Source organism: Stenotrophomonas sp. STEN013 (assembly GCF_056760355.1).
Genome location: NZ_JBRREO010000003.1, coordinates 57672 through 283611, shown reverse-complemented (window position 1 = coordinate 283611; position 225940 = coordinate 57672). Strand labels below are relative to the sequence as shown.

Here is a 225940-nt window from a genome sequence, read left to right as displayed (position 1 = left end):
GCGCTCCCAAAGCAGGGCAGGGCAAGCCCGGCCAGGGCCGGCCGCAGGGCGCGCGCAAGCCGCGCTCGCAGGAAGACATCGATCTGGCCAAGGCCTACGCCATCCGTGCCCAGCGCGAGAAGGACGAGCGCATTGAGGCCGAGCGCCGGAAGCAGGAAGAAGCCCGCCTGCGCCGCGAAGCCCGCGCCAGGCTCGACGAGCTGATCAAGGACAAGGGACTGAACGATCCTGAGGCCGATATCGCCCGGCACTTCGAGTACGGCGGCAAGATCAAGCGCATCTATGTCAATGCCGACCAGCTCAAGGCGCTCAATGCCGGCGAGCTGGGGGTGTTGCAGCAGAACGGTCGCTACCTGCTGGTCCCCGCGGCGGTCCTGGCCGAGGCCGAGCAGGTGTTCGCCCCCTCGGTGGCCCTTAAGATCGACCCGAACGCGCCGGCCGAAGCCGATCCGTATGCCGATCCGATGTACCAGGTGCCGGACGACCTGGTCTGGTAAAGCGGTTCCGGCCGCCTCGGTGTGACAGAAAAGACAGGCCGCTGGCCTGTCTTTTTCCATGTGCGGCGCCGGCTACGGGTTTGGGGCGCGGCTCGCCTCGAGGCTGACGATCCGCACCGGCAACAGGCGCAGTGGCCTTGCAAGTGACTCGCCTCCTCGGCGGACGGCGCTCCCTGCGTGGGGAGTGGCTGCCTGCACAGGTATCTGCTAGCCCGCGGCCCGCCGGGCCTGTCGGGAGGGCGGCAGCCAGTACAGCGCGATCAGCGCGCCGGCCAGGGCGAAGCCGCCACCGACGAGGAAGGCGGCCTTGCCATCGCCGAAGCGCCACAGCTGGCCGGCGATCAGCGCGCCCAGCACGCCGCCCAGTCCCGAGGAGAAGCCGTAGAACAGGCCCTGGCCGTGGCCGTTGAGCTGGCCGGGGAAGTAGCGCGCCAGCAGTTGCATGGCCGAGGCGAAGAACGCGGCAAAGCCCAGGCAATGGGTGGCCTGGGCGACGAGCATCACCGGGATGTTCTCCGGCCACAGCGCGGTGGCCCACCAGCGCAGGGCGGCGCTGGCCATGGAAATGATCAGCAGCCAGCTGGCGTCCCAGCGGCGGAAGAAGCGCGAGATCAGGAAGAACACCGCCACCTCGAACACCACGCCCACCGTCCACATCAGCCCCAGCAACGAGGTGCTGTAGCCGTGCTGGTCCATGTAGAGCGAGAAGAACGTGTAGTAGGGGCCGAACGAGAGCTGCTCGAGGAACGCGGCGACGAAGAACGCCAGTACCGGCTTCTGCCGGACGATGGCCCAGAAACCGCCCTCGGTGTGGGTGCCGCCGGGGATGTCGCGGGCGTAGCGGTTGAGGAAGGCCGAGCCGATCATCAGCGCGAACAGCGGCAGCATCAGCCACGGCAGCTTGCCGGCGCCATGGTGCTCGATCAGCCAGCCGAAGCTGGTGACCACGGCGATGAAGCCGAACGATCCCCACACGCGGATCAGGCCGTAGCGGTGGCTGTCACTGCCCAGATGGGTGATGGTGATCGATTCGAACTGCGGCATCACCGCGTTGTAGAAGAAACAGAACGCGATCATCACCGCGTACATCGACCACTGCGGCGCGGGAAACAGGAAGGCGGCGAAGCTGAGCAGGGTCAGCACGCAGCCGATCCGCAGCCAGCGGATCGGCCGTGGCGAGGCCGCCGCCAGCGAGGTCCAGGTGCTGGGCGCGACCACCCGGGTGGCATACCACAGGCTCATCATCACGCTGATGGCGGTGACACTCATCCCGCGCGACTGCAGGTACAGGCTCCAGTACGGGGTGAACGCGCCGAGGGCGGCGTAATAGAAGAAATAGAAGCTCGACAGCCGCGCGGTGGGCACGGATGGGCGTGGCTGGGAAACGGCGGTCATCACAAGGCGCCAGCGGCGCGGGTGGGGGCGGGGGAGCGGCTGGGCCGCGCCGGCTATTGTGCCTTGTGCCCGTCTCCGCGGGCAGCAGCGCGGTCACCTTTTGGCGGGTGACCGCTCAGCAGGCATCCGTCTCAACGCGTTTCAGCGGCATCCCAGGCAGCCACTTTGGCCTTGGCCTCGGTCAGCAGCGCGTCCAGCGCGGCGCGGTCGAGCACCCGGCCGCGCAGGATCACCGTGTCGATGGCGCGGGTGGCCGCGATGTCCTGCAGCGGGTTGCGCTCCAGCAGCACCAGGTCGGCGGCCTTGCCTGCTTCCACCGCGCCGTAGCGGTCCAGCGTGCCGAACCATTGCGGGCCGGCGCGGGTGGCCGCGACCAGCGCCTGCTGCGGGGTCAGGCCTTCGCGCACGTACAGCTTCAGCTCGTTGTGCAGGCCGATCCCCGGGTAGTTGTAGGAGTTGAGGAAGCCCGCGTCGGTGCCGGCCATGATGTTCACCCCGGCCTGCTGCAGCATCGGCAGCACCTTGGCTACCTCCGCATAGCCCTCGTGGCGGGCCTGGATCTGCGCCGGCGTGGCCTTGGCCGCGCGCTCCACGCGCCATTCGTAGGTCTTGCGCAGGCCCGGGCCGATGTAGGCCAGGTAGGCGTCGTTGTCGTGCGGCTCGCTGTCGAGGAAGTCGAGGATGCGGCCACCGTCCAGCGTCGGCGTGACCGCGACACCCAGCGCGGCGAAGCGACGGTAGGCGGCCATCGCGGTGTCGTTGTCGAAACCGGCCGACAGGCGGCGGTTGGCTTCGGCACGGTCGATGCGGCCGGCGGCGTAGTCCGCGGCGATGCTGGCCTCATCCTTCACCCCGGCCTTGAACGCATAGTCCAGGTGTTCGATCGAGCTGATGCCGGCATCCACGGCCTGGCCCACGGTCAGCGCCATCGGGATATGGCCGGAAGTGCGCAGGCCGCGCTGGCGGGCCTGGCGCAGAGCGTACAGGAACAGCTCCGGGGACAGCGTGCTGTCGGTGATCTTGACGAAGTCCACCTGGTCGCGCTGCTCGCGGTCCAGGGCGGCGTCCACGCCGGCCTCGTCGCCGGCTTCGATCGTGCCTTTCCAGACCGGCTTGAGGCCTTCGATCTTGGCACCGGAAGTGAACAGCTGCGGCCCGAACAGCTGCCCGCTGGCGATCTGTCCGCGCCAGGACAGCACCTGTTCGGCCAGATCGCCGGAGGCGTCGCGCACGGTGGTGATGCCATGGGCCACGTACAGCGGCAGCAGCGCCTTGTTCTCCTCGATCAGCGCCGGGCCGCCGCCGAAATGCACGTGCATGTCCCACAGGCCGGGGATCAGGTAGCGGTTCTTCGCATCGATGGTCGTGCCGGCGCGCCACTGGCCGGCCAGGGTCTGGTCCTCGCCGACGGCCACGATGTCGTCACCGCGGATCACCACCGTCTGGCCGGGACGGGTGCTGCCGTGTTCGACGTCGACCACGGTGGCGTGGCGGATCAGCACGTCGGCGGTGGAACGTGCCGCCAGGGCTGCGGGCGCGACCGCCAGCAGCAGGCCTGACAGGGCGAGGGAAAGCGTGCTTTTCATCAGCGGTGTCCAGTGGCGTGCGGCGGGCCGCACAGCGGAGTAAAGGGGTCAGTGCGCGCCGGCGGCGACCAGCAGGCGCACGATGGCGGCCTGCTGGCGCTGGCGGGCGCGTTGCAGTGGAGAGATGCCATAGCTGTCGGGGAGGTTCACGTCGGCACCGGCATCGATCAGCATGCGCACGATCTGCTGATGGGCGACGCCGCCATCGCCGAGAATGATCGCCTCCAGCAGCGCGGTCCAGCCAAGCCGGTTGACGTGGTCCAAGTCGATGCCGGCCTCGATCAGCGTGCGCACGGTTTCCACATGGCCACGCTCGGCAGCCGGAATCAGCGCGGTGCCGCCGTAGCGGTTGGTGCTGCGTAGATCGGCCCCGTGGGCCAGCGTCATCTTCAGGATCTCCACCTGCCCACTGGCGCCGGCATACAGGTAGGCGGTGTCCTGGATCGAATCCCTGGCATTGACGTCGGCGCCGGCTTCCATCAGCAACCGTGCCGTTTCGATCTGGCGCTGGTGGACGGCGGCCAGCAGCGGGGTGCGATCTTTTTTGTCGCGGGCGTGAATGTCGGCGCCCTGCGCCAGCAGGCCGCGTACCGTCTCGACGTTGCCGGCTTCGGCCGCCTGGAACAGCTGGCGCGACAGCCCCCTGTCGTCAGCGCCGGCCGCGCACGACGCCAGCATGGCGCTGGCCAGCAACTGGGCGGTGATCCAATGTCGTGCGGACATCGCCGCCTCCTGTCTCTGCGATGTGGCGTGCCGTGGAGCGGGCACCGGGGTGGGGCGCGACGGTTTGCACCGGCCGTGGGTCGATGCTACAAGCCTTTTCATCCATCCAGAAATGAAATGTAACGATGGCTACCAGTGCGAAATCGAATAGATCCCTGTTCGATCTGGATCTGCTGCGGGCGCTGGTGACCGTGGCCGACTGCGGTGGTTTCACAGCTGCGGCTGCGCGCCTGCACTCGACCCAGTCCACCATCAGCCAGAAGGTGCGGCGGCTGGAGGAACTGGCCGGGCACCGGTTGTTGGACCGCGGCGTGCGCGATGCGCGACCGACCGATATCGGCGAAACCGTGCTGGGCTATGCGCGGCGGATGCTGGCATTGAACGAGGAGCTGTCCGATGCGCTTTCCGGCGAGGGCGCCACGGCCACGATCCGGCTGGGTGTGCCGGAGGATTTCGCCGGTGGCCGTACCACCCGGCTGCTGGCCGTCTTCAGCCGGGAGCATCCGCAGGTGAAGCTGGAAGTCAGCAGCGGCCTGAGCCGGGCGCTGGGCGACAGCTATGACCGCGGCGAACTCGACCTGGTGCTGCTCAAGCAGCGCCGTGGCAGCCGTGACGGCGTGGCCTGCTGGCCGGAGCCGATGTGCTGGGTCGATGCGGCTTCGGCACCGGCGTTCGCGCAGGACCCGGTGCCGCTGGTGGCGTTTCCGCCGCGCGGGCAGTACCGCGAGGACATGATTGATGCCATCGAGGCGCTCGGGCGCCGCTGGCGGATCAGCTTCACCAGCTCCAGCCTGGGGGGGCTGCAGGCGGCGGTGGCTGACGGGCTGGGCATCAGCCTGTTGCCCGCACGCGCGGTAACCGCCGGCCACACGGTGCTGGGACTGGCCAGCGGGCTGCCGCTGATCGACAGCATCGAGCGGGTGCTGCTGCACCGTCCCTCCGCCGGGCCGGAGGTCAAGGCACTGGCGGCGCGGCTGATCCGGATGCTGGGCCAGGAGCAGGACTGAGGGCGGCCTGCGGAGCCGCCGCGCCGCCGGTCATCCAATGGAGGCGTCCTGCGCCCTGCAGGGACGCAGGACGCCAGGCCTCATTCCGGGTCGTAGTCCAGGTTGGAGGCCAGCCACCTCTCCACCTGCGCCCGCTCCACGCCCTTGCGCCTGGCGTAATCGTTGACCTGCTCCTTGGACACACGGCCCACCACGAAATACTGGCTCTGCGGGTGGCTGAAGTAGTAGCCCGATACCGCGGCGGTCGGCAGCATGGCGAAGCTTTCAGTCAGCGACATGCCAATGCCGCCGGCGTCGAGCATCATAAACAGGGTCTGCTTCTCGGAATGTTCCGGGCAGGCCGGATAGCCGGGTGCGGGGCGGATGCCACGGTACTTCTCGGCGATCAGGGCCTCGTTGTCGAGCTGCTCGTGGCGGTCATAGCCCCAGAATTCGGTACGTACACGCTGGTGCAGGCGCTCGGCCAGCGCTTCGGCCAGACGGTCGGCCAAGGCCTTGAGCAGGATCGCGTTGTAGTCGTCATGGTCGGCCTCGAAGCGGGCCACGTGCGGCTCGATACCGATGCCCGCGGTGACCGCGAAGGCGCCGATCCAGTCCTGCCGGCCACTGGTTTCCGGGGCGATGAAGTCGGCCAGGCAGAAATCCGGACGCTCGGCCGGCTTGTCCACCTGCTGGCGCAGGAAATGCAGAGCGGTGGGCTGCCCGGCGGTAGCGACGATCACGTCGTCGCCGCGGCTGTTGGCCGGCCACAGGCCGAACACGGCGCGGGCGGTCAGCCATTTCTCCTTGATGATCCGCTCCAGCATGGCGCGGGCATCGCGGTACAGGTCGCTGGCCTGCGGGCCAACGACCTCGTCGGTGAGGATGGCCGGGAACTTGCCGGCCAGCTCCCAGGCCTGGAAGAACGGCGTCCAGTCGATGACCGGCAGCAGGTCCTCCAGCGGGTAGTCGTCGAACACGTGGATACCGGGCTGCGCCGGCACCGCCGGTTCGTACTGCTGCCAGTCGCACTGGAAACGCTGGCCACGGGCGTGCTCCAGCGACACCAGCCGCTTGGCGTCGCCGCGGTTGCGGTGGCGCTGGCGGATATCGGCGTAGTCGGCGTCATTGGCAGCGACGAAACTGTCGCGCAGTTCGCGCGAGATCAGCGACTGGGCCACGCCGACCGCGCGCGAGGCGTCCTTCACCCACACCGTCGGCGCGTTGTAGAACGGATCGATCTTCAGCGCGGTGTGCGCGCGCGAGGTGGTGGCGCCACCAATCAGCAGCGGCAGCTCGAAACCCTGGCGCTGCATTTCCCGGGCGACGTGGCTCATTTCCTCCAGTGACGGGGTGATCAGCCCGGACAGGCCGATGATGTCGGCCTGATGCTCACGGGCGGCATCGAGAATCTTCTGCGCCGGCACCATCACGCCCAGGTCCACGACCTCGAAGTTGTTGCAGGCAAGCACCACGCCGACGATGTTCTTGCCGATATCGTGCACGTCACCCTTGACCGTGGCCATGATGATCTTGCCATTGGACTTTGCGGTATCGCCGGTGCGCGCCTTCTCCGCCTCGATATACGGCAGCAGGTAGGCCACGGCCTTTTTCATCACACGGGCGGATTTGACCACCTGCGGCAGGAACATCTTGCCGGCGCCGAACAGGTCCCCGACCACGTTCATGCCGTCCATCAGCGGGCCTTCGATCACATCCAGCGGGCGGGTGGATTGCTGGCGGGCGTCTTCGGTATCTTCTTCCACCCAGGCGTCCAGGCCATGCACCAGGGCATGGGCCAGGCGCTCGCGCACCGGCTTGTCACGCCAGGCCAGGTCCTCGACCTTCTTCTCGCCCTTCCTGCCCTTGTAGCGCTCGGCGATTTCCAGCAGCCGTTCGGTACCGTCGCTGCGCCGGTTGAGGATCACATCCTCCACGCGCTCGCGCAGTTCCGGGTCCAGATCGTCATAGATCGGCATCGCACCGGCGTTGACGATGCCCATGTCCATGCCGGCCCTGATGGCGTGGTACAGGAACACCGAGTGGATCGCCTGGCGCACGGTCTCGTTGCCACGGAAGGAGAACGACACGTTCGACACGCCGCCGGAGACATGGCAGTGCGGCAGGGTGCGCTTGATGATGCGGGTGGCTTCGATGAAGTCCACCGCGTAGTTGTCGTGCTCCTCGATGCCGGTGGCCACGGCAAAGATGTTCGGATCGAAGATGATGTCTTCGGGCGGGAAGCCCACGTCTTCGGTGAGGATGCGGTAGGCGCGCGTGCAGATTTCCACCTTGCGCGCGCAGGTGTCGGCCTGGCCGACCTCGTCGAACGCCATCACCACCGCGGCGGCGCCGTAGCGGCGCACCAGCCGGGCGTGTTCGATGAACGCTGCTTCGCCTTCCTTCAGCGAGATCGAATTGACCACGCTCTTGCCCTGCAGGCATTTGAGCCCGGCCTCGATCACGCTCCACTTGGAGGAGTCGACCATCACCGGAATGCGGGCGATGTCCGGCTCGGACATGATCAGGTTGAGATAGCGGGTCGTCGCTTTCTCGGAGTCGATCAGACCCTCGTCCATGTTCACGTCGAGGATCTGCGCGCCGCTGGCGACCTGCTGGCGGGCGACCTCGACCGCTTCCTCGTAACGCTCTTCCTTGATCAGCTTGCGGAACTGGGCGCTGCCGGTGACGTTGGTACGCTCACCGACGTTGATGAACAGCAGGTCCGGGGTGATGACCAGCGGTTCCAGTCCCGACAGCCGGGTATACGGCGGATGGCTCATGCCGTCTGCTCCTGCCGCGACGGCAGCGCGCGCGGGGGGAGCCCGGCCACTGCAGCGGCGATGGCGCGGATATGCTCCGGCGAGGTGCCGCAGCAGCCGCCCACCAGGTTCAGCAGCCCGGACTGGGCGAACTCCTTGAGCGTGGTGGCCATTTCTTCCGGGGTCTCGTCGTATTCGCCAAAGGCGTTGGGCAGACCCGCGTTGGGGTGCGCGCTGACATAGCCGGTGGCGATCTGCGCCAGGGTTTCCACATGCGGGCGCATGTCGGTGGCGCCGAGCGCGCAGTTGAAGCCGATCGAAAGCGGCTGGCCGTGCGCGACCGAGGCATAGAACGCCTCGGCGGTCTGCCCGGACAGGGTGCGTCCGGAGGCATCGGTGATGGTGCCGGAGATCATGACCGGCAGGCGGCCGCCGCGCGCCTCGAACACTTCCTCGATCGCGAACAGCGCGGCCTTGGCGTTGAGCGTGTCGAAGATGGTTTCCACCATCAGCGTGTCGGCGCCACCGTCGATCAGGCCTTCGATGGCCTCGCGGTAAGTACCGCGCAACTCGTCGAAACTGGTATTGCGGAAACCCGGATCATTCACGTTGGGGCTGATCGAGGCGGTGCGGCTGGTCGGGCCGAGCACACCGATCACAAAGCGCGGCTTGTCCGGCGTGGTCGCCTCGATGGCATCGCAGCACTGGCGCGCGACCTGCGCGCCGGCCTTGTTCAACTCGTAGACCAGGTGCTCCAGGTGATAGTCGGCCTGGCTGACGGCGGTGGCGTTGAAGGTGTTGGTTTCCAGCAGGTCCGCGCCGGCTTCCAGGTAGGCGGTGTGGATGCCGGCGATCACTTCAGGCCGGGTCAGCAGCAGCAGGTCGTTGTTGCCTTTCAGGTCGTGTTCGCAGCCCGGGCCATGCGCGTGCTGGCTGTCGAAGCCCCCCGCGAAGCGCTCACCGCGGTAGTCGCCTTCTTCCAGACGGTGGCGCTGGATCATCGTGCCCATGGCACCGTCGATGATCAGGATGCGCTGCTCAAGTGCCTGCAGCAGTTTGGCGACACGCTCGGGATGGAGCCAGGGGAGGGAACGCATGGCGTGGGGACTCGCTGTGACGTGATCAGGGTTTGTGGGCGATCAGGGAGATGACTTCGAAATGCGGCGGGCGCTTCTCGCGGGTCACGGTTTCCAGGCTGGAGACTTCCAGCCCGGCCTTTTCGACGAACTTGCGCAGTTCCTTGTCGGTGAAGCCGAGATTGACGTGGCCGTAGGCCTCCACCGCCGCTTTGTGCTCGTGCCGGGCCAGGCTGCACAGCATCAGCCGGCCGCCAGGACGCACCACCCGGGCGCATTCGGCCACGGCCTTGGCCGGCTGGCTGGCGTAGGTCAGCGCGTGCATCAGCACCACCAGATCAAAGCTGCCGTCCTCGAAAGGCAGTTTGTGCATGTCGCCTTCGAGCACTTCGACGTTGGCCAGCTTGCGCAGGCGCTCGCTGGCGGCGGCGACCACGCGGGCGCTGGTGTCGATGCAGACATAACGCTGCGCGTGCGGCGCCAGCAGTTCGGCCAGCACGCCGTCGCCGGAGGCGATATCGAGCACGTCACCGGTTTCCAGCAGCGGCAGCGCGCTGCGCGCCAGCGCTTCCCAGGTGCGGCCAGGCGAGTAATGGCGCTCCATGTCGCCGGCCACACTGTCGGCCCAGTTCTGGTCGGCGGCGCGCATGGCCAGCACCGCAGGCACCCGTTCCGCATCCTGGCGCAGCAACGGATCATCGCTGCCGGTGCTCAGGGCATGCCACAATGCGCGCTGCGCCGGATCCAGCGCGGCCTCGTCGAAGCGGTAATAGGCCGAGACCCCGGCGCGGCGGTCGCGCACCAGCCCGGCTTCCTTCAGGCGCGCCAGATGGGTCGAGACCCGCGGCTGCGCCAGTGTGGTGATGGCCGACAGCTCGGCCACGGTCAGTTCTTCCTGTTCCAGCAGCGTCAGCAGACGCACGCGCGTCGCATCGGCGAACACTTTCAGACGGGTCGACCAGTCTTCCAGATCCATAAATATCTACCTATCGCGATATAGAGATATTTTCTCCTCTCCGCGGGGGCAGGGTCAAGGCGAGGCATAGGCCGCAACCGGGCGCGATGGTTACAATTGCAACCTCGTGAGCCCTGGGAGGGGTGTAGTGGACTTCAGTTTTTCCGACGAACAATTGATGCTGCAGGATGTCGCGCGCCGCATCGCCAAAGAGAAGATCGCCCCCAGTGCCGAGCATTTCGATGCCACCGGCGAGTACCCGCTGGAGAACATCCGCCTGCTCGGCGAGAACGGCCTGATGGGCATCGAGGTGCCGGTCGAGTACGGCGGCTCGGGCATGGACCCGATCTCCAGCGTGCTGGCCATCGTGGAGGTGTCGGCCGCCGATGCCGCCCACGCCACCATCATGTCGGTCAACAACTCGCTGTTCTGCAATGCGGTGCTGGCCTACGGCAGCGAGGCGCAGAAGCAGCTGTACGTGCGTGCCATTGCCGAAGGCCGTGAGATCGGCGCCTTCGCGTTGACCGAATCGCAGTCCGGCTCCGATGCCACGGCGATGCGCTGCCGCGCCGTGAAGCAGGCCGACGGCTCGTTCGTGATCAACGGCCAGAAGAGCTGGATCACCTCCGGCCCGGTGGCGCGCTACATCGTGCTGTTTGCGATGACCGATCCGGAACAGGGCGCCCGTGGCATCACCGCGTTCATGATCGACACCACCAAGCCGGGCTTCGGTCGCGGCAAGACCGAGCCGAAGCTGGGCGTGCGCGCCTCGGCAACCTGCGAGATCGAGTTCCAGGACTACGTGGCCACTGCCGACGAGGTGATCGGCCAGGAAGGCCAGGGGTTCAAGATCGCGATGAGCCTGCTGGACGGGGGTCGTATCGGCATCGCCTCGCAGGCCGTGGGCATCGCCCGTGCCGCCTACGAGGCCTCGCTGGCCTATGTGCAGGAGCGCAAATCCTTCGGTGCGCCGATCGGCACCTTCCAGATGGTCCAGGCCAAGATCGCCGACATGAAGTGCAAGCTGGATGCGGCGATGTTGCTGACGCTGCGCGCGGCGTGGGTCAAGTTGCAAGGCAAACGCTTCTCCACCGAGGCGGCGGTCGCCAAGCTGACCGCGTCGGAGGCGGCGATGTGGATCGCCCACCAGGCGGTGCAGATCCACGGCGGCATGGGGTATTCCAAGGAAATGCCGCTGGAACGCTACTTCCGCGATGCCAAGATCACCGAGATCTACGAAGGCACCTCGGAAATCCAGCGGATGGTCATCGCCCGCAACGAGACCGGCCTGCGCTGAGTCCTGCGGCCTGCAGCGGAACAGAAAAAGCCCCGGCAATGCCGGGGCTTTTCATTGGTGGCTATGTCCGGGGGCACCGGTGGATGGCGCGATCGGGCGCCATCCACGGCCCCGGGCTTACCGGTCTTCCTTGGCGGCACGCCCCTGGTGCTGGTCCAGATACGCCTTGGACTTCTCATCGAGCTTGTCGCCCAGGACGCGGCGTACCGTCACGAAGAACAGTGGAATCAGCAGTACGCCGATGGCGGTGGCGAACAGCATGCCGCCGATTACGCCGGTACCCAGCGAGTGGCGCGCATTGGCGCCGGCACCGGTGGAGATGGCCATCGGCAGCACGCCCAGGATGAAGGCGAACGAGGTCATCAGGATCGGGCGGAAGCGCAGGTGCGCCGCTTCGATGGTGGCCTCGCGCAGGGTCTTGCCCAGCGCCCGCTGCTCGACCGCGAACTCCACGATCAGGATCGCGTTCTTCGCCGCCAGACCGATCACCGTGACCATGCCGATCTTGAAGTACAGATCATTGGGCAGGCCGCGCATCAGCGAGAACACCACCGCGCCGAGGATGCCGATCGGCACCACCAGCAGCACCGAAACCGGGATCGACCAGCTCTCGTAGAGTGCGGCCAGGCACAGGAACACCACTACGATCGACAGCACCATCAGCAGCGTCGCGGCGTTGCCGGCCAGGATTTCCTGGTAGGACATGCCGCTCCAGTCAAAGCCGAAGCCTGCCGGGAGGTCGTCGCGCACCAGGTTCTCCATCGTGGTCATGGCCTGGCCGGAGCTGGTTCCCGGGGCTGGCGAGCCGACGATATTGACCGCCGAATAGCCGTTGTAGCGGTTCAGCGCCGGCGGGGCGTAGATCCACTCGGACTTGACCACCGCACTGAGCGGGATCATCGCCGGCTGGCCGGTGGCGTCCTTGCTCAGCGAGCTGGGTACGAAGTAGCTGTTCAGCGATTCCGGACCGGTGCGGTAGGCCGCATCGGCCTGCATGTTGACCCGCTTGATGCGGCCGCCATAGAAGAAGTCGTTGACATACACCGGCGCGAGCATCATCTGGATGGCGGTGTAGACGTCGTTGACCGACACGCCCATGGTCTGGGCCTTGATGCGGTCCACCTTCAACTGCAGCTGCGGCGAGTTTTCCAGGGTGTTGGGGCGCACGCCCACCAGCGACTGGTTCTGCGAGGCGGCACCCAGCAGGGTGTTGCGGGCCTCCATCAGCGCATCCTGGCCGGCACCGGCACGGTCCTGCAGCCACATGTCGAAACCGCCGAACTGGCCCAGACCCTGCACGGTCGGCAGGTTGACGAAGAAGATCTGCGCATCCTTGATGCCGTAGGCCTTCCGGTTCATGGCCTGGATGAACTCCGGCGCGGTCTCTTTGCGCTCGCTCCAGTCCTTGAGGCGGATGAACGCCATGCCGACGTTCTCGCCCTGGCCCAGGAAGCTGAAGCCGGTGATCTGCATCATGCCTTCGAAGGCGTCTTCGTTCTGCATGGTGCCCAGCAGCTGTTCGAACACGGCGCTGGTGCGGGTCTTGGTCGCACCCGGCGGCAGCTGCACGATGGCCAGCGCGTAGCCCTGGTCTTCCTCGGGCAGGAAGCTGCCCGGCAGGCGGGTGAACAGGAAACCACACAGCACCACCAGCAGGCCGAACACCATCATCCAGCGCGGCGCGCGCTTGATCACGCCGCCGACCATGCCGACGTAGCGGTGCTCCAGCTTGCCGTAGTACTTGTTGAACGTGCGGTAGATCCAGTTCGGCTTGTCGTTGTGGGTCGGCAGCAGGAACGCCGCACACAGGGCCGGGGTGAAGCTCAGGGCGAGCAGGGCGGAGAAGCCCATCGAGATGGCGATGGTGAGCGCGAACTGCTTGTAGATCTCGCCCGACGCGCCGGGCTGCATGGCACTGGGGATGAACACGGCAGCCAGCACCACGGTGATCGCGACCACCGCACCGGTGATCTGGCTCATGGCCTTCTGCGTGGCCGCCTTGGGCGCCAGTCCCTCCTCGGTCATGATGCGTTCGACGTTTTCCACCACCACGATCGCATCATCGACCACGATGCCGATCGCCAGCACCATCGCAAACAGGGTCAGCTGGTTGATGGTGAAGCCCACCATCAGCATGCCCATGAAGGTGCCAAGCAGGGCCACCGGAATGACGAGGGTCGGGATGATCGTCGCGCGGAAGTTCTGCAGGAAGATCAGCATCACCAGGAACACCAGCACGATGGCTTCGATCAGGGTGTGGACCACTTCCTTGATCGAGATCTTGACGAAGGTGGTGCTGTCGAACGGGGTGAACCAGCTCACGCCCGGCGGGAAGCTGGGCGCCAGCTCGTCCATCTTGGCGGTCACCGCTTCAGATACGTCCAACGCATTGGCGCCGGGCAGCAGCTGGATGGCGAAAGCCGCGACGGGCTTGCCGTTGTACTTGGTGTCAAAGCCGTAGTTGGACGCACCAAAGGCCACCCGGGCGACGTCCTTGAGCTTGACCACGCTGCCGTCGACATTGGCCCGCAGGATGGTGTTCTCGAACTCTTCGGGCGAGGTGTAGCGGCCTTCGGCGGCTACCGTGGCGGTGAACGCCTGGCCGTTGGGGGCCGGGTCGCCGCCCACCGAGCCGGCTGCGAACTGCAGGTTCTGGGTACCGATGGCGTTGTAGACGTCGGTGGCCGACAGGTTGTAGCCCTGCAGCTTCTCCGGGTTGAGCCAGATGCGCATGGCGTACTCGGAGCCGAACTGCTGGGTGCTGCCGACGCCCGGGACGCGGGAGATCTGCTCCAGCACGCGGGCACCGACGATGTCGTTGAGCGCGTCGCGATCGACGCTGCCGTCATCGGAGCGCACGCCGATGGCCATCAGGAAGCCGGCGTTGGCCTTGGCGACGACCACGCCCTGCTTGGTCACTTCCGAGGGCAGGCGCGGGGTGGCCAGCGCCACCTTGTTCTGCACCTGCACCTGTGCGATGTCGGCGTCGGTGCCGCTGTCAAAGGTCAGGGTGATGGTCACCCGGCCGGACGAGGAGGACGACGAGTTGAAGTAGACCAGGTTGTCGATACCGGTCAGCTGCTGCTCGATGACCTGGGTGACCGATTTCTCGGCCGTGGAGGCGCTGGCGCCGGGGTAGGTGGCGGAAACGGTGACCTGGGGCGGCGCCACGCTGGGGTAGGACTCGATACCCAGATTCAGGATCGAGATCACACCGCCCAGCGAAATCAGAATGGCCACCACCCAGGCGAATACCGGGTGATCGATGAAAAATTTAGGCATGGCGGCGTCCCGTTAGTTCTTCTTTTCCGTCGCCGGTGCCGGCGCGCCGGTGGCCGGTGCGGCAGCAGCCTGCGGCTGCCACGGGGTCGCCTTGGCCGGGCTCCCCACCTTGACCTTCTGGATGCCCGACACGATGACCTGGTGGTCAGCCGCCAGTCCCGAAGAGATCAGCCAGTTGCCGCCCTGCTGGCTGTCCAGCACGACCGCCTTGCGCTCGACCTTGCCATCCTTGCCCACCACCAGCACGAAGCCGCCCTGGGTGTCGCGTTGCACGGCTTGCTGCGGGATCAGGAAGGCGTTGTTGCGCTCACCGAGATGGGCCTTGAAGCTGACGAACGAGCCCGGCAGCAGGATGTGGTCGGGGTTGGGCAGCTGCGCGCGCAGCGACACCGCGCCGGTGGCCGGATCGACCGTCGGCGAGGAGAAGTCCAGCGTACCCTCATGGGCATACAGGCTGCCGTCGGGCAGGTTGACCTGCACCGTGGTCTTGCCGTCGCCAGCCAGTGCCAGCGCGCCCTTGTCCTGGGCCGCGCGAAGCAGGCTCAGCTCATCGGCGGACATCGAGAAATTCACATACAGCGGATCGATCTGGTCGACGGTGGTCAGCAAGGTGGCTTCCCCCTGGCCGACCAGCGCACCCTCGGTCACCTGCTGTTTTCCGGCCAGGCCGGCGATGGGCGCAGTGACGCGGGCGTAGCCGAGGTTGATGCGAGCGCTCTGGACAGCGGCTTCAGCCTGCTGCACGGCGGCGGCGCCGCTGCGCTCGGCGGCTTCGGCATTGTCCAGATCCGACTTGGAGACGAACTTCTGCGGGGCCAGTGAGCGGGCCCGGTTGGCGGTGGCGCGGGCATTGGCGTAGTTGGCACGGGCCGAGGCCAGGGCACCTTCGGCCGAGGCCAGCGCGGCCTGCAACGGGGCCGGGTCGATCAGGAACAGGACTTGGCCTTCCTTGACGTTGCTGCCTTCCTCATAGACGCGCTTCTGCAGCACGCCGGCCACCCGGGCGCGGACGTCGGCCGAGCGGAAGGGCGACAGCCGGCCGACCAGCTCGCGCTGCAGCGGCAGGGTTTTCGGCTCGGCGGCGATGACGCCCACTTCGGGCGGTGGTGGAGCAGTCTGGGCCTGTTCTTTCTTGCAGGCCGCCAAAGAAAGCGCGGCGACGAAGGAGAGCGCAAGGGCGCGAAGCGGGGCGGTCATCGGGAGGAGCTCCGGGTGTTGTTTTTATTGGGAGGAACGGCCGCTTCGGCTGGCGCGGCGAACGCGCGGAGGAAGCTGTCGATCGCGAATTCAGCCCACTGGCGCCGTTGTCGGGCATGTTCGCGGTGGGGTACATGGAAGCGCTGTCGTTCGAACTCTTGGCCGCAGATCATGCTTATTAACAGTTCGGCCATGAAATGCGGGTCGTCATGGATCAGGCGGCCATCGGCAATCTCGGTTCGCATCCATTCAGCTACGTGATCGCGCAGGGCTTCGGCACTGCCCTGGTACATGAACCGCGCTTCTTCGCGGAATTCATGGGCGCTGGCGCCGATCACCTGCGAGGTCTGGCGGTTGCGTGGCTGGTTGCGGTGTTCCAGATAACCGAGGGCGAAATCCAGCAGGATTTGCCGCAGCGGCGTCTCACGGCAGGCCGAGAGCGCGGAGGTCGCGGTGGAGACGTGCAGCTGCATCGCCTTGCGCAACAGGTCGCGCTTGCAGCCATAGCGGCTGTAGAGGGTCTGCTTGGAGCAGCCGGCGTGGGCTGCCACCGCGTCCATGCTCAGCCGCATGCCCTGGATGGCCAGCAGCTCGCGCACGGCGTCGAACACGCGCTGGTCGCGGGCGTCGGTGGTGCGGGTGTTGGCGTCGGAGGTCTGCACAGGGTCTGGACTATACCGTCCAGTACAGAATTAATACAGGTTTTCCGCCGTCTAGAAACCGGAGGGGACGAGGCGGAGATGCAAGGGGCAAGCGAGCGTTTCCGACATCGGGAAAACGTGCGGGCAAGGGCCGCGCGATGAGCGGCAAACCATTGCGGGGCGTGTGTTACACGGCTTTTTCTATGCCGCCATGCAGCAAGGCTCTTTTGGTTGCCGGAGATACAATCGCCGATTCTCCAACGAGCACCACCCAAAAGCTCCGTTATGAAATCGCAAAACAGCGCTGCCAAGTCCACCCAACCGAAACGCAAGCCGGTAGCCAAAGAGACTGTCCTGCAGGCCGGCCTGTCACTAGAACCCGTTTTTTCAGCGTTGCGGAAGCGATACCCCGTTGCCGCGCAGAGCCAGGCGGTGGCGTTCGCGTCGGCGTTCTACAAGCGGATGGAGGCGGACGAGTTTTGTCTGCACTCGGCCGAGGAGTGGGCGGTGCTTGCCGCCGACATGTTCGAGTTCGTGCGCGTGCGCAAGCCGGGCAAGGCCAACGTGCGGGCGTTCAATCCGACACTGAAGGCCGATGGCTGGGAATCGCCGCATACGGTGCTGCAGATCGTCAACGACGACATGCCGTTCCTGGTCGATACCGTGTCGCTGGCACTGGCCGAGCAGGGCATCGGCGTGCATGTGCTGGGGCATCCGGTGATCGTGCTGGCCCGTGACAAGGCCGGAAAACTCTCCGGAGTGGGCGAGGGCGCGGCGGAGTCGGTGATGCTGCTGGAAATCGACCGGCAGCCCGCCGCCGGGCTGGAGGCGGTAGCCAAGCGCATCAGTGCGGTGCTCGAGGATGTGCGCGCGATCGTCAAAGACTGGAAGCCGATGCGTGACCAGGCGCTGGCACTGGCCGGGGATCTGGGCAAGCGCGCCTTGCCGGTCAGCAAGGCCTCGCGCCTTGAGGCGCAGGAGTTCCTGCGCTGGGCGGCCGACAACCACTTCACCTTCTTCGGCTACCGCGAGTACAAGGTCGAAAAACAGGGCCGCGAAGAGGTGCTGGTCGCGCAGAAGGGTACCGGTCTGGGCCTGATGCGCGGCTCGGACGGGTCGGTCGCACGGCCGGTCAAGGGCCTGGCGGCACAGGGCCTGAACACCACCAGTGGCCTGACCGATGCATTGATCCTGACCAAGACCAACGCCCGTTCGCGGATCCACCGCGGCGGCTATATGGACTACATCGGCGTCCTGGAGTTCGATGCCAAGGGCAGGATCATCGGCGAGCAGCGCTTCCTGGGTCTGTTCACTTCCAGCGCCTACAGCCGGCGCCCGTGGGAAATCCCGCTGGTGCGCCTGCGCTATGAGAACGTGATGCAGCGTGCGGGGCTGAGTGCCTCCAGCCACAGCGGCAAGGCGCTGCGCCACATCATCGAATCGCTGCCGCGCGAAGAGCTGTTCCAGTGCAGCGAAGACGAACTTTTCGACGTGGCGATGGGCGTGCTGGGTCTGCAGGAGCGCGTGCGCAGTCGCATGTTCCTGCGTCGCGACAAGTTCAGCCGTTTCATCTCCGCGCTGGTGTTCCTGCCGCGTGAACGGTTCAATACGGATGTGCGTCTGCGTATCGAGGCCATGTTGCGCGAAGCGCTGCAGGGCGAGTACGTCGACTCCCACGTGGTGCTGGGGGATTCTCCGCTGGCACAGGTACATCTCATCGTCCGGCCCAAGGCCGGTGGAAGTCTGGAGCCGGATACCGGCGATTTGGAGAAGCGTTTGGCTAATGTATTGCGCAACTGGCAGGACGATCTGCGTGAAGCACTGATCGCCCGTCACGGGGAAACCGAGGGGCTGCGCATCGCCTCGCGTATCGGCAAGGCACTTCCGGCGGGGTATATCGAAGATTCCAGTGCTGAAATCGCGGCGGCCGACGTGGCCCAGCTCGACGCACTGACCGGTCCTGACGATCTGCGCCTGAACCTGCACGCGCTGCGCCGTGATGGCGTGGACGGCCTGCGTCTGAAACTCTACCGCCAGCTCAAGGACATTCCGTTGTCCGACGTGCTGCCGATGATGGAAAACATGGGCCTGCGGGTCATGGCCGAGCGGCCGTACCGGCTGATGGTCGACAACGCGCCGGTCTACGTGCAGGACTTCGAGGTCGAATCACTGCTGGCCGGTATCGATGTGGCGGCGGCCAATCCCACCTTCTGCGAGGCGTTCGCCAAGGTATGGCATGGCGAGGCCGAGAACGACGGTTTCAACCGGCTGGTGCTGGGCGCCGGCCTGGACTGGCGCCAGGTGTCGATGCTGCGCGGCTATTGCAAGTACCTGCTGCAGATCGGCGTGCCGTTCTCGCAGGCCTATGTGGAAGGCACCTTCAACCGCTATCCGCTGCTGGCACGGCTGATCGTGGAGCTGTTCGAAGCGCGCTTCGAACCGGCCCCGTCCACCGACAAGGCGGTGCTGGACGCACAGCTGGCCCAGCTCAAGGCGCTGGCCGGTGACGATGTTGCCACCCTCAAGCTGCTCGAGGGCCTGGTCAAGGCACGCAAGGGCAAGCGCGATGCGCGCATGGCGGTTGTCCATGACGCGCTGATCAAGCTGCTCGATGGCGTCTCCAGCTTGGATGAGGACCGCATCCTGCGCAGCTTCATCGGCGTGATCGAAGCCACGCTGCGCACCAGCTATTTCATGCCGCGCAAGGACGGCGTGCGCGCCGACGGTGGCCCGGCCGACTACATCAGCTTCAAGTTCGACGCCGCCAAGGTGCCGGACCTGCCCAAGCCGCGCCCGTACCGCGAGATCTTCGTGTGCGGCCCGCGCGTGGAAGGCACCCATCTGCGCTTCGGCCCGGTGGCCCGTGGCGGCCTGCGCTGGTCGGACCGTCGCGAAGACTTCCGCACCGAAGTGCTGGGTCTGGTCAAGGCACAGATGGTGAAGAACACCGTGATCGTGCCGGTCGGCTCCAAGGGCGGCTTCTTCGCCAAGCAGCTCCCGGACCCGGCGGTCGATCGTGACGCCTGGTTCGCCGAAGGCGTGGCCTGCTACAAGCGCTTCATCAACGGCCTGCTGGATATCACCGACAACATCGTCGACGACAAGATCGTGCCGCCGGTGGGTGTGGTGCGGCACGACCAGGACGATCCGTACCTGGTGGTGGCGGCCGACAAGGGCACCGCGACGTTCTCCGACACCGCCAACGGCATCGCCCGTGCGCACGGGTTCTGGCTGGACGACGCCTTCGCTTCGGGTGGTTCGGTCGGTTACGACCACAAGGGCATGGGCATCACCGCGCGCGGTGCGTGGGAGTCGGTCAAGCGCCACTTCCGTGCGCTGGGCCGCGACTGCCAGAAGCAGGATTTCACCGTGGTCGGCATCGGCGACATGTCCGGCGACGTGTTCGGCAACGGCATGCTGCTGTCCGAGCACATCCGCCTGGTCTGTGCGTTCGACCACCGCCACATCTTCCTGGACCCGAACCCGGTGGCGGCGACGTCCTTCAAGGAACGCGCGCGCATGTTCAAGGTGCCGCGTTCGAGCTGGGCGGACTATGACAGCAAGCTGATCAGCAAGGGCGGCGGCATCTACCCGCGTTCGCTCAAGTCGATCGAGATCACTCCGGAAGTGCGCGAAGCACTGGGTATCGACGCCGGTATCAAGGCGATGACCCCGACCGAGCTGATCAGCGCCGCGCTGCGGGCGCCGGTGGATCTGGTGTGGAATGGCGGCATCGGCACCTACGTCAAATCCGCGACCGAGACCCATGCCGATGTCGGCGACCGCGCCAACAACGGGCTGCGCGTCAACGGCGGCGAGCTGCGCTGCAAGATCGTGGGCGAGGGCGGCAACCTGGGCATGACCCAGCTCGGCCGCATCGAGGCCGCGCAGGCCGGCGTACTGCTCAACACCGACTTCATCGACAACTCGGCCGGTGTCGACACCTCCGACCACGAAGTCAACATCAAGATCCTGCTCAACGACGTGGTGCGAGCCGGGAAGCTCAGCGTCGACCAGCGCAACAAGCTGCTGGCGTCGATGACCGGCGAGGTGGCCGAGCTGGTGCTGATGGACAACTACCGTCAGAACCAGGCGCTGAGTGTGATGGAGCGCATGAGCACCACCCGGCTGGGCTCCAAGCAGCACTTCATCCGCACGTTGGAGAAACAGGGCCTGCTCGATCGCCAGATCGAGTTCCTGCCCTCCGATGCGGAGCTGTCGGCACGCAAGCTGCGCGGCCAGGGCCTGACCCGTCCGGAGCTGGCGATCCTGCTGTCGTACTCGAAGATGGTCGCGTTCCAGCAGCTGCTGGACTCGGACATCCCCGAAGATCCGTACCTGTCCAAGGAGCTGCTGCGCTATTTCCCGCAGCCGCTGCAGAAGAAGTACGCCGACGCGATGGAGCGTCACCGCCTGAAGCGCGAAATCATCGCCACGGCGGTGACCAACCAGACCATCAACCGCATGGGCGCGACGTTCCTGATGCGGATGCAGGAGGACACCGGCCGCAGCATCGCCGAGGTCGCCAAGGCCTACACCATCAGCCGCGAGACGCTCGATGCCCGTGCGTTGTGGGCGCAGATCGACGCGCTCGACGGCACGCTGCCCGAAGCGGTGCAGGTCGATGCGCTGGAAGTGATCTGGAAGCTGCAGCGCTCGTTCGTGCGCTGGCTGCTGTCGCGTCCGGGCGCCATGCCGGGTATCACCGCGGCGGTGGAGCGCTATCAGGCCGCGTTCAACGATATCCGCGTCGCCTCGGGCGTGTTGCCCGACTCGCAGCGCCCGGCGTATGAGGCCAGCGTCCAGGAATGGAAGCGGAAGGGGCTGCCGGCGGCACTGGCGCAGCAGCTGTCGGAACTGCAGTTCCTGGAGCCGGCGTTCGACATCATCGAACTGGCACGCACCCGCAAGCTCAAGCCGGTGGAGGTGTCCAAGGTGCACTTCCGTCTGGGTGAAGCCCTGCAGATGCCGTGGCTGTTCGAGCAGATCGACGCGCTGGAGGTCAACGGCCGCTGGCATGCGGTGGCCCGTGGCGTGCTGCGCGACGAACTGGCCGCACACCAGTGCAGCCTGGCCGGCCAGGTGCTGTCCATGCGCGGCAGTGGTGCCGAGGCCAAGGTTGCCGCGTGGCTCAAGCGCGATGACAGCGGCCTGCGCTTCACGCTGGGTATGCTGGCCGAACTGGCCGAGCAGAAGACGCTGGACTACCCGACCGTGTCGGTGGCGGTGCAGCGTCTGGGCCAGTTGGCCGCGCACGGCGCCTGAGGCCGGACGGGTGCCCCGGCCCCCCGGGACACCCGTTTGCCGCGATAGAGGAAACGACAGCCCCGCCCTGGCGGGGCTGTCGTCTTTCCGGCCGCAAGGTATGCTCGGCACCTGCGTTGGAGCCGACGATGACTGTTTCCCCCCGTATCGCTTTTCTCGCCAGCAACACCGCGCAGGCCCAGACGGCACGTGCCGCGCTGGTCGCGCGCTATGGTGATTTCGATCCCGATGATGCCGACGTGCTGTGTCCGTTGGGCGGCGACGGTTTCATGCTGCAGACCCTGCACCGCCACGGTGGCATGGGCAAACCGGTGTTCGGCATGAAGCTGGGAACGGTCGGTTTTCTGATGAACCAGCACCGCGATGACGAGCTGATGGACCGGCTGGCGATGGCCGAGCCGGCGCACCTGCGCCCGCTGGAGATGATCGCGCAGACCGAATCGGGCACCACCACCGGCTCGCTGGCCTACAACGATGTGTCGATGCTGCGGCAGACCCGGCAGGCGGCGCATATCGGTATCGACCTCAACGGCCAGGAACGGGTGGCCGAGCTGATCTGCGATGGCGTGCTGGTCTCCACCCCGGCTGGCAGCACCGCCTACAACTACTCGGCGCACGGGCCGATCCTGCCGCTGGGCTCCAATACCATCGCCCTGACGCCGCTGGCACCGTATCGACCGCGCCGCTGGCGGGGCGCGATCCTCAAAGCCGATACCGAGGTGCGCTTCCGTGTGCTCGATCCGTACAAGCGGCCGGTCAGCGTCACCGCCGATTCGCATGAGACCCGCGACGTGGTGGAAGTGACCATCCGCGAGTCGCGCGAGCGCCAGGTGACCTTGCTGTTCGACCCGGAACACAACCTGGAAGACCGCATCCTCAGCGAGCAGTTCATGTTCTGACGGCACGCCCGTCATGGCCGCGCTGGCCACGCACCGGGACGTCCCGGCCAGATGGTTCAATTGATTCGGAAAAAAGCAGCATATGGGCGACAACTCACCAAGACTTCTCACCGTGGCCGTGACCTCGCGGGCGCTGTTCGATCTGGAGGAGGGGCATGCGCTGTTCGAGCGCGACGGGCTGGAAGCCTATGCGGCCTACCAGCGCGAACACGAGGACGATGTGCTCAAGCCCGGCGTGGCGTTTCCGGTGGTACGCAAGCTGCTGTCCTTGAATGCCGGCGTACCGGGCGAGACGCCGCGGGTGGAAGTGATCCTGCTTTCGCGCAACTCCGCCGACACGGGCCTGCGCATCTTCAATTCGATCCAGCACTACGGGCTGGATATCGTGCGCGCCACCTTCACCGCCGGCGAGCCGACCTGGCCCTACGCCAAACCGTTCGGTACCGACCTGTTCCTGTCGGCCAATCCCGAGTCGGTACGGCGGGCGCTGGTGCATGGCATCGCGGCCGCCACCATCCTGCCCAAGGCGCCGGGCGAGACCCTGGCCGCCGCCCACGAACCGCTGGATACCGGCCGTTGTCCTGCGCAGCTGCGTATCGCCTTCGACGGGGATGCGGTGATCTTCGGCGATGAGAGCGAGCGCATCTCGCGCGAGCAGGGCGTGGAGGCATTCGGCCGGCACGAGCAGGAGCGCGCACACGAGCCGCTCAGTGGTGGCCCGTTCCGCAACTTCCTGTCCGCCCTGCACGCGCTGCAGGCGGCCTTCCCGGCAGGCGAGAATGCGCCGATCCGCACCGCGCTGGTCACCGCGCGTTCGGCACCGGCCCATGAGCGGGTGATCCGCACCCTGCGCGAATGGGGCGTGCGTCTGGATGAGGCCCTGTTCCTCGGGGGCCGGCACAAGGGCCCGTTCCTGGAAGCCTTCGGCGCCGACATTTTTTTCGATGATTCGCAGCACAACATCGACAGTGCCAGGCAGCATGTCGCTGCCGGTCATGTGCCGCACGGTGTAGCCAACGCAGGCTGATTTCCCGGGGTTTTTGACGGTTTTCCGCCGTCCTGCATTTGCGGGGCGGCGTGATGTCCATGTTAGGATGGGGCCGCTTTTGCGAGTATCCCCTTGCGGCATCGCGCCGCGCATCGATCTGCAGTACCGCGGCAGATTCCACTCGCATCGCACCCACCTGGTATCCAACGGGGCGGGGCTTGCTCCCGATCGGCGACGTTTGCGTTCCGCCATTCCCGTTGCGACGTGACTGCCAATGGCAGTTGCCGGGTATTCGCGCGCCACGCGGGTCTGGACAGCTGTCTCCTGCGTGGCGCTTCATATGCGCCCTTGCGCAGTACTGCATCGCCTTGTCGATGCGGCCGCTACACAGGAGAAAAAACCGAATGACCATGCGTATCGCCATTCTTGGCGCCGGCCCCAGTGGTCTGGCCCAACTTCGTGCGTTCGAATCAGCCCGCAGGGCCGGCGCGGAGGTGCCCGAGATCGTCTGTTATGAAAAACAGTCCGACCTTGGCGGAATGTGGAACTACACGTGGCGCACCGGCTTGGACGCCTATGGAGAACCGGTGCACGGCAGCATGTACCGCTACCTGTGGTCCAACGGACCGAAGGAAGCGCTGGAGTTCGCCGACTACAGTTTCGAGGAGCACTTCGGCCGGCCCATCGCCTCCTATCCGCCGCGTGCGGTGCTGCGCGACTACATCATGGGGCGCATCGAGAAGAGCGGCGTGCGCGACCAGATCCGCTTCAACATGGCCGTGCAGTGGGTGGATTACAGCCAGGACACCGGCCTGTTCACCGTCACCGTGCGTGACCTGAAGAAGGACGAGCTGGTCACCGAACAGTTCGACCGGGTGATCGTGGCCACGGGCCATTTCTCCACGCCCAATGCGCCGTTCTTCGAAGGTCTGGAACGCTTTCCGGGCCGGGTACTGCATGCCCATGACTTCCGTGATGCCTGCGAGTTCAGCGGCAAGGACCTGCTGCTGGTCGGCAGCAGCTATTCGGCGGAAGACATTGGCACGCAGTGCTACAAATACGGCGCCAGGTCGGTCACCTTCAGCTATCGCAGCGCGCCGATGGGCTATGACTGGCCCGAGACCTTCGAGGAGCGGCCACTGTTGCTGCGGCTGGAAGACGATATCGCGCATTTCGCCGATGGCAGCTCGCGCAAGGTCGATGCGATCGTGCTGTGCACCGGCTACCAGCATCACTTCCCGTTCCTGCCGGACGAATTGACCCTGCGCACGCGCAACCGCCTGTATCCGGGCGACCTGTACAAGGGCGTGTTCTGGATCGACAACCCCAAGCTGGTCTATCTGGGCATGCAGGACCAGTACTACACCTTCAACATGTTCGACGCGCAGGCCTGGTATGTGCGCGACGAGATCCTCGGGCGGATCGCCCTGCCGGATGCGGCGGCGATGCGTGCCGACAGCGAGGCCTGGCTGGCACGCGAGGAAGCCACCAGCTCGGCGGAAGAGGACATCGACTTCCAGACCGCCTACGTGCGTGATCTGCTCGATGCGACCGACTACCCGGACTTCAATGTCGAAGCGGTCGCCGCGCTGTTCAAGGAGTGGAAGCACGACAAGCAGGCCGACATCCTCGGCTATCGCAACCGCAGCTACCGCTCGGTGTTGACCGGCACGCTGGCGCCACCGCACCACACCCCGTGGATGGAGGCGATGGACGATTCGCTGGAAGCCTTCCTGGCCGACCGTGAAGTGCCGCAGGTGCGCCGGATCGCCTGAACCCCACAGGCGCCGGGATCAGCCCGGCGCCTGGTCCAGCGGCAGGAGGATGTTGCTCAGTCGCCACTGCAGCCCGTCGCGCGACAGCACGAACACGATGGCGCGTCCGTCGCGGGTCTGCGTGGTGGCGGTGAAACGCGAGAACGATTCGTAGCGGTGATGCGCGCCCTGCAACGGTCTGGCCGGGACAGGCGGCGCCCAGGCGTCGCCACCGGCCGTGTCGCCGGTCGCCCGTTTCCACACGTCCTGGCCCTGGAGCAGGGCGCCGATACCGGCCGGTGTGACCAGCGTATCGACCCCGGCGCCGGCCAGATCGCCGGCCATGCCCAGTGCCACCGCGCCCAGCAGGCTCGATTGCAGCTCCGGGCCGCCGCGGCGGACCACATAGTCGCTCAGCTGCGCTTTCAGGTTGGCCCGCAGTGCCGGGAAATCCACGTAGCGCGAGAGCTGTGCGGTATCCCGCTTCTCGATCGCCTCGCTGATGCCGTGGATCGCCAGGTAGGGGCCGGCGGCGACATAACCGCCGATGGCCATGAGCAGGACCAGGAGTATCGCCAGCAGCACTTTGTTCATCGCCCAGCCTCCTTATCGGTTGCCGCAAGCGTGCCGCAAAACCGCACCGGATGCGTGAAGCGCACCGTCGGGCGGGGTGTCCCGGTCGCAGCGGTTGCGACGCCGCCGTGTTGGCATGGCCGCAGCATCGCCGGCGGTGCACACTTGCCGCTCTTCGCCACAGCGGATGCGCTCCGCACCATCCACCTGCTTCCGGAAACCGCCCCACATGCGCCTGCTGCACACCTCCGATCTCCACCTGGGCCAGAACTTCCTCGGCCAGTCGCGCGAAGCCGAACATGCGGCGTTTCTGGACTGGCTGATCGGGCAGGTGCGTGAGCACCAGGTCGATGCGGTGCTGGTGGCCGGCGACGTGTTCGATACCGGCACCCCGCCCAGCTACGCGCGCGAGCAGTACAACCAGTTCATCGTCGCGCTGCGCGACAGCGGGGCACGGCTGGTGGTGCTGGGCGGCAACCACGATTCGCCGGCGATGCTGTCCGAGTCGCGCGGGTTGCTGGCGCGGCTGGACACGCTGGTGGTGCCCACGCTGATGGCCGAGCCGGGCGAGCATGTCCATCGCATTCCCGGTCGCGCTGGCGCGCCGGGCATGATCCTGTGCGCGGTGCCCTTCATCCGCGCCCGCGATGTGGCGCGCAGCGAGGCCGGGCAGAGCGCCGATGACAAGCGCGGCGCGATGATGGAGGGCATCGCCGCGCATTACGCGCGCATCCATGCCGCCGCCGTGGCGATGCGCGAGGCCGAAGCCGCGCCGCTGCCGATCGTGGCCACCGGCCACCTCACCACGGTCGGGGCCAGCACCAGCGATTCGGTGCGCGAGATCTATGTCGGTTCGCTCAACGCCTTTCCCACCAGCGCGTTTCCGCCGGCCGCGTATATCGCGCTGGGCCATATCCACCAGCCGCAGAAGGTCGGCGGGCTGGAGCACATCCGCTACAGCGGCTCGCCGATTCCGCTGAGTTTCGACGAGGTCGGGCAGGCCAAGCAGGTGCTGCTGGTGGAGCTGGATGGCGAACAGCTGCAGTCGGTGACGCCATTGCCGGTGCCGCGTTTCCGGGTGCTGGCACGGGTGGCCGGCACCCTGGCCGGCCTGCCGCAGCAACTGGCGGACGTGGCGGCACAGGTTCCCTCCGGGCAGCGGGGCTGGGTCGAGGTCACCGTGGAGATCGACGACTACCTGCCCGATCTGCAAAGCCGTATCGCCGCACTGGTCGAAGCGTTGCCGCTGGAGGTGCTGCGTATCCGCCGCAAGCGCAGCAGCGTCACCGCGGTGATCGAGGCGGACGCCGGCCAGCATCTGGATGAACTGCAGCCGCGCGAGGTGTTCGCGCAGCGGCTGGCGCAGGAGCACGAGCTTCCGGAGGAACGGGTGGTCGAGCTGCATGCCTGTTTCGAGCAGGTGCTGGCCGATATCGAAGGCGGGGAGCCGGCATGAAAATCCTCTCGCTGCGGCTGAAGAACCTCAATTCGCTCAAGGGCGAAACCCATATCGATTTCACCGCGCCGGCCTTTGCCGATGGTCTGTTCGCCATCACCGGGCCGACCGGTGCCGGCAAGACCACGCTGCTGGACGCGATCTGCCTGGCGCTGTTCCATCGCACCCCGCGCATGGCCACCCTCTCGGCCGCGCACAACCCGCTGATGACCGAGCACACCGCCGACTGCCTGGCCGAGGTCGAGTTCGAGAGCCGTGGCCAGCGCTACCGCGCGTTCTGGGCGCAGCGGCGTGCGCGCGACAAGGTTGATGGCCGCCTGCAGGCGCCGCAGGTGGAGCTGGCGCTGGCCGACGGCCGCATCATCACCACCTCGATCAAGGAGAAGCTGGAGGAGACCGAGGCCCGCACCGGGCTGGATTTCGACCGCTTCACCCGCTCGGTGCTGCTGGCGCAGGGCCAGTTCGCCGACTTCCTCAACAGCTCCGACAAGGACCGCGCCGAGCTGCTGGAGCAGCTCACCGGGACCGATATCTACAGCGACATCTCCCAGCGCGTGTACCAGCAGACCGAGCAGCGCAAGCGCGAGGTGGAGCAGTTGCAGGCCCGTGCCGGCGGCGTGCAGCTGCTGCCGGAACCCGAGCGCGCGGCGCTGCAGGAACAGGCAGAGCAGTTGGCCGCGCAGTTGCCGCCGTTGCTGGCCGCGCAGCAGCACAGCCGCGAGGCGCTGGCCTGGCGGCAGGAGCTGGATCGTGTGCAGGCGCAGTTGCGCGCGGCCGACGCGGACACGGGCGCCGCGCAGCAGGCACTGGAGGAGGCCGCGCCGGCGCGCGAGCGCCTGCAGCGCGCGCAGCCGGCCGAAGGCGCATGGCCGGCGTACAGCCACTGGCAGCAGGCGCAACGGGCGCTGGCCGAGGCAGGCGTGGGTAGCGAACAGGCGCGGCAGCGGCACGCCGGACACCGCGAACTGGAGCGGAATGGCCTGTGGCAATGCCTGCAGCTGGCGCGGCACAGCGTGCAGGCCAGCAACGAGGCGTTGCACCGCGACCAGCAGCGGTTTGACCAGCTGCAGGCGATCCAGACCGGTGTTGCCGCCCATGCGCAGCTCGGCGAACAGCTGCCGGGCTGGCGCGCCGGATTCATCCAGTTGCAGGCGGCCAGCCAGCAGCAGACACAGGCCCAGCAGGCGCTGGGCGACGCCGCGGGAAAACACGCCCAGGCGCGGGCGCAGCTGCAGGCCGGCGAGGCCGAGCGGGCAGGGCTGGCGAGCGCACTGGAACAGGCCATCGCCCAGCGGGACACGCAGGCCGGACAGTTCAACGCCGCCAGCACCGGCACCAGCCTGGACGCGCTGCGCGCCTCGCGCGACCAGCTGCGTGAGCGCTATGGCGGCTTGCGTGATCTTTCGCCGCTGGCCGAGCAACGGCAGATGCTGCGTGCGCAGATCCGCGACGAACAGGCACAGCTGCAGCAGCTGCAGGCCGCCCTGGTCGATGACGAGCAGCAGCTGTCAGCGGCGCAGACCGCGCTGGTTGCGGCCAAGGCCACCTGGGACGATCGCCAGCGCATCGCCACACTGGAACGGCAGATCATGGATCTGGCCTGGCATCGCGCCGCACTGGAAGACGGGCAGGCCTGCCCGCTGTGTGGCGCCACCGAACACCCGGCCATCGAGCAGTACCGGCAGCTGGACCCCAGCGCCGCGCAGGCCGCCGCCAGCGCCGCCGAACAGCAGCACCGGCAGGCCTACGAACACCAGCAGCGCTGTGAGCTGCAGCGTGCGACACGGCAAGCGGAACTGACCCGGGTTGGACAACAGCTGCAGGCCTTGAACGTGCAGTACCTCGCGCTCGGCAACGCGTGGGCGGCGCGTTGTGCGCAGCTGCAGCTGGCGCTCGGCGAAGGCGATGAACAGACCGCCCTGCAGGCCGAGCTGGACGCCACCCGTGCCGCAGGCACGCAGCTCAGCGAGCAGGTTGCCCGGCTCGAACAGCTGCAGACCGCGCTGCAGGCCGCGCAGCAGCACTGCAACGAACAGCAACTGGCGCTGGATCGGCACGACACCCGACTGCTGGGCCTGCGCGAGGCGCTGGCGTTGGCTGCCGGCCGCGAGCAGGAGTCGCGCGAGCACCACGCGGCGGCGGTCGACGAGAGCGAGCGTCTGCGCGAGCGGTTGTCGGCCGATCTGCCCGGAGGCGAGCTGCCGGCCGATAGCGGCGCATGGCTGCAGCAGCGCGAACAGGAGTGGACGCAATGGCGTCAGCGCGAGGCGGAACTGCAGCAGTTGCAGCAGCTGCTGGTGCAACGCCGCAGTGATGCCGGGCAGGCGGACGCGCAGGGCCGTCACTGGCAGCAGCGCTGGGACGACAGCGGTCATGCCGCCGCGCCGGGGCCGGCGCTGGCGGCGGTGGCCGAACCCGCTGCCGCGCTGCGCCAGGCCATCGCCGCACTGGAACAGGTGCAGCAACAGCTGCAGCGGTCCGCCGCCGAAGCGCATGCCGCCGAGGTGCTGCTGGAGAGCCGAACGCAGGATCTGCGTCAGGCCGAAACCCGGCTCGATGCAGCGCTGCGCGAACACGGCTTCGCCAACGTCGAAGCACTGCTGGCCGCCCGTCTGCCGCCCGAGCAGCGCGCATCGCTGCAGGCACAGCAGGAGGCGCTGGCGCAGGCACTGGCCGATGCCCGCAGCCGTGCGGCGCAGTTGCGCGAGCGCGAGCAGGAGCTGCAGGCCAGCCGGCGCAGCGATGCCGATGCCGAACAGCTGCAGCGGCAGGCACAGGAAAGCGAGGCGGCGGTGGCGAAGGCACGTGACCAGGCCACACAGCTGCGCACCCGGCTGGAGCTCGATCAGGCCCAGCGCAGTGGCCTGCAGGCGCTGCAGGCGCAGATCGCCGAGGCCGGCGCGCGGCTGGAGCAATGGCAGCACCTCAACGGCCTGATCGGCTCGGCGCAGGGCGACAAGTTCCGCACCTTCGCCCAGGGGCTGACCCTGGACCAGCTGGTGCGGCTGGCCAACCAGCACCTGCAGCGGCTCGACGGCGGTCGCTACCTGCTGGCCCGCGCCGGCACCGGCTTGGCCCTGAGCGTGCTCGATACCTGGCAGGCCGATGCCCGCCGCGACACCCGCACCCTGTCCGGTGGCGAGAGCTTCCTGGTCAGCCTTGCGCTGGCGCTGGGCCTGTCGGATCTGGTCAGCCACAAGACCCGTATCGATTCGTTCTTCCTTGACGAAGGCTTTGGCAGCCTCGACCCGGATTCGCTGGATGTCGCCCTGGACGCACTGGACAGCCTCAACGCCCAAGGCAAGCTGATCGGCGTCATCAGCCACGTCGATGCCGTCAAGGAACGCATCCCGGTGCAGATCCAGGTACGCAAGACCCGCGGACTGGGGCACAGCACGGTGCTGAGCCCGTGAGGGTGGGGCGTCGCGCAGGTAGATAGCGGCCTGATGGTAGGCAGATCATGGGCAGATGGCGGGCAGGTCGCCCCGCTTTCCGGGACCGGAGCCCGGCGCTCCGGGCAAAAAGCTCGGGACTCCGAGCAGATTGCTCAATCGTCGGGGCAAAAAGCCCGGCGGCCTGAGCAAATAGCTCCGTGCACCGAGCAAAAAGCCCGGGACTACGAGCAAATTGCTCCATCGTCCGAGCAAAATGCTCGGCGTTCCGGTCTCAGGTACCCGGCGGCCCGAGCAAAAAGCTCGGGGCTCCGAGCAAATTGCTCCATCAACCGAGCAAAAAGCCCGGCGCTCCGAGCTCAGGTACTCGGCGGCCCGGGCGAACAGCTCCGCACGCCGAGCAAAAAGCTCGGGGACTCCGGGCAAATTGCTTCGTCGTCCGAGCAAAAAGCCCGGCGTTCCGAGCTCAGGTACTCAGCGACCCGAGCAAACAGCTCCGCACGCCGAGCAAAAAGCTCGGGACTCCGGGCAGATTGCTCCGTCGTCCGGGCAAAAAGCCCGGTGTTCCGAGCTCAGGTACCCGGCGGCCCGAGCAAACAGCTCCGTGCACCGAGCAAAAAGCTCGGGGACTCCGAGCAGATTGCTTCGTCGTCCGGGCAAAAAGGCCAACGCTCCGATTTCAGGAGCTTGGCGGCCCGAGAAAATTTCTCGGTCGTCCGGGCAAATAGCTCCACGATGGGTGGCAAAACTTTGGCCGGCTGCGGTGTTGCCATTCCCCTGCCTCGCGAAACAGACAAAAATTATTAGTTTGTTGGGTCAGGCGGCCTGTGACCCCAGTCAACTAAAGTCGGCTATCGGCCACTAGCAGTCGAAGAAGTGTCTCGCTCGATTTTTAGAGACGATCTGGCGCGGCTTAGTGAAGTCTCCGCGCTGTTGCTGATTACGAAGGAACCTCTAGACCGGTCTTGGGCAGCGGCAGCAGCCGGTGCTTCGTTTCCTACGCCTTGCAGCAAGCTCTCTCTCGCTTATAGTTATTAAGACCACCCATGAGATATGGACCGATGGGAAGAGCGAAGGATCTGATGTTCGATACCCCTTGGGCTGACGTATCAAATTTGCCTGAAGAAGCGCACTCCGAGCCCGATGGCGAGGCCTTTGAGCCTGACGACCGTTGGCTTAAGCGCGCTCAAGCACATGAGCAGGAGACAGCGGTGTTCGCATGGTGGTACAGCCGATACTGCGACCCGGCCCACGAAACACCCTATAACGGACGGGAAGGGGGATATCTTTTCATCCATGGAGGTCCTTTCGATCCAGCGGACGTGCTGTGGGATAGGTTTGGGGGAACAGCTCTGGACGAGGTGGTTGAGAAGGTCGTCGACGAGCTTCATGCGGAGCTGGGCGACGCTTGGGCGCCGCTGCGGTGGAGGAACCCGTATGAGTACGACGAGGACTATGACGTTATCGTCTCATCGGACGAGGCTGGCCCGCGATCACGCTTGACTAGCGCGGTAGTACAAGGACTGAAGCTTCAGTCGCTTACAGGAGACAGTTCGACCAAGGAACTCCTTAATCGCCTCGCGTTTGCTTATCTGTTCTCCGCCTTTGAGACGTACCTGTGGGAAACGATGGTCTACTGGCTAGAGGAAGACGAGAACGCTGCTACCCGCATCCTGGATCGACTACCTGAGTTCGCTAACAAGGAACTCAAAGGAAAGGACGCTCGTGCGTTTGTAGAAAATGCGAAGGAGAACATCAAGGGTTATATGCAGCGGATACCGTGGCATCGTTGGTCGGATGTACGACCGTTGATGCAGATAGGGCTGGATGTGAAGGTTCCCGAATTCGCGGCCTTCAAGGAGGATCTTAGGATCAGGCACGACATCGTCCACAGGAATGGAACGACCAAGGAAGGTGAGCCAGTGGTGATTTCGGAGCAAGCACTCCTCGATTTCGGCGCGCGAGTCAACGCTTATGCTGAGGAGTTAGAGCTAAAACTGAGCAGCAAGTACGACGATTTCTGAAGGAGACCGCCATTTCTAGAATGACCCTTGCCCTTGCGGCAGCGAAAAGAAATCGAAGAAGTACTGCGCGCGATGATCCACCGCTACCCGTGCCATCTGCGTCCTACAGTGCTATCGAGCGTTGATCAAACTATGCATGTTCGCTTTGTCCAGGCATAGCCAATGGCTCGGATCCTTCTCTGAGCTAAGCGGCAAGCTTGGGTTCAACAGCGATTACTATGCTCAGACTTTCGCTCTCATCCAGGAGTTCTCGTGGCACTTCCTCAGCGTACGGAAACGCATCGGATCGATACCCGTGCAGTGAGAGCTCTCTTGCAACACCTGCCTGACGACTGGCTGGTCCGCAGCCTTGAAGAACGCGACTACGGTGTGGATTTGCAGATTGAGCTCTTCAAGGGCGATGTCCCGACCGGTCGCATTGCATTGATCCAAGTGAAAGGCAAGGGTGAATCGTTCGGCGAGAGCGAGGTATCGCTCAGCGGTTTCCCGACAAAAACGGTTGAATACGCTTCGCTGTTTTCCGCGCCGTTCTTCGTCTTCCACACTTCCGTCGCTGACAATCTGACGTGCTTCGTCTGGCTTCAAAAGTACGCCGACACGAAGCTGGTTGACACGACGCCCGATTGGCGCAGCCAAGACAGCGTTACCCTCTACTTTCCTTCGACGAACCGGTTGGACTCGAACGCAGAGAAAATCGAGAAAATTCTCACTCTCCACGCCCTGCGAAAGGATTGCTTCGCCTTTGTCGGGTGCTGCGAGTGGCTTGACCGCCATATCGAGGAGGTGCTGCGCGGCAACATGGGCGCTCTTCAGCCCGCACTTAATCAGCTTGACCGAATCAGGCAGCTGGACCCCGATTTTCACGGTTGCTACTTGGTGACTGCAGCTGACCTCGATTTGAATAAGATGCGGGACAGTCTCCAAGCACTTCAATACCACCCCGAGGATGAAGCGGAATTAGCAGTCATTGAACGCCAGAGGGAGTACATGAATGCGGCGAAAGGGGCCGTCCTAGACCAAGACGACATCGATGCCTTCGTTGTCCAGCACGGCTCCACGGATGCTCACCCTTACTAGACGGGCGTTTGCCACGTTCAATAGATCGTTTTAAGCGCACCTCATGCGGCGCTAAGGCGGCTATCTAGAGCGCCCGGCTCTAAAAGTCGCCGGTCCGGATCAACGCGCACCAGCGCGTCCCCTAGCCTGCGTGACCTTTAGGACGCTTGGCTGCAGATGACTCTAGATCGCGATGCATATCAGTATGCGCAACCGACCATTGGCGTGGCTCAGTCTCTACCGCGCTCTCTAGGTGGAGGGGTCGACGGTCCCACGCTTTGCGGGCCCGTGCATTGGTGACGACGTCCGCTTTGGGTCGAAAACAGCCGGCTCTATATCTGCGCGACATGTCGATAAGAGCGATCATACGGCCCGACATTCAAACTCGAACATCTGGCGAGCAGTTATCTCAGTGACGCCCCGGCGAGCGGGCTTCAGCCCAGCGCCGCTGCAACACCAGCGTTTCGGCCCAGGCCTGGCCGCAGAAGCCGAGGTGTTCGCTGTGCGGGTCCCAGCCGAGGTGGTGGAATTCCAGCACGGTCATCGGTTCGCCCTCGTGTGGCAGGCCGCGCCAGGCGCGGGGGCTGGTGCGGCGGGAGAGGTCGAAGCGGATCCCGCTGCAAGGCCCGGCGGAGACCGGGCTCTGATTGGCGTGGCTGATTCACTTGTGTCCCGGTGGTGGGGGCTTCCGGCTCGGCAGGCTGGCTGGAATTCATCAACCGGCATCGCACGGCCGGGCAAAGACGCCGGGCGGGTACGGCCAGCGCCGCCTGGTCTGGTGGAACCGGCGCTCGCTGTTGAAGGCGGTGGGTGCCGGGGCGTTGCCGAAGGCGGGCCGTCTTCAACCGGAGAGGCGCTGGTAGCATTGCGCAACGCAAGTGGCCTGTGCGAGACGCCGTTGTCCAACACTTCCCCCCAGACTCCACCGTCACCGGGCAGCGCAGGCGAGGTTTTCCGCATCTTTCTGCGGCTGGGGCTGACCTCGTTTGGCGGTCCTATTGCCCATCTGGCTTATTTCCGCGAGGAATTCGTCAGGTTGCGTGGCTGGCTGGATGACGCCCACTTCGCACAATTGCTGTCCGTGTGCCAGTTTCTGCCGGGACCGGCCAGCAGTCAGATGTGCTTCGCGATCGGCCTGTTCCGTGGCGGCTGGGCGGGGGCGCTGGCCGCCTTCGTGGCGTTCACCCTGCCGTCGGCTCTGCTGATGTTCGGCTTCGCGCTGATAGCGCCCCATGTCGGGCAAGGCGTGGGGACCGCCGCAGTGCACGGCCTGAAGCTGGTTGCCGTGGTTGTGGTCGCACACGGTCTGCTGGGCATGATCCGGCAACTGGCCCCGGATGCGCCGCGAGTCCTCATCGCTGCGGGGGCGGCCGTGCTGATCGTGTCCACCGGAAGTGCATGGGCACAACTGGGCGCCATAGCCCTGGGCGCCATGCTGGGATGGTGCTTCTGCCGGCAGGTGAATGCCCCCCTGTCTGCCGCTTTCCCGGTGCGCTATGGCCGCCGCGGTGGCGTCGCGTTTCTGCTCGTCTTCCTGGCCGGCCTGGCGGGCGCGTTGATGTGGCCTGCCGCCGACGCCCCAACCGCAGCGGCGTTGGCTGCCGCGTTCTACAAGGCCGGGGCACTGGTCTTCGGCGGTGGTCACGTCGTGCTTTCCCTGCTGCAGCCGGCGGTGGTCGACACCGGTTGGGTGCATCCGGACACCTTCCTTGCCGGCTACGGAGCGGCGCAGGCGATGCCCGGGCCGATGTTCTCCCTGGCGGCCTTTGTGGGCGCCGAAGTGCCGGTGGGCTGGCCCGCCGCAGCCAGCGCGACGCTTGCGCTGCTGGCCGTGTTTCTGCCCGGCATCCTCCTGTTGCTGGCGGTGTTGCCGCTATGGGAGCACCTGGCGCGGCGCCGTTGGGCCACCCGTGGCATAGCCGGTATCAATGCCGCGGTGGTCGGGCTGCTCATCGCGGCGTTCTACACCCCGGTCTGGACCGAAGGCGTACATGGCGTGGCCGATTTCGTCATCGCGCTGATCGGATTTGCCCTGCTGACCACCCGGCGGGTTTCGGCGCTATGGATCGTGGCGTGGTGCGTGGCAGCGTCCATCGTGGCGCGTCTGCTCAGCTAGCGATCCTGGCCGAGGCGCTGCCGGTCGCTGGCGGTTTCCGGCCAAGGCTGTCTGAGGCCCGCGCCGCTGGCCGGATATCCGCACCACGGCGGCAAAGCCTAAAGCGCTCCGCCGCGCGTGCTGATCGGGGTGGGGTGGCCCAACCTGCAGTCGGCCACGCCACCCACGCTCCGCATTCACCGCCATCTGAGCTGCGTGGCGTCCAGCCGGCCGTCAGGCGCAACCCCACCTCATGTTGATCCTGATGGCGTCGGCGCTCCACACCAGGGCCGGCTTGCGCAAGGACAACGGCCATGCCCTCGTATCGGCCCGGCAGGCAGGGTGGGCGTCATACCCCCGCCTTGCGTGACTTGGCGGCAGCGGGTCGGTGAGCTCAACCCGTGGGCGGACCTGATGGCCACGTCCACGGACACGGGTGCCTGCCGTCCAGGCAGGCCCCCGCTCCAGTCAGTAGTCCACGTTGAGCTTCACCCACGCGGAACGGCCAGGCTCGTTGAACCTCAGCGGATCGGCCGGATAGCCGAAGTCGGCACTGCCCGACAGATTCAGGTGTTCGCTGTAGGCCCGGTCGAACAGATTGTCGACACCGGCGGTCAGCTGCACGCGGTCGGTGAAGCGATAGCCACCATTGAGCGCCAGCGTCGCAAACCCCGCACTGGGACCGATATCGCGTCCGACCACCGTGCCCTGGTTGAGCGCCACGCGTGTCTGCCTGGACACGGCGCGAACCAGGACGCCGGCATTCCAGCGCCGGTTGTCGTAGCCGGCGCTCAGGCGGGCCTCCAGTGGCGGCATCTGCGGCAATGCATCACCCGAGGCACGGTTCTCGCCCCAGGCGTAGGCCAGCGTGCCGCCCAGCTTCCAGTGGGGTGCGGGGCGGAACTCGACACCGGCCTCGCCGCCGCGGATGTCCGCATCCACGTTGGCGGCCGAGGACATCATTCCCATCATTCCGCCCTCCATGTACGCGAAGAGGATGTAGTCCTGGATGCGGCCGGCATACGCCGATATCCACGCATCGAACGTCGGGGCACGGTACTGCAGGCCGACATCCAGCTGCGTGGTCTTTTCCGGGCGGATGCCGGCAAAGGCATTCACCGCGCCCATCGGCCCCCGGTCGGGCGAGAACAGCTCCCAGTAGTCGGGCATGCGCGCGGTGTGGCCAAGGCCGGCGTACCAGGTCCCACGCGTGGAGGTGGTGTCCTGTTCGAACCGCATGAAGGCGGCCGGCAACGTCTCCTTGCGGCGGAGGCCGGCGGTGGGATTGGGCCTACCCATCATCCCTGCGACCGTCCGCTTGTCGGTCACTTCGGCGCGGTCCGCGCGGGCGCCCGACACCAGACGCCGGGCAGCGGAGAGCGTCCATGTCGCCTCGGCAAACAGACCTGCGTTCTGGAAATTCGCATCGGTCACCCACGGCATCGCGAGGTGGGCGTTGCGTCCCATGCCGCCGCGTTCGCGGTGCCGGCTCTGTTGCCCATCGATGCCCGCTGTCAGCTCCAGTCCCCCGGTTGCCCAGGTCCAGGCGTTGCGTCCGCCCAGAGTCCTGCGGTCCACCTGGGCGACCATCGGCATCGGCATCGAGCTCATCGGGTTGGGCGTGCGCAGGGTGTAGTTGTCCATCACGTGGTCGGCATAGTTGGCGAACACACTGGCTTCCACGCGCTCCAGGCTGCCGGGCAGGTTGGACTTCTCGAACCGCAGGCTGTAGCTCTGGCGCTTGAACTGCGCGCCGTCCATGCCCCGCCCGGCGTAGCGGGCGCTGCCGTCGCCGACACCGGCATTGAACTCCAGCAGCGTGTCAGCGTCGGGCGTCCAGCCCAGAGCGAGGTCGGTGTTCCACTTCTTCCATGACGAGGGCACGACGTCGCCGGAACCGTCCCTGTAGTCGTCCGACTCGGAACGGTTGGCGCTGAGCCGGGCATAGCCCACCGGCATACCCGCGGTGGCATCGAGCACCTGGTCGTTGCGGCCGAACGAACCACCGAGCAGGCTTCCGGTCAGATCGATACCGGGGGTGTCGAAGCGCGGGGTCCGCCGTTCAAAGCGCACCGTGCCCGCGGACGCGCCCGGCCCCCAGCGCACCGTCTGCGGTCCTTTGATGACGACCAGCCTGTCGTAGGTCTCGGGCGAGACGTAGGACATCGGATTGTCCATGCGGGCCGGGCACGCCCCCGGCATGCTGCCATCGTTGGTCAGCAGGTTCAGCCGTGAACCGAACATGCCGCGCAATACCGGATCGCCATTGGTGCCGCCGTTGCGCACGGCACTGAAGCCGGGAATGGTTTTCAGGTAGTCGGCGCCATCACTGGCGGGCACCGGCTGGCGTGGCAGTTTCGGGTCTGTTTCATAGGTCAGTGGGGAGACGGGGGACGCGGTCACGACCACGGCCTCAAAATCGACCGGATCAGGCGCGGCGGCCTGTACACCGAACGGGGAGGCCAGGGCCGAGGCAATGGCAAGGGACAGCCACGACGCGCGCGGCGCCGGGCGGACTGGATGGGACATGGGAACTCCAAAACACAAGTGAGGCGACACCCGGGGCGTCGCGCAGGAATACCGCTTGTGGATCAGAGGAGGACGGGAGGACCCCGGCTGCCCAGGCCGCGCAGGTTCTGCCACAGGCGCAGCGGCGGATCAGGCTGCCCCGTCAGCCGGGCAGCCGCAGCACGCGGCAGCACCAAGCCCAGGAACAGGATGACCGGCAGGAGCAGATCGACCAGACGGCAATAGGAACAGTCCTCTCCCATCACCGCATGGGGACCCTCGGAAAACGGCGTCTGCGAGGAGGATGGCGCGCCGGTGTCTACCCAGTGCATGCCGGTGGAGGTGCAAAGTTCCGTCCAGCCGGGCAGTACCTGCGGCCCGGTACCGGACAACACCCTGCTGGCCGACGGCGCGAGCGCCATCAGCAGCCCGGCGAGCAAGCCAAGCCGGCCGATAAATCGGAACAGGGTGGATGAACGGTTCACATGGAAAGTCTAGTCCAGTGCCCGCAGCCGATTCACCGGCGCCGGCCGCATCCGACCCCGAAAGAGCGCTATGTCATTGATATGAAAGCGTGCGACCAAGTGTCGCAGGCACCGGCGCGGTCATGCGGTGCCCACTTCCGGGACCCGCGGCAGGGGGCAGCTCAGTGATGGCCCGGGGTGCGGGCTTCGGCCCAGCGGCGCAGCAGGACCAGGGTTTCGGCCCAGGCCTGGCTGCAGAAGCCGAGGTATTCGCTGTGCGGGTCCCAGCCGAGGTGGTGGAACTCCAGCACGGTCATCGGTTCGCCTTCGTGGGGCAGGCCGCGCCAGGCGCCGGGGCTGGCGCGGCGGGAGAGCTCGAAACGGATCTCGGTACCGGACCAGGCCGAGGCGGGGCTCTGGCGGGGGTGGTGGCTGATCACCTCCCAGCGCACCCGTTGCCCGGGGAGGGTCTCCAGCACCTTCATCGCGACCACGCCATGACCGCCGCCGGGGTTGTGGCTGAGGAGGGTGTCCCCGTCGATCACCGATTGCTGGTGTGCGATCCACCACTGGCCCAGTCCCTCGGCGGTGGCCAGTCCGGCGTAGACGGTGGACAGGGGGGCATCGATCCAGAGCTGGTGATGGATGGCGGTCATGGCGGCATCCTCCTGTCGGGTGATACCGGCAAGCGTGCCGCAAACTGCGGCAGGTGGCGTGAAGCCGGTTCCGCTCAGAACTCCAGATCCAGCGCAGCGCACAGGTAATCGATGAACGGTGCCAGCGTGGCGTAGTCCTTGACCAGGGTCTGGCGCAGCTGCGGGCTGCACATCTGGGCATCGGTCAGCCGGCGCGAATACACCCAGTTGCGCTGTTTCAGATCTTCGATGTGCGGGTGGTCGGCCGGGTAGCCGCGCGGCGGCCGCTGCAGCTTCTCGTCGGTTTCCATCGCAAAGCGGCGGACGATGGCCGGATCGCGCACGGCGCGTTCCCAGCTGGCCGGGTTGTCGAAAATGAACTGCCGCACCTTGCGCATGCTTTCCGGCTCCGGGTGCCACAGGCCGCCGCCGAGGAAGCAGTTGTCCGGCTGCAGGTGCAGGTAGAACAGCGGCACGATCTGCAGGCGGCGGCGCTCGTGATAGAAGCGCGCGCCCTGCCAGGTCTTGTAAGGCGATTTGTCGTGGGAGAAGCGCGCGTCGCGCTGGATGCGGTACAGCGATCCGCCCACGGTGCGCGGATCGGCGCGGAAATGCGGGCTGATCGCCTCGATATCCGGCTGCAGGTCGGCGATCAGGCGCAGGAACGGCTGGCGCACGTGCGCTTCGTACTGCGCCTTGTGGTCGTTGAACCAGGTCTTGTCGTTGTGCGCGGCCAGCCCACGCAGGAATTTGAAACTGGCATCGGAAAAATAGGCGGTCATAGCGATTGCTGCAGGTGCTGGCCCCAGTGCTGCAGATGTTCCAGCAGGGCGAGTTGCTCGGGGTGGTCGTGGTATTCGGCGTGCAGCTGCTCGATCTGCGCGAAGTACTGCGGCAGGGTCTGCTCGCCCAGGCGGGCGGCTTCATCGAACAGGCGCAGGCGGCGGTAGTCGTCCCAACGGGCGCGGTCCTCACCGTGCAGCGTCTGCGGGTGGTTGCGGGCGCGATAGCGGAACAGCAGCTCGGGCAGGCGCGGGTCGCGGAAGCGGCCTTCCAGTTCGGCCAGCGCTTCGGGCGGAGCGGTGCGCACTTTTGGCATCAGCGCCTTGTCGCCCTCGGCCAGGAAGCCGTCGTAGAGCGAGGCGTCGGCATCGACCGGGCCGGCCGCGCGCTCGCCGGCGAACACGCAGCGCACCTTCTCGGCCAGTTCCGGGCCGAGCGCGCGCAGCTGTTCGACCTTGGCCGCGATGGCGGCCGGATCGATAGCCAGGCGCTCGAAGTCGGGCGCGCGCAGGTGGTTCCAGGCCACCAGCGCCGGCACCTTGTTCAGATGCACTTCCTTCAACGGCACCCGCTGCTGGCCCTCCGGCAGATCGGCGGCGCGGGTATACAGGCGCGCGGCGATCTCCTCGGCCGACAGGTCCAGCAGCTGCTGCACGTCGCCTTCCAGATCGAACACGATCACGCGGTTGCTGATGTGCGGATGGCGGGTCAGTGGCAGCACCGGGGCGGCGCACAGCCGGCTGGCCGGGTAGCGCATGGAGATGTGCAGCACCGGCGTCATCGCCACCACGTCCAGCAGGCTGCCGACGAAGCGCTTGTCGCGCAGCTTCAGCGCGTAGTCCCACATGCGCGGCTGGGCCTGTTTGAAGCGGCGCGCCATGCCGATGGTGGCGTAGACGTCGGACAGCGCCTCGTGCGCGTCGCCTTCGCGGACATCGTTGGCGATGGCCAGGTGTTCGAGCTTGAACGAGGTGGCGCCATCCTCGCGCTGCGGCCACTGGATGCCCTCCGGGCGCAGTGCGTGCACCAGCCGCAGCATGTCCAGCAGGTCCCAGCGAGAGTTGCCGCCGCGCCACTCGCGCTCGTAGGGATCAAAGAAGTTGCGGAACAGCCCGTAGCGGACGAACTCGTCGTCAAAGCGCAACGTGTTGTAGCCCAGCGTGCAGGTCTGCGGCCGTGCCATCAGGTCGCTGATCCGGGCGAAGGCCTCGGCCTCGCTGACGCCTTCGGCCAGGGCATGCTGCGGGGTGATGCCGGTGATCAGCGTGGCGATGGGCGAGGGCAGCAGGTCGTCGGCCGGCTTGACGTAGAAGCTGACCGGCTCGTCGACCACTTCCAGCTCGGCGTTGGTGCGCACCGCCGCGAACTGGGCGATGCGGGTACGGCGCGGGTCCTGGCCGAAGGTTTCGAGATCGTAGAAGAGGAAAGTGTCGGGCATGGGGGTCTTTACCGGCGGCTAGTGGCGCGCGTCAGCCGTGGTGACGGCATCGTTCATCCGCGTGCGGAACGGTGCAGGGGGCCATCAGTGCGCCCCTGCCAGTACCGGCAGCTGCGCGTGGACGATCCGCTCCAGTGCGGCCCAGTCCATCCGCGCCAGCGTGGTGTGGCCGGCGGTGGCCTCGGCCAGGATGCGCTGCTGGATGCGGGTGCGTTCCAGCGCCACGGCATAGGGCGTGTGCAGGAAGGTGACCATCGTGTAATGCGGCACGAAGCGGGTGGGCCAGCGCGCCTGCAGCGCCTGTTCCAGTTCGCGTTGCAGCAGGAAGGCAGGATCGGCCACCTGGTCGCGCATCTCGATGTAGTTGTCCAGCGCCATCTGCTGGATCGCCGCGGCATTGGGCTTGCGTTCGCGCTCGAACAGGGCGAAGGCCTGTGCGGGATCGGCGTTGGCGGCCAGCGCGTCGGCCAGGAACACGCAGTCCTCGAACGCGCAGTTCATACCCTGGCCGTGGAACGGCACCATGGCATGGGCCGCATCGCCGATCAGCACCGCTTTGCCGCCCTGATGCCAGCGATCCAGGTACAGGGTGCCCAGCAGGCCGGGCGGGTGCTGTTCCCAGTCGCGGCGCAGATCCGGAATCAGCGGCACCGCGTCGGCGAACTCGCGCTCGAACAACGCCTGCGCCTCGGCGCCGCTGCGCACGTTGGCGAAGCTGGGCTCACCGTCGTTGGGCAGGAACAGGGTGACGGTGAAGGTGCCTTCGTCATTGGGCAGGGCGATGCACATATAGCGTCCGCGCGGCCAGATATGCAGCGCATTGGCTTCGATCTGGAAGCGGCCGTCGGCATGCGGCGGGATTTCCAGCTCCTTATAGGAGTGGTCGAGGAACTCGGTGCGCTCGCCCAGCGGCGACTTGCGGTTCATCGCCGCACGCAGCGCCGAGCCGGCGCCATCGGCGCCGACCAGCGGTGTGTCGAAGTGGGTGTCGTGCGGTGAATCGTCGCGGTCGTCGATAAAGCGGGCGTAGCCGGCATCGAAATCCACGGTGTGCAGGCGACGGTGGAAGTGGAACCGCGCGCCGGCCGCTTCGGCCAGCTGCAGCAGGGTGACGTTCAGTTCGGCACGGTGTACCGACCAGATCACCTCGCTGTCATCACGGCCGTAGCGCTGCAACTCCGGCGTGCCGTGACGCGGATGCACCATGCGTCCACGCATCATCACCGCCTTGGCCATGACCGCCTCTTCCACGCCAGCCTGGCGCAGCGCATTACGGCCGCGTTCGGCCAATGCCAGGTTGATCGAGCGACCGGACTCGTAGTCGGCGATGCGCGGATCGCCACGGCGCTCGTACACGGTGATGCGCCAGCCCTGGCGGGCCAGCAGGATGGCGAGCAGGGAGCCGGCCAGACCGGCGCCGATGATGGTGAGGCCGCGTGGGGCGGTAGTGGTCAAGTCGTGGGGTTCCGTCGGGTCATACACCGGCCCAGGTTTCCACTTCTTCGATGAAGCGGTAGACATCGCGGTAGCGGTTGTACATCGGGGTGGGCGAGATGCGGATCACGTCCGGCTCGCGCCAGTCGCCGAGCACGCCGACCGACTGCAGGTACTCGAACAGCGAGCGGCCCTGTTCGCGTCCGCCGGCCACGCGCAGCGACAGCTGGCAGCCGCGACGCTCCGGCTCGGTCGGGGTGATGATCTGCAGCACGCCGTACAGACGCGCGCGCACCATCGTTTCCAGATAGCCGGTGAGCTTGAGCGACTTCTCACGCAGGGCCGGCATGCCGGCCTCGTCGAACAGCGCCAGCGAGGCGCGCAGCGGCGCCAGCCCCAGCACGGGCGGGTTGCTCAGCTGCCAGCCTTCGGCGCCGACTTCGGGGACGAACTCCGGTGCCATCTGGAAGCGCGTGGCCTGCTCATGGCCCCACCAGCCGGCAAAGCGCGGCAGCGAGGTGTCGCGCGCGTGGCGTTCGTGCACGAAGGCGCCGGCGACCGCGCCGGGGCCGGCGTTGAGGTACTTGTAGTGGCACCACACGGCGAAATCCGGGGCGATGTCATGCAGCGCCAGCGGCACGTTGCCGACCGAATGGGCCAGGTCGAAGCCGACATTGGCGCCGTGCGCGCGCGCCAGCCGGGTGATCGCGGCCAGATCGAACACCTGTCCGCTGCGGTACTGCACACCGGGCCACAGCACCAGCGCCACGCGGCGGCCGTGTTCGCCCAGCGCCCGCTCGATGGCCTGCATCGAGATCGTGCCGTTGGGCTCGTCCGGCTGCACTTCGATCAGATCGGTGGCCGGATTGAAACCGTGGAAACGGATCTGCGCCTCGACCGCATGACGGTCGGTGGGGAACGCACCGGCTTCCATCAGGATCGCAGGGCGCTCACGGGTGGGGCGGTAGAAGCTGACCATCATCAGATGCAGGTTCACGCTCAGCGTGTTCATCGCGACCACTTCGCCGGGCTGTGCGCCCACCACGCGCGCGAGCGAATCGCGCACCAGACGGTGATACCCCATCCAGTGCGTGGGACCGGTGAAATGGCCTTCCACCGCGATGCTGGACCACAGGTCCATCACTTCCTGCACCATCGCCTTGGCGCCCTTGGGCTGCAAGCCCAGCGAGTTGCCGACGAAGTAGGTCTGGTCGGCGGACTGGTGCTGCGGAATCAGGAACTGGCTGCGCAGGTGGCGCAGCGGATCGGCGGCATCCAGGGCGGTGGCGTGGGCCGGGGACAGGGTTTCGTTCATCGGTACGCAGGTGGCGAGAATGAGCCCGAAGTGTACCTGTCCCGGCACGGTTGCCGGTTGCCTGTTGCGGATGCCGGCAGTGGCGCGGCAGATGGTGCCGGGCGATGGCCGGGGCGCCGTGCGAACCGCACGGAAGGTGCGCTCAGATTTCGGGCGAGGCCGGTGCCGGCAACGGATGCACGGTGCCGCAGCGCTGGCAGCTGCGGTGTTCCAGCGAGGAATGGAACCGGTCGAACACCTTGGGCAGGTCGGTCTCAATGTTCTTCAGATGGAAGAACTCCTCATAGAGCTTGTGGTTGCAGTGCGGGCAGAACCACATGAAGCCGTCGAGCTCGTGGTCCAGACGCTTGCGCTCGACCACCAGGCCGATCGAGCCGGGCATGCGCTGCGGCGAGTGCGGCACCCGCGGTGGCAGCAGGAAGATCTCGCCGGCGCGGATGGGGATCTCCCGCACCGCGCCGTCTTCCTGCACGCGCAGCACCATCTCGCCCTCGAGCTGGTAGAACCACTCCGGGCCTTCATCCCAGTGGTAGTCGCTGCGGCTGTTGGGGCCGCCGACCACCATCACGATGAAATCGCCGTTCTCGATCATCTTGTTGCCCACCGGCGGCTTCAGCAGGTGGCGATGCTCGTCGATCCAGGCGTGCAGATTGAGGGGGAGTGGCAGCATGCGGGGGGAGCCTGTGGCGGGAAACGGGCCTGCCCCTGCCGCGGCATCAGCGGCCACAGCAGGGGTTGGGAGGTCAGTGGCGTTTGCCCTTGCGCGGCACGAACGACAGGGCCCTCTCGTAGGCCGGCTGCAGATCTTCCGGGGCGCCCACGTCGATGCCCATCTCGCTGACCCGGCCGTCGCGCAGACTGTAGACCCAGCCGTGCACCATCAGCTTCTGGCCGCGCGCCCAGGCGTCCTGGACGATGGTCGAGCGGCAGGCGTTGACCACCTGCTCGATCACGTTCAACTCGCACAGGCGCGCATGGCGCAGGTCCGGGTCGTCGATCTGCGAGAGGATATCGTCATGCTTCTGCGCGACATCGCCGACATGGCGCAGCCAGTTGTCGGCCAGGCCGACGCGCACCTGGTTCAGTGCCGCGTGCACGCCGCCGCAACCGTAATGGCCAACGATCAGGATGTGCTTGATCTTCAGCTGGTCCACCGCGTACTGGATCACGCTCAGGCAGTTCAGGTCGGTATGCACCACCACGTTGGCGACGTTGCGGTGTACGAAGATCTCACCCGGCGCCATGCCGATGATCTGGTTGGCCGGCACGCGTGAATCGGAGCAGCCGATCCACAGGTATTCGGGGTTCTGCTGTTTGGACAGCTGCTGGAAGAATTCCGGATCTTCGCGTTCGATCCGGTCGGCCCAATCACTGTTGTTCTGCAGCAGTTTGCGGATGTCTTTCATGGTCATGCTTCCCTTGCGATCTGGAGGGGGAGGGCGTCGCCGTCATGGAAACGGCGGCGTCGCGGGAAATGGAGGCTGCGCCGCGTCATTGTGGCGTGTCGCGCGATGCGCGGTGGAGCGCCATCCAGCCGGCCAGCTCCTGTGCGCGTGGCGTGGACAGCGCCTGCAGCGCGTGTATCACGGCCTGCTGGTTGGCGGGTGGATGGTTCTGGCCCAGTTTCAGTTTGAGCTGGACCTGCTCGACCACGAAGCGGAATCCGACGATGCCGCGCACTTGACGGCGGTGGTCTTCGCGCTGTGGCTCGAACCGCCACTGCTGGCCCACGTCCGCCTCAAAGTGGTCGCTGAGATCGACCAGCAGCGCGGCAAGCGCGTCTTCATCGGTGAAGGGGTGCAGTTGCCCGCGCAGCTCGGCCGCCGCGTAGTTCCAGGTCGGAACGCGCGCGGCGCTTTCCTTGTCCGGATACCAGCTGGCCGAGACATAGCCGTGCGGCCCGTCCACCAGGACTTTGGCGGGGGTGCGTTGCCGGGCTTGCGGATTGGGACGCGCCCAGTGCCCGCGCAGCTCGATCTGCTGGTCCTGGCGCCGATACAGCACCGGCAGCCGGGTCAGCTCGGGCAGGCCGTCTTCGCCGGTGGTGAGCAGCGTCACGAACGGGTCGCGTGCCAGCAGCCGGTCCAGCCACTGCAGATCCGTCTCGGCGAAAGCGGCCGGAGTGAACATCCGTGGGGTCAGGCCCGCATGCCAAGCAGCTGGACCATGCGGCCCTGCAACGCGTCGTCATTGTCCGCGTGCGGTGGCTGGATCTCGTGCAGCGAGAAGCCGCGCTGCAGTGCATCCTCCTCGTCGATGCCGTCAAAGGCGACAAACTCGGCATCGAGCAGCTGTGCGCGGGCGGTGTCCTCGCTGTCGTAGCTGAGCGTATTGCCGTCGCTGTCCAGCACCTCGGCGGTGCCGGCCGGACGGATGCGCAGGCGCGCCCAGATCAGGGTGTTGCCCAGTTGCGCCAGCCACCACTGGTCGGTCGCGTTGTCCGAATCGTTCATGTCATTACCTGGGAAAAAAGCCACAGCAGCAGCGCCATGCCCAGCCCGCCGAACATCACCAGCAGCGCGAGGCGCGCCGGGGCTGCCAGTCCGGACAGGGAACGGTCCGGGATGCGGGAGAAGTCGCGGGCCAGCAGCCAGCGCAGGCTGTCGGGTTTGAGGAAAGCGCCGGCGCCGAATTCGGTCGCCAGCGCCGGATGCCGGTCGCGGATATGGATCAGGGTCAGCGGCCAGAAGATCAGGAAGGCGCTGAAGCCGGCAATGGCCACGCCGATGAAGCACAACGCGAAGAACAAGGTCACCGCAGACGCCTCCCTGTCACTGGATCAGAACTCCGCCGAGCCCGGCGCGCGCGGGTAGGGGATCGCGTCGCGGATGTTGCTCAGGCCGCAGACGTACACCACCAGACGCTCGAAGCCCAGGCCGAAGCCGGCGTGCGGCACCGAGCCATAGCGGCGGAAATCGCGGTACCACTGGTAGTGCTCCGGATCCAGACCGAACTGCGCCATGCGCGCGTCGAGCACGTTCAGGCGCTCCTCGCGCTGGCTGCCGCCGATGATCTCGCCGATGCCCGGGGCCAGCACGTCCATCGCCGCGACGGTCTTGCCGTCATCGTTCAGGCGCATGTAGAAGGCCTTGAAGTGCTCGGGATAGTTGGTCACCACCACCGGGCGACCGACATGCTCCTCGGTCAGCCAGCGCTCGTGTTCGGTCTGCAGGTCCAGGCCCCATTCGACCGGGTAGTCGAACTTCTTGCCCGACTTCTGCAGCAGCGCGATCGCGTCGGTGTACTCGATGCGCTCGAACGGCGCGTTGACGAAGGCTTCCAGGCGGGTGATCGCGTCCTTCTGAACGCGCTCGGCGATGAAGGCCATGTCGTCGGCGCGCTCGTCGAGCACCGCGCGGAACAGGTACTTGAGGAACTCCTCGGCCACGCGCGCGTTCTCGGCCAGATCGGCGAAGGCGATCTCCGGCTCCACCATCCAGAACTCGGCCAGATGGCGGGTGGTGTGGCTGTTCTCGGCGCGGAAGGTCGGACCGAACGTGTAGACCTTGCTCAGGGCCAGCGCGTAGGCCTCGACGTTGAGCTGGCCGGACACGGTCAGGAAGGTCTCCTTGCCGAAGAAGTCGCGGCTGAAGTCGATCCCGCCGTCACCGGTGCGCGGCAGGTTGCTCATGTCCAGGGTGGAGACCCGGAACATCTGACCGGCGCCTTCGGCGTCGGAGGTGGTGATGATCGGGGTGCTGATCCAGTAGAAGCCGTTCTCGTGGAAGTAACGGTGCACGGCCTTGGACAGGCAGTCGCGGATGCGGGTGACGGCGCCGAACAGATTGGTGCGCGGACGCAGATGCGCCACTTCGCGCAGGAACTCCGGCGACATCGGCTTGGGCTGGATCGGGTAGGTCAGCGGATCTTCCACCCAGCCGACAATCTCCAGGCTCTGGCCCTGGATCTCGAAGCTCTGGCCCTTGCCCTGCGACTTCACCAGGGTGCCGGTGGCGATCACCGAGCAGCCCGGGGTCAGCTTCCTGATGTCCTCGAAGTTGGTCAGGGCATCGGTGGCCACGACCTGGATCGGAGCGAAGCCCGAGCCATCGCTGACGTTGACGAAGGCCAGTCCAGCCGAGCCGCGCACCGTGCGCACCCATCCCCGAACCGTGACTTCTCCGCCTTCCGGGAATTTCCCGGCAAGGGCGTGTGCAACGCTGACCACCGTCATGACTTGAATCCTCTGTTGATCGACTCGATCTGTGAATGCGAGATTTTAGCGGCTGTACTGCGGGCAGGCGAGGCATTTATCCACGCTTGCGGTCCGTGGCGGCCGCCCACACCTATAATCGGAACGTAATTCTGCTGGAGTCGTCCCATCATGGCTGTTCATCTGACCCCCGTCGCCCATTCCCGTGTACAGCGCTTTGTCGCCTCCACGCCGGGAGCACTGGGGCTGCGTTTCGGTGTGACCCGCACCGGTTGTTCGGGCTGGGGGCATGTCACCGATCTGGCCCGGGAGCAGCGCGAGGGCGATACCGTGTTCGAGCAGGACGGGGTCCGCATCTATGTCGACGCCGATAGCCTGGCACTGGTGGATGGCACCGAAATCGACTTCGGCAAGCAGGGGCTGAGCGAGACCTTCACCTTCAGGAATCCCAATGCCGCGGCTGAATGCGGGTGCGGCGAGAGCTTCACCACTGACGCCGACAAGGCCTGAGACCAGCATCGCCCGCGGTGTCCGGGGCCGTAGCAATGCCGGACGCGGGCGCCGCTTCCTGCGCCGGAGCGCTTTCCTTGCGGGCGCTGGCCGCAGCTGCCATAATTCGCGGCTTCCTGCGCCTCCTGGTGCAGGTTCCTTGCCCCACCTCGATTCAACGCGGGGGGCTGTCCGGCCCATACAGGCCACATCCGAAAGGTAGAAAAACATGAGTCGTCATTACGAAGTCGTGTTCCTGGTCCACCCGGACCAGAGCGAACAGGTTCCGGCCATGATCGAGCGCTACAAGGCGCTGGTCGAGAACGGCAACGGCACCATCCACCGTCTGGAAGACTGGGGCCGTCGTCAGCTGGCTTATCCGATCCAGAATCTGGTCAAGGCCCACTATGTTCTGATGAACATCGAAGCCGACCAGTCGGTTCTGAACGAACTGACCGAAAGCTTCCGCTTCAACGACGCCGTGCTGCGCAACCTGGTCATCAAGCGTGACGAGGCTGACACCGAGCAGTCGCTGATCATGAAGAGCAAGGACGAGAAGGGTGACAAGCCCGAGCGTGGCGAGCGTCGTCGTCGCGACGACGAAGAGGGTGCCACTTCCACCAATGAAGAAGCCGGCGAAGACGCCGCTTCTGCTGAATAAGGAGCGCCACCATGTCCAAGTTCTTCCGTCGCCGCAAGTTCTGCAAGTTCACGGCTGAAGGTGTGAAGGAGATCGATTACAAGGATCTCAACACCCTGCGCCAGTACCTGACCGAGAACGGCAAGATCGTGCCGAGCCGCGTCACCGGTACCAAGTCCAAGTACCAGCGCCAGCTGGCCACGGCCGTCAAGCGCGCCCGTTTCCTGGCCCTGATCCCGTATACGGACAACCACGACGTCTGATTCCGGATTTTCCGGTCTGATCTGCGCGGTTGCGCGCGGAAATCAAACGTAAAACGGATGACGGATGCCTCAGGGCATCCGTTTTCCCACCCGTCCTATTCGGACAGCAAGCGTTGCGGAGCCCTCTGGCGCCGCTAACGAATAACGGAGCACCATCATGAAGCTGATTCTTCTGCAGAAAGTGACCAACCTCGGCGGCCTGGGCGACCTGGTTGACGTGAAGCCGGGCTACGGCCGCAACTTCCTCGTGCCGCAGGGCAAGGCCGTGCCGGCCACCGAGGCCAACGTTGCCGAGTTCGAAGCCAAGCGTGCCGAGTACGAAGCCAAGGCCCAGGCCTCGCACGCCGGTGCACAGGCTCGCGCCGAGAAGCTGGAAGGCGCCAGTGTCACCATCGGTGCGCATGCTTCGACCGAAGGCAAGCTGTACGGCTCGGTCGGCCCGCGCGATATCGCCGAAGCCTTCACCGCTGCCGGCCTGGAGCTGAGCAAGAGCGAAGTGATCATGGGCGAAGGCGCCTTCCGTGCCGTGGGCCAGTACGACGTCACCGTCAAGCTGCACGCCGACGTGGAAGCCACCGTCAAGGTCATCGTCGAAGCCGACGCCTGATCTGCGCTGCCTATGTGCAAGAGAAACGGGCCCCGAAAGGCGCCCGTTTCTTTTTCCGGGATGAGCTCGGCGCCCGCAGCGCGAGGTGTCGTTATACTCAGTCCCCAGTGCCGTGCTCGTGGCGTTGAATTCCTGAAAATATCAACGACTTGAGAGCGGAAAAGGAACCTTCCGGAATCTTCCCTGCGGTATTGGCCAGCGGCTTCCGGCGCCAGGAAACAGTCTGACTCCATGCGTCTATCCACGATCAAGCTTTCCGGTTTCAAGTCGTTCGTCGACCCCACGACCCTGCATCTGCCCACCAACATGACCGGTGTGGTGGGGCCCAACGGCTGTGGCAAGTCCAACATCATCGACGCCGTGCGCTGGGTGATGGGTGAAAGTTCGGCCAGCCGCCTGCGGGGCGACTCGTTGACCGACGTGATCTTCTCCGGTTCGGCAGGGCGCAAGCCGGTGTCACAGGCGACGGTGGAGCTGATCTTCGACAACACCGACCATACGATTTCCGGCGAGTACGCCTCGTTCAACGAAATCTCGGTCAAGCGCACGGTCAGCCGCGACGGCAGCAGCAACTACTACCTCAATGGCACCAAGTGCCGCCGGCGCGATATCACCGACCTGTTCCTGGGGACCGGTCTGGGGCCGCGCAGCTACTCGATCATCGAGCAGGGGATGATCAGCAAGATCATCGAGGCGCGTCCGGAGGACCTGCGCGTGTTCCTGGAGGAAGCGGCGGGCATCTCCAAGTACAAGGAACGCCGCAAGGAAACCGAAACCCGTATCCGCCACACGCGCGAGAACCTTGATCGCCTCAACGACCTGCGCGATGAGATCAGCAAGCAGCTCGAGCACCTCAAGCGCCAAGCGCGCCAGGCCGAGCAGTACCAGGCGCTGCAGGAAGAGCGTCGGGTCAAGGATGCCGAATGGAAGGCGCTGGAATACCGCGGCCTGGATGGGCGCCTGGGCGGTTTGCGCGAGGCGTTGTCGCGCGAGGAAACCAAGCTGCAACAGCTGATCGCCGAACAGCGCGAGGCCGAGGCACGGATCGAAACCGGCCGCGTGCAGCGCGAGGAAGCGGCGGACCTGCTCAGTCGCGCGCAGGCCGAGTTCTATCAGGTCGGCAGCACCCTGGCGCGGCTGGAGCAGCAGATCCAGCATCAGCGGGAAATGTCCCAGCGTCTGCACAAGGCGCGCGATGAAGCGCAGCATGCGCTGGCCGAACTGGGACAGCACATCAGTGGCGACGAGGCCAAACTGATGGTGCTGCGGGAAGCGGTGGACAGCGCGGAGCCGCAGCTGGAGCAATTGCAGGAAGACAACGAATTGCGTCAGGAAGCGTTGCGCGAGGCCGAAGCGAAGCTGGCCGACTGGCAGCAGCGCTGGGAGGCCCACAACCGCAATACCTCCGAGGCGACCCGCTCGGGCGAAGTCGAACGCACCCGCGTGGACTACCTGGAGCGGCAGATCCTGGAAGCCGAACGGCGGCGTGAGGCGCTGCTTTCCGAGCGGGCCGGGCTGGATCTGGAGGTGCTGGCCGACGCGTTCGAGCAGCTGCAACTGCAGCACGAAACGCAGAAGGCGGCGCTGGATGAACTGAACGAGCAGGTCGAAGAACGCAAGAGGGCGGTAGCCGACCTGCAGGAACAGCAGCGCACCAGCCAGTCCGAACTGGCCGAGGTGCGCAAGCAGGCGCAAAGCGCCCGCGGGCGGCTGTCTTCGCTGGAAACCCTGCAGCAGGCCGCGCTCGGTCAGGAGCAGGGGGCAGCGGTGGCGTGGCTGAAGGCGCGCGGGCTGGATTCGGCGGTGCGTGTCGGCGAGCGCCTCACCGTGGAAAGCGGATGGGAAAACGCGGTTGAAAGCGCGCTGGGGCAGCTGATCGAAGGGGTGCTGGTGGATTCCCCCGAGGCGCTGGTCGACGCGCTGGGGGAGCTGGGCGAAGGCCGCATCGCGCTGGTGTCCGCGGCCACGGAAACGGCGGATTTCGCCCCGACTTCGCTCGCGGCCAAGGTGCAGGGGCCGCTGGCCATCCGCCGCCTGTTGGCGCGGCTGCATGGTGCCGAAGATCTGGCCCAGGCCACTGCGCTGCAGCGCCAGCTGGGCGAGGGCGATTCTGTCATCACCCGTGGCGGTGAGCGGTTGGGTGACGGCTGGGTGCGCGTTTCGCGCTCGGGCGCGGCCAAACAGGGCGCACTGCTGCGCGAGCGCGAGATCGTCAGCCTGCGCGAGCAGATCGAAATGCTGCAGGAGCGCGAGGCGCAGCTGGAGCAGCTGCTGGCAGGCTTCCGCGAGCAGTCACTTGCCGCCGAACAGCATCGGGAAGAGGCGCAGCGTGCGCTGTATCAGGCGCATCGCAGCGCGTCGGAGCTGGCCGGACAACTGCAGAGCCAGCAGGGCAAGTTGGATTCGGCACGCAGCCGGATCGACCGCATTGAAAGCGAGCTGTCGCAGCTGCTGGAAACACTCGAGGCCAGCCGTGAACAGGCCGGCGAGGCGCGTATGCGACTGGAGGACGCGCTGTCGAGCATGGGCGATCTGGAGGGCACTCGCCAGGCGCTGGAAAGCGAGCGCCGGCGGTTGACCGAAGCGCGTGATCTGTCGCGCGATGCCGCGCGCAGCGTGCGCGAGCGCATGCACGCCCTGGCACTGACGCTGGAGTCGCAACGCGCGCAGGTCACCTCGCTGAGCCACGCGCTGGAGCGGATGATCAACCAGCGCGGACAGCTGGATTCGCGTCTGGGTGAGCTGCATTCGCAGTTGGACGAGGGCGATTCGCCGGTGCTGGCGCTGGAGGCCGAGCATCAGAATGCGCTGGGCGAGCGGGTCCGCGCCGATCGGGCGCTGGGCGAGGCGCGCGCGCAGCTGGACAGCATTGATGCCGAACTGAGGGCGCTGGAGCAGACCCGGCATCAGCGTGACGAGCAGGCACTGGCGCAGCGCGAACGCATCTCCCAGCGCAAGCTCGACCAGCAGGCGCTGGTGCTCAACGCCGATCAGCTTTCCGCGGCGGTGGAGAAAGCCGGTTTCGTGTTGCAGGACGTCCTCAACACCTTGCCGGACGACGCGAAGCTTTCCGAATGGGAGCAGGCGGTGCACCAGATCGATGCGCGCATGCGCCGGTTGGAGCCGGTCAACCTTGCCGCAATCCAGGAGTACGGAGAGGCCTCGCAACGCTCGGAGTATCTGGAGGCGCAGAACGTGGATCTGACTACCGCCCTGGAAACGCTGGAAGATGCCATCCGCAAGATCGACCGTGAAACCCGTGGCCGCTTCAAGGACACTTTCGACCGGGTCAATTCCGGGGTGCAGGCGCTGTACCCGCGCCTGTTCGGCGGCGGTCACGCCTATCTGGAACTCACCGGCGAGGATCTGCTCGATACCGGGGTGACGATCATGGCGCGCCCGCCGGGCAAGCGCGTGTCGTCCATTTCGTTGCTGTCCGGTGGCGAGAAGGCGATGACCGCGGTGGCGCTGGTGTTCGCCATCTTCCAGCTCAATCCCGCGCCGTTCTGTCTGCTGGACGAGGTGGATGCGCCATTGGACGAGGCCAACGTCGGTCGCCTGGCCACGATGGTCAAGGAGATGAGCGAGAAGGTGCAGTTCCTGTTTGTCAGCCACAACAAGGCGACGATGGAGGCGGCGCATCAGCTCTCGGGCGTGACGATGCGCGAGCCGGGCGTGAGCCGTCTGGTCAGTGTGGACCTGGAAGAGGCTGCGCGATTGGCGGGCGCGGCCTGACGTGCCATTCTTTAACCACCTGAACGATTAATCCGGAGAACGCATCGAATGTCCGACACGGAACTTCTGCGCATCGGCATCCTGGCTGCCGGACTGCTGCTCATTGCGGCCATTTTCCTGTTTGGCCGCCCGAAGCGGGCCCCGCAGGGCAAGCGCAAGGAGTCGGCGGAGGTCGAACGCCAGCGCAGCGAGCCGGTGCTGGGCGAGACCGGCGACGTCGCCTCCGAAGAGGACGGCAGCCTCGACGGGGACGCCAGTGTCACCCAGCCCGAACTCGGGCTGCCGGATGTCGAGCCATCGGCGGGCAGCGATCTGGGCAAGCGTCCGAGCCAGGATTTCGACAAGATCGTCTCGTTGTATGTGGCTGCACGTGCGGGCGAAGTGCTGCGCGGTGAAGACATCGTCGTCGCCGCGGAAAAGACCGGGCTGGTGTTCGGCTATATGAATGTCTTCCACCGTCTGGTGGAGGGGCATCCCGAGCGCGGTCCGATCTTCAGCATGGCCAGCATCATGAAGCCCGGCAGCTTCGATATGACCCATATCCGCGAGATGGAAACGCCGGCAATCGCGTTCTTCCTGACGTTGCCGGCGCCAATGACGGCACTGGATGGCTGGGAGAAGATGCTGCCCACGGTTCAACGCATGGCCGAGCTGCTGGACGGTGTGGTGCTCGATGACAGCCGCAACGCCCTGGGGCGCCAGCGCATCGCGCATATCCGTGACGAGCTGCGCGCCTATGACCGCCAGCACCAGGCGCCGCCGCTTACTAAGTCGCCACGCTGGTAAGCGCTGCATCTGGAGCTCTGCAAAGCCCCGCTTGCGGGGCTTTGCTTTGGGACGAATGCCGGCGACGTTACCTTTGCTGCCGCGACCAGGGATCCGCTCGGCCCGCTGACAGGAAGGCGCTAAAATTCCGCGTATGACCACAGATATTCCCGCACAGCAGCGCATTGCCGCGTTGCGCGAGCAGCTCGCCCGGGCATCGCGCGCCTATCACGAGCGCGACGAGCTTCTGATTCCTGATGCCGAATACGACCGGTTGATGCGCCAGTTGGAAGCGCTCGAAGCGCAGTATCCGGAACTGGAGAGCGGTGATTCACCCAGCCGGCAGGTCGGCGGAAAGCCATCCTCGCGTTTTGCCGAGGTGGTGCACGCGGTGCCGATGCTGTCGCTGGGCAATGCCTTCAGCGAGGCCGAGGTGCACGATTTCGTCCGCCGCATCGATGAACGGCTGCATCGCAAGCAACTGCTGTTCTCGGCCGAACCCAAGCTCGATGGACTGGCGATCAATCTGCGTTACGAGAACGGCGTTTTCGTGCAGGGCGCGACCCGCGGCGACGGGGCGACCGGCGAGGACGTGACCGCCAACCTGCGCCAGATCAAGGTGATCCCGCAGCAGCTGGCTGGCGAAGGCTGGCCGCAGGTGCTGGAGGTACGGGGTGAGGTCTACATGCCCCGCGCCGATTTCGAGCGCTACAACGAGCAGGCGCGTCTGCACGGCGGCAAGGTGCTGGCCAATCCGCGCAATGGCGCGGCCGGTTCGCTGCGCCAGCTCGATCCGAAGATCAGCGCGCAGCGGCCACTGAGCTTTTACGCGTACGGCCTGGGTGAAGTGTCTGGCGGCGCACTGCCGGCGACCCATTCGGGAACCCTGGCGCAGCTGGCGCACTGGGGTTTCCCGGTCAGCGATCTGTGCGCGGTGGTGGAAGGCGCCGAAGGCCTGTTGGCGTACTACCGCGACATCGGCGAACGTCGCGACGGCCTGGCCTTCGATATCGACGGGGTGGTCTACAAGCTCGATGACCGTGACGGCCAGCAGCAGATGGGCTTTGTCGCGCGCGCCCCGCGCTGGGCCATCGCACACAAGTTCCCGGCGCAGGAGCAGAGCACCACGGTGGAGGCGATCGAGATCCAGATCGGCCGTACCGGTGCCGCCACGCCGGTGGCCCGACTGAAGCCGGTACATGTCGCGGGCGTGGTGGTGACCAATGCCACGCTGCACAACGCCGACCAGATCGCGCGTCTGGATGTGCGTGTGGGCGATACGGTGATCGTACGCCGCGCCGGCGATGTGATTCCGGAAGTGGTGAGCGTGATCGCCGAGCGTCGCCCTGAGGGCACGACACCGTGGCAAATGCCGCGCGCCTGCCCGGTCTGTGGTTCGGAGATCGTGCGTGAAGAAGGGGAGGCCGCGTGGCGCTGCTCCGGTGAGCTGAGTTGTCCGGCGCAGCGCAAGGAGGCCATCGCCCACTTCGCCTCGCGCAAGGCCATGGACATCGACGGACTGGGCGACAAGTACATCGAAACGCTGGTCGATGCCGGCATCGTTCGCGGCGTGGCCGATCTGTATGCCCTGCAACGCGACCAGCTGCTGTTGCTGAAGCTCGTGCTGGATGCCGGTTCGCCCGAATCTCTGGCCGCCCAGTTGCAGCTGCACCTCGCGCCGGAGGGTAGTGGAGACACACTCAACCGCATCCTCAAGCTGGATGGGGCCGATGCCGGCTGGCGTGCGCAGGTGCTGTCGGTCCCTGCCAGTTTCCAGTGGAATACGAAGAAGATCGCCACCCGCTGGGCCGACAACCTGATCGGCGCCATCGAGGCCAGCCGCAGCACCACGCTGGAGCGGCTGTTGTTCGCGCTGGGCATCGAACACGTCGGCGAGAGCACTGCAAAAGCGCTGTCCGCATGGTTCGGTGATCTGGAGTTGATCCGGCACCTGCCATGGCCGATGTTCAAGCGGGTGCCGGATATCGGTGGTGAAGTGGCGCGCGCGATCGGCCACTTCATGGCGCAGCCGGGCAACCAGCAGGCCATCGATGCGCTGCTCGCGCGTGGGGTGCAGATCACTGACAGGCACGCGCCCAGCGCCAAGCTGCGGACGGAGCTGACACTGGCCAATCTGCTGTCGGATATGGAAATCCCCAAGGTCACGCCGGTACGGGCCAAACAGCTGGCACAGGCGTTTGCTTCGGTCGATGCGATCCTCGATGAAAGCGCACACAACTTTGTTACCGCCGGACTGCCTGCGGAAACGGCCAATGCACTGGTAGCGTGGCTGGACGTTGACGCCAATGCCGCCCTGTTCTCGGCTGCCGGCAATGCGCTGGCTGAACTGCTGGCGCGGACGCCCGAAGCGGCGTTGCAGGCCGAAGGCGTGCTGGAAGGAAAGACCGTGGTGCTGACCGGCACCCTGGCGCAGATGAGTCGTGAGGACGCCAAGTCGCGACTGGAAGCGCTGGGTGCGAAGGTGGCCGGCAGCGTGTCGAAAAAAACCAGCTTCGTCGTGGCCGGCACCGAAGCCGGCTCCAAACTGGACAAGGCCAATGAGTTGGGCGTGGAGGTGTGGGATGAAGCCCGTCTGCTCGCCTTCCTGGCCGATAACGGAAAAACCGCATGAGCAACACGTTGCAGGCCCGCATCGCCGGGCCAGAGGACTTCCCGCGCCTCATCGCCATGGTTCGCGACTTCTATGTCGAGGACGAAATCCTGTACCAGTCCGGACTGGTTGAGCCGGGGCTGCGCTCGCTGCTCGAAAACGCCAGTCATGGCGCGGTGCTGCTGTTGTCCAGCGAGGACGTTGCCGAGGCCGGTTACATCACGCTGGGCTGGTGCTTCAGCGTGGAGCAGGGTGGCCGTTTCGTGCTGCTCGACGAGCTGTATCTCACCCCGGCCGTGCGTGGCCGTGGCTGGGGCCGACAGGCGCTGGCGCTGGCACGCGACTGGGCCGCCGGCGAGGGCGCGGCCGTTATCCGGCTGGAAGTGAACCATCACAATGCCCGGGCAAAACGGCTGTATCTGGCGGCCGGCTATCGCGATGACGAGCGTGACATCCTGACCTTGCCTTTGACCAGTGCCGGGCGCGGGCTGCATCCATGAAAAAACGGCAGGACAGCGGTTTTTCACGGCGAAGCCGCCCGCAGGGTGGCGCACGGCCGGTTTTTGCTCCTGCAAAACCGACATTCCCATCATCCATGGCGATCAGGTGTGCGCCATGATCGAGGTGCTGCGCCAGCGTGCCCGTCTGAACGCGCTGATCCGCGAGTTCTTCGCGCAGCGTGACGTGCTGGAAGTGGAAACACCGATCATGTCCGCGGCCGGCAACACCGAGCCGAACATCGAAGGTTTCCATACACGTTTCAGCGGGCATGTCAGCGCCGGGCCAGCGCTGCGCTGGCTGCGCACCTCGCCCGAATATCCGCTCAAGCGACTGCTCGCCGCCGGTGTGGGCGACTGCTACGAGCTGGGCCGGGTGTTCCGCAATGGCGAGGCTGGCGGTCGCCACAACCCGGAATTCACCATGCTCGAGTGGTATCGGGTCGGCTGGGATCACTATCGCCTGATCGGTGAAACGATCGAGCTGGTGCAGGCCGCGCTGGCCCAGCGCGGACGTCAGGCCACGGTGCGCATCCTCACCTATCGCGAACTGTTCGTGGAGGCGCTGGGGCTGGATCCATTCCTGGCCGATGAGGCGCAGCTGCGCGCCGGGCTGGGCGAGATCGGTATCGATCCGGCAGGTCTGACCCGCGATGACTGGCTGGATCTGCTGATGACCCATCGCATCCAGTCGCAGTTTCCGGCCGATGGCATAACCGTGATCCACGATTGGCCGGCCACGCAGGCGGCGCTGGCGATCATCCGCCCGGGCGAACCGCCACTGGCCGAGCGCTTCGAACTGTATCTGGGACCGTTCGAGCTGGCCAACGGCTATCACGAGCTCAACGATGCTGTTGAACAGCGGCAGCGTTTTGAGCGCGACCTCGAGGTGCGGCGCACGCGCGGGGCGACGCTGCCACCGCTGGATGAGCTGTTCCTCGCCGCACTACCGTCGCTGCCGGCCTGCGCCGGTGTGGCGGTCGGCGTGGATCGGCTGTTGATGGCGCTGGGCGGCACAGGACGCATCGCCGATGTGCTGGCTTTCGATTTCGCCCACGCCTGAAGATCACCAGACGTTGCGTGGCCCAGCACTGGCTCATCGTCGATGATGATGCTCTGATCACGGTCATGCAGGCAGTGTGTCGGTCAACGGAATACCTCAGGCTCTTGGATAGGCAGGTCGGATGAGGAGCATTTACGCCGTGCTGTTGTGTGCCATGCCGATGCTGGTGGCGGAAACGCCCGATCCTGTGCCTACCGCTGACACGGTGGTGCGTTGCGAATCGAAAGGCGCAGAACGCATGCATTGCCCGGCCAGCCTTGCCCGGGGCATACAGCTGGTACGACAGCTGTCCGAGCACAGTTGCATCCGTGAGCAGGACTGGGGCACGGACGCTGCAGGTGTGTGGGTCGCCAATGGCTGTCGCGCCGAATTTACCGCGGAAGAGCCCACCGCTGCGCAGCGGGTAACGCGCCGGGTGGTGCGTTGCGAGTCGCGAGGACGCACGGAGGTATGCCCGGTACTCCTGCGCGGGGCGCCGGTGCGACTGCTCCGGCAACAGTCCGTACTGCCCTGCAAGGAGGGCCGCACGTGGGGTTACGGACGCAACCAGGTGTGGGTGAGCCGGGGCTGCCAGGGCCAGTTCGAGGTCGGTGCGGCCGATGGCTCCGGCTTCGTGGATGTTCCGCGACGGGTGACCTGCGAATCCAAAAGCAATCTCCGCCGCGAATGCGGGGTGACCGTCGAGCGCAAGGTGACGCTGGTGAAACAGCTGTCCTCCAGGGCCTGCATCGAGGGGCAGAGCTGGGGTTGGGATCGCAGCGGCGTCTGGGTGGATGACGGTTGCCGCGCGGAATTCTCCGTGAACTGAGGCGGGCCTGTGTGGCGCCCATTACAATGGAGCCATGAATGATTCCAATTCCCTCGATTACGCCCGCTACGACCATATCCGCCCGATCCGCTGGACCGGCCACGCGCTTGAGCTGCTGGACCAGCGCAAGCTGCCGTTCGTGGTCGAACATGTGCAATGCCATGACAGCGATGCGGTCGCGGAGGCGATCCATGCGTTGACGGTGCGCGGTGCGCCGGCCATCGGTATCGCCGCCGCGTGGGGCGTGGTGCTGGCAGCGCGGGATGTGCAGGCCGCGGACGGCGCGCAGGCGGTGCAGCGACTCGAACCGGCGCTGGTTAAGCTCAATGCCTCACGGCCAACCGCGGTGAATCTGGCCTGGGCGCTGGCGCGGATGCGGCGGGTGCTGGCCGCCGCTGGCGCTGACTGGCAGCAGGTGTTGGAGCTGGAGGCGCAGGCGATCGCCGATGAGGATCTGGCAGCCAACCGTCTCATGGGCGCGCTGGGCGCCGCACTGATCGCCCCGGGCAGCGGAGTGCTGACCCATTGCAACACCGGGTCGCTGGCGACTGCCGGTTTCGGCACCGCGCTGGGCGTGATCCGTGCCGGCAAGGCGCAAGGGCATATCGAGCGCGTGTTCGCCGGTGAGACGCGGCCGTGGCTGCAGGGTGCCCGCCTGACCGTATGGGAGCTGCAGCAGGATGGCATCGACGCCACCCTGATTGCCGACTCGGCGGCCGCGCATCTGATGAAGACCGGGGCGGTGCAGTGGGTGGTCGTCGGCGCCGACCGCATCTGTGCCAATGGCGATACCGCCAACAAGATCGGCACCTACCAGCTGGCCATTGCCGCCCGCCACCATGGCGTCAAATTCATGGTGGTGGCGCCATCGTCCACCGTGGACATGCACACCGCGCACGGCGATGAGATCGAGATCGAGCAGCGCGATCCGGGTGAGCTGTTTGGTGTTGGTGGCGTGCGCACCGTGGCCGAGGGTATTGCCGCATGGAATCCGGTGTTCGATGTGACGCCCGGTGAGCTGATCGATGCCATCGTCACCGAACGTGGCGTGATCCTGCAGCCGGACACCGCGGCGATGAAGGCCGCGTTCGGCGGCTGAAGGCAGGTCCGCAGCGCAGCGGGGACGGGATGACTGGCGTGGTTTGCCAGTTCGCGGGCCATCCGCGCGCCACTAGGGCGGGCGGGGCCGCGATCACGTATTCCGGCGGCCTCCCGAGGGGCATCTAAGTTGCTGATTTACTCCGGTAAACACCCGGCTGGAAGCGGCGGAAAACCGTCCTTTGTGCTAGACTCCGCAGGTTGATTCGAGTTTCCGGCATGGCCGCCTGTCACAGGCCCGTCGCCGGACGGGATCGCTACCAGACAACGGAACCCGAATGGCAGAAAACGCCAAGGAAATCATCCAGGTCAACCTGGAAGACGAGATGCGCAAGAGCTACCTCGATTACGCCATGAGCGTGATCGTGGGGCGCGCACTCCCCGATGCCCGCGATGGCCTCAAGCCGGTCCATCGCCGCGTCCTGTTCGCGATGAGCGAGCTGGGTGCGCACAGCAACAAACCGTACTTCAAGTCGGCGCGTATCGTCGGTGACGTCATCGGTAAGTACCATCCGCATGGCGACCAGTCGGTGTACGACACGCTGGTGCGCCTGGCACAGCCCTTCTCGCTGCGCTACATGCTGGTGGACGGCCAGGGTAACTTCGGTTCGGTCGATGGCGACTCCGCCGCCGCGATGCGTTACACCGAGGCGCGCATGTCGCGGCTCTCGCACGAGTTGATGGCCGATCTCGACAAGGAAACCGTCGATTTCCAGCCCAACTACGACGAGAAGGAGCTGGAGCCGACGGTCATGCCGACCCGGTTCCCGAACCTGCTGGTCAACGGCTCGGCCGGTATCGCCGTGGGTATGGCGACGAACATCCCGCCGCACAACCTCACCGAATCGCTCAATGCCTGCATTGCGCTGATCGATGATCCGACGATCGACGTCGATGGCCTGATGGAGTACATCCCGGGTCCGGACTTCCCGACCGCCGGCATCATCAACGGTACTGCCGGCATCATCGCCGGCTACCGGACCGGTCGTGGCCGGGTGCGCATCCGCGCCAAGGCCGATATCGAAGTGGCTGACAACGGCCGCGAATCGATCATCGTCACCGAGATTCCGTACCAGGTGAACAAGGCGCGGTTGATCGAGAAGATCGCCGAGCTGGTCAAGGAAAAGAAGCTCGAAGGCATCAGCGAGCTGCGCGACGAGTCCGACAAGGACGGCATGCGCATCTACATCGAGATCAAGCGTGGCGAGTCGGCGGAAGTTGTCCTGAACAACCTCTACCAGCAGACCCAGATGGAGTCGGTGTTCGGCATCAACATGGTGGCGCTGGTCGATGGCCGCCCGAAGCTGTTGAACCTCAAGCAGATGCTGGAGGCGTTCATCCGCCACCGTCGCGAGGTGGTCACCCGCCGCACCATCTATGAGCTGCGCAAGGCGCGTGCGCGTGCGCACGTGCTGGAAGGTTTGACGGTCGCATTGGCCAACATCGACGAGATGATCGAGCTGATCAAGACGTCGGCCAATCCGGGCGAAGCCAAGGAACGCCTGCTGACCAAGACCTGGGAGCCGGGTCTGGTGGGTGCGTTGCTGGGCGCTGCCGGTGCCGAGGCCTCGCGTCCGGAAGACCTGCCCAAGGGCCTGGGTCTGGTCAATGGCCTGTATCAGCTCAGCGACGTCCAGGCCACGCAGATCCTGGAAATGCGCCTGCACCGCCTGACCGGGCTGGAGCAGGACAAGCTGACCGAGGAATACAAGGTCCTGCTGGAAGTCATCGCTGGCCTGATCCGTATCCTGGAAAACCCGGAAGTGTTGCTGCAGGTGATCCGCGACGAGCTGATCGCCGTGCGCAGCGAGTTCGGTGATGAACGCCGTACCGAGATCCGCCACAGCGAGGAAGATCTCGACATTCTGGATCTGATCGCGCCGGAAGACGTGGTGGTGACACTGTCGCGCGCCGGTTACGTCAAGCGCCAGCCGGTCAGTGCCTATCGCGCGCAGAAGCGTGGTGGCCGTGGCCGCAGCGCGGCGGCGACCAAGGACGAGGATTCGATCGAACAGCTGTGGCTGGTCAACACCCATGACACGCTGTTGACCTTCACCAGCGCGGGCAAGGTGTTCTGGCTGCCGGTGCACCAGCTGCCGGAAGCCGGCTCCAACGCGCGCGGCCGTCCGATCATCAACTGGATCGCACTGGAAAACGGCGAGCGTGTGCAGGCGGTATTGCCGGTACGCGAATACGACGAGAACCAGTATGTGTTCTTCGCCACCCGCCACGGTACGGTCAAGAAGACCCCGCTGAGCGAGTTCGCGTTCCGCCTGGCACGCGGCAAGATCGCCATCAACCTCGACGAGGGCGATGCGCTGGTTGGCGTCGGCCTGACCGATGGCGAGCGTGACGTCCTGCTGTTCGCGTCCAATGGCAAGACCGTGCGCTTTGCCGAAGACAAGGTCCGCTCGATGGGCCGCACCGCCACCGGCGTGCGTGGCATCAAGATGGCCAAGGGCGAGGAAGTGGTCAGCCTGATCGTGGCTGAAAGCGCCGGCGGCGCCGAGGACGAGAACGAGGACGACAGCAACGTCGAGGACTTGGCAACCGAGGGCGGCGATATCGTCGACACCGGTGCCGATGACACCGGCGTGCAGTACATCCTCACCGCGACCGAGAACGGTTACGGCAAGCGCACGCCGCTGGCCGACTATCCGCGCAAGGGGCGGGGTACGCAGGGCGTGATCGGCATCCAGACCAGTGAGCGCAACGGCAAGCTGGTCAGCGCGGTGCTGCTGGGCACCGGCGATGAAGTGCTGTTGATCTCCGATGGCGGCACGCTGGTGCGTACCCGCGGCTCGGAAATCTCGCGGGTCGGCCGCAACACCCAGGGCGTCACCCTGATCCGCCTGTCCAAGGGCGAGAAGCTGCAGGCGGTCGAACGCCTGGACGCGTCCCTGGAAGCCGGTGATGACAGCCTGGATGACGAAGCCGTGGATACCGCCGTGGTTGAGGGTGCGGCTGTCGAAGGGCAGACGCCAGAGGCGACACCGGAGGCCTGATTGACGGGCTTCAGGTAACAGAAAACGCCGGCGCAAGCCGGCGTTTTCTGTGTCGGAAATCAGCGTGCAGCAGCCCGCGCAGAACTCGACATAGGCATCCTCGCCATGAAGCACCGCCGCTGTTCCAGGCCATTTTCCGGTTCGGCGGCGCGGCCGGCATAGGGCTGCAGCTTTGGCCCAACGCGCTGCGCTTGGCAGTGACAAATGGAAAGGACGCACGGTGGACGCTGCGTGATCGGGCCAGCACCGGCGTGGCTGTGACCTATCGTCGCAATCGCATCCAGGCAGGCTTGCAGGATCTCGCTGTTCCGGCTGCGTGACGGAGATGCTGCAGGGGCAAACGATCGATCCCGAATACCGCCTGGAGGAGGGCAGATCCATGTCCGCCACCGGATCGCGTCCCCTGCTGGAGAAGGCTGGTGGCTATCGGGTTGCTTTGCGCGCGGCGTCATCAGGTTGAGCGACAACCGCTGTAGACGGGGTCGGGCAGATGTTGCCGACTGCGCCAGGTGATGGGCTGGCGACCACCCGGTTCCGGCCTTCGTGCTTGGCCCGGTATACCGCCTGGTCTGCGCGCTCCAGTGCGCTTTCCAGGTCCTCCGCGCCCGCTACCAAAGTGACGCCGAAGCTGGCGGTCAGGGTGTGTTTCGCCGGGGAGCAGCGCATCTGGCTGAGGCCGTTCCGGATCCGCTCGGCGATCCGGGTGGCCGTTGGCAGGTCATCGCAGCGCAGCAGCACTACGAATTCCTCTCCGCCGAAACGCGCGACCAGATCATCCGGGCGCGTCATCTCCTGCAGCAGTGCACCGACTTGACGCAGCACGTTGTCGCCAGCGGCATGGCCCCAGGTGTCGTTGACCTGTTTGAAGTGATCGACGTCGCAGGCGAGCAGTGCCCAGTGGGCGGCGGTGCCGTGCTGCAGGCGCTGGTGGGCGATCTCGAAGAAAGCGCGGCGGTTGAGCAGCAGGGTGAGCGGGTCGTGGTTGCGCTCGTGACGCAGTTCTCCCATCAATTGCTGGGCCACGCCGCCCAGCAACAGAAACAACAGCCACAGATTGAGCAGCAGATTGAAAGCCAGCATCCACAGCCACAGACCTGAGCGCGGCATGCCACTGCCGCTGAACCAGCCGGCCAGTGTTCCGGCCAGCAGCGGGCGCAGGAGCGCGTACACCACCAGCAGCAGATAGGTCCGGCGCAGCAGGCGTTCGAACAGGGTGTCCGCCCGGTCGCGGCCGAACAGCACCGGCAGTGCCAATGCCAGCAGCAGTCCCATGCCAAGGTTGAGGAAGACGATGCGCGCGCCGAGCCCCTCGTTCGATCGCGAGAAGCACAACAGCGCAAGTAACGTGCCGAGGCTGATGGCCAGCGCCGCGCGCGCCGACACCCTGCCGCCGGATCTGAGCGCGAAACCCTGCGCGGTGGCCCAGCTACCTGCGCAATACAAGGCACCGGTGAGTACAGACCAGGTCGCCAGCTGCGGGGTGTCCATCAGGATCTGGGCGGCGAGCGGAACGGCAGTGACCATGTAGCCAGCGGCCAACCACAACAGATAACGGTGTCCGCGCACAGAGCGCCAGCCAGCCAGCAGCGCCAACCCGAGCAGCAGGGAGGTGGCGGGGACCACGAGCGGGAAGTACTGTTCAGCGGTGGCGCTCAAGGGTCAAGCCACGTTCGGCGATTGGGACAGGCGGGGGCGAAGTATATGGGCAGGCTGGGCGCATGCGATGGTCGGCGCAGCGGTGGCGTGGTGCGATGCAGGTGGGTATCCCATTCGCCGAATGCTAGGCGCGCAGCTATCCGTGACCGGTCCCCGGGAGCATCCGCGACGTGGTGTTCACCCGCCGCGGCGGGCTGTACTTCGGCGCCCTGCACCTGCTTGGCTACACGACCCCATATACGCAGAAAGTGCGCCGCTTCGCCGACTCCAACGCTGGCTGGTATGCCAGTCGAAATGCCGCGTTCCAGAAGGCGGTGGCCCTGGCCAGTGGAAGCGCGCTGGCGTTGGATGGCGATCAGCTCGATTCTGGCGCGCCCCTGGACGAGCCCGTCAGACCGAGCGCGCGTTGCGCCGCCTGGCACCGCAGCTGGGAATGGATAACCACACGATCCGCCGTGCGCTGGAACAGGGCGACCGCTTGCAGTTCAGTGACCGCGCGTTGCATGCCAAGGTGTTCGCACTGGCTGAAGCCAGCGCCGGCAACGTTGAAGCGCGCAACAGCGCTGCCGCCGCTGCCAGGCGGGCAACCGCCAGGGCTCAGGTGTTGGGAGGGTGGCGCGCCAGGGCGCGCGAGCCGGTGATGATCATGCGGATCATCTGGCTCATCTGTTCGATCAGCTCGGGATCTTTTTCCGCCGGCAGGTCCATCGCCGTGCCGCCCATGGCGAAGATCAGCCGGGTGATGGCCTTGGCCGCCAGCGCCGGCTCATAGAGGCTGGCACCGTCCAGCGCGGCCAGCCGCACCAGGTCCACCCGCAGCTCGTCTTCGAAGTAACCCAGCTCGCGGTCCACCGCGTGCTTGAACGCATCCGTGCCGGCCGTGCCCTCACGCAGCAGCACATGCATCAGCCGGTCATCGGCGCGCAGCTGTTCCATGAAGGTTTCCACCGACAGCCGGATCACTCCGCGGTTGCTGTCGGCCGCGCGCAGACGCGCCTGGCCGATGATCGTGCGCAGCGAACGGCCGGCCAGATCGATCAGCGCCACGGTCAGTTCGTCCATGTCCCGGAACTGGCGGTAGAACGAATTGGGGGCGATGCCGGCTTCGCGCGCGACCTCGCGCAGGCTCAGCGTGGAGACGCTGCGATGCGGCCCGACCAGGGACAGGGCCGCCGCCAGCAGGTCGTCACGCGAGATGGAGGCTTTGCGCGGGGTGTGCGCGTCATCGGCGGTCGGCAGGGGCAGGTCGTGAGTGGTCATCAGGCTCGGGCCGGTCAGGACAATGAATCATAGCCGGTATGGAGGGTATACACCTGTATACACAGGTGTGCGCTCATCCGTATAGTTGAGTCATGAGTGCCGTCTACCGCAATGCCGCGCCGCCGCCGATTCATTGGTTCAGTGAAGGCTTCTTCGATTTCTGGTCCACCCGCGTGCATCCGCTGTGGACGCTGCGGCGTCCGCTGGCGCGTCTGGTCGGGCGTACCGCCGCCAGCGCCGATGCGGTAACGCTGGAATTGCAGCCCAATCGCCACTTCGGCGGTCTGCTGCCCGGCCAGCACGTCAATCTGGGCGTGGAAGTGGACGGGCGACTGCTCACCCGCAGCTACAGTCCGACGCCGCTGACCAATGGCCGGCTGGCGATTACCGTCAAGGCGATCCCCGGAGGCAAAGTCAGCCAGCACCTGGCCCGTGAGGCCGCACTGGGCGAGGTTTTCAGCCTCGGCCAGCCGTTCGGCGAGATGACCGTCCCGGCCACTCCTGGCCAGCGCCTGCTGCTGCTGGCCGCCGGCAGTGGGGTTACCCCTATGCGGGCGTTGCTGCGCCAGCTGGCCGATGCCGGCATGCCGGCCCCGGTGGACCTGGTGTACTGGGCCCGGCGCAAGGAAGAGCTGTGCTTTGTCGATGAACTCCAGGCGCTGGCGGCCCGGCATCCGGACTTCGGCCTGCATCTGGCGCTGACCCGCGATCCTGCCGCGCCGGCCGCGCGCGTGGACCAGTGGTCGTTCGCCGGCATCGAGGATCTGGGCAACGCCCGGGTACTGGCCTGTGGACCGGCCGGCTTTGTCGAGGCGGCGCGCATGCGCCTGCACGACCAGGTGGCGAGGTTTGAAAGTGAGGCGTTCAGCCTGCCGGTCCTGCCCGAGGTGGAGCAGGGCACGGTGCAGGTGGAGCTGCGCCACAGCGGCCGCACGCTTGCCGTGGCGCGCGGCACCCCGCTGCTGCAGGCCCTGGAAGCGCAGGGCATCCAGCCGGCCAGCGGCTGCCGCATGGGGATCTGCAATACCTGCGTCTGCGGCAAGGTCGCCGGCGTCACCCGTCATACGTTGACCGGCGAGTACGCCGGCGAGCCATCCGTTCCGCTGAAGCTGTGCGTGAGCAGCGCCAGCACCGATCTGATCCTGGAGCTTTAAGCGATGTCCTCCGTGAAAAACCGTGCACTCTCGTCGCGCGAGCTGCAGGCCTTCGGTGACGAACTGGATGCGCTGCGTGCGCGCCACTTCGCCACCCTCGGCGGCAGCGACGCGCGCTATATCCGCAAGGTGGTGGCCGCGGTGCGCTGGACCGGTGTGGCCGGCCGCGCGTTGCTGTTCCTGGGCGCCTTCGTGCACAGCGTGCTGGTCCCGGCGTGGATCGCCGGCGTGCTGCTGCTGGCGCTATCCAAGATCCTGGAAAACATGGAGCTGGCGCACAACGTCATCCATGGCCAGTACGACTGGATGGGCGATCCGGCGCTGCAGGGCAAGACCTACGAATGGGACATCGTCGGCACCTCGGAGAACTGGCGCAAGACCCACAACTTCCGCCACCACACCTATACCAACGTGCGCGGACTCGATGACGACATCGGCTATGGCCTGCTGCGCATCTTCCCCGAGCAGCGCTGGCACCCGTTCTTCCTGACCCAGCCGTTTGTGGCGGTGGTGTTTGCGTTGCTGTTCGAATGGGGCATCGCCATCCAGGACCTGCGCATCGGCCGGGTGCTGGCCGGCAAGATGACCCTGAAGCAGCTGTGGCGGCAGGCGCGCCCGGTCGGCCGCAAGATCAGCAAGCAGATGCTCAAGGACTATGTGCTGTTCCCCGCGCTGGCCGGCCCGTTCTTCCTGCCGGTGCTGCTGGGCAACGTGGCGGCCAACCTCATCCGCAACGTGTGGACCTATGTGGTGATCTTCTGCGGCCACTTCACCGCCGATGCCGAAACCTTCCCCAAGGAATGCGTGCGCAATGAAAGCCGCGGCCACTGGTACCTGCGCCAGCTGCGCGGCTCGTCCAACCTGACCGGCGGCAAGTGGATGGACGTGATGACCGGCAACCTCAGCCATCAGATCGAACACCATTTCTATCCGGACATCCCCGCCAACCGCTATGCGGCGATGGCGGTGGAGGTGAAGGAAATCTGCGCCCGCTACGGTCAGCACTACAACACCGGCTCGATGCCGCGCCAGTTCGGCCAGGTGATGTGGCGCATCCTGCGCCATGCCTTCCCCAGCAAGCCGGCACGCCGCGAGCCGTTGCCGGCCGGTGCGCAGCTGGACGCCGGCTGAGACACCCTCACCGACGCCGCTTCCGGGCGGCGTCGGCGTTTACGGCAGCAGGTCCTGCGCGCGCAGTACCGGCGCCTCATCGGTGGAGTCCTCGGCCGGATAGCGCAAACCGGCGTGGCCGGCCTGCCTGGCCAGCGCACACACGATGCTTTTACCGGCCGGCAGCGTCTCGGGCTGGCGCGCATAGAGCGGATCATCGAACGCGATACGCGGGTCCACCAGGGTCCAGTCGCGGGCCCGGAACGCGGCCACGATCTCGCCCAGCGCGTCGGCATTGATCTGGTTGATATGCGCCGGGCTGCGCCCCAGCGTGGTGACGGCCAGCGCCTCGTAGTAGTTGGCGCGGTCCAGCAGGTGCCGGATATAGGCGCGCTTCACCCGGCTGGCCTTGTCAGTGTCGCCCTTGGCAATGTGCGCCGCATACACCTGGTCGTAGTACCCGTCCCTGGCGTCGATGGAAACCGGTGCGGCGCGGTAGCCGTGGGCCTGCATCCAGGCGCGCATGCCGTCGCGGCGCTCGACGGTGTTGCCTTCTTTCAGATGGGGAAAGCTCAACAACGGCACCCGGTTCGGATAACTCCCGAACACCGCGTCGGCCCGTTCCACATCGGCGATGAACCCGGCCAGGGTGATCGAAGGCGAGGACAGGCTGCGGTGCGAGGCGGTGTGGTTGCCGATGGCGTGGCCGGCCTCTCGGCCCATTGCCGGATCAGCGCCAGTCCTTGGCTCTCCCCGGTGCGGGCCAGCGAGGGAAATGCCATCCCAATGAGGTCGGCCTCACGCAGGCTGGCGAGGATCTGTGCATTCCACCGCGCCGTGTGGGGTTCGGTGTCGGGGCTCAAGTCATCGTCAAACGTCAGGCCCAGCTGTTGCGCGCCTGCCAAGAGAAAGGCGGCGCTGAGGATCAGCAACATCAAGATTCGCAACAGCAGCGGCATGGTCTGGGCTGTCATGAAGCGGCGCGGCACCGGAGTGTAGCTGCCGTGCGCAGAAGGCTGGCCATGACCGCCTGCTTACAACCGCAGTGATAAATCATTGCCCGAGCGCAATCGCTGCCGCAGGTGGCGATCGTCCTGTCTATCCGAACGGGAGACGCCCGATGCCCGGCAAGAACACGATCTGCCTGTGGTACGACCACGCCGCGCTGGAGGCGGCCAGCTTCTATGCGGCGACCTTTCCCGACAGCCGCGTCACCGCTGTCCATCGCGCTCCCGACGACTACCCGGCCGGCATGCGCGGCGATGTGCTGACGGTGGAGTTCACGGTGCTGGGGGTGGCCTGTCTGGGCCTGAATGGCGGCCCGGGCGTGCCCCACAGCAATGCGTTTTCGTTCCAGGTGGCCACCGACGACCAGGCTGAAACCGACCGCTACTGGGATGCCATCGTCGGCAACGGTGGCCGGGCCAGTGAATGCGGCTGGTGCCAGGACAAATGGGGGCTGTCCTGGCAGATCACCCCGCGTGCGTTGACGGCCGGGATCACCGATCCCGATCCGGGAGTCGCCCAGCGGGTGTTCGCCGCGATGATGACCATGGGCAAGATCGACATCGCCGCAATCGAGGCGGCGCGACGCGGCTGAGGGCAGGGCGGCCACCGGCAGGCCAGAGGGGACGATCCGGTCCATGGCGATGCCCCTCCCAACCGTCGTCGAAGCGACCGGCCGGCATATCCGCCGGTCGACGTCACGTTCGGCCGCGCCGGGCCATGGGGCCGGACAGGGGGGCGAGGGAGTTCGCCCACTGCCGCCCCACGTCCTGGCTCCCCCCCGCAACGGGTAATGCCATGAGCGGCGGTGGCGCCGGACGCCACTTGTCCGCGCTGGAGGTGCCGGGCCGTCACAGCCGTTTCACCGGCGCCGCTCGTACCCTCAGCGGACGCGCCGGCAGGGCGCATCCGGTGCTGATTCCCTTCCCGCCATGCGGGTGTCTTCCTCGCCCGTGATTTTCCCGGAGCTACGATGAGACCTTACGTCAGTGCATGCCTGTTGCTGTACTCGGCCTCGATCGGACAGGTATTCGCGCAGTCCGCGGAGCTGGGCGCGCCGAAGACCGATTCCTTCGAGGTGATGATCTCCATCCAGGCCACCTGCACGGTGGTGGTCGCCGATGACATCAACTTCGGCACCCGCTTCTCCACCCCCGGGCCGATCGACCAGACCGGCAATATCAACGTCTGGTGTACCCGCGGCACCGAGTTCCAGCTGGGGCTCGACGGTGGCACTACCAACCAGGATGTGAACAACCGGGCCATGACCAATCTGCCCAGTGGTGGCGAGGCGGCAGTCAAGATTCCCTACACGCTGTCCTACGACGCCTTCGACGGCAACAACTGGGGCAACAGCAGCGGCAGCTGGTTTGTCGGCACCGGGGCCGGTCTGGGCGGCAGCGATGCGGTCAGTGTGCCGGTTTATGCCCGCGCCACGCTGAGCGGGCAGGAGCCGGCCGGCGTCTATTCGGACACGGTAACCGCCACGCTGACCTACTGATCCCAAGGAGCGCATCCATGTTTTCGCAGATCCGTCCGGTTTCGCCGGGGGCGCTTGCCGCACTGGTGCTGGCCGTTCTGGCGCCGCTGTCGATGGCCGTGCAGGCGGCCACGCTGCAGGTCACCCCGATCACCGTCGCGTTCGATCCGGGCCAGAACGCGCAGGCGCTGTACCTGGTCAACAGTGGCCAGCGCACGCTCGACGCCCAGGTCCGCGTCCTGCACTGGAGCCAGAAGGACGGGCTGGATCAGCTCAGTCCGGCCGACGATATCGTCGCCAGCCCGTCGATCGTCAAAATCGCGCCGGGAGAGCGACAGACGGTGCGGTTGGTGCGTCGCGACACCCGCGCCCCGGAGACCGAAAAAAGCTACCGGGTGCTGGTCGACGAGTTGCCGCAGGCACCGGTCACCACCCCTGGCAGCGGCGTGACGGTACTGCTGCGCTATTCCATTCCGGTGTTCATCCATGCCGCCGGCAGCGCGACGATCAAAACCCAGGAGCAGCAGGCTGCGGCGCAGCAGCTGCCACAGATCGACCTGTCCGGCATCCGCGCCTGGCTGGCCCGGGGCGCCGACGGGCGTACCGCGCTGCACGTGGCCAACGGTGGCAAGCGGCATGTGCGGCTGACCCACCTCAGCCTGGCCCGGCCGGACGGCGGCAAAAGCGCGGTGAGCGCGGGCCTGGTCGGCTATGTGCTGGCCGGCCAGCAGATGCAGTGGCCGGTGGCGATCCCGCTGCCTCTCCCGGCGGGCACCCTTCTGAAGGTGCGGTTCAATGACGACCGGGACGCGCGGCCGATCCCGCTGGCTGGCGCTGACCGCTAGGCTGCTGGCGGTATCCAGTGGCGGCGCAATGCCGGGGCAGGGCGATTGCGCCCCGCCGCCAGTGCCCGCTGCCGCTGTGGCTCCCGTCCCGACGGCCACCGCCCCGGCCACCGAGGAGGAACTGTTTCTCGAGGTCGAGGTGAACCAGGTCGACAGCGGCCAGCTGGTGCGCTTTCTGCGCCGCGAAGGCCGCTTCTACGCCGCGGCGGCGGACCTGGCCACACTGGGATTGAAGGTGGAAGGAGCCGGCGGCAGCGCGCTGGTCGGGTTGGACACGTTGCCCGGGCTGGTCAGCCGGTACCACGTTGCCGAGCAGCGCTTGAGCCTGCAGGTGCCGGTGGCGCTGCTGGCGCGCCCGGTGTCGCAGGTGGGCTACCGCCCGCCGCCGCCGCCGACCCTGGATCCACAGACCCGCGCCGGCGGCCTGCTGCTCAACTACGAGCTGTACGGGCTGGGCAACCGCGACTACCGCAGCGGCAGCGTCTGGGGCGAGCTGCGCCTGTTCGGGGTGACCCCGGGCATCTGGCGCAGCAGCGCGGTGGTGCATGCCACCAGCGGAAGCTACGACAACGTGCAGCGCTCGGTGCGGCTGGATTCGTCCTGGCAGCTGGATTTCCCCGACGCGATGACCACCGTGCTGGTGGGCGATGCCATCAGCGGGAGCCTGGGCTGGACCCGCAGCAGCCGCATGGGCGGGGTGCACGTCTCGCGCAATTTCAGCCTGCAGCCGTACCGGGTCACCGTGCCCCTGGCCTCGTATGTGGGCGAGACCGCGTTGCCTTCGACCGTGGACCTGTACATCAACGGCATCCGTGAGGCGCAGCAGCAGGTCGCGCCGGGGCGGTTCCAGGTCGACAGCGCACCGATCATGATCGGCAGCGGCCGCGCCCAGGTGGTGATCACCGACATCACCGGACAGCAGCGGGTGGTCGATTTTTCGATCTACAACGACCGGCAGATGTTGCAGGCCGGGCTCAGTGACTGGTCGCTGCGGGCCGGTTACCTGCGCCGCGGATACGGGGTGGAGTCGTTCGCCTACAGCCACGATCCGGCCGTCAGCGGCAGCTTCCGCCATGGCATGAGCAACGCCATGACCGCCGAGGCGCATATCGAGCGCATGGGGGCGCTGGCCATGGCCGGTGCCGGTGCGTTGCTGCGGCTGGGGCGTGCCGGCGGGGTGGTCAGTACGTCCTATGCCCGCAGCCGCTTCCACGACGAGGCGGGGCACCAGTACAGCTGGGGCTACGAGTACCAGGGACGGCGCTTGAGCCTGAGCGCCCTGAGCCAGCGCCGCAGCGCCGGTTTCCGCGATCTGGCCAGCCTGGAAGGCTCGCCGCTGCCGCGCCGGACCGAGCAGCTGTTTGTCGGCCTGAACATCGGTACCGGGCAACTGGGAGCCAGCTACGTGCGCCAGAAGCCGGTGGATGTGGCGCGCATCCGCTATGCCAGCGTGACCGCCGCCCAGGGGCTGGGGCGCTACGGCGACCTGCATCTGAGCATCAACCGCGACCTGGAAGGAAACGCGGGTACCAGTGCGTATCTGTACTGGTCGCTCTCGCTGGCCAACCAGCATCACGCCTGGAGCGGCGTCCAGCGGCGCGACGGGGACAATGTGGTCGCGCTGGGGGCCATGCGTGCCTTGCCCGATGACGCCGATGGCTGGGGGTGGCGCACGCAGCTCAGCCGCGGCAGCACCGCCAGCAGCCAGGGAGAGGTCAGCTACCTGGGCCGCCACGGCCTGTGGCAGGCCGGCGTGTTCCGCCAGCGCTACGCCGGTGACATCGACAACACCTATTACCTGTCCGGCAGCGGCGGCCTGCTGCTGATGAAGCGGCGCCTGTTCCCGATGCGCCATACCTACGACGCCTTTGCCCTGGTCTCCACCGACGGCATCGCCGGAGTGCCTGTGCTGCTGGAGAACCGCCCCATCGGCAACACCGACGAGAACGGCTATCTGCTGCTGACCCGGCTCAACGCATGGGAAAACAACAGTGTCTCGATCGATCCACTGGTGCTGCCGGAAGATGTCAGCGTCACGCGCACCCGCACCGAGGCGGTGCCGTCCACCGGTGCCGGCATGTTCGTGCGCTTCCCGATGCTGGCCTCGGTGATGGTGCAACTGGCCGTGCGCGGCCCGGACGGTCAATGGGTGCCGGCCGGTACGCCGGCCAGGCTGACCGGCGGCGACGGCGACGGCGCCGGCTCCACCACGGTGGGCTATGACGGCGTGCTGTATCTGGAAAATCCGCCGCCCGCCGCGCAGGTGGAACTGATGCTCGAGCAGGGCCGCTGCGTGCTGCCGCTGCCGCAGGTGCTGCCGGGCCGGGGCTGGATCCAGCTGGGGGAGCGCACATGCCAGCTGCGGTGAAACGGACCCGGTGGCGGTGGGTGCTGGCCCTGCTGCTGGCCGGGCCGATGGCGGCGCACGCCCAGCAATGCTTTGTCAGTGGGGCGTTCGGGCTGAACTTCGGCGAGGTCAACGAGCGCGGCAAGGATGCCCATTCGCAGCTGACCTACACCTGCGCCCCGGACTACTCCGGAGCCGGGGCCACGCTGCACTACCGCCTGTGCCTGTCGCTTGGCCCGGGGCAGTGGAGCGCCGGCCAGCCGACCCGGCGGCTGGGCAACTACAACGGCGACTTTCTGTCCTACGACCTGTTCTCCGATCCGGCCCGGACCCGGCTGATCGGCGCCGAGGGCAGCCTGCCGGTGTATCAGCTGGACCTGATCGTGCCACCGGGAGCACCGCGCAGCGGTCACGCCACGATCTATGGCCGGGTGTATCCGGGCCAGTCGGTCAACGCCACGGCGATCTTCCAGGAGCAGGGCATCAACGGCGTGCTGCGCTACCGCTATTCCCGTGGCGAGCTGCCCGCCAGTACGGACTGCAGCAGTGTCGGCAGTGGCGGCGGCAGTGTCAGCATCGGCTCGTCGGGGGTGTACGCCAGTGTCGAGAACAGCTGCTGGATCGTCGCCGACGACCTAAACTTCGGCAGCGCAGCGCCCCCGCAGCGCCCGCTGCACGCGCAGACCACGATCCGCATGCAGTGCCCGCCGCAGACGGCCTGGCGGATCAGCCTGGACACCGGCCGCCACTTCGACGGCAGCAATCGTCGCATGGCCGGTGGCAGCGGTTTCGTGCGCTATCTGCTGTTCCGGGATGCCGGCCTCACCGCGCCCTGGGGACAGACCCCGGACGAAATGGCGATGGGGACCACCGATGTCACCGGCAATGTGATCTCGCTGACGGTATACGGCGAGGTGCCGGTACAGACCGGGGTGGAACGCGGGCTGTACTCGGACACGGTGCTGGTGACCCTGTACTACTGACGGCGCCGGGGCACCCGGGACCGTTCAGAACGTCAGTTGCACGACCACCGTATCGGTGTAGGTGCCGGCCCCCGGCAGCGGTGCATCGACCGCCTTGGCATACAGACGCAGGCTGCGGCTGCCGTCTTCGCCGGCCCCGGGGAGCAGCGCGATGGTGTCGCGCGCGCCAAGTGGGCGGCTGCGGCCGCTATCGGCATACAGGTCGTAGGCCAGCACGGTGCCGCCGGTGCTGAGCAGCGCATGCCGGCCGCCGGGGGCGAGACCATCGTGGGTGCCGCGCAGCAGGGTGACGGACGGGTAGTGGCCAAAGGAGCAGCGGATCGCCAGCGCTTCGCCAGCGCGGCCGGATGGGACGGTGGTGTGCGCGCCGCCAAAGCCCGGTACGCCGAAGTCCACGGGCCGGGCGTGCGGATCGGTACGGGTCTGGCAGTGCTCCACCAGTACCAGCGACACCCACAGGCTGTCGCGGGGTGCTCCGGCGTGGGCGAATGGCGCCAGCGCCAGGCTGCAGACCAGCAAGCCCGGGCGGAATTTGAAGGGAGGCTTCATCAGGTTCGACATCGCACGATGGGGGCATGTTTTCCGGCACGTTCGCGCTCGAACCGGCTGGCGCGGTGCATCCCGGAAAGGGATGTCCGACCGCCATGTTTTCGACCGCTGGCAGATTTTCTAAAGTGCGCTGTGCCGGCGACAGCGTGCGATCCCGTGGACTGTTCCGGTCCATGCCTTGATCAGCCGGGCGTGGCAGCCGGCCCCGGAGCCCCCCCCCTGTGGCCGCATGGCGCCAGGGGGCGAGCGGTGAGGGGGATTGGCCGGGCCGCACCCGGCCGGTTCCTTCCGGTCATGACCCGTCAACGGCTAGTGGCGGCCGTTTTCCGGTCGGCGACGACCGGTTTTTGCTCGCGCGCGACCATTTTCTGCTCGATGTCGAGCGATTTGTGGTCAACGGGATCTTTCTTTTTGTAAGAAAGATAGGTGTGCAAGTGTGTCAGCGGACTGGCGGCAGGCTCGTTTATCCAACTCCCCGGCAAACCGGGAACCGGCTGCACCCCTTGAAGGCTTTTCCCGTTCGCCGGTTCCGCCGTTCAACCAGTTCAGCGCCGCAGCGCGGGCAGGGTGCGGCGCTACCGGCGGCCTTGTTGAAGGTGGGTTCAACCCGTTCGACAGGAGAAGTTGGGGCAGTTGTTGCCGCATGGGATGGGGCCTGTGTCGCCCTGACCATCCGCAGCAACTCTTCACCGCTCACCAGCTCGATGGGTTTTCCGGCGGCGAAAGTTTCGGCGTCGCGGGTGAACGTGCCGGTGCTGACGATTTTCACTGCGTTGGCGTTGTGGTGGACGAGCAGGCCGTACATCTCGCGGACGATGGCGACGCCGACCTGTTGCCGCTTCCACTGTTTGCACTGGACGAGTGTGCGGCGGCCATCCTTGTGCAGGATCAAGTCGATGCCGCCGTCCGGGCCAGGCTGGTGGTTTTCATCGATGCTGTAACCCTGACGGCGGAAGGCTTCGCCGACCAGCTGTTCGAAGTTTCTCCAGCCGGTAGCTGAGAGGCTTTCCAGATCGGTGCGGGTATCGAGCAGGCTGCGTTTCTTCCGTGCAGTGATGAAAGATGCCAGAGCGCCGAACAGGCAGACCGCCAACCAGAACCATGCCAGCAGTTTGAGCATTGGCGAGAACGCTGGTGCGAGCATGCCGCCGGTATTGAGCAGCCAGCCGGCGAGTCGATATCGGATAAGCAGGAATCCGATGACGGCAAGTGCCACACCGCCTTGCCACGGCATTACTGCCACGGCGTCCATCAGTCCATTCGGTTTGCGCTTGCGTCCCATGCAGCCCCCCTGTAGCTGGATGGACCATAGCAGCGCCACAGACAAAAGGCAGCCAGAAAAAGTCAGTCACGCAGGCTGTGTTGCTGTTGCTGTTGCGTGCAGCATTTGACTTGCCCAAGCCGTAAAGCATGCCGAGCATCGCAGCGGATCGGGGGAGAAAGGCGCGGGTGTCTGAGCGTAGCGAGTTCCGCGCCGCCCCGATCCGCGAGAAGCGCAGGGCACCGATGCGGCTCTATTGCATCGGCATGCGTCCGGCGAAAGCGGTTTTGGTTCCTTTTGCCAAGACAAGCGCTTTTCAACAGCCGAATGGCTGGTCAAAGGAACCCGCACGCGCAGCGTGTGGGAGCTTTCCTGTACCGGCGAAAAACGACGCGCTCCTGCGCGTCGCCCTGCGGGTATCCGCGCCGGTCATTGGCCATGCTCTACGGGAATGAAGGTCAACAGCGAAAAGCGGGAAACAGAGAGCGGGAAGCAGAGTCAACCCAGCCTGCGGCTCTCCATTCGGAATAGAAAAAGGCAGCCCTGGGGCTGCCTTTTATTTCATGCGGATAACAGAGAGCGATGCCTCTGTTCCTGCAAGGCTGGAATCAGCCGAGAATCCCCGGCAAATCCAACCCCTTTTCCTTCGCGCAGTCGATGGCGATGTCATAACCGGCATCGGCGTGGCGCATGACGCCGGTGCCGGGGTCGTTCCAGAGCACGCGGGCGATGCGCTTGTCGGCTTCGGCGCTGCCGTCGCAGACGATGACCACGCCCGAATGCTGCGAGTAGCCCATGCCAACGCCGCCGCCGTGGTGCAGGCTCACCCAGGTGGCGCCGCCGGCGACGTTGAGCATGGCGTTGAGCAGCGGCCAGTCGGAGACGGCGTCGGAGCCGTCCTTCATCGATTCGGTTTCGCGATTGGGCGAGGCGACGCTGCCGCTGTCCAGATGGTCGCGGCCGATCACCACCGGCGCGCTCAGCTCCCCGTTGCGGACCATCTCGTTGAAGGCCAGGCCAAGCTTGTGGCGCAGGCCCAAGCCGACCCAGCAGATGCGCGCCGGCAGGCCCTGGAAGCTGATGCGCTCGCGTGCCATATCCAGCCAGCGGTGCAGGTGCGGATCATCGACGATGATCTCCTTCACCTTGGCATCGGTCTTGTAGATGTCTTCCGGATCGCCGCTCAGTGCGACCCAGCGGAACGGGCCGATGCCGCGGCAGAACAGCGGGCGCACGTAGGCCGGCACGAAACCGGGGAAGTCGAAGGCGTTCTTCAGGCCCTCGTCGAAGGCCATCTGGCGGATGTTGTTGCCGTAGTCCACGGTCGGGACGCCGGCGGCGTGGAAAGCCAGCATTGCCTCCACGTGCACGCGCATCGCCGCCTTGGCGGCGTCACGCACCATCGAAGGGTTGGCCTGCTGTTCGGTGAGCCACTGCTCCACGGTCCAGCCGATCGGCAGGTAGCCGTGCACCGGATCGTGCGCGCTGGTCTGGTCGGTGACCGCATCCGGGCGTACGCCACGGCGCACCAACTCGGGCAGGATCTCGGCGGCATTGCCGAGCAGGGCGATCGACTTGGCTTCACCGCTGGTGGTGTACCTGGCGATGCGTGCCAAGGCGTCGTCGATGTCGCTGGCCTGCTCGTCCACGTAACGGGTACGCAGGCGGAAATCGATGCTGCTCTGGCGGCATTCGATGGTCAGCGAGCAGGCACCGGCCAACGAGGCGGCCAGCGGCTGCGCGCCGCCCATGCCGCCCAGCCCGGCGGTGAGGATCCACTTGCCGGTGAGGCTGCCGCCGTAGTGCTGGCGGCCCATCTCGACGAAGGTTTCGTAGGTACCCTGGACGATGCCCTGGCTGCCGATGTAGATCCAGCTGCCGGCGGTCATCTGTCCGTACATCATCAAGCCCTTCTTATCGAGCTCGTTGAAGTGCTCCCAGTTGGCCCAGTGCGGCACCAGGTTGGAGTTGGCGATCAGCACGCGCGGGGCATCGGGGTGGGTGGGGAACACGCCGACCGGCTTGCCCGACTGCACCAGAAGAGTCTGGTTGTCGTCCAGCCGCTTGAGCGTTTCCAGGATCCTGTCGTAGCTCTCCCAGTCGCGCGCGGCGCGGCCGATGCCGCCGTAGACCACCAGCGAGGTGGGGTCTTCAGCCACTTCGGCGTCGAGGTTGTTCTGCAGCATGCGGAACGGCGCTTCGGTCTGCCAGGACTTGCAATTGAGCGTGGCGCCGCGCGGGGCGCGCGGGCTGCGGGAATGGTCGTGGCGGGTCGTCATCAATCTCTCCGGGAAGCAAAGTTCAGGCAGGCGCGCAGCACCTGTTGCAGGGTGTCGCGCACCGCGGTGGCGCGGGCAGGGGCGTAGGGCGTGGGCCAGCTGTGCACCGCCACATCGCCCGGCGCCGGTTCGTGCATGTAGCCGCGGCAGGCCAGCTCCATCTGCAGGCTGTGCACGCCGGCGGGGATGTCGCTGTAGTGGCGGGTGATCCAGCCGCCCTTGAAGCGGCCGTTGCGCACATGGCCCAGGCCGCTGAGCGCGCACAGGTTCTCGACCACATCGGCCAGCGCGTTGTCGCAGGAGGTGTCCGGCTCGCCGGTCGGGCCGGCGGTGCCGAGATTGAACTGCGGCAGCTGGCCATCGAACAGGTGCGGGATCTGCGAGCGGATCGAGTGCGCGTCGTACACCACCACGGTGCCGTGCTCGGCGTGCAGGCGGGCGATCTCCGCTTCCAGCGCGGCGTGGTAGGGCGCGAAATAGGTGTCGCGGCGGCGGGCGATTTCGGTCGCGTCCGGCTCACAACCCTCGCGGTACAGCGGCTGGTTGTCGAAGGTGGTCAGCGGGCACAGGCCGGTGGTGTTCTGCCCCGGATACAGGCTCACCCCGGAGGGATCACGGTTGACGTCGATCACCGAGCGCGAGATGGAGGTGCGCACCGTGGTGGCGCCCAGCTCGCGGGCGAAGGCGTACAGCTGGTGCACCCACCAGTCGGCGTCACGCCGCGCCAGCCACGGCGAGACGAACCGCCCGGCCAGTTCGGCGGGCAGTCCGGTGCCGGTATGGGGGAAGCTGACGATCAGCGGCGCGGTGCCGCGATGGATCTGCAACCACGCCGGCGCGGCGCTCATGACACGGGCTCCACATGCGGCAGCAGCGCGTCCAGGCCGTGGGCGAGGGCGCCGCTGCGCACCAGTTCAGTGGCGGCGACCATATCCGGATGGAAATAGCGGTCGTCCTGCAGCGTCGGCACCTGTGCGCGCAGCGTGGCGCGCACGGCCTCCAGCGCCGGGCTGGAGGTCAGCGGGGCATGGAAGTCACAGCCCTGCGCGGCGGCCAGCAGTTCGATGCCGACCACGTTGGCGGCGTTCTCGGCCATCGCCAGCAGGCGGCGCGCGCCATGTGCGGCCATCGAGACGTGGTCTTCCTGGTTGGCCGAGGTCGGGATCGAATCGACGCTGGCCGGATAGGCGCGCTGCTTGTTCTCCGACACCAGCGCCGCGGCGGTGACCTGCGGAATCATGAAGCCGGAGTTGAGGCCGGGCCTGGGGGTGAGGAACGCCGGCAGGCCGGACAGCGCCGGATCCACCAGCATCGCGGTGCGGCGCTCGCTGATCGAGCCGATCTCGCAGATCGCCATGGCCAGCATGTCGGCGGCGAAGGCCACCGGCTCGGCGTGGAAGTTGCCGCCGCTCAGCGCCTCGCCGGTGTCGGTGAACACCAGCGGGTTATCGGACACGCCATTGGCTTCGATCTCCAGCGTGGTCGCGGCCTGGCGCATCACGTCGAACGCGGCGCCCATGACCTGCGGCTGGCAGCGCAGGCAGTACGGGTCCTGCACGCGCACATCGTTGTCGCGGTGGGATTCGCGGATGGCTGAGCCACTCATCAGCTGGCGCAGGCTGGCGGCGGTGGCGATCTGCCCGCGCTGGCCACGGATGGCGTGGATGCGCGGATCGAACGGAGTGTCCGAGCCCTTGGCCGCTTCCACCGACAGCGCGCCGGTAACCAGCGCGGCCTGGAAGACGGTTTCGATCTCGAACAGGCCGGCCAGCGCGTAGGCGGTCGAATACTGGGTGCCGTTGAGCAGGGCCAGACCTTCCTTGGCGCCGAGCGTGAGCGCGGCCTGGCCGATGCGGGCCAGTGCCTCGGTGGCCGGCAGGCGCACGCCATCGACGAAGGCCTCCCCGACACCGATCATCACGCTGGCCAGATGCGAGAGCGGGGCCAGATCGCCGGAGGCGCCGACCGAGCCCTGGCACGGAATGACCGGAATGAAGTCGTGCTGCAGGAATGTCTCCAGCAGCGCCAGCGTCTGCGGGCGGATGCCCGAGGCGCCCTGGGCCAGGCTGGTGAGCTTGAGCGCCATCATCAGCCGCACGACATTGGCCGGCATCGGCTCGCCGACACCGGCGGCGTGGGAGAGCACGATATTGCGCTGCAGGGTTTCCAGGTCCTCGCGCTCGATGCGCACGCTGGCCAGCTTGCCGAAGCCGGTGTTGATGCCGTAGACCGGCGCGCCCTTGGCGACGATGGCCTCGACCACCTGAGCGCTGCGCAGCACCGCGGCCTGTGCGGCCGCGTCCAGCTGGACGCGCGCGCCACGGTAGATCTGCTGCCACTGCGAAAGCGGCACGTGGCCGGGGCGAAGGGTCAGGGGGGTGCTCATGTGTTCTCCGGAGTCGTACTTATGCGTGCTGACCGCGCCAGACGCGCGCGTGCAGCGGATTGAAGCCGATGCGATAGACCAGATCGGCCGGCGCCTCGATGTCCCAGATCGCCAGATCGCAATCGAAGCCGGCGGCCAGCCGGCCGAGCCGGTCCTGGCGGCCGAGCGCGCGCGCCGCTTCGCGGGTGAAGCCGGCGATGCATTCGGCCACGGTCATGCGGAACAGCGTGGCGGCCATGTTCATGGTCAGCAGCGGGCTGGTCAGCGGCGAGGTGCCGGGGTTGGAATCGGTGGCCAGCGCCATCGGCACACCGGCCGCGCGCAGCTGCGGGATCGGCGGCACGGTGGTGTCGCGGGTGAAATAGAACGCGCCGGGCAGCAGCACGGCGACCGTGCCGGCCGCGCGCATCGCGCCGATGCCGGCCTCGTCCAGATGTTCGATATGGTCGGCCGAGAGCGCACCGAAGCGGGCGGCCAGTTCGGCGCCGTGCTGGTTGGACAGCTGCTCGGCGTGGATCTTCAGCGCCAGCCCGTGCTGCCGGGCGGCCTCGAACACCTGCTGCGCCTGGGCGGCGGAGAAGCCGATGTTCTCGCAGAACACATCGACCGCCTCGGCCAGCCCTTCGGCGGCGATGGCCGGGATCATCACCGCGCAGACCTCATTGATATAGGCCTGCGCCTCGGATCCCGGTGGTACCGCATGCGCGCCGAGGAAGGTCGGCACAACCTCGACCCGGCGCAACTGGCCCAGCTGGCGGGCCACGCGCAGCTGGCGGGATTCATCGGCCAGGCTCAGGCCGTAGCCGGATTTGATCTCGAGGGTGGTGACGCCTTCGGCCAGCATCGCGTCCAGCCGCGGCAGCGAGGCGGTGACCAGCGCGGCCTCGTCGGCGGCGCGGGTGGCGCGCACGGTGGAGACGATGCCACCGCCGGCGCGGGCGATGTCGGCATAGCTCACGCCCTGCAGGCGCTGCTCGAACTCGCCGGCACGGTTGCCGGCGTAGACCAGATGGGTGTGGCAGTCGATCAGGCCCGGGCTGATCCAGCGCCCACGGCAATCGATGCGCTCGGCGGCTGCGAACTCCGGCGCGGTGGCGGCCTGGCCGGCGTGGATGAGCTTGCCGTCCAGCGCGGCGAGCACCCCGTCACGGACAATGCCGAGCCCACCGGTGGCGTCGTCCAAGGTCATCAGGTGGGCGTTGTGCCAGAGCGTGTCGCAGCGCATGTGCAGCTTCCAACGTTATTTGTATATACAATAATTGCGGTAACCGGAGAGTGTCCAGTGATTGCCAGCGCCGCCCCCCAGACCGTCTGTTTCCACGCCGCGCAGGCGCTGCTGCCCGCCGGCTGGGCGCGCGATGTGCGCATCGAGTGCGTGCAGGGGCGGATCACCTCGATCATGGCGGAGGCGCCGCGCCAGGACGGCGACCACGCCCTGTGGACGGTGCTGCCGGGGCTGGGCAACCTGCACAGCCATGCCTTCCAGCGGGCGATGGCCGGCCTGACCGAAGTGGGCGGAACCCGTGGCGACAGCTTCTGGAGCTGGCGCGAGCTGATGTATCGCTTTCTGGACCGGCTGGACCCGGACAGCTTCCAGGCCATCGCCGAGCAGGCCTATATGGAAATGCTCGAAGCCGGCTTCACCCGCGTCGGCGAGTTCCACTATCTGCATCACGCCCAGGACGGCCGCCATTACGCCAACCCGGCCGAGATGGCCGCCCGCGTGGCGGCGGCGGCCGCCAGCACCGGGTTGGGCCTGACCCTGCTGCCGGTGTTCTATGCCCACGCCGATTTCGGCGGAGTGGCGCCGGTGCCGGCGCAGCGGCGCTTCCTGCACGACATCGACGGCTTTGCCCGCCTGCTGGAAGGCAGCGCGCAGGCGCTGGCCGATCTGCCCGACGCGGTGCTCGGGCTGGCGCCGCACAGCCTTCGCGCGACCACCGAAACGGAGCTGCAGGCGCTGGCCGGCATGACGCGCGGGCCGATCCATATCCATATCGCCGAGCAGGTCCGCGAGGTCGAGGCCTGTCTGGCGTGGAGCGGGCAGCGGCCGGTGCAGTGGCTGTACGCGCACGCGGCGGTGGATGAGCGCTGGTGCCTGGTCCACGCCACCCATGTCACCCCGGAGGAGGTGCGGCTGATGGCCGGCAGTGGCGCGGTGGTCGGCCTGTGCCCGATCACCGAGGCCAATCTGGGCGACGGGCTGTTCCCGATGCGCGAGCACATCGCCGCCGGTGGCCGTTTCGGCGTGGGCTCCGATTCCAATGTGCTGATCGATGCGGCCGAGGAATTGCGCCTGCTCGAGTACGGCCAGCGGCTGACCCTGCGCGGTCGCAACGTGCTTTCGCCGGCCAATCTCTCCACCGGTCGCTGGCTGTACCAGCAGGCCCTCGAGGGAGCGGGGCAGGCCCTGGGAGTGCGCGCCGGACTGGCGGTCGGTGCACCGGCAGACCTGCTCGAACTGGATCCGGACCACGTCTCGCTGCATGGCCGCAGCGGCGACAGTCTGCTTGACAGCGCGTTGTTCGCCGCACGTAATGGCGCCGTTCGCGCGGTCTGGCGAAATGGCCGCGAGCTGGTCCGTGAGGGACGGCATCTCAATCGCGACGCGATCCAGACGCGCTACCGTGCCGCGCTGGACCGGATTCTGGCCTGACCCGCAACGCCCGGCCCGCCGATCTTTTCAGGAACCCCGAGTGAAGAGCAAAAAAGCTCCCACCCTCAATCACCGCATCCGCAGCGATATCGAAAGCCGCATCCTCAGTGGCGAGTGGGCCCCCGGTTTCCGCATCCCGTTCGAACACGAGCTGATGGAACAGTACGGCTGCTCGCGGATGACGGTGAACAAGGTGCTGACCACGCTGGCCGAAAGCGGCATGATCGAGCGCCGCCGGCGGGCCGGCTCGTTTGTCGCCCGGCAGCCACCGCACCTGGAGCAGGTGGCACTGGAAATTCCCGATATCGAAGTGGCAGTGACCGAACGGGGCCATGCCTACGGCTTCCAGCTGCTGGACCGGCAACTGCGCAGCGCCCACCGCGGCGTGCCCGAAGAAGTGCAGCTGGCCGCCGCCGGGCAGCTGCTGGCGATCCGTTGTCTGCACTTGGCCGACGGCAAGCCGCTGGCGCTGGAGCGCCGCCTGATCAATCCCGAAACGGTGCCGGAGACGCTGGGCGTGGATTTTTCCGAGCACGCCCCGGGCAGCTGGCTGCTGCAGAACGCTTCGTGGACACGCGGCGAGCACCGCATCAGCGCAGTCGCAGCGACCGCCGCCGAGGCCGCGTTGCTGCAGGTGCCGGCCGGGACCGCCTGCCTGGTGATCGACCGCCAGACCTGGCGCGGCGAACTGCAGATCACCTGGGTGCGGCAGATGTTCCTCGGCGATGCCTACGACCTGATCGCCCGCTTCGCACCCGGGGCGCGCTGAGTTCCCGCCGGGCGGATTGCCGCTATGGAAAAGGCGCCGTTTGGCGCCTTTTTCCTTGTGCGCTCAGATGGTGCTGCACTGGCGCCAGCGCACGGGTTCATCGACACCCGGGCGCGGGTTGAGCTGGATGCGCACCGTGCGCAGCGCCGGGTAGCGCTCCACTTCGCGGCAGATCAGCGGCCATACGGTCTTGTCATCGGCCGAGCGCTCCACCGACAGGGTCAGGCGGGTCAGCCAGATGCCGCTGATGACCCCCGGCGTGCGCGCCAGCGCCTTGGAAACCGACTGCTGGTAGCGCAGCAGCGTTTCCGGATCGGGATCTTCAAGCAGGTCCTCGGCGGCCATGCCGGCGCTGGGCTCGGGGACAACGTCCGCGGCGGGCGTATCGGCGCGGGCGACGCTGGCCGCCGCCGGCGTGTTGCCGGCCGCGGCGATGACCGGTGCGACCGGGGCAGGGCCGGCGTCGTCGTGAACAGTGTTGTAGCCCATGCCCGCCAGCAGGCCGAGGGTCAGCGCCGCCAGCGCGGCGATCCCGGTGTGGCGGATCGCCTCACGGCGTGCGATGCCGACCACACTCTGGAGCATCTCCTCGGGCACATAGGACTTGAGCATCTGCCACAGGTTGCGGTCATCGACCACTTCGATGGACTGCTCCGCGGCGGCGGCAAGGCCGTCGCGCTCCACATGGCCCTCGGTGATCAGCACGGCGCCACGGGCGCCGGTCAGGCGCAGCGCAGCGCCCAGTTCGTTGATCGCGCCGGCGCCGATACGGTAGGCGCGACCATGCTTGCACGACACCAGCCAGCGTTCACCGTTGCGGGTCATCAGAAAGTCGCTGCTGGTGCCGGCGTCGCTGGCTTCTTCGGCAATCGCGTCCTGCATGCTGCGCTGTTCGGCCATCGCATCCCGCACGATCCGCGAGAACTCGCGCCAGCGCATGCCCGCCAATGCGGCCAGACCATGGTTTGTCTCGATCTTCCTGCGCCGGACCAGCCACAGATAGAGCACGGCCAGACCCCAGAGAACCAGTGCGAGTACCAGAGCCAGAATCCACGAGAACATCAACACACCCAGCGACGACACGGACAGAGCCGCAGTTTATAGATGTTTGTGGCCGTAATCGTGCGGCCGGACCGTGCCCGGCGTGGCGGTTCAGCCATGTGCGTCCAGACCGGGCCAGTAGTGGCTGTCAGGCACCGCGCGTGCGCCGAAGATGGCCTGGCCGACCCGCACCACGGTGGCGCCTTCCTCGATGGCGATCTCGAAATCCCCGGACATGCCCATCGACAGCCCGTCCAGCTCCACCCCGGCCGGAGCGGTCTGCCGCAGGCGGTCACGCAGTTCGCGCAGGCGGATGAAACAGGCGCGGACCTGCGCCGCCTCGGCCGAGAACATCGCCAGCGTCATCAGCCCGCGCACGCGCAGCGCACCGAACTGCGGCATCGCCTGCAGGAAACCGTCCACCTGCCCGGGCGGCAGGCCGTACTTGCTGTCCTCATCGGAGCTGTTGACCTGGATGAAGACATCCAGGCTGCGACCTTCCTGTTGCAGGCGACGGTCCAGCGTCTCGGCCAGGCGCAGGCTGTCCAGCGCCTGGAACTCGCTGGCGAACCGGGCCACCAGCTTGGCCTTGTTGGTCTGCAGGTGGCCGATCACCGACCAGCGCAGATCGGCCAGATCCTGCATCGCCTCCCATTTGTGATGGGCTTCCTGCACCTTGTTCTCGCCCAGGAAACGGCAGCCGGCGGCATAGGCACGGCGGATGTGGGCTTCATCGATGGTCTTGCTGACCGGCAGCAGGCGCACACTTGCCACATCGCGTCCGGCACGCTGGCAAGCGGCGGCGATGCGCGACTGGACCGCGGCCAGGTTGTGGCGGAAATCCTCCACGGTTTCGGCGGTGCGGTAACGGCCATGCAGGTCGTGACGGGTAGGGGTGCTGGACGAGGGGTCCGGACCTGGGGTGTTCAATGGCGGCCTCCTGCGGCGGCTGCGCGGCACGACGCCGAATGCAGCGGATCTGGGCGGCCCATTATCGCGGCAATCGCCGGAAAAGGCCGGGCAGGAGCGACCTGCGCGAACGGCAGGCACAAAAAACCCGCCATCCGGAGCCGTGTGGGGAGGGAGACATACGGCGCGGTACTGCTGGCGGGTCGGGTTGATTCTTGCGCAGCTTTTGCTGCTTTGCAACATCAGTGTGATTCAGGATCCGCTTCCGATCGCGAAGACTGGCTTTCGGCCCGCGTCAGCCGGCGGTTAAGTGCGTCCAGGCGGTCGTTGAGCGTCTCGATATCCGAACGGCTGGGAATATCCATGCGCCGCAACACGCGCTGGACGCGGTCTTCGAAACTCCGCTCGACCCGGTCCCAGGTGCCGGCGGCGCGCTCGCGTGCCTGGTTCAGTGTGGTCTCGACGCTGTCACGCAGGGTTTCGCCACGGTCCGATTGCTGGCGCGACCGCTCCTCCATCGATTCGCCTTCCTTGACCAGTGAGTCGAACAGGCTTTTGCCTTCATTCTGCGCGCGTGACAAGGCGCCCAGACCGGCCAGCCATATCTGCTGGGCCGATTCGGTAACGCGGCGGGTCAATCGTTCGGCAGGTTCGTGCTGCTCGGGGGTGTCATTTTCTTCAGGGCGAGGTTCGTAAACACTCACGGCATTGCTCCTCGGCAGGGAAACAGATCAGGTTCCTACCGTAGCGATGGCCGTGCGTGCATTGCGTGAGGGCGCCGGGTTCAGCCGAGTTTTTCCGCCAGCACCCGTTGGATCTCCGATTCCACCATGCCCTTCATGGCCGACAGCAGAAAGCCCAGCTCGGCTTTCACCCGCACCGCGCCCGGCAGCAGTTCGATGGCGCCATCAACCCCGGAGCGGACGAAATACAGGGTCTGGCCCTCCCAGCGGGCGGTCACTTCAAAACGCTCTTCCAGCTTCTGGGCGACTTCTGCGATGGCGGTGCGCGCGCCTTCGTCGGACAGGGAATGGGGGTGACGGATATCAATGGTGGACATGGAGAGGCTCCCGGCGGACCGGCGATAAAGACAAGGTGCGGCATTGTGCGGACTGTGGCGACGCAGTCCAAGTCCCGCGGCCATCTTCTGCATGTCCGGGTGAACTGATAATCTGCGACAGTGCGCACACTGCAAGTCCACTTCAGCAACCGTCAGCAACCCGATCAGCCTCTGAAGCCGGGCGTGCAGCGTATCGTCCGTCACGCGACCGGCCAGGTCGGCCTCGGGGATGACCGTGTCGGCCCTCTGTTGCTCGCGCAGTTCTGCGTGGACCAGCGCGGGGTGTGGCTGCAGGTGGCCAGTGGCACCCGTGGCATCCATGTCAACGGCCGGCCGGTCCGGCGCATGGCGTTGCTGCGGGCCGGGGATGCGGTCTATGCCGACGGTGCCGAGATGCTGTTGCGCGGGGAATGCGAGCCGGTGACACACCCGCCCGCGCCACAGGCCGCCAGCGACGAAGACATGCGCGTGCTGCTGCGCGGTGTGGGCGGGCGCTATCACGGCCGCTGCTTCACGCTGGACCAGCCGCGTACGATCGGCGGCGATCCGCACAGCGATATTCTCATCGATGAGCCGGCTTTCGCCGACAGTCATGCGCGGCTGGAGCGCCACGGCGAGAAAGTGCTGTTGCGTGATCTGGGCTCGGCCGAGGGAACCCAGGTCAACGGGGTGACTGTGCGGCATTGCTGGCTGCAGGCCGGCGATCAGCTGGTGTTCGAAGGCAACCACCGGTTTGTGCTTGAAGTGCCGTTGAACCCGCGCATTCCGGCAAGCCTCTTTCCGCAAAGCGAGGAGCGCGAGACGGCCGAGCCGGCTGATGCGCCGATGCCGGAGCGGCGCCCGCGGCGCTGGCCATGGCTGCTGCTCAGTGCGCTGTTGCTGGGTGCCGCGATCAGCGCGCTGCTGCTGTTCGGCGCCCGCTGATTAGGCGCGCTGGCGGTGCGTGATCCGCATCGCCGGGGCGATCCGGATCGCCGCTGCAGATGCATGCAAATGCAACTTTTTTAGCGTCCCCCAAGCCTGCTGCGCTGCGGCATACTAGGCCTTCAGCCCAGCAGGTGTGATATGACGCGCGCATTCAATTTCAGTGCCGGTCCCGCGACGTTGCCCGAAACGGTTCTGCGCCAGGCGCAGGCGGAAATGTTGGAATGGAACGGCGTGGGCGCGTCCATTGTCGAGATCAGTCACCGCAGCGCCGATTTCATGGCCGTCGCGGCCCAGGCAGACGCCGACCTGCGCACGCTGATCGGCATTCCCGATGACTATGCCGTGCTGTTTCTGGGCGGCGGCGCCACCACCCAGCAGGCGTTGCTGCCGTTGAATTTCGCCGCGCCCGGCCAGCGCGTGGACTATGTGCTTACCGGCCACTGGGGCAAGACCGCGGTGAAGCAGGCCCGGCCCTACGTGGATGTGAACATCGCCGCCAGCAGTGAGGCCGGCGGCTTCCGTGACATTCCGGCGCGCGCGCAGTGGCAGCTGTCCAACGATGCGGCCTACGTGCACATCACCGCCAATGAAACCATCCACGGCGTCGAGTTCCGCGACGTCCCGGACGTGGGCGGGGTGCCGCTGATCGCCGATTTCAGTTCCTCGATCGCCTCCGAGCCGATCGATGTGTCGCGTTACGGGGTGATCTATGCCGGTGCGCAGAAGAACCTGGGGCCGGTCGGGATCACGGTGGTCATCATCCGTCGCGACCTGCTCGAGCGCGCCGGCCAGCCGCGCGCGGACATCTTCGACTACCGCTCGCACGTGGCCCGCGACTCGATGCTCAACACGCCGCCGACCTGGAACTGGTATCTGGCGGGGCTGATGTTCAAGTGGATGCTGGCGCAGGGCGGGGTGGAGGCGTTCGCCCGCCTCAGCCAGGCCAAATCGACGTTGGTGTACGAGGCGATCGACAACTCCGGCGGCTTCTACCGCAACGACGTCGCCGCGGCCGTGCGCTCGCGGATGAACATCCCGTTCTTCCTGCCCGATGACGAACTCAATGCGCGTTTCGTCAGCGAGTCCAAACGCGCCGGATTGCTCGCGCTGAAAGGTCACAACGCGGTCGGCGGCATCCGCGCCTCGCTGTACAACGCCATGCCGCTGGAAGGCGCGCAGGCGCTGGCGGCGTTCATGCGCGACTTCCAGCAGCGCAACGGCTGATTTTTCCCATTCCGCCGGGCGCACAGGCGCCGGCTCGTAACAGACGGTGATTCCATGGCTTCAAAGCCCCGTAAACCGGCAGCAGACGCTGCACCGCGCAGCACCAAGACCAAGAAAGCTGTTGTCAGCAAGAAGCCCAAAGCACTGAAGAAGGACACGCAGCCGGCCATCGCCGCGCCGGTACTGTCGGATGTGCGCGCCAAGATCGACCACATCGACCGCAGCATCCAGGCGCTGATCGCCGAGCGTGCACAGTTCGCCCACCAGGTCGGCAAGGCCAAGGGCAAGCTGGCCGCGGCCGTGGACTACTACCGGCCCGAGCGCGAGGCGCAGGTGCTGCGCATGGTGGTGGACCGCAACGAAGGCCCGCTCAGCGACGAGGTGCTGGTGCATGTCTATCGCGAGATCATGTCGGCCTGCCTTGCCCAGCAGGAGCCGCTGAAGGTCGGTTACCTCGGGCCGGAAGGCACGTTCACCCAGCAGGCGATGCTCAAGCATTTCGGCCGCTCGGCCCTGGGCCTGCCGTTGTCGAGCATCGAGGAGGTGTTCCAGGAAGTGGAGGCCGGCAATGCCGACTTTGGCGTGGTGCCGGTGGAGAACTCCGGGCAGGGCACCATCCAGATCACCCTGGACATGTTCCTGACTTCCAACCTGAAGATCTGTGGCGAGGTCGAGCTGCGCGTGCAGCAGTACTTGATGTCGCGCACGGGCCGGCTGGAGGACATCGAGCGCATCTATGCCCACCCGCAGGCGTTCATGCAGACCTCGTCGTGGTTGCGCGCCAATCTGCCGAAGGTGGAAAAGCTGCCGGTGTCGAGCAACGCCGAGGGCGCGCGCCGTGCACGCAACGCCGATGACGCCGCGGCGATCGGTGGCGAGAGCGCCATCCATGCCTATGGCCTGAAGAAGGTCGTCACCAAACCGATCCAGAACGATGCCGACAACACCACCCGGTTCCTGGTGATCGGCCGCCAGATCTTCCCGTCCTCCGGCCACGACCGTACCTCGGTGCTGGTCTACATCCACGACAAGCCCGGCGCGCTGTTCGATGTGCTCAGCCCGTTCGCCCGCCACGGCATCAGCATGAACCGCATCGAATCGCGGCCCTCGCATCAGGCCAAGTGGGAGTACGGCTTCTTCATCGACCTGGCCGGCCATGTCGAGGATCCGGCGATGCAGGCCGCGCTGGCGGAGCTGCAGACCCATTCGGCGCAGATCAAGGTGCTCGGCTCCTATCCGGTGGCCGTGCCCTGACCGATGCCATCGGTGGCGCCCTGCTGGCGGCAGCTCCGCCGGCAGCTGTGCCGCCCTCCCTTTCGTTCTGATGGCCGGGGATTCCGGCTTTGATCGGCCCGCGCATTGGCGCGGGCGGCTACCACAGGAAGCAGCATGACCGATTCTCCGTACTGGATTGCACGCAAATGCTCGGCCCTGCAGGGCACGCTGGATATTCCCGGCGACAAGTCGGTCTCGCACCGGGCGGTGATGTTTGCCGCATTGGCGGACGGTGTCTCGCATATCGATGGCTTTCTCGAAGGCGAGGACACCCGCGCCACCGCCTCGATCTTTGCGCAGATGGGGGTGCGTTTTGAAACCCCGTCGCCCTCGCAGCGCATCGTGCATGGCGTGGGCGTGGATGGCCTGAAGGCGCCCCAGGGTGAGCTGGATTGCGGCAACGCCGGCACCGGCATGCGCCTGCTGGCGGGTCTGCTGGCCGGGCAGCCGTTCGACACCACGCTGGTGGGCGATGCGTCGCTGTCCAAGCGGCCGATGCGTCGGGTGACCGGGCCGCTGGCAAAGATGGGCGCACGTATCGATACCCAGGCCGATGGCACGCCGCCGCTGCACATCCATGGCGGGCAGACTCTGCACGGCATCGACTACGAGCTGCCGGTGGCCAGCGCCCAGGTGAAGTCGGCGGTGCTGCTGGCCGGGCTGTATGCACAGGGCGAGACCTCGGTGGCCGAGCCGCATCCCACCCGCGACTACACCGAGCGCATGCTGCGCGCGTTCGGCGTCGAGATCGCGTTCTCCCCGGGCAGGGCGCGCCTGCGCGGCGGTCAGCGGTTGCGCGCGACCGATATCGCGGTCCCGGCGGACTTCTCCTCCTCGGCGTTCTTCATCGTCGCCGCCAGCATTATTCCGGGCTCCCAGGTGCGGCTGCGCTCGGTCGGACTCAATCCGCGCCGTACCGGTCTGCTGACCGCGTTGCGCCTGATGGGCGCGGACATCACCGAGGAGAACCATGCCGAGCATGGCGGCGAGCCGGTGGCGGATCTGGTGGTGCGTTACGCGCCGCTGCAGGGCGCGGAGATTCCCGAGTCGGTGGTGCCGGACATGATCGACGAGTTCCCGGCGCTGTTTGTCGCCGCTGCAGCAGCTTCTGGCCAGACCGTGGTGCGGGGTGCCGCCGAGCTGCGGGTCAAGGAGTCGGACCGTCTGGCGGCGATGGCCACCGGCCTGCGCTCACTGGGCCTGCGCGTGGATGAAACCGAGGATGGCGCCACGATCCACGGTGGCCCGCTGGGCAGTGGCACTATCGAAAGCCACGGCGATCACCGCATCTCGATGGCCTTTGCCATCGCCGGCCAGCTCAGTACCGGGGAGGTACGGATCAACGATGTAGCCAACGTGGCGACCTCTTTCCCGGGTTTTGACGAGCTTGCCAGCGGTGCCGGCTTCGGGCTCAGCGTCCTGTCCTGAAGTCATCCGGAATCCGGGCCGCACTGGCAACGGTGCGGCCCGGGCGCAAGCCGAACCCGGGTGCATCCCCGGAGCGGCATCCGCCGGGTTGGCGAATCTACGGAGTCCCGCTTACTGCGCGGGCTTGAAATCGAAGGGAATCTCCAGGGTTCCCTGCATCGGCTGCCCGTTGCTCTGCGCCGGCTGGAAACGCCAGTTGCGCACGGCGTCCAAGGCGGCGCGATCCAGATCACGCGAGCCGCTGCGCTGGATGATCTTCACATCCAGCGGCACACCGCGCGTATCGACCACCGCCTGCACCACGACTGTCCCGCTGTCGCCGCGACGCAGCGCTGCGGGCGGGTAGGTCGGGGCTGGACTCTGATCCGGCAGCGGCACGGGCCGGTCGGTCGGCGTGTCCGCGACTGGGGCAGGGGCCGTCTGGGCCGGTGGCGGAGCCGGTTCGGCTTCGACGATGGGTTGCGGTGGCGGGGGCGGTGCGGTTTCCACCAGCTGCGGCGCTTCTCCGGCCGCTTCCTGACGCGATTCGGGCATGTCGCTGGCGCCGGCACCGGCACCGGCAGGAAGTGGCGCGGGCAGCGGAGCGGGCTCGGCAACCTCCGTTTGCGGCTGGGCGGGGCCTGCACGGTAGAAATCATTGTTCCTGCGTGCGTTGAGCCAGACCACGAAAAACAGCAGGAGGCCTGCGCAAAAAGCGATACCGGCGATTTTCAGGCTGCTGCGCGGCAGCTGGAAGGTGACATTCTGCTCGGAGCGGGAACTGTGTGCTGACATGGACTGGGCCCGTTTCAAGTGGCCGATTCTTGCACAGGAACAATGAATCGCGCGGCAGAGAATGGCGGTTCGGGCGATAATCGCACTCCACACCCGTACACAGTGCCGCCTCCATGCTTGATCCCGCCCTTCTTCGCCAGCAGCCCGCCGAACTTGCCGAACGCCTGCGTGTCACACGCGGCTACGATCTGGATGTGGCGGCGTTTGAAGCCCTCGAGGCTGATCGCAAGCGTATCCAAGTGCGCACCCAGGAACTGCAGAGCCTGCGCAACAGCCGCTCCAAGGCGATCGGCCATGCCAAGGCCAAGGGGGAAGACGTCTCGGCGATCATGGCCGAGGTGGCGGCGTTTGCCGATGAGCTGAAGGCTTCGGAAATCCAGCTGGACGAGCTGCGCGAGAAGATCGAAGCACTGTCGCTGGGCATTCCCAATGTGCCGGCCGACGACGTACCGCTTGGCAAGGATGAAAGCGAGAACGTGGAGCAGCTGCGCTGGGGCACGCCGCGCGCGTTCGACTTTCCGGTGCTGGACCATGTCGAGCTCGGCGCGCGCAACCACGGGCTGGACGCGGAAACCGCTGCCAAGCTCTCCGGGGCGCGCTTCACCGTGCTGCGTGGCCAGGTCGCGCGCCTGCACCGTGCACTGGGGCAGTTCATGCTGGATCTGCACGTCAATGCCCACGGCTACGAGGAAACCAACGTGCCGGTGCTGGTCAATGCCGATTCGCTGCGCGGTACCGGCCAGCTGCCCAAGTTCGAGGAGGATCTGTTCAAGACCACGCTGGGCGAATCCACCCGCTATCTGATTCCGACCTCCGAAGTGCCGCTGAGCAACATCGTCCGCGACGAGATCATCGATGGCGAGCGCCTGCCGCTGCGCATGACCGCCCATTCGATGTGCTTCCGTTCCGAGGCCGGCAGCGGCGGTCGCGACGTGCGCGGCATGATCCGCCAGCACCAGTTCGAGAAGGTCGAACTGGTCAGCATCTGCAAGCCCGAAGACAGCGAAGCCGAACACCAGCGCATGACCGGGTGCGCCGAAGCCGTGCTGCAGCAGCTGGGCTTGCCGTACCGCAAGGTGCTGCTGTGCACCGGCGACATGGGTTTCTCGGCGATCAAGACCTATGACCTGGAAGTCTGGCTGCCGTCGCAGCAGACCTATCGCGAGATTTCCTCGTGCTCCAACTGCGGTGATTTCCAGGCCCGCCGCATGCAGGCACGCTGGCGCAATGCCGCCGGCAAGCCGGAGCTGGCACACACCCTGAACGGCTCGGGTGTGGCGGTGGGGCGGGCGATGATCGCGGTGATGGAGAACTACCAGAACGCGGACGGCTCCATCACGGTTCCGGACGTGCTGCGTGCGTACATGGGCGGAATCGAGCGCATCGGCTGAGCCCGCCGTATCGGCCCGAATTAACAAAGAGCCCGCCGTGATGCGGGCTTTTTTGTGACCGCCAGCTTCGGGCTCGAGACCACTCGCTGGAGGATGGCGGTCAATCCGCCAAATACAGGACCGTTTGAGGATTGATTTGCAGATTCGGGACAAAGGTGTTTGAATTCCACCACTCGTTCTATTTGTGGAATTACCCCATGCAGGATCTCAACGACCTCTACTACTTCGCGATGGTCGTGGACCACGGCGGTTTCGCCGCGGCGGAGCGCGCGTTGGGTATCCCCAAATCCCGCCTGAGCCGGCGCATCAGCCAGCTGGAAACCGAACTGGGCGTGCGCCTGCTGCAGCGCTCCACCCGCCGCTTCGCCGTCACCGATGTCGGCATGAGCGTGCATCGCCATGCGCAGACCATGCTGGCCGAGGCGCAGGCCGCACGCGAGGTGGTGGATCGGCTCAGTGCCGAGCCGCGCGGGCTGGTCCGTGCCAGCGTTCCGGTGTCGCTGGCGCAGATGCAACTGCCGCGCCTGCTGCCTAGATTCCTCGAGCAATACCCGAAGGTGCGACTGCAGCTCAATATCAGCAACCGCCGGGTGGACATCATCAACGAGGGCTATGACGTCGCCCTGCGCGTGCGTTCGCGGCTGGATGACGATGGCAGCCTGGTGATGCGCAGCTTCGGCCAGGTGCAGGAGCTGCTGGTCGCAAGTCCCGCCTATCTGGATCGCGCCGGTCGCCCGGCCACCCCGGAGGAGCTGGCCAGCCATGTCACCCTGAGCATCAGCGAGGACGAGGCGCGCCAACGCTGGGAACTGCATGGCCCCAACGGGGCGGTCAGCCGCGTGGACCTGCAGCCGCGGGTGGCCGGCTTTGATTTCCCGCTGCTGCAGTCGATGGTGAAAGACGGCTTCGGCATCACCATGCTGCCGGAAACCGTGTGCGCCGAGGCCGTGCGCAACGGCGAGCTGGAGGTGGTGCTGCCGGACTGGTCGCTGCCGCAGGGCATCTGCCATGCGGTGTTCGCCTCGCGCCGCGGCCTGCTGCCGGCAGTGCGCGTGTTCATCGACTTCCTCGCCGAACACCTGCCGCCGGAACTGGAGGCCTCGCGGCTGGATTGCGGTGGCGCCTGCGAGCGGGCCAAGGAAAAGATCCGCGCCTCGACAATCGGCGCGCTCGCCGTGGACGCGGGTTGAACAAAAACGGTGCAGGCATGCGAGAATGCGCACCCGGATCGGCGCGGCTGGATCGCGCCGGACGACACGGGCAGATGGCCGAGCGGTTTAAGGCACCGGTCTTGAAAACCGGCGAAGGGTCAAACCTTCCGTGGGTTCGAATCCCACTCTGCCCGCCATAACCCTCCCGCCCTCCGTTTCTTGCGGGGTTCGGACCCTCTGGCGTCCGGAGCCAGGCACCGTGACTTCTGCGATGACCGACGATCTCAGCACCGCCCCGGTGGACGAGCACTGGATGCGCCATGCGCTGGCGCTGGCGGATCGTGCGCAACGCGAGTTCGATGAGATCCCGGTGGGCGCGGTGCTGGTCGGCAGTGATGGCCAGCTGCTGGGCGAGGGCTGGAACCTCAACATCATCAATCACGACCCCAGCGCCCACGCCGAGATCATGGCCATGCGCGAGGCCGGCAAGCAGCTGGGCAATCACCGTCTGATTGACTGCACCCTTTACGTCACGCTCGAGCCATGCGCGATGTGTGCGATGGCGCTGGTGCATGCACGGGTCGCGCGCGTGGTGTTCGCGGCCACCGACCCGAAGACGGGCGCGTGCGGCAGCGTGTTCGACCTGGTCGCCGATCCGCGCCACAACCACCGCGTACAGGTCTGCGGCGGGGTTCTGGCCAAAGACGCCAGCTTGCGCCTGACCAACTATTTCCGCGCCAAGCGCGGGCGTCCGTTGCTGTCGCCGGACGATATTTGACGCAGCGGTGCGTGGCGGCCTGCGTATCATGTGCGCCTGGATATTCCGGCCCGGCAAAGATATTGTCCGGCCCACTGCATGAGGTATTACATGGCGGAAAACAGCGCAGGCAACGACCGGTTGATCTGGATTGATCTGGAAATGACCGGGCTCGATACCGACAACGATTCGATCATCGAGATCGCCACCGTCGTCACCGACGCCCAGTTGAATGTGCTGGCTGAAGGGCCGGAGTTCGCCATCTCGCACCCGCTGGCGACGCTGGAAGCGATGGACGAGTGGAACCGCAACCAGCACCAGCGCTCGGGCCTGTGGCAACGCGTACTGGACAGCACCCTGACCCTGGGACAGGCCGAGGCGCAGACCATCGTGTTCCTGCAGGAGTGGATCAAGGCCGGTGCGTCCCCGATGTGTGGCAACTCGATCTGCCAGGACCGGCGCTTCCTGCACCGGCAGATGCCGCGACTGGAGAAATATTTCCACTACCGCAATCTGGATGTGTCCACGATCAAGGAGCTCGCCAAGCGCTGGGCCCCTTCAGTGGCCGCCGGGGTGAGCAAGACCTCCAGCCATACCGCGCTGAGTGATGTGAAGGACTCCATCGCCGAGCTGCGCCACTACCGGCAGTTCATGGGCGCGCTGGCGGGGTTGCCGGCCGCAGGCTGATTGGCATGAATGCCCCCGCGATCCGCCTGCAGGATGACGTCCACGACTGGGCCGACCTGCAGCGTGCGGTGGCGTTGCTGGAAGCGCCCACCCTGACGGCCAAGGTGGCCAATCTGGTAGGCTCGCCGTTGGAATTTGCCGTACGCAAGCTGCCGGCATCGGTGTCTTCCCGGATCCACAGTGTCACCGAGGCGGCCCTGTACAAAGCCGCGCAAACGGCGCTGTGGAGCATGGATCGCGAGCAACCGGGAAAAACGGCATCGCCGCGCCTGCACAAACTGGCGGCCGCTGCGTCCGGCGCGTTGGGGGGATTGGGCGGGCTGCCTGCATTGGCGGTGGAATTGCCCCTGTCGACGACGATCATCATGCGTGCGGTGGCCGATATCGCCCGCAGCGAAGGGTTCGACCTGAACGATTTCGCCACCCGCCAGGCCTGTCTGGAGGTGTTCGCACTGGGCGGCAATACCGGCAGGGATGACGCCAGCGAAACCGGCTATTACCTGGCGCGCGGCTTCACCACCGAAGTGATGCGGCATCTGTCGGCGGAGCTTGCCGGCACGGCGGTTGGCGGCGGCCACGGTGTAATCCTCGGCCTCGCTCCGAAGGAGGCGGGCAAGTGGCTGGCAAAGATCGTGGAGAAGATCGCCACCCGTTTCGGGGTTGTGGTCACGGAGAAATTCGCCGCACAGGCGGTGCCGATCATCGGCGCGGTCGCTGGCGCGACCTTGAACACCATGTTCACCAGTTACTACCAGGATATGGCGCGCGGCCACTTCATCGTCAGGCGGCTGGAGCGCAAATACGGTTTTGAACCGGTACGGCTGAGCTATCAGGCGCTGGCTGGTTACATGACGGGCTGAAGCCGGCAATACAGGCCTGCATTGGCAGCCGGCACTGGAAAATGGCGCCCCTGCAACACCGCATCGGCGGACGGCAGGCCAAAACAAAACCCCGCCGGAGCGGGGTTTTGTCTGTCAGGGCCAGGGAGGTCAGCTGTTGGCCTTGAGCTTGGCCAGGCGCAACCAGGTGTCGACCACCGTGTCCGGATTCAGCGACACCGACTCGATGCCTTCCTGCATCAGCCATTCGGCCAGATCCGGATGGTCGGACGGCCCCTGGCCGCAGATGCCGACGTACTTGCCCTTGGCGCGTGCGCTCTTGATGGCCATCGACAGCAGCTTCTTGACCGCCGGGTTCCGCTCATCGAACAGGTGGGCGACGATCGAGGAATCGCGATCCAGGCCCAGGGTGAGCTGGGTCAGGTCATTGGAGCCGATAGAAAAGCCGTCGAAGATCTCCAGGAACTCATCGGCCAGCAGCGCGTTGGACGGCACTTCGCACATCATGATGATCTTCAGGCCGTTCTCGCCCTGCTTCAGGCCATTGGCGGCGAGCACTTCCACCACCTTGCGGCCTTCTTCCAGGGTGCGCACGAACGGGATCATCACCCACAGGTTCTCCAGGCCCATCTCGTTGCGCACGCGCAACACGGCCTGGCATTCCAGCGCGAAGGCCTTGGAGAAGCTCGGGTCGACGTAGCGGCTGGCGCCGCGGAAGCCGATCATCGGGTTCTCTTCGTGCGGCTCGTAGTTGCTGCCGCCGATCAGGTTGGCGTACTCGTTGGACTTGAAGTCCGACAGGCGCACGATCACCGGATTCGGTGCGACCGAGGCGGTGAGGGTGGCTATACCCTCGGCCAGGCGGTCCACGTAGAAGCTCACCGGATCCTTGTAGCCGGCAATCTTCTCGTCGATCTTCTTGCGGGTGGCCGCATCCTGGCGGTCATATTCCAGCAGCGCATTCGGGTGGATGCCGATGTGGCTGGCGATGATCATTTCCAGTCGGGCCAGGCCGATGCCGGCATTGGGCAGCTGACCGAAGTCGAAGGCCCGTTCCGGGTTGGCCACGTTCATCATGATCTTGAGCGGTGCCGGCGGCATGTTCTCAAGGTCGGTGGTGGTGCGCTCGAAGGCCAGTTTGCCGGCGTAGATGAAGCCGGTATCGCCTTCGGCGCAGCTCACGGTCACTTCCTGGCCGTCCTGGATCAGGCTCAGCGCATTGCCGGTCCCGACCACGGCCGGAACGCCCAGCTCGCGGGCGATGATCGCCGCATGGCAGGTACGGCCGCCACGGTTGGTGACGATGGCCGAGGCGCGCTTCATTACCGGCTCCCAGTCGGGGTCGGTCATGTCAGCGACCAGTACGTCGCCGGGCTGCACGCGGTTCATGTCATCCAGCGAACGGACCACGCGGGCCACGCCGGCGCCGATCTTCTGGCCGATGGCACGGCCTTCAGCGATCACCTCACCCTTGGCCTGCAGCGCATAGCGCTCCATCTGGGTGGCCTTGGCACGCGATTTCACGGTTTCTGGGCGGGCCTGCACGATGAACAGCTTGCCGGATACCCCGTCCTTGGCCCACTCGATATCCATCGGGCGGCCGTAGTGCTTTTCGATGATCAGGGCCTGCTTGGACAGCTCCTGGACATCTTCATCGCTGATCGAGAAGGTGCCGCGCAGTTCCGCCGGGGTGTCCTCGATCTTGACGCGCTCGCCCGGGACGTCCGAATAAACCATGCGGATGGCCTTGGAGCCCAGCGAGCGGCGCAGGATCGCCGGCTTGCCGGCCGTCAGGGTGGGCTTGTAGACGTAGAACTCGTCCGGGTTGACCGCGCCTTGCACGACCATTTCACCCAGACCGAAGGACGAGGTCACAAACACCACGTCACGGAAACCGGACTCGGTGTCCAAGGTGAACAGCACGCCGGAAGCGCCAACACCCGAGCGCACCATCAGCTGCACACCGGCGGAGAGGAACACGTCCTCGTGCTTGAAGCCGTGATGCACGCGATAGGCGATGGCGCGGTCGTTGTACAGCGAGGCGAACACTTCCTTGACCTTGTGCACGACGTCGTCGGCCCCGGTCACGTTCAGGAAGGTTTCCTGCTGGCCGGCGAAGGACGCGTCGGGCAGATCTTCGGCGGTGGCCGAGGAGCGCACGGCCACGGCCACCTCACCGCCGCCGTTGTCGGCGCACAGTTTGGCGTAGGCGTCGCGGATGTCGGTGTCCAGCTGCGGCTGCAGCGGGGCATCGATGACCCAGCCGCGGATCTCCTTGCCGGCAGCGGTCAGCGCATTGACATCCTCGACGTCCAGCGTTGCCAGCTTGTCGAAGATGCGCTTGGACAGGTCGTTATGGGCGATGAAGTCCTTGAACGCTTCGGACGTCGTGGCATAACCACCGGGCACCGAGACACCCAAGCCGGCCAGGTTGCCGATCATCTCGCCGAGCGAGGAATTCTTGCCACCCACGCGGGCCAGGTCGGCCAGGCGCAGCTCATGCAACCACAGGATATTCTCGTTCAAGCGCGATGCTCCGTTGAGGCCATCGCCCGAGGCGGGCTTGGATGGCCACGTCCGTAGGAAGAAGCCAATATGATGCAGCGCACACCTGGGCGGCACAAGCTTGTGACAGCGCTTTGTCTTGTGCTTGTCTTTTCCGGGACAGGCGATGGCTGTCGGCCTGACCCGGGGTCATCATCACAACTTTGAGGAGCGGATATGGCGGCGATTCGTCCGGTTTTCTATGTTTCCGACGGCACCGGCATCACCGCCGAGACGGTGGGGCACAGTCTGTTGACCCAGTTCACAGGCTTCAGTTTCGTCACGGATCGCATGTCGTTCGTCGACGATGTCGACAAGGCGCACGACGCCGCCGCGCGCATCCGGGCCGCGGGAGAGCGCTACCAGGTGCGGCCGATCGTGATCAGTTCCTGCGTGGATTCCGACCTCGGCGCGATCCTGAACGAGAGCGGGGCGCTGGTGCTGGATGTGTTTGCGCCCTTTATCGGCCTGCTGGAAAGCGAGCTCGACGCCACCCGCCATTCGCGGGTGGGACAGGCGCACGGCATGGTCGATTTCGACACCTACCACCGCCGTATCAATGCGATGAACTACGCGCTCAGCCACGACGATGGCATCGCGGTGAACTACGATGAGGCCGACGTGATCCTGGTGGCGGTATCGCGCGCCGGCAAGACGCCGACCTGCATCTATCTGGCAATGCACTACGGCATCCGGGCGGCGAACTACCCGTTGACCGACGAGGATCTGGAGCATGACCGGCTGCCACCGCGGCTGCGTCCTTATCGCAGCAAGTTGTTCGGCCTGACCATCGATCCGGAACGGCTGCAGCAGATCCGCCAGGAGCGCCGGCCCAATTCGCGGTATGCCAGTGCGGAGACGTGCAAACGCGAGGTCGCCATGGCCGAGAAGATGTTCCGCGCCGAACGGATCCCGACGTTGAGCACCACCCATACCTCGATCGAGGAAATCTCCAGCAAAGTGCTGGGCACGCTGGGACTGCAACGGGAAATGTTCTGAAGCTCCCGCCGGGCAGCGCCATGCTGCCCGGTTCGCGGCACAGCGTGTAGGATCGAAACATGACCCGCGCACTGTCCCGCATCGACCGCATTCCCAAGCTGAGCCGTCTTGGCTGGCTGATGGGGCTGTATGCGGAAAACTATGTCCACCTGATGCGCCTGTTCGCACCGGATCACCTGCAGCCCGGCTGCCATGTGTCATCCATTGGCGATGGGCTGGACGTGCGGCTGGATGTCATCGAGTGCCACCGCTATACGGTCGAGCTGCGCATGACCTATGACATCTGCGACCCGCTGACCGGCGAGCCCGATCCTTCGGCCTATCTGCGGCTGTATCGGGACGCGCGCCAGGCCGAGACCACGCACTGCTATGTTGGCCGTCGCTGGCAGGACGTGATGGGGATGTACCCGCCAGCCGATGAGCTGATCAGCCATCGCCTGCGCATGAACACCTTTCTGGGCAAATGGCTGGAGTACCTGGCCGAGCGCGGTCATGGGGTGGCGACGTTGCAACGCTTCCCCGGCACCCCGCACGCGGCGCGCGATCCAGCCACGCTGCAGCACCGCTGAGCCGCGGGAGTGGATCGGTCATAATGGCCGACCCTGCCGGCCGTGACTCTGCTGATGCCTTATACCCCGATTCTCGCCACGCTTGGTTATGTGCTGTCGGCAGATGGCCGCCAGGCCTTGATGATCCATCGCAACACGCGCCCCGGCGACATCCACCTGGGCAAGTACAACGGGCTGGGCGGCAAGATGGAGCCTGATGAGGACATCTTGGCCTGCATGCACCGTGAGATCCGCGAGGAAGCGGGTATCGAGTGCGGCATCACGCGCCTGCGCGGGACTATCAGCTGGCCGGGCTTCGGCAAGCAGGGTGAGGACTGGTTTGCTTTCATTTTCGTCATCGACGATTACACCGGCACGCCGCTGGACGCCAATCCGGAAGGCACGCTGGAATGGGTGCCGGTCGACCAGCTCGAATCGCTGCCGCTGTGGGAGGGCGACCGCCACTTCCTGCCACTGGTGTTCGATAAGGATCCGCGCCCATTCCATGGCGTGATGCCCTACCGCGATGGACGTATGCAGTCATGGAGCTACACCCGGCTTTGAGTGGCAGCGCCGCGGTCCAGGGCGACTGTTCGTGCAAATAGCGAAGCGCGCATTCGCGAAATTCGCGTTAGGCTGATGCGGTTCCGGCCAAAAGACCCGATATGAAGCGCCACTTTTCGATGCTCCGTGAATTCCAGCTCGCCGATTGGTTCACGCTCGGCAATGCCTTCTGCGGCACTGGCGCGGTGTTCGCCGCGATGCGCTTCCTGCAGGACGGGCGGCGTGGCTTTTTGATGTTCGGCATGGCGCTGATTCCGCTGGCTTTCATCTTCGACGCCTTGGATGGACGCGTGGCCCGCTGGCGCCAGTCCTCGTCCACGCTCGGGCGCGAACTGGATTCACTGGCTGATGTCATCTCCTTCGGCGTCGCACCGGCCGCACTGGCTTATGCCTGCGGCATGCAGGGCGGCTGGGACTGGATGGTGCTGAGCTATTTCGTCTGTTGCGGTGTCAGCCGGCTGGCCCGCTACAACGTCACCGCCGAGGCCTTGTCCGGGGATTCGGACAAGGTGCCTTATTTCGAAGGCACGCCGATTCCCACCAGTCTGGCTCTGGTGATCGTGCTGGCGGTTGCCGCGCACTTCCAGGCCATCGGCCCTGCGCTCTGGGGCGGCAGCTGGCAGCTGGGGCCGTGGCAGCTGCATCCTCTGGTGCTGCTGTTCGCGCTGTCGGGTTCGCTGATGATCAGCAAGACACTGCGTATCCCCAAGCCCTGACACGGCCGCCGGGTGGCATTGTTATGATCCCCCGATACTCCGGGAGTGGATCGATGGCAGCGCCAGGCAACAACGACAGCAAGGGTTTCGAGGAGGGCATGCGCCGCCATTGGGAGGCCTGGACCCAGGCCATGCAGGGCCAGGGCGCCGCAGCCACCGCCGACTTCCCGTGGCGCGAAAGCATCGAGCAGTGGACTCGGCTGGTTACCACTGACACTCCGGCGGAAGTCCAGGAACTGGGTGCGCGCTTCCAGCACCAGGCTGGTGACTGGCTGGCGGCGATGCAGCAGGTGGCGGCACGCTTCGCCGGCCGTGATACCAGTGCCGCCGAGGTGGCTGGCGCCTGGCGCGACACGGTGCAAGGGCAGGGCGATGATCTGCTGCGCTGGATGCTGGAGGCCGCCCGGGGAGGCAACGCACTCAACGACCAGCCATGGGTTCGCGAGTTCGCGCGCGCGGCGCAAACCGGCTTCGGTGGCGAATGGCTCAATTCTCCCTTGTTCGGCCCGGCCCGCGAGCACCAGGCGCGCTGGCAGGCGCTGCTGAAAATCCAGCAGGACTATCAGGCGCGTGCCGAGGCTTATATCGATTTGATCCGCACGGTTCTGGACGACGCATTCAAGCGCTTCGAGGCCAAGCTCGCCGAGCACGAATCTTCCGGAAGCCAGCTGACCAGCGCCCGGGCCATGTTCGATCTGTGGATCGATGCCGCCGAGGACGCGTACGCAAAAATGGCGCTGTCGGAAGAGTTCCAGCGTATTTACGGGGAATTGGCCAACGCGCAGATGCGCCTGCGTGCGGCATCGCAAAGCGAACTTGAGCGCGCCTGTGAGGCGATGGGCGTGCCCACGCGCAGCGAGATGGATACCGCGCACCGCCGCATCACCGAGCTGGAGCGCCAGCTCCGGCGTTTGCTGGAGGCAACCGCGCGTACCACTGAGGCCCCGGCTTCGGTGGCACCGGCAGCCCGATCGCGCAGCACATCCGCAGCAAAGGCCGCACCGAAAGCCCCGAAAGCCTCCAAAAAAGCGGCAGCAAAAGCAGCGCCGGCAAAGGTCAAATCGCCCCGGGCCAAACCTCGGGAGAAGCTGGGCGCGACCAGGAAACAGCCGCCGGCCCGCGGTGAGGGCAAGGCATGAAAGGGCCACTGGGATTTGGCAGCGATGACCTGCTGCAGGAGACCCTGCAATGGCAGCGCAAACTGCTGGATGGCCTGAAGCTGCTGCCACAGGTGGAAGACGTCAATTACGGTGTCACCGAGCGCCAGGAAGTATGGAGTGACGGCAAGGTCAAACTGTACCGGTTCGTGGGAGAACACCCCAAACAGGACCTGCCCCCGCTGCTGATCGTCTATGCCCTGGTCAATCGCCCGTACATGGTCGATCTGCAAGATGGCCGTTCGCTGGTGCAGAAGCTGCTCGCCTTGGGGCAGGACGTCTATGTGCTGGACTGGGGGTACCCGGACCGCTCCGAACGTTTTCTCACGCTGGAAGACTACCTGCTGCGCTACATCGACGGCGCGGTGGATCACCTCCGCGCGCAGCAGCGCGGCGCGCCGGTGAACCTGCTCGGCATCTGCCAGGGCGGCGTGTTCTCGCTGTGTTACAGCGCGCTGCGGCCGCACAAAGTGCGCAATCTGATCACCATGGTGACGCCGGTGGATTTCCATACGCCCGACAACATGCTGTCGCATTGGGCGCGCCACGTGGATGTGGATCTGTTCGTCGATACGCTGGGCAACATCCCGGCAGATCTGATGAATGCCAGCTACCTGATGCTCAAGCCCTTCCGCCTGAACGTGCAGAAATACGTGGGGCTGATGGACATCCTGGACGACAAGCAGGCGCTGGAGGATTTCCTGCGCATGGAAAAATGGATATTCGATTCACCGGACCTTGCCGGCGAAGCGTTCCGCCAGTTCGTCAAACAGTTCTACCAGGCCAATGGATTGATGGAAGGAAGCATCCTCATCGGCGAGGAAGCGGTGGACCTGGCCCAGCTGCAGATGCCGTTGCTGAACATCTATGCCGAGCAGGACCATCTGGTGCCGCCCGCCGCATCACGGGCGATGCGGGATCGGGTGGGCAGCCGCGACTACACGGAACTGGGGTTTCGCGGGGGGCATATCGGCATCTATGTGTCAGGCCGGGCACAACGCGAGGTTCCTGGCGCGATCCATCAATGGCTGAGCGAACGCGCATGAACCGTTGGACGGTGCTGTGGATATGCGCGGTCCTGACGGCCACGCCAATGCGCGCGCAGGCCGCCCCCACTGCAACCACGCAACGCGAAATCGCAGGACTGATGCAGGCGCTGGAAAATTCCGGCTGCCGCTTCCAGCGCAATGGCAGCTGGTATGGCCCCGGCGAGGCACGCGCGCATCTGCAGCGCAAATACGACTACCTGCTCAAACGTGACCTGGTCGGCAGCAGCGAGCAGTTCATCGAACGCGCGGCCAGCCGCAGCAGCCTGAGTGGCCGGCCTTACCGGGTTGCGTGTCCGGATGCTCCCGAGCAGGACGCGGCGGCATGGTTCCAGCACACGCTGCGGCAGTTGCGCGCACCGTCACCCTGATGGCCGGCATTCGGGCGCGCGGTGATTGCGGTGCGAGGGCGTGATGACTGGTCACACGCCGTCCTTGCGTTGGGGATTGCGTGCCTTGCAGGGGCTTGGCGCGTTGTGGACGCTCCCCAATTCCCTTGTCGGCCTGGCTGCGGGCCTGGCCGGATGCGTTGCCGGCGCGCGCGCCTACTGGAGTCCGCGCGACTGTGCACTGGTGTTCAGCCACTGGCCCTGGGGGCCGGGGGGTGCAATCACCTTCGGCATGGTGATCCTGCATACCGGTGACAATCTCGACGGGCTGTGCGCGACCTATGAACATCGGGCCGGACACTGCGAGCATCCCCGCGTGCGACTGGGAGACCATGAACGTGCACATGTGTTCCAGTACATGGTGCTGGGGCCGCTGTTCCTGCCGCTCTATCTGCTTTGCGGCGGTGTCAGTGTGCGCAATCCTTTCGAACGTGCGGCGGATCGCTATGCACTCAGCGGCCGCGGCTGGTGGCCGGGGCGTCACTGAACTTCTGTGAAGGTTCGCCCTGTTTTGATACGGCAACACCACGGTCATGAAGCGTCAACGCGATCTGTACATCCTTCTAACGCGTCGCCAAGTAAGGTGGCGCCGTTCTGGTTTCTGGAGGAGTACCAACCACCATGGCGGTTGTTCTTTATATCGGTGGCAGCAAGGATGGCGACAAGGGCGTGGTGCCCTACGGTTTCAGCAAGACCCGCGCGGACACGGAGCAAGGTCCAGAGTTCTATGTGGAGCGGATGATGGATGTGAACGGTAGAGGGCGGGTGCGCGTGATGGTGCTGGAGGATCTGCGCGACGAAATCGCCATCCAACGGCTGAGCCAGCACCTGGGGTGAGTGAGCTTGCCGCGCGCCGGGCAACAGGTCCGGCGCCTGCTGTCAACGGCTTCCGCTGACAGCCATGCGTTGCCAGAATGGCTTTCCTGTCATCGTGGTTTCCGCATCAAGCAATGCAAGACATCAAGCTCGCGCAGCACATTGCGCAGACCATCGCTGCCGAGATCGGCGCAGATCCGTCACAGGCCAAGGCCGCCATCGCCCTGTTGGACGAGGGGGCGAGCGTTCCGTTCATCGCGCGCTACCGCAAGGAAGCTACCGGTGGCCTGGATGACACACAGCTGCGCAATCTGGAAGTACGCCTGACCTATCTGCGCGAGCTGGAGGATCGTCGTGCCGCGGTGCTGGCCAGCATCCAGGAACAAGGCAAGCTGACCGACGAGTTGCGCAGCGAGATTGCCGGGGCCGATACCAAGTCCCGACTGGAAGACCTGTATCTGCCGTACAAGCCCAAGCGCCGCACCCGTGCCCAGATCGCCCGCGAAGCCGGGCTGGAGCCACTGGCCGATGGCCTGCTGTCCGATCCTTCACTGGACCCACAGGTTTTCGCCGCTGGATTCGTTGATGCCGACAAAGGGGTGGCCGATACCAAGGCGGCGTTGGAAGGCGCACGCGCCATCCTGATGGAACGATGGGGCGAGGATGCGGCACTGGTCGGTGAATTGCGCCAGTGGCTGGCTGAAACCGGCGTCATCCGCGCCCGCGTGGTCGAGGGCAAGGAGGCTGAAGGCGCCAAATACCGTGACTACTTCGACCATGCCGAATCGCTGGCGAAGATTCCCTCGCATCGCCTGCTGGCGCTTTTCCGCGCGCGCCGCGAGGAATTCCTGTTTCTCGAACTGGACCCGGGCAGCGATGCCGAAGCCGGGCACCAGTACGCCGAAGGACGCGTGGCCTACAACGCCGGCATCGCTGACAAGGGGCGGGCTGCCGATCGCTGGCTGCTAGACGCCTGTCGCCTGGCCTGGCGCGCCAAGCTGCACATGCACCTGCTGCTGGATCTGTTCAACCAGGCGCGCGAGAAGGCCGAAGCGGAAGCAATCGCGGTGTTCGGTGACAACCTCAAGGATCTGCTGCTGGCCGCTCCGGCCGGACCCAAGACAGTCCTGGGGCTTGACCCCGGCATCCGTACCGGCTGCAAGATCGCCGTGGTCGATGCCACCGGCAAGCTGGTCGCGACCGAGACCATCTATCCGCACGAGCCGCGCCGGCAGTGGGAGCAGTCGCTGCAGACGCTCAAGCACCTGTGCACCAAGCACAACGTCGAGCTGATCGCGATCGGCAACGGTACCGCCAGCCGCGAAACCGACAAGCTCGCGGGTGAGGTCATCGCGGCCTGTGCCAATCCCAGACTGCAGAAGGTGGTGGTCAGCGAAGCCGGTGCATCGGTCTATTCGGCGTCGGAGTTCGCCGCCAAGGAGTTCCCTGAGCTGGACGTGTCGCTGCGCGGCGCCATTTCCATCGCCCGTCGCCTGCAGGATCCATTGGCCGAACTGGTCAAGATCGAGCCCAAGGCCATTGGCGTGGGCCAGTACCAGCATGACGTGGACCAGTACCGGCTGGCCAAGGCACTGGATGCACGGGTGGAAGACTGCGTGAATGCCGTGGGCGTATTCGTCAACACCGCCTCGGCGGCATTGCTGTCGCGTGTGTCGGGTCTGTCGCCCAGCGTGGCGGAAAATATCGTGCGCCATCGTGACGAGAATGGCCCATTCAAGCGCCGCAAGGAACTGCTCAAGGTGCCGCGCCTGGGCGACAAGACGTTCGAACAGTGCGCCGGATTCCTGCGTATCGCCGATGGTGATGAACCGCTGGATGCGTCGGCGGTGCACCCGGAAGCCTATCCGGTGGTCGAGCGCATCGTCTCCGCCGCTGACCGGCCGATCAAGGCGCTGCTTGGCGATGGCAGCTATCTGCGCAGCCTGAAACCCGAACAGTTCACCGACGACAAATTCGGTGTGCCAACCGTGCGCGACATCCTCAGGGAACTGGAAAAGCCCGGCCGCGATCCGCGTCCGGAATTCAAGGCGGCGCGCTTTGCCGAGGGTGTGGAAGACATCAAGGACCTGCGTGAGGGCATGATTCTGGAAGGCGTGGTCAGCAATGTCGCCGCGTTTGGCGCATTCGTCGACATCGGCGTGCACCAGGATGGGTTGATCCATATCTCCGCACTGTCGGACACCTTCGTCAAAGATCCGCGCGATGTGGTCAAGGCCGGCGATATCGTCAAGGTCAAGGTGCTGGAAGTGGATGTGCCGCGTAAACGCATCGCGTTGACCCGCCGGCTGGACGATGCCACCGGCCCGGCCCGGCCTGAAGAGCGGGCCCCGCGCCGCGATGGGCAAGGCGCCGGCCCGCATCGCGATAACGGCAACCGCGGCGGAGCCGGCCGCGGAAGCAACACTGGAAGTCGTCCGGGCGTCAGCTCCGCCCCTGCCAACAACGCGCTTGCCGATGCGTTCGCCCGGGCCCGGCGCGGTGGTTGATTGGAGCAGATTGCCCGCCGAGGGTCTCGCCACGCAGACAGTCCCCTCACCACAGCGGGGCGGCAGCTCGGTGACAAGGCAGGAGTCACCGGGAGATTTTTCAGGATTTAAGTGAAATCTTGCTGCCCAAGCGGAAAAGCTCAGCTATAATCGCCGGCCAGCCAGCCGAAGTGGCGGAATCGGTAGACGCAGCGGATTCAAAATCCGCCGCCCTTAAAAGCGTGTGGGTTCGAGTCCCACCTTCGGCACCAAGCATGTAAAACGCCCCTCGTCGACAACGACTTGGGGCGTTTTTGTTTATGGAGCAGCGCGGGGGGATTGCGAAAGATGCTGCAGCCTTCGTCGGGTTGTAGAGGTTCAAGCGGGTTTCGCGGTGCGGCTACTCGGCCAGCGTCCGATCTCCTGCCTGACCACCTCGCCCCTGCAGGACACCGGGATCGGCATCCAGCAACGGTGGCCTGCGGCAGTCGCAGGCCACCGTTGAGCAGGCGCTTACTTCGGCATCAGCACGCTGTCGACCACGTGCACCACGCCGTTGGACTGCATGAGATCGGCGGTAGTGACCGCGGATTTGCCACCCTTGGCATCCACCACCCAGACTTTCCCGTCTTTCAGTTCGACGGTCAGTTCCTCACCCTGCACCGTCTTCAAGGTGCTGCTGCCGCCCTGGCTGCTCGCGGCGGCGACCAGCTGGCTGGAAGGGTGTGTGCCCGGTACCACGTGATAGGTCAGGATGCCGGTCAGCGTGCCCTTGTTTTCGGGCTTGAGCAGGGTATCGACCGTGCCCTGGGGGAGCTTGGCGAACGCCTCGTTGGTGGGAGCGAACACGGTAAACGGGCCCTTTCCGGCGAGCGTGTCTACCAGCCCTGCGGCCTTCAGCGCAGCTACCAGGGTGCTGAGTTCACTGGTGTTGGAAGCGGTCTCTACGATGGTCTTCTGTGCACCCATCGCTGCGCCACCCGTCGCCGGATTGCCGGCGGCGAAAGCGGAAGGAACGGTGGCACCGGCAAGCGCGAGGCCGGCGGCGATGGCAAGACGCTGGATCTGGATACGCATGTTCAAGTCCTCATGGATATCGCCTCCGGTCGGAGGCGGGGGGAAAGCGCAGCCTTGGCTGCGGTTGTTGTCGATCGGCAACCGCACCGTCCGTGCACCACGTGGCGGCCTGGACGGTGCAGCCGTTGAAGCAGCTCCGAATCAGAAGTCCCAGCGGGCGGCGACGCTCATCGGCACCGAAATCCGCTTGGCATCGTTGTTGATGCTGCCCAGACCGAGCCCACCGATATCGGCGTCATCACCGCTGAGCTTGTCGACGTAGCGAACGCCGGCCTGCGCGGTAAAGCTGAAGGTCTCGCCGACCGGAATGATCACGCCCACATCCAGACCACCGGACGCGGACCAGGTCTTCTTGGTGAAGCGTGCATCCGGAATGGAAATGGCGGCATCCGGAATATCGAACGAGGCGTTGATGGCGTCGGTATGCGTCGCGCCGATGCGGGCGGCAAGGAAAGGACGCGCAGCGCCCGGCTGCATGAAGAAACGGCGGTAGCCGAACTCGGCGCCGTAGCTCTTGTAGGCGCTGAAACGGCCGTACACCGGCAGCTCGGTGTCCAGCGCCGGCACGAAGGCGCCGCCCACCTGCACGCGACCGGGCGAGGCATAGCTGTAACGCACCTGCCCGAACAGCTCGGCGCTGTCGCTCAGGCCATAGCCCATTTCCAGGCCGTAGGTGTCGGCCAGGCCATAGATGCGGTCATGGCTGCGCGACTGGATACGCAGCTCGGCACTGACCCCTGCCAACGCAGGGTTGAGCGGTCCAAGGTCGGGCACGGGCGCGGTGGCACCGCCGTGCACGTCGCCGCTGGTCGGCATGTCAACGCCACCGAAGGCGGAAAAACTCCACTTGCCGGCTTCAACGCCGGATGCGTGGGCAGTAACGGATGCAGCCAGACCGGCAGCGAGAACGACAAAGGCAGCAGACTTCATTGGGGCTCTCCAGGCTGAAAGGGAAGTGCACAGGGTCATGCGTCTTCCAATACGCAGCACGCACACGCTTGGATGCACGCCAATCGCGATCGGAGCCGGAAAATCCATCGGATAGAAGTTGCGGGGTTGGCGTTGACGCGGCGTACACACGCGATAGCCCCAGAACCCACCGCGGTGATCGGTGAAATACGCAGTGCGGTGGCGCCTGCGGCCGACAGCTAGGCCCCCCGCCGGTTCGGCGGTGTCGGCGATGGCCATCCGGTGGGCCGCCGCAAGGCGTCACGGCGGCGTGCCCGGGGTATGTGGCTGGATGACGCCGATACCCGCCACGTCATCCAGGCGCGGAACTCAGCGGCGCTGGAACAGGTAGTGCGAGACCATCCACTCCTGGCCGTCGGTATGCCCGAACAGCTCGGCGCAGGCCATCCAGAACATCCGCCAGCGCTGGAACCACAGCCCGGCGGCCTCGCCATAGGCCTGGCGCAGGATCGTCATCACCGCTTCGCGGTTGGCATCCTGGTGTTCCAGCCACTGGTTGGCGGTGCGCTCGTAGTGGGTGCCCTCGACCAGCCACTGCTGCTTGATCGTCAGTGCGTCCTGGAAGTGCAGCAGGGTATCGGCCGCCGGCATCAGCCCGCCGGTGAAGAAGTGGCGGCCCATCCAGTTGTCCGAACCGGCGGTCTCGAACGGGTAGAGCAGGGTGCGGTGCACGAAGATATGCACGAACAGCTGGCCACCCGGGCGCAGCCAGCCGCCGATGCGGGCCAGCAGGGTGTCGTAGTTGCGCATGTGCTCGAACATCTCCACCGAAACGCAGCGGTCATAGGCGGCCTCGGGCAGGGCCAGGTGGTTCACGTCGCGGGTGAGTACCTGCACGTTGTGCAGGCCGCGCTCCTGGCAACGCGCCTCGATGAAGGCGCGCTGGCCGTTGGAGTTGGACACCGCGGTGATGCGTGCGTTCGGGTAGTGCTCGGCCATCCACAGGGTCAGCGAACCCCAGCCGCAGCCCAGCTCGAGGATGTCCTGGCCATCGGCCAGCCCGGCGCGCTCGCAGTACAGCGCCAGCATCGCTTCCTCGGCCTGGGCCAGGGTTTCGTCGCCATTGGGGTAGTAGCAGCACGAATACTTCAGCCGCGGCCCCAGGCAGTGGGTGAAGAAGGCCGGCGGCAGCTCGTAGTGCTGGCTGTTGGCTGCCTCGGTCTCGATCGCCAGCGGGCTCTGGCGCAGCTCCTCCAGGCGCTGGCGCTGGCGCAGCGACTGCGCCTCCACGCCGCCCTCCAGTTCCTCGCTCAGCCGCTGCTCGCACAGGCGGCGGATGCCGGCGCGCACCAGCGCATCGGGCAGCAGGCCACGTTCGGCCAGGCCGAGCAGGCCGGGGGCCGCCCGGTCGGGCGAGAGTTCGTTGCGGTCCAGGGTGGTGGTGGTCATGGCGCGGTCCTCGGCAATACGGTCAGGGTTTGGGGAACCAGGGGAAGAACATCGGCGTGCGCCGCTGGTACTCCCGGTAGTCGTCGCCCCGCGTGCGCAGGGCCTGTTGTTCGGTGAACGGGATGCCGCTGATGAAGCGCAGGAACAGGTACATCAGGACCGGGCCGAGCAGGCCGAGCCAGACCAGCGGTCCGCCGAGCGCGGCCACGGCCCAGGCGCACCAGTGCAGCCATTCGAAGAAGTAGTTCGGGTGGCGCGAGTAGCGCCACAGGCCACGGTCACAAGTGCGGCCGCGGTTGGCCGGATTGGCGCGGAAACGGGCCAGCTGGGCATCGGCCAGTGATTCGCCCAGTACCGAGACCAGCCACAGCGCAGCGGCGCCGGCCAGCTGCAGCGGTGACGGGTCCGGGTGGGCGACCACGGCGGCCAGCGGCAGCGAGAACAGCACCACCAGCAGGGCTTGGAACTGGAAGAAGGCCAGGAACTTGCGCTGGTCGCCGTGCCAGTACTGGCGCAGGGCCAGGTAACGGCCGTCCTCGGCCTCGCTGCGCACACGCCGCCACAGGTGCCAGGCCAGGCGCAGGCCCCAGGCAGCGGCCAGGCCACCGACCAGGGCGCGCGCGGTCCAGGCGCCGCTGCCGCTCAACGCCAGCCACAGGGCCGAGCAGGCCAGGCCGAAGGCCCACAGCACATCGACGATGCCGGCATTGCTGCGCCGGCGCTGCCATTGCCAGCCCAGCAACATCAGCACGACGGCAAAGGCCCAGATCAAGAGCAGTTGGGTAGCAAGATTCATCGGGTCGGTCCTCCGGATTGATCAGGTGCCAGGCCACGTGCGGCCAGTGCCGCCAGCAGTGGCATCGCCAGCGCCCAGCCGGCGCCCAGCGCGAGCAGGCCGTGCCAGTCCGGCTCGCTGAACTGCACCGCCTGCCAGCCACGTGCTGCGCCCAGGTAGGCCAGCGGGCCGCCGATGGCGCCCAGCAGCGCGGCCAGCCACAGCCGCCGGTGCAGGTAGCCCAGCAGCGGCACGATCACCAGCGCGAAGGCCAGCCACAGCGCCAGGATCCAGGCCGGCGAGCCGGCCCACGGCCAAGGCGCGGCATAGGTCAGCAGGCCGCTGCCGGTCCACAGGTTTTCCAGCACCAGGCCGATGGCCAGCGCCGCCAGCACCAGCCGGGTCTCCAGCGCACGCTGCGGCGAGACCGCCAGCCGCCACAGCGCGAACAGCACCGCGCACAGCACGCCCGGCCACCACAGCCCGTGCCCGGCGCCGATCACCGCGGCAAACCAGGTGGCTTGGTAAACCAGCAGGATGGCCAGGTTGTTCATGCCGGCTCCACCGCGGCCGGGCGCCAGCCCGGCTTGGCCATCACCAGGTGCGACACGCCGATCGAACGCTCGCGGAAGCCACCCTCGCAGTAAGCCAGGTAGAACTCCCACAGCCGGATGAAACGCTCGTCAAAGCCCTGCGCGCGCACCGCCGGCAGCTGGGCCAGGAAGCGCTCGCGCCAGGCCTGCAGGGTGCGGGCGTAGGACAGGCCGAAATCCTCCAGCGCGATCAGCGCCAGGTCGCTGCTGCGGGTCTTGGAGGCCAGCATCGCGTTGACGGAAGGAATGAAACAGCCCGGGAACACGTGGCGCTTGATGAAGTCCACCGACTTCAGCGCCTGCTCGTAGCGGTGGTCCTCGATGGTGATCGCCTGCACCAGGGCCAGGCCGTCGGGCTTGAGCAGGCGGCCGATCTGGCCGAAGTAGCTGTCCTGGAAATCGGCGCCGACCGCCTCGATCATCTCGATCGAGACCAGCTTGTCGTACTGGCCGGTGAGGTCGCGGTAGTCCGACTGCAGCAGGGTGATGCGCGCGCCCAGCCCGGCCTCGGCGATGCGCTGGGCGGCTAGGTCGTGCTGTTCGCGCGAGATGGTGGTAGTGGTGACCCGGCAGCCGTAGTGGCGTGCCGCATGCAGGGCAAAGCCCCCCCAGCCGGTGCCGATCTCCAGCACATGGTCATTCGGCCCGAGCTTCAGCTTGCGGCAGATCAGGTCCAGCTTGCGGGTCGAGGCCGCTTCCAGCGTGTCCTCGGCGCCTTCCCAGCAGGCCGAGGAGTACATCAGGTCCGGCGACAGGAAGAGGCCGAAGAACTCGTTGCCCAGGTCGTAGTGGGCGGCGATGTTGCGCCGGCTGCCTTCCCGGGTATTGCGGCGCAGCGCATGCAGGGCCTTCATCGCCAGCCCGCCCAGGCGCGCGCTGCCGGTTTCCATGCCGTCGAGCAGGTCGCGGTTGCGCACCAGCAGCTGGATCAGCCCGACCAGGTCGCTGCACTGCCACAGCCCGTCCATGTAGGCCTGGCCGGCGCCGACGCTGCCGTGTGTGGCCAGTGCACGGTAGAAGCCCGGGTCGTGGATCTGCAGGGTGATGCTTGGGCCGCTGTCGGCCTGGCCGACCTGCAGCGTTCCCAGTGTGTCCTGGATCACCAGCTGGCCGTGGCCGAAGCCGGCCAGCTGCTGGTGCATGCGCTGGCGCAGGAAGCGGTCGAGGGCGCCGAAGCGGGGCGCGGTGCCGGTCTGCACGATGCTGTTCAAGGGGTGTCTCCGGAAACTCGGGGATGGGTGTGGAAGGGGGTGCGCTTGAGCCACAGGCGCAGCGCATGCCAGTAGATCGCGACCACCACCTGGGTGGTCATCAGCGGGTAGCGCCACAGCACCCGCGCCAGCGAGCCGCCGGTCAACGGCAGCCGGCGCAAGGAGAGCCGGGCATCGAACTCGCGCCGGTCGCCCTCGGACACCGCCATCTGCACCAGCAGGTGTTCGTCGGGCAGGCTGAAGCGCCAGTCGTAGCCGCGCTGCATGCCCATGAACGGGGAGACGTGGAAGGTCTTGTCGAACTCCCAGCGCAGCAGCCGGCCCTGCTGGCTGGCCTCGGCCAGCGGCAGCACGTAGGCATGGCGCTCGCGCCACGGGGTGTTGGTGATCTCGGCCACGATGCTGTGCAGGGTCTGGCCGTCGGCCTGGAAGCAGTAGTAGAAGCTGACCGGGTTGAAGCTCAGCCCGGCATAGCGCAGGTGGGTGAGCAGGCGCACCGGGCCGTCCGGGCGCTGGCCGGTGGCGGCCTGGACCCGGTCCTTGACCGCCTCCTTCAGCGGCCGGGTGGCCGGGCCGAGGAAATCGGCGCGCTCGAAGCGGGCCAGGTTGCGGCGGCCGACCGACCACAGCCAGCGCCCGGCAAACACCTGCTCCAGTTCGTCCAGGTCCAGGTAGAGCTGGGCCATCCGGTAGCCGAAGGCGTGCACGCGCGGGTGGTGGCGGTGGTGATGCACCACCCCCTCGTAGACCGCGCTGTGCAGTGGGCCGCTCATGCGCCGTGCCCGGCGGGGCCAGCGGGCCAGTCCTCGCCCAGCGCGCTGGCCACTTCGACCGCGCTGCGCATGCCGTCTTCATGGAAGCCCCAGCCCCAGTAGGCGCCGGCAAACCAGGTGCGGTTCACGCCCTGGATCTGTCCGCGCTGCTGCTGCGCGGCCACCGACTGCGGGGTATAGACCGGATGGTGGTAGTTGAGCCGGCGCAGCACCTTGGCCGGGTCGATCGCCTCGCTGCGGTTGAGGGTGACCACCAGCGGCTCGGGCGCGTCGATGCCCTGCAGCAGGTTCATGCAGTAGCTCACCGTGCACGGCGCATCCGGGGTGCCGGGCACGAACGCGTTCCACGCCGCCCATGCCTTGCGCTGGCGCGGCAGCAGCGAGGCATCGGTATGCAGCACCACCTCGTTGGGCTGGTAGCCGATCGCGCCGAGCACCGCCTGCTCGTCGCCACTGGCATCGGCCAGCAGGGCCAGCGCCTGGTCGCTGTGGCAGGCCAGTACGACTTGGTCAAAGCGCTCGCTGCCGGCCGCGCTGTCCACGCGCACGCCGTCACCGTCGCGGTGCACCGCCTGCACCGGGCAGGCCAGGCGTTCTTCCACCTGCCAGCGTGCACGCAGCGCGTCGACATAGCGTGCCGAGCCGCCGCGTACCACCCGCCACTGCGGGCGGTCGCTGACCTGCAGCATCTGGTGGTTGGCCATGAACTGGACCAGATAGCGCGCCGGGAACTGCAGGATCTGCTCCGGCGGCGAAGACCACAGCGCCGAGGCCATCGGCACCAGGTGATCGTCACGGAAGGCCTCGCCATAGCCATTGGCCTGCAGCCACTCGCCCAGGCCGGGGCCGGGGCCCTCGCCCTGGAGCAGGCTGTGAGCCTGGCGGTAGAAACGGAACAGGTCGCGCACCATGCCCAGGAAGCGTGGCGAGACCAGGTTGCGGCGCTGGCAGAACAGCGCATCCAGCGAGGTGGCGTTGTATTCCAGCCCGCTGCGGCCGTTGTGCACCGAAAAGCTCATGGTGGTGGGCTGGGTTTCCACACCCAAGGTCTGGAACAGCCGGGTCAGCAGCGGGTAGTGCTCCGGGTTGTGGACGATGAAGCCGGTGTCCACCGCGTAGGTGCGTCCGCCCAGGGTGATGTCGTGGGTGTGGGTGTGCCCGCCGAGGTAATCGTTGGCTTCAAACAGCACCACGTCGTGTGCGTGTGACAGCAGCCAGGCACTGGCCAGCCCGGCGATGCCCGAGCCGATGACGGCAATCCGCATCTCAGTGGCCCTCCTGGTTGAACACCCACGCGGGCACGGGCTTGAGGTCACGTACCAGCCCGAACAGGGCCAGCAGGCGCAGGCCGTACCAGGTCAGGTCCACTTCCCACCAGCGGAAACCCTGGCGGGCGCTGCTGGAATAGAAATGGTGGTTGTTGTGCCAGCCCTCGCCGAAAGTGAGCAGGGCCAGCAGGAAGTTGTTGCGGCTGTCGTCGTTGGTCTGGAAACGGCGGGTGCCGAAGCGGTGTGACAGCGAGTTGATGGTCACCGTGGCGTGGAATAGGACCACGGTGGAGATGAAGAACCCCCATACCAGCAGTTGCCAGCCACTGGTACCCAGCGCCGGCCAGAAGTGCTCCAGCAGCGCGCCCAGCGCGTACAGGCCCACGGCCATGGCCGCAGGCACCGCCACGTCATAGCGATCCAGCCAGCGCAGCTCCGGGTAGCGGGCCAGGTCCTGCACCCGGCTCAGGTCGGTGGCAAATGCTCCCCGGGTCATGAACCAGCCCATATGGCTGCGCCAGAAGCCGTGCCGCGGCGAATGCGGGTCCTGCGGCTGGTCGGCGTAACGGTGGTGGTGGCGGTGGTGCGCGGCCCACCACAGCGGCCCGCGCTGCACGCTGGCTGCGCCGATCAAAGCAAACACGAACTGCAGCACGCGCGAGGTGCGGAAGCTGCGGTGGGAGAAATAACGGTGGTAGAACCCGGTGATGGCGAACATTCGCACGGCATACAGCAGGCCGGCCACCAGCAGTGCCACCGGCGAGACCCCGACCCAGATCACCGCCGCGCAGCCCAGGTGCAGCAGCAGGAACGGCACCACCCGCATCCAGTCGACGCGGTCGGCATCGGCCTCGTCCGGGGGCGGCGCGGCGCTGCTGTCAAACCACAGGCGCAGGATGCGTACCAGGGGGGCGGAAGCTGGGGGAGGTGTCGACATGTCGGGAGGAGCGTGGTCCAAAGGCATTACTGGCAATCCGCGTGGTTCGGTGGGTTGTACGGTATTGTCAGGGCATTGGATGCAGGTGAACGGGCCGTCTGCCTGCATCCAAACTGCAACGGTGCACGTACAACGGGTAAATCCCGTACCTTCGCGAACTGCCCTACCATGTGCCCGGAAGCCCATCACGGAGATCTGTCGCCCTTCGAGGCGGCCAGAGCCATGTCGATCACTGAAGCAGGTCCGGGCAATCCCGGTTACTGGTCCGGGCAGATGCAGGCCGTCGCCGTGCAGCGTGACCAGCGTTGCTTCCTGCGTATCTATGACCATTTCGCACCACGTGTACGGCTGTACCTGCGGGGACTGGGCGCGCCGGAAATGGTGGCCGAGGAGCTCGCACAGGAAGCCATGCTGCGGCTGTGGCAACGTGCCGAGAGCTACGACCCGGCACGCAGCACGCTGTCGACCTGGCTGTTCCGGGTCGCACGCAATCTGCATATCGATCGTCTGCGCCGTGAAAGCCCCGGGCTGGCAGTGGAAATGGATGCCGATGAGGGAATGGAGTTCAAGCAGGAAACCGAGAATCCGGACTTCTCTTCAGCAGAGAGCTACGCGGCCCACGCCGACCTCAATGAACGTATCGAACGCCTGTCGGCCCTTCAAGCACGCCTGATCCGCATGTCCTATTTCGAAGCCAAGTCACACCAGCAGATTTCCGAGGAGGTCTGTATGCCGCTGGGCACGGTCAAGTCGCACATCCGGCGCGCCTTCCAGCAACTGCAGTCCAGCATGCAGGGGGCCGCATGATTCCGCGTCATCACCTGGATTCGGCCACCCTGGTCAGCCACGCCGCCGGTGCATTGTCCCCGGCGATGGCGGCTGTGGCGGCCACCCATCTGGATACCTGTGCGCATTGCCGCCGTCTGTTGACCCAGGCCGAGCATGTCGGCGGGGCGCTGCTGTTGCAGCAGCAGCCACCCGCTGCCTCGCCACGCGAGGCGCAATTGCGCGAGGACATCCTCGGCCGGCTGCGTGAACCGTTGCCCCCGCGGCCCAGCGAACCGCTGCCGTTGCCGGCGCACCCCTCCACCGAGGCATTGCCGCGGCCATTGCAACCGTATTTCGGCCGCACCTGGAAGGCGCTGCGCTGGCGCTGGGTGGCGCCTGGCGTACACATGATCCGGGCGCCGCAAATCGCCTCCGATACGCTGGTGCTGCTCAAGATTGCCCCCGGCAAGAGCCTGCCGCTGCACAGCCACGAAGGCAGCGAACTGACCCAGATCCTGCAGGGCGCCTACGACGATGCGCTGGGCCACTTCGGCCCGGGCGACATGGCCGACCTGGACAGCGAGATCGAGCACCAGCCGATCGTCTCGCCCGGGGTGCCCTGCATCTGCGTGGCCGCGCTGGATGGCCCGCTGAAGTTCAACGGCTGGCTGGCGCGCAAGATGCAGCCGATGGTCGGGCTGTAACCGGGCCGACACACCAATCAGAACGGCCCGCCGGAAGTATTCCGGCGGGCCGTTTGCGTTTGCGGCGCTGAGGCGTGGCTCAGTGCTGGTGGCGCAGCGACAGGAACTCGCGGCGCAGGGCCGGGTCGCTGAGGAACTTGCCGCGCATCACGCTGTTGGTCATTTTCGAGCCGTCGTCCTTCACTCCGCGCCAGTGCATGCAGTAGTGGTCGGCTTCCATCACCACCGCCAGGCCATCGGGCTTGAGCCGCTGCTCGAGCAGGTTGGCGATCTGGCTCACCGCCTCTTCCTGGATCTGCGGCCGGCTCATGATCCACTCGATCAGGCGGGCGTACTTGGACAGCCCGATCAGGTTGGAGCCGGCATCGGGCAGCACGCCGATCCAGACCCGGCCGATGATCGGGCACAGGTGGTGCGAGCAGGCGCTGCGCACGCGCAGCGGGCCGACGATCATCAGCTCTTTCAGGCGCTCGGCATTGGGGAACTCGGTCACCGCCGGGGCTGGTTGGTAACGGCCGGCGAACAGCTCGCGCACGAACATCTTGGCCAGGCGGCGGCCGGTGTCCTGGGTGTTGTGGTCGTTGTCCACGTCGATCACCAGCGCCCGCAGCAGCTCCTGCGCCTTGAGCGCGACTTCCTGCTCGATCGCGGCCAGCTCGCCCTCGTGCAGGTGGTCGGCAATGTTGTCATTGGCATGGAAGCGCTGGCCGGCCCGGCGCAGGCGCTCGCGCACGCGCTCGGAAGCTTGCAGGGGATGCAGCGTCGTGGAATCAGGCAGGGGCTGGGACATGGCAGGACTCGCGGCAGTAAGGGGGGAGGGGAAGGGAGCAGGGCCGGCCGTGCAGGCAGGGTCCGGCCGCTGCGGGTGGAGGCTCACAGCGCCTCCAGATTGGCCAGCAGCTGCCCGGCCTGCTGCGCCAGCGCCTGGCGCCGGCTCTCGGGCATCCGTGCCAGCTGCCGGTAGGGCATGGCCAGGCGCGGGTTGCGGCCCAGGGTGTCGGCATGCCGTTCCAGAAAGTTCCAGTACAGCGCATTGAACGGGCAGGCCTTGGCGCCGGTGGGCAGGTCGCGGCGGTAGGGGCACTGGCCGCAGTGGTCGCCCATCCGGTGCAGGTAGGCCGCGGCGGAGACATACGGTTTGGTCGCGAGCAGGCCACCATCGGCGAACTGGCTCATGCCCAGCGTGTTGGGCAGCTCCACCCACTCGAAGGCATCGATGTAGATGCCCAGGTACCAGCGGTGCAGGGCCCGCGGCTCGAGCCCGGCCAGCAGGGCGAAGTTGCCGATCACCATCAGCCGCTGGATGTGGTGGGCATGGGCGTTGGCCAGCGACAGCTTGATTGCGCTGCGCACGCAGGCCATGCGGGTGTTGCCGGTCCAGAACCAGTCCGGCAGCGGCCGGGTGTGGCCCAGTGCGTTGCTGTCGGCATAACCGGGCATCTGCGCCCAGTAAACCCCGCGCACGTACTCGCGCCAGCCCAGGATCTGGCGGATGAAGCCTTCCACTGCGGCCATTGGCGCCTGGCCATCGCGCCCGGCCGCCTCGACCCGCGCGATCACCTCGGCCGGGCCGAGCATCTTCACGTTCAGGGCAAAGGAGAGCAGCGAGTGGAACAGGCGCGGGGCCTGCGCGCTGATCGCGTCCTGGTAGTCGCCAAAATGCGGCAGGCCGTAGTTGATGAAGGCCTCCAGCTGCTGCAGCGCCTCGCCGCGGTCCAGCGGCCAGCGCAGTGCGTGCGCGTTCGGCTCGCCGAAGCTGGCCACCCCGGCCGCGCTGATCGTCTGCCACAGCGGGCGCAGGTCATGGCGCGGGCGCAGGTCCGGCGGTTCGGGCGGGTCGCCACGCCAGGCCTTGCGGTTTTCCGCATCGAAGTTCCAGCGCCCGCCCAGCGGCTGGCCGTCGGGTTCGAGCAGGACCCGGTGGCGCTGGCGCATGTGGCGGTAGAACAGCTCCATCGTCCAGCGCTTGCGGCTGCCGAAAAAACGCGCCACCTCCTCCCGGCTGGTCAGAAAATGCGCGCTGTCCACGCAGTGCACCGCGATGCTCTGCTGCGCGGCGTACTGGCGCAGCTGCGCATCCAGCCGCCACTCGTCCGGGGCCTGGTATTCCAGCGTGCCGGCCGCGTGCCGGGCCAGCAGCGCGTCCAGGTTGGCGGTCAGCGACTGGCGGTTGTCCGGCGCATCGATGGCCAGGTAGCTGACCCGGTGCCCGGCGGCGCGCAGCTGGTCGGCAAAGCGCCGCATCGCCGCGAAGATCGCCAGGATCTTCTGCGCATGGTGCAGCACGTAGTCGGTTTCCTGGCGCATCTCCATCAGCACGTAGACCACGTCCGGGCGCACGCTGGCGAACCAGGGATGCCCGGGATTGAGCTGGTCGCCAAGCACCAGGCGCAGGCAGGTCACGGCTCGCTTTCCAGTTGCCGTGCCTGCCAGTGGGACAGGCCGATGATCAGGGTGGTCACCACCACCAGCACCGCCAGCGACAGTGCCACGGCCGCGGCTACGCCAGCCCCGGGCAGTGCCGAGGCTTGCTGCCGGGCATATACCCCGAGCAGTCCCCAGACTGCGGCCAGCGCATACCACGGGTTGCCGCGCAGCTTGATCAACACGACCAGCAACAGCGCCGCAGCCAGTGCGAACAGCACCAGCGTCCACGGCAGCATGGTGCGGGTGGGCAGCAGCTCGAACGCGACCACCACCTGTGCGGTGTTCAGGAATACCGCCAGCGACAGCCAGCCGGCATGCAGAGACAACGGCAGCCATTGCCACCAGGGGCCGCGGGGCTGGTTCCGGGTGGTTGAAACCATCCAGGTGGCGGCCAGCAGGCAGCCCAGGCTGAGCCAGATCACCGCCAGCGCCAGCCAGAACCATTGCTGGGCGAACACCACCATCCACAGCGACGTCAGCGCAAAGCCGGCCGCGGTGAGTTGGCGGATGCGGCGCAGCCGCAGGGAGTCGTCCCGGGTGAGCGCCTGGCCAAGGGCGAACACTCCATCGAGCAGGAAGATTGGCCCCCAGATGGCGAACGCATAGCCGGCGGCAACGATCAGGGTCGGGTAGCGGGCGGATATCTCGCCGTTACTCGGCCCAAGCAGGCCGGTATTGGAGAGCCAGCCCACCAGCGGCATCGACAAGGCCAACAGCAGTACCAGCCATTTCATTGGCATTCTCCGTGGAACGTGTCCTTGTCCTGGTCGGTTTCCGGCCACTGCTGCGGGACGCGTTCGATCCGGCTGGTGTCATAGCCCAGCGCCGCGGCGCGATCGAGCATGGCCTGGTAGTCGGCTTCCGGCACGGCCGGGGTGCGCGCCATGTACCACAGGTAGTCGCGGGCATCGCGCACAACCATCACCTGGCTGTAGTCCGGTGCCAGCCAGCCGACCAGGTACTGCGCCTTGAACAGGCCGAAGAAGCGCACTTTCCACTCGGCATTGCCGGTGCCCGGCTGCACCAGGCCGGTGGAGGCCAGCAGCTTGACGGGTGCATCGAAGCTGTCCGGGCGGTAGCGGTACCAGGTGCAGACCTGGCCTTTGCTGTCCAGACGATAGGTCTCCACCGGGTTGTGGCTGCCACGCTCCAGACGTGTGGGGATGATGCCAATCACATACCAGCGGCCCATGAAGCGGGGCAGATCCACCGACTCGACCGGGGTGATGGGGGAGTGCTTGGCTTGGGCACAGCCACTGAGCAGGGCGGCCACCAGCAGCGGCAGGACAAAGGGGAGGGAAAGGCGCATGGCAGGCGTCCACGGTCGGAGGATGCAGGTGTTTACGCAGCGGCCATCGCTCTGGATGCATCCAGTGGCAGAGACGTTGCGTAGAAGCAGCGTGATCAGACGACCGCTCCTCCACTTGGATTGCTACCTGCTTTGGCCGGCCGGGCGGGATGCCTGCAGCCCGAAGGCAGCCTGTCCGCTGCCGGATGCGGAGGCGATCTGATGGCGCGGATGCGCAAAAAGGCCGAGCTGCCGCAAAAGCTCTGCGCAAGCTGCGCGCGGCCGTTCACGTGGCGACGCAAGTGGGCGCGAGACTGGGACAGCGTGCGCTACTGTTCGCAACGCTGCCGTCAACACCGATAAGGAACAGGAAAATGGGCAAGCGGATTTTGTTGGTCGGTGCCACCGGCCTGGTCGGCCAGGGTGTGCTGCGCGTGCTGCTGCAGTCCGACCAGGTGGAGGCGGTGAGCGTGCTGGTGCGGCGTCCCTTCACGGCCCCCGATCCCCGGGTGCAGGTGCTGCAGCTGGCGGATTTTTCCAGCGACGCACTGGACGGTCTGGACCTGCGCGGCCTGGACGCCTGCCTGTATTGCGCCGGGCCGCTGCCAGTGGGAATGTCCGAGGCCGCCTACCGCGAGGCGACCGTGGCGACCCTGGAGCGGGTCGTGGTGGCCTATGCCGCGGCCAATCCGGCCGGCTATGTGGCCTACATCTCCGGCATGGGGGCCGATCCCGACAGCAGGATGATGCCGCTGCGGGTCAAGGGGCAGGCCGAACAGGTGCTGGCACGCTCGGGGCTGGCCCATACCAGCCTGCGTCCGGGCGTGATGCGCCCGGTGCTCGGGGTGGCCTCGCCGCATCGGCTGCGCCGTGGCCTGTATGCCTTGGGGAGCCCCGTACTGGCGCTGGCCGCGGGTATCTGCCCGCAGGTGTTCACCAGCACCGAGGCGGTTGGCCGGTGCCTGCTGCGGCTGGTACTGGAGCCGCAGCAGCGGACAGCGGTCATCGAAAATGCCGGGATCGGCCGGCACGCCCGGTGATATCGGCCGGCCAAATGGCGTCTACCTTGCCCTGTACGGCATCGGCTATGCTCAGCGTCTTTAGCGCGCAGAGAGTAAACCGCATGCCTTCCATCGATATGCGTGCCGGTTGCGGCCTGTGCCGTGATGCGCAGCCACTGGATTTCGAATTCAGCTATGCCTTCCAGCCGATTATCGATGTGCATGCCCACCAGGTGTTCGCCCATGAGGCCCTGGTGCGTGGGCCGGCGGGGGAGCCTGCCAACTCGGTGCTGTCACGTATCACGCCAGACAACCGCTACCCGTTCGACCAGGCTTGTCGCGACAAAGCCATCCAGATTGCCGCGCGGCTGCAGATGCGCTCGCATCTGTCGATCAATTTCCTGCCCAATGCGATCTACCGGCCCGAGCTGTGCATCCGCTCGACCCTGCAGGCGGCGCACCGTTATGGCTTTCCGGTGGAACGGATCATCTTTGAAACCGTGGAAGGGGAGCAGGTCAGCGATGGCAAATGGCTTGCCGAAATCCTGCGCGAGTACAAGCGGATCGGCTTCAAGACGGCCATCGATGATTTCGGCGCCGGTTTTGCCGGCCTGAACCTGCTGGCCGATTTCCAGCCGGATATCGTCAAGCTGGACATGGCCCTGATCCGCGGCATCGACCACAGCAAGCCACGCCGCGCAATCGTGGCCGGGGTGGTGGCCATGTGCCGGCAGCTGGATATCGCGGTGATTGCCGAGGGCATCGAAAGCGCCGATGAGGCGCGCTGCCTGGCCGATCTGGGCATCAGTCTGATGCAGGGCTACTGGTTCGGCAGGCCGCAGTTCGAGTGCGTAGTGCGGGAAGAGGACATTCCGTGGACGATGTGACCACAGCCGGCGCGGAGAGCCAGTGGCTGGCACAGGCCGCACCGACTGTATTTGCCCACACCATCAGCCAGACCACCAGTGCCGTGTTGATCACCGACGCCAGTTTTGACGGCGACGGTCCACGGATCGTCTACGCCAACCCGGCGTTCTGCCGGATGAGCGGCTACCGGATGGAGCAGTTGATTGGGCGCAGCCCGCGCCTGCTGCAGGGCCCCCGCAGTGACCGTGCGCTGCTGGCCTCGCTGCGCGAGCACCTGCTGCAGGGGCTGCCGTTTACCGGCAGCACCGTCAACTACACGGCGGATGGCCGCCCCTACACCGTGGAGTGGAGCATCTCGCCGGTGCGCAATGCCGAGGGGGTGATCGAACATTTTGTTTCGGTGCAGAGCGATATCAGCGCGAGGATCGCCGCCGAGCAGGAGCGGCGGCTGCTGTTGCAGGCGCTGGACGCTGCCGCCGATCCGATCCTGATCACCGGTCGTGATACCGGGGTGGTATTCGTCAACGAGGCGTTCGCGCGGCTTACCGGCTATGCCGCCGAGGAAATCCTCGGGCAGTCGGCGCATATGCTGTATCCCTCGCACCAGGATCCGATGTTCCAACGCAACCTGCGGGCCAGCCTGCGTCAGCGCCAGCCTTTCCGCGCCACCTTCATCTACCGGCACAAGAGTGGGAGGCCGGTGCATGTCGAGCAGAGCATCGCGCCGGTAGTCAATGCCGCCGGGCGCATTTCCCACTACATCAGTACCGGCAAGGATGTCAGCGAGCGCGTCGAGCGTGAATCGCGGCTGCTGGAGATGGCCACGATCGACAGCCTGACAGGCCTGTACAACCGCCATGCCGGTTCCGGGCTGATGCGCCGGCTGGTCGATGAGGCGCGCCGCTCCGGGCACGCACTGAGTGTGATCTTGGCCGACATCGATTACTTCAAGGCGATCAACGATACCTATGGCCACAAGGCCGGCGATGACGCCTTGGCGCGAGTGGGCCAGGTGCTCAAAGCCTCGGTACGCGCAGACGATGTGGCCGTACGCTGGGGAGGCGAGGAATTTCTGGTGGTCCTTCCCCACTGTGATCTGTCTCAGGCACTGGAGCTGGGCGAACGGCTGCGCGCGGCCGTCGGGGCGACACAGGTCAGCGAGCACGCGGCATTTTCGCTGTCGATATCGGCCGGGGTGGCGCAGATGGCGGCCCAGGACACGGTCTCGGAGTTGTTGCGCCGCGCCGACCTTGCCATGTACCGCGCCAAGCGGATTGGCCGCAACAGCGTGGTTGGCTGAAAGAGAACGGTCGCGGTCAGTGCGGTGGCGGCGCGCCCTGCGGTCGGAACGCAGCTGCAAACTTTGACGGCGGCGCTTACGGCAGCGATTTGCCACGTATACACGGGCGCGGCCCGTCACGCGCCGCGATTGCCAACCTTTTAAATGCCCACCGTCATCCGCACGTGCCAACGCTGACCGTGGCAATGCGCCAGTGGCTGGTCAATGCCCGCCCGCGTAGCGGTAAGACAGCAATGAGCGCACCAGAAAGGTCACCTGCGCCGCATCGCGGGCATCCACCCGCATCACCGGCAGGCGGAAGCCGGCAGCGAACAGCGCCTGGCGGAACTCCGGAACCAGCACCTCACCGTGCTGGTCGGTGCGGGTCAGGCCCACGGCCAGGCTGGCGTCGGGGGCGATGCGCGAGAACTCCTGCAGCAGTTCGACGGTCGCGCTGACCCGCTCGGGCTGCGCGGCATTGACCAGCACGATGATCCCGAGCGCTCCTTCGCAGACCATCGGCCACATGAAATCCAGGTAGCGCTGGCCGGGCACACCGTAGATGTGCAGCAACTCGCCGTCCTCCAGCTCGATCGAGCTGTAGTCCAGGGCCACAGTGGTTTCCACCTTGTCGCCCTGCGCGTCCTGGCTCAACGGCATTTCCGTGCTCACCGGTTCGATATCGGAAATGGCGCGTATTGCGGTGGTCTTGCCTGCCCCCATGCCGCCGACAAAGACCAGTTTGTTTGCAGGAAGATTCATGCGTGTGCTGTCTTGAATAGAGTGAGGCCAAAGCGCCGCGCCACCCAGCTGAAGAAGCGGGAATCCTCGCGGTGGCGACCGGGATGGGACGCGACGTTGCCGGTGGTCGCTGCCTGGGCCAAGCCACTGGCGGCGGCCGCCGCGAACAGGGCGTTGACCGTGCTGACGGGGATCTGGCAATGCGCGGCCAGTGCATTGGCCTGCCAGGGGCGGGCATGCAGGCAGGCGACAGCCAGCAGCCAGCCGGCAGGGAGATCGACACCCCACAGGTCAGGCCAGTGCTCCAGCTGCAGCACCGTATCGGCACTGCCCGTGGGCAACAGCTGCGGACGGTGCCGGACCAGGCAGAAAAACAGCGCTTCCAGCGATTGCCGCTGGGGCAGCCGCTGGCGGTAGGGGTGGTTGAAATCGGCACGGCTCAGGTGGCTGGATGCCCAGCGGCTGTCATCGAGCTGCGCGACCAGTTCGAGCAGGCCCAGGTTCGCGGGCAGGGCTAGGCTGCGGGTGACCGGATCAATCACCACCTGGAGCGCACCACATTGCAGCAGGTACAGCGTATCGACGGGGGCCTGCGTCTGCGCCAGCTGCAGCAGCAATGGCGGGGTGGCTTCCGGGCTGTTGCGGCGCCGGACGGCCAGCAGGGCGGACAGCTTCTGGTTCAGGCTGGCCACGGCGGCACCATGGGCCAACTGGTCCGCTGCGTCCGGATCGACGTGGCGGGAGATGATCAGGCTGGGGATGTCCATTTCCCGCGCCCGGGCCAGCACCGCCGCTGCCCCGGGCTCATCGATGCCGATCACCAGCAGATCAGCCTTGCTGCCATTCCATGGCTGCAAAGTGGCGTCCAACCGCTGTGCCAGCAATAGTGAACACGCCAGCTTCAGCCGGGTCTGGTGCAGCAGATCCAGGCCAAAGGCGGCCACGTCAACGGTGCGGATGGGAGGACTCATCAGGGCAGGGGGAGCGCGCCAGGTGGCTGCCGTCCGGGGGCTGTGGAGCTGCCCGGACGTCAGACGGAAGTACAGGAAATCAGCTGAAATCCAGGGTCTTTTCAAACGCCTTGAGCTCGTGGCGGGCCATTGCCAGGTTGGCCCTGCTGCGGTCCAGGACCACGTACAGGAACAGCAACGGGTTGCTTTCCAGCGGACGGATCAGGTGGTACTGGGTGCTCAGGGTGATCAGGATGTCTTCCAGGGTGTCGTCAAGCCCGAGCTGGGAGGCCACGCGGCGCTTGGCGCGGACCACCTCGGTATTGCCGGCGGCGGCCAGTTCCAGGTTGATATTGCCGCCGCCATGCATGGCCAGTGCCATGCCGCTGTCGCTGTCGACCAGGGCGGTACCGACGAAACCAGACAGGGTGTTGAGCTGGTCGAGAATCAGGTTGGACATGGGAAATTCCTTGCAGGTAACAAAAAGAGCGGGCCGACAAGGCCACGCCGGGGAGGGTCGGGTGCCGGTGGCGGTCAGCCGTTGAGCAAGGCGCCGAGGCGGACGCCACATTCACGCGCATGGAAGCGCAGCACCGCCAGGTTCAGTGCACTGTCGGCCACGGCGGTGAGTGTCAGCGGGCTGTCGGCAGGGATTCGGATCAGCACCACATTGCCCAGTGGCGTGCAGATCGTGGCGTACTCGGCTTTGTCCAAAGCCAGCTCCCGCGATACCGTCTCGCCCAGGGTCAGGAAGGAGTTGGCCATCGCCGCCAGCCGGCGGCCATCGATCGGCAGCGAGGAGTCCTCGGCAATCGCGCGACCATCGGCGGTGGACAGCATCAGCAGGGACAATCCCGGTTCGCGCAGGCGTGCGTGTGCAAGGACCGTCGTGATCGCGGCGGTGTCATAGCCTTGACGTGAAGCGGTATTGGCAGCGCTGCCGCCGACCAGTTGGGCGATGGTGCTGGGGTAAACAGGCCGTGGCGCGGTGTTCGCCGCTTGAGCGGCCGCACCGGATTGGCCGGTCACGCTTGGGGTCATGACAACATCTGCGATTAAAACAACTGGCGGCCTTTACGCAGGACCGGGGCAATTGGATGCAGTCCATGCGCAGGGGGTCACAGACAGCCATAGAGCAGTGCTGTCGCCATATGGGGAGGATCGCGCTCGTTCCCCGGATCACATCGCCGGACACAAGCTCATGTGCCGCGACCAGAACCACCTCACCCTCACGTATCCCCCGCGCCTGGGGGGATGCGCGGATTCCGCAATGCGTGAAGTACGCGTTCGGATTTGCGGCCCCGGTAGCGCATCAGTCCGACCACCGCTGCCTTGCTGCGGATCACCAGACCACCGAAAGACGCCAGCGCCCTCCGATCAGCAACAACATCGGCAGCTGCAGGACACCCCACACGATATGCAGCCAGGCGCGGTGATCCGCTGTGGAGCGGATTGGCCATGCGCAGGCGACGGCCGATGGCGGGGTGGTGCCCATGTTCCTTGTGCGAAAGCTATACGTACTGTTGCCACCCTCGCACCCAGTGCAACAGCCCGAGGGGAGCAGTACCCACCGGACCCGGCAGGCAGGGGACGCTGATCATCCGATCCGCAGATTGTCCTCCACGCTGCGCACACCGGACGTCGACCAGACGGCACGCTTCACGGCTTGGCGTTCGCTCCAGTCATCCACCTCGCCGCTGATGGCGACTTTGTCGCCATGCACTTCTATGTGGATACGCGCGGCCTCCACCTCGGCATGGCGTTTGAGCGCGTCGGTGATCCGCGATCTGATGTCGCTGGCTTCCACCTCCGGGACCAGCTTGATGTCGTTGGTGATGCCGGTGACACCGGAGAGCTTGTGCACTTCGGATTCTGCGGCTTGGCGCTGGAAATTCCAGTCGACCTGACCGGACAGGGTGATCCAGCCATCGGTCACTTTGACCCGGACGGTATCCTTGGGAATGAGGGTGCTCCAGGACAGCAGACTGAGTGCACGTTCGGCGATCTCCTCATCACTCCACTTGCCGTCCGGCGTCAGGCGGACCGTGATCTCCTGCGCCAATCCCGTCACTCCCTTGACACGCCAGACGGCGCGCTCGGCCGCCACCTTCTGCAGGTAGCTGGGAACATGCCCGGACAGCGTGGCGACGCCATTGTTCACAGCCACGCCGATATTGGCGGCGTCGACGATCGGCTCGAAGTCCAGCTCATCGATAATATTCTGGCGGATTTCTTTATCGTTCATGTCTTTGTGTGACTGCTGCAGGGGGACTTGCATTTGCGCCCCATCCAGTCGCACGCATATTGACCTCGGTCAATATTTCCTCCGCCCGTGGCGGCTATGCCTGTATGACGGCCCCCGGTCTCCGGTGTCCGGGATCAACGAGGGCATGGACTGTGAAAGCGATGGTTCTGCGTGCAATAGGGCAACCGCTGGAGTTCGAGGAACGGCCCGATCCGGTGCCAGGCGATGCCGAAATACTCGTCCGCGTCGAGGCGTGTGCGATCTGTCGCACCGACCTGCATGTGGTTATGGGAGAACTTCCCGATCCGCGGCTCCCGCTTGTTCCCGGTCACGAGATCGTCGGCATTGTCGAGCGCACTGGGCGAAAGGTGAGCACGCCCGTTCAAGGAACAAGGGTAGGCATTCCATGGCTTGGCCATACCTGTGGTGTCTGTCCCTATTGCATGATTGGCGAGGAGAACCTGTGCGACGCGCCGGGGTTCACCGGCTACAGCAGGGACGGGGGCTTTGCCACCCACGTACTGGTCGATCCGGATTACGCGTTCCCGCTGCCCCGCCAGGCAGACCCGACCGAGCTGGCGCCATTGATGTGCGCGGGTCTCATAGGATGGCGTTGCCTGCGCATGGCCGGTGATGCGGGCCGCATCGGCCTGTACGGTTTTGGCGCGGCCGCGCACATCCTGACCCAGGTATGCCGCAGTCAGGGAAGGCAGGTGCACGCATTCACGCGCACAGGCGACCGGGCAGGGCAGGCGTTCGCACTGTCACTGGGCGCTTGCTGGGCCGGGAGTTCCGAACTGCCGCCGCCGTACCCGCTGGATGCGGCCATTATTTTCGCGCCGGTGGGCGACCTGGTGCCGTTGGCGTTGGCCGCGGTACGCAAAGGCGGACACGTGATCTGTGGCGGCATCCATATGAGCGATATCCCTTCGTTCCGCTATCGGCTGCTATGGGAGGAACGCCATCTCCAGTCGGTGGCGAATCTGACCCGCAGCGACGCCCGTGAATTCCTGGCCATGGCACCACGCATGGGCGTACGCACTGCGGTGACCGTCTATCCACTGCAACAGGCGAACGAGGCGCTGGCCGATGTCCTGGACGGACGTATCCAGGGAGCGGCGGTACTGGTGCCACCGCCGGCATGATGCCGCGGTTCCGTGCATCTCCTGCCCAGGCCATCCTGTATGGCAGGACGAGTGAGGTTACAAACGGTTACACACCGTTACCTGATCGAGACAATCCCCGAAGGAGGGGCATGTAGCCTCGGCGCAGATACCGCCGGGCTTAACTCCCATGCTGCAGCTCCGCAGTTCTCGGTCCGAAGTTTTCCGACCCCCGGATGCCAGGGCGATACCGGCTGTCGATCGCGCACTGGACGGTAGCGATCTGAAAGCGCTGCTGGGTGAGCGGCCCTTGCGGCATCGTGTGCTCAGGGCCAGGGAATATGTCTTCCGTGCCGGACAGCCGCGCCGCTCGCTGTTCCTCATCAATTCCGGATTCTTCAAAATCTGCGTGGCCAGTGCAGATGGAAGAGAGAAAGTGGCCGGTTTCAGGATGAAAGACGACGTCCTCGGGCTGGATTCGCTGGGGATGGAGGTTTTCGCGTGCGATGCCGTGGCCTTGGATGTCGGCGAAATATGGGAGTTGCCGTATGTGCGGCTGTGCACTTCGGTGCCGCAGTTTGAACACTGCATCACCTCACTGCTGGCCAAGGAAGTGCGCCGGGACTGGAGCTGGATGCTCACCCTTGCCACTTTCAGTGCCGACCAGAAAGTTGCCTTCTTCCTGCTGGATCTGGCGGATCGCATGAGCACGCAGGGCTTCAGTCGCGAATGCATGAGATTGCGCATGACCCGCGCCGATCTGGGCAGCTTCCTGGCCTTGAAACTGGAAACAGTGACCCGCACTCTGGCGCGCCTGCAGGAGCAGGGCATGATCTCCGTGCGGGGAAGGGAAATCACCCTGCACGACGCCCCTGTGCTGGCGGCGCTTTTGCAGGGCGCAGCTTTTCCCGGCTCCGCCCACCTCAACGATCCTGTTGTCTCCTGAACACGCTATCGAAGCTGGCCGCGTCCCTTGGACGACAGCCGCCCCTGCACCGGAAAGACAATCCGCCAGGGCGCGGCCGATAATTGTCTTTCCAGGCAGCGGCGTTGCTCCGGCGCAGCAGGCAAAAGCGCCTCATGTGAGGTCTGCACCGCAATTCACCGGCAGATGCCGATAGACGGTGATCCCTCGTCCGGGTCCACTGTCAATCCACAGATCCCCACCGCTCTGCCGGGCGAAGCTGTGCGCCATGCTCAGCCCCAAGCCGCTGCCGTGGCCTTCCTGCTGGGTGGTGAAGAAGGGCTGCAGGGCATGCGACAGCACCGCGCTGCTCATTCCGCAGGCGGTATCGGCAACGGTGATCAGCAGATACTCGCCTTCCTGCAATCAGGCAGGTATTCCGGGGTGGGATGTCAGCCCCCGTGTCTTGATCGCGATCTCGCCCGCTTGCGGCAATGCATCGCGTGCCTTCAACGCCAGGTTCAACAACGCTGTATCCAACTGGGCGGGGTCCGCATGCGCCTCGGGTAGATCGTCCGGACACTGCAAGGTGCACACGCACATTCCCGCCCAAAGTACGCCCCAGCGTCTGCTCGACAGCGTGCAGGGCGGTCTTCAGATCGAGCGATTGCAGGGCCATACGCTGGTGGCGTGCCAGCGACACCAGCTTCCCCGTCAGCGCCGTGCCACGGCCCACCGAATGCAACACGCTTCCGATCAACCTGCGTACTCGGGGAGTCTTTGGATATTCGGTTTGCAGCAATTGCAGGTTGCCGGACATGAGGGCCAGCAGATTGTTGAGATGGTGCGCGATACCTCCGGCCAACTGGCCCAGGGCATCAAGACGCTGTTTGTGGGCCAACTGGTCCTGCCTGTTTTGCCATTGTTTGAGGACGGCGATCAGGGTGGCAAAGGATTGCAAAAGGTGCTGCGCGTCGTGATCGAATCCACAAGGCTTGCCGGATTAGCACGAGCAGCGCGCCCATGGGGAAGTCCAGGTCGAGCAGGGGCAGCAGCGCGGCACTGCGACATCGCTTTCGTGTCTGGCCCCCAACGCGAGCTGCCCGTAATGCGTAACCAGCGCGTCGTATCGTGCGCGGGCACCGGCCTGCGGCTCGCGGATGCCGCCGGAGAGGTCGCGGGTCGATGCCAGCCAACGCACTTCGCCTTCAGCATCAATGGGGCCCAGGGTGATTTCCAGCGTGAACGGGCTGCCTTCAAGGCGACGACCGGACAGGGCCAGGCCGGCAACTCCCAATGGACCATGCGCTTTCAGGCACCCGCGTCTGGATGGAAGCACCGTGCAATCCATCGCGCTCATAGCCGAACAGCCGCAGCGCCTGCCGGTGGGCGCGGACGATACCGCCCGTGCCATCCGTCAGCAAGAGCGCATCGGGTAAGCCTCAGAGCGCTCGGCGACCATACTCGATGTGACTTCTGATGACATCGACGGCGAGCAGATAGCCCGCCCCGCGCACGGAGCGGATCATGTGGGGAGAGTGGGGATCGGCTTCTATCTTTTTCCGTAGGCGTCCTATGCCGACATCGACCGCGCGATCGAACGGCCCGGCTTCACGGTTGTACAGGACGTCCATGAGTTCATCACGGGTCAGCACCTGCTTCGGCTTTCGCAGCATGGCCAGCAGGAGCTGGTAGTCGCCGGTGGTCAGCGGTATTTCACTGCCATCCGGGGCGCACAGACACCGGCTGCTGGTATCCAGCCGGTGGCCTGCGAACTGCAGGACCAGGGAGGGCACGGCCGTCACAGCCGATTCTGCAGTCGAGGCCCTGCGCAACACAGATCTGATCCTGGCCAGCAGCTCGCGCAGGTCGAACGGCTTGGAAATGAAATCATCGGCTCCCGCTTCCAGCCCGACCACACGTTCCACCGGCTCCCCCCGGCCGCTGAGAACGATGATGGGGCCTGCCCAGGTGGTGCGGACATGGCGCAACAACGCCAATCCATCCTCGTCCGGCAAGCACAGCTCCAGGAGAATCAGATCGGCGCCGGCACGCTCAAAACAGGCCCGCAACTCGCGGCCGTTGCGCGCGCCCGCCACCTTGAATCCGTGTTTGTCGAGATAGCGCGACAGCAGCGCTACGATTTCTTCATCGTCATCGACTATGAGGATCCGCTTTTCAACACAAGACGTATGCATTGTAGGAACATCGGCGGGCTTTTCACTACAGGGACAATATCGGCGCACTGCCGCCCGGAACCCTGCTGCTGAAGCGATACCGGGCGCAAGGTGGACGGAGCACGGGATGGCGGAAGACCGTCACCCCAGAAATGCGCTCGTTTCGTGGTGTCCGCTCATCGTCGCACCGGGGGAGCAATACGCCGTGAAGACGTATTCGCCGATCGCCAACCGGGCGCGGGCGATCGATCCGGCGGGGGTGACCCGAAGGTTGATCACGCTGGTCCAGACAGACCGGATCGGCCATGAGGCGGCCCGCAAACTGCCGATGGCGGGATGACCGGGCGATGCCCGGTGCTCCGTGATTTACGCACCGGAGGGTTCAGGAAACCTGCTTTCCAGCCGGTATTCGACGCCGGACCAAGGGGATGGCCTCCACGGCCAGGTCCTTAAGGTCGAGGGTATAGATCAGCTGATGGGGATCCCCGGGATCTGGCACCGAATGAAAACCGAAGGCCAGAGCCAGATCGTGCATTTCCTGGTTCTGGGCAAAATCCACCGATTGCAGGCGGCGCAATCCGTGGTCATGTGCCACGGCCTTGAGGCAGTCCATCAAGGCGGTCCCCAGCCCCAGGCGCTGCCAGGCGTCGGTGACCACCACGGCGCATTCCGCTGTGGCGCCTGAGGCATCCACGGCATAGCGGCTTACCCCGACAATCCGGTATCCGCTGTCTTCCGGGACGGTGGCGACCAACGCCACATCACGGACATAGTCGATATCGGTCAATTGCCGGATGAACGCATCGCTGGGATGGCGGAGTTCGCCCAGAAAGCGGTTGCGCCGGGTTTTCGCGGAAAGCGATTCGATGAAGGCGCGTTCGGCCGGCGCATCGTCGGGTCCTATCGGGCGGATGAGCACGGTGGCTCCATTTCCCAGTGTTGCGTCCCACTGCGGGTAATCCGGCCCCAGCTGGGCGGTCAGTAAGGGCGGACGGTTCATGGCAACCTCCAGGCAACGGGATCTCATACTCAAGGGCCGGGCACCCGGGGGTATTGACCTGCATCAACTTTCCATCCCGGGGCCGGATCTTCAGGCCAGGCGAAAGGGAAGGGCATCGGTTGGAAATTTGCATGGGTGCTCCCGATGCAATCGTTGACTGCGGGAGCATCCGGCTCACCAGGGCTATTGTTTTTGATCCTGCTCAAGTCCACGGTAGACATCGGCTGACATCCTGCAGCCACTGCACGCCCTGGAAAGGCGCCGAGGAGCCGAACCCCAATGTCCGCTCAATCGAACATGTTCCGCCTCACGTTCCTTGGTGCCACCGCGACCGTTACCGGGTCGCGCTACCTGATCGAGACTGCACAGTCCCGGGTGCTGGTGGATTGCGGGTTGTTCCAGGGGTACAAATCGCTACGCCTGCGGAACTGGAGTCCGTTGCCGTTGCAACCGGCTTCCATCGATGCGGTGGTTTTGACGCATGCCCACCTGGACCACAGTGGCTACCTGCCTCGCCTGATCCGCGAAGGGTTTTCCGGGCCGGTGTGGTGCACACCCGCCACACGCGACCTGTGCGGCATCCTGCTGCCCGATTCCGGGCACCTGCTCGAGGAGGAGGCTGAGTATGCCAATCACAAGGGCAGCTCAAAGCACCATCCCGCCGAACCCCTCTACACCGAAGAGGATGCACGCCGCAGTCTGGGACAATTCCGTCCCCAGCCGTTCGGGCACGCGTTTGAACCGGCCCCCGGCCTGGAAGCGGTACTGCATCCGCAGGGCCACATCCTCGGGGCTGCCGCCGTATCGATGCGCTGCCAGGGCCAACGGGTCACCTTCAGTGGCGATGTGGGGCGACCGGTGGATCCGGTGATGCGAGCGCCGGCACCGCTGACCGACTCCGACTGGCTGGTGGTCGAATCGACCTACGGCAATCGACGCCACCTGCCGCTCACGCTGAAGCAGGAATTGCGCGAAGTGCTGACGCGCGTCCTGGCACGGGGCGGGGTGGCCGTCATTCCGGCCTTCGCGGTCGGCCGCGCGCAGCTGCTGTTGCATGTGATCGCGCAATTGCAGGCAACCGGTGAAATTCCGCGTGCCCCGGTATATCTGAACAGCCCGATGGCAGCTGACGTCACCGCTCTGTATCAACGCTACCAGGATGAACACAGCCTCGGCCCCCAGGAGCTGCGGGCGCTGCAGCACACAACCCGGATCATCAACAGTGTGGAGGAGTCCAAGGCGCTGAACCGACAGCATGGACCCATGATCATCGTCGCCGCCAGTGGCATGGCGACGGGCGGACGCGTTCTGCATCACCTGATCGCCTTCGCGCCGGATCATCGCAACGCCATCCTGCTGTCCGGGTTCCAGGCCGGAGGCACCCGCGGTGCCTCGCTGGCGCGGGGGGATACCACCCTCCGTATCTATGGCCAGGATGTGCAAGTCCGCGCGGAGGTGGTACAGCTGGGCTCAGCCTCTTCCCACGTGGATGCCGACGAAATGATGGCGTGGCTGCGTACCGCGCCGCGGCCACCGCGAGGTGTATTCATCACGCATGGGGAAGCGGATGCCGCCGACGCGCTGCGCCTGCGCATCCAGCGCGAACTGCAATGGAAAGCACATGTGCCCGAGTATGGAGCGCAAGTCGATCTGCTCGCGCAAAGTGGCTAGGACTGCACTGCCGGCAGTGCCAGAGAGGGTGCCGGCGGTTGCAGGGGCGCTGTCCGGTTTACTACTCGACAGCGAGGCGTTTTGCCGAGGTGCCGATCTTTTTGGGCAACGACAGGGTAAGCACCCCGCCGTCATAGGTGGCCTTGGCATTGGCGTCGTCTATCTCGGTGGGTAGAGAGAAGGACCGGTAGGCCTCGCCGCTGTAACGTTCGCTATAGATTTCCTTGTCATTGTCACGCGATTTCTCGCGCGTCACCTGGGCACGGACGGTGACCTGGTTGCCCTCCACGGAAATCGCGATGTCCTTCTTCTTGACCCCCGGCATATCCACGTTGACCAGATAGCTTTTTTCATCCTCGTGCACATCCAGACGCATATCCATGACCCTTTCGTATTCACGAGACAGGGTTGGAGTACCGCCTAGACCACGCAGGAAATCTTCGAAGCCCAGCAGCCGGTCCAGCCGGCCGAGCGGATTGACGGGGGTCCAACGGGTGGGAATGGCCATGGCCGGAAGCCTCGCGAGTGGGAATGGATGGGCAGCGCGATTCCCGCTGCCGCGATCGACTATGCGGCGGCCCGATTCGGCTGTGTTGACCGAGGTCAACGTTCGGGCGGGTTTCCTGTTGACGGGGCCGATAGCTGGATAAAGAGGCTGCCCGCGCTCATGGCCCCCACCGGGGTGCTCGTTCCGGACGCCCCGTCATCCACGAAGAAATACGGTAATGCGCGTTTCACTTTCCGCGACACCCTGGCGGATTCCGTCGGCGACAGGTGCGCGGGTAAAGCAGGATGTAGGGCTGTCCTGGACGTGCATAATGGAAATCGATCAATGACACGCGCCAGCCGGCGTCGCAGGACATCGGCCAGGCTCCGTCAGGCGCCAGTCTTCAGGCGCCAGTCCAATTTCGGCCGGGTCTGGAGTCTTTGCATGCATGCATCGGGCAGCTGTTGCGAACCAGGTGATCTCGCCATCGAGGAAAGCCTCCGGTTGCCATTGCGCCGCGCCGGAATAGACACCTATCGACAGCCAGTGCTGTACCTGCGCCAAGGCTGCCTGGTATGTCGTGCGGAAGGATTCGCCGCCCTGACACGGGTGAAAGTGATCTGTGGTGATCGCGAAGTGATCGCCCTGTTGAACGTGGTGACCGGCGACTGGCTTGGCGAAAATGAAGCGGCGCTTTCGGATGTCGCCTGGCAGGCGCTCAATCCCGCGGAAGGCGCGTTGGCCAGTTTCTCCCATGCCGAATCGCCCGAGTCGAGCCAGATACTCCGGGCCAAGGTGTTCGGCGCCCACTTGTCCGAGAATGAGTTCACCCTGGTGCTGCGGGATGTTCTGGCCACCCGTTTTTCCGATATCGAGCTGGCCGCCTTCCTGACCGCCTGCGCCGGCGACCGGATGAACCTGGAGGAATCCGTGGCGCTGACCCGGGCGATGGTGGCTGTCGGCAACCGGCTTGACTGGGGCGCCGGCCCGGTACTGGACAAACACTGCGTGGGCGGCCTGCCAGGGAACCGTACAACGCCGATTGTGGTGGCGATCGTCGCCGCGCTGGGCTACCGCATACCCAAGACCTCTTCGCGCGCCATCACCTCCCCGGCCGGTACTGCGGATGTGATGGCGACCATGACCCGCGTGGACCTGGAACTGGATACCCTGCGCCGCGTGGTGGAGCGCGAGGGTGGCTGCCTCGCAGCGGGCGGAAAAATGGGACTGAGTCCTGCCGATGACGCGCTGATACAGATCGAGCGTCCCCTGGATTTCGACAGCGACGGGCAGATGGTTGCCAGCATCCTCTCGAAGAAGGTCGCCGCCGGGTCGACGCATGTATTGATCGATATTCCAGTGGGTGCGACGGCCAAGATCCGCTCACCGGCGGCGGCCGACGCAATCGCGCGCCGCCTCGGATTCGTCGGCGAGGCCATGGGGATGCGGGTAGGAATCCATCTCTCCGATGGACGGCAGCCGGTGGGTCGGGGCATCGGACCGACGCTGGAGGCGCACGATGTCCTGGCGGTCCTGCGCAATACGCCGGATGCCCCCGAAGACCTGCGCAGGCGGGCGCTGGATATCGCCGGAGCCGTACTGGAGCTGCTGCCCGATATCGCGCCCGGCAGCGGGCGGGCGAGGGCAGCGCAGGCGTTGGCCTCCGGAGCGGCGCTGCAGAAATTCATGGCGATCTGCTCGGCACAGGGCGGGTTCCGCGAACCGGGACGTGCCCGGTTCACGCGCCCCTTTCCCGCGCCCGGTGGCGGCTGGATCGCCGGTATCAACAATCGCCAGTTGGCCCGTATTGCCAAGCTGGCCGGCGCACCACACGACCCCGCCGCCGGCGTGGTATGTCTGCTGCGTGAAGGCGACCGCGTCGAGCCGGGCCAACCGCTGTTTATGGTTCACGCCGAGACGCGTGGGGAGTTGGCCTATGCGCTCGCCTACGCCTGCGGCCACCCGGACATTCTGGCCATCCGTGGCGACCGGCCATGACCATCGTACTGCTGCCTTTTCCGGATGACATTCCACTGGCCACCGCGGTGGCGGCGCGGCTTGGTGCCCGCCTGGGCCGCTTCCAGTGGCGGCATTTTCCCGATGGCGAATCGCTGGTGACCATCGACGAAAACCTCGCCGGGGCCGAGGTGGTGCTGTTCGCCAGCCTCAATGATCCGGATCGCAAAGCGCTGCCGCTGCTGTATGCCGCCAAGACAGCGCGGCAACTTGGCGCCAGACGGGTAGGGCTGGTGGCGCCCTATCTGGCATACATGCGCCAGGACGCACGCTTTCACGCGGGCGAGGCGGTCAGCGCGCCGATATTCGCGGGCTTCCTGGAGCAGGGCATCGAGTGGCTGGTGACCGTGGCTCCGCATCTGCATCGCATCCCCGCGCTCGCCGATGTGTTCCGCATTCCCACAACATGCGTCGCTGCAGCGCCATCACTGGCGGACTGGATAAGGCGCGAAGTACCCGATCCAGTCCTGATCGGTCCTGACGGTGAAAGCGCCCAGTGGGTGGCAGCCATCGCCGGTGAACTGCATGCGCCGTATCAGGTGATGCGCAAGGTTCGCCATGGCGACCAGGACGTGGCAGTGAGCTTGCCCGATGCGGAAAAGTTCCGTCATTGCACACCGGTGCTGGTGGACGACATCGTATCGACCGGCCACACCCTTGCGGCGCTGCTGGGGCATCTGCATGCGCTGCAGCTGCCGGCAGCCGTCTGCGTGGTGATCCATCCGATCTTCGTCGCCAATGCCTGGGAGTCGCTGCAAAACGCGGGAGCGGGGCGGGTTGTCAGCACCGACAGCATCGCCCATCCCAGCAATGCCATCAGTCTGGCGGAGCCGATCGCCAACGCTGTCGCATCTGCCTGCGCAGCGCCGATCGCTCCGGCAGTACGTGATTGCGGACAAGCGCCCCCGCACCCCCTATGAGTGTGTTCCAAACCAGAAGGCACGAGTCATGTGGGAGATGCTGATCGCAAGCCAGGATCTGGGCCGGGTGCAGGCATTGGCTGCGATTCTGGCTCGTTACGGTTTCGGGGATCTGCTCGGCCGATTGGGACTGGCACCGGCGCTGGCCCGTGCCGGCGCGGTGGTGCCACTGAGCCGCCTTGAAGCGCTGGTGGCACTACCCGCGCCGGTACGTGTGCGGCGCGCGATGGAAGAAATGGGACCGTGTTTCGTCAAGCTGGGGCAGATCCTTGCCACACGGGTGGATCTGTTCCCGCCGGAATGGATCGCCGAGTTCAGCCGGCTGCAGAATGCCGTGCCGCCGGTGTCCTTCGACGCCATCCGCGCCGAGATCACCGGGGCGTTGGGCGCAACGCCTGAATCGGCCTTCCTCTGGCTGGACCCCAAACCGCTGGCAGCAGCCTCGATCGCCCAGGTGCATCGCGCGCGTCTGCACGATGGGCATGACGTGGTGGTAAAGGTTCGACGTCCGGGAATCCGGCCCATCATCGAGGCTGACCTGCGCCTGCTGCAGTACCTGGCAAAGCGGATGGAGGCGAAGTTTCCCGACTTGCGCCGCTTCCATCCGGAGGCGGTGGTGCGGCAGTTCAAGACATCCCTGATGGGCGAGCTCGACCTCGTGGCCGAATGCCGGAACGCAGAACGCATTGCAACGAGCTTCGTCGATGACGATCGCATCGTCGTGCCGGAAGTGCACTGGTCCTTCACCCGGGAACAGATGAACGTGCAGGACTTCATCGATGGCATTCCCGTTGCCGACCTCGCTGCGTTGAAAGCGGCGGGAGTGGATTGCAAGCAGGTGGCGCGGACCGGGGCGCAAGCGGTACTGAAGATGATGCTGGAAGATGGGTTCTTCCATGCCGATCCGCACCCGGGAAATGTGTTCGTATTACCCGAAGGGCGGATCGGCATTATCGACTTTGGAATGGTCGGACGCCTTTCGTCCGCGCGGCGCGCGGAAGTGGTGAGCCTCTTGTTTGGCCTGGTCGAGCGTGATCCTGAGGGGGTGACCGAGGTACTGCTGGAATGGACCGAACAATCCGGTGTCGAAGAAATCCAATTGACTGCCGACATCGAGGGCTTCATCGACCGCTACCACGGTGTGCCGCTGGGCCAGCTGGACCTGACAGGCATGTTGCTCGAGGTGACGTCATTGTTGCGCTCACATCAGCTCGCGTTGCCGGCCGACCTCGCGCTGCTTATCAAGGTCTGCCTGACCCTTGAAGGTTTGGGATGCAGCCTGGATCCGGACTTTGAAATGGCCGGTCAGGCGCGCCCGTTCCTGCGTCGCGCGGTGGCGGCACAATGGGGGCCTGTCGCGCTGACGCGACGCAGTGCCCGGGGTTTGATGGATGCCGCTGGCTTGTTGACAGCATTGCCGCGGGAGCTTCATCGGCTTCTGCGAGGCGTGCGCAGCGGGCGCGCGCGCGTCCGTATGGAAGTCGGCGAGCTGAAAGAGTTCAGTCGCCAGATGGCGCACTCGGCCAATCGGCTGGCCGGAAGCATGGTGATCGCGGCGCTGATCGTGGGTTCTTCCATCACCATGACGGTCAAGGGCGGACCGGTGTTACTTGGCTTGCCGCTTTTCGGACTTCTCGGTTTTATCGGCGCGGCATTCGCCGGCATATGGCTGTTGTGGTCGATATTTCGCAGTGGCGGAGGGCGGTAGTGGAACCGAGCCACTGAAAACGCCATTTCGCATAATGTATATTATGTCAATCAGATCGAGGCCCGATCCAGTGCGCGCCGCAGCTCGGCAATCGTGCCTGCATCGGATTGAACCCAGTCGTTTTCCAGGCCGATCAATGCGGGGTTCTGGTGTCGCATCATCGAATGTCGAACGGATTTGGCTGAGGCGTGCAGCTCGCGACAGCCTGAGCGTCGGGCCACATCCCCGATGTTGCCGGCGTTCAAACCGGCGCCGGCCATCAACGTGATGTGGGATCCGGCCTTGGCCACCAGCGATGCCAGTACCGGGCTGCCGTCGACGGCGCTGGTGCAGCCGCCCGAGCTGAGTATCCGGTGCGCGCCCAGTGCGATGACCTGATCCAGCGCGTTCGACAAATCACCGGTGGCATCAAAGGCACGATGGAACGTAATACCTAACGGGCCGGCGGCGGCAACCATCTGGCGACAGAGCGCCATGTCGATTTCGGCATCCGCCGTCAGTGCGCCAATGACCACGCCATCACAGCCCCGTTGCCGGCAATGTTCGATATCGCGCAGCATGATCTCCGCCTCAAGCTCGCTGTAAAGGAAATCGCCCGGCCGCGGACGGATCAGCACAAACAGCGGAATCCGCAGCCGGTCACGCACAACCGCGATGGTGCCCATCGATGGCGTGGTTCCCCCATGTTCGAGGTTATCGAACAGCTCGACCCGGTCAGCGCCACCTTCCTGCGCGGCCACGGCCGACGTGGCCGAATTGCAGGCGATTTCAAGCAGGTAGCGGGTGCTCACACCTGCGTGCTCGTGTAGACCGAAGGCGAATCCAGCAGCGCGTCCTGCTTCTTGCTGTCACAGACCGCGTAAACGAAGCCACGGTGCAATGCATACGCGCCAATCTCCCCACTGCGATTCATCGCCAGGAAGCAGACCTGCAGCGTGCGGCTGGCTTCCGGGCGTTTGCGCACCACACGCTGGATCGCCTCCTGGCAGGCTTCGGCGGGCGAATGCCCCTGGCGCATGAGTTCGACCACCAGAAACGAAGCAGCATTGCGGATCATTTCCTCGCCTACGCCCGAAGCGGTCGCCGCGCCGACGTCGTTGTCGACATACAGACCGGCGCCAATGATCGGACTGTCCCCCACCCGGCCGTGCATTTTCCACGCCATGCCGCTGGTGGTGCAGGCCCCGGCCATCTGGCCGCTTTCATCGATGGCCAGCATGCCGATCGTGTCGTGGTTGTCCTTGTCGCCGGGACGCCCTCGCCGCTCGGCATTGATCTGCGGCGCGTAGTTCTCGGTCTTGAGCCATTCGCGCCACGCTTTCTCGGCTTCCGGCGTCAGCAGCTTCTGCCGTTCGAATCCCTGCTGCACGGCGAACTGCTGGGCCCCCTCGCCCACCAGCATCACGTGCGGGGTCTTTTCCATCACCCGCCGTGCCACCGATATCGGATGCAGGATGTCGGTCAATGCCGCCACCGAACCGCAACGGCCGTCGCCGGCCATGATGCTCGCATCCAGCGACAAGACGCCGTCGCGATCGGGATTGCCGCACCGGCCCACCGTCGGATTGCACAGGTCACTCTCGGCCCAGCGCGCCCCGGCTTCCACCGCATCCAGCGCGCTGCCGCCCGCGGCAAGCACCTTCCAGGCGGCCTGATTGGCACCCACGCCGAAGTCCCAGGTGGACACCACGCGCGCGCCACGCGCGTCCACCGGTGAGGCCAGCAACCTCGGCGCGGCACCACCAAGGGCGCCCAGCAGCGCGGAGGTCTGCAAGAATTGCCGACGTGTCCTCATTCACCGTGCTCCGTGGCTGACCGGCGAGCAGCTGCGGAGAGGGCGTTTTCGGCATGCCATGCCAATGCACCCAGCACCCCCAGTTCGCCGTGTTCGATACGCCACACCGGGACCTGCCGCAGTGCCGGCGAGAGCCCGCCCTTGGACAGGAACCGTTGCTGGAAGCCATCACCATGCAGTTCGGCAGCCAGGTGCCCGGTAATGCCCCCCGTCAGATAGACCGATTGTGCGCCGAATGTCAGCGCCAGATCACCGGCCAGGCTGCCCAGCCACGCGGCGAACATCTGCGTGCTTTCTAGCGCGAGGGGATCGGTGTCGGCCCGTGCCGCCTGGATGATCTGCGCCGGTGTCTGCCATTGGGCCGGTGCCGCGCGCAGCTCGCACAGGCAGGTGTACAACGCCACCAGCCCCGGCCCGGACAATATCCGTTCGTTGTCGACGTGCGCATGCTGTTGCGAGAGCAGTCGCAACACGTCCTGCTCTAAGGGGGTGCCGGCGGAAAGAGCCGCGTGCCCCGCCTCGCTGGAAAGCACGCCATCAGCCAGCCGCAGGGCCACTCCCAGTCCCGTTCCCGGCCCCAGCACCAGGGCCGGCAGGCGCATTGCCTGCGCATCCTCCCCATAGATCCGCTGCATGGCGGCGGCATCGGCATACGGCAGCGCCTGGGCCACGGCGACAAAGTCATTGATCAGCGCCAGCTGCTCCAGCCCCGCGTCACGACGGGTACGTGACAGCGACACCGGCCAGGCCAGGTTCGTGTTGAGCAGGTCATCACCATCGAGCACGCCAGCAATGGCGACCACCGCAGACTGGATCGTCGGCGCCAGATTCTCCGTGTGCAGCCAGTGGACATAATCGCGCAGGATCGCGGCCAGGCTGGGATGCTCGGCGCAAGTGTATTTGCGGAACCCGTTCACCTGGATGGGGTCGCCCGGCCGCAGCGTCGCCCAGCCCAGCCGCGCATAGGTTCCGCCGACGTCTGCGCCGATGATCGCGGTCGAAGTCGTCAAATTGCCGCATTCATCGAAACGGGTACCGGCGTTGTCCGCCACTGGATCGCTCATCCCTGCTTCTGCCTGTGCTGCATGTTTCTTTGACGCCTGTGTCGTGGAGCGCGAATGATGCGGCAAGGCCCCCCGTTAGGAAACCCGTCTCATGCCAAGGAACGCGCCAGCCGCCAGGACCACCAGCCCAACGCGGTCATCGACAGCGAGCCCCCCAGGTGCAGCGCGATCGCCAGCAGTCCCCAGCCCAGCTGCTGGCGCTGCAGCAGATCCACGACCTCGGCAGAGAAGCTGGAGAACGTGGTCAGGCCGCCCAGCAGGCCAGTCACCACAAAAAGCCGCCATTGCGGTGGAAGCTCGGGGTGGCTGGTGAAAAATGCCAGGGCCAGTCCGACTGCATAGCCGCCCAGCAGATTGGCTGCCAGCGTTCCCAGCGGAACCGTGCCATGCACCGGGTTCAGCCAGATGCTCAGAGCAAACCGCAGCCAGGCGCCGATGGCCGCGCCCACTCCGATGGCCAGGAACGAAAGCCACATCACTCAGTCTCCGCCCAGAAGGGAACTGCGCGCTGTCATTTGCGCGCCGCCTGCGCCTTTTCGCGCGCCGCACGCAACCGGTCCAGCTTCTCCTTGAGCTTGATTTCAAGGCCGCGCTCGACCGGCTGGTAATACACGCGCTCGCCCATTCCATCTGGGAACGCGGTCTGGTCCAGCGCGATGCCGCCCTCCACATCGTGGTCGTACTGGTAACCCTGGCCGTATCCCAGCGTCTTCATCAACCGGGTCGGGGCATTGCGCAGGTGCAGCGGCACCGGCTGGGTGCCCAGCTCGGCGACGTCGGCCCGGGCGGCCTTCAGCGCCATGTAGGCCGCGTTGGATTTGGCGGTGCTGGCCAGATAGACCACCAGATTGGACAGCGCGATATTGCCCTCCGGCGCGCCGATCCTGTCATAGGCATTCCAGACATTGATCGCCATCTCCAGTGCCCGTGGATCGGCCAGCCCGACGTCTTCCACCGCCATGATGGTCAGCCGCCGCAGCAGATAGGATGGATCGCAGCCGCCGTCGATCATCCGTGCCAGCCAGTAGATCGCGCCATCCGGGTTGGAGCTGCGCACCGATTTGTGCAACGCCGATATCTGGTCGTAGAACTGCTCGCCGCCCTTGTCGAAACGGCGGGTGCGATCGGCCAGGACCTGCAACAGGGTCTCGGGCGTGATTTCCCCGCCCTCGCCCGTCGCCAGCTCGGCGGCGATCTCCAGCAGGGTAAGGGCGCGGCGCACGTCGCCATCGGCGGCGCGGGCGATCTCCAGCAGGGAGTCCGGAGAGACGCGGATGCCCTGCTCTCCCAATCCGCGCGCGGAATCGTGCAAGGCCCGCTGCAATGCTTCAACCACATCCTCCGGCGAAACCGATTCGAGCACATGGACCCGGCAGCGCGACAGCAGCGCCGAATTCAGCTCGAAGGACGGATTCTCGGTGGTGGCGCCAACAAAGATGATCGTGCCGCGCTCGATATGCGGCAGGAAGGCGTCCTGCTGGGCCTTGTTGAAGCGGTGCACCTCATCGACGAACAGCACCGTGCGACGGCCTTCGGCAAAGCGCTGCGCCGCCTCGGCCAGCACCTGGCGCACCTCCGGCAAGCCTGAGAGCACGGCTGAAATCGCTTTGAACTCGGCATCGGCGTATTGGGCCAGCAGCAGGGCCAGCGTGGTCTTGCCGCAGCCCGGTGGGCCCCACAGGATCATCGAGTGCACATGCCCGGATTCAACCGCGCGGCGCAACGCCGTGCTGGGAGCCAGCAGCCGCTTCTGCCCAACCATCTCGTCCAGGGTGCGCGGACGCATGCGTTCGGCGAGCGGACGCATGCTGTCGCGATCGGCACTCAGCAGGTCGGCGGGCGTATCATCAATGAAGATATTTCGGGATCTGGCCACGCCCGCATTCTAGCAGCGTGGCTCACTCGTCCCTGCCGGCGGATCAACGCTCGCCAACGACGTCCACGCCCTTGGCGGGCACAAAGCGGAAGGTGCCGGCGGCAAAGCCCGGGTTCTTCTTCCAGCCACTGAAATCAATGACGGTGCGCTGGCCCACGGCATCGACCACCTCCATTCGCGAAAGTCCACCCTGGGCAAAACCCAGCGCCGCGTACTGGAAGCTGGCATCGGTCTCGCGCTTGGGGGTCAGCGACAGCCACTGCATTCCATCACGCGCCGCGGCCTCCTCGCCGACATCGTACTGGCGCTCCAGCAATGCCGGGTTGATCAGGGCGGTGAGCGGACTGCTCTGCTCCTCGGAGCCCTGCTCGCGCACCGTGGCCTGTTCCAGGTCAGGCTCATACACCCACACTTTTGCGCCGTCAGCGACGATCAGCTGCGGATGCGGGCGGGTGTATTCCCAGCGGAACAGCCGCGGCGCCGACAGCGCCACGCGGCCACTGGAGGATTCCTTCAGTTTGCCGCGCGAGTCGAACACCTGCTGCGAGAACTGCCCATCCAGGCCACGCAGACCGCTGGTGAAGGACTTCAGGTCGTCACGGGCACCGGCATGGGCATCTGCCGCGAGGCCAGCGCAGGCCACGGCAACGGCGAGAACGGAGTGGCGCAGGAATGCAGTCATGGCAGCGGCAGTCGGGAAGGTGTGGGTGAGGCAGAGTCTGCCTCTTGGGAACTGAATGGGCGGCAATCGGGAACTGAACACCGCCCTTCTCATCACTTCGGCGGCGGCGGTGCCAACACGGTGCGATCACCGTTGTGCTCGGGCGAGCTCACCACCCCGGCCGCTTCCATGGCCTCGATCAGGCGCGCGGCGCGGTTGTAGCCGATCTTCAACCGGCGCTGTACACCGGAGATCGATGCACGGCGGGTTTCGGTCACGATGCGCAGCGCCTCGTCGTACAAGGGGTCGGACTCGTCACCGCCGCCACTGCTCTCCGGCAGACCAGTGGCGCCGACCACGGTACCGTCGCCCATCATCTGCACCTCATCCAGCACGCCGGAAATGTAGTCGGTCGGGCCGCTGGCCTTCAGATGCTCGACCACGCGATGCACCTCCTCGTCGGAGACGAAGGCACCGTGCACGCGATCCGGCAGCGCGGTGCCGGGCGGCAGATACAGCATGTCGCCGTTGCCCAGCAGCGCCTCGGCGCCGGACTGGTCCAGGATGGTGCGCGAATCGATCTTGGAGCTGACCTGGAAAGCGATACGGGTCGGGATATTGGCCTTGATCAGGCCGGTGATCACGTCCACCGATGGCCGCTGCGTGGCCAGGATCAGATGGATGCCGGCCGCACGCGCCTTCTGCGCCAGCCGCGCGATCAGCTCTTCGACCTTCTTGCCGACGATCATCATCATGTCGGCGAATTCGTCGATGAAGATGACAATGAACGGCAGCGGCTCCAGCGGACGCGGCGCCTCGCCCATTTCCGGGTTCGGTTTGAACAGCGGGTCCATCAGCGGCTGGCCGGCCTCGATGGCGTCCTTCACCTTCTTGTTGAAGCCGGCCAGGTTGCGCACGCCGACCGCGCTCATCAGCTTGTAGCGGCGCTCCATCTCGGCCACACACCAGCGCAGGCCGTTGCCGGCCTCCTTCATGTCGGTGACCACCGGCGCCAGCAGGTGCGGGATGCCCTGATAGACGCTCAGCTCCAGCATCTTCGGGTCGATCATCAGCATGCGCAGGTCTTTCGGGCTGGCCTTGTACAGCAGGCTCAACACCATCGCGTTGACCGCCACCGACTTGCCCGAACCGGTGGTGCCGGCCACCAGCAGGTGCGGCATGCGCGCCAGGTCGGCCACCGTCGGGCGGCCGGCGATGTCCTTGCCCAGCGCCAGGGTCAGCACGCTGGCGGATTTGTCGTATTCCTTGGAGCGCAGCAGCTCGGACAGGAAGATCATCTCGCGGCTGACGTTGGGAATTTCCAAGCCGATCACCGACTTGCCCGGGATCACGTCGACCACGCGCACCGATTTGACCGACAGGCCGCGGGCGATGTCCTTGTCCAGCGAGCTGATCTGGCTGACCTTCACGCCCGGGGCGGGTTCGATCTCGAAACGGGTGATCACCGGCCCCGGATAGGCGCCTACCACCACCGCATCGATGCGGAAATCCTTGAGCTTGAACTCGATCTGCCGCGACAGGGTTTCCAGGGTCTCCTCGGAATAGCCCTTGGCCTGCGGCTTGGGATCATCCAGCAGCGCCAGCGGCGGCAGGTCCGACCCATCGCCATTGACGCCCTGGAACATCGGAATCTGGGTCTCACGCTTGGCGCGATCGCTCTTCTCGATCACCGGCGCCGGACGCGGCTCGATCTTCACCGGCTCGCGCTTGGCGCGCACCTCGGCATCGACTTTGCGGACCTCTTCGCGCTCCTCGCGCAGGGCCCGGGTCTGCTGCCACTCGCTGGCCTGCTCCTTCTTCTTGTCCAGCAAAGGCCCCAACGCCAGCACGCCCTTGCCGATCTTTTCCATCACCGCGAACCACGACAGCCCGGTGGCCAGCGTGATCGAGGTCAGCAGCAGCACCAGCAGGAACAGATTGCTGCCAACCGGGCCAAAGCCGCTTTCCAGCGACTTGCCGACCAGCACGCCGAGACCACCGCCGGCGCGGGCGACATCCCCCGGCGGCAGACGCAGGTACAGGAAGCCGGTGGCACCGATCAGGAAGCCGACGATACCGACCAGCCGCAGCGCCGGCCCCAGGTCGTCCTGGACGCGTTCCTCGCGCTTGAGCCCGAACATCGCGATCCACGCCACCGCAGCCAGCATCAGTGGCAGCAGATAGGCCACGTAGCCGAACAGCTGGCGCATGACATCGGCGATCCACGCGCCGACCTTGCCGCCCATGTTGTGCACCGGCGCCACGACCGAACCGGATTGCGACCAGCCCGGATCACTGGGGGAGTAGGTGAACAGACTGGCCAGCAGATACAGCAGGGCCGGCGCGATGGCGATCAGCGCCAGATCACGCCACAACTTCTGCCGGCGCGGATTGTCTGGCACCGCAGCCGCCGACTTGCGCGCACTGGCGCCCGCGCTGGAGCTCTTGTCACGTTCCGGGACCTGTTTCGCCACCTTTGACCAGACCTTAAAAATGCACGGTTAGTGATTGATATTAAACGACTGACCGCCGGGTTTCATCCGCTTTCGTCACCCACCGTCTTGCCCCGGAGCCGCCAATGCCATAGAGCCGCCGGATACACACGGCGGTAAGCTGCCGAATCCGGAAACGCCTTCTGACGGGCCGCCCAGTTCCATTCACGCGCCTTGATTCACCCCGGTCGGACCGCCACTCTATGGCTTGCCCGGATGGTCGCGGAACTCCCCGATCATGCCGCCAATCCTGACTTTCGCGAGTATACATGAGCACTTCCAGCCTCCCGACCAAGCACACCCGCCTGTTGATTCTGGGCTCCGGCCCCGCCGGCTGGACCGCCGCCGTCTATGCCGCCCGCGCCAATCTCAAGCCGCTGGTCGTCACCGGCCTGCAGCAGGGCGGCCAGCTGATGACCACCACCGAAGTGGACAACTGGCCAGGTGACGCGCACGGGCTGATGGGTCCGGACCTGATGGCGCGCATGCAGGCCCATGCAGAGCGTTTCGACACCGAAGTGGTGTTCGACCATATCCATACCGCCGACCTGTCCCGGCGCCCATTCACCCTGACCGGCGACAGCGCCCAGTACACCTGCGACGCGCTGATCATCGCTACCGGCGCCACCGCCAAGTACCTGGGCATTCCGTCGGAAGAGACCTTCAAGGGGCGCGGCGTGTCGGCCTGCGCCACCTGTGACGGGTTCTTCTACAAGGACCAGGACGTGGTCGTGGTCGGCGGCGGCAACACTGCCGTGGAAGAGGCGCTGTACCTGTCCAACATCGCCCGCAAGGTCTACCTGGTCCACCGCCGCGACACGCTGAAGGCGGAAAAGATCATGCAGGACAAGCTGTTCGCCAAGGTCGCCGCCGGCAAGATCGAGACCGTCTGGCACCACCAGGTGGACGAGGTGCTGGGCAACGAGATGGGCGTGACCGGCGTCCGCGTGAAGTCCACGCTCGACGGCAGCACCCGCGACATTGATGCCCACGGCTTCTTCGTCGCCATCGGCCATCACCCCAACACCAGCCTGTTCGACGGCCAGCTGGCGATGAACAACGGCTATCTGGAAATCCGCTCGGGCCTGGGCGGCAACGCCACCATGACCTCGGTGGAAGGCGTCTTTGCCGCGGGCGACGTGGCCGACCAGCACTACCGCCAGGCGATCACCTCGGCCGGCTTCGGCTGCATGGCCGCGCTGGATGCAGAGCGCTTCCTGGACGCGCAGGACGCCTGAGGCCCGTTCCCGGCAGCCCGGCATGGACAAGGTGATGCTCAAACAGCTGCTGTTCCACGGCAGCTGGCTGGTGTTCCCGGCCATCGTCTGGCTGCTGTGGCGTTGGCGCGGCGGCGGCCAGCGCGCCGTGCTGGTGGTCCTGCTGCTGGGCTGCGGTGCATTCACCTGGGCGCGGTTCATCGAGCCGCAGCTGATCCTGGTCGACCACACCGAGCTGCGCGGCACCGGTGCGGATACGCGGATTGCCCTGCTCAGCGACACCCACCTAGGGGTCTACAAGGACCGGGCTTTCCTGCAGCGGGTGGTCCAGCGCGTGAATACGCTGGATGTCGACGCGGTGGTCATCGCCGGCGACCTGACTTACGAATCGCGCCCTGGACAGTTGCACGGACTGTTTGCCCCGTTGGCGCAAATGCGGGTGCCCACGTATGTGGTGCTGGGCAACCACGACCAGCAGCCGCCGGGCCGGGATCTCGACAAACCCTTGCGTGAAGCACTGCTGGCACACGGCATGCGCATCATCGAAGGCCGCGTCATCACCGATACGCGCGGCGTGCACTGGGCCGGGCTTGGCGACCAGTGGGCCGGCAAGGATGATCCCGGCTTCCTTCGTCAGCCTGGCCCGCACCGCGGCCGCACGATCCTGATCGCCCACAACCCGGACAGCGCCATGCAGTTGCGCCCCGGGGATGCGACGCTGGTGCTGGCCGGGCATACCCATGGCGGCCAGATCCGCATTCCATGGCTGTATCGCAACGTCATCCCCAGCGCCCACGGCTTTGATCGTGGCGAGCAGGTGATGCAGACCGGCCATGGCACGGTGCGCGTATTCACCACGCGTGGCGTCGGCGAGATCGGCCTGCCGCTGCGCCTGTTCAATCCGCCAACGATTGATGTGTTGCAGCTGCGGCCATGAACACCCCCCTCGAGCTGCACGCCCTGCTCTCGCTGGCCGACATCCCGGCCGAGCAATGGAACAGCCTGCATGACGGCAGTAATCCTTTCGTCAGCCACGCCTTTCTCGCAGGACTGGAGCAACACGGCTGCCTGCGCCCGGAATGGGGCTGGCAACCGCAGCACCTGACGCTTTGGCGCGACGGAGACCTGGTCGGCGCCGTTCCCGGCTACCTGAAGTACAACTCGCATGGCGAGTTCGTATTCGACCATGCCTGGGCCAACGCCTACGCACGCAGCGGGCTGGACTACTTCCCCAAGTGGCTGGGCGGCGTGCCCTACTCGCCCGTCACCGGACCGCGCCTGCTCGCACGCAATGACGATGACCGCCGCGCCCTGCTTCAGCGCGTGATCAAGCACGTCACGGCAGCGCAGCTCTCCTCGGCACATATCAACTTCCACCTGCCTGCAGAGATGTCACTGTTTGGCCAAGACTGGCTGGCACGGCGCGATGTGCAGTTCCAGTGGCGGCGCCAGCCCGGCTGGCACGGATTTGACGACTTCCTGGCGGCGATGGATCACAAGCACCGCAAGAACATCCGCCAGGAACGCAACAAGGTGGCACGGGCGGGAATCACCTTCGTGGTCCGCCACGGCGATGAAGCCAGCGCCGCCGAGCTGCAGGCGATGCACCGCTTCTACCTGCAGACCTTTGCCGAATACGGCAACGCGCCGGCGCTGACGTTGCCGTTCCTGCACCACCTGGCCGAGCACCTGCCGCGCCAGCTGGTGCTGTTCCTGGCCATCCGCGACGGGGCGCCGGTTGCCGGCGCCCTGTGCCTGCGCGGCGGGCAGACCCTTTACGGACGCTACTGGGGTGGCGCCCCGCTGCCCGGTCTGCACTTCGAGACCTGCTACTACCAGGGCATCGAGTACTGCCTGCGCGAAGGCTTGCAGCACTTCGAACCGGGCGCCCAGGGCGAGCACAAACTGGCGCGTGGCTTCCTGCCGACCGAAGTGCACAGCCGACACTGGATCGCCCACCCCAGGTTCCGCGAGGCGCTGCGCGACTGGTGCCTGCGGGAGCATGAGGACGTGACCCGCTATGCAGAGGCACTGCGGCACCACGGCCCCTTCAGATCCACGGAAGATGCCGGATGAGCCGCTACCCCCCCTACCTGCTGGGCGAGGCGAGCGACTCACCGTTCCCGCCCGCCGAACTGGCGCTGCGCGAACCCGACGGCCTGCTTGCTGTCGGCGGCGACCTGTCCCCCGTGCGCCTGCTCAACGCCTATGCCGGCGGAATCTTCCCCTGGTTTTCCCATGGCCAGCCGCTGTTGTGGTGGTCACCCGACCCCCGCATGGTGTTCCATACCAAGCAGCTCCACCTGTCCTCGCGTTTCCGTCGCAGCCTGCGCGCGTCGCCATGGCAGATCCGGGCGGATACAGCCTTCCCGGAGGTGATGCTTGCCTGCGCGCAGGCGCCTCGCCCCGGCCAGGATGGCACGTGGATCACCCCGGACATGCATCACGCCTATGTCGCGCTGCATCAACTCGGCCATGCGCATTCGGTCGAGGTGTACGAGGCCGAGGAGTTGGTCGGCGGCATCTATGGGGTGGCCATCGGCCGCATGTTCTTCGGTGAAAGCATGTTCAGCGCACGCAGCGGCGGATCGAAGGTGGCATTGGCAGCGCTGGCGGCGACGCTGGCCCGCTGGGGCTGGCCGCTGATCGACGCCCAGGTGGAAAACCCCCACCTGGTAAGGATGAGGGCGACGCATCTGGGGCGGGCAGAGTTCCTCCAGCACGTGCGCCGTCTGGCGCATGAACCGGGCAAGATCGGCTCGTGGGCGCCATATTTCGGCGACATTCCGGCCTCGACGCTGGCCCGCCCTGCCGCCCCTTAACGCAAACTTTGCATGATTCGGCGCGACGGCGTAAAATGCCCGCCCTTAGGCCCGCAAAGGCCGTCCGCAGAACCGCACAGGACTACATGTCGAAAGACGACTCCATTGAGTTCGAAGGCACCGTCAGCGAGACGTTGCCCAACACCACTTTCCGCGTTCGCCTGGAAAATGGGCATGAGATCATTGCCCACATCTCCGGCCGCATGCGCAAGAACTACATCCGCATCCTGACCGGCGATCGCGTCAAGGTCGAGATGACGCCATACGACCTGACCAAGGGCCGTATCACCTACCGCATGAAGTAAGGCGGTAGGCCGGGCGTATGCCTGAAAAGCCAGCCTTGCGCTGGCTTTTTGCGTTGCTTTTCGCCGCTTGCCCACAGCGCTCCGGATACAACAGCGGCGGCCGTAGCCGCCGCTGTTCAAACCCGAAAAGAGGCGCCGGACGTTACACCGTGGCCGGCAGCAGATGTTCGGGTTCGGCCTCGGTTTGCACCACCAGCTCGCCGTCGCGAACGTCGATGCTGACCTTGCCACCGCCAACCAGCTTGCCGAACAGCAGCTCGTCCGCCAACGGACGCTTGATCCTGTCCTGGATCACCCGGTTCATCGGACGCGCCCCCATTTCCGGATCGAATCCGTGTTGCGCCAGCCAGTCGCGGGCCGCCGGGGTCGCCGACAGCGACACATGCTTGTCCTGCAACAGCATCTCCAGCTCGATCAGGAACTTGTCCACCACCCGCAGGATGTGCTCGAAGCCCAGCGGCTGGAACTGCACCACCGCGTCCAGGCGATTGCGGAACTCCGGGGTGAAGCTCTTGCGGATCACCTCCATCGCATCGGTCGCGTGATCCTGCTTGGTGAAACCGATCGAGCGGCGGGAGGCCTGTGCCGCACCGGCGTTGGTGGTCATCACAAGGATCACATTCTTGAAGTTGGCTTCACGACCGTTGGTGTCGGTAAGAATGCCGCGATCCATGACCTGCAGCAGGATGTTGAAGATGTCCGGGTGGGCTTTTTCCACCTCATCCAGCAGCAGCACGCAATGCGGGGTCTTCACGATCTTCTCCGTGAGCAGCCCGCCCTGGTCGAAGCCAACGTAACCCGGAGGCGCGCCGATCAGGCGGCTGACCGAGTGCGGCTCCATGTACTCGGACATGTCAAAGCGCACCAGCTCGATCCCCAGCTGCAACGCCAGCTGACGGGTGACCTCGGTCTTGCCCACGCCGGTCGGGCCGGCAAACAGGAAGTTGCCGATCGGTTTGTCCGGATTGCCCAGCCCGGAGCGCGACAGTTTGATCGCCGAGGCGAGGCTGTCGATGGCCGGATCCTGGCCGAAGATCACCATCTTCAGATTGCGCTCAAGGTGCTTGAGCACATCCTTGTCGGTGGCGTTGACCTGCTTGGCCGGAATGCGTGCCATCTTGGCGATGATCGCTTCGATCTCCTCGGTATCGATACGCTGTTTACGCTGATCTTCCGGCAGCAACCGCTGCCGCGCACCCGCCTCGTCGATGACGTCGATGGCTTTGTCGGGCAACAGACGGTCGCCGATGTGCTTGACCGAAAGATCCACCGCGGCCTGCAGCGCATCATCGGCATAGGTCACGCTGTGGTGCGCCTCGTATTTGGGACGCAGCCCCTTGAGGATTTCATACGCCTCGCCCACGGTCGGCTCGACGATGTCGATCTTCTGGAAACGCCGCGCCAGCGCACGGTCCTTCTCGAAGATGCCGCGGTATTCCTGGAACGTGGTCGAGCCGATGCACCGCAGCTCGCCCGAGGCCAGTACGGGCTTGATCAGATTGGAGGCGTCCATGGTGCCGCCCGAGGCCGAGCCGGCGCCGATGATCGTGTGGATCTCATCGATGAACAGCACCGCGTCGGGAATCTTCTTCAACGCGCTGATCACGCCCTTGAGCCGTTTCTCGAAGTCACCGCGATACTTGGTGCCGGCCACCAGCGCGCCAAGGTCAAGCGAGTAGATCACCGCATTGGCCAGCACCTCCGGCACCTCGCCATCGACGATGCGCTTGGCCAATCCCTCGGCGATGGCGGTCTTGCCCACGCCGGCCTCTCCGACGTACAGCGGATTGTTCTTGCGGCGACGGCACAGCACCTGGATGGTCCGCTCGATCTCGTCGCGCCGCCCGACCAGCGGATCGATCCGCCCGGCACGGGCCAGCTCATTGAGGTTGCTGGCATAGTCGGTCAGCGCGTCGCCCTTGGATTCGGCGTCGCCCCCCTCGCTCCGTCCCTCGCCCTCGATCGAAGAGGAGGAATCGTCCTCCTCACCCATTTTTGCAACGCCATGGGACAGGTAGTTGACGATATCCAGCCGGGTGACGTCCTGCTGGTTGAGATAGTAGACCGCGTGCGAATCCTTCTCACCGAAGATCGCCACCAGCACATTGGCGCCGGTGACCTCCTTCTTGCCGGAGGACTGCACGTGGTAGACCGCACGCTGCAACACCCGCTGGAAACCCAAGGTCGGCTGGGTGTCACGCCCATCGTCATCGGCCAGCCGCGACACGGAGGTTTCCACCGCCTGCTCCAACTCCTGGTGCAGGCGGTCCAGATCCGCTCCGCATGCCTTCAGCACGGCTTGAGCCGACGGATTTTCCAACAAGGCGAGCAGCAGGTGCTCGACCGTCATGAATTCGTGACGAGCCTCGCGAGCGCGCTTGTAGCACTGACCAATCGTCTGCTCGAGGTCTTTACTGAACATTGGGAACTCCGAATCCGGTTGGAGACAATATGCGGCCTGACAGCGGAATTTTCATCACCCTACCGGATGGCCGTGTTTAAGCGGCGTTAGCATGAAACCCCTCTGCTGGAATGACTGATGGGCAGCCACCATCTGCAACGCTGGCAGCTGCGCTCCGTTGGAGCGCAAATTGTCACGCGCGGCGCGCGCATGCTGCCGTTACTGACGCAAACAGGCACGCCCGCCATGCGGAAACAGCCGCTCTCCTGCAGCAGTACCGCCGGCCGCGGCCACCCTCGGGCTCTATGCCGCGATACGCCTGCTGGCCAGTGACGGCGCGACGATGCTGCTGGAACACATCGTTCCCGGGAAGTCGCTGCGCGATCTTCCGGTGGAGGGCGCAGATCGGGACGCCACGGTGATCCTGTGCGATGTCGCCGCACAGCTGCATCGCCGTAGCGGCACACCGCCGGCACTGACTCCACTGTGACACTGATTCAGCGCCCTGCGGCATCCTCGCGTATCGCAGCATGGGCTGCTGTGGCAGTGCTTGCCCGTGCCGTCCAGCTTCTTGCGCAACCGGGGAACCCGATCGCACTTCAGGGCGACCTTCATCATGAAATGCCCTGGATGGCGGGGCCCGCGGCTGGCTGGCGATTGACCCCAAGGGCCTGCTCGGGGAGCCCGGCTTCGACTACGCCCCGCTGTTCCTGAACCCGGATCTGTGTGTCGCAGGGCTGCGATTTGCCACCTATGAGCGGAATTCCAATGAGCGGAATTCCAACGCACGGCTGATCCAGGTCAGCCACGACTCCGGCATCGCGCAACAACGATTGCCGCAGTGGATTGCGGTCTACGCGGCCCTGTCTGCCTGCTGGCTCATCGAAGATGGCCAGGACGCCTCCATCAGCCTTTCCACCGCTCTAGCCCGCGAAGCAGCCTCAGGCCTGCTCCATCGTGCACAGCAGTGGATGCTGGTTCATACGGGAGAACTCGTTGACCTGGGCGACCTTGGTTTCGGCTACTTCGCGGGTGTACACCCCGCAGATGCCGCGGCCACGGGTATGGACATGCAGCATCACCTGGGTGGCCTGGTCCAGGCTCATCGAGAAAAAGTTCTGCAACACCACCACCACGAAGTCCATCGGGGTGTAGTCGTCATTGAGCAGCATCACCTGATACTGCGGCGGCGGGGCGATCTGCGGCTTTCCCGGCGCAACCAGTACGCCGTGCTCGCTCTCGTGTTGGGTCTTCTGGGACATCGCCAGATTATAGCTTTTCACCCTTCCCGATTGGACGGCGCCCCCCCTGCCCCCGCACAATTTGCAGGTCATCCACATTCCTGCAGGGGAAGCATGAAGCAGATCGTATTGGCCGCCGCACTGGCTGGCGTCTTGACCGGCACTTGCGGCGCGGCGTTCGCCGCCGGGCCGGACCGCGCCGTGGGCCGCCTGCTCGACGGGCTGGAATACAAGTATGAAATCGACGAAGACGGCGATTACAAACTGGTATTCGACATGGAAAACGACCGCAGTCAGCTGGTGTTCGTGCGCTCCTCGGTGGAAACCTATGGCAGCCACCACATCCGTGAAATCTGGTCGCCGGGCTACAAGTCGCCGGGACCACAGTTCCCGGCGCTGATCGGCAACCGCCTGCTGGAAGACTCCAACGAATCCAAGCTCGGCGCCTGGGTCAAGCAGGGGGACATGGCCATGTTCGTCGTCAAGATCGATGCCGACGCCTCGGCCGAAGTGCTCAGCGACGCCATCGATGCGGCCTGCAAGAGCGCTGATGCAATTGAACTGGAACTGACGTCCAAGGACGAGTACTGAGCGTGAACGCATTGCAGTCCCAGCGATGGGCGCCACATGTCACCGTGGCCACCGTGGTCTCCCGCGCAGGGCAACTGCTGCTGGTGGAAGAGGAAAAACAGGGTCGCCGGCTGCTGAACCAGCCGGCCGGCCACTTGGAACCGGGCGAAAGCCTGCTGGACGCGGCGGTGCGCGAAACCCGCGAAGAAACCGGCTGGGACGTGCGGCTGACCGCCTTCATCGGTACCTACCAGTGGCAGGCCGATGACGGCACGCCCTTCCTGCGGTTCGCCTTTGCCGCCGAACCGCTCCACCATCACGCCGCACAGGCGCTGGATGCCGGAATCATCCAGGCCTTGTGGCTGCCACCGGAAGCCATCCAGGCCGAGATGGAACGGCTGCGCAGCCCGCTGGTCTGGCGCACGGTCGCCGACTGGCTGGCCGGGCAACGCCACCCCCTGTCGCTGCTGAGGCAGATCCCATGAGCACACCGGATATTGTCGTAGGCGTCTCCGGCGGCGTGGATTCCTCGGTCGCGGCGCTGATGCTGGTACAGCAGGGGCTTCCGGTCGCGGGGCTGTTCATGCAGAACTGGGCCGACGACGGCAGCGGCCACTGCCGGGCTGAAGACGATCGACGCGATGCGGTCGCCGTCTGCGGACGGCTGGGTATCCCGTTCCATTTCCGCGACTTCTCCAGCGAATACTGGGAAGGGGTGTTCGAGCACTTCCTGGCCGAATACGCGGCCGGTCGGACGCCCAACCCGGACGTACTGTGCAACCGGGAGGTGAAGTTCAAGCACTTCCTGGCGGCGGCCCGCGACCTCGGCGCCGAGCGGATCGCCACCGGCCATTACGCACAGGTGGACCAGCACCGTGGGCGCTGGCGCCTGCTGCGCGGCGCCGACCGCGGCAAGGATCAAAGCTACTTCCTGCACCAGCTGGGGCAGGAACAACTGGCGGCCACCCTGTTCCCGATCGGCCACCTGGAAAAGAGCCAGCTGCGTCGCATCGCCCGCGATGCCGGGTTGCAGACCCATGCCAAAAAGGACTCCACGGGCATCTGCTTCATCGGTGAACGCGATTTCCGCGAGTTCCTGGGCCAGTATCTGCCCGCGCGGCGCGGCGAGATCCGCGATCCCGACGACCAGGTCATCGCCACCCATCCCGGCGTTTTCTATTTCACCCTGGGCCAGCGCGAAGGGCTGAATATCGGCGGCGTGCGCGGCCGGCCGGCTGCCCCCTGGTTCGTGGTCGGCAAGGACGTGGCACGCAACATCCTGTACGTCGACCAGGGGCACGACAGTGCCTATCTGCAGTCGAACTGGCTGCGCAGCGAACCGATGCACTGGATTTCAGGGGCGCCTCCGGCGACGGAATTCGAATGCACCGCACAGACCCGCTATCGGCAGCCGGACGAGCCGTGTACCGTGCGGGTGCGTGACGACGGCACGTTGGATGTGCATTTCGCAGGCCCGCAACGGGCGGTGACCCCCGGACAGTCACTGGTGCTCTATGACGGCATGGAATGTCTGGGCGGGGCGGTGATCGCCGCCACCAATGCACCGCTGGAGCGCCGTCTGGGCGCGCCACCTTCCCCTTGAGAGGTAACCATGAGTTTTTCGTTTGACGACCGCGTACTGGCGCTGGCCGGCATTGCCCAGGCCCTGCAGCAGGTCCGCCGTATCGCCGAAACCGGCCATTCCGAAGCGGCCATCGTGCGCACGGCGATGGACAGTGTCATGCGGCTCGATGCGCCCGACCCTGCTGCGGTGTATGGCAGCGCCAGGCAGGTGGAGCCTGGCCTGCGCCTGTTGCGCGACTATTTCCGCAACCAGGGAAAGGACGAATTGTTGCCGCGCCTGGCGTTGTCGGTGATGCAGCTGGAGCGCCGCTTCGTACGTGAGGCCTCGACCGTGGACAAGGTGCAGGCGGGGGTGCGCCGGGCCGCGGTGCGGGCGCAGGAGCTCGGCGAAAGCAACCACCCCGACGTGCTCTTGGCCATGGGCGAGCTGTACAAGGACACGATCAGCCAGCTCAAGCCCAAGATCATGGTCCAGGGCAATCCGCACTATCTCAACCAGGCCCCCGTGGTCTCGGAAATCCGCGCGCTGCTGCTGGCCGCCGTGCGCTCGGCGGTACTGTGGCGGCAACTGGGAGGCAACTACTGGGACTTCCTGATTTCGCGCAAGACCATGGTCGAGGCGATCGAACGCCGCCTGCGCTGAGACGTGCGCCGTATGCGCCGCACCACGCCACCGCCTACGGCCATCACAAAACGTTCCGGGAGTCCGTTGCAGGCCTAAAGCCCCCCGGCCTGCGGCCGATACTGCATTCGTGACTCTCCCGAGAACGTCCATGTATTCACGTATTGCAATCCGCCTGGCCGCCCCGCTGGCCTTGACCTTCCTGCTCCCGCTTGCTGCCGCCCTGGCGTGGCCGTCAGCAGCCGTGTGGGCGATCCTGACCACAATGGTGCTGAGCTGGCTGGTGTTTGCGTACTGGACTGTGCACGCACAGGCCCAGCGCTCCCCCGAACATGCCAAGGTGCTGAAGGAACAGGACCAGCTGCTCAATGAACTGCGCAGCTTCGTCAGCAACGAGATCGATGGCTCACGCAGCGAGATCGAACGCGCCCGCGAACTGATCCGTCAGGCGGTCGCCGGACTCGGTGGCAGTTTCGATTCGATGAGCCGCAAATCCCGGCAGCAGAGCCAGGCCCTGGCCCGTGTGGTCGACCGCGCCGGCGATGAAGGCGGCGGTGGCGTCGACGTGGCCCGCTTCGCCCAGCATGCCAGCCAGCAGATGGAACAGCTGGTTGAAGCGCTGGAACAGGTCAGCGGCCAGAGCAGCAACACCGTGCAGCACATCGACCAGATGGCACAGCACCTGGATGGCATCTTCGCACTGCTGGAAGACGTCAAATCCATCGCCGACCAGACCAACCTGCTGGCGCTGAACGCGGCGATCGAGGCGGCACGTGCCGGCGAGGCCGGACGCGGCTTTGCGGTGGTCGCTGACGAGGTGCGCAACCTGTCCGAGCGCTCCACCACCTTCAACGAGCAGATCCGCAAGCTGGCCCACAGCTCCAAGGACGCCATCGCCAAGGTGCGCGAGACCGTCTCGCACATGGCCTCGCGCGACATGGACCGCTCCCGCGAAGCGCGCCATGAGGCCGCGGCGATGCTGGAGAACGTGGCCGCCATCAATGCATCGCTGGGCGATGGCATGCGCGAGATCTCCGACTGCGGCCGTGCCATCGACAGCAGTGTTGCCGAAGCCGTGCGCGCCCTGCAGTTCGAGGACATCGCCACCCAGGCCTTGGGTGGCGCCCACACGCATCTGGACCGCCTAGGTGCCATCAACCGCGAAGCCCTGGCCCTGCAGGAGCTGCTGCACCGGAACGGCGGGGTCTTCGACGATGAGCTGGTAACCGCCCTGCAGCGCACCGGCAGCCGCCTGCGCGAGATGCGCAACGAATGGGAGCGCCCGCCGCACAAGCCCGTGAGCCAGCAGAGCATGGGCGCAGGAACGGTCGAACTGTTCTGATACCCCCTTGGTTGATGGAAAAGCCCCGGCATGTCCGGGGCTTTTCTTTTTGCAATCAGGCATATGCCTTGGACTGCAAACGGCTGCTACGGCAACGCATAAAGGCAGCGGACAGCCGCCGCGCCGGAGCACATCGAATGCCGCAGGCATGGTCGAAGGTGGCGCCACTGCGGGCGGGTAAGGCAGCGGAAGCAACGGCGTATCGGGTGCCTGTCATCTTCATGACGCTGCGCCCGGTCATACCCCGGCGAAGCGGATAGATCGCCGGCGTCCGCCCGGTCCCGGCACATCCCTGCGCTGGCGTGGCGCGCAATGGCAGGTTCTGGCGGCGACCCAACACTCGCGCCCGGTTCAAACCGGTCGCGCTGCTTGCAGGCCAAAGCGCCCGGAGATGCGCAAACAGCACAAGGGCGCATCAGGTGCGCCCTTGTGCTGGAACTGTTTGATCTGGAGGATTCGCCGGCCTGCCCGGCCCGACCCTGCGCCGCGTGAGCGCCCTACACCCTGGCCTTGAGCCATTGCGCCATCTGGCGCGGCGGCAGCGGCCGCGAGAACAGGTAGCCCTGCATCTCATCGCAGCCCTGGGCACGCAGCATCAACTCTTCCTGTACCGTCTCCACGCCTTCGGCGACCACCTGCATGCCCAGCGCGTGGCCCAGCTGCACGATTGCCTGGGTGACTTCGGCCGTCCCGGCATCGTGCAGCATTTCCTGGACGAAACTGCGGTCGATTTTCAGACGCTGCACGGGAAACCGGTTGAGGTAGTGCAGATTCGAGAAACCGGTACCGAAGTCATCCACCGCCAGCGGTACGCCATTGGTTTCGAATATCTCGAAGCATTGGCGCAGCGCATCCGTGTCGCGGATCAGCGCCGACTCGGTGAGCTCCAGCTCAAGTTGATGCGGCGGCCAGTTGTGGCGGCGACAGGTCTGGATCACACGCTCGGCGAAGCCCCGCTCACGCAGCTGCACCGCGGAAATATTCACGGCGATACGCTCAAACGCCAGCCCGGCCTGTCGCCAGACAGCGGCCTGCCGGCAGGCTTCGTCCAGCACCCATTCGCCGATCTGGTTGATTTCACCGCATTTCTCGGCGATCGGAATGAACTCGGCCGGTCCGCAGACCCCGATCCGGGGATGCTCCCAGCGCACCAGCGCCTCGATTGAAGGAGGCTGCGAGGAATCGGCGTGTACCAGCGGCTGGTAGACCAGCGAGAACTCCTCGCGATCCACCGCACCGTGCAGCGCGTGCTCGACCTCAAGGCGGCGCTGGGTACGCGCCAGCGCATCCTGGCTGTAGTACTGGTAGGTGTTGCGTCCGGCGCTCTTGGCGGCGTACATCGCCGCATCGGCGGCGCGCAACAGGGTGTCGAAATCCTGACGTGTTTCGTCCATCAGCGCGATGCCAACGCTCGCGCCGACCTTCAGCGCGCTGTCGCCGCGATACAGCGGCTCGGCAAGCGAAGCGATCAGCTTGCGGGCGACCAGCCCGGCATCCTCGGGCTGACTGAGATTGCGCAGGATCACGATGAACTCATCGCCACTGAAGCGCGCGAACAGATCCGCATTGCTGAGGTTCTGGTGGAAGCGTGCGGCGGCCGCCTTGAGCAAGCTGTCGCCGGTGGCGTGACCGAAAGTGTCGTTGATGGCCTTGAAGCCATCCAGGTCGATGAACAGCATCGCCAGCGTCGCGCCGCGCTTACGCGCCTCCTCCATCGCCTCGATCGCCTGCTCGCGCAGCAGCATCCTGTTGGGGAGTCCGGTCAGCAGGTCGTAGTGCGCCAGGAGCTCGATGCGCTCATTGGCCTCTCGCTCGCGGGTGATGTCGCGGAACAACACCACAAACCGCTCGGGCAAGCCTTCGCGCTGGTCCAGTTCGACAAGCACCTGCACCCACACCCGCTGGCCCGAATGCCGGTAGAAACACAGTTCCAACTGCTCGGGAAGACCCCCCGCAGCAATGCGATCCAGGGCCGCACAGAAGCTGTCCTGCGAATCCTGCGTATACAGGGACAGCGCCTGATCCAGGCTGATCTGCTCCTTGCGCAAGCCGTGGATGCGGTAGCACTCCTCGGTCCACAGCATGCTGCGGCTGCCCACCTCGATCTCGCAGGCGCCGATCCGGCCCAGTGCGGAAACGCGATTGAGCAGCTCGGTCCGCCAGCGGATCAGCGCATCGGTCTGCCGCTGTGCGGAGACATTGTGGATCTGGCCGATCACCCGCTGGACGCTGCCATTTGGATCCAGATGCGGCTGCATCCAGACACGCAACTGCAAGGTGAGGCCATCGCCAGCACGGTGACTCATATCGAAGGTGTATTCGTTGCCCTCCCGCTGAACCCGGCGCCAGGCGGAGAGCACCTGCCTGCGCCCTCCCCGGCCCAGCACCCGCATCCAGCGGCGATCTGCCGGCAACGAACCCGCCTGCAGCGTAGTGACGGCATAGAACGCATCAGACCAGCGCATGCAGCCGCCAGCCTCGTTTTCCCAGACCCAACCGCCCATCCCGGCGGCCCGCTGGGCCTGTTTCAGCTGGGCCCGCTGAATCTCCAGCTCCGTCTCAAGCACCCGTTGGCGCTGGCTGCTGCCGCAGGCGCCGGTCATGCCCATTGCAACCCTGTCGACATGCGGCAAGTCGGCGGCCGTGCCCAGGTGGTGCTTCAACAGACTGAAAATCGCACCCTGATCCACGCCGTACCGCTCCACTCTTTGTTGGAATTAATCGAATAACGGCCGGCACGCCGGAAAATTGAGCAGCCCGTCGCGTCCACTTTTGGCAAGCAGGTAAGATGGAGACCGACTTTCCGTCCCCGACCCATCAGGAACAATGGAGACAGGCCAGCCCCCGCTTCCGCCTTCGCCGTCTTACGCTGGCTTGCTGTTGAAGAAGTTGACGACGAATTTTTACCCAGGTGTCGCCCTCTTGCTGCTGATCGGGCTGGCCGGTTGCGTTGCTCCCTGGCTGACGGTCGCGTTGTCCATACCCGCGGCAGCCATCACAACTGTGATCTGCGTCACCCTCCTTTTCGCCTGCGCGCTGGTGCTGACCCGCAGGTGGCAGCGCTGCCAGGCGCAGCTGGCGTACGAGCAGGAGCGGCTGGCACATGAATTGACGGAGTACCGGCAGCGTTTCGAATGCAACGCCGGCGCGATGCTGGTCTATGACTTGGCCACCTGGACGATCCGTGATGCCAATCCCGCGGCCGAAGCGCTGCTGGGCTGGAGCCGCCAGGAGCTCGGCGGGATGACGATCGGGCAGCTGATTCCGCCAGGTTCGGAAGAACTGCTGCGTCGCCATATGGCCCGCATTGTCGCCCGGCCTGACAGTGAGCAGCACCTGTCGACCAACCTGCAGCGACGCGACGGCAGCATTCATCCGGCGGAACTGTGGGGAAGCCGCCTCACCCTCGACGGGCGCGCGGCGCGGCTGGTCAACATGATTGATCGCAGTGCCGAGGTCGCCACCCGGCGGCAACTCGATACCGCCCTGAACCGGATGCGCGAGGTCCAATCCATCGCACGCATCGGCGCACTGGAGATCGATCCGGTCAAGGCACAGATCCGCCTGTCGGATGAAGCGTGCCTGCTGCTGGCGCGGCGTCCGGGCCCCTCACCGACATGGCAACCGATCGGCGATGCGTTCCGGATCGGTGAAAACGACGCAAGCGAGCTGTTGCAGAGCATTGACGCCATCGTCAAAGGCAGCGCGGCCCAGCTGGACCTGCTGTTGCGTGTGCGGGCGATGGACGGACGCTTACTGACCATCCACCTGCGCGCGCGCCTGGCCCCGGTTCAAACCGGGGCGGCGCCGGGCGTGATCCATGGAACCTTGCAGGATGTCAGCGAGCGCGAGCATTCGCGCCAGCTGCTGAAGGAGCGCGAGGAGCAGTTCCGCGAGCTGGTGCGCGTCCTTCCTGACGGCGTCGTGATCCTTTCCGAGGACCAGGTGCTGTACATCAACCCGCTCGGCGCCGCGCAATTCGGCTACGCCGCCGAGCAGATGCTCGGCACCCCGCTGCAGTCGCTCGTCACCGGCGATGACCTTGCCCGGGTACGCGACTATCTGAATCTGCCACGCCGGTATCTTGACCGCCTGCCGCCGCTGATTCCCAGCATGCAGCGCCAGGATGGCAGCCACTTCCTGGCAGCCTTGTCAGTGGGAGACGTACGCTACGGCGGACGCGACTGCCGACTGCTGGTCATCCGCGACCTCACCGAACTGGAGTCCCACCGCGCCGCGCTGGAAACCAGCAACCGGGAACTGCAGGCGCTGGCCGGACGCCTGTTTTCGGTGCAGGAGGACGAGCGCAGGGCTATTTCGCGCGACCTGCACGACGATATCGGCCAGTCCATCACCGCGATCAAACTCGCCGCGCATGCCGCGATGCACGAGCTGGATGCCACGCGCCGCAATGAAGATATCGGCCAGATCATCGAGCTGGTCGACAGCACCGTGACCCGGCTGCGCAACCTGTCGATGCTGCTTCGCCCCCCGCAACTTGACGCGCTGGGCCTGCAGGCCGCGGTGCGCTGGCAGGCAGGGCAGCTTTTCCGGGCCTCGCCGGTGGAGCTGCAGATGGAGATCGGCGAATTGTCCCAGCGCCCGGACAATGCGATCGAGCAGGCCTGCTTCCGCATCGCGCAGGAAAGCCTGACCAATGCCTTGCGTCATGCGCAGGCAAGTCAGGTCCAGCTGCGATTGAACGAGGCCGACAACGGCCAGCTGCATCTGCGGGTTATCGATGATGGCGAGGGTTTCGATCCCGACGGTCCGCGCGGCCTGGGCCTGATCGTGATGCGCGAGCGCGCGCAGAGCGCCGGCGGCAAGCTGGAGATCATCACCGCACCGGGCGAAGGCACGTGCATCGACCTGTACCTCCCCATCCGCGCATCGCAACCGCTCGAAGCGGCAGCTGGACTCTGAACCATGTGGCCTTCCCCCCTCTCCACGCCGCCTTTTACGGAAACGCAGACCGCCCGGCTTGGCGCAGGCAATCCGGAGTTCGCCGCGCTGGTCAACGAGGCCGCCAGCGGTGGCACACCGCTGGTGGTGATGCACCTGGATATCGATCATTTCGCCTCGGTAAACGAGAACATGAGTGCGGAAGTCGGCGACCAGGCGCTGGAATTGATCGCCGAGCGCCTGCGTACGCATCTGCAGGGACGAGGCCGGCTGTGGCGCCATGGCAGCGACGAGTTCCTGATCGCAATTCCGCGCCTGCCGGGTGAACCGCTTCCCGAGGAGATGGCCGAATCGCTGCGCCAGCAGATGGAGCTGCCGCTGTCGGTGCTGCCGTACACGCTGTTTCTGACCGCGAAGATCGGCGTTAGCCTGTGCCCGGAGCACGCCACACGGCCCAGCAGACTGCTGGATCTGGCCGAGGACGCACTGCATCAGGCCGGTCGCGAAGGTGGCAACTCGGTGCACCTGTACGTGCTGCACAAGCCCAGCAGCGCGCACAGCGAAAGCATCATCTCAAGGCAACTGGTCGATGCGATCGACAACGGCGAATTGCGCCTGCGCTACCAGCCGCTGGTCAGTGCCCGCGATGGCCATGTGGTCGGCATGGAGGCACTGCTGCGCTGGCAATCGCCGACGCTGGGAATGCTCGTCCCGGAACGCTTCATGCGTACCGCCGAGCGTCTGGGCATCATCGTCCAGATCGGCTCGTGGGTGCTGGAGGTCGCGCTGCGCCAGGCACGAGTCTGGCGCGACCAGGGATTCGACGATTTCAGCGTGGCGATCAACGTCTCCACCCTGCAACTGTTGCGCCCCAACTTTTTCGCCGAAGTCATGGGAATGCTGCAGACCACCGGCGTGCCGCCGCGCATGTTGACGCTGGAAATCAACGAAAGCGCGCTGACCAACAATGTGAACTTCGTCCATGAGACGCTGGCCAACCTGCGCAACGAAGGCATCAGCCTGAGCCTGGACAACTTCGGCACCGGCGACTCCAGCCTCAGTGCGCTGGTCCGCTACCCGGTCGACAAGCTGAAGATCGACCGCAGCTTCATCAAGAGCGCGCCGGCGGCCAATCGCGAAGCAGCGATCAGTCGCGCGATCATCGCGATGGGCCACCAGCTGGGCATGACCGTGATCGCCAATGGCGTCGAATCACAGGCGCAGCTGGGCTTCCTGCGGCGCAACGACTGCGACGTGTTCCAGGGCTACCTGTTTGGCGAGCCGATGTCGGCCGATGCCGCCGGCATGACTTTGCGCCGGCGCTACCTGCGCCCGGAAGCCTTTGCCGAAACACGCCCTGATCGCACCCTGCTGTTGCTGGATGACGAGGAGAACGTGCTGCGCTCACTGGTGCGCCTGTTCCGCCGCGACGGTTACCGCATCCTGGCGGCCGGCAACGTGCGTGATGCCTTCGACCTGCTGGCGATCAACGATGTGCAGGTGATCCTGTCCGACCAGCGCATGTCCGACATGAGCGGCACCGAGTTCCTGGGCCGGGTGAAGATGCTCTACCCGGACACCATCCGCCTGGTGCTCTCCGGCTACACCGATCTGGCCACCGTGACCGATGCGATCAACCGTGGCGCGATCTACCGTTTCCTGACCAAACCGTGGGATGACGACGAGCTGCGCGAGCACATCCGCCAGGCGTTCCGTACCCACGATGAAAAACGCGGCGGCGTCCCGCTGTGAGTGCCGCCGTCAGCCCTTGGGCTGACGGATCGGCAGAATGATGCGGAAGCGCGAACCTTCACCGACGGTGCTGTCCAGGTCGATGCGGCCGTGATGCTTGTTGATGATGCCGTAGGAAATCGATAGCCCCAGCCCGGTGCCACTGCCGACCGGCTTGGTGGTGAAGAACGGATCGAAAATGCGCTGGCGCAGCTCGGGGGAAATACCGGCGCCGTTGTCCTTGAACTCCACCCACACCTCATCACCGCTCACGCCGCTGCTGACCACGATATGGCCGCGTTCGGCCACTGCATGTCCGGCATTGAGCAGCATGTTCATGTAGACCTGGTTCAACTCCGAGGGCAGGCATTCCACCATCGGCAGCTCGCCGTATTGGCGCTCGAGCGTGACCTTGTACTTGAGTTCGTTCCAGATGATGTTGATCGTCGATTCGAGCCCGGCGTGCAGGTCGGCCAGCTTCCAGGACTCGTCGCGCCCGGAATAGGAGAAGTCCTTCAGGTCACGCACGATGCGGGTCACCCGCTCGATGCCCTCGCGTGATTCGGCCATCAGCTGCGGCAGGTCGCGACTGATGAAATCGATATCCAGCCGGCTGCGGATATCGTCGATCTCCGGGATCGAAGCCTTCGGGTCCGGGGCGCGCAGGGCGCGCTCATAGGCCTCGATGACCGTGAACAGGCTGCGCAGGTATTCCTGCAGGCTGCCCAGGTTGGAGTGGACATAGCCGATGGGATTGTTGATCTCGTGGGCGACACCGGCGGCCAACTGGCCGATGGACGCCATCTTTTCCGACTGCAGGAGCTTTTCCTGGGTCCCGTTCAGTCGCAGGTAGGCCTGGCGCAACTCGGCGTGGCGCTGCTGCAGCTCACGCTCGTAGTCTTCCTGCCCTTCGAGATTGCGGAACAGCGCCAGGTAGACGTCGCGCCCTTCGCCCGGCTGATGGTAGAGCTGGAGGATCACCACCCGCTCGCCAAGCGGCAGACTGCCGCTCCAGCTGCCGCTCTCCTTGGCCTGCGGCATGGCGGCCGGCGGCAGGAAACGCGCGAGTTTCGCGCCGAGCGCCAGGACCGGGCTCTGCTCGGCGTCCAGCATCTGGCGCGCGGCACGGTTGACCAGCGAGGTATTGCCCTTGCCGTCGAACAGGAGCAGACCTTCACGCATGCGTTCGCCCAGGGCGCGCAGCACATCGGCGGAGGGCAACGGGAACAGCGAAGCGAAATCGGGAGTGGACACGGGCCGCAGGATCAGGGGAAACGGCTGATCAATATATACGTTTGCCCGGTACCGGTTCAGGCGCGCCCGCTGAACGGGCGCGGACAGGCCTCAGGCCACCGCCAGCGGCTTGCGGGTGTGCAGCAGCTGGGACTGCCCCTTCGCATCGTAGGCCGAGGCGGTTTCACTGCGGCCGAGCTGGCGCAGGGCCCAGTTGACCTCACGCCGGCGCCGGGCCAGCAGAGCCCCATTGGCCCGGTTGCGCTCCGCCAGTTCCTGCAGCAGCGCGGCATGTTCCAGCGGCGGCTGGGCTTCCAGCACACGCAGGGCCTCGAGTTTGCGACCGGTAGCGGCGATCAGTGCCGGCACATCGTGGTCAACCAGCGCCTGGCGTTCGCCATCGAGCGCGTCGCTCAGCTGCTGCAGCGGATTGCCCATTGCCAGCTTCATCCGCGCAGCTGCTGGTCCATGTCCAGCATGCGCTGGGCAATGGCCTCGGGATTGATCCGGTAGCTGCCGTTTTCCAATGCCTCACGCACGGCCTGTACGCGGCCGCTGTCGATCGCCGGGGCAGTCGACAGTTCGCGCTGCATGGCCTGCAGATTTGTGGCCTCGCCGGTCAGGCGCAGGCTGTCGACCGCTTCAACCGGGCGCGCGGCGGTGTCGCCGGCCGGGGCGGCTTTGGCAAGGACGGTGACTGGGCGCAGCTGGGCGCTTGCTGCAATACCGCCGTCGATTTTCTGGCTCATGTGACGATGATCCTGATTCGGTTCGAATACGTTAACGGCGGCGGGCCGGTCTTCTTTAGGAAATTTATCGCGAAACCACAACGTCGCCGCCGGGGCCCACCACACCTTGTACTATTTTGCGTGAGGACAGGTTCTCCACCGACACCCGCTCCTGTTCGCCGGCATCGCCCAGCGCCCGTCCGGCCATCCGCACTTCGATGCCGCCCCGGCGGGAAACCAGCGCCACACTGTCGCCACGACGGACCAGCCGCTGCGCGACCAGATCACTGGCCGAGAGCAGGCTGCCGGCAGCCAGCGTGCGCCGCGCCACCCGTCCCACCGCCAGCTGCGGATCGGAGATCACCGCGCCGGCGATCCGCGCGGTGTCGCGGCGCACAGTGGTGATATCGGCTGCCGACAGGGTTTCTCCAGCGGCCACCCCACGCCCGAGCACCAGCACATCCTGCTCGCGCCGGATCTTTACCGGAACGAACAGGCGCCAGCCGCCGGCCTGCGGACAGCTCACCTCCACGGTGCTGGTACCGGTGGCACGTGCCTGCAGGCTCTGCGGGCACGCCGGCAGGCGCAGCCCAGCATCGACGATCGCCTCGCCCTCGGTGGTCGGGTCCAGCGTGGACAGGGCCGCCGTCCTGATCGAGGTCACCGGCTGGAAATCGGCCGCCACCACCGGCATGGCCAGGACCAGGCCCAGCAAGACAGACAGACGCATGCAACCTCCGGCAACAGATAGTGCCCACATCGCTGCAAGCGGCGTGCCAAAACCCCCTCTCAAGTCCTCCACGCAGGCGCCGATACCGCTTGCATGTCACATGATCTGCTCAATCGCATCGACCAACGCACGCGCCTGGCCGGCCACAACCGGCTCGCGCTGTTGCTGTTCCGCCTTGGCGGCCGTCAGCTTTTTGGCGTGAACGTATTCAAGGTCCAGGAAGTGTTGCGGCGCCCGGCGCTGTTCCAGGTCCCCGGGCTGCCGGCCCAGTTTGCGGGTGTCGCCGACGTGCGTGGCCGCTCGGTACCGGTGCTGGATCTGGGACTGGCCATCGGCCATCCCGAGCGTGAACCCGAGGCCGACACCTCGCCGGGCTATCTGGTGGTCACCGAATTCAACCGCTCGGTGCAGGGCTTTCTGGTCAGCGGGGTCGAACGGATCGTCAATATCGCGGTGGAGGACATCCAGCCGCCGCCCGAGCTGGGCGCCGAATCCAGCTACCTGACCGCGGTCACCCGCTTCCAGGGCGAGCTGATCCAGGTCATCGACGTGGAAAGTGTGCTGGCCGATATCGCCCAGATCCGCGACGAGGCGGTGCTGGACCCGTCCATGGCCCTGCCCGCCGGCGCGCCACCGATGCAGGTGCTGGTGGTCGACGACTCGCGGGTGGCACGCCAGCAGATCCGCAATGTGCTCGACCAGCTCGGCGTCACCGCCACCCTGCTCTCCGATGGCAAGCAGGCGCTGGACCACCTGCTGCAGATCCATGCCGGCGGCGAGAACCCGGCCGAACGCTACGCCATGGTGATCTCCGACATCGAGATGCCCGCCATGGACGGCTACACCCTGACGACGGAAATCCGCCGCCACCCGGGCCTGGCCGGGCTCTACGTGCTGCTGCACACCTCCCTGTCGGGCGTGTTCAACAACGCCATGGTCGAACGGGTCGGCGCCAACGCCTTCGTGGCCAAGTACAGCCCGCACGAGCTCGCCGACTTCGTCCTGCACCGCCTGCGCCAGGTGGCCGCTGCGGCCTGAGGCCGCCCCAGGCGCCATCGCGCCCTGTCTGGCACACCACTTGCAGCTTCCCGCACATCGTCCGCGGGAGGCTTGTCATGCCCAACCTGATTTCCAACTACCTGGGGGTTCACGCCCAGGCCATGCCGTTGCGCGAGCAGCGCATGAAACTGATCGCCGGCAATCTGGCCAATGCCGACACGCCGGGCTACAAGGCCCGCGATCTCGATTTTGATGCCGCCCTGCGCCAGGCCCAGGGCGGTACCGGCAACGGCCTGCTGACCACCACCGCCGAGCAGCATTACCGGATCGGTGGCGACGGCCTGAATCCGTTCCAGATCCTGCGCGAAGCAAATCAGCCCAGCCTCGACGGCAACACCGTGGACCCGGATGCCGAACGCGCCGCCTATGGCCGCGCCGCGCTGGAATACCGCGCCTCGCTGAGCTTCGTCGAATCCAAGGTGCGCTCCATGCTCACTGCGATCACCGGTCAATAAGGAGTATCGCCATGAGCAACCTGCCGATTTTCGATATCGCCGGCTCCGCGCTGCAGGCGCAGTCGGTGCGCATGAGCACCATCGCCTCGAACCTGTCCAACGCCGACTCGATCGCCGGCTCGCCTGAAGCGGTCTACAAGCCGCTGGAGCCGATCTTCCAGGCCGTGACCAGCCGTGAGGACCGCAACCTCACCGGCGTGCAGGTCAAGGAAGTGACACAAAGCCAGGCCGCGCCGATCAAGCGCTACGAGCCCAACCACCCGCTGGCCGATGGCGAAGGCTATGTCTACGCGCCGGATATCGATCCGGTGGCGCAGATGGTCAACCTCATTTCGACCTCGCGCAATTACCAGGCCGGCGTGGAAATGCTCAACACCGCCAAGGAACTGGCATTGGCCACCTTGACCATGGGCCGCTGACGCGCCGCCTCCAGGACACATTACCCATGAGTACCGTCAACACCGACCTGTACGGCGCCCTTGGCCTCACCGCCAACACCCCGCAGGCCAAGAAAAAGAATGATGCACTGGACCAGGCCGACTTCATGCGCCTGATGACCACCCAGCTGCAGCATCAGGACCCGCTCAAGCCGATGGACAACAGCCAGATGGTCGCGCAGATGGCGCAGCTGTCCACCGTGCAGGGCATCAACGACCTCAACACCTCGGTCAACGGCTTCCAGCAGCAGCTGTCCAGCGACCAGATCCTGAAGGGTGCGGCGCTGGTCGGTCACGAGGTGCTGGTGCCCTCCACCCAGCTGGCACTGGAAACCGACGGCATGGTCAGCGGCACGGTCGCCGCGCCGGGCCCCGGTACCGTCACCGTGGATATCACCGACGCCAACGGCGTGAAGGTGAACCAGCTCACTGTGCCGGCCAATGCCGCGGGCGAGGTGTCTTTCCAGTGGGACGGACTGGATGCCGACGGCAAGCGCATGCCGCCGGGCAGCTACAGCATCGTCGCCAACCACACCGACGCCAGCGGCGTGCAATCCAAGCTGAGCACCTATGTGCAGGCCGAGGTGGAGAGCGTCACCGTCGGCTCCGACGGGCTGTACCTCAACCTCAAGGGACTGGGCACCGCCCCGCTCGATTACGTGCTCCGCGTCAGCTGAGCCGGCCCAACGACTTCAGAAGGAAAATTCCGATGAGCTTCAACATCTCGCTGTCCGGTATCAATGCCGCTAACGCCAACCTGAACGTGACGGCGAACAACATCGCCAACGTCAACACCACCGGCTTCAAGGAATCGCGCGCCGAGTTCGCCGACCTGTTCAATTCCACCAGCTACGGTCTGTCGTCCACGGCAGTGGGCTCGGGCGCACGCTTGACCAACGTCGCCCAGCAGTTCTCGCAGGGCAACATCGACACCACCGGCCGCAGCCTGGATCTGGCGGTCGCCGGCGAAGGCTTCTTCACCCTGTCGATGAACGGCAACCGCGTGTACTCGCGCGCCGGCAATTTCCAGACCGATGCCAGCGGCTACGTGGTGAACCCGCAGGGCGCCCGCCTGCAGGTGTTCGCTCCCAACGCCGCCGGCACCGGCTTCGAGGCCGGGCAGCTGACCGACCTGCGCCTGCTGGCCACCGACAGCCCGCCGCGCCCGACCAGCAACGTGGAACTGGCCTTCACCCTGCCGGCCAATGCCACGCCGCCGACGGTGACCCCGTTCGATCCGGCCGATTCCAACAGCTACAGCCAGTCCAGCGGCGGCGTCACCGTGTACGACTCGCTGGGCGTGAGCCATACCCAGACCTCGTATTTCGTCAAAACCGCCAATCCGAACGAATGGCAGGTCTACAACTACGTTGACGGAGTGGCTGCCGGCGCGCCGACCACGCTGGGATTCTCCGATAGCGGCCTGCTGACCACGCCCGCCGACGGCAAGATCGTCATGGATCCGTTCATCCCCAGCACCGGCGCCGGTTCGTTGAACATGTCGCTGGATATCACCGGCTCCACCCAGTACGGCGAGAAGTTCTCGCTGCGCAACACCGCCCAGGACGGCTATGCCTCCGGCAAGCTCAACGAGGTGAGCATCTCCGAAGAGGGCGTGGTCTATGCACGCTACTCCAACGGTGTGGACGTCGGCCTGGGCCAGGTGGCTCTGACCAACTTCAACAATCCGCAGGGCCTGAAGAGCGACGGCAACAATCTGTGGACCGAGACCTACACCTCGGGCACGCCGCGCACCGGTGCCCCGGACAGCTCGGACTTCGGCCAGATCCAGGCCGGCTCGCTGGAAGCCTCCACGGTGGATCTGACCGAGCAGCTGGTCAACATGATCACCGCGCAGCGCAACTTCCAGGCCAACTCGCAGATGCTTTCCACCCAGGACCAGATCACCCAGGCCATGATCAACATCCGTTGATGCCCACCCCTGACCCGCAGACGGAACTCCACTGATGGACAAGGCACTCTACGTTGCCATGACCGGCGCCCGCGCTTCACTGCAGGCGCAGGGCACGGTGTCCCACAACCTGGCCAATGCCGACACCCCCGGCTTCAAGGAGGCGCTGGCCAACACCGAGGCCTTCCGCATCCAGGGGCCCGGGCATCCATCGCGGATCGATGCGCTGCATGTCGACGCCGGCTTCAACCGCCGCGTTGGCGCCCAGCAGGTCACCGGCAACGCGCTGGATCTGTCACTGCAGCCGGGCAACTGGCTGGCGGTGCAGGCCGGCGATGGCAGCGAGGCCTATACCCGCGCCGGCGCACTGTCGCTGACGCCCAACGGCCAGCTGGTCACCGCCGAAGGCAATGCCGTGCTCGATGACAACGGCAATCCGCTGGCGATACCGCCCTACCAGGCCATCGAAATCGGCAATGACGGCACGCTGTCGATCATTCCGCAGGGTGAAGGCCCGCAGACGATGGCGATGATCGGCCGGCTGCGGGTGGTCAACGCCGCCGACGACCGGCTGACGCGCGGGCTGGACGGGCTGATGCGCAATACCGACCCGCAGCAGCCCTTCACCGCCGCCACGGGAAAAGCGGTGGACAGCGGCATGCTCGAAGCCAGCAACGTCGATGCGGCCGGAGCGCTGGTGCAGATGATCCAGCTGCAGCGCCAGTTCGAAATGCAGGTCAAGGTGATCAAGCACGGTGACGAGAACGCACGCAGTGCCAACAGCCTGCTGCGTCTGAACGGCTGAGCGCCCGCTCCCCTGCCGTGAATCCGAAATCCGCGGGCCCCGGTGGCCCGCGGATTTTTTATTGCGCCGGGGCCCGTCACCGGGCGTGCCCGGCAGTGTGCATACCGCCGTCGGGCACCGGGGGAAGGCCTACGCCGGCATTCCGGCACCGTTTCTGGCACGCGCCGTGCATTGACTCTGGGCAAGGGCCAACCCGGCCAACAGAACCAGCAGAGGAATCGCACCATGAATCAGGCATTGTGGGTCGCCAAGACCGGCCTGGACGCGCAGCAGACGCGCATGTCCGTTGTCTCGAACAATCTGGCCAACACCAATACCACCGGATTCAAGCGCGACCGCGCCAGCTTCGAGGACCTGCTGTACCAGCAGGTGCGTCAGCCCGGCGGCGCTTCCTCGGCGCAGACGCAGCTACCGACCGGCCTGCAGCTGGGTACCGGCGTGCGCGTGGTGTCCACCTCCAAGCACTTCGAACAGGGCAGCCAGCAGCAGACCGGCCGCGCGATGGATGTGATGGTCAATGGCCGCGGTTTCTTCGAAGTGATGATGCCCGATGGCACCTCGGCCTATACCCGCGATGGCAGCTTCCAGGTCAACGCCCAGGGCGAGCTGGTCACCAACAGCGGCTATGCCGTGCAGCCGGGCATCCAGATTCCTGAAGGCGCGCAGTCGATGACCATCGGCAGCGACGGCACCATCAGCGTGCAGATGGCCGGCGAAGCGGCCTCGGTCGAGATCGGTTCGCTGACCCTGACCGACTTCATCAATCCGGCCGGCCTGCAGTCCAAGGGCGAGAACCTGTATCTGGAAACCACCGCCTCCGGCCCGGCCCAGAACGGTACGCCCGGTCTCAACGGCCTGGGCAGCGTGGTCCAGGGCGCGCTGGAAGGCAGCAACGTCAACGTGGTCGAGGAGCTGGTGTCGATGATCGAGACCCAGCGCGCCTACGAGATGAATGCCAAGGCGATCTCCACCACCGACTCGATGCTCGGCTACCTCAACAACAACGTCTGAGCCGCCCAGGAATCCCGCCATGAACCGCATCGCCTTGACGCGTCATCTTTCCGTCGCCCTCGTCGCCACCACCCTGCTGGGTGGCTGCACGCTGGCCGGCGACGTGCGCCCGTACGCACCGATGGCGCCGATCCAGCCGGTCATCGCGCCGTCGGCCGAACCCACCGCCGGCGCGATCTATGCCGCCGGCCCGGGACTGAATCTCTACGGTGATCGCCGGGCGCGTGATGTCGGCGACCTGCTCACCATCACCCTGATCGAGAACACCACCGCCACCACCACCGCCAGCACCGCGATCAGCAAGCAGTCCAACGTGGATATCGGCACGCCGACCCTGTTCGGCGCGCCGGTCACGCTGGGCGGCAAGGACATCCTCGGTGCCTCGGCCGCGGCCGAGCGCGACTTCGGTGGCAAGGGCAACAGCGCGCAGAGCAACCGCCTGCAGGGCAATGTCACCGTCACCGTGATCCAGCGCCTGCCCAACGGCAATCTGGTCGTGCAGGGGCAGAAGAACCTGCGGCTCAACCAGGGCGATGAGTTGGTGCAGATCCAGGGCGTGGTGCGCTCGGCGGATATCACCCCGGACAACACCATCTCCTCCAGCCGGGTGGCCGATGCGCGCATCGTCTACGGCGGTCGCGGCGCCGTGGCGCAGTCCAATGCGATCGGCTGGCTGGGACGCTTCTTCAACTCGGCGCTGGCGCCGTTCTGAGCATGGCCATGAATCTCTCTCCCCTTCTTCGCCGCGCCGCGCTGTGCCTGCTGGTACTGGGCGTTGCCCTGCCCGCCCAGGCCGAACGCATCAAAGACCTGGCCCAGGTCGGCGGGGTGCGCGGCAATGCGCTGGTCGGCTACGGCCTGGTGGTCGGTCTGGATGGCAGCGGTGACCGCACCAGCCAGGCGCCGTTTACCGTGCAGAGCCTGAAGAACCTGCTCGGCGAGCTGGGCGTCAACGTCCCGGCCAACGTCAACCCGCAGCTGAAGAACGTGGCCGCCGTGGCGATCCACGCCGAACTGCCGCCGTTCTCCAAGCCCGGCCAGACCATCGACATCACCGTCTCCTCGATCGGCAACGCGGTGTCACTGCGCGGCGGCTCGCTGCTGATGGCGCCGCTCAAAGGCGCCGATGGCCAGGTCTACGCCATCGCCCAGGGCAATCTGGTGGTCGGCGGCTTCGGTGCGCAGGGCAAGGATGGCTCGCGCATGTCGGTGAATATTCCCAGCGTCGGTCGCATTCCCAACGGCGCCACCGTCGAACGCGCGGTGCCCGATGTGTTCGGGGCCAGCGGTGAGATCACCTTGAACCTGCACCAGAACGATTTCACCACCGTTTCGCGCATGGTCAACGCCTTGAACGCGACCTTCGGCGAAGGCGCGGCACGCGCGGTGGACGGCGTCACCGTGGCGGTGCAGGCCCCCACCGATGCCGGCGCACGGATCGGCATGCTGGCGCGGATCGAGAATGTCGAGCTGTCACCGGGCAGCGCTCCGGCGCGCATCGTGGTCAATTCACGCACCGGCACGGTGGTGATCGGCTCGCAGGTCCGGGTCAGCCCGGCGGCGATCGCGCACGGCTCCTTGACGGTGACCGTCAGCGAATCGGCGCAGATCAGCCAGCCCAACGCCTTCGGCGGCGGCCAGACCGTGGCCGTGCCGCAGTCGACCATCACCGCCAGCAACGAGGGCAGCCGCATGTTCCGTTTCGACGGTGGCGCCACGCTCGATGAGATCGTGCGCGCGGTCAACGAAGTGGGCGCGGCACCGGGCGATCTGATCGCGATCCTGGAAGCCCTCAAGCAGGCCGGTGCGCTGAGCGCCGAGCTCGAGGTGATCTGACATGCGTATCAACGCCTCGCCGCTGGAGCTCAATCCGGCGCTCGCCCATGACCCGGCCAAGATCGACAAAGTCGCACGGCAGCTGGAAGGCCAGTTCGCCCAGATGCTGATCAAGAGCATGCGGGCGGCCAGCTTCGGCGACTCGCTGTTCCCGGGCGAGAACCAGATGTTCCGCGAGATGTACGACCAGCGCATCGCCGAGCAGATGACACGCGGCCGTGGTCTGGGCCTGTCGGCGGTCATCGCCCGTCAACTCGGTGGCGAGGCCGCCAACAAGCCGGCGCTGGACACCAGCGTCACCCCGGCTGCCGCAGCACGGGCCTACCAGCTGGCCGCTCCGGCCGCCGCTGGACTGCCGTTGCAGAACACCGCTCCACTGCAGAACGATCCGCTGGCTGCGCCCGGCGTCACCGGGCCGTCGGCCGACCTGACGCCACAGGCGCAGACGCTGGATCTGATCGCCGGTCGCGATACCCGTGCCCTGCACGCCTCGCTCGGCAGCAGCGATCCCTATACCCAGAACGATGCCCTCGCCGCACCCGACTGGTCGACGGGCAACGACCGCTGGAGCAAGGTCACCGCCGCCACCCGTGGCGATGCCGTGGACAGCGCCAGTGCCGATCTGGCCGCGCGCTCGCTGGGCACGCACACGCCGGAAGGCTTCGTCGCCAGCATCTGGCCGCACGCACAACGCGCCGCCCGCGAACTGGGCGTGGACCCGCGCGCGCTGGTCGCCCAGGCCGCGCTGGAAACCGGCTGGGGCAAGCGCCACATCGCCCGCGACAACGGCAGCAGCAGCAGCCACAACCTGTTCGGCATCAAGGCCACCGGCTGGAGCGGCGAGCGTGCCACCACCGGTACCCACGAGTATGTCAACGGCCAGCGCCGCACCGAAGTGGCCAGTTTCCGCGCCTACGGCTCGATGGCCGAGAGCTTTGGCGACTACGTGCGCCTGCTGAAGAGCAACCCGCGCTACCAGGCCGCACTGGGCGCCGGCAGTGATGTGCACGGTTTTGCACAGGGCTTGCAACGGGGTGGGTACGCCACCGATCCGGCCTACGCCGCAAAGATCACCGCCATCGCCAACGGCCCGACCATCGAACGTGCCGTCGCCGCCATCGGCGATGCCGGCGCCCGCATGGGCCGGACCTTTGCCAGCAACGCCGGGTTGTCCGGCATCACCCGTCGTTGAGATAGACGTCCATGTCCAATGTTCTTTCCACCGGTACCAGTGCGCTTATCGCCTTCCAGCGGGCGCTGGCTACCGTCAGCCACAACGTGGCCAATATCAAGACCGACGGCTACAGCCGGCAGAAGGTGGATTTCGCCACGCGCGATCCCTCCAACGTCGGCTATGGCGACGTGGGCAACGGCACGAAAATCACCGATATCCGCCGCGTCGCCGACCAGCTGGCGATCTCGCGGCTGCTCGACAGCAGCGGTGAACTGGCGCGGCTGAAGCAGCTCTCGTCGATGGCCGACCGGGTGGACGCACTGTTCTCCGATTCGGCCACCAACGTCGCCGGGGTGTGGTCCAACTTCTTCGATTCGGTCAGCGGACTGTCGGCCAACGCCTCGGGCACCACCGACCGCCGCAGCCTGCTCGAAAGCGCCTCCACCCTGGTGACGCGCTTCAAGCAGCTCAGCGCCAACCTGGACACGCTGGGCAACGAGGTCAACAACGGCCTGATCGCCGGCGCCGAGGAGGTCAACCGGCTGGCGGCGGAGATCGCCCAGATCAACGGCACCATCGGCGGCAACGCCGCGGCGGCCGCACCGGACCTGCTGGATCGCCGTGACCAGCTGATCTCGCAGCTGATCGGTTACACCGGCGGCACCGCGGTGATCCAGGACGGCGGCATCATGAACGTGTTCTCCGCCGGCGGTCATGCGCTGGTGGTGGGCACCACCGCCTCGAAGGTCACCACGGTGACCGATCCGCTGCAGCCCGAGCGCCTGCAGCTGGCGATCAAGACCCAGGGCATGACGGTGAACCTGGGCAACAAGTCACTGGGCGGCCAGCTTGGCGGCCTGCTGGAATTCCGTGACAGCGTGCTGGCACCGGCCCAGGGCGAGCTGGGCCGCATCGCGGTGGGCATGGCCCTGTCGTTCAACCAGAGCCACCGCGAAGGCATGGATCTGTATGGCGACATGGGCACGGACTTCTTCAATCTGGCCCCGCCCAAAATCACCAACCACAGCGGCAACACCGGCAGCGCCACGCTGACCGGCAGCTATGGCGACACCACCGCTCTGGACGGCCAGAACCTGATGCTGCGCTTCGACGGCACGGGCTGGCAGGCCTCGCGCGCCGATACCGGCGTCAGTGTGCCGATGACCGGCGCCGGCACCGCGGCCGATCCGTTCGTGGTCAACGGTGTGGAGTTCGTGGTCGGTGGCACCCCGGCGGCCAACGACCGCTTCCTGCTGCAGCCCACGGCCACGGCCACCAACGGCCTGTCGGTTGCGATCACCGATCCTTCGCGTATCGCCGCCGCCGACCCGGTGAAAGCGGCCTCGGACCTGGCCAACAGCGGCACCGGCGTGCTCGGCAAGCTTGACATCCTCGATGTCGCCAACCCGGCCCTGCTCAACCCGGCCAGCATCGAATTCCTCGATGCCAACCAGTACATGATCGATGGCGCCGGCCCGTTCCCGTACACGCCGGGCCAGACGATCAGCGCCAATGGCTGGAGTCTCGTGCTCGACGGCAAGCCGGCCGCCGGTGACACCTTCACCATCGGCAAGACCGCGCCGGGTTCCAGCGACAACGGCAACGCCGCGCGTCTGGCCGGCGTGGAAGACGCCAAGGCCTTCAATGGCGGCACGATCACCCTCAACGGCGCGCTCGGCGGGCTGACCACGCAGATCGGCTCGGCCGCCCGCGCAGCCGAGTACTCGCTGCAGGCGCAGCAGGTGATCAACCAGAACGCGCAGGCCAGCCGCGACGCGATCTCCGGCGTGAACCTCGACGAGGAAGCGGCGGACATGCTCCGGCTGCAGCAGGCCTACCAGGCCGCTTCGCAGCTGATCTCCACCGCCGACACCATGTTCCAGACCATCCTTTCCGCGGTGCGCCGATGAACAACCGTATCTCCAGCAGCATGATGTATGACCAGTCGGTGTTCCTGATGATGTCCAAGCAGAGCAAGCTCTCGCATCTGGAACAGCAGCTGGCCACCGGCAAGAAAATTGTCACCGCCAAGGACGACCCGGTCGCCTCCGGTGCCGCCGTCGGCATGGACCGGATCCTGGCCGAGCTCAAGCAGCTCGGTGCCAATGCCGGCAGCGCGCAGAACCGCCTGGGGCTGCAGGAAAACGCCCTGGCCCAGGCTGGCGAGCTGCTGCAGCGCGTGTCCGACCTTTCGATCCAGGCCAACAACGCGGCGCTGTCGGTGGATGACCGCAAAGCCGTCGCCAACGAGCTCAAGTCGATCAAGGAGCAGATGCTGGCGCTGTCCAACAGCAGCGACGGCAGTGGCCGCTACCTGTTCGGCGGTGCCGCCGACGGCGCCGCGCCGTTCACCCTGAGCAATGGCAGCGTGATCTACAACGGCGACCAGAACCAGCGCATGGTGGAAGTGGCGCCGGGCACGTTCATCAAGGACACCCTGCCGGGCAGCGAGATCTTCCTGCGCATCCGCACCGGCGACGGCACGGTGGACGGCGGCGCGGTGGCCGGCAACGCCGGGCAGGCGGTGCTGACCGATGTCAGCCGTGACGGCTCGGGCAGCTGGGATGGCTCCAGCTACACCCTGCGCTTCACCGCTGCCGACACCTACGAGGTGGTCGATGCCAGCAACACGGTGGTCGGCACCGGCAACTACGCCAGCGGCGAGGACATCGTTTTCGAAGGGCTGCGGGTGCGCATTGAAGGCACCCCGGTGGCTGGCGACGCGTTCAACGCCGGGCCGGCCGGCACCCGCGATGTGTTCAGCACGCTGGACAAACTGGTGCAGACCCTGGAAATGGACACCTCCACGCTGGCCGGGCGCACCGCGCAGCAGAACGCGCTGCAGGCCAGCATCCGAGATGTGTCCCGCGCCGCCGAGGCACTGATCGACGCCCGCGCCGCCGGTGGCGCCCAGCTCAAATCCATCGATGACGCCGCCGCCCTGCGCGAGGCCAATTCGGTGACGTTGCAAACCTCGCTGTCGCAGTTGCGCGACCTCGATTACGCCGAAGCCATCGGGCAATACAAGCTCGAAGGCGCGGCACTACAGGCGGCCCAGACCATCTTCACCCAGATGCAGTCGATGTCGCTGTTCAACATGATCCGCTGATTCCTCTACCCGTATAGCACCCGCTACCTCACACGACGCAAGCGCACGACCACAACGGAGAAACGCCATGTCCCAAGTCATCAACACCAACATCATGTCGCTGAACGCACAGCGCAACTTGAACACCAGCGGCGCGTCGCTGGCCACCTCGATCCAGCGCCTGTCCTCGGGCCTGCGCATCAACAGTGCCAAGGACGATGCGGCGGGTCTGGCGATCTCCGAGCGCTTCACCACGCAGATCCGCGGCCTGGACGTGGCCGTGCGCAACGCCAACGACGGCATCTCGCTGGCGCAGACCGCCGAAGGCGCGATGGTCGAGATCGGCAGCAACCTGCAGCGCATCCGTGAGCTGGCCGTGCAGTCCTCCAACGCCACCAACTCCGCCTCCGACCGCAAGGCGCTGGACGCCGAGGTCAAGCAGCTGGTCGCTGAAATCGACCGCGTCGCCCGCCAGACCAACTTCAACGGCACCACCCTGCTGGATGGCACCTTCGCCGGCGCGCTGTTCCAGGTCGGCGCCGACGCCGGCCAGACCATCGGCATCAACGCCCTGGTCGATGCCAACGCCGATGCGCTGGGCACCAGCTTCTTCGCCAACAACTATGTCGGCGATGCGGCCAGCACGCTGGCTCCGGCCGCCACCGGCGCCGTTGCCGCCGGTACCCTGACCGGGCTGGAAATCGAAGTGACCGATGCCGACGGCAAGGTCTCCACGGTCACCATCGGCGATGTCGATTACGCCCTGGGCACCACCGGCAAGCAGATGGGCGACGCCATCGCCCAGGCCGTCAACGCCAAGCTCGACCAGACCGGCATCTATGCCAAGGCCGACGCGAACGGCGTGCTGACCCTGTCCTCGCTCAAGGGCGGGCAGGAGTTTGCTGTCGCGATCAACGCTGCCAGCAGCAACACCCTGGCCGAGTACGGTCTGGCCAATCCGGCCGGCACCGCCGGTGCGCTCTCCACCACCGCCACCGCCGCCAAGGACCTGGTCGTCACCGACTTCGTCGGTGCGCAGCGCGCCATCGACGTGATCGACACCGCCCTGACCGCGGTCAGCTCGGCCCGCGCCGAGATGGGTGCGATCCAGAACCGCTTCACCTCCACCATCGCCAACCTGCAGACCACCTCGGAAAACCTGTCGGCCTCGCGCAGCCGTATCCGCGACACCGACTACGCCAAGGAAACCGCGGAGCTGACCCGCACGCAGATCCTGCAGCAGGCCGGCACCGCCATGCTGGCCCAGGCCAACACCTCCACCCAGAACGTGCTGAGCCTGCTGCAGCAGTAAGCTCCGCCGCCGCATCAGCAGCATCCAGGGCCCCTCTTGCAGGGGCCCTTTCCGTTTCCGTGGCAGCCCTCCCCCGCGCCGGCATTCCGGCAGCGGCTGACCGGCGGGATGTCCCCCGCCCCGCTTCGGCCCCCGAGGTGGAAAGACCCGCCCCTTCCGGGTGTGCGCTTCCCGGCCGGGTGATCAGGTACCGGGCCGTTGCCGGGCCCGGCTTCCAGAGGCGAGCGTTTTTTGCCCGGCCGCGACCGTCTGGCGGTCGAGGGCGACCGTTTTCCGCTCGCCCGCGAGCATTTTTCGCTCGGCATCGACCGATTTATGGTCGTGCACGACCATTTTTTGCTCGCTCACGACCGATTTCTGCTCGACGACGACCATTTTCCGGTCGTACACGAGCGATTTATGGTCGGCGCCGACCATTTTTTGGTCGTGATCGAGCGATTTTCGTTCGACGTCTACCGATTTTTGGTCGATTGTCCTGAAAATGGACTCAATGCGGTCAACATGGCACCGCCGTTCCCCAGCTGTCATGCAACGGCCCACTTGGCCGCCGGCGCCTCTTACGTTTTGGCTAAAGCCCGCGGGTCAAGTGCCGTTATTGATTCCAGCAGCGGCAACACCTTCCGGTTTTACCGCACTGCACACTACCGGCCGTACTGCTGTGCCGGATCAGACACCAAAGAGGAATCGCCGCCATGGCCCAAGTAATCAACACCAACGTGATGTCGCTGAACGCACAGCGCAACCTGACCACCAGCGGCAACAGCCTGGCCACCAGCATCCAGCGCCTGTCCTCGGGCATGCGCATCAACAGCGCCAAGGACGATGCCGCCGGTCTGGCGATCTCCGAGCGCTTCACCACCCAGATCCGCGGCCTGGACGTGGCCGTGCGCAACGCCAACGACGGCATCTCGCTGGCGCAGACCGCTGAAGGCGCGATGGTCGAGATCGGCAGCAACCTGCAGCGTATCCGCGAGCTGTCGGTGCAGTCGGCCAACGCCACCAACTCACAGTCCGACCGTGATGCGCTGCAGGCCGAAGTGACCCAGCTGGTTTCGGAAATCGACCGCGTCTCGCGCCAGACCAACTTCAACGGCACCAGCCTGCTGGACGGCAGCTTCTCCGGCGCCCTGTTCCAGATCGGTGCCGACGCCGGCCAGACCATCGGCATCAACTCCATCGTCAATGCCAGCGTCAATTCGCTCGGCAAGTCCCATTTCGACAGCAACTCGCTGACCGTCGCCGCCGCGGCAGTCACTGCCGGCGAAGGCCTGAAGATCACCGGCATGAAGGTCGCCGGCTCCGACGGCAAGGCCATCGATCTGGCAACCATCAATGTCGCCGCCACCGGCACCACCGCCGCCGACATGCAGGGGGCCGCAGCCAAGGCCGTCGCCGCCGCCATCAACGAAAAGATGGATCAGACCGGCGTCTATGCTGAAGTCGACGCCGCAGATGCGACCAAGATCAACCTGTCCTCGGTCAAGGAAAGCGTGGACAGCGCGGGCGCCTTCAAGGCATTCAACGTGACTGTTGGCACCTGGACCGACACCGCATCGACCCCCACCGCGACAACCGCGCCGACGTTCACCATCACCGACGCCTCTGTGGCCGCCACGGTTGCCGGCAAGCTGAAGAATATCAGCGACCTGGATATTTCCACGGTTGCCGGCGCCCAGCAGGCACTGTCGCTGGCCGACAAGGCGCTGACCTCGGTGAACTCCTCGCGCGCCGACATGGGTGCGATCCAGAACCGCTTCACCTCGACCATCGCCAACCTCAACGCCACCTCGGAAAACCTGTCGGCCTCGCGCAGTCGTATCCGTGACACCGACTACGCCAAGGAAACGGCCGAACTGACCCGCACGCAGATCCTGCAGCAGGCCGGTACCGCCATGCTGGCCCAGGCCAACAGCTCCACACAGAACGTGTTGAGCCTGCTGGGCTGATCACGCGCAGCCACCGTTCCTGGTGACAACGAAGGCCCCTCTCCGGAGGGGCCTTTTTGATGCATACCCGGTAGCAAGCGAATGCCCCCCACCGCTTTCACGGCCTGGATAACCGCAGCGACCCAGGAACCCCTGGCGTCGACAAAAGCACGTGACAGTCATTGCACGAGCGCAGAAAAAAATCCGCAACTTCATCGATCCCGCACTAAAGCCCGCACGTCAAGTGCCGTTATTGATTACAGCAGCGGCAATGCCTTACGGCCTTACCACACTGCACAACACCGGCCGTCCAGCTGTGCCGGATCAGACGCCAAAGAGGAATTGCCACCATGGCCCAAGTAATCAACACCAACGTGATGTCGCTGAACGCACAGCGCAACCTGACCACCAGCGGCAACAGCCTGGCCACCAGCATCCAGCGCCTGTCCTCGGGCATGCGCATCAACAGCGCCAAGGACGATGCCGCCGGTCTGGCCATCTCCGAGCGCTTCACCACCCAGATCCGCGGCCTGGACGTGGCCGTGCGCAACGCCAACGATGGCATCTCGCTGGCCCAGACCGCCGAAGGCGCAATGGTCGAAATCGGCAGCAACCTGCAGCGCGTGCGTGAACTTGCCGTGCAGTCGGCCAACGCCACCAACTCGCAGTCCGACCGTGACGCCCTGCAGGCCGAAGTGACCCAGCTGGTCTCGGAAATCGACCGCGTCTCGCGCCAGACCAACTTCAACGGTACCAGCCTGCTGGATGGCAGCTTCTCCGGCGCGCTGTTCCAGATCGGCGCCGACGCCGGCCAGACCATCGGTATCAACTCGATCGTCAATGCCAGCGTCAATTCGCTCGGCAAGGCCAACTACGCCGCCACCACCACCTCCACTGCCGCTGTTGCCGGCACGGCGACTGCCGCTGGCTCGCTCTCGGCCATGAAGGTCAATGGCCAAGACATCGCCAAAGTCGATATCGCCATCGGTGACACCGGCGAAACCGTGGGCAAGAAGTTGGCTGCCGCCATCAATGAGAAGATGGACCAGACCGGCGTCTACGCCAAGGTCGAGAGCGACGGCAAGCTGTCGCTGCACTCGCTGATCGCCGGCAAAGACCTGACCCTGACCGCCCCTACCCAGACCGCTGCGACCGGCATCACCGGTGGTGATCTGGCCGGCCTGGCCGCTGGCACCGCCGCCGCCGGCGCTGCCGCCACGGTGAAGGACGTCTCGATCGACTCCGTCGAAGGCGCGCAGAAAGCACTGTCGATCATTGACGAAGCGCTGACCTCGGTGAACTCCTCGCGCGCCGACATGGGTGCGATCCAGAACCGCTTCACCTCAACCATCGCCAACCTCAACGCCACCTCGGAAAACCTGTCGGCCTCGCGCAGTCGTATCCGCGACACCGACTACGCCAAGGAAACGGCCGAACTGACCCGCACGCAGATCCTGCAGCAGGCCGGTACCGCCATGCTGGCCCAGGCCAACAGCTCCACCCAGAACGTGCTGAGCTTGCTGGGCTGATTCCGCAAGCCAAGCGTTTTTGGTGACAGCAAGGGCCCCTCTCCGGAGGGGTCTTTTTTTTCCGCAATGTGCAGCTGTGCCAAATCGCGCCTCATCGGCCCCGGTGGACGCAATGCAGCCAGGAAACATGCGTGCGCTGCGCGCTTCATCTACTCCGGCAACGCTACGGCGCAGCCCGAAAGCCGTATTTTTTTCGATCCCGCACTAAAGCCCGCACGTCAAGTGCCGTTATTGATTACAGCAGCGGCAATGCCTTCCGGCTTTACCACACTGCACAACACCGGCCTGACAGCTGTGCCGGCTCAGACACCAAAGAGGAGTTGCCGCCATGGCACAAGTAATCAATACCAACGTGATGTCGCTGAACGCACAGCGCAACCTGACCACCAGCGGCAACAGCCTGGCCACCAGCATCCAGCGCCTGTCCTCGGGCATGCGCATCAACAGCGCCAAGGACGACGCCGCTGGTCTGGCCATCTCCGAGCGCTTCACCACCCAGATCCGTGGTCTGGATGTGGCCGTGCGCAACGCCAACGACGGCATCTCGCTGGCCCAGACCGCCGAAGGCGCGATGGTCGAAATCGGCAGCAACCTGCAGCGTATCCGTGAGCTGTCGGTGCAGTCTGCCAACGCCACCAACTCGCAGTCCGATCGTGACGCCCTGCAGGCCGAAGTGACCCAGCTGGTCTCGGAAATCGACCGCGTCTCGCGCCAGACCAACTTCAATGGCACCGCCCTGCTCGATGGCTCTTTCTCTGGCGCGCTGTTCCAGATCGGCGCTGACGCCGGCCAGACCATCGGCATCAACTCCATCGTCAACGCCAGCGTCAACGCACTGGGCAAGGCGCAGTTCTCGGCCGATGCAACGATTGCCGCCTTTGCCGCCGATGACGCCGCTGCTGACACCACGGTCAAGGGCCTTGGCGTCAGCGCCTATGACGCTGATGGAAACTCGACCAACATCGCGCTGGGCGACATCAAGATCGCCAAGGGTGAATCGCAGAGCGCCGCGATCGCCGCCGCCATCAACGAGAAGATGGACGCCACCGGCGTCTACGCCAAGGTCAACGCCGACAAGACGATCACGCTGAGCTCGGTCAAGGCCGACCAGACCTTTTCCTTTGGCGCCGTCGATACCGGCGGTACCGATCCGGAATTCACCGAGGCACTGACCGTTGCCGACAACGGCCTGGATCTCGGCGCCGGTGCAAAAACCGCGCTGGCCGCCGCCGGCAGCAACGTCGGCAGTGTCGACATCAGCTCCGTCCTCGGCTCGCAGCGTGCGCTGTCGATCGTAGACAAGGCGCTGACCTCGGTGAACTCCTCGCGCGCTGACATGGGTGCGATCCAGAACCGCTTCACCTCCACCATCGCCAACCTCAACGCCACCTCGGAAAACCTGTCGGCCTCGCGCAGCCGTATCCGCGACACCGACTACGCCAAGGAAACGGCCGAACTGACCCGCACGCAGATCCTGCAACAGGCCGGTACCGCCATGCTGGCCCAGGCCAACAGCTCCACCCAGAACGTGTTGAGCCTGCTGGGCTGATCCCGCCAGACGCCACGTTTCAGGCAACACCCAAGGCCCCTCTCCGGAGGGGCCTTTTCTTTATCGGTGAAAACGTCAGACGGCATAGCGCCGGCACACGGCGGCGACCATCCTGCCGCCGCGGCTCCGTCATCCGCATCCGCGGGTGCGGCACAGAATTTGCACGAGTGCTGGGGACTCGTCACGCCGTCATGCCGGCAGCGCCCTCAAGTCTGCCGGCCACTGGCCGATAGACCTCACAGGCCTGCCTGGCCACCACGACGGCCATCTGGCCCGCAAGGAAAACCATGGCTCTGAATACAATCGGCTCCGGCCTCGACATCCCCACCATCGTCGCGCAGCTGGTCGCCGCCGAGCGTGCACCGACCGCCAACCGCATCAACAGTGCCGGCACGGCCGCCACCGCCAAGTTGTCGGCGCTGGGCAATATCAAAAGCGGGCTGAGCAACCTGCAAACCGCGCTGGAAGCATTGGGCAAGAGCGCCACCAGCCCGGCCTTCAAGTCGAGCGTGGCCGAAGGCGCGGGATTCTCCGCCAACATCGGGACCGGTGCGGTCGCCGGCAGCTACAGCATCGAGGTGGCCAGCCTGGCCCAGGCGCAGAAGCTGACCTCCGGCGCGTTCGCCAAGGACGCGGCCGTCGGTGACGGAACGCTCTCCATCGCCTGGGGCGAGAACGCGCTGGATGTGGAGATCACCGAAGGTAGCACCCTGTCCGATATCGCCGCGGCCATCAACAAGGCTGCCGGTGGCAAGGGCGTCAGTGCCAGCGTCATTACCGCCGACGACGGCCAGCACCTGGTACTGAACGCGACCGATCCGGGCACCGCGGGCGCACTGAAACTGTCCACCACCGCTGGCGATGGTGGCCTGGCCGCGCTGACCTGGAATGGCAGCGCCGGCGGGTTGTCGCAGACCCAGGCCGCCACCGATGCGGTGGTCCGCGTCGACGGCTTCGAGCGCACCTCCAGCAGCAACAGCATCACCGACATCATCCCCGGCGTGACGCTGAGCCTGAGCAAGGCTGACGTCGGCGTGACCAAAACGCTCACGGTCAGCCAGGACAACGCGCCCCTGAAGGCCAACCTGCAGGGGTTTGTGGCCGCGTACAACGCGACCATGGGTGTACTCAAGTCGAGCAGCAGCTACAACGCCACCAGCAACACCGCCTCGGCCCTGACCGGCGATGCGATGGTGCGCGGCCTGCAGCAACAGATGCGCAACCTGGTCGGCGGCAATGTCACGCAGCTCAAGGCACTGGGCATCAGCATTTCCAAGGAAGGCACACTGAGCCTGGATGCCGGCGAATTCGACAAGGCGATGGCCGCCAACCCCACGGCCGCCGATGCGTTGCTGGGTGAAAAAGGCAGCCTGGCAACCAGCATGAAATCGCTGCTCAAGAGCCAGCTTGATGCCACCCACGGCTCCCTGAGCCTGCGCACCGAAGGCTTGAACAAGCAGATCAAGAAGCTAGAGAGCGACCTGGACAACCTGGATGCGCGCATGGAGAAGGTTTCCGACCGCTACACCAGGCAGTTCACCGCGATGGACACGATGGTGGCGAAAATGCAGAGCACCAGCGATTACCTGAGCCAACAGCTGGCCGCACTGGCGCCCAAGTCCAAGTAAACATCCCCGCACCGCCCTCAAGCCCGGGCCAACCGGGCCGATAGAAAGAGCGACACCCCGCATCGCATCGCCCCGGCGCCTGTTGGCGCTCCCCGTCGCCCATCCATGAGCGCGGGGCGGGCATAAAGGAGATTCCGACCCATGTACGGTTCCAGCCGCCAGTTCGCAGAGCAATATCGCAAGGTGGGAGTGACGAGCAGCGTCTCCGACGCCGATCCGCACAAGCTGGTGGCGCTGCTGCTGAGCGGCGCCTGTGAACGCATCCGACAGGCCGAGGCCTGCCTGCTGCAGGGCGACCAGGCCCGCAAGGGCAAAGCCATTGGCGAAGCCTGCGCCATCGTCGGCCACCTCAACGGCACCTTGGACCACGAAGCCGGCGGAGAAATGGCCGGCAACCTGTCCGCGCTGTATGACTACATCGCCCAGCGCCTGACCGAAGCCAATCTGCACAACGATCCCTCCGCGTTGCACGAAACCCTGCGCCTGCTGGGCGAAATCGAATCGGCCTGGAACGCGATCCCCCTCGCCCAGCGCCAGCGTCCGGCCGCTTCCCATGCCTGAGTCCACCATGACCAACGACGCCGGGCTGGAGGCGCTTTACAGCAGCCTGGAATCCCTGCGCATCGCGCTGGGCGAAGAAGACCACGAGCTGGCGCAGCGCATCGTCGCCCATCACGATCTGCAGGTACGCGAGTACATCGCCGCCAACGGTGGCGAGGCGCAGGCCGGTGCATTGCGCTCACTGCTGGAAATGCAGCAGTCGTTGACCGCTGATATGACTGACCGCCGTGATGCCGCCGCAGCCCAGCTGCGTGCCGGCCACCAGTCGGTACGCGCCGTGCAGGCCTATCATCAGGCAGAATCGCTGGCATGAACGCCCCCGCCTCGCCGTCCGCCGCTGAAACCGAGCTGTTTGCCGACACGCTCAGCTGCGATCTTGCGGTGCCGGCCGAATTCGAGGCCGGCGTCCAGGTACGCCGCCCGGGCAACGCGGAAATGCTGTTGCGCAGCGTCGCACTGGTGGAGGACTCGCGCGGTGCCGATGACGGCGAGGAGCGTTTTGAGGGCAGTGCCCAGCTGCAGCGCCTGGAAGCGCGCCTGGATCTGGCCCTGGTGTTGCTGGGACGCCTGTTGCAGCAATCCATGGCGCCCCTGCCGACCTGCAATCTGAAGTGGTCCCGGCTGGGGCTGCGACTGGCGTCGCCACACGGCAGCGGCGCGGCCCCCGGGAGCGCAGGGGTGATCCGGCTGCAGCCGGCCGACTGGCTGCCCGACCATATCGAGCTGCCGGTGCAACTGGTTGCGGAACAGCAAACCGATGGCATCCATCACCTGTGGCTGCGCCTGCATCCGGCCAGCGACGCGCTGACGGCGGCCGTGGAACGCCACCTGTTCCGCCTGCATCGGCGTCAGATCGCCGGCACCCGGCGCGTACGCTGACCGCCGGTTGGCGCTGCGGCAGCCACTCGGCTACTGTGACCGCCTACCCACTACCGATGCCTGCCCCAGTGCGCGTTCTTATCGTCGATGACCACACCCTGGTGCGCGCCGGTCTGTGCCGGCTGCTGCAGAGCTTTGCCGGCATCCAGGTGATCGCTGAAGCCAGCAGCGCCGATGAGGCAGTGGAAATGGCGGTATTCCATCAGCCCGAACTGGTGTTGATGGATCTGTCGATGCCCGGTCGCAGCGGCCTGGAAGCGCTGTCGGACATCCGATTGAGGGTTCCCGACGCGCGCATCGTGATGATGTCCATGCACGATGACACCGCGCATGTGCGTGATGCACTGGACCGCGGCGCGGTCGGCTTCATTGTCAAGGATGCCGCCCCGCAGGAACTGGAGCTGGCGCTGCGGGCGGCCTATTCCGGGCAGCTGTTCCTCAGTCCACAGATCTCGGCAAAGATGCTGGCACCGATGCTCAGCCGGGAGCGTCCTACCGGCGTTGCGGCGCTCTCGCCGCGACAGCGCCAGATCCTGCGCCAGCTTGGCAACGGTCAGAGCACCAAAGAGATCGCCGCCGACCTGGGTATCAGCGTCAAAACCGTGGAAACCCACCGGGCGCGGATGATGGAAGCGCTGGGCTGCCGCCGTGCCAATGACCTGCTGCTGTTCGCCGCGCGCCATCAGCAGGAGCTGGCGTAAAACCGGCGGGCGCGGTTGTGGCCTGACGTCACAGTTCCGGAATTCCGTCACCCGCCCTCCCCCGCGCCCCTCAGAACACTGCAATACAAGGGGTTGCGGCTTTCCGGCGCGTCAGGATTACGTCCCGGCGTAAGGCAATCCCTGACATGGCGTCGGTGATTCGACTACCGGCATCAGGTTTGCACCGATTCAAACCCTGACACCGCCCACGCAAGATGCGTTCCATAACGTATTTTTCACGTGTTGGTGTCGCCCCATGAAGACCACGCTTTCCGCCCAGCTCGGGCAACAGCTCCACCTCACCCCGGCGCTGCTGCAATCCATCCGTCTGCTGCAGCTCAATGGCATGCAGCTGGAGCAGGAAGTGCGTCTGGCTCTGGAGAACAATCCGCTGCTGGAGATGGTGGAAGAGCACGCTACGGCCGATGACCTGCCGCCTGCTGCCGATGCACAGGTCGAAGCTGCCGCTTTCGATGAACTGCCCGAGAGCTCGATGTGGGATGTCGCCGGCGGTGGCTGGAACGAGGGTGAGGACGACCGTACCGCACGCATCGCCGCCGGCGAATCCAGCGACCCCCATGTCCGCCTGCTGCGCCAGCTTGCGCTGGATCTGGATGAAGGCGATCTGGAAATCGCCGCGTTCTGGCTCGAACACTGCGATGACGCCGGCTATCTGGATGCGCCGCTCGCCTCGCTGACCCTGCTGGCCAGCGCCCGCTTCGACCGTGACGGCGCCCATGTGGAATCCATCCGCCAACGCCTGCTGACCGGGGACCCGTGCGGCATGGCCGCGGTGGACCTGCGCGAAAGCCTGCAGGTGCAGCTGTCCACCCTGCCCGGCTGCGTGCCGGCCCGCCATCTGGCCACCCGCCTGCTGGCCGGCGACCTGGCGCGGCTGGCCTCGCACGACTACGCCGCGATCGCCCGTGAGCTGGATGCCGAGCTGGAGGATGTGCTGGAGGCATTCCGGCTGGTGTTGTCGCTGCAGCCGCGTCCCGGCGACAGCCTGATTCCGCAGGACGACACCCGGATCATTCCCGACGTGGTGGTCTGGCATGCCGACGCCCAGTGGCGCGTGGCGCTTAACCACGGCACCGCACCGCGCCTGGCCATCAACCCGGCCTACGAACAGGCGGTCATCGACAGTGCCGGCGAAGCTGCACAGCCGATGCGTGAAAAGCTGCAGGAGGCACGCTGGCTGACCCGCGGGCTGTCCATGCGCTATGACACCCTGCTGCGTACCGCGCGGGTGGTGGTCGAGCGCCAAGCCGCCTTCCTGATGCGCGGCGAAGAAGCCATGGCGCCGTTGACCCTGAAGGAAGTGGCCGACGCCATCGGCATGCACGAGTCCACCGTCTCGCGCATCACCTCCGGAAAATACCTGCAGACCCCGCGCGGCACCTTCGAACTGAAGCACTTCTTCGCGGTGCGACTGGAGGGCGCCAGCATCTCCGGCCAGGCGGTCAAGGCCATGGTCAAACGCCTGATCGACGCCGAACCGCCCGCACGGCCACTGGCCGATGAGGCCATCGCCCTGCTGCTGGCGCGCCAGGGGGTGAACATCGCGCGGCGAACCGTCGCAAAATACCGCGAGCAGCTTGATATCGCTCCGGCCCGCGAACGTCGCCGGCAGAACGCCAAGCCCCAACTGGCCCGCGCGGGCTGAGAACCAAGGAACTCCATGAACAAGCTCACCGTGCTGCTGGTCGATGACCATGAAGGCTTCATCAACGCCGCGATGCGCCATTTCCGCAAAGTGGAATGGGTGCAGATCATCGGCAGTGCCGCCAACGGGCTGGAGGCGATCGAGCGCTCCGAAGCACTGCGCCCGCAGGTGGTACTGATGGATCTGGCGATGCCGGAAATGGGCGGCCTGCAGGCCACCCGGCTGATCAAGACCCAGGACGATGCCCCGTACATCGTCATTGCCAGCCATTTCGACGATGTCGAACACCGCGAGCACGCCCTGCGTGCGGGCGCCGACAATTTCGTCAGCAAACTTTCCTATATCCAGGAGGTCATGCCGATCCTGGAGAGCCTCAAGCAGGACGACAGCAATGAGTGAGTCACGCATCCTTGTCATTGATGGCGACGGCGTCCGCGCCGAACGTACCGTGGCGCTGCTGGAGTTCATGGACTTCACCCCGCGCTGGGTGACCGACGCCGACGACATCGACACCCGTCGCCACCGTGCCAACGACTGGATGGCGATCGTGGTCGGGCATCTGGAAGACAGCGCCCGGGCTGCGCCATTCTTCGCCTGGCTGGCGCAGACCTCGATGCCGCCCCCGGTACTGCTGGCCGAAGGCGATCCGCTGGCCTTCGCCCGCCACTACGGCTTGCATGAGGCCAATGTGTGGCCGCTGGAGCAGCCGCTGCGCCACGCACAGATGGAAGCGCTGTTGCGCCGCGCCAGCCTCAAGCGGCTCGATACCGAGCATCAACAAGGCGCCGCGCAGGAAAGCGGCCCCACCGGCAGCAGTCCGGCAGTGGTGGAACTGCGCCAGCTGATCGACCAGGTTGCCGCGTTCGACACCACGGTGCTGGTGCTGGGCGAATCGGGCACCGGCAAGGAAGTGGTTTCCCGCGCGATCCACCAGCGCTCGCCGCGCCGCGACGGTCCGTTCGTGGCGATCAACTGTGGCGCGATTCCGCCGGACCTGCTGGAAAGCGAGCTGTTCGGCCACGAGAAGGGCGCGTTCACCGGCGCCCTGACCGCGCGCAAGGGCCGCTTCGAAATGGCCGAGGGCGGCACCCTGCTGCTGGACGAGATCGGCGACATGAGCCTGCCGATGCAGGTCAAGCTGCTGCGCGTGCTGCAGGAACGCAGCTTCGAGCGCGTCGGTGGCAACCAGACCATCCGTTGCAACGTGCGCGTGATCGCCGCGACCCATCGTGACCTGGAGTCGCGCATCACCGACGGCAAGTTCCGCGAGGACCTGTTCTACCGCCTCAACGTGTTCCCGATCGATGTGCCGGCGCTGCGCGAACGCACCGCCGATATCCCGGCGCTGGTGGAAACCATCGCCGGCCAGCTGGCACGCACCGGTCGCGGCGAAGTCCGCTTCACCGTCGAAGCGCTGGAAGCCCTGGCCCGCCACCCGTGGCCGGGCAATGTGCGCGAACTGACCAATCTGGTCGAACGGCTGGCGGTGCTGCATCCCGGCGGCATGGTGCGGGTGCAGGACCTGCCTGCACGCTACCGTGGCGATCATCCGCCGGCACCAGCGGCCACGCTGGATGAGGAGCGGCCGCTGATCGGCCTGGGCGCACCGGCCGAAGCCACTCCGGCGGCGCCGGTGGCAACCGGGGCCGGCACTCCCGCCGCGACCCACCTTCCCAATACCGGGATCGATCTGCGCGATCACATGGCCACCATCGAACTGTCGCTGATCAACGAAGCGCTGGAACGCACCAGCGGGGTCGTCGCCCATGCCGCGCAGCTGCTGGGCCTGCGCCGCACCACGCTGGTGGAGAAGCTGCGCAAGTACGGCATCGAGCGCGAATCCGCGGAAGCCGCCACCAGCTGAGCGACCGGACATAGTGCGACCACCGACACAGCGCCCTCCGGGGCGCTTTGTTTTTGTGGCCAGCGCCGGCCTGGCGCAGCGCCATAAACCGGACGACGGGAAATCGTCACCCGACACAGCCCATCCCGTCACCGCAGCCATTCCCCGGGCCGCGAATTTAGGCACGCGACTTGCAGTTGAACAGGCAGCAACCCCGTTCCGGAATCCCGCCTGATGTCCCACTCGATCACCTCTGTTCTTTCCCAGATCCGCACCCTGCAGACCCAGGTCAGCCAAGCCGCACCGACCGGGGACATCGCCCGCAGCAATGCCATCCAGGGACTGGGCGAAGGCAATGCAATCAATGCGCCCTCCTTCAGCCAAACCCTGCAAGGCGCGATCAAGGGCGTGAATGATGCCCAGCAGAAATCCGGCGCCCTGGCCGCCGCCTTCGAGCGCGGTGAGCCCGGTGCCGACCTGGCCCAGGTGATGGTCGCTTCGCAACAGTCCCAGATCGCCTTCCGCGCCACCGTGGAAGTCCGCAACCGTCTCGTCCAGGCTTACCAGGACGTGATGAACATGCCGCTGTAAGGATAGATCCGCATGGCACTCGCGCTCTCCAGAGACGCTCTCAATCCGGAAAAAGCCGGCGCATGGTTCGACCGCCTGCAGAGTCTGCAGATCACCCGGCGGCTGGGATTGATGGCAATGATCGCCATCGCCGTGGCGGCGGGCCTGTTTGTGTTCTTCTGGGCGCAGAAGCCGCAGATGATGCCGCTGTACACCGGGCTGGACCAGAAGGCGACGGCAGAGGCCACCGACCTGCTGCGCGCTGCACAGATTCCGTTCGAGCTCAATGCCGCCACCGGCGCCATCAGCGTGCCGGAAAAAAACGTGCATGACGCGCGGTTGAAGCTGGCCGGTTCCGGTCTGACGGAAAGCGGCCGGCTGGGCTTTGAGCTGATGGAGCGCGATCCCGGTTTTGGTGTCAGCCAGTTCGTGGAGAACGCCCGTTACCAGCACGCGCTGGAGACCGAGCTGGTGCGTACCATCACCGCCCTGCGTCCGGTGCGCGATGCGCGCGTGCATCTGGCCATTCCCAAGCCCAGCGCGTTCACCCGCCAGCGTGACGTGGCCAGCGCCTCGGTGGTACTGGAGCTGCGCGGCGGCCAGCAGCTGGAACGCAACCAGGTCGATGCGATCGTGCACATGGTGGCCTCCAGCATTCCGGACCTTGCTCCGGAGCGGGTGACCGTGGTCGACCAGAGCGGGCGCATGCTCACCATCGCCGACCCCAACAGCGACGCCGCGCTCAATGCCGCCCAGTTCGACCAGGTGCGCCGCCTGGAAACCTCGTTCAACCAGCGCATCCGCGAACTGCTCGAGCCGATGACCGGAGCCGGCCGGGTGAATCCGGAAGTCAGCGTGGACATGGATTTTTCGGTCATCGAAGAGGCCCGTGAGCTGTACAACGCCGAGCCGCAGAAGGTCCGCAGCGAGCAGATCAGCGAAAACACCAATGCCGGGGCTGGCCCGCAGGGGATTCCCGGTGCCGCCAGCAACACCCCGCCCGGTCCGGATGCCACGGCGGCGACCGCGGCCACGGCCACGGAAAGCAGCAAGAGCGCGACCCGAAATTACGAGCTGGACCGCACCCTGCAGCACACCCGCCAGCCGGCCGGTCGCGTCAACCGCGTGTCGGTGGCGGTGCTGGTCGATCACGTGCCGCGCGCCGGTGCCAACGGCAAGCTCAGCGATCAGCCGCTCAGCGCCGCCGAACTCACCCGCGTGGAAGCGCTGGTCAAGCAGGCGGTCGGTTTCAACGCCGAGCGCGGCGATACCGTGTCGGTCATGAACGCTCCGTTCGTGCGTGAACCGGTGCCGGTCGAAACGCCGAAGTGGTGGGAGAACCCGCAGATCCGCGATGCACTGCGTCTGGTGCTGGGGGCGATCGTGGTGCTGGCCCTGCTGTTTGGTGTGCTGCGCCCGGCCATGCGACAGATGTCCAGCCCGCCCAAGGCCTTGCCGGGTGCCGAGGACGACCCGCTCAGCGCCGATGTGCAGATCCTGGACGACGATTCCGAGATGCCGGCACTGGCTGCCGACCGTGTACAGCTGGATGCCCCCTCGCCGCTGGCATTGCCGGTGGATGCCTACGAAGAACGCCTGCGGATGGCGCGCGAAGCGGTACAGGCCGATTCCAAGCGCGTGGCGCAGGTTGTGAAGGGTTGGGTTGCCAATGACTGACGTTATTCCGATGACCGGCGTGCAGCGCGCCGCCGTGCTGCTGCTCTCACTGGGCGAGCAGGATGCCGCCGAGGTGCTCAAGCACATGGAGCCCAAGGAGGTGCAGAAGATCGGCATCGCCATGGCCACGCTCAACGATGTCACCCGCGAGCAGGTGCAGCAGGTGATGGACGAGTTCGGCGCCGCGCTGGGCAACAAGACCTCGCTGTCGGTCGGCTCGGACGACTACATCCGCAACATGCTGGTGCAGGCGCTGGGTACCGAGAAGGCCGGCAACCTGATCGACCGCATCCTGCTGGGTCGCAACACCACCGGTCTGGACGCGCTCAAGTGGATGGATCCGCGCGCGGTGGCCGACCTGGTACGCAACGAGCATCCGCAGATCATCGCCATCGTCATGGCGCACCTGGAAACCGACCAGGCCGCCGAGGCGCTCAAGCTGCTGCCCGAACGCACCCGGGTCGACGTGCTGCTGCGTATCGCCACGCTCGATGGCATCCCGCCCAACGCGCTGAACGAGTTGAACGAGATCATGGAGCGCCAGTTCGCCGGCAACCAGAACCTGAAGTCCTCCAACATCGGCGGCGTGCAGTGCGCAGCCAACATCCTGAACTTCATGGACGGTGGCCAGGACCAGGTCATTCTCACCGAGATCGGCCGCATCGATGCCCCGCTCGGCGGCCGCATCCAGGACCTGATGTTCGTGTTCGACGATCTGGTGGACCTGGACGATCGTGAAATGCAGCTGGTACTGCGCGAAGTCAGCGGCGAGCGCCTGGGTCTGGCCCTGCGTGGCGCCGACATCAAGGTGCGCGACAAGATAACCCGCAACATGTCCCAGCGTGCCGCCGAGATCCTTCTTGAAGACATGGAGGCCCGCGGTCCGGTGCGTCTGTCCGATGTGGAGACGGCGCAACGCGAGATCCTGGCTATCGTCAAACGCATGGCCGATGAGGGCACGGTCACCCTGGGCGGCAGCGCCGAGGCGATGCTGTGAGTCCGGCCGTTCGCTGGCATGCACCGGACCTGATGGCCGCTCCGGCCGTCATTGAAGCCGTGTCCGAGGAGTTTCCGGAGCAGCCGCTGCCCGAGGAGCCGGCGCCGCCGGCGCTGCACCTGCCGACACTGGAGGAGATCGAGGCGATCCAGGATGCGGCGCGTCGCGACGGCCGCGAGGAAGGTCACGCCGAAGGCTACGCACAAGGCCAGGCCGAGGTGCGCCGGCTGATCGCGCAGATCGAAGGCATCCTCGACAACTTCACCCGGCCGCTGTCGCGTCTGGAGGATGAAGTGGTCGGCGCACTGGGCGACCTTTCGGTCCGCATCGCCGGCAACCTGGTCGGCCGCGCCTATGAAACCGATCCATCACTGCTTTCGGCGCTGGTGCACGAGGCCTTGAGCACCGTCGGCAGCAACCACCGCGATGTCGAGGTGCGCCTGCATCCGGACGATATCGCCGCGCTGGCACCGCTGCTGTCGCTGCCGGAGGGGCAACGGCTGGTGCCGGACCTGGGCCTGAGCCGTGGCGATCTGCGCGTGCATGCCGAAGCGGTCCGTATCGATGGCACCCTCGATGCGCGTCTACGCTCGGCACTGGGCACCGTCATGCGCCGCGCCGGAGCCGGCCAGTGAGCGCCGCGCCCTCCCCGCCCGAGTGGGCCGCCGCGCGCAATCTGCGCCTGGCCGCACGTCTGGAAGGCATCGCACTGGAGGCCGGCAACGGCCGTGGTCTGATCCGCGAAGGAGTCCTGCGCCGCGCCGTCGGCCTCACCCTCGAAGCGGTCGGCTGCGAAGCGCCGATGGGCGCCAGCTGCAAAGTGGAAATCATCGACGGTGGCTGGGTCGATGCCGAAGTGGTGGGGTTCTCCGGTGACCGCACCTATCTGATGCCCAGCGCCGAGCTGCATGGCCTGCTGCCCAACGCCCGTGTGGTGCCCTCGTTCCGCCGCGGCGGCGTGGAAGTCGGCGAAGGCCTGCTCGGCCGCGTCATCGATTCGGACGGCATCCCGCTGGACGGCAAGGGCCCGATCCGCGCCGAGGGCACCGTCGGCATGGCCGGCGTGTCGATCAACCCGCTGGCGCGCGAGCCCATCACCCAGCCGCTGGACGTGGGCGTGCGTGCGATCAACGCGCTGCTGCCGATCGGCCGCGGCCAGCGCGTGGGCCTGTTCGCCGGCTCGGGCGTGGGCAAATCCACACTACTGGGCATGATGACCCGCTACACCGCGGCCGATGTCATCGTGGTCGGCCTGATCGGTGAGCGTGGTCGCGAAGTACGCGATTTCGTCGAATCCACCCTCGGCGAGGAGGGTCTGCGCCGCGCGGTGGTGGTGGCCAGCCCGGCCGACCGGCCACCGCTGGCGCGCCTGCATGGCGCCTACCGTGCCACCGCGATTGCCGAATGGTTCCGTGACCAGGGTTTGAATGTATTGCTGCTGATGGATTCGCTGACCCGCTTCGCCCAGGCCCAGCGCGAGATCGGCCTGTCCGTGGGCGAGCCGCCGACCACCCGCGGCTATCCGCCGTCGGTATTCGCCAAGCTGCCGGCGCTGGTCGAGCGCGCCGGCAATGGCGCCAAGGGCCGCGGTTCGATCACCGCGTTCTACACCGTGCTGACCGAAGGCGACGATCCGCAGGATCCGATCGCCGATGCCGCCCGCGCCATCCTTGACGGCCACATCCTGCTTTCGCGGCGGGTCGCCGACAGCGGCCTGTATCCGGCCATCGATGTCGAATCCTCGGTCAGCCGTGTGGTCCAGGACATCGCCGATGACACCTGGCGGGCGCGCATCCGCAAGCTCAAGCGGCTGGTGGCGGCCTATTCGGCCAACCGCGACCTGATCGCCATCGGTGCCTACCAGCGCGGCAACGATCCGGTCACCGACGAGGCGCTGGCACGCTGGCCGGAGATCATGGAATTCCTCGGCCAGGACGTGCACAACGCCGCCGATCTGGGCCACAGCCTGGATGCATTGCAACAGTTGGTAGATAGCGAGAAATCCGCATGAGTCCGTCCCGTCGTCTCGACCCGCTGCTGCGCCATGCGCAGGACCGCGAAGATGAAGTGGCCAAGGCACTGGCCGAGCGCCAGAAAACCCTGGAAATGCACCAGTCGCGCCTGTCCGAACTGCGCCAGTACGCCGATGAATATGCCAATGCGCAGATGGCCGCGACCAGCGCCTCGCAACTGATGAACCGGCGCGCGTTCCTGGACCGGCTGGACAACGCGGTACAGACACAGAGCAAGACCGTGGACAGCAACCGCGAGCATGTCGATGCCGAACGCGCACGCCTGCTGCTGGCCTCGCGCGACAAGCAGGTGCTCGAACAGCTGGCCGCCAGCTACCGCGCGCAGGAAAAGCAGGTCGCCGAACGGCGCGACCAGCGCGAGATGGACGATCTGGGCGCACGCCGCGCGCGCCTGGCAAAGCGTACCGACGACGGAGAACCGGCATGAGCATGCTGTCGATCAGCAGCGCACCGGCCCCGTCCTCCGCCAGGGACACGACCGGCGCCCTCTCCGGCAGTCGCGCGGACAGCAAACCGGCGAGCGGTTTCGACGCACTGCTGACGGCCGCGCCCGCGCCGGCCGGTGCCGACAACGCCAGCGCCGCCGACACCCCTGCAGCGCGTCAGGATTCCGGCACCGGCACCGAATCCGAGCCCGAAATCCAGGAAGAAGACGCGCCAGGCAGTGCCAATGTCGAGAAACCGGCACCGGCGGCGCCTGATGACAGCCTGGACGCCCCCTGGCCACCGCTGGGGCTGTCCGGCCTGATCCCGGTGCCGCTGGAACCGGTACCGCCGCCAGCGGCATCCGCTGCGCCGGCAGCGGCCGCGACGCCTGCCGCGACCGCCATGGCCGCTCCCGCCACCGGACCGCTGCCGGGGCAGGCACTGCAGGCCATCGCGCCTGCGGCCGCCCCCCCCGCCAGCGAAGCCGTCATCGACACCGTGCCCGGACAGATCGCATTGCCGGCCAATGCCCCGCCCATGCAGGTGGAAGAGCGGCAGGAAACGCCCACGCCAGTGGCATTCCAGCAGATGCTGCAGAGCGTGGCGACCGCGGAAGCACGCACAACGGCCGCACCGGTGGTCCTCGCCACAAGCGTCACCCCGGATGTGAACAGTCCGGAGTTTGAAGACGCCTTCGGTGCCCGCATCGGCTGGCTGGCCGACCAGAAGATCGGCCATGCCCATATCCGCGTCACTCCGCACGAGATGGGGCCGATCGAGGTGAAGCTGCAGCTTGATGGCGACCGTCTGCATGCCAGCTTCAGCAGCGCCAACGCCGACGTGCGCCAGGCGCTGGAAAGCAGCCTGCCAAGGTTGCGCGACATGCTTGGCGAACAGGGGCTGCAGCTGGCCCAGGCCGATGTCGGCCAGCAACAGAGTGCGCCGGAACGCGATGCGGCGGGCCCGGACGCCAGCGGCAGCGGTGATGTGCGCGACGGCGCCAGCGACGACGCCTTGCCGGCCATGAGCGGTCATTCGCTGCGGCTGCGCGGGCTGCTTGACGCCTACGCCTGAGCGCTGCGCATTCCGGCCGCCTCCGCGCTGGCGCCACGCAAGGCGCCGGCGCCCGTCATTGACGCGCGGCAACGCCGCCCACTTTTCCCCGTCACACCCGCGGTTCGGCACATGACTTGCATCTGACTGGAGAGCATTCCTGAGGAGCACATCGTGGCCGTAGCTGCCGACAAATCCCGCAAATCCGCCGACACCAAGGACGCCCCGGGCAAGCCCAAGCGCACGGTACTGGTCACCGCCCTGATCGCACTGCTGGCCGCTGGCGCTGCCGGTGGCGCGGTGTGGTACTTCACCCAGGCCAAGGAGGGGGCCCCCGCCAAATCCGCGGCACCGGCCAAGCCGGCGCCGGCCCAGTACTACGCCCTGGACCCGGCGTTCGTGGTCAACATGAACAGTCCGATCGATGGCCCGCGCTACCTGCAGGTCGAAGTCCAGCTGATGACCCGCGACCCGATCGCGCTGCAGGCGCTGGAAACCCACGCCCCGGCGATCCGCGCCAAATTGCTGATGCTGTTTTCCCAGGTCAGCCCGGAGCAGATCGCCGACCGTCCCGGCAAGGAGAAACTGCAAGCGTCGGCGCTGGCCGAAGTACAGAAACTGATGACCGCTGAAACCGGCAAGAAAAGCGCCGATGACCTGCTGTTCACCAGTTTCGTGACCCAGTAAGGCGCTGCGATGAGCATCAATGACCTGCTGTCACAGGACGAGATCGACGCGCTGCTGCATGGCGTGGATTCGGGCAAAGTGGAGACCGACGAGCCGGAACCGGCGCCCGGCGAGGCCCGCACCTACGACTTCGCTAGCCAGGACCGGATCATCCGCGGGCGCATGCCCACCCTGGAAATGGTCAACGAACGCTTCGTGCGCCTGTGGCGTATCGGTCTGTTCAACCTGATCCGGCGTTCGGCCGAAATCTCGGTGCGCGGCATCGAGCTGATCAAGTTCGGCGACTACCTGCACTCGCTGTATGTGCCCACCAACCTCAACCTGGTCCGCTTCAAGCCGCTGCGTGGCACCGGCCTGATCGTGTTTGAACCGACCCTCGTGTTCGCGGTGGTGGACAACTTCTTCGGTGGTGACGGGCGTTACCACACCCGTATCGAGGGCCGCGAGTTCACCGCCACCGAGATGCGGGTGATCCAGCTGATGCTCAAGCAGGCCTTCGCCGACCTCAAGGAAGCCTGGGGTCCGGTGATGAACACCGACTTCGAGTACATCAACTCCGAGATCAACCCCCACTTCGCCAACATCGTCAGTCCGCGCGAATACGTGGTGGTGTGCCGTTTCCACGTCGAGCTGGAGAGCGGCGGTGGCGACATCCACATCACCTTGCCGTACTCGATGCTGGAGCCGATCCGCGAGCTGCTCGATGCGGGCATCCAGAGCGACCGCAACGACCGCGACGAAAGCTGGGCGGTGATGCTGCGCGAGCAGCTCAATTCGGCCGAAGTCGAGCTTTCCAGCGTGCTGGCCAAGCGCCGCATGAGCCTGCGCGAACTCACCCAGCTGAAGATCGGCGACATCCTGCCCATCGACCTGCCCCAGGAAGTCCCGCTGTGTGTGGAAGGCATCCCTGTCTTCACTGGCGAGTTCGGTGTGGCCAACGAACGCAACGCCATCAAGATCACTGCAACCCAACCGCCCGGCACCCGCAAAACGCTGCCGGCGATCCAGGAAAAATCCCATGACTGACATCGAAACCCCCGCAACCCCGCAGGCTACCCCGGCCCAGTTCGCCGATCTGCGGGCAGATGGCGTCGCCACCACCGATCTGGATCTGGATGTGATCCTGGATGTGCCGGTGACCCTGTCACTGGAAGTGGGACGCGCGCGCGTGCCGATCCGCAATCTGCTGCAGCTCAACCAGGGCTCGGTGGTGGAGCTGGAGCGCGGCGCCGGTGAATCGCTGGACGTCCTGGTCAACGGCACCCTGATCGCCCATGGCGAAGTGGTGGTGATCAACGACCGCTTCGGCGTGCGCCTGACCGACGTGGTCAGCCCCAGCGAGCGCATCCGGAGACTGCGTTGATCGCACTGCTTGCCACTGCCGCACCGGCCGCCATGGCCCAAGGCCAGCCGGCGACGGTCGGCCAGCATGCGAGCACCGCTCCGGGCATGTTCGGTGCGGTGCTGGCGCTGCTGATGGTGCTGGCGCTGATCGTCGGCCTGGGCTGGCTGCTCAAGCGCCTGCCCGGTGGCGGTTTCCGTCCGGCCGAAGGCCTGAAGGTGGTGGCCAGCCTCAACGTGGGCGCCAAGGAGCGCGTGGTGGTGGTGGACGTCAACGGCCAGCAGCTGCTGCTGGGCGTGACCGCCGGCGGTATCAGCACCCTGCACCAGCTGCCCGGACCGTTGCCGCAGGCGCCGCCTCCGGCGCTGCCCAATTTCAAACAACTACCGAATTTCGCCCAGCTGCTTGCCCAGAAGCTGCGCAAGGAACCCTGAATCATGTCGGGTCATCGTCTTTCCCGCCTTTCCTGCTGGCAGTGGCTGTTGCTGCTGGCGCTGGTCGCCTTTCCGGTGCTGGCCCTGGCCACCCCGGCCGCCCCGCAGATGCCGGTGCTGCCGGATGTGAACGTCGGCAAGATCGGCAGCCAGCCGGTCAGCCTGCCGCTGCAGACCCTGCTGCTGATGACAGCCATCACCCTGCTGCCATCAATGCTGCTGGTGCTGACCGCCTTCACCCGCATCATCATCGTGCTGGGTCTGCTGCGCCAGGCGCTGGGCACCGGGCAGACGCCCTCCAACCAGATCCTGCTGGGGCTGGCGCTGTTCCTGACCGCGATGGTGATGATGCCGGTCTGGGAAAAATCCTGGAGCACCGGCATGGCGCCCTATCTGGACGGTCAGATCGACTTCCAGACCGCGTGGACCCTGACCACCCAGCCGCTGCGGGCGTTCATGCTGGCGCAGGTGCGCGATACCGACCTGATGACCTTCGCCGGCCTGGCCGGTCACGGTACCTACGCCAGCCCGGATGCGATCCCGTTCCCGGTACTGGTGGCCTCCTTTGTCACCAGCGAGTTGAAAACCGCCTTCGAGATCGGCTTCCTGATCTTCATTCCGTTCCTGATCATCGATCTGGTCGTGGCCAGCGTGCTGATGTCGATGGGCATGATGATGCTTTCGCCGATGATCATTTCCGCCCCCTTCAAGATCCTGCTGTTCGTACTGGTCGATGGCTGGGTACTGGTGGTCGGCACTCTTGCCGCCAGCTTCAACGCCGTCTGAGGAGCGATGTCTTGAGTCCTGAACTTGCCCTCACCGAACTGCGCGGCGGCCTTGTCGCCACGCTCTGGGTCGCCGGCCCGTTGCTGCTCACCGTGCTGGTGATCGGCGTGGTGGTCGGTGTGATCCAGGCGGCGACCCAGCTCAATGAACCCACCATCGCCTTCGTCGCCAAGGCCGCCGGCCTGACCGTGGCACTGTTTGCGCTGGGCAGCCTACTGATCGGCCATCTGGTGGAATTCACCACCTTGCTGTTCCAGCGCATTCCCCATCTGATCGGATAGGCCGCCACGTGGACAGCGCAACCCAGATGGCCATCGACGGGCAGCAGGCATTCGCCCTGATCGGCAACGTGCTGTGGATGATGCTGCGCGTCGGCGCCATGCTGATGGCGATGCCGATGGTCGGCACCCGCGCGGTGCCGGCACGGGTACGGGCGATGCTGGCGGTCGCCTTGTCGGTGGCGCTGGCCCCGATCCTGCCGCCGGTACCGGTGTGGAACGGCTTCGACGCCGCCACCGTGCTGACCATCGCCCGCGAGCTGGCGGTCGGGGTGTCGATCGGCTTCCTGCTGCGGCTGATCTTCGAAGCCGGCGCGATGGCCGGCGAAATGGTCGCGCAGGGCACCGGGCTGGCGTTTGCGCAGATGAACGATCCGATGCGCGGCGGCAGCTCCGGCGTGATCGGGCAATGGTTCTACCTGCTGTTCGGCCTGTTGTTCTTCACCGCCAACGGCCACCTGGCGCTGATTTCCCTGTTGATGGACAGCTACAAGGCCCTGCCCATCGGCACCGCCCTGCCCGATCCGCACGCCATGGCGGCGCTGGCGCCCACCCTCGCATTGCAGATCTTCCGCGGCGCACTGACGCTGGCGTTGCCGCTGACCGTGGCCATGCTGGCGGTCAATCTGGCCTTCGGCGTGCTGGCCCGCGCGGCCCCGGCGTTGAACCCGATCCAGTTGGGCCTGCCGGTATCCCTGCTGCTGGGCATGCTGCTGCTGGCGCTGCTGGCCGGTGAAATGGGACCGCCGGTGCAACGCCTGCTCGACACCGCCTTCGATACCGCCCGCCAGGTCACCGGCTGATCCGGACCGGCCGAGGCCCTTTTTGCCGCGCCGATACGCCCGCCTCTTGCTTCCCCCCCCCATGGTGTAGGTAGTCTGGGAGCTGCGCGGGTACTGCCGTGACAGCGGAGCTGCCTGCCACCTCGCACCGGGACGGTGCGGTGCGCCATCTCCGGAGGGGTCCTGATGCTCGTCGGCAGCTATAACCCGTTGTTCGTCGTGCTTTCAGTTCTGGTCGCCATTCTGGCGTCATACACGGCGCTGGACATGGCCGCCCGCGTGTCCGTCGCCGATTCACGCCGCAGCGCCGCGCTGTGGCTGCTGGCCGGCAGCGGCGCGATGGGTGCGGGTATCTGGTCGATGCACTTCATCGGCATGCTCGCCTTCCGGCTGCCGATCCCGGTGGGCTATGACCTGTGGCTGACGCTGCAATCGCTGCTGGTGGCCATCGCCAGCGCGCTGTTCGCGCTGTGGCTGGTCTCGCGCCCGACCCTGCCGCATCTGCGGCTGGCGTTGGGGGCGCTGCTGATGGGAATCGGCATCGCCTGCATGCATTACCTCGGCATGACCGCCCTGCGCATGCATCCGCAGATCGAGTACGACCGTTTCTGGTTCGCGCTGTCCATCGTGATCGCCGTTGCCGCCTCCTGGAGCGCGTTGTTCATCGCCTTCCGCCTGCGCGCCAGCGATCACCCGCTGCCGGCGCGTCTGGCCGCCGCTGTCGTGCTGGGGCTGGCGATCGTCGGCATGCACTACACCGGGATGGCCGCGGCGCATTTCGCCGAGGGCAGTGTCTGCGCCGTCGCCGGCACCGGCGGGCTGCCCACCGAATGGCTGGCCGCCTTCGTGGTGGTGGTGTCGGTCGCGGTGATCGGCGTGACGCTGCTGGTCTCGCTGCTGGAACAACGTACCCGGAGCCGGCTGCTGCACCTGCGCAACTCGATGCTGGCCGCCTCGCTGGACGACGCGCGCAAGGAGCTGTTCCACGCCAACCTGCACGACCCGCTGACCGGCCTGCCCAACCGCCAGCGGGCGCTTGAACGGATCGACCAGCAGATCGCCAGCGCCCGCGACGCCGGCCACAGCCTGGCCGTGCTCTCGCTGGATCTGGACGAGTTGCGCCAGATCAACGGCGCCTTCGGCCATCATGTCGGAGACACCGTCCTGGTCGGCGTGTCCGAACGCCTCAGGCAGCTGATGTGCGCCGGGGATCTGGTCGCCCGGCTCGGGGGCGACCAGTTCGTGATCGCCACGCCGATCGAGGACGAGCCGGCGGCCAGACGACTGGCCGAGCGCGTCATCACCGCGATCAACACCCTGCGCGTGGGCGGCCGCGACATGCGCGTGACCTGCAGTATCGGCGTGGCCCTGCTCAGCGCCGACACCGAGGCCGGCCAGTCGCTGGTATCGCTGTCGGAGATCGCGATGCGGCACGCGCAGCAGGCCGGGCGCAACATCCACGCGGTCTATGCCGAGTGGATGAAGGGCAGCGTCGAGCAGGATATCCGCCTGCTCGCGGACCTGCGCTCGGCCATCGGCACGCCGCAACTGCTGCTGCATTACCAGCCTCGCATCCATGCCAACAGCGGCCGTGTCGGCGGGGCCGAAGCGCTGCTGCGCTGGCGCCATCCCGAACATGGCCTGATCCCGTGCGAACGGGTGATCCGGCTGGCCGAACAGCACGACCTGATGGAGCCGCTGGGCCAGTGGGTGTTGAACGAGGCCTGCCGGCAGATGCGCAGCTGGCAGGATGCCGGTCACCAGGACTGGCGGATATCGGTCAACCTGTCCAGCCGCCAGCTCGGTTCGGGCCAGCTGCTGGGCCAGGTCCGCCAGATCCTGGAGCACAACGGACTGCACCCCTCGCGCCTGATCCTTGAAATCAGCGAAAGCGTGGTGATGCACGATGCCGACACCACCTCCACCTCGTTGCGCGCGCTGGCGGCACTGGGCATCGGCATTTCCATCGACGACTTCGGCACCGGCTACTCCAGCCTGCTGCAGCTCAAGCGCCTGCCCGCCACCGAGTTGAAGATCGACCGGGCCTTCATCCTGGCGGTGGAGGAGAGCGACGAGGATGTGGTGATCATCTCGGCCATCATCGCGCTGGGCCATGCGCTGAACATGGACGTCGTCGCCGAGGGCATAGAAACGCAGGGCCAGCGTACCTATATCGAGCGTCTGGGCTGCGACTACCTGCAAGGCAACCAGCTCGGCCAGCCGGTCAGTGCCGAAAGCTTCATGCGGCTGCATGGCGGCGTGGCGCTTCCGGCGGTGGACCACAGCGAACCCTGAGCGCCGCGGCCAGCGGAACGCTTCTTGCACGGAGACAGTGAGCTCCCCTTCCGTGCCGCGTGATGTCCGAGAACGACCAGTCCGGCGAAAAGACCGAACTTCCCACCGAAAAACGCCTGCGCGACGCCCGCGAACAGGGCAATATCCCGCGTTCGCGCGAGCTGGCCACCGCCGCGGTGTTCAGCGCGGGCGTGCTGGCCATCTACGCGATGGCCGGCACCATCGGCAGTGGCACCCGCAGCTGGTTGCGTGGTGCCCTGACCCCGGAGGCGGCGCTGCTCCGCAACCCTGACGCGCTGTTCGGGCACGCCGGCTGGCTGCTGTTGAAGTTGATGGTGGCCATTTCACCGCTGATCTTGGTGTGCGTGCTGGCCAGCTTTGTGGCCCCGGTGGTGATGGGTGGCCTGCGCTTCTCGCAGAAGGCGCTGATGCCGGATTTCAGCCGGCTCAATCCGATGAGCGGGCTCAAGCGGCAGTACGGCCCGGAAGCCCTGGCCGAACTGGCCAAATCCCTGTTGCGGATCGTATTCGTCGGCACCGCCGCCGGGCTGTGCATGTGGCATGGCATGGACCGCTTGCGCGGGCTGCTGCGCATGCCGCTGGAGAGCGCGGCCAGCAGCGGGTTCGGCTTCACCTTGCAGCTGCTGCTGGCCACCGCCGGGGCGATGTGCCTGCTGGCGGCCATCGACGCGCCGTACCAGAAGTGGAACTGGCTGCGGAAGCTGAAGATGACGCGCGAGGAGCTCAAGCGCGAGCTCAAGGAAAGCGAAGGCAGCCCCGAGATCAAGGGCCGCATCCGCCAGATGCAGATGCAGCTGTCGCAGCGGCGGATGATGGAAGCGGTGCCCGGCGCCGACGTCGTCGTGGTCAACCCGACCCATTACGCGGTGGCGCTGAAGTACGAAGGCGGCCGCATGAACGCGCCGACGGTGGTGGCCCGCGGCGTCGATGAGCTGGCCCTGCGCATCCGCCAGGTGGCCGACGGCAACAAGGTCGCCATCGTCTCCGCTCCGCCTTTGGCACGCGCCTTGTATAGGGAAGGGCAACTCGGCAAGGAAATTCCCGTGAGACTGTATTCGGCTGTTGCCCAGGTCCTGTCCTACGTCTACCAGCTGCGCCAGTGGCGCACCGGACCCATGCCCGCGCAACCGCCGTTCGAGGTGGATGAGTTCGGCAAGGCAGGCACGCCATGAGCATGCAATCGATGCCATTTGGCGTGCGCCGGGTGCTGGAGATGATGCGCAACGGGCTGGGAACGCCATTGATCGTGCTGGCACTGCTGGCGATGGTGGTGATGCCACTGGCCGCGCCGGTGCTGGATGCACTGTTCACCTTCAACATCGCCATTTCGCTGATGGTGCTGCTGGCGGTGGTCTATGTGCAGCGGCCGCTGGATTTCACCATCTTCCCGATCGTGCTGCTGATCACCACGATGCTGCGGCTGGCACTGAACGTGGCCTCCACCCGGGTGATCCTGCTCAACGGCCAGAATGGCCACGAGGCGGCCGGCAAGGTGATCGCCTCGTTCGGCGAATTCGTGATCGGCGGCAACTATGCCGTCGGCATCGTGGTGTTCGCGATCCTGACCATCATCAACTTCGTGGTCATCACCAAGGGCGCCGGACGCGTGTCCGAAGTGGCCGCACGCTTCACCCTGGATGCCATGCCCGGCAAGCAGATGGCCATCGATGCCGACCTCAACGCCGGTTTGCTGACGCGCGAGGAAGCCAAGATCCGTCGCGAGGAAGTCCGCGAGGAAGCCGATTTCTACGGTGCGATGGATGGCGCCAACAAGTTCATCCGCGGCGATGCGATCGCCGGCATCCTGATCCTGTTCATCAATCTGCTCGGCGGCCTGGCCGTTGGCGTGCTGCAGCACGGCATGCCGTTCGGCGACGCGGCCGCCACCTACACCCTGCTGTCCATCGGTGACGGCCTGGTCGCGCAGTTGCCGGCGCTGCTGGTGTCCAGCGCGGTCGCACTGCTGGTCACCCGCGCCTCGCGCAAGCAGGACATGAGCCAGGCGATGATGGGCCAGGTGTTCGGCCAGTACCGTGCCCTGGCCATCGCCGCCGGCATCATCGGCCTGGTCGGTCTGGTGCCGGGCATGCCCAACGTCGCCTTCCTGACGCTGGCGGCGATTCTCGGCTTCCTGGCCTGGAAGTTCTGGAAACGTGACGGCGCCGCGGCCGCCAGCGGCGCCGATCCGGCCACCGCGCCCGGTGACATCCCGGGCCTGTCCCCGCCGCAGCCGGCCCCTACCGCCGAGCTGACCTGGGACGAACTGCGCCCGATCGATCCGCTGGGTCTGGAAGTCGGCTACCGGTTGATTCCGCTGGTGGACAAGGCCCAGGGCGGCGAGTTGATGGCGCGCATCAAGGGCGTACGCCGCAAGCTCACCCAGGATGTCGGTTTCCTGATTCCCTCGGTGCATATCCGCGACAACCTGGAGCTGCCGGCGACCGGCTACCGGCTGCTGATCCACGGCGTGCCGGTGGCCAGCGCCGAGATCCATCCCGACCGCGAACTGGCGCTGGATCCGGGCAGCGCACTGGGCCAGCTGGACGGTATTCCCGGCAAGGACCCGGCGTTCGGCCTGGACGCGACCTGGATCCAGCCACACCAGCGCGCCCATGCCGAGTCGATGGGCTACACCGTGGTCGACCCGGCCACCGTGGTCGCCACGCACCTGTCGCACCTGATCCGCGAACACGCGCCCGAGCTGCTCGGCCACGAGGAAGTGCAGCAGCTGCTGGCCACGCTGGCCAAGAGCGCGCCCAAGCTGGTGGAAGATCTCACCCCCAAGGCGCTGCCGATTTCCGTGGTCGCCCGTGTGCTGCAGAACCTGCTCACCGAGCGCATCCCGGTACGGCAGCTGCGCAAGATCGCCGAGGCCCTGGTGGAGAACGCCCCGCAGACCCAGGACCCGGCCATCCTTACCGCCGCCGTGCGCAACGCGCTGGGCCGTTTCATCGTGCAGGAGATCGCCGGAATGTCGGCCGAGCTGCCGGTGTTCACCCTCAACCCGCAATTGGAACGGGTCTTGCAGGAATCCACGCAAGGCAATGGTGCCGCACTGGAACCGGGTCTCGCCGAACGCCTCCATCAGAGTCTTGCCGAATGTGTGGGCAAGCAGGAGGCGCGCAACGAGCCGGCGGTGGTGCTGGTACCAGGCCCGGTCCGCGCCGCACTCGCCCGGATGGTCCGCCACAGCGTGCCCTCGCTGTCGGTGCTGGCCTACAGCGAAGTGCCGGAAGACAAGCGCCTGAAACTGGTCGGCACGATCAGTTGAGGCACTGGAAACCGGCACCCGCGACGGAAAACAGACATCTGAACCCTATCCGCAGCAATGAAGGACGAAGGAGCACCTCCCGCCATGCATGACATTGCCAACGCCCCCTCGCCTTCCTTGCAACCGCACTCCAATTCCCGGTACCACAGCATGAAAATCAAACGTTTCGTCGCCGCCGATATGCGTACGGCCATGAACCTGGTGCGCAAGGAGCACGGCCCGGATGCCGTGATCCTGTCCAACCGGCGGATCGAGGAAGGTGTCGAGATCGTGGCGGCCGCCAGCTACGACGAAGCCGTGGTGCAGCGCGCACTGGAAGCGGCCCGCCCGGCCCCGCCGGCGCCGCCCAAGCCGCGCAGTGCCGCCGAAGCGATCATGGCCGCCGTGACCCGCCGCAAGGCGCCGGAGCCGGAAGCCGTCATTCCCACCACCTCGGCGGTGGCCGCGCTGGCCCGCTCGGCCGTGGGCGCCACCGGCCGCTCCATCGAGAGCAGCACCGACGTGCCCGCCCGCGGCCGTTTCGCCGCGATGCTGCAGCCGCGCCCGGAACCAGCTCCCGCAGCGACATCGCTGCCGCCGCAGACGTTCGCCACGCTGCCGCCGTGTGATGACGAACCGGTGGTGCCGGCCTTCCTCGCGCCGGGCAGCGCCAGGCAGCCGGTTGCCGTTGCCGCCTCGCAGCCGCTGCAGGCCGCGCCGGTGCCCTCGCTCAACCGCGCCAATTTCCTGATCGATCCAACGCTGGAACCCGCGGCGGAGCCCACCTTTGAAGTGGCGCCCGCTGCGGAAGCTGCCAGCACGCCGGCGACCCCGCCACAGCTGCCGGCCTTGCCGGAACCGGCCGCGGCACCTGCCATCTCCACGGCGGCGGCCGCCCCGGCACTGGTCGCCGTGGCCAGCCCGGTCCCGCACGACGATGCGCAGATGCGCGAGTTGCGCCAGGAAGTGGCCGGCATGCGCCAGCTGATCGAGCGCGAGATGAACCGCTTCACCGATGAGCGCCTGCGCGGCAGCGCCGTGCGGGCCAGCGCGCTGGACCTGATGGACGAATACGGCTTCGACGCCGGTCTGGCCCGGGACGTGGTCATGCAGATTCCGCTGGAGACCGATCCGGCCCGCGCCCGTGGCCTGATGCTGGGGCTGGTCTCGAAGAAGCTGCCGATCGCGCCGATCGACCCGATCGAAAGCGGCGGCGTCATCGCCCTGGTCGGCCCCACCGGCGCCGGCAAGACCACCACCATCGCCAAGCTGGCCTCGCGTTTTGCCGAAGCCCACGCCGCCCGCGACGTGGCCCTGGTCACCACCGACACCCAGCGCATCGGCGCCCGCGAGCAGCTCTACGGCTTCGGCCGCCAGCTCGGCGTGGCCGTGCACGAGGCCAACAGCGGCACCAATCTCAACCAGCTGCTGGAGCGCCTGGCCGACTACAAGCTGGTGCTGATCGACACCGCCGGCCTGGGCCAGCGCGACCGCGCCCTGGCCGCCCAGCTGCAGTGGCTGCGCGCCGCCGGCCAGATCCGCACCTTGCTGGTACTGCCTGCCAATACCAGTTTCCAGGACATGGACGAGGTGGTACGCCGCTTCGGCGCCGCCAATCCGCAGGGGCTGGTGCTGACCAAGCTCGATGAGACCGGCCGGTTCGGTTCGGCGCTGTCGGTGGCGGTGGACCACAACCTGCCGATCACCTGGGTGACCGACGGCCAGGACGTGCCGGAGGACCTGCATCGCGCCTCGGCGGCGAATCTTGTACTTCGCCTTGAAGATTTGCGCCGCGCGGCCGATATGCCCTGCAACCTGGAGTCCAACAATGCCGTCGCGTGAGTACGCCCAACTGACCAACACCTTCCCGCTTTCGGCCACGCGTCGCGAGCCGGCCGGTCCGGTACGCACGATTGCGATCACCGGCGGCAAGGGCGGCGTGGGTAAAACCAACGTCTCGGCCAATATGGCCGTCGCCCTGGCCGGCATGGGCAAACGCACCCTGCTGCTGGACGCCGACCTGGGCCTGGCCAACATCGACGTGATCCTGGGCCTGCAGCCCAAGCACACCCTGGCCGACCTGGTCGCCGGGCGCTGCACGCTGGACGAGGTGATCATCGAAGGCCCCAACGGCGTGCTGGTGGTGCCGGCCGCATCCGGTCGCCGGCACATGGCCGAGCTGCAGCCGGCCGAGCATGTCGGTCTGGTCAACGTGTTCTCCGAGCTTGAGCGCGAGCTGGACGTGATGATCATCGACACGGCTGCCGGCATCACCGACAGCGTGCTGACCTTCTGCCAGGCCGCGCAGGACACGGTGGTGGTGGTCTGCGACGAACCGGCCTCGATCACCGACGCCTATGCGCTGATCAAGGTGCTCTCGCGCGAACGCGGTGTGGACCGCATGCAGGTCGTGGCCAACATGGTGCGCGACCCCAACGAAGGCCGCGTGCTGTACGAGAAGCTGGTGCGCGTGTGCGACAAGTTCCTGGCGGATGTATCGCTGAATTACCTGGGCTGCGTGCCGCAGGACGACTGGCTGCGCCTCTCGGTGCAGCGCCAGCAGCCGGTGGTGAAGGCGTATCCGTCTTCGCCGGCCGCGCTGGCCCTCCAGGAAATCGCGCTGCGAACCTCGCGCTGGGAAGCCCCGACCGAAGCCCGCGGCGGCGTCGAGTTCTTCCTGGAACGCATCATCCAGCGCGGGGTGCCTGCATGAATCCCGCCGCCCAGTACCGTGAAGTGCAACGCGCCAGCAGCAATGACTGCATCGCCCAGCACGCGGACCTGGTACGCCGCATCGCCCATCACATGGCCGCGCGCCTGCCGGCCAGCGTGGAGATCGACGATCTGATCCAGGCCGGGATGATGGGTCTGCTGGAAGCATCGCGCAGCTACGATGCCGACCAAGGAGCATCGTTCGAGACCTATGCCTCGATCCGCATCCGCGGCTCGATGATCGACGAGATCCGGCGCGGCGACTGGGTGCCACGCTCGGTGCACCGGCGTGCCCGTGAAGCGGCCGGCACCATCCGCCGGCTGGAGCAGGCCAGCGGCCGTGCCGCCAGCGCCACCGAGGTGGCCGAGGCCATGGACATCCCGCTGCCCGAGTACATGCGGCTGATCGAAGACGCCTCGCGTGGCCAGGTGCTGAGCCTGGAATCGCGGATCGAGGACCAGGGCGAGCTGGACACGCCGGCCAGCGGCGGCCCGACCCCGCAGCAGATGCTCGAACGCAGCCAGTTCGGCGCCGAACTGGGCAAGGCCATCGCCCAATTGCCCGAGCGCGAACAGCTGGTGCTCTCGCTCTACTACGAGCAGGAATTGAACCTGAAGGAAATCGGCGCGGTACTGGGTGTCAGCGAATCGCGTGTCTGCCAGATCCACGGCCAGGCCACGCTGCGCCTGCGCGGCCGATTGAAGATATTCGAGGCGGCAGACGCCGGTCTCGAGGAACCATGAAGAGGAAAGCCCTTTGAACAAGAACATGCGCATCCTGATCGTCGATGACTTCTCGACCATGCGCCGCATCGTCAAGAACCTGCTCGGCGACCTGGGCTTCACCAATACCGCGGAAGCCGAGGACGGGCATGCGGCGCTGTCACTGCTGCAGAGCCAGCCGTTCGATTTCGTTGTCACCGACTGGAACATGCCGGTGATGACCGGCATCGAGCTGCTCAAGGCGATCCGTGCCGACGCCAGGCTCAAGACCCTGCCGGTGCTGATGGTCACCGCCGAGGCCAAGCGCGAACAGATCATCGAAGCGGCCCAGGCCGGCGTGAACGGCTACATCATCAAGCCGTTCACCGCGCAGACCCTGGAAGAAAAGCTCGGCAAGATCTTCGAGCGTCTGGCGGCGAGCGCCTGATGGCCGGTCACAGCGAAACCCTGGGCGACAAGAGCGCCCTGATCCAGCGCCTGCAGGATGCACTGGCCGCACTGGAGAGCGGTGACGAAGCCGGCTGGCGTCGGGAAATCGACGCGCTGGCCGCGCTGCGCACCCAGCCGATGATGGCCGGCCTGGGCCGGCTGGCCCGCGAACTGGGCCAGGCGCTGGGCGAACTGCCCAGCATTTCCACCGATGCCGGCGAGCTGGACGATGCCTGCGCGCGGCTGGACCACGTGGTCGAGATGACCGAAAAAGCGACCCATCGCACGCTGGACCTGGCCGAGGAATGCCGCACGCTGACCGAACAGCTGCGCGCCGAAGGCCTGAATCCCGGCCAGGACGTGATCCTGGACCGCATCCGCCACAACCTCACCGAGGTGGCACTGACCCAGAGCTACCAGGATCTGACCGGGCAGATCATCCGTCGCGTGGTCGGCATCGTCCGCCGCGTACACGAAGGTTTCGGTGCGCTGGGGCTGCCGCCGCCGGAGGAAGACACGCGCAATGCCGGGCTGGCTGGCCCGGCGGTCAGCGGCCTGGACCGCCACGCCGTCTCCCAGCATGACGCTGACGACCTGCTCTCGGATCTGGGGCTGTAAACACATGAGTGCTTTTGCCGACGACATCGCCGCCGACTTCATCCTTGAAGCGCAGGAAATCCTCGATCGCCTCGGCGAGCAACTGGTGGCGCTGGAACAGGCCCCGCAGGATGCCGACCAGCTCAATGTGGTGTTCCGCGGTTTCCACACGCTCAAGGGCGGCGCCGGCTTCCTGTCGATCACGCCGATGGTCGAGCTGTGCCATGCGGCAGAAGAAACCCTGGGCATGGCCCGGTCCGGCAAGGCCCAATTGCTGGCCCATCATTTCGATGCCGCCCAGCAATCGCTGGACTGGCTGCAGTCGATGCTCGATGCGGTCTCCGCCGGCACCGACCCGGCCCACGCCCCGGCCAGCCTGATCGCCCAGTTCGACATCGGCGCGGCGCCCGTCGCTGCGCCGGTGAAGACCGCGCCGGCCGCCGCCGACAGCGACCTGATCAGCGAGGACGAGTTCGAAGCGCTGCTGGACGCCCTGCACGGCCCCACCGCGCCCGGCGCGGCCCCCGCAGCCAAAGCGGGCGATGACCTGATCAGCGAAGATGAGTTTGAAGCGTTGCTCGACCAGCTGCATGGAGGCGCCGCCCCGGGCGCGCAACCTGCTGCCGCTGCGCCGCCAGCGCCCGCCGCAACGGCAACGCCTCCTGCCCCGGCCTCCCGGCCGGCACCGCCGCCCAAAGCCACAGGCAAGGCGACCGAAGCCGAGCAGACGGTACGCGTGGACACCAAGCGGCTGGATGCCATCGTCAACCTGATCGGTGAGCTGGTACTGGCCCGCAACCGTCTCAAGACCCTGCGTACGCGATTGAAGGACGAAGAACTGGATCGGGCCGTGTCCACCCTGGATATCGCCACCGCGCGCCTGCAATCGGCAGTCATGCGCACGCGCATGCAGCCGGTCGGCAAGGTGTTCTCGCGCTTCCCCAAGGTCGCCCGTGACGTGGCCCGCTCGTTGAACAAGGAAGTGGACCTGGAGCTGATCGGCGCCGACACCGAGCTGGACCGCAATCTGGTCGAAGCCTTGGCCGATCCGCTGGTGCACCTGGTGCGCAACGCCATCGACCACGGCGTGGAAGCGCCCGACTTGCGTGAAGCGCAGGGCAAACCGCGCGTGGGCCAGGTCCGCCTGACCGCGCAGCAGGAAGGCGACTACGTCTCCATCGAGATCCAGGATGACGGGGCCGGCATCGATCCCGAGCGCCTGCGCGCCAAGGCCCGCGAGAAGGGCCTGATCGATCCGGAAGCCGCCGCCCGCCTGAGCAGCGAGGAATGCCTGCACCTGGTGTTCCTGCCCGGCTTTTCGACCAAACAGCAGGTCACCGATATCTCCGGCCGCGGCGTGGGCATGGACGTGGTGCAGTCGCGCATCCGCGAACTCAGCGGCCAGATCCAGATCCAGTCCGAACTCGGTCGCGGCAGCCGCTTCCTGATCCGTGTGCCGTTGACCCTGGCAATCCTGCCGACGCTGCTGGTGCAGGCCGGGCAGGATGTCTACGCGCTGCCGCTGGCGCGCGTGATGGAAGTGCTGCACGCCCCGGCCACCGCGCTGGGCTGGTTCGACGGCCGCGCGGTACTGGACCGCAAGTCGCACACGCTAGCGCTGGTGGACCTGCGCCGCTGGCTGGACGTGACCCCGGCGGCCTCGCAGCTGCTGACCATTGTCGTGCTGCAGGTCGGCGAAGCGCGCTTCGGCCTGGTGGTGGATCAGGTGCGTGGCCGCGAAGAAGTGGTGATCAAACCCCTGCCCAAGGCGCTGCGCGGTCTGCCGGGCTACGCCGGCGCGACCCTGATCGGTGATGGCCGCATGGCGCTGATCCTCGACGTCGATGGCCTGCGCAACCCGCAGGACTGACGCTTCCCGTTCAAGTAGCCCCACTCAAGGCCGATATCTTTCAAATGGACAGACTCAGCATCATCGGACTTTTTCTCGCGCTGGCCTCGCTGGTCGGCGGCAGCATCCTGAAAGGTGCCGGGCTGTCGTCGCTGTGGTCGCCGGCGGCGTTTGTGATCGTCATCGTCGGCACGGCGGCGGCGATCCTGCTGCACACCTCGCCGGCCGTCTTCAAGCACGCCTTCAAGATCGTGCGCTGGGTGGTGCGGCCACCGGAAAGTGACCGTCAGGCATTGATCCAGCAGATCGTGGACTGGAGCAACATCGCCCGCCGCCAGGGTCTGCTCGGGCTGGAACCCCAGGTGGAGCTGCAGGACGACCCGTTCGTACGCAAAGGCCTGCAACTGGTGGTCGATGGCGTGGAGCCGGAAACCATCCGCCACATCATGGAGATCGAACTGGGCAGCCAGGAACACCGTGACCTGGCCGCGACCAAGGTGTTCGAGGGCATGGGCATCTACGCCCCGACCCTGGGCATCATCGGCGCGGTGCTGGGCCTGATCGCGGTCATGAAGAACCTGGCCGATCCGAGCAAGCTTGGTCACGGCATCGCCGCGGCGTTCACCGCCACCATCTACGGCATCGCCTCGGCCAACCTGCTGTTCCTGCCCGTGGCCGCCAAGCTCAAGGGCGTGATCGCCCACAACAGCCGCGAGCACGAGATGATCATCGAAGGGCTGATCGCCATTGCCCAGGGCGAGAACCCGCGCAATATCGAAACCAGCCTGGCCGGCTTCGTGAACTGAGCCATGGCCCGTCGCAAACCACACGAAGAACACGGCAACCACGAGGCATGGGCGATCCCGTATGCCGACCTGATGACGCTGCTGCTCGCCTTTTTCGTGGTGATGTATGCCATTTCCTCGGTCAACGAGGGCAAATACCGGGTGATGGCCGATGCGTTGACCACCGCCTTCGGCGGCGCGCCGCGTACCGTCAGCCAGGTGCAGGTGGGCAACCAGCAGCTGCAGGGGGGCGGTTTTGACAGCCCCTCGGTGATCCGCGCCCCAAGCATGACCGGCGGCGCGATGAATGACCCTACCCGCTTGCCGGCGATGGCCTCGCAGATGCGCATGCCCGTATCGATGCGCGACCACGCGCAGCTGCAACGGGCCGAGCGCCAGCTCAACCAGATCGCCGACCAGCTCAGCGAAGCCCTGGCTCCGCTGGTCAAACAAGGTGTGATCACCGTGCGCCGCACCGAGCTGTGGATCGAGGTCGAGATCAACAGCGACATCCTGTTCGGCACCGGCTCGGCGGCACTGGACCGCGACGCCCGGCAAACCCTGGCCAAACTGGCCGAAGTGCTGCAGGCCGCGCCCAATGGCGTGCGCGTGGAGGGCCATACCGACAACCTGCCGATCGCCACCGCGCAGTTCCCGTCCAACTGGGAACTGTCGGCCGCGCGCGCGGCCAGCGTGGTGCACCTGTTCGCCGACCATGGGGTGCAGCCGGACCGGCTGGCGATGGTGGGCTACGGCGAATTCCGCCCGCGCGACAGCAACACGCTGGCCGAAGGCCGCAACCGCAACCGCCGGGTGATGGTGATCATCCTGGCCGATTCCGCCGCCAGCGTGGACGCGCTGTCCGACGGCATCACCACCGCGGCTGCCGACGCCCCTGCGCCGGCCAGCGCCGGCGACGGCGCCCCCCCGCCAGCCCGGGCCGCCAGCCCGGTCCTGACGGATGCTATTGAAGGAGTGCATTGATGCGTATCTGGGCCGTTGCCAACCAGAAAGGTGGCGTTGGAAAAACCACAACCACGCTGGCGCTGGGCCGCGGCCTGGCCGCGCTGGGCCACAAGGTCCTGCTGATCGACCTGGATCCGCACTCCTCGCTGACCCGCGCGTTCGGCGTCCCGCTCGAACCGGCACCGACCGGCGTGCTGGAGCTGTTCGCCACGCCGCCGGCCGACATCGGCACGCTCAGCCATGCCAGCCGCATTCCCGGCCTGGATTACCTGTGCGCCCAGGCGGCTCTGGCCACGCTGGAGCGCCGCAGCGCCAACCAGCCCGGGCTGGGGCTCGCCCTGCAACAGGCGTTCACCCGCCATGGCGGGCAGCACGACTACATCCTGCTGGACTGCGCGCCCACGCTGGGCCTGCTGATGATCAACGCGCTGGCCGCCGCCGATCGTCTGATCATTCCCACCCAGGCCGAGCCGCTGGCGCTGCACGGGCTCGACGGCATGGTCCGCACGGGCGAGATGGTCGAGCGCTCGCGCCAGCGTCCGCTGCCGATCTCGATCCTGCCGACCTTGTTCGACCGCCGCACCCGCACCGGCAACGAAACCCTCAAGCAGATGCAGGACCGGCACGGCGCGCGTGTCTGGGACGAGGCGATCCCGGTAGACACCAGCATCTCCAACCCGAACGCGCTGACGGTACCGGCGATCGGCGACGCCTATCCCGGTCGTGCGCTGCTGGCCTACCGGCGGGCGCTGGAATGGCTGCGCGGCGCCGATGCCAGCCAGCTGGAGCAGGCGGCATGAGCAACACCGACGTGCTGGATGACTACCTGGGCGAACTGCTGCAAACCGTAGTACCGGCCGCGCCTGCGGCAGCGGTCGAGGCCATCGCCATGGCGCTGCCGGCTGTACCCGAGCCCGAACCGGAACCCGAACCGCTGTCTGAACCACTGCCAGAACCCGCAGCGGCAGGGCCGACAACGGTGTCCGAATCCGAGCCGGCTCCCATCGTCGATGCGGCGCCGGTCGCCGTCGCGGCAGCCGTCGCCGCTCCGGCGCCTGCGACAGCCCCCCCGCCGCGCATGGCGGCGGCGATGCCGCCCGCCCCGGCGACTGGCAATGCCTGGGCCACCTTGCAGGCGCAGGCCCGCGAGGCCTACCAGCCACGCCAGCGCCGAGCCAGCGAGCGCACCTCGCGCTGGCTGCGGTTGCGCTGCGGCGGCCAGACCTATGCGCTGGAACTGCTCAAGGTCCAGGAAGTGGTCCTGCCGGTGCCGCTGCTCGGTCTGCGCGGCACCGCGCCCTCGATGCTGGGCATCATGAACCTGCGCGGCCAGGTGGTTCCGGTGATTGATCTGGGCCTGCACCTGGGCTTTGCACCGATCATCGAGGACAGCCAGACCCGCATCGTGGTGCTGGAAGAGAACGGCGACACCCTGGGACTGCGTGTGTCGGCGGTGGAGGACGTGGCCAACCTGACCGACTCCCAGATCGAGCCACCCGATACCGCGCGCATCTGCCAGATTTCCAACGCGCTGTTCCGTGGCGTGGCCCGCCTTGGCCGGCAACCGATGATCCTGCTGGATGCCGCGCAGCTGCTGCACTGACCCCGGCGCCGCTGCCCTGCCGGCCATCCGGCGCGGCGACAGCGCTAAAGATGCGCCAGAAGCGGCCGCTAATTGCCCTAGTAACGTTCGTCCGGAGCAATGATGAGCACAGTGGCACTGGCGCAGGATCTCGGCATCGAGACCAGCAGCGATTTGAAACAACAGCTTGCCCCCTATCTGGAACAGACCGGCGAGCTGCGCGTGGATGCCAGCCAGGTCGGCCGCATCCACACCGCCGCCGTGCAGGTGCTGTGCGCCTTTGTGATCGCCCGCCGCCAGGCAGGCCATAGCACCGTCTTCGACAACGGCACCAACACCTTCCTCGACGCCGCGCGACTGCTCGGCGTCCTCCAGACCTTCGGGCTGGAAGCAACCTCTGATCAACTGAAATCTGTGGAGAACGCCGCATGAGCGCACGTATCTTGGTGGTGGACGATTCGGCGTCGATGCGCCAGATGGTCTCTTTCGCCCTTACTTCGGCCGGCTATTCCGTCGAGGAGGCCGAAGACGGCGCCGTGGCCCTGGGCCGCGCCAAAGGCCAGCGCTTCAACGCGGTGGTGACCGACGTGAACATGCCCAACATGGACGGCATCTCGCTGATCCGCGAGTTGCGCCAGCTGGCCGACTACAAGTTCACCCCGATGCTGATGCTTACCACCGAATCGGCGGCCGACAAGAAGTCCGAAGGCAAGGCCGCCGGTGCCACCGGCTGGCTGGTGAAGCCGTTCAACCCCGAACAGCTCGTCGCCACCGTCCAGAAAGTCCTGGGCTGATCGCCCTCCCCGCCCCCACCACGGAACCCGCTGATGAGCATGGACCTGCAACGTTTCCACGCCACTTTCTTCGAAGAAAGCCGCGAAGGACTGGACGCAATGGAAGCTGGCCTGCTGGCGCTGGAAGGCGGGCAACTGGATCCGGAGATCATCAACTCGGTGTTCCGCGCCGCCCACTCGATCAAAGGGGGCGCCGGGACGTTCGGCTTCGACGCCATGGCCAATCTGACCCATGTGCTGGAAACGCTGCTGGACGAGCT

At 66.1% G+C, this 225940-nt stretch carries 207 protein-coding genes, 2 tRNA genes and 7 pseudogenes (2 of these 216 only partly in view); 138 read left to right on the top strand and 78 right to left on the bottom strand.

Going from position 1 to position 225940, the window contains the following annotated elements:
* A protein-coding gene (locus ACVOMH_RS09150; protein ID WP_481551742.1) for a DUF2058 domain-containing protein crosses the window boundary here: on the top strand, nucleotides 1-497 show its 3' portion. It extends 133 nt beyond the left edge of the window; 497 of the gene's 630 nt are visible here — the last part of the coding sequence; the start codon falls outside the window, past its left edge; it ends in the stop codon at nucleotides 495-497.
* Nucleotides 498-704: 207 nt separating this feature from the next.
* On the opposite strand, the gene ACVOMH_RS09145 is transcribed toward ACVOMH_RS09150, so the two are convergent.
* The 3 genes from ACVOMH_RS09145 to ACVOMH_RS09135 form a co-directional block, all read right to left on the bottom strand.
* Nucleotides 705-1892, bottom strand: coding sequence for an MFS transporter (locus ACVOMH_RS09145; RefSeq protein WP_481551741.1), 1188 nt, complete (start codon nucleotides 1890-1892; stop codon nucleotides 705-707).
* A 131-nt stretch (nucleotides 1893-2023) separates the two neighbouring features.
* Entirely contained in the window at nucleotides 2024-3478 is a 1455-nt protein-coding gene (locus ACVOMH_RS09140) for an amidohydrolase family protein (protein ID WP_481551740.1), read from the bottom strand.
* Nucleotides 3479-3526: 48 nt separating this feature from the next.
* On the bottom strand, nucleotides 3527-4201 hold the full coding sequence (locus tag ACVOMH_RS09135) for an ankyrin repeat domain-containing protein (protein WP_481551739.1): 675 nt from the start codon (nucleotides 4199-4201) through the stop codon (nucleotides 3527-3529).
* 125 nt (nucleotides 4202-4326) lie between these two features.
* Between ACVOMH_RS09135 and ACVOMH_RS09130 the strand changes: the two genes are divergently transcribed.
* Nucleotides 4327-5208, top strand: coding sequence for a LysR substrate-binding domain-containing protein (locus ACVOMH_RS09130; RefSeq protein WP_481551738.1), 882 nt, complete (start codon nucleotides 4327-4329; stop codon nucleotides 5206-5208).
* Between the two features lie 80 nt (nucleotides 5209-5288).
* On the opposite strand, the gene metH is transcribed toward ACVOMH_RS09130, so the two are convergent.
* Genes metH through ACVOMH_RS09115 form a run of 3 tightly spaced genes read right to left on the bottom strand, consistent with a single transcriptional unit; the run spans nucleotide 5289 to nucleotide 10001 of the window.
* Entirely contained in the window at nucleotides 5289-7970 is a 2682-nt protein-coding gene (gene metH / locus ACVOMH_RS09125) for a methionine synthase (RefSeq protein WP_481551737.1), read from the bottom strand.
* Nucleotides 7967-9046 (bottom strand): homocysteine S-methyltransferase family protein, encoded by a 1080-nt coding sequence (locus ACVOMH_RS09120; protein ID WP_481551736.1) that lies wholly within the window; start codon nucleotides 9044-9046, stop codon nucleotides 7967-7969. The genes metH and ACVOMH_RS09120 overlap by 4 nt, the downstream gene beginning before the upstream one ends.
* A 25-nt stretch (nucleotides 9047-9071) precedes the next feature.
* The gene (locus tag ACVOMH_RS09115) at nucleotides 9072-10001 is read right to left on the bottom strand and encodes an ArsR/SmtB family transcription factor (protein ID WP_057505827.1); all 930 of its coding nucleotides are present in this window, start codon (nucleotides 9999-10001) and stop codon (nucleotides 9072-9074) included.
* 127 nt (nucleotides 10002-10128) lie between these two features.
* On the opposite strand from ACVOMH_RS09115, the gene ACVOMH_RS09110 reads away from it, so the two are divergent.
* Nucleotides 10129-11277, top strand: coding sequence for an acyl-CoA dehydrogenase family protein (locus tag ACVOMH_RS09110; RefSeq protein WP_481551735.1), 1149 nt, complete (start codon nucleotides 10129-10131; stop codon nucleotides 11275-11277).
* A gap of 117 nt (nucleotides 11278-11394) precedes the next feature.
* Here ACVOMH_RS09110 and ACVOMH_RS09105 read toward each other — a convergent pair whose 3' ends face one another.
* Genes ACVOMH_RS09105 through ACVOMH_RS09095 form a run of 3 tightly spaced genes read right to left on the bottom strand, consistent with a single transcriptional unit; the run spans nucleotide 11395 to nucleotide 16418 of the window.
* Complete coding sequence (locus ACVOMH_RS09105; protein ID WP_481551734.1) at nucleotides 11395-14559, bottom strand: multidrug efflux RND transporter permease subunit; 3165 nt, start codon at nucleotides 14557-14559, stop codon at nucleotides 11395-11397.
* Nucleotides 14560-14571: 12 nt separating this feature from the next.
* Entirely contained in the window at nucleotides 14572-15756 is a 1185-nt protein-coding gene (locus ACVOMH_RS09100; RefSeq protein WP_481551733.1) for an efflux RND transporter periplasmic adaptor subunit, read from the bottom strand.
* A complete protein-coding gene (locus tag ACVOMH_RS09095) occupies nucleotides 15753-16418 on the bottom strand; it encodes a TetR/AcrR family transcriptional regulator (RefSeq protein WP_481551732.1) in 666 nt (221 codons plus the stop codon). The genes ACVOMH_RS09100 and ACVOMH_RS09095 overlap by 4 nt, the downstream gene beginning before the upstream one ends.
* Nucleotides 16419-16682: 264 nt before the next feature.
* On the opposite strand from ACVOMH_RS09095, the gene ACVOMH_RS09090 reads away from it, so the two are divergent.
* The 4 genes from ACVOMH_RS09090 to ACVOMH_RS09075 all read left to right on the top strand — a co-directional run bounded on the left by ACVOMH_RS09090 (nucleotide 16683) and on the right by ACVOMH_RS09075 (nucleotide 25324).
* A complete protein-coding gene (locus tag ACVOMH_RS09090) occupies nucleotides 16683-21662 on the top strand; it encodes an NAD-glutamate dehydrogenase (protein ID WP_481551731.1) in 4980 nt (1659 codons plus the stop codon).
* A 128-nt stretch (nucleotides 21663-21790) separates the two neighbouring features.
* The gene (locus ACVOMH_RS09085; RefSeq protein ID WP_481551730.1) at nucleotides 21791-22561 is read left to right on the top strand and encodes an NAD kinase; all 771 of its coding nucleotides are present in this window, start codon (nucleotides 21791-21793) and stop codon (nucleotides 22559-22561) included.
* Between the two features lie 82 nt (nucleotides 22562-22643).
* Nucleotides 22644-23588: a 5'-nucleotidase gene (locus ACVOMH_RS09080; RefSeq protein ID WP_481524216.1), complete on the top strand. Its 945-nt coding sequence runs from the start codon at nucleotides 22644-22646 to the stop codon at nucleotides 23586-23588.
* A gap of 365 nt (nucleotides 23589-23953) precedes the next feature.
* Nucleotides 23954-25324, top strand: a complete 1371-nt coding sequence (locus tag ACVOMH_RS09075) for an NAD(P)-binding domain-containing protein (protein WP_481551729.1) — start codon at nucleotides 23954-23956, stop codon at nucleotides 25322-25324.
* Between the two features lie 18 nt (nucleotides 25325-25342).
* Here ACVOMH_RS09075 and ACVOMH_RS09070 read toward each other — a convergent pair whose 3' ends face one another.
* Nucleotides 25343-25897: a DUF2939 domain-containing protein gene (locus ACVOMH_RS09070; RefSeq protein ID WP_481551728.1), complete on the bottom strand. Its 555-nt coding sequence runs from the start codon at nucleotides 25895-25897 to the stop codon at nucleotides 25343-25345.
* Between the two features lie 208 nt (nucleotides 25898-26105).
* On the opposite strand from ACVOMH_RS09070, the gene sbcD reads away from it, so the two are divergent.
* The 5 genes and pseudogenes from sbcD (at nucleotide 26106) to ACVOMH_RS09045 (ending at nucleotide 33825) form a co-directional block, all read left to right on the top strand.
* On the top strand, nucleotides 26106-27332 hold the full coding sequence (gene sbcD, locus ACVOMH_RS09065; protein WP_481551727.1) for an exonuclease subunit SbcD: 1227 nt from the start codon (nucleotides 26106-26108) through the stop codon (nucleotides 27330-27332).
* Complete coding sequence (locus tag ACVOMH_RS09060; RefSeq protein WP_481551726.1) at nucleotides 27329-30745, top strand: AAA family ATPase; 3417 nt, start codon at nucleotides 27329-27331, stop codon at nucleotides 30743-30745. The genes sbcD and ACVOMH_RS09060 overlap by 4 nt, the downstream gene beginning before the upstream one ends.
* Before the next feature lie 1061 nt (nucleotides 30746-31806).
* Nucleotides 31807-32748 carry a hypothetical protein gene (locus ACVOMH_RS09055; protein ID WP_481551725.1) on the top strand — a complete coding sequence of 314 codons (942 nt, stop codon included), beginning with the start codon at nucleotides 31807-31809 and terminating at the stop codon, nucleotides 32746-32748.
* A gap of 19 nt (nucleotides 32749-32767) precedes the next feature.
* A pseudogene (locus ACVOMH_RS09050) lies at nucleotides 32768-32824 on the top strand (SEC-C metal-binding domain-containing protein); the annotation flags it as partial.
* A gap of 176 nt (nucleotides 32825-33000) precedes the next feature.
* Nucleotides 33001-33825, top strand: coding sequence for a DUF4365 domain-containing protein (locus tag ACVOMH_RS09045; protein WP_481551724.1), 825 nt, complete (start codon nucleotides 33001-33003; stop codon nucleotides 33823-33825).
* A gap of 388 nt (nucleotides 33826-34213) precedes the next feature.
* Here the strand turns inward: ACVOMH_RS09045 and ACVOMH_RS09040 are convergent, their stop codons facing one another.
* The gene (locus ACVOMH_RS09040; protein WP_481524210.1) at nucleotides 34214-34348 is read right to left on the bottom strand and encodes a hypothetical protein; all 135 of its coding nucleotides are present in this window, start codon (nucleotides 34346-34348) and stop codon (nucleotides 34214-34216) included.
* Here ACVOMH_RS09040 and chrA point away from each other — a divergent pair.
* Nucleotides 34328-35920, top strand: coding sequence for a chromate efflux transporter (chrA, locus tag ACVOMH_RS09035; RefSeq protein WP_481551723.1), 1593 nt, complete (start codon nucleotides 34328-34330; stop codon nucleotides 35918-35920). The genes ACVOMH_RS09040 and chrA overlap by 21 nt on opposite strands.
* Nucleotides 35921-36367: 447 nt before the next feature.
* On the opposite strand, the gene ACVOMH_RS09030 is transcribed toward chrA, so the two are convergent.
* From ACVOMH_RS09030 to asnS, 13 genes are all read right to left on the bottom strand, one after another.
* A complete protein-coding gene (locus ACVOMH_RS09030) occupies nucleotides 36368-38428 on the bottom strand; it encodes a TonB-dependent copper receptor (protein WP_481551722.1) in 2061 nt (686 codons plus the stop codon).
* A 62-nt stretch (nucleotides 38429-38490) separates the two neighbouring features.
* Nucleotides 38491-38892, bottom strand: coding sequence for a DUF2946 family protein (locus tag ACVOMH_RS09025; protein ID WP_481551721.1), 402 nt, complete (start codon nucleotides 38890-38892; stop codon nucleotides 38491-38493).
* 161 nt (nucleotides 38893-39053) lie between these two features.
* A complete protein-coding gene (locus ACVOMH_RS09020; RefSeq protein ID WP_054658206.1) occupies nucleotides 39054-39527 on the bottom strand; it encodes an SRPBCC family protein in 474 nt (157 codons plus the stop codon).
* Nucleotides 39528-39601: 74 nt separating this feature from the next.
* Nucleotides 39602-40288 carry a DUF2461 domain-containing protein gene (locus tag ACVOMH_RS09015; protein WP_481551720.1) on the bottom strand — a complete coding sequence of 229 codons (687 nt, stop codon included), beginning with the start codon at nucleotides 40286-40288 and terminating at the stop codon, nucleotides 39602-39604.
* Nucleotides 40285-41727: an exodeoxyribonuclease I gene (sbcB, locus tag ACVOMH_RS09010; protein WP_481551719.1), complete on the bottom strand. Its 1443-nt coding sequence runs from the start codon at nucleotides 41725-41727 to the stop codon at nucleotides 40285-40287. The genes ACVOMH_RS09015 and sbcB overlap by 4 nt, the downstream gene beginning before the upstream one ends.
* An 84-nt stretch (nucleotides 41728-41811) precedes the next feature.
* Nucleotides 41812-43182 (bottom strand): FAD-dependent oxidoreductase, encoded by a 1371-nt coding sequence (locus ACVOMH_RS09005; protein WP_057506164.1) that lies wholly within the window; start codon nucleotides 43180-43182, stop codon nucleotides 41812-41814.
* A gap of 19 nt (nucleotides 43183-43201) precedes the next feature.
* A complete protein-coding gene (kynU, locus tag ACVOMH_RS09000) occupies nucleotides 43202-44476 on the bottom strand; it encodes a kynureninase (RefSeq protein WP_481551718.1) in 1275 nt (424 codons plus the stop codon).
* A gap of 142 nt (nucleotides 44477-44618) precedes the next feature.
* Nucleotides 44619-45146, bottom strand: coding sequence for a 3-hydroxyanthranilate 3,4-dioxygenase (locus ACVOMH_RS08995; RefSeq protein WP_054658597.1), 528 nt, complete (start codon nucleotides 45144-45146; stop codon nucleotides 44619-44621).
* Nucleotides 45147-45219: 73 nt separating this feature from the next.
* Nucleotides 45220-45882: a carbonate dehydratase gene (gene can, locus ACVOMH_RS08990; protein WP_054658601.1), complete on the bottom strand. Its 663-nt coding sequence runs from the start codon at nucleotides 45880-45882 to the stop codon at nucleotides 45220-45222.
* 85 nt (nucleotides 45883-45967) lie between these two features.
* Nucleotides 45968-46606, bottom strand: a complete 639-nt coding sequence (locus ACVOMH_RS08985; protein WP_481551717.1) for an FMN-binding negative transcriptional regulator — start codon at nucleotides 46604-46606, stop codon at nucleotides 45968-45970.
* Nucleotides 46607-46614: 8 nt separating this feature from the next.
* The gene (locus ACVOMH_RS08980) at nucleotides 46615-46929 is read right to left on the bottom strand and encodes a hypothetical protein (RefSeq protein WP_054658593.1); all 315 of its coding nucleotides are present in this window, start codon (nucleotides 46927-46929) and stop codon (nucleotides 46615-46617) included.
* Nucleotides 46926-47231 (bottom strand): hypothetical protein, encoded by a 306-nt coding sequence (locus tag ACVOMH_RS08975; protein ID WP_054658591.1) that lies wholly within the window; start codon nucleotides 47229-47231, stop codon nucleotides 46926-46928. The genes ACVOMH_RS08980 and ACVOMH_RS08975 overlap by 4 nt, the downstream gene beginning before the upstream one ends.
* Before the next feature lie 24 nt (nucleotides 47232-47255).
* The gene (gene asnS / locus ACVOMH_RS08970) at nucleotides 47256-48650 is read right to left on the bottom strand and encodes an asparagine--tRNA ligase (RefSeq protein WP_054658589.1); all 1395 of its coding nucleotides are present in this window, start codon (nucleotides 48648-48650) and stop codon (nucleotides 47256-47258) included.
* Between the two features lie 150 nt (nucleotides 48651-48800).
* Here asnS and ACVOMH_RS08965 point away from each other — a divergent pair, with 150 nt between their 5' ends.
* The 12 genes from ACVOMH_RS08965 (at nucleotide 48801) to gyrA (ending at nucleotide 64210) form a co-directional block, all read left to right on the top strand.
* Nucleotides 48801-49139 carry a HesB/IscA family protein gene (locus ACVOMH_RS08965; protein WP_481523931.1) on the top strand — a complete coding sequence of 113 codons (339 nt, stop codon included), beginning with the start codon at nucleotides 48801-48803 and terminating at the stop codon, nucleotides 49137-49139.
* A gap of 208 nt (nucleotides 49140-49347) precedes the next feature.
* The gene (rpsF, locus tag ACVOMH_RS08960) at nucleotides 49348-49779 is read left to right on the top strand and encodes a 30S ribosomal protein S6 (RefSeq protein WP_054658585.1); all 432 of its coding nucleotides are present in this window, start codon (nucleotides 49348-49350) and stop codon (nucleotides 49777-49779) included.
* An 11-nt stretch (nucleotides 49780-49790) separates the two neighbouring features.
* A complete protein-coding gene (gene rpsR / locus ACVOMH_RS08955) occupies nucleotides 49791-50021 on the top strand; it encodes a 30S ribosomal protein S18 (protein ID WP_002804494.1) in 231 nt (76 codons plus the stop codon).
* Between the two features lie 157 nt (nucleotides 50022-50178).
* A complete protein-coding gene (gene rplI, locus ACVOMH_RS08950; protein WP_054658583.1) occupies nucleotides 50179-50628 on the top strand; it encodes a 50S ribosomal protein L9 in 450 nt (149 codons plus the stop codon).
* A gap of 231 nt (nucleotides 50629-50859) precedes the next feature.
* Entirely contained in the window at nucleotides 50860-54363 is a 3504-nt protein-coding gene (gene smc, locus ACVOMH_RS08945) for a chromosome segregation protein SMC (RefSeq protein ID WP_481551716.1), read from the top strand.
* 48 nt (nucleotides 54364-54411) lie between these two features.
* Nucleotides 54412-55149 carry a cell division protein ZipA gene (gene zipA / locus ACVOMH_RS08940; protein ID WP_481551715.1) on the top strand — a complete coding sequence of 246 codons (738 nt, stop codon included), beginning with the start codon at nucleotides 54412-54414 and terminating at the stop codon, nucleotides 55147-55149.
* A gap of 133 nt (nucleotides 55150-55282) precedes the next feature.
* On the top strand, nucleotides 55283-57760 hold the full coding sequence (ligA, locus tag ACVOMH_RS08935; protein ID WP_481551714.1) for an NAD-dependent DNA ligase LigA: 2478 nt from the start codon (nucleotides 55283-55285) through the stop codon (nucleotides 57758-57760).
* Entirely contained in the window at nucleotides 57757-58239 is a 483-nt protein-coding gene (locus ACVOMH_RS08930; protein ID WP_481551713.1) for an N-acetyltransferase family protein, read from the top strand. The genes ligA and ACVOMH_RS08930 overlap by 4 nt, the downstream gene beginning before the upstream one ends.
* Before the next feature lie 115 nt (nucleotides 58240-58354).
* On the top strand, nucleotides 58355-59299 hold the full coding sequence (gene epmA, locus ACVOMH_RS08925) for an EF-P lysine aminoacylase EpmA (RefSeq protein WP_481551712.1): 945 nt from the start codon (nucleotides 58355-58357) through the stop codon (nucleotides 59297-59299).
* 121 nt (nucleotides 59300-59420) lie between these two features.
* Nucleotides 59421-60107 (top strand): DUF3011 domain-containing protein, encoded by a 687-nt coding sequence (locus ACVOMH_RS08920; RefSeq protein ID WP_481551711.1) that lies wholly within the window; start codon nucleotides 59421-59423, stop codon nucleotides 60105-60107.
* Nucleotides 60108-60141: 34 nt separating this feature from the next.
* Nucleotides 60142-61206 carry an S-methyl-5-thioribose-1-phosphate isomerase gene (gene mtnA / locus ACVOMH_RS08915; protein WP_481551710.1) on the top strand — a complete coding sequence of 355 codons (1065 nt, stop codon included), beginning with the start codon at nucleotides 60142-60144 and terminating at the stop codon, nucleotides 61204-61206.
* Nucleotides 61207-61483: 277 nt separating this feature from the next.
* Complete coding sequence (gene gyrA, locus ACVOMH_RS08910) at nucleotides 61484-64210, top strand: DNA gyrase subunit A (protein WP_481523923.1); 2727 nt, start codon at nucleotides 61484-61486, stop codon at nucleotides 64208-64210.
* Between the two features lie 423 nt (nucleotides 64211-64633).
* Here gyrA and ACVOMH_RS08905 read toward each other — a convergent pair whose 3' ends face one another.
* Nucleotides 64634-65866, bottom strand: coding sequence for a GGDEF domain-containing protein (locus ACVOMH_RS08905; RefSeq protein WP_481551709.1), 1233 nt, complete (start codon nucleotides 65864-65866; stop codon nucleotides 64634-64636).
* Nucleotides 65867-66036: 170 nt separating this feature from the next.
* Here ACVOMH_RS08905 and ACVOMH_RS08900 point away from each other — a divergent pair.
* Together ACVOMH_RS08900 and ACVOMH_RS08895 are read left to right on the top strand one after the other, a co-directional pair.
* Nucleotides 66037-66177: pseudogene (locus ACVOMH_RS08900) on the top strand (DUF1615 family protein); the annotation flags it as partial.
* 122 nt (nucleotides 66178-66299) lie between these two features.
* A pseudogene (locus ACVOMH_RS08895) lies at nucleotides 66300-66365 on the top strand (hypothetical protein); the annotation flags it as partial.
* Between the two features lie 98 nt (nucleotides 66366-66463).
* Here the strand turns inward: ACVOMH_RS08895 and fabR are convergent.
* Entirely contained in the window at nucleotides 66464-67126 is a 663-nt protein-coding gene (gene fabR / locus ACVOMH_RS08890; RefSeq protein WP_054657029.1) for an HTH-type transcriptional repressor FabR, read from the bottom strand.
* A gap of 92 nt (nucleotides 67127-67218) precedes the next feature.
* Here fabR and ACVOMH_RS08885 point away from each other — a divergent pair, with 92 nt between their 5' ends.
* Nucleotides 67219-68280, top strand: coding sequence for a ferredoxin reductase (locus ACVOMH_RS08885; protein ID WP_481551708.1), 1062 nt, complete (start codon nucleotides 67219-67221; stop codon nucleotides 68278-68280).
* 3 nt (nucleotides 68281-68283) lie between these two features.
* Complete coding sequence (locus ACVOMH_RS08880; RefSeq protein ID WP_481551707.1) at nucleotides 68284-69411, top strand: fatty acid desaturase family protein; 1128 nt, start codon at nucleotides 68284-68286, stop codon at nucleotides 69409-69411.
* Nucleotides 69412-69450: 39 nt separating this feature from the next.
* On the opposite strand, the gene ACVOMH_RS08875 is transcribed toward ACVOMH_RS08880, so the two are convergent.
* Complete coding sequence (locus tag ACVOMH_RS08875) at nucleotides 69451-70113, bottom strand: polysaccharide deacetylase family protein (RefSeq protein WP_481551706.1); 663 nt, start codon at nucleotides 70111-70113, stop codon at nucleotides 69451-69453.
* A gap of 397 nt (nucleotides 70114-70510) precedes the next feature.
* Between ACVOMH_RS08875 and ACVOMH_RS08870 the strand changes: the two genes are divergently transcribed.
* The 5 genes from ACVOMH_RS08870 to ACVOMH_RS08850 all read left to right on the top strand — a co-directional run bounded on the left by ACVOMH_RS08870 (nucleotide 70511) and on the right by ACVOMH_RS08850 (nucleotide 76050).
* Nucleotides 70511-70990 carry a VOC family protein gene (locus tag ACVOMH_RS08870; protein ID WP_481551705.1) on the top strand — a complete coding sequence of 160 codons (480 nt, stop codon included), beginning with the start codon at nucleotides 70511-70513 and terminating at the stop codon, nucleotides 70988-70990.
* 378 nt (nucleotides 70991-71368) lie between these two features.
* Nucleotides 71369-71896 carry a Csu type fimbrial protein gene (locus ACVOMH_RS08865; protein ID WP_481551704.1) on the top strand — a complete coding sequence of 176 codons (528 nt, stop codon included), beginning with the start codon at nucleotides 71369-71371 and terminating at the stop codon, nucleotides 71894-71896.
* Nucleotides 71897-71913: 17 nt separating this feature from the next.
* Entirely contained in the window at nucleotides 71914-72720 is an 807-nt protein-coding gene (locus tag ACVOMH_RS08860) for a fimbrial biogenesis chaperone (protein ID WP_481551703.1), read from the top strand.
* 76 nt (nucleotides 72721-72796) lie between these two features.
* Nucleotides 72797-75088, top strand: a complete 2292-nt coding sequence (locus tag ACVOMH_RS08855) for a fimbria/pilus outer membrane usher protein (protein ID WP_481551702.1) — start codon at nucleotides 72797-72799, stop codon at nucleotides 75086-75088.
* Between the two features lie 20 nt (nucleotides 75089-75108).
* Entirely contained in the window at nucleotides 75109-76050 is a 942-nt protein-coding gene (locus ACVOMH_RS08850) for a Csu type fimbrial protein (RefSeq protein WP_481551701.1), read from the top strand.
* Nucleotides 76051-76074: 24 nt separating this feature from the next.
* Here the strand turns inward: ACVOMH_RS08850 and ACVOMH_RS08845 are convergent, their stop codons facing one another.
* The 7 genes from ACVOMH_RS08845 to hutI form a co-directional block, all read right to left on the bottom strand.
* Nucleotides 76075-76599, bottom strand: coding sequence for a Csu type fimbrial protein (locus ACVOMH_RS08845; RefSeq protein WP_481551700.1), 525 nt, complete (start codon nucleotides 76597-76599; stop codon nucleotides 76075-76077).
* A 302-nt stretch (nucleotides 76600-76901) separates the two neighbouring features.
* Entirely contained in the window at nucleotides 76902-77033 is a 132-nt protein-coding gene (locus ACVOMH_RS08840) for a hypothetical protein (RefSeq protein WP_481551699.1), read from the bottom strand.
* Nucleotides 77034-77062: 29 nt separating this feature from the next.
* Nucleotides 77063-77881: a restriction endonuclease gene (locus ACVOMH_RS08835; RefSeq protein ID WP_481551698.1), complete on the bottom strand. Its 819-nt coding sequence runs from the start codon at nucleotides 77879-77881 to the stop codon at nucleotides 77063-77065.
* A 587-nt stretch (nucleotides 77882-78468) separates the two neighbouring features.
* Entirely contained in the window at nucleotides 78469-80139 is a 1671-nt protein-coding gene (gene hutU / locus ACVOMH_RS08830) for a urocanate hydratase (protein WP_481551697.1), read from the bottom strand.
* Nucleotides 80139-80987: an N-formylglutamate deformylase gene (hutG, locus tag ACVOMH_RS08825; RefSeq protein WP_481551696.1), complete on the bottom strand. Its 849-nt coding sequence runs from the start codon at nucleotides 80985-80987 to the stop codon at nucleotides 80139-80141. Before hutG ends, hutU begins: the two co-directional genes overlap by 1 nt.
* The gene (gene hutH / locus ACVOMH_RS08820; protein WP_481551695.1) at nucleotides 80984-82525 is read right to left on the bottom strand and encodes a histidine ammonia-lyase; all 1542 of its coding nucleotides are present in this window, start codon (nucleotides 82523-82525) and stop codon (nucleotides 80984-80986) included. Before hutH ends, hutG begins: the two co-directional genes overlap by 4 nt.
* A 19-nt stretch (nucleotides 82526-82544) precedes the next feature.
* A complete protein-coding gene (gene hutI, locus ACVOMH_RS08815) occupies nucleotides 82545-83750 on the bottom strand; it encodes an imidazolonepropionase (RefSeq protein WP_481551694.1) in 1206 nt (401 codons plus the stop codon).
* Between the two features lie 60 nt (nucleotides 83751-83810).
* Here hutI and ACVOMH_RS08810 point away from each other — a divergent pair, with 60 nt between their 5' ends.
* Nucleotides 83811-85181, top strand: a complete 1371-nt coding sequence (locus ACVOMH_RS08810; RefSeq protein ID WP_481551830.1) for a formimidoylglutamate deiminase — start codon at nucleotides 83811-83813, stop codon at nucleotides 85179-85181.
* A gap of 40 nt (nucleotides 85182-85221) precedes the next feature.
* Nucleotides 85222-85950, top strand: a complete 729-nt coding sequence (hutC, locus tag ACVOMH_RS08805) for a histidine utilization repressor (protein WP_481551693.1) — start codon at nucleotides 85222-85224, stop codon at nucleotides 85948-85950.
* Nucleotides 85951-86013: 63 nt separating this feature from the next.
* Here the strand turns inward: hutC and ACVOMH_RS08800 are convergent, their stop codons facing one another.
* The 4 genes from ACVOMH_RS08800 to ACVOMH_RS08785 all read right to left on the bottom strand — a co-directional run bounded on the left by ACVOMH_RS08800 (nucleotide 86014) and on the right by ACVOMH_RS08785 (nucleotide 88960).
* On the bottom strand, nucleotides 86014-87012 hold the full coding sequence (locus ACVOMH_RS08800) for a restriction endonuclease (RefSeq protein ID WP_481551829.1): 999 nt from the start codon (nucleotides 87010-87012) through the stop codon (nucleotides 86014-86016).
* 90 nt (nucleotides 87013-87102) lie between these two features.
* Nucleotides 87103-87870, bottom strand: a complete 768-nt coding sequence (locus tag ACVOMH_RS08795; RefSeq protein ID WP_481551828.1) for a YggS family pyridoxal phosphate-dependent enzyme — start codon at nucleotides 87868-87870, stop codon at nucleotides 87103-87105.
* 272 nt (nucleotides 87871-88142) lie between these two features.
* Nucleotides 88143-88604 (bottom strand): phasin family protein, encoded by a 462-nt coding sequence (locus ACVOMH_RS08790; protein ID WP_057506413.1) that lies wholly within the window; start codon nucleotides 88602-88604, stop codon nucleotides 88143-88145.
* Between the two features lie 80 nt (nucleotides 88605-88684).
* Entirely contained in the window at nucleotides 88685-88960 is a 276-nt protein-coding gene (locus ACVOMH_RS08785) for a polyhydroxyalkanoic acid system family protein (protein WP_054658898.1), read from the bottom strand.
* 120 nt (nucleotides 88961-89080) lie between these two features.
* Here ACVOMH_RS08785 and ACVOMH_RS08780 point away from each other — a divergent pair, with 120 nt between their 5' ends.
* The 4 genes from ACVOMH_RS08780 to aroA all read left to right on the top strand — a co-directional run bounded on the left by ACVOMH_RS08780 (nucleotide 89081) and on the right by aroA (nucleotide 93814).
* Nucleotides 89081-89884, top strand: a complete 804-nt coding sequence (locus ACVOMH_RS08780) for an FHA domain-containing protein (protein WP_481551692.1) — start codon at nucleotides 89081-89083, stop codon at nucleotides 89882-89884.
* A gap of 141 nt (nucleotides 89885-90025) precedes the next feature.
* Nucleotides 90026-91111, top strand: coding sequence for a 3-phosphoserine/phosphohydroxythreonine transaminase (gene serC / locus ACVOMH_RS08775; RefSeq protein ID WP_481551691.1), 1086 nt, complete (start codon nucleotides 90026-90028; stop codon nucleotides 91109-91111).
* Nucleotides 91112-91165: 54 nt separating this feature from the next.
* A complete protein-coding gene (gene pheA / locus ACVOMH_RS08770) occupies nucleotides 91166-92365 on the top strand; it encodes a prephenate dehydratase (protein ID WP_481551690.1) in 1200 nt (399 codons plus the stop codon).
* Between the two features lie 135 nt (nucleotides 92366-92500).
* Nucleotides 92501-93814, top strand: coding sequence for a 3-phosphoshikimate 1-carboxyvinyltransferase (gene aroA / locus ACVOMH_RS08765; RefSeq protein WP_481551689.1), 1314 nt, complete (start codon nucleotides 92501-92503; stop codon nucleotides 93812-93814).
* Between the two features lie 111 nt (nucleotides 93815-93925).
* Here aroA and ACVOMH_RS08760 read toward each other — a convergent pair whose 3' ends face one another.
* Nucleotides 93926-94588: an energy transducer TonB gene (locus ACVOMH_RS08760; protein WP_481551688.1), complete on the bottom strand. Its 663-nt coding sequence runs from the start codon at nucleotides 94586-94588 to the stop codon at nucleotides 93926-93928.
* A gap of 113 nt (nucleotides 94589-94701) precedes the next feature.
* Here ACVOMH_RS08760 and serS point away from each other — a divergent pair, with 113 nt between their 5' ends.
* The 6 genes from serS to ACVOMH_RS08730 all read left to right on the top strand — a co-directional run bounded on the left by serS (nucleotide 94702) and on the right by ACVOMH_RS08730 (nucleotide 99434).
* Complete coding sequence (gene serS / locus ACVOMH_RS08755) at nucleotides 94702-95979, top strand: serine--tRNA ligase (RefSeq protein ID WP_481523904.1); 1278 nt, start codon at nucleotides 94702-94704, stop codon at nucleotides 95977-95979.
* 197 nt (nucleotides 95980-96176) lie between these two features.
* A complete protein-coding gene (locus ACVOMH_RS08750) occupies nucleotides 96177-97169 on the top strand; it encodes a LysR substrate-binding domain-containing protein (RefSeq protein ID WP_481523903.1) in 993 nt (330 codons plus the stop codon).
* A 68-nt stretch (nucleotides 97170-97237) separates the two neighbouring features.
* A tRNA-Ser gene (locus ACVOMH_RS08745) sits at nucleotides 97238-97327 on the top strand.
* Nucleotides 97328-97401: 74 nt separating this feature from the next.
* Nucleotides 97402-97908, top strand: a complete 507-nt coding sequence (gene tadA, locus ACVOMH_RS08740) for a tRNA adenosine(34) deaminase TadA (RefSeq protein ID WP_481551827.1) — start codon at nucleotides 97402-97404, stop codon at nucleotides 97906-97908.
* Between the two features lie 90 nt (nucleotides 97909-97998).
* Nucleotides 97999-98574, top strand: a complete 576-nt coding sequence (orn, locus tag ACVOMH_RS08735; RefSeq protein ID WP_481551687.1) for an oligoribonuclease — start codon at nucleotides 97999-98001, stop codon at nucleotides 98572-98574.
* Nucleotides 98575-98579: 5 nt separating this feature from the next.
* Entirely contained in the window at nucleotides 98580-99434 is an 855-nt protein-coding gene (locus tag ACVOMH_RS08730; RefSeq protein ID WP_481551686.1) for an EcsC family protein, read from the top strand.
* Between the two features lie 129 nt (nucleotides 99435-99563).
* Here ACVOMH_RS08730 and ppsA read toward each other — a convergent pair whose 3' ends face one another.
* Nucleotides 99564-101939, bottom strand: coding sequence for a phosphoenolpyruvate synthase (gene ppsA, locus ACVOMH_RS08725; RefSeq protein ID WP_481551685.1), 2376 nt, complete (start codon nucleotides 101937-101939; stop codon nucleotides 99564-99566).
* A 195-nt stretch (nucleotides 101940-102134) separates the two neighbouring features.
* Here ppsA and ppsR point away from each other — a divergent pair, with 195 nt between their 5' ends.
* From ppsR to ACVOMH_RS08670, 11 genes are all read left to right on the top strand, one after another.
* A complete protein-coding gene (gene ppsR, locus ACVOMH_RS08720) occupies nucleotides 102135-102956 on the top strand; it encodes a posphoenolpyruvate synthetase regulatory kinase/phosphorylase PpsR (RefSeq protein ID WP_054657634.1) in 822 nt (273 codons plus the stop codon).
* A 59-nt stretch (nucleotides 102957-103015) separates the two neighbouring features.
* A complete protein-coding gene (locus ACVOMH_RS08715; protein WP_054657635.1) occupies nucleotides 103016-103525 on the top strand; it encodes a DUF1249 domain-containing protein in 510 nt (169 codons plus the stop codon).
* A 54-nt stretch (nucleotides 103526-103579) separates the two neighbouring features.
* Entirely contained in the window at nucleotides 103580-104068 is a 489-nt protein-coding gene (locus ACVOMH_RS08710) for an NUDIX hydrolase (RefSeq protein ID WP_481551684.1), read from the top strand.
* A 101-nt stretch (nucleotides 104069-104169) separates the two neighbouring features.
* Entirely contained in the window at nucleotides 104170-104784 is a 615-nt protein-coding gene (locus ACVOMH_RS08705; protein WP_481551683.1) for a CDP-alcohol phosphatidyltransferase family protein, read from the top strand.
* 23 nt (nucleotides 104785-104807) lie between these two features.
* Nucleotides 104808-105923 (top strand): class III poly(R)-hydroxyalkanoic acid synthase subunit PhaE, encoded by a 1116-nt coding sequence (gene phaE / locus ACVOMH_RS08700; protein WP_481551826.1) that lies wholly within the window; start codon nucleotides 104808-104810, stop codon nucleotides 105921-105923.
* A complete protein-coding gene (locus ACVOMH_RS08695; RefSeq protein ID WP_481551682.1) occupies nucleotides 105920-106987 on the top strand; it encodes a class III poly(R)-hydroxyalkanoic acid synthase subunit PhaC in 1068 nt (355 codons plus the stop codon). Before phaE ends, ACVOMH_RS08695 begins: the two co-directional genes overlap by 4 nt.
* Entirely contained in the window at nucleotides 106984-107358 is a 375-nt protein-coding gene (locus ACVOMH_RS08690) for a YfeK family protein (RefSeq protein WP_054657644.1), read from the top strand. Before ACVOMH_RS08695 ends, ACVOMH_RS08690 begins: the two co-directional genes overlap by 4 nt.
* 43 nt (nucleotides 107359-107401) lie before the next feature.
* Nucleotides 107402-107863: a hypothetical protein gene (locus tag ACVOMH_RS08685; protein ID WP_057506407.1), complete on the top strand. Its 462-nt coding sequence runs from the start codon at nucleotides 107402-107404 to the stop codon at nucleotides 107861-107863.
* 134 nt (nucleotides 107864-107997) lie between these two features.
* Complete coding sequence (locus ACVOMH_RS08680) at nucleotides 107998-108213, top strand: hypothetical protein (protein ID WP_054657647.1); 216 nt, start codon at nucleotides 107998-108000, stop codon at nucleotides 108211-108213.
* A gap of 113 nt (nucleotides 108214-108326) precedes the next feature.
* Nucleotides 108327-110699, top strand: a complete 2373-nt coding sequence (locus ACVOMH_RS08675; RefSeq protein WP_481551681.1) for a Tex family protein — start codon at nucleotides 108327-108329, stop codon at nucleotides 110697-110699.
* A gap of 164 nt (nucleotides 110700-110863) precedes the next feature.
* Nucleotides 110864-110950, top strand: a tRNA-Leu gene (locus ACVOMH_RS08670).
* A 241-nt stretch (nucleotides 110951-111191) separates the two neighbouring features.
* On the opposite strand, the gene ACVOMH_RS08665 is transcribed toward ACVOMH_RS08670, so the two are convergent.
* The 9 genes from ACVOMH_RS08665 to ACVOMH_RS08625 form a co-directional block, all read right to left on the bottom strand.
* On the bottom strand, nucleotides 111192-111755 hold the full coding sequence (locus ACVOMH_RS08665) for a fasciclin domain-containing protein (protein WP_481551680.1): 564 nt from the start codon (nucleotides 111753-111755) through the stop codon (nucleotides 111192-111194).
* A 141-nt stretch (nucleotides 111756-111896) separates the two neighbouring features.
* On the bottom strand, nucleotides 111897-112685 hold the full coding sequence (locus ACVOMH_RS08660) for a hypothetical protein (protein WP_145974338.1): 789 nt from the start codon (nucleotides 112683-112685) through the stop codon (nucleotides 111897-111899).
* A 348-nt stretch (nucleotides 112686-113033) separates the two neighbouring features.
* Nucleotides 113034-114113 (bottom strand): SAM-dependent methyltransferase, encoded by a 1080-nt coding sequence (locus ACVOMH_RS08655; RefSeq protein ID WP_481551679.1) that lies wholly within the window; start codon nucleotides 114111-114113, stop codon nucleotides 113034-113036.
* A gap of 22 nt (nucleotides 114114-114135) precedes the next feature.
* Nucleotides 114136-114909: a DUF1295 domain-containing protein gene (locus tag ACVOMH_RS08650; protein ID WP_481523887.1), complete on the bottom strand. Its 774-nt coding sequence runs from the start codon at nucleotides 114907-114909 to the stop codon at nucleotides 114136-114138.
* Nucleotides 114906-115442, bottom strand: a complete 537-nt coding sequence (locus tag ACVOMH_RS08645) for a DUF2878 domain-containing protein (protein ID WP_481523886.1) — start codon at nucleotides 115440-115442, stop codon at nucleotides 114906-114908. The genes ACVOMH_RS08650 and ACVOMH_RS08645 overlap by 4 nt, the downstream gene beginning before the upstream one ends.
* Nucleotides 115439-116692 carry a class I SAM-dependent methyltransferase gene (locus tag ACVOMH_RS08640; protein ID WP_481523885.1) on the bottom strand — a complete coding sequence of 418 codons (1254 nt, stop codon included), beginning with the start codon at nucleotides 116690-116692 and terminating at the stop codon, nucleotides 115439-115441. Before ACVOMH_RS08640 ends, ACVOMH_RS08645 begins: the two co-directional genes overlap by 4 nt.
* Nucleotides 116689-117465 carry a DUF1365 domain-containing protein gene (locus ACVOMH_RS08635; protein ID WP_481523884.1) on the bottom strand — a complete coding sequence of 259 codons (777 nt, stop codon included), beginning with the start codon at nucleotides 117463-117465 and terminating at the stop codon, nucleotides 116689-116691. Before ACVOMH_RS08635 ends, ACVOMH_RS08640 begins: the two co-directional genes overlap by 4 nt.
* On the bottom strand, nucleotides 117462-118730 hold the full coding sequence (locus ACVOMH_RS08630; protein WP_481523883.1) for an NAD(P)/FAD-dependent oxidoreductase: 1269 nt from the start codon (nucleotides 118728-118730) through the stop codon (nucleotides 117462-117464). The genes ACVOMH_RS08635 and ACVOMH_RS08630 overlap by 4 nt, the downstream gene beginning before the upstream one ends.
* Nucleotide 118731: 1 nt before the next feature.
* Nucleotides 118732-119697, bottom strand: coding sequence for an acyl-CoA desaturase (locus ACVOMH_RS08625; RefSeq protein WP_481551678.1), 966 nt, complete (start codon nucleotides 119695-119697; stop codon nucleotides 118732-118734).
* A 195-nt stretch (nucleotides 119698-119892) separates the two neighbouring features.
* Between ACVOMH_RS08625 and ACVOMH_RS08620 the strand changes: the two genes are divergently transcribed.
* The gene (locus tag ACVOMH_RS08620) at nucleotides 119893-120477 is read left to right on the top strand and encodes a sigma-70 family RNA polymerase sigma factor (protein WP_481551677.1); all 585 of its coding nucleotides are present in this window, start codon (nucleotides 119893-119895) and stop codon (nucleotides 120475-120477) included.
* A complete protein-coding gene (locus ACVOMH_RS08615) occupies nucleotides 120474-121142 on the top strand; it encodes a ChrR family anti-sigma-E factor (protein ID WP_481523880.1) in 669 nt (222 codons plus the stop codon). Before ACVOMH_RS08620 ends, ACVOMH_RS08615 begins: the two co-directional genes overlap by 4 nt.
* Before the next feature lie 79 nt (nucleotides 121143-121221).
* Here the strand turns inward: ACVOMH_RS08615 and folE are convergent, their stop codons facing one another.
* The 4 genes from folE to ACVOMH_RS08595 all read right to left on the bottom strand — a co-directional run bounded on the left by folE (nucleotide 121222) and on the right by ACVOMH_RS08595 (nucleotide 124878).
* Nucleotides 121222-121932 (bottom strand): GTP cyclohydrolase I, encoded by a 711-nt coding sequence (gene folE / locus ACVOMH_RS08610; protein ID WP_481551676.1) that lies wholly within the window; start codon nucleotides 121930-121932, stop codon nucleotides 121222-121224.
* 83 nt (nucleotides 121933-122015) lie between these two features.
* On the bottom strand, nucleotides 122016-123575 hold the full coding sequence (locus tag ACVOMH_RS08605; protein WP_481551825.1) for a cryptochrome/photolyase family protein: 1560 nt from the start codon (nucleotides 123573-123575) through the stop codon (nucleotides 122016-122018).
* The gene (locus ACVOMH_RS08600) at nucleotides 123542-124303 is read right to left on the bottom strand and encodes a hypothetical protein (protein WP_481523878.1); all 762 of its coding nucleotides are present in this window, start codon (nucleotides 124301-124303) and stop codon (nucleotides 123542-123544) included. Before ACVOMH_RS08600 ends, ACVOMH_RS08605 begins: the two co-directional genes overlap by 34 nt.
* On the bottom strand, nucleotides 124300-124878 hold the full coding sequence (locus ACVOMH_RS08595) for a lipocalin family protein (protein WP_481551675.1): 579 nt from the start codon (nucleotides 124876-124878) through the stop codon (nucleotides 124300-124302). The genes ACVOMH_RS08600 and ACVOMH_RS08595 overlap by 4 nt, the downstream gene beginning before the upstream one ends.
* Nucleotides 124879-125079: 201 nt before the next feature.
* On the opposite strand from ACVOMH_RS08595, the gene ACVOMH_RS08590 reads away from it, so the two are divergent.
* From ACVOMH_RS08590 to ACVOMH_RS08575, 4 genes are all read left to right on the top strand, one after another.
* Complete coding sequence (locus ACVOMH_RS08590) at nucleotides 125080-125220, top strand: DUF2256 domain-containing protein (protein WP_481551674.1); 141 nt, start codon at nucleotides 125080-125082, stop codon at nucleotides 125218-125220.
* A gap of 11 nt (nucleotides 125221-125231) precedes the next feature.
* The gene (locus ACVOMH_RS08585) at nucleotides 125232-125897 is read left to right on the top strand and encodes an SDR family oxidoreductase (RefSeq protein WP_481551673.1); all 666 of its coding nucleotides are present in this window, start codon (nucleotides 125232-125234) and stop codon (nucleotides 125895-125897) included.
* Between the two features lie 83 nt (nucleotides 125898-125980).
* The gene (locus tag ACVOMH_RS08580; protein WP_481551672.1) at nucleotides 125981-126745 is read left to right on the top strand and encodes an EAL domain-containing protein; all 765 of its coding nucleotides are present in this window, start codon (nucleotides 125981-125983) and stop codon (nucleotides 126743-126745) included.
* A complete protein-coding gene (locus tag ACVOMH_RS08575; protein WP_481551671.1) occupies nucleotides 126733-128025 on the top strand; it encodes a sensor domain-containing diguanylate cyclase in 1293 nt (430 codons plus the stop codon). The genes ACVOMH_RS08580 and ACVOMH_RS08575 overlap by 13 nt, the downstream gene beginning before the upstream one ends.
* 201 nt (nucleotides 128026-128226) lie before the next feature.
* Here the strand turns inward: ACVOMH_RS08575 and ACVOMH_RS08570 are convergent, their stop codons facing one another.
* The 5 genes from ACVOMH_RS08570 to ACVOMH_RS08550 all read right to left on the bottom strand — a co-directional run bounded on the left by ACVOMH_RS08570 (nucleotide 128227) and on the right by ACVOMH_RS08550 (nucleotide 131973).
* The gene (locus ACVOMH_RS08570; protein WP_481551670.1) at nucleotides 128227-128766 is read right to left on the bottom strand and encodes a GTP-binding protein; all 540 of its coding nucleotides are present in this window, start codon (nucleotides 128764-128766) and stop codon (nucleotides 128227-128229) included.
* Nucleotides 128763-129716, bottom strand: coding sequence for a hypothetical protein (locus ACVOMH_RS08565; protein WP_481551669.1), 954 nt, complete (start codon nucleotides 129714-129716; stop codon nucleotides 128763-128765). The genes ACVOMH_RS08570 and ACVOMH_RS08565 overlap by 4 nt, the downstream gene beginning before the upstream one ends.
* Nucleotides 129717-129795: 79 nt before the next feature.
* Complete coding sequence (locus tag ACVOMH_RS08560; protein WP_481523870.1) at nucleotides 129796-130155, bottom strand: roadblock/LC7 domain-containing protein; 360 nt, start codon at nucleotides 130153-130155, stop codon at nucleotides 129796-129798.
* 74 nt (nucleotides 130156-130229) lie between these two features.
* Nucleotides 130230-130736, bottom strand: a complete 507-nt coding sequence (locus ACVOMH_RS08555) for a roadblock/LC7 domain-containing protein (protein WP_481551668.1) — start codon at nucleotides 130734-130736, stop codon at nucleotides 130230-130232.
* A 556-nt stretch (nucleotides 130737-131292) separates the two neighbouring features.
* Entirely contained in the window at nucleotides 131293-131973 is a 681-nt protein-coding gene (locus tag ACVOMH_RS08550; RefSeq protein WP_481551667.1) for a BON domain-containing protein, read from the bottom strand.
* 128 nt (nucleotides 131974-132101) lie between these two features.
* On the opposite strand from ACVOMH_RS08550, the gene ACVOMH_RS08545 reads away from it, so the two are divergent.
* Entirely contained in the window at nucleotides 132102-133085 is a 984-nt protein-coding gene (locus ACVOMH_RS08545; RefSeq protein WP_481551824.1) for a zinc-dependent alcohol dehydrogenase family protein, read from the top strand.
* A gap of 148 nt (nucleotides 133086-133233) precedes the next feature.
* Nucleotides 133234-133989: a Crp/Fnr family transcriptional regulator gene (locus tag ACVOMH_RS08540; protein ID WP_481551666.1), complete on the top strand. Its 756-nt coding sequence runs from the start codon at nucleotides 133234-133236 to the stop codon at nucleotides 133987-133989.
* Nucleotides 133990-134121: 132 nt separating this feature from the next.
* Here the strand turns inward: ACVOMH_RS08540 and ACVOMH_RS08535 are convergent, their stop codons facing one another.
* The 3 genes and pseudogenes from ACVOMH_RS08535 to ACVOMH_RS08525 all read right to left on the bottom strand — a co-directional run bounded on the left by ACVOMH_RS08535 (nucleotide 134122) and on the right by ACVOMH_RS08525 (nucleotide 136145).
* A complete protein-coding gene (locus ACVOMH_RS08535) occupies nucleotides 134122-134322 on the bottom strand; it encodes an ATP-binding protein (protein ID WP_481551665.1) in 201 nt (66 codons plus the stop codon).
* Nucleotides 134323-134689: 367 nt separating this feature from the next.
* A pseudogene (locus ACVOMH_RS08530) lies at nucleotides 134690-134767 on the bottom strand (hypothetical protein); the annotation flags it as partial.
* Between the two features lie 622 nt (nucleotides 134768-135389).
* Complete coding sequence (locus ACVOMH_RS08525; RefSeq protein WP_481551664.1) at nucleotides 135390-136145, bottom strand: response regulator; 756 nt, start codon at nucleotides 136143-136145, stop codon at nucleotides 135390-135392.
* A gap of 106 nt (nucleotides 136146-136251) precedes the next feature.
* On the opposite strand from ACVOMH_RS08525, the gene ACVOMH_RS08520 reads away from it, so the two are divergent.
* Nucleotides 136252-136464, top strand: a complete 213-nt coding sequence (locus tag ACVOMH_RS08520) for a hypothetical protein (protein WP_481551663.1) — start codon at nucleotides 136252-136254, stop codon at nucleotides 136462-136464.
* A 42-nt stretch (nucleotides 136465-136506) separates the two neighbouring features.
* Here ACVOMH_RS08520 and ACVOMH_RS08515 read toward each other — a convergent pair whose 3' ends face one another.
* Nucleotides 136507-137124 (bottom strand): N-acetyltransferase family protein, encoded by a 618-nt coding sequence (locus tag ACVOMH_RS08515; protein ID WP_481551662.1) that lies wholly within the window; start codon nucleotides 137122-137124, stop codon nucleotides 136507-136509.
* Nucleotides 137125-137421: 297 nt separating this feature from the next.
* Between ACVOMH_RS08515 and ACVOMH_RS08510 the strand changes: the two genes are divergently transcribed.
* Nucleotides 137422-138795: an MBL fold metallo-hydrolase gene (locus ACVOMH_RS08510; RefSeq protein WP_481551661.1), complete on the top strand. Its 1374-nt coding sequence runs from the start codon at nucleotides 137422-137424 to the stop codon at nucleotides 138793-138795.
* A gap of 61 nt (nucleotides 138796-138856) precedes the next feature.
* Here the strand turns inward: ACVOMH_RS08510 and ACVOMH_RS08505 are convergent, their stop codons facing one another.
* Nucleotides 138857-139303: an Hsp20/alpha crystallin family protein gene (locus ACVOMH_RS08505; protein WP_481551660.1), complete on the bottom strand. Its 447-nt coding sequence runs from the start codon at nucleotides 139301-139303 to the stop codon at nucleotides 138857-138859.
* Between the two features lie 423 nt (nucleotides 139304-139726).
* Here ACVOMH_RS08505 and ACVOMH_RS08500 point away from each other — a divergent pair, with 423 nt between their 5' ends.
* Genes ACVOMH_RS08500 through ACVOMH_RS08490 form a run of 3 tightly spaced genes read left to right on the top strand, consistent with a single transcriptional unit; the run spans nucleotide 139727 to nucleotide 143926 of the window.
* The gene (locus tag ACVOMH_RS08500) at nucleotides 139727-141280 is read left to right on the top strand and encodes a thymidine phosphorylase family protein (protein ID WP_481551659.1); all 1554 of its coding nucleotides are present in this window, start codon (nucleotides 139727-139729) and stop codon (nucleotides 141278-141280) included.
* Entirely contained in the window at nucleotides 141277-142218 is a 942-nt protein-coding gene (locus tag ACVOMH_RS08495) for a ribose-phosphate diphosphokinase (protein WP_481551658.1), read from the top strand. The genes ACVOMH_RS08500 and ACVOMH_RS08495 overlap by 4 nt, the downstream gene beginning before the upstream one ends.
* A gap of 28 nt (nucleotides 142219-142246) precedes the next feature.
* A complete protein-coding gene (locus ACVOMH_RS08490) occupies nucleotides 142247-143926 on the top strand; it encodes an ABC1 kinase family protein (RefSeq protein WP_481551657.1) in 1680 nt (559 codons plus the stop codon).
* Nucleotides 143927-143976: 50 nt separating this feature from the next.
* Here ACVOMH_RS08490 and ACVOMH_RS08485 read toward each other — a convergent pair whose 3' ends face one another.
* The 7 genes from ACVOMH_RS08485 to ACVOMH_RS08455 form a co-directional block, all read right to left on the bottom strand.
* A complete protein-coding gene (locus ACVOMH_RS08485) occupies nucleotides 143977-144717 on the bottom strand; it encodes a copper homeostasis protein CutC (RefSeq protein WP_481551656.1) in 741 nt (246 codons plus the stop codon).
* On the bottom strand, nucleotides 144714-145721 hold the full coding sequence (locus ACVOMH_RS08480; RefSeq protein WP_481551655.1) for a glycosylasparaginase: 1008 nt from the start codon (nucleotides 145719-145721) through the stop codon (nucleotides 144714-144716). The genes ACVOMH_RS08485 and ACVOMH_RS08480 overlap by 4 nt, the downstream gene beginning before the upstream one ends.
* On the bottom strand, nucleotides 145718-146785 hold the full coding sequence (locus ACVOMH_RS08475; protein ID WP_481551654.1) for a glucokinase: 1068 nt from the start codon (nucleotides 146783-146785) through the stop codon (nucleotides 145718-145720). Before ACVOMH_RS08475 ends, ACVOMH_RS08480 begins: the two co-directional genes overlap by 4 nt.
* An 89-nt stretch (nucleotides 146786-146874) precedes the next feature.
* Nucleotides 146875-147261, bottom strand: a complete 387-nt coding sequence (gene crcB, locus ACVOMH_RS08470) for a fluoride efflux transporter CrcB (RefSeq protein ID WP_481551653.1) — start codon at nucleotides 147259-147261, stop codon at nucleotides 146875-146877.
* A gap of 35 nt (nucleotides 147262-147296) precedes the next feature.
* The gene (locus ACVOMH_RS08465; protein WP_481551823.1) at nucleotides 147297-148592 is read right to left on the bottom strand and encodes a replication-associated recombination protein A; all 1296 of its coding nucleotides are present in this window, start codon (nucleotides 148590-148592) and stop codon (nucleotides 147297-147299) included.
* A 112-nt stretch (nucleotides 148593-148704) separates the two neighbouring features.
* Nucleotides 148705-149343 (bottom strand): outer membrane lipoprotein periplasmic chaperone LolA, encoded by a 639-nt coding sequence (gene lolA / locus ACVOMH_RS08460; protein WP_481551652.1) that lies wholly within the window; start codon nucleotides 149341-149343, stop codon nucleotides 148705-148707.
* 92 nt (nucleotides 149344-149435) lie between these two features.
* Nucleotides 149436-151796, bottom strand: a complete 2361-nt coding sequence (locus tag ACVOMH_RS08455) for a DNA translocase FtsK (RefSeq protein ID WP_481551651.1) — start codon at nucleotides 151794-151796, stop codon at nucleotides 149436-149438.
* 287 nt (nucleotides 151797-152083) lie between these two features.
* Between ACVOMH_RS08455 and trxB the strand changes: the two genes are divergently transcribed.
* The 5 genes from trxB (at nucleotide 152084) to infA (ending at nucleotide 156158) form a co-directional block, all read left to right on the top strand.
* The gene (gene trxB / locus ACVOMH_RS08450; protein ID WP_481551650.1) at nucleotides 152084-153052 is read left to right on the top strand and encodes a thioredoxin-disulfide reductase; all 969 of its coding nucleotides are present in this window, start codon (nucleotides 152084-152086) and stop codon (nucleotides 153050-153052) included.
* Nucleotides 153053-153074: 22 nt separating this feature from the next.
* Nucleotides 153075-153968, top strand: coding sequence for a metallophosphoesterase (locus ACVOMH_RS08445; protein ID WP_481551649.1), 894 nt, complete (start codon nucleotides 153075-153077; stop codon nucleotides 153966-153968).
* Nucleotides 153965-155107 (top strand): GNAT family N-acetyltransferase, encoded by a 1143-nt coding sequence (locus tag ACVOMH_RS08440; protein ID WP_481551648.1) that lies wholly within the window; start codon nucleotides 153965-153967, stop codon nucleotides 155105-155107. Before ACVOMH_RS08445 ends, ACVOMH_RS08440 begins: the two co-directional genes overlap by 4 nt.
* Complete coding sequence (aat, locus tag ACVOMH_RS08435; RefSeq protein ID WP_481551647.1) at nucleotides 155104-155853, top strand: leucyl/phenylalanyl-tRNA--protein transferase; 750 nt, start codon at nucleotides 155104-155106, stop codon at nucleotides 155851-155853. Before ACVOMH_RS08440 ends, aat begins: the two co-directional genes overlap by 4 nt.
* A gap of 86 nt (nucleotides 155854-155939) precedes the next feature.
* Nucleotides 155940-156158, top strand: coding sequence for a translation initiation factor IF-1 (infA, locus tag ACVOMH_RS08430; protein ID WP_005409596.1), 219 nt, complete (start codon nucleotides 155940-155942; stop codon nucleotides 156156-156158).
* A gap of 142 nt (nucleotides 156159-156300) precedes the next feature.
* Here infA and clpA read toward each other — a convergent pair whose 3' ends face one another.
* Nucleotides 156301-158580, bottom strand: coding sequence for an ATP-dependent Clp protease ATP-binding subunit ClpA (clpA, locus tag ACVOMH_RS08425; RefSeq protein ID WP_481551646.1), 2280 nt, complete (start codon nucleotides 158578-158580; stop codon nucleotides 156301-156303).
* 292 nt (nucleotides 158581-158872) lie between these two features.
* Here clpA and ACVOMH_RS08420 point away from each other — a divergent pair, with 292 nt between their 5' ends.
* Together ACVOMH_RS08420 and ACVOMH_RS08415 are read left to right on the top strand one after the other, a co-directional pair.
* A complete protein-coding gene (locus tag ACVOMH_RS08420; protein ID WP_481551822.1) occupies nucleotides 158873-159049 on the top strand; it encodes an aminoglycoside phosphotransferase family protein in 177 nt (58 codons plus the stop codon).
* A gap of 136 nt (nucleotides 159050-159185) precedes the next feature.
* A pseudogene (locus tag ACVOMH_RS08415) lies at nucleotides 159186-159440 on the top strand (aminoglycoside phosphotransferase family protein); the annotation flags it as partial.
* Between the two features lie 60 nt (nucleotides 159441-159500).
* Here ACVOMH_RS08415 and clpS read toward each other — a convergent pair.
* Nucleotides 159501-159821: an ATP-dependent Clp protease adapter ClpS gene (gene clpS / locus ACVOMH_RS08410; protein WP_054657010.1), complete on the bottom strand. Its 321-nt coding sequence runs from the start codon at nucleotides 159819-159821 to the stop codon at nucleotides 159501-159503.
* A 93-nt stretch (nucleotides 159822-159914) separates the two neighbouring features.
* On the opposite strand from clpS, the gene ACVOMH_RS08405 reads away from it, so the two are divergent.
* The 5 genes from ACVOMH_RS08405 to ACVOMH_RS08385 all read left to right on the top strand — a co-directional run bounded on the left by ACVOMH_RS08405 (nucleotide 159915) and on the right by ACVOMH_RS08385 (nucleotide 163918).
* Nucleotides 159915-160391, top strand: coding sequence for a hypothetical protein (locus ACVOMH_RS08405; protein WP_481551645.1), 477 nt, complete (start codon nucleotides 159915-159917; stop codon nucleotides 160389-160391).
* Between the two features lie 2 nt (nucleotides 160392-160393).
* Entirely contained in the window at nucleotides 160394-160855 is a 462-nt protein-coding gene (locus ACVOMH_RS08400; protein ID WP_481551644.1) for an NUDIX hydrolase, read from the top strand.
* Nucleotides 160852-161973, top strand: a complete 1122-nt coding sequence (mnmA, locus tag ACVOMH_RS08395; protein ID WP_481551643.1) for a tRNA 2-thiouridine(34) synthase MnmA — start codon at nucleotides 160852-160854, stop codon at nucleotides 161971-161973. The genes ACVOMH_RS08400 and mnmA overlap by 4 nt, the downstream gene beginning before the upstream one ends.
* 9 nt (nucleotides 161974-161982) lie before the next feature.
* A complete protein-coding gene (gene hflD / locus ACVOMH_RS08390) occupies nucleotides 161983-162597 on the top strand; it encodes a high frequency lysogenization protein HflD (protein ID WP_481551642.1) in 615 nt (204 codons plus the stop codon).
* A 130-nt stretch (nucleotides 162598-162727) separates the two neighbouring features.
* Nucleotides 162728-163918, top strand: a complete 1191-nt coding sequence (locus ACVOMH_RS08385; RefSeq protein WP_054656999.1) for a methyl-accepting chemotaxis protein — start codon at nucleotides 162728-162730, stop codon at nucleotides 163916-163918.
* A gap of 497 nt (nucleotides 163919-164415) precedes the next feature.
* Here the strand turns inward: ACVOMH_RS08385 and ACVOMH_RS08380 are convergent.
* Nucleotides 164416-166542, bottom strand: a pseudogene (locus ACVOMH_RS08380) (putative bifunctional diguanylate cyclase/phosphodiesterase); the annotation flags it as partial.
* Nucleotides 166543-166840: 298 nt separating this feature from the next.
* Here ACVOMH_RS08380 and ACVOMH_RS08375 point away from each other — a divergent pair.
* Both ACVOMH_RS08375 and ACVOMH_RS08370 read left to right on the top strand, forming a co-directional pair.
* Nucleotides 166841-168841, top strand: coding sequence for a PAS domain-containing sensor histidine kinase (locus ACVOMH_RS08375; protein WP_481551641.1), 2001 nt, complete (start codon nucleotides 166841-166843; stop codon nucleotides 168839-168841).
* A gap of 3 nt (nucleotides 168842-168844) precedes the next feature.
* Nucleotides 168845-170572, top strand: a complete 1728-nt coding sequence (locus ACVOMH_RS08370) for an EAL domain-containing protein (RefSeq protein WP_481523831.1) — start codon at nucleotides 168845-168847, stop codon at nucleotides 170570-170572.
* Between the two features lie 9 nt (nucleotides 170573-170581).
* Here the strand turns inward: ACVOMH_RS08370 and ACVOMH_RS08365 are convergent, their stop codons facing one another.
* The 4 genes from ACVOMH_RS08365 to flgA all read right to left on the bottom strand — a co-directional run bounded on the left by ACVOMH_RS08365 (nucleotide 170582) and on the right by flgA (nucleotide 173242).
* On the bottom strand, nucleotides 170582-171733 hold the full coding sequence (locus ACVOMH_RS08365) for an ATP-binding protein (RefSeq protein WP_083468360.1): 1152 nt from the start codon (nucleotides 171731-171733) through the stop codon (nucleotides 170582-170584).
* 162 nt (nucleotides 171734-171895) lie between these two features.
* Nucleotides 171896-172234, bottom strand: coding sequence for a flagella protein (locus tag ACVOMH_RS08360; protein WP_054656990.1), 339 nt, complete (start codon nucleotides 172232-172234; stop codon nucleotides 171896-171898).
* Nucleotides 172231-172533: a flagellar biosynthesis anti-sigma factor FlgM gene (flgM, locus tag ACVOMH_RS08355; RefSeq protein ID WP_054656988.1), complete on the bottom strand. Its 303-nt coding sequence runs from the start codon at nucleotides 172531-172533 to the stop codon at nucleotides 172231-172233. The genes ACVOMH_RS08360 and flgM overlap by 4 nt, the downstream gene beginning before the upstream one ends.
* Before the next feature lie 64 nt (nucleotides 172534-172597).
* Nucleotides 172598-173242 (bottom strand): flagellar basal body P-ring formation chaperone FlgA, encoded by a 645-nt coding sequence (gene flgA / locus ACVOMH_RS08350; RefSeq protein WP_481551640.1) that lies wholly within the window; start codon nucleotides 173240-173242, stop codon nucleotides 172598-172600.
* 93 nt (nucleotides 173243-173335) lie between these two features.
* Between flgA and ACVOMH_RS08345 the strand changes: the two genes are divergently transcribed.
* From ACVOMH_RS08345 to ACVOMH_RS08285, 13 genes are all read left to right on the top strand, one after another.
* Complete coding sequence (locus ACVOMH_RS08345) at nucleotides 173336-174280, top strand: chemotaxis protein (protein WP_054656983.1); 945 nt, start codon at nucleotides 173336-173338, stop codon at nucleotides 174278-174280.
* Nucleotides 174281-174357: 77 nt separating this feature from the next.
* Nucleotides 174358-174756, top strand: coding sequence for a flagellar basal body rod protein FlgB (gene flgB, locus ACVOMH_RS08340; protein ID WP_481551639.1), 399 nt, complete (start codon nucleotides 174358-174360; stop codon nucleotides 174754-174756).
* 11 nt (nucleotides 174757-174767) lie between these two features.
* Nucleotides 174768-175175, top strand: coding sequence for a flagellar basal body rod protein FlgC (flgC, locus tag ACVOMH_RS08335; RefSeq protein WP_481551638.1), 408 nt, complete (start codon nucleotides 174768-174770; stop codon nucleotides 175173-175175).
* Between the two features lie 26 nt (nucleotides 175176-175201).
* On the top strand, nucleotides 175202-175870 hold the full coding sequence (locus ACVOMH_RS08330; RefSeq protein WP_481551637.1) for a flagellar hook capping FlgD N-terminal domain-containing protein: 669 nt from the start codon (nucleotides 175202-175204) through the stop codon (nucleotides 175868-175870).
* Nucleotides 175871-175902: 32 nt separating this feature from the next.
* Nucleotides 175903-177126, top strand: a complete 1224-nt coding sequence (gene flgE / locus ACVOMH_RS08325; RefSeq protein ID WP_057506500.1) for a flagellar hook protein FlgE — start codon at nucleotides 175903-175905, stop codon at nucleotides 177124-177126.
* A 34-nt stretch (nucleotides 177127-177160) separates the two neighbouring features.
* Nucleotides 177161-177910: a flagellar basal body rod protein FlgF gene (locus ACVOMH_RS08320; protein WP_054656977.1), complete on the top strand. Its 750-nt coding sequence runs from the start codon at nucleotides 177161-177163 to the stop codon at nucleotides 177908-177910.
* 225 nt (nucleotides 177911-178135) lie between these two features.
* Nucleotides 178136-178921 (top strand): flagellar basal-body rod protein FlgG, encoded by a 786-nt coding sequence (gene flgG, locus ACVOMH_RS08315; RefSeq protein ID WP_054656975.1) that lies wholly within the window; start codon nucleotides 178136-178138, stop codon nucleotides 178919-178921.
* A gap of 19 nt (nucleotides 178922-178940) precedes the next feature.
* A complete protein-coding gene (gene flgH / locus ACVOMH_RS08310) occupies nucleotides 178941-179633 on the top strand; it encodes a flagellar basal body L-ring protein FlgH (protein ID WP_481551636.1) in 693 nt (230 codons plus the stop codon).
* Between the two features lie 2 nt (nucleotides 179634-179635).
* Nucleotides 179636-180757, top strand: a complete 1122-nt coding sequence (locus tag ACVOMH_RS08305; protein WP_054656970.1) for a flagellar basal body P-ring protein FlgI — start codon at nucleotides 179636-179638, stop codon at nucleotides 180755-180757.
* Between the two features lies 1 nt (nucleotide 180758).
* A complete protein-coding gene (gene flgJ, locus ACVOMH_RS08300; RefSeq protein ID WP_481551635.1) occupies nucleotides 180759-181949 on the top strand; it encodes a flagellar assembly peptidoglycan hydrolase FlgJ in 1191 nt (396 codons plus the stop codon).
* Nucleotides 181950-181960: 11 nt separating this feature from the next.
* Nucleotides 181961-183841, top strand: a complete 1881-nt coding sequence (gene flgK, locus ACVOMH_RS08295; RefSeq protein ID WP_481523826.1) for a flagellar hook-associated protein FlgK — start codon at nucleotides 181961-181963, stop codon at nucleotides 183839-183841.
* Nucleotides 183838-185040, top strand: a complete 1203-nt coding sequence (flgL, locus tag ACVOMH_RS08290) for a flagellar hook-associated protein FlgL (protein WP_054657818.1) — start codon at nucleotides 183838-183840, stop codon at nucleotides 185038-185040. Before flgK ends, flgL begins: the two co-directional genes overlap by 4 nt.
* 67 nt (nucleotides 185041-185107) lie before the next feature.
* Nucleotides 185108-186331 carry a flagellin gene (locus ACVOMH_RS08285; RefSeq protein WP_481551634.1) on the top strand — a complete coding sequence of 408 codons (1224 nt, stop codon included), beginning with the start codon at nucleotides 185108-185110 and terminating at the stop codon, nucleotides 186329-186331.
* Nucleotides 186332-186514: 183 nt separating this feature from the next.
* On the opposite strand, the gene ACVOMH_RS08280 is transcribed toward ACVOMH_RS08285, so the two are convergent.
* Nucleotides 186515-186859: a hypothetical protein gene (locus ACVOMH_RS08280; protein ID WP_481551633.1), complete on the bottom strand. Its 345-nt coding sequence runs from the start codon at nucleotides 186857-186859 to the stop codon at nucleotides 186515-186517.
* Between the two features lie 164 nt (nucleotides 186860-187023).
* Between ACVOMH_RS08280 and ACVOMH_RS08275 the strand changes: the two genes are divergently transcribed.
* The 41 genes and pseudogenes from ACVOMH_RS08275 to ACVOMH_RS08075 form a co-directional block, all read left to right on the top strand.
* Nucleotides 187024-188277 carry a flagellin gene (locus ACVOMH_RS08275; protein WP_481551632.1) on the top strand — a complete coding sequence of 418 codons (1254 nt, stop codon included), beginning with the start codon at nucleotides 187024-187026 and terminating at the stop codon, nucleotides 188275-188277.
* Between the two features lie 329 nt (nucleotides 188278-188606).
* The gene (locus ACVOMH_RS08270) at nucleotides 188607-189785 is read left to right on the top strand and encodes a flagellin (RefSeq protein WP_481551631.1); all 1179 of its coding nucleotides are present in this window, start codon (nucleotides 188607-188609) and stop codon (nucleotides 189783-189785) included.
* 328 nt (nucleotides 189786-190113) lie between these two features.
* Nucleotides 190114-191334, top strand: coding sequence for a flagellin (locus tag ACVOMH_RS08265; RefSeq protein WP_481551630.1), 1221 nt, complete (start codon nucleotides 190114-190116; stop codon nucleotides 191332-191334).
* A 287-nt stretch (nucleotides 191335-191621) separates the two neighbouring features.
* Complete coding sequence (gene fliD, locus ACVOMH_RS08260; RefSeq protein ID WP_481551629.1) at nucleotides 191622-192962, top strand: flagellar filament capping protein FliD; 1341 nt, start codon at nucleotides 191622-191624, stop codon at nucleotides 192960-192962.
* 141 nt (nucleotides 192963-193103) lie between these two features.
* Entirely contained in the window at nucleotides 193104-193523 is a 420-nt protein-coding gene (gene fliS / locus ACVOMH_RS08255) for a flagellar export chaperone FliS (protein WP_054657808.1), read from the top strand.
* Nucleotides 193516-193836, top strand: a complete 321-nt coding sequence (locus tag ACVOMH_RS08250; protein WP_145974348.1) for a hypothetical protein — start codon at nucleotides 193516-193518, stop codon at nucleotides 193834-193836. Before fliS ends, ACVOMH_RS08250 begins: the two co-directional genes overlap by 8 nt.
* Nucleotides 193833-194402: a PilZ domain-containing protein gene (locus ACVOMH_RS08245; protein ID WP_481551628.1), complete on the top strand. Its 570-nt coding sequence runs from the start codon at nucleotides 193833-193835 to the stop codon at nucleotides 194400-194402. Before ACVOMH_RS08250 ends, ACVOMH_RS08245 begins: the two co-directional genes overlap by 4 nt.
* A 68-nt stretch (nucleotides 194403-194470) precedes the next feature.
* Complete coding sequence (locus ACVOMH_RS08240; RefSeq protein WP_481551627.1) at nucleotides 194471-195103, top strand: response regulator; 633 nt, start codon at nucleotides 194471-194473, stop codon at nucleotides 195101-195103.
* A gap of 256 nt (nucleotides 195104-195359) precedes the next feature.
* Complete coding sequence (rpoN, locus tag ACVOMH_RS08235) at nucleotides 195360-196769, top strand: RNA polymerase factor sigma-54 (RefSeq protein WP_481551626.1); 1410 nt, start codon at nucleotides 195360-195362, stop codon at nucleotides 196767-196769.
* A gap of 15 nt (nucleotides 196770-196784) precedes the next feature.
* Nucleotides 196785-197168: a response regulator gene (locus ACVOMH_RS08230; protein ID WP_481523815.1), complete on the top strand. Its 384-nt coding sequence runs from the start codon at nucleotides 196785-196787 to the stop codon at nucleotides 197166-197168.
* Complete coding sequence (locus tag ACVOMH_RS08225) at nucleotides 197161-198633, top strand: sigma-54 dependent transcriptional regulator (protein ID WP_481551625.1); 1473 nt, start codon at nucleotides 197161-197163, stop codon at nucleotides 198631-198633. Before ACVOMH_RS08230 ends, ACVOMH_RS08225 begins: the two co-directional genes overlap by 8 nt.
* A gap of 213 nt (nucleotides 198634-198846) precedes the next feature.
* Nucleotides 198847-199203, top strand: coding sequence for a flagellar hook-basal body complex protein FliE (gene fliE / locus ACVOMH_RS08220; protein ID WP_054659227.1), 357 nt, complete (start codon nucleotides 198847-198849; stop codon nucleotides 199201-199203).
* Nucleotides 199204-199215: 12 nt separating this feature from the next.
* Nucleotides 199216-200859: a flagellar basal-body MS-ring/collar protein FliF gene (gene fliF / locus ACVOMH_RS08215; RefSeq protein WP_481551624.1), complete on the top strand. Its 1644-nt coding sequence runs from the start codon at nucleotides 199216-199218 to the stop codon at nucleotides 200857-200859.
* 10 nt (nucleotides 200860-200869) lie between these two features.
* A complete protein-coding gene (gene fliG, locus ACVOMH_RS08210) occupies nucleotides 200870-201856 on the top strand; it encodes a flagellar motor switch protein FliG (protein WP_057506496.1) in 987 nt (328 codons plus the stop codon).
* The gene (locus ACVOMH_RS08205; protein ID WP_481551623.1) at nucleotides 201853-202491 is read left to right on the top strand and encodes a FliH/SctL family protein; all 639 of its coding nucleotides are present in this window, start codon (nucleotides 201853-201855) and stop codon (nucleotides 202489-202491) included. The genes fliG and ACVOMH_RS08205 overlap by 4 nt, the downstream gene beginning before the upstream one ends.
* Entirely contained in the window at nucleotides 202488-203867 is a 1380-nt protein-coding gene (gene fliI, locus ACVOMH_RS08200) for a flagellar protein export ATPase FliI (protein ID WP_481551622.1), read from the top strand. Before ACVOMH_RS08205 ends, fliI begins: the two co-directional genes overlap by 4 nt.
* On the top strand, nucleotides 203864-204316 hold the full coding sequence (fliJ, locus tag ACVOMH_RS08195; protein ID WP_054660815.1) for a flagellar export protein FliJ: 453 nt from the start codon (nucleotides 203864-203866) through the stop codon (nucleotides 204314-204316). Before fliI ends, fliJ begins: the two co-directional genes overlap by 4 nt.
* On the top strand, nucleotides 204313-205389 hold the full coding sequence (locus ACVOMH_RS08190; protein ID WP_481551621.1) for a flagellar hook-length control protein FliK: 1077 nt from the start codon (nucleotides 204313-204315) through the stop codon (nucleotides 205387-205389). The genes fliJ and ACVOMH_RS08190 overlap by 4 nt, the downstream gene beginning before the upstream one ends.
* Before the next feature lie 153 nt (nucleotides 205390-205542).
* A complete protein-coding gene (locus tag ACVOMH_RS08185) occupies nucleotides 205543-206055 on the top strand; it encodes a flagellar basal body-associated FliL family protein (protein ID WP_481551620.1) in 513 nt (170 codons plus the stop codon).
* 9 nt (nucleotides 206056-206064) lie between these two features.
* Nucleotides 206065-207081 (top strand): flagellar motor switch protein FliM, encoded by a 1017-nt coding sequence (gene fliM, locus ACVOMH_RS08180; protein ID WP_054659989.1) that lies wholly within the window; start codon nucleotides 206065-206067, stop codon nucleotides 207079-207081.
* Nucleotides 207074-207418, top strand: a complete 345-nt coding sequence (fliN, locus tag ACVOMH_RS08175) for a flagellar motor switch protein FliN (RefSeq protein WP_057506493.1) — start codon at nucleotides 207074-207076, stop codon at nucleotides 207416-207418. The genes fliM and fliN overlap by 8 nt, the downstream gene beginning before the upstream one ends.
* Entirely contained in the window at nucleotides 207415-207831 is a 417-nt protein-coding gene (gene fliO / locus ACVOMH_RS08170) for a flagellar biosynthetic protein FliO (RefSeq protein ID WP_481551619.1), read from the top strand. The genes fliN and fliO overlap by 4 nt, the downstream gene beginning before the upstream one ends.
* 3 nt (nucleotides 207832-207834) lie before the next feature.
* Complete coding sequence (fliP, locus tag ACVOMH_RS08165) at nucleotides 207835-208617, top strand: flagellar type III secretion system pore protein FliP (RefSeq protein WP_481523806.1); 783 nt, start codon at nucleotides 207835-207837, stop codon at nucleotides 208615-208617.
* 11 nt (nucleotides 208618-208628) lie between these two features.
* On the top strand, nucleotides 208629-208898 hold the full coding sequence (locus ACVOMH_RS08160) for a flagellar biosynthetic protein FliQ (RefSeq protein WP_054659996.1): 270 nt from the start codon (nucleotides 208629-208631) through the stop codon (nucleotides 208896-208898).
* Between the two features lie 8 nt (nucleotides 208899-208906).
* Entirely contained in the window at nucleotides 208907-209698 is a 792-nt protein-coding gene (gene fliR / locus ACVOMH_RS08155; RefSeq protein WP_057506492.1) for a flagellar biosynthetic protein FliR, read from the top strand.
* Nucleotides 209699-209863: 165 nt separating this feature from the next.
* On the top strand, nucleotides 209864-211972 hold the full coding sequence (locus tag ACVOMH_RS08150; RefSeq protein WP_481551618.1) for a putative bifunctional diguanylate cyclase/phosphodiesterase: 2109 nt from the start codon (nucleotides 209864-209866) through the stop codon (nucleotides 211970-211972).
* Nucleotides 211973-212034: 62 nt separating this feature from the next.
* The gene (gene flhB, locus ACVOMH_RS08145; protein ID WP_481551617.1) at nucleotides 212035-213165 is read left to right on the top strand and encodes a flagellar biosynthesis protein FlhB; all 1131 of its coding nucleotides are present in this window, start codon (nucleotides 212035-212037) and stop codon (nucleotides 213163-213165) included.
* Complete coding sequence (gene flhA / locus ACVOMH_RS08140; RefSeq protein ID WP_481523803.1) at nucleotides 213162-215264, top strand: flagellar biosynthesis protein FlhA; 2103 nt, start codon at nucleotides 213162-213164, stop codon at nucleotides 215262-215264. Before flhB ends, flhA begins: the two co-directional genes overlap by 4 nt.
* Before the next feature lie 150 nt (nucleotides 215265-215414).
* Nucleotides 215415-217085, top strand: a complete 1671-nt coding sequence (flhF, locus tag ACVOMH_RS08135; RefSeq protein WP_481551616.1) for a flagellar biosynthesis GTPase FlhF — start codon at nucleotides 215415-215417, stop codon at nucleotides 217083-217085.
* The gene (locus ACVOMH_RS08130) at nucleotides 217072-217956 is read left to right on the top strand and encodes a MinD/ParA family ATP-binding protein (protein ID WP_054660045.1); all 885 of its coding nucleotides are present in this window, start codon (nucleotides 217072-217074) and stop codon (nucleotides 217954-217956) included. Before flhF ends, ACVOMH_RS08130 begins: the two co-directional genes overlap by 14 nt.
* On the top strand, nucleotides 217953-218699 hold the full coding sequence (locus ACVOMH_RS08125; protein ID WP_054660043.1) for an RNA polymerase sigma factor FliA: 747 nt from the start codon (nucleotides 217953-217955) through the stop codon (nucleotides 218697-218699). The genes ACVOMH_RS08130 and ACVOMH_RS08125 overlap by 4 nt, the downstream gene beginning before the upstream one ends.
* A gap of 13 nt (nucleotides 218700-218712) precedes the next feature.
* On the top strand, nucleotides 218713-219105 hold the full coding sequence (gene cheY, locus ACVOMH_RS08120) for a chemotaxis response regulator CheY (RefSeq protein WP_054660041.1): 393 nt from the start codon (nucleotides 218713-218715) through the stop codon (nucleotides 219103-219105).
* A complete protein-coding gene (locus tag ACVOMH_RS08115) occupies nucleotides 219105-219725 on the top strand; it encodes a protein phosphatase CheZ (RefSeq protein WP_481551615.1) in 621 nt (206 codons plus the stop codon). The genes cheY and ACVOMH_RS08115 overlap by 1 nt, the downstream gene beginning before the upstream one ends.
* A 4-nt stretch (nucleotides 219726-219729) precedes the next feature.
* Complete coding sequence (locus ACVOMH_RS08110; protein WP_057506488.1) at nucleotides 219730-221574, top strand: chemotaxis protein CheA; 1845 nt, start codon at nucleotides 219730-219732, stop codon at nucleotides 221572-221574.
* Nucleotides 221575-221618: 44 nt separating this feature from the next.
* Nucleotides 221619-222359 carry a flagellar motor protein gene (locus ACVOMH_RS08105; RefSeq protein ID WP_057506487.1) on the top strand — a complete coding sequence of 247 codons (741 nt, stop codon included), beginning with the start codon at nucleotides 221619-221621 and terminating at the stop codon, nucleotides 222357-222359.
* A 3-nt stretch (nucleotides 222360-222362) separates the two neighbouring features.
* Complete coding sequence (gene motD / locus ACVOMH_RS08100) at nucleotides 222363-223322, top strand: flagellar motor protein MotD (protein WP_057506486.1); 960 nt, start codon at nucleotides 222363-222365, stop codon at nucleotides 223320-223322.
* Nucleotides 223322-224104, top strand: a complete 783-nt coding sequence (locus ACVOMH_RS08095; RefSeq protein WP_481551614.1) for a ParA family protein — start codon at nucleotides 223322-223324, stop codon at nucleotides 224102-224104. Before motD ends, ACVOMH_RS08095 begins: the two co-directional genes overlap by 1 nt.
* Nucleotides 224104-224907, top strand: a pseudogene (locus ACVOMH_RS08090) (chemotaxis protein CheW); the annotation flags it as partial. The gene ACVOMH_RS08095 and the pseudogene ACVOMH_RS08090, both read left to right, overlap by 1 nt.
* 102 nt (nucleotides 224908-225009) lie before the next feature.
* A complete protein-coding gene (locus tag ACVOMH_RS08085) occupies nucleotides 225010-225318 on the top strand; it encodes an STAS domain-containing protein (protein WP_054656754.1) in 309 nt (102 codons plus the stop codon).
* Entirely contained in the window at nucleotides 225315-225680 is a 366-nt protein-coding gene (locus ACVOMH_RS08080) for a response regulator (protein WP_054656753.1), read from the top strand. Before ACVOMH_RS08085 ends, ACVOMH_RS08080 begins: the two co-directional genes overlap by 4 nt.
* A gap of 33 nt (nucleotides 225681-225713) precedes the next feature.
* A protein-coding gene (locus tag ACVOMH_RS08075; RefSeq protein ID WP_481551613.1) for a chemotaxis protein CheA crosses the window boundary here: on the top strand, nucleotides 225714-225940 show its 5' end (the start). Its footprint extends 1741 nt past the window's final position; 227 of the gene's 1968 nt are visible here — the first part of the coding sequence; its start codon is at nucleotides 225714-225716; the stop codon falls past the right edge of the window.

Excerpts from the sequence above, each read along its gene's own strand:
- ACVOMH_RS09070 (WP_481551728.1), bottom strand. The coding sequence starts at position 25,897 with ATGAACAAAGTGCTGCTGGCGATACTCCTGGTCCTGCTCATGGCCATC.
- ACVOMH_RS08650 (WP_481523887.1), bottom strand. The coding sequence starts at position 114,909 with ATGAATCTTGCTACCCAACTGCTCTTGATCTGGGCCTTTGCCGTCGTG.
- ACVOMH_RS08695 (WP_481551682.1), top strand. The coding sequence starts at position 105,920 with ATGAAAGGGCCACTGGGATTTGGCAGCGATGACCTGCTGCAGGAGACC.
- fliD (WP_481551629.1), top strand. The coding sequence starts at position 191,622 with ATGGCTCTGAATACAATCGGCTCCGGCCTCGACATCCCCACCATCGTC.
- rpsF (WP_054658585.1), top strand. The coding sequence starts at position 49,348 with ATGAGTCGTCATTACGAAGTCGTGTTCCTGGTCCACCCGGACCAGAGC.
- asnS (WP_054658589.1), bottom strand. The coding sequence starts at position 48,650 with ATGACGGTGGTCAGCGTTGCACACGCCCTTGCCGGGAAATTCCCGGAA.
- ACVOMH_RS08880 (WP_481551707.1), top strand. The coding sequence starts at position 68,284 with ATGTCCTCCGTGAAAAACCGTGCACTCTCGTCGCGCGAGCTGCAGGCC.
- ACVOMH_RS08305 (WP_054656970.1), top strand. The coding sequence starts at position 179,636 with ATGGCCATGAATCTCTCTCCCCTTCTTCGCCGCGCCGCGCTGTGCCTG.
- ACVOMH_RS09015 (WP_481551720.1), bottom strand. The coding sequence starts at position 40,288 with ATGACCGCCTATTTTTCCGATGCCAGTTTCAAATTCCTGCGTGGGCTG.
- ACVOMH_RS08540 (WP_481551666.1), top strand. The coding sequence starts at position 133,234 with ATGCTGCAGCTCCGCAGTTCTCGGTCCGAAGTTTTCCGACCCCCGGAT.
- sbcD (WP_481551727.1), top strand. The coding sequence starts at position 26,106 with ATGCGCCTGCTGCACACCTCCGATCTCCACCTGGGCCAGAACTTCCTC.
- ACVOMH_RS08760 (WP_481551688.1), bottom strand. The coding sequence starts at position 94,588 with ATGTCAGCACACAGTTCCCGCTCCGAGCAGAATGTCACCTTCCAGCTG.
- ACVOMH_RS08370 (WP_481523831.1), top strand. The coding sequence starts at position 168,845 with ATGTGGCCTTCCCCCCTCTCCACGCCGCCTTTTACGGAAACGCAGACC.
- flgB (WP_481551639.1), top strand. The coding sequence starts at position 174,358 with ATGCCCAACCTGATTTCCAACTACCTGGGGGTTCACGCCCAGGCCATG.
- ACVOMH_RS08965 (WP_481523931.1), top strand. The coding sequence starts at position 48,801 with ATGGCTGTTCATCTGACCCCCGTCGCCCATTCCCGTGTACAGCGCTTT.
- ACVOMH_RS08475 (WP_481551654.1), bottom strand. The coding sequence starts at position 146,785 with ATGAGCGATCCAGTGGCGGACAACGCCGGTACCCGTTTCGATGAATGC.
- ACVOMH_RS09115 (WP_057505827.1), bottom strand. The coding sequence starts at position 10,001 with ATGGATCTGGAAGACTGGTCGACCCGTCTGAAAGTGTTCGCCGATGCG.
- ACVOMH_RS08095 (WP_481551614.1), top strand. The coding sequence starts at position 223,322 with ATGCGTATCTGGGCCGTTGCCAACCAGAAAGGTGGCGTTGGAAAAACC.
- ACVOMH_RS09020 (WP_054658206.1), bottom strand. The coding sequence starts at position 39,527 with ATGACCGCCATCCATCACCAGCTCTGGATCGATGCCCCCCTGTCCACC.
- ACVOMH_RS08520 (WP_481551663.1), top strand. The coding sequence starts at position 136,252 with ATGGCGGAAGACCGTCACCCCAGAAATGCGCTCGTTTCGTGGTGTCCG.
- flgH (WP_481551636.1), top strand. The coding sequence starts at position 178,941 with ATGAACCGCATCGCCTTGACGCGTCATCTTTCCGTCGCCCTCGTCGCC.
- ACVOMH_RS08980 (WP_054658593.1), bottom strand. The coding sequence starts at position 46,929 with ATGAACGATTCGGACAACGCGACCGACCAGTGGTGGCTGGCGCAACTG.
- trxB (WP_481551650.1), top strand. The coding sequence starts at position 152,084 with ATGAGCACTTCCAGCCTCCCGACCAAGCACACCCGCCTGTTGATTCTG.
- fliJ (WP_054660815.1), top strand. The coding sequence starts at position 203,864 with ATGAGTCCGTCCCGTCGTCTCGACCCGCTGCTGCGCCATGCGCAGGAC.
- mtnA (WP_481551710.1), top strand. The coding sequence starts at position 60,142 with ATGAATGATTCCAATTCCCTCGATTACGCCCGCTACGACCATATCCGC.
- ACVOMH_RS08270 (WP_481551631.1), top strand. The coding sequence starts at position 188,607 with ATGGCCCAAGTAATCAACACCAACGTGATGTCGCTGAACGCACAGCGC.
- ACVOMH_RS08585 (WP_481551673.1), top strand. The coding sequence starts at position 125,232 with ATGGGCAAGCGGATTTTGTTGGTCGGTGCCACCGGCCTGGTCGGCCAG.
- fliM (WP_054659989.1), top strand. The coding sequence starts at position 206,065 with ATGAGCATCAATGACCTGCTGTCACAGGACGAGATCGACGCGCTGCTG.
- rplI (WP_054658583.1), top strand. The coding sequence starts at position 50,179 with ATGAAGCTGATTCTTCTGCAGAAAGTGACCAACCTCGGCGGCCTGGGC.
- ACVOMH_RS08500 (WP_481551659.1), top strand. The coding sequence starts at position 139,727 with ATGCATGCATCGGGCAGCTGTTGCGAACCAGGTGATCTCGCCATCGAG.
- ACVOMH_RS08365 (WP_083468360.1), bottom strand. The coding sequence starts at position 171,733 with ATGCGTGAAGGTCTGCTCCTGTTCGACGGCAAGGGCAATACCTCGCTG.
- serS (WP_481523904.1), top strand. The coding sequence starts at position 94,702 with ATGCTTGATCCCGCCCTTCTTCGCCAGCAGCCCGCCGAACTTGCCGAA.
- ACVOMH_RS08245 (WP_481551628.1), top strand. The coding sequence starts at position 193,833 with ATGAACGCCCCCGCCTCGCCGTCCGCCGCTGAAACCGAGCTGTTTGCC.
- epmA (WP_481551712.1), top strand. The coding sequence starts at position 58,355 with ATGATCGAGGTGCTGCGCCAGCGTGCCCGTCTGAACGCGCTGATCCGC.
- ACVOMH_RS08615 (WP_481523880.1), top strand. The coding sequence starts at position 120,474 with ATGATTCCGCGTCATCACCTGGATTCGGCCACCCTGGTCAGCCACGCC.
- serC (WP_481551691.1), top strand. The coding sequence starts at position 90,026 with ATGACGCGCGCATTCAATTTCAGTGCCGGTCCCGCGACGTTGCCCGAA.
- tadA (WP_481551827.1), top strand. The coding sequence starts at position 97,402 with ATGACCGACGATCTCAGCACCGCCCCGGTGGACGAGCACTGGATGCGC.
- ACVOMH_RS09090 (WP_481551731.1), top strand. The coding sequence starts at position 16,683 with ATGAAATCGCAAAACAGCGCTGCCAAGTCCACCCAACCGAAACGCAAG.
- ACVOMH_RS08560 (WP_481523870.1), bottom strand. The coding sequence starts at position 130,155 with ATGTCCAACCTGATTCTCGACCAGCTCAACACCCTGTCTGGTTTCGTC.
- ACVOMH_RS08115 (WP_481551615.1), top strand. The coding sequence starts at position 219,105 with ATGGCCGGTCACAGCGAAACCCTGGGCGACAAGAGCGCCCTGATCCAG.
- ACVOMH_RS09055 (WP_481551725.1), top strand. The coding sequence starts at position 31,807 with ATGTTCGATACCCCTTGGGCTGACGTATCAAATTTGCCTGAAGAAGCG.
- flgM (WP_054656988.1), bottom strand. The coding sequence starts at position 172,533 with ATGAGCCAGAAAATCGACGGCGGTATTGCAGCAAGCGCCCAGCTGCGC.
- ACVOMH_RS08360 (WP_054656990.1), bottom strand. The coding sequence starts at position 172,234 with ATGAAGCTGGCAATGGGCAATCCGCTGCAGCAGCTGAGCGACGCGCTC.
- rpoN (WP_481551626.1), top strand. The coding sequence starts at position 195,360 with ATGAAGACCACGCTTTCCGCCCAGCTCGGGCAACAGCTCCACCTCACC.
- flgG (WP_054656975.1), top strand. The coding sequence starts at position 178,136 with ATGAATCAGGCATTGTGGGTCGCCAAGACCGGCCTGGACGCGCAGCAG.
- fliG (WP_057506496.1), top strand. The coding sequence starts at position 200,870 with ATGACCGGCGTGCAGCGCGCCGCCGTGCTGCTGCTCTCACTGGGCGAG.
- flgL (WP_054657818.1), top strand. The coding sequence starts at position 183,838 with ATGAACAACCGTATCTCCAGCAGCATGATGTATGACCAGTCGGTGTTC.
- ACVOMH_RS09085 (WP_481551730.1), top strand. The coding sequence starts at position 21,791 with ATGACTGTTTCCCCCCGTATCGCTTTTCTCGCCAGCAACACCGCGCAG.
- ACVOMH_RS09075 (WP_481551729.1), top strand. The coding sequence starts at position 23,954 with ATGACCATGCGTATCGCCATTCTTGGCGCCGGCCCCAGTGGTCTGGCC.
- ACVOMH_RS08620 (WP_481551677.1), top strand. The coding sequence starts at position 119,893 with ATGTCGATCACTGAAGCAGGTCCGGGCAATCCCGGTTACTGGTCCGGG.
- ACVOMH_RS08660 (WP_145974338.1), bottom strand. The coding sequence starts at position 112,685 with ATGAAGTCTGCTGCCTTTGTCGTTCTCGCTGCCGGTCTGGCTGCATCC.
- hflD (WP_481551642.1), top strand. The coding sequence starts at position 161,983 with ATGAGTTTTTCGTTTGACGACCGCGTACTGGCGCTGGCCGGCATTGCC.
- flgC (WP_481551638.1), top strand. The coding sequence starts at position 174,768 with ATGAGCAACCTGCCGATTTTCGATATCGCCGGCTCCGCGCTGCAGGCG.
- hutG (WP_481551696.1), bottom strand. The coding sequence starts at position 80,987 with ATGAGCGCCGCGCCGGCGTGGTTGCAGATCCATCGCGGCACCGCGCCG.
- ACVOMH_RS08320 (WP_054656977.1), top strand. The coding sequence starts at position 177,161 with ATGGACAAGGCACTCTACGTTGCCATGACCGGCGCCCGCGCTTCACTG.
- ACVOMH_RS08590 (WP_481551674.1), top strand. The coding sequence starts at position 125,080 with ATGGCGCGGATGCGCAAAAAGGCCGAGCTGCCGCAAAAGCTCTGCGCA.
- ACVOMH_RS08545 (WP_481551824.1), top strand. The coding sequence starts at position 132,102 with ATGGTTCTGCGTGCAATAGGGCAACCGCTGGAGTTCGAGGAACGGCCC.
- flhF (WP_481551616.1), top strand. The coding sequence starts at position 215,415 with ATGAAAATCAAACGTTTCGTCGCCGCCGATATGCGTACGGCCATGAAC.
- ACVOMH_RS08150 (WP_481551618.1), top strand. The coding sequence starts at position 209,864 with ATGCTCGTCGGCAGCTATAACCCGTTGTTCGTCGTGCTTTCAGTTCTG.
- ACVOMH_RS08490 (WP_481551657.1), top strand. The coding sequence starts at position 142,247 with ATGTGGGAGATGCTGATCGCAAGCCAGGATCTGGGCCGGGTGCAGGCA.
- ACVOMH_RS08510 (WP_481551661.1), top strand. The coding sequence starts at position 137,422 with ATGTTCCGCCTCACGTTCCTTGGTGCCACCGCGACCGTTACCGGGTCG.
- fliN (WP_057506493.1), top strand. The coding sequence starts at position 207,074 with ATGACTGACATCGAAACCCCCGCAACCCCGCAGGCTACCCCGGCCCAG.
- ACVOMH_RS08685 (WP_057506407.1), top strand. The coding sequence starts at position 107,402 with ATGACTGGTCACACGCCGTCCTTGCGTTGGGGATTGCGTGCCTTGCAG.
- ACVOMH_RS08555 (WP_481551668.1), bottom strand. The coding sequence starts at position 130,736 with ATGACCCCAAGCGTGACCGGCCAATCCGGTGCGGCCGCTCAAGCGGCG.
- ACVOMH_RS08595 (WP_481551675.1), bottom strand. The coding sequence starts at position 124,878 with ATGCGCCTTTCCCTCCCCTTTGTCCTGCCGCTGCTGGTGGCCGCCCTG.
- ACVOMH_RS08445 (WP_481551649.1), top strand. The coding sequence starts at position 153,075 with ATGGACAAGGTGATGCTCAAACAGCTGCTGTTCCACGGCAGCTGGCTG.
- ACVOMH_RS08385 (WP_054656999.1), top strand. The coding sequence starts at position 162,728 with ATGTATTCACGTATTGCAATCCGCCTGGCCGCCCCGCTGGCCTTGACC.
- ACVOMH_RS08465 (WP_481551823.1), bottom strand. The coding sequence starts at position 148,592 with ATGCGTCCGCTCGCCGAACGCATGCGTCCGCGCACCCTGGACGAGATG.
- ACVOMH_RS08285 (WP_481551634.1), top strand. The coding sequence starts at position 185,108 with ATGTCCCAAGTCATCAACACCAACATCATGTCGCTGAACGCACAGCGC.
- folE (WP_481551676.1), bottom strand. The coding sequence starts at position 121,932 with ATGTCCCAGCCCCTGCCTGATTCCACGACGCTGCATCCCCTGCAAGCT.
- ACVOMH_RS08730 (WP_481551686.1), top strand. The coding sequence starts at position 98,580 with ATGAATGCCCCCGCGATCCGCCTGCAGGATGACGTCCACGACTGGGCC.
- ACVOMH_RS08835 (WP_481551698.1), bottom strand. The coding sequence starts at position 77,881 with ATGGGACGCAAGCGCAAACCGAATGGACTGATGGACGCCGTGGCAGTA.
- aroA (WP_481551689.1), top strand. The coding sequence starts at position 92,501 with ATGACCGATTCTCCGTACTGGATTGCACGCAAATGCTCGGCCCTGCAG.
- rpsR (WP_002804494.1), top strand. The coding sequence starts at position 49,791 with ATGTCCAAGTTCTTCCGTCGCCGCAAGTTCTGCAAGTTCACGGCTGAA.
- ACVOMH_RS08190 (WP_481551621.1), top strand. The coding sequence starts at position 204,313 with ATGAGCATGCTGTCGATCAGCAGCGCACCGGCCCCGTCCTCCGCCAGG.
- ACVOMH_RS08845 (WP_481551700.1), bottom strand. The coding sequence starts at position 76,599 with ATGAAGCCTCCCTTCAAATTCCGCCCGGGCTTGCTGGTCTGCAGCCTG.
- kynU (WP_481551718.1), bottom strand. The coding sequence starts at position 44,476 with ATGAACGAAACCCTGTCCCCGGCCCACGCCACCGCCCTGGATGCCGCC.
- ACVOMH_RS08495 (WP_481551658.1), top strand. The coding sequence starts at position 141,277 with ATGACCATCGTACTGCTGCCTTTTCCGGATGACATTCCACTGGCCACC.
- ACVOMH_RS08680 (WP_054657647.1), top strand. The coding sequence starts at position 107,998 with ATGGCGGTTGTTCTTTATATCGGTGGCAGCAAGGATGGCGACAAGGGC.
- ACVOMH_RS08280 (WP_481551633.1), bottom strand. The coding sequence starts at position 186,859 with ATGACAGCTGGGGAACGGCGGTGCCATGTTGACCGCATTGAGTCCATT.
- ACVOMH_RS09140 (WP_481551740.1), bottom strand. The coding sequence starts at position 3,478 with ATGAAAAGCACGCTTTCCCTCGCCCTGTCAGGCCTGCTGCTGGCGGTC.
- mnmA (WP_481551643.1), top strand. The coding sequence starts at position 160,852 with ATGAGCACACCGGATATTGTCGTAGGCGTCTCCGGCGGCGTGGATTCC.
- ACVOMH_RS09120 (WP_481551736.1), bottom strand. The coding sequence starts at position 9,046 with ATGCGTTCCCTCCCCTGGCTCCATCCCGAGCGTGTCGCCAAACTGCTG.
- ACVOMH_RS09145 (WP_481551741.1), bottom strand. The coding sequence starts at position 1,892 with ATGACCGCCGTTTCCCAGCCACGCCCATCCGTGCCCACCGCGCGGCTG.
- ACVOMH_RS08920 (WP_481551711.1), top strand. The coding sequence starts at position 59,421 with ATGAGGAGCATTTACGCCGTGCTGTTGTGTGCCATGCCGATGCTGGTG.
- smc (WP_481551716.1), top strand. The coding sequence starts at position 50,860 with ATGCGTCTATCCACGATCAAGCTTTCCGGTTTCAAGTCGTTCGTCGAC.
- ACVOMH_RS08645 (WP_481523886.1), bottom strand. The coding sequence starts at position 115,442 with ATGAACAACCTGGCCATCCTGCTGGTTTACCAAGCCACCTGGTTTGCC.
- ACVOMH_RS08265 (WP_481551630.1), top strand. The coding sequence starts at position 190,114 with ATGGCACAAGTAATCAATACCAACGTGATGTCGCTGAACGCACAGCGC.
- ACVOMH_RS08635 (WP_481523884.1), bottom strand. The coding sequence starts at position 117,465 with ATGAGCGGCCCACTGCACAGCGCGGTCTACGAGGGGGTGGTGCATCAC.
- ACVOMH_RS08125 (WP_054660043.1), top strand. The coding sequence starts at position 217,953 with ATGAATCCCGCCGCCCAGTACCGTGAAGTGCAACGCGCCAGCAGCAAT.
- clpA (WP_481551646.1), bottom strand. The coding sequence starts at position 158,580 with ATGTTCAGTAAAGACCTCGAGCAGACGATTGGTCAGTGCTACAAGCGC.
- zipA (WP_481551715.1), top strand. The coding sequence starts at position 54,412 with ATGTCCGACACGGAACTTCTGCGCATCGGCATCCTGGCTGCCGGACTG.
- ACVOMH_RS08080 (WP_054656753.1), top strand. The coding sequence starts at position 225,315 with ATGAGCGCACGTATCTTGGTGGTGGACGATTCGGCGTCGATGCGCCAG.
- clpS (WP_054657010.1), bottom strand. The coding sequence starts at position 159,821 with ATGTCCCAGAAGACCCAACACGAGAGCGAGCACGGCGTACTGGTTGCG.
- ACVOMH_RS08330 (WP_481551637.1), top strand. The coding sequence starts at position 175,202 with ATGAGTACCGTCAACACCGACCTGTACGGCGCCCTTGGCCTCACCGCC.
- ACVOMH_RS08110 (WP_057506488.1), top strand. The coding sequence starts at position 219,730 with ATGAGTGCTTTTGCCGACGACATCGCCGCCGACTTCATCCTTGAAGCG.
- ACVOMH_RS08570 (WP_481551670.1), bottom strand. The coding sequence starts at position 128,766 with ATGAATCTTCCTGCAAACAAACTGGTCTTTGTCGGCGGCATGGGGGCA.
- ACVOMH_RS09080 (WP_481524216.1), top strand. The coding sequence starts at position 22,644 with ATGGGCGACAACTCACCAAGACTTCTCACCGTGGCCGTGACCTCGCGG.
- ppsR (WP_054657634.1), top strand. The coding sequence starts at position 102,135 with ATGGCGGCGATTCGTCCGGTTTTCTATGTTTCCGACGGCACCGGCATC.
- ACVOMH_RS08505 (WP_481551660.1), bottom strand. The coding sequence starts at position 139,303 with ATGGCCATTCCCACCCGTTGGACCCCCGTCAATCCGCTCGGCCGGCTG.
- ACVOMH_RS08985 (WP_481551717.1), bottom strand. The coding sequence starts at position 46,606 with ATGTTCACTCCGGCCGCTTTCGCCGAGACGGATCTGCAGTGGCTGGAC.
- sbcB (WP_481551719.1), bottom strand. The coding sequence starts at position 41,727 with ATGCCCGACACTTTCCTCTTCTACGATCTCGAAACCTTCGGCCAGGAC.
- ACVOMH_RS08710 (WP_481551684.1), top strand. The coding sequence starts at position 103,580 with ATGCCTTATACCCCGATTCTCGCCACGCTTGGTTATGTGCTGTCGGCA.
- fliF (WP_481551624.1), top strand. The coding sequence starts at position 199,216 with ATGGCACTCGCGCTCTCCAGAGACGCTCTCAATCCGGAAAAAGCCGGC.
- ACVOMH_RS08785 (WP_054658898.1), bottom strand. The coding sequence starts at position 88,960 with ATGTCCACCATTGATATCCGTCACCCCCATTCCCTGTCCGACGAAGGC.
- ACVOMH_RS09100 (WP_481551733.1), bottom strand. The coding sequence starts at position 15,756 with ATGACCGCCCCGCTTCGCGCCCTTGCGCTCTCCTTCGTCGCCGCGCTT.
- fliS (WP_054657808.1), top strand. The coding sequence starts at position 193,104 with ATGTACGGTTCCAGCCGCCAGTTCGCAGAGCAATATCGCAAGGTGGGA.
- ACVOMH_RS08600 (WP_481523878.1), bottom strand. The coding sequence starts at position 124,303 with ATGAAATGGCTGGTACTGCTGTTGGCCTTGTCGATGCCGCTGGTGGGC.
- ACVOMH_RS08705 (WP_481551683.1), top strand. The coding sequence starts at position 104,170 with ATGAAGCGCCACTTTTCGATGCTCCGTGAATTCCAGCTCGCCGATTGG.
- ACVOMH_RS08625 (WP_481551678.1), bottom strand. The coding sequence starts at position 119,697 with ATGCCTTTGGACCACGCTCCTCCCGACATGTCGACACCTCCCCCAGCT.
- ACVOMH_RS08230 (WP_481523815.1), top strand. The coding sequence starts at position 196,785 with ATGAACAAGCTCACCGTGCTGCTGGTCGATGACCATGAAGGCTTCATC.
- lolA (WP_481551652.1), bottom strand. The coding sequence starts at position 149,343 with ATGACTGCATTCCTGCGCCACTCCGTTCTCGCCGTTGCCGTGGCCTGC.
- ACVOMH_RS08480 (WP_481551655.1), bottom strand. The coding sequence starts at position 145,721 with ATGAGGACACGTCGGCAATTCTTGCAGACCTCCGCGCTGCTGGGCGCC.
- ACVOMH_RS08865 (WP_481551704.1), top strand. The coding sequence starts at position 71,369 with ATGAGACCTTACGTCAGTGCATGCCTGTTGCTGTACTCGGCCTCGATC.
- phaE (WP_481551826.1), top strand. The coding sequence starts at position 104,808 with ATGATCCCCCGATACTCCGGGAGTGGATCGATGGCAGCGCCAGGCAAC.
- ACVOMH_RS08630 (WP_481523883.1), bottom strand. The coding sequence starts at position 118,730 with ATGCGGATTGCCGTCATCGGCTCGGGCATCGCCGGGCTGGCCAGTGCC.
- ACVOMH_RS08550 (WP_481551667.1), bottom strand. The coding sequence starts at position 131,973 with ATGCAAGTCCCCCTGCAGCAGTCACACAAAGACATGAACGATAAAGAA.
- ACVOMH_RS08860 (WP_481551703.1), top strand. The coding sequence starts at position 71,914 with ATGTTTTCGCAGATCCGTCCGGTTTCGCCGGGGGCGCTTGCCGCACTG.
- gyrA (WP_481523923.1), top strand. The coding sequence starts at position 61,484 with ATGGCAGAAAACGCCAAGGAAATCATCCAGGTCAACCTGGAAGACGAG.
- ACVOMH_RS09060 (WP_481551726.1), top strand. The coding sequence starts at position 27,329 with ATGAAAATCCTCTCGCTGCGGCTGAAGAACCTCAATTCGCTCAAGGGC.
- ACVOMH_RS09130 (WP_481551738.1), top strand. The coding sequence starts at position 4,327 with ATGGCTACCAGTGCGAAATCGAATAGATCCCTGTTCGATCTGGATCTG.
- ACVOMH_RS08525 (WP_481551664.1), bottom strand. The coding sequence starts at position 136,145 with ATGCATACGTCTTGTGTTGAAAAGCGGATCCTCATAGTCGATGACGAT.
- hutI (WP_481551694.1), bottom strand. The coding sequence starts at position 83,750 with ATGCGCTGCGACACGCTCTGGCACAACGCCCACCTGATGACCTTGGAC.
- metH (WP_481551737.1), bottom strand. The coding sequence starts at position 7,970 with ATGAGCCATCCGCCGTATACCCGGCTGTCGGGACTGGAACCGCTGGTC.
- fabR (WP_054657029.1), bottom strand. The coding sequence starts at position 67,126 with ATGACCACTCACGACCTGCCCCTGCCGACCGCCGATGACGCGCACACC.
- ACVOMH_RS09030 (WP_481551722.1), bottom strand. The coding sequence starts at position 38,428 with ATGTCCCATCCAGTCCGCCCGGCGCCGCGCGCGTCGTGGCTGTCCCTT.
- ACVOMH_RS08515 (WP_481551662.1), bottom strand. The coding sequence starts at position 137,124 with ATGAACCGTCCGCCCTTACTGACCGCCCAGCTGGGGCCGGATTACCCG.
- ACVOMH_RS08345 (WP_054656983.1), top strand. The coding sequence starts at position 173,336 with ATGTCACATGATCTGCTCAATCGCATCGACCAACGCACGCGCCTGGCC.
- ACVOMH_RS08875 (WP_481551706.1), bottom strand. The coding sequence starts at position 70,113 with ATGGGCCGAGAGGCCGGCCACGCCATCGGCAACCACACCGCCTCGCAC.
- flhB (WP_481551617.1), top strand. The coding sequence starts at position 212,035 with ATGTCCGAGAACGACCAGTCCGGCGAAAAGACCGAACTTCCCACCGAA.
- ACVOMH_RS09105 (WP_481551734.1), bottom strand. The coding sequence starts at position 14,559 with ATGCCTAAATTTTTCATCGATCACCCGGTATTCGCCTGGGTGGTGGCC.
- fliP (WP_481523806.1), top strand. The coding sequence starts at position 207,835 with ATGTCGGGTCATCGTCTTTCCCGCCTTTCCTGCTGGCAGTGGCTGTTG.
- ACVOMH_RS08535 (WP_481551665.1), bottom strand. The coding sequence starts at position 134,322 with ATGAGCAGCGCGGTGCTGTCGCATGCCCTGCAGCCCTTCTTCACCACC.
- ACVOMH_RS08250 (WP_145974348.1), top strand. The coding sequence starts at position 193,516 with ATGCCTGAGTCCACCATGACCAACGACGCCGGGCTGGAGGCGCTTTAC.
- orn (WP_481551687.1), top strand. The coding sequence starts at position 97,999 with ATGGCGGAAAACAGCGCAGGCAACGACCGGTTGATCTGGATTGATCTG.
- ACVOMH_RS08275 (WP_481551632.1), top strand. The coding sequence starts at position 187,024 with ATGGCCCAAGTAATCAACACCAACGTGATGTCGCTGAACGCACAGCGC.
- ACVOMH_RS08105 (WP_057506487.1), top strand. The coding sequence starts at position 221,619 with ATGGACAGACTCAGCATCATCGGACTTTTTCTCGCGCTGGCCTCGCTG.
- ligA (WP_481551714.1), top strand. The coding sequence starts at position 55,283 with ATGACCACAGATATTCCCGCACAGCAGCGCATTGCCGCGTTGCGCGAG.
- ACVOMH_RS08930 (WP_481551713.1), top strand. The coding sequence starts at position 57,757 with ATGAGCAACACGTTGCAGGCCCGCATCGCCGGGCCAGAGGACTTCCCG.
- ACVOMH_RS08800 (WP_481551829.1), bottom strand. The coding sequence starts at position 87,012 with ATGTTCTCGTGGATTCTGGCTCTGGTACTCGCACTGGTTCTCTGGGGT.
- flgJ (WP_481551635.1), top strand. The coding sequence starts at position 180,759 with ATGCGTATCAACGCCTCGCCGCTGGAGCTCAATCCGGCGCTCGCCCAT.
- pheA (WP_481551690.1), top strand. The coding sequence starts at position 91,166 with ATGGCTTCAAAGCCCCGTAAACCGGCAGCAGACGCTGCACCGCGCAGC.
- ACVOMH_RS08580 (WP_481551672.1), top strand. The coding sequence starts at position 125,981 with ATGCCTTCCATCGATATGCGTGCCGGTTGCGGCCTGTGCCGTGATGCG.
- motD (WP_057506486.1), top strand. The coding sequence starts at position 222,363 with ATGGCCCGTCGCAAACCACACGAAGAACACGGCAACCACGAGGCATGG.
- crcB (WP_481551653.1), bottom strand. The coding sequence starts at position 147,261 with ATGTGGCTTTCGTTCCTGGCCATCGGAGTGGGCGCGGCCATCGGCGCC.
- flgE (WP_057506500.1), top strand. The coding sequence starts at position 175,903 with ATGAGCTTCAACATCTCGCTGTCCGGTATCAATGCCGCTAACGCCAAC.
- ACVOMH_RS08885 (WP_481551708.1), top strand. The coding sequence starts at position 67,219 with ATGAGTGCCGTCTACCGCAATGCCGCGCCGCCGCCGATTCATTGGTTC.
- flgK (WP_481523826.1), top strand. The coding sequence starts at position 181,961 with ATGTCCAATGTTCTTTCCACCGGTACCAGTGCGCTTATCGCCTTCCAG.
- ACVOMH_RS08225 (WP_481551625.1), top strand. The coding sequence starts at position 197,161 with ATGAGTGAGTCACGCATCCTTGTCATTGATGGCGACGGCGTCCGCGCC.
- hutU (WP_481551697.1), bottom strand. The coding sequence starts at position 80,139 with ATGACGACCCGCCACGACCATTCCCGCAGCCCGCGCGCCCCGCGCGGC.
- ACVOMH_RS08675 (WP_481551681.1), top strand. The coding sequence starts at position 108,327 with ATGCAAGACATCAAGCTCGCGCAGCACATTGCGCAGACCATCGCTGCC.
- flhA (WP_481523803.1), top strand. The coding sequence starts at position 213,162 with ATGAGCATGCAATCGATGCCATTTGGCGTGCGCCGGGTGCTGGAGATG.
- infA (WP_005409596.1), top strand. The coding sequence starts at position 155,940 with ATGTCGAAAGACGACTCCATTGAGTTCGAAGGCACCGTCAGCGAGACG.
- ACVOMH_RS08665 (WP_481551680.1), bottom strand. The coding sequence starts at position 111,755 with ATGCGTATCCAGATCCAGCGTCTTGCCATCGCCGCCGGCCTCGCGCTT.
- ACVOMH_RS08655 (WP_481551679.1), bottom strand. The coding sequence starts at position 114,113 with ATGACCACCACCACCCTGGACCGCAACGAACTCTCGCCCGACCGGGCG.
- ACVOMH_RS08130 (WP_054660045.1), top strand. The coding sequence starts at position 217,072 with ATGCCGTCGCGTGAGTACGCCCAACTGACCAACACCTTCCCGCTTTCG.
- ACVOMH_RS08995 (WP_054658597.1), bottom strand. The coding sequence starts at position 45,146 with ATGCTGCCACTCCCCCTCAATCTGCACGCCTGGATCGACGAGCATCGC.
- ACVOMH_RS08085 (WP_054656754.1), top strand. The coding sequence starts at position 225,010 with ATGAGCACAGTGGCACTGGCGCAGGATCTCGGCATCGAGACCAGCAGC.
- hutH (WP_481551695.1), bottom strand. The coding sequence starts at position 82,525 with ATGAGCACCCCCCTGACCCTTCGCCCCGGCCACGTGCCGCTTTCGCAG.
- ACVOMH_RS08690 (WP_054657644.1), top strand. The coding sequence starts at position 106,984 with ATGAACCGTTGGACGGTGCTGTGGATATGCGCGGTCCTGACGGCCACG.
- ACVOMH_RS09040 (WP_481524210.1), bottom strand. The coding sequence starts at position 34,348 with ATGACCGTGCTGGAATTCCACCACCTCGGCTGGGACCCGCACAGCGAA.
- ACVOMH_RS08715 (WP_054657635.1), top strand. The coding sequence starts at position 103,016 with ATGACCCGCGCACTGTCCCGCATCGACCGCATTCCCAAGCTGAGCCGT.
- ACVOMH_RS08440 (WP_481551648.1), top strand. The coding sequence starts at position 153,965 with ATGAACACCCCCCTCGAGCTGCACGCCCTGCTCTCGCTGGCCGACATC.
- ACVOMH_RS08870 (WP_481551705.1), top strand. The coding sequence starts at position 70,511 with ATGCCCGGCAAGAACACGATCTGCCTGTGGTACGACCACGCCGCGCTG.
- can (WP_054658601.1), bottom strand. The coding sequence starts at position 45,882 with ATGAAAGACATCCGCAAACTGCTGCAGAACAACAGTGATTGGGCCGAC.
- fliE (WP_054659227.1), top strand. The coding sequence starts at position 198,847 with ATGTCCCACTCGATCACCTCTGTTCTTTCCCAGATCCGCACCCTGCAG.
- ACVOMH_RS08750 (WP_481523903.1), top strand. The coding sequence starts at position 96,177 with ATGCAGGATCTCAACGACCTCTACTACTTCGCGATGGTCGTGGACCAC.
- flgA (WP_481551640.1), bottom strand. The coding sequence starts at position 173,242 with ATGCGTCTGTCTGTCTTGCTGGGCCTGGTCCTGGCCATGCCGGTGGTG.
- ACVOMH_RS08405 (WP_481551645.1), top strand. The coding sequence starts at position 159,915 with ATGAAGCAGATCGTATTGGCCGCCGCACTGGCTGGCGTCTTGACCGGC.
- ACVOMH_RS09135 (WP_481551739.1), bottom strand. The coding sequence starts at position 4,201 with ATGTCCGCACGACATTGGATCACCGCCCAGTTGCTGGCCAGCGCCATG.
- ACVOMH_RS08565 (WP_481551669.1), bottom strand. The coding sequence starts at position 129,716 with ATGAGTCCTCCCATCCGCACCGTTGACGTGGCCGCCTTTGGCCTGGAT.
- aat (WP_481551647.1), top strand. The coding sequence starts at position 155,104 with ATGAGCCGCTACCCCCCCTACCTGCTGGGCGAGGCGAGCGACTCACCG.